The sequence below is a fragment of the Streptomyces sp. Rer75 genome (genome assembly GCF_013414305.1).
GTDB classification, from domain to species: Bacteria; Actinomycetota; Actinomycetes; order Streptomycetales; family Streptomycetaceae; genus Streptomyces; species Streptomyces himastatinicus.
Genome location: NZ_CP058693.1, coordinates 4,447,486 through 4,673,050 on the forward strand (window position 1 = coordinate 4,447,486; position 225,565 = coordinate 4,673,050).

The 225,565-nt window shown below is 72.0% G+C and carries 194 protein-coding genes, 8 pseudogenes and 1 riboswitch (2 of these 203 running past the window's edge); of the genes and pseudogenes, 84 read left to right on the forward strand and 118 right to left on the reverse strand.

The window, feature by feature from the left end:
* Positions 1 to 2, forward strand: a 2-nt sliver of a protein-coding gene (locus tag HYQ63_RS18605; RefSeq protein WP_179934970.1) for a hypothetical protein. It extends 160 nt beyond the left edge of the window; only 2 of the gene's 162 nt are visible here; the start codon falls outside the window, past its left edge; only part of the stop codon is in view: it crosses the left edge, with 2 bases visible at positions 1 to 2.
* Between the two features lie 65 nt (positions 3 to 67).
* Here HYQ63_RS18605 and HYQ63_RS18610 read toward each other — a convergent pair whose 3' ends face one another.
* Positions 68 to 520 (reverse strand): VOC family protein, encoded by a 453-nt coding sequence (locus HYQ63_RS18610; protein WP_179934971.1) that lies wholly within the window; start codon positions 518 to 520, stop codon positions 68 to 70.
* Positions 521 to 612: 92 nt separating this feature from the next.
* On the opposite strand from HYQ63_RS18610, the gene HYQ63_RS18615 reads away from it, so the two are divergent.
* Positions 613 to 1,155, forward strand: a complete 543-nt coding sequence (locus tag HYQ63_RS18615) for a MepB family protein (RefSeq protein ID WP_179934972.1) — start codon at positions 613 to 615, stop codon at positions 1,153 to 1,155.
* 109 nt (positions 1,156 to 1,264) lie between these two features.
* Positions 1,265 to 1,672, forward strand: coding sequence for a hypothetical protein (locus tag HYQ63_RS18620; RefSeq protein ID WP_179934973.1), 408 nt, complete (start codon positions 1,265 to 1,267; stop codon positions 1,670 to 1,672).
* Positions 1,673 to 1,750: 78 nt separating this feature from the next.
* Here HYQ63_RS18620 and HYQ63_RS18625 read toward each other — a convergent pair whose 3' ends face one another.
* The 3 genes and pseudogenes from HYQ63_RS18625 to HYQ63_RS18635 all read right to left on the reverse strand — a co-directional run bounded on the left by HYQ63_RS18625 (position 1,751) and on the right by HYQ63_RS18635 (position 5,185).
* Positions 1,751 to 2,932 carry a hypothetical protein gene (locus HYQ63_RS18625; protein WP_179934974.1) on the reverse strand — a complete coding sequence of 394 codons (1,182 nt, stop codon included), beginning with the start codon at positions 2,930 to 2,932 and terminating at the stop codon, positions 1,751 to 1,753.
* Positions 2,933 to 3,274: 342 nt separating this feature from the next.
* A pseudogene (locus tag HYQ63_RS18630) lies at positions 3,275 to 4,493 on the reverse strand (RNA-guided endonuclease InsQ/TnpB family protein).
* A 269-nt stretch (positions 4,494 to 4,762) separates the two neighbouring features.
* Positions 4,763 to 5,185, reverse strand: a complete 423-nt coding sequence (locus tag HYQ63_RS18635) for an ATP-binding protein (RefSeq protein WP_179934975.1) — start codon at positions 5,183 to 5,185, stop codon at positions 4,763 to 4,765.
* 141 nt (positions 5,186 to 5,326) lie between these two features.
* On the opposite strand from HYQ63_RS18635, the gene HYQ63_RS18640 reads away from it, so the two are divergent.
* The 6 genes and pseudogenes from HYQ63_RS18640 to HYQ63_RS18660 all read left to right on the forward strand — a co-directional run bounded on the left by HYQ63_RS18640 (position 5,327) and on the right by HYQ63_RS18660 (position 9,501).
* Positions 5,327 to 6,154 (forward strand): helix-turn-helix transcriptional regulator, encoded by an 828-nt coding sequence (locus tag HYQ63_RS18640; protein WP_179934976.1) that lies wholly within the window; start codon positions 5,327 to 5,329, stop codon positions 6,152 to 6,154.
* A gap of 74 nt (positions 6,155 to 6,228) precedes the next feature.
* The gene (locus HYQ63_RS18645; protein ID WP_306664831.1) at positions 6,229 to 6,450 is read left to right on the forward strand and encodes a DUF397 domain-containing protein; all 222 of its coding nucleotides are present in this window, start codon (positions 6,229 to 6,231) and stop codon (positions 6,448 to 6,450) included.
* 64 nt (positions 6,451 to 6,514) lie between these two features.
* Positions 6,515 to 7,378: a DUF1963 domain-containing protein gene (locus HYQ63_RS18650; RefSeq protein WP_179934978.1), complete on the forward strand. Its 864-nt coding sequence runs from the start codon at positions 6,515 to 6,517 to the stop codon at positions 7,376 to 7,378.
* A 21-nt stretch (positions 7,379 to 7,399) separates the two neighbouring features.
* Positions 7,400 to 7,704, forward strand: a pseudogene (locus HYQ63_RS44770) (methyltransferase type 11); the annotation flags it as partial.
* A gap of 78 nt (positions 7,705 to 7,782) precedes the next feature.
* Positions 7,783 to 8,640 (forward strand): helix-turn-helix transcriptional regulator, encoded by an 858-nt coding sequence (locus HYQ63_RS18655; RefSeq protein WP_257231933.1) that lies wholly within the window; start codon positions 7,783 to 7,785, stop codon positions 8,638 to 8,640.
* 93 nt (positions 8,641 to 8,733) lie between these two features.
* Positions 8,734 to 9,501, forward strand: a complete 768-nt coding sequence (locus HYQ63_RS18660) for an SDR family NAD(P)-dependent oxidoreductase (protein ID WP_179934979.1) — start codon at positions 8,734 to 8,736, stop codon at positions 9,499 to 9,501.
* A gap of 217 nt (positions 9,502 to 9,718) precedes the next feature.
* Here the strand turns inward: HYQ63_RS18660 and HYQ63_RS18665 are convergent, their stop codons facing one another.
* On the reverse strand, positions 9,719 to 10,834 hold the full coding sequence (locus tag HYQ63_RS18665) for an AI-2E family transporter (protein ID WP_179934980.1): 1,116 nt from the start codon (positions 10,832 to 10,834) through the stop codon (positions 9,719 to 9,721).
* 75 nt (positions 10,835 to 10,909) lie between these two features.
* On the reverse strand, positions 10,910 to 11,701 hold the full coding sequence (locus HYQ63_RS18670) for a DUF1868 domain-containing protein (protein WP_179934981.1): 792 nt from the start codon (positions 11,699 to 11,701) through the stop codon (positions 10,910 to 10,912).
* Between the two features lie 236 nt (positions 11,702 to 11,937).
* Between HYQ63_RS18670 and HYQ63_RS18675 the strand changes: the two genes are divergently transcribed.
* On the forward strand, positions 11,938 to 12,525 hold the full coding sequence (locus tag HYQ63_RS18675; protein ID WP_179934982.1) for a TetR/AcrR family transcriptional regulator: 588 nt from the start codon (positions 11,938 to 11,940) through the stop codon (positions 12,523 to 12,525).
* Between the two features lie 14 nt (positions 12,526 to 12,539).
* Positions 12,540 to 16,094: a DNA polymerase III subunit alpha gene (gene dnaE / locus HYQ63_RS18680; protein ID WP_179934983.1), complete on the forward strand. Its 3,555-nt coding sequence runs from the start codon at positions 12,540 to 12,542 to the stop codon at positions 16,092 to 16,094.
* Positions 16,095 to 16,216: 122 nt separating this feature from the next.
* Here the strand turns inward: dnaE and HYQ63_RS18685 are convergent, their stop codons facing one another.
* Positions 16,217 to 17,113: an alpha/beta fold hydrolase gene (locus tag HYQ63_RS18685; protein WP_179934984.1), complete on the reverse strand. Its 897-nt coding sequence runs from the start codon at positions 17,111 to 17,113 to the stop codon at positions 16,217 to 16,219.
* Positions 17,114 to 17,267: 154 nt separating this feature from the next.
* On the opposite strand from HYQ63_RS18685, the gene HYQ63_RS18690 reads away from it, so the two are divergent.
* Positions 17,268 to 19,226, forward strand: coding sequence for a BTAD domain-containing putative transcriptional regulator (locus HYQ63_RS18690; protein ID WP_257231934.1), 1,959 nt, complete (start codon positions 17,268 to 17,270; stop codon positions 19,224 to 19,226).
* A gap of 155 nt (positions 19,227 to 19,381) precedes the next feature.
* Here HYQ63_RS18690 and HYQ63_RS18695 read toward each other — a convergent pair whose 3' ends face one another.
* Positions 19,382 to 20,779, reverse strand: a complete 1,398-nt coding sequence (locus HYQ63_RS18695; RefSeq protein ID WP_179934986.1) for an amidase — start codon at positions 20,777 to 20,779, stop codon at positions 19,382 to 19,384.
* Positions 20,780 to 20,952: 173 nt separating this feature from the next.
* Here HYQ63_RS18695 and HYQ63_RS18700 point away from each other — a divergent pair, with 173 nt between their 5' ends.
* Complete coding sequence (locus HYQ63_RS18700; protein ID WP_179934987.1) at positions 20,953 to 21,090, forward strand: SCO1431 family membrane protein; 138 nt, start codon at positions 20,953 to 20,955, stop codon at positions 21,088 to 21,090.
* A gap of 52 nt (positions 21,091 to 21,142) precedes the next feature.
* Positions 21,143 to 21,853 carry a B3/4 domain-containing protein gene (locus HYQ63_RS18705; RefSeq protein ID WP_179934988.1) on the forward strand — a complete coding sequence of 237 codons (711 nt, stop codon included), beginning with the start codon at positions 21,143 to 21,145 and terminating at the stop codon, positions 21,851 to 21,853.
* A gap of 8 nt (positions 21,854 to 21,861) precedes the next feature.
* On the opposite strand, the gene HYQ63_RS18710 is transcribed toward HYQ63_RS18705, so the two are convergent.
* Positions 21,862 to 22,074 carry a hypothetical protein gene (locus HYQ63_RS18710; protein WP_055546847.1) on the reverse strand — a complete coding sequence of 71 codons (213 nt, stop codon included), beginning with the start codon at positions 22,072 to 22,074 and terminating at the stop codon, positions 21,862 to 21,864.
* A gap of 142 nt (positions 22,075 to 22,216) precedes the next feature.
* A complete protein-coding gene (locus tag HYQ63_RS18715) occupies positions 22,217 to 23,791 on the reverse strand; it encodes a methylmalonyl-CoA mutase (RefSeq protein ID WP_179934989.1) in 1,575 nt (524 codons plus the stop codon).
* Between the two features lie 133 nt (positions 23,792 to 23,924).
* Between HYQ63_RS18715 and HYQ63_RS18720 the strand changes: the two genes are divergently transcribed.
* Complete coding sequence (locus HYQ63_RS18720; RefSeq protein ID WP_257231935.1) at positions 23,925 to 24,833, forward strand: L,D-transpeptidase family protein; 909 nt, start codon at positions 23,925 to 23,927, stop codon at positions 24,831 to 24,833.
* A 192-nt stretch (positions 24,834 to 25,025) separates the two neighbouring features.
* Here the strand turns inward: HYQ63_RS18720 and HYQ63_RS18725 are convergent, their stop codons facing one another.
* The 4 genes from HYQ63_RS18725 to HYQ63_RS18740 form a co-directional block, all read right to left on the reverse strand.
* Positions 25,026 to 26,216: a hypothetical protein gene (locus HYQ63_RS18725; RefSeq protein ID WP_179934990.1), complete on the reverse strand. Its 1,191-nt coding sequence runs from the start codon at positions 26,214 to 26,216 to the stop codon at positions 25,026 to 25,028.
* On the reverse strand, positions 26,216 to 26,860 hold the full coding sequence (locus HYQ63_RS18730) for an RNA polymerase sigma factor (RefSeq protein WP_179940265.1): 645 nt from the start codon (positions 26,858 to 26,860) through the stop codon (positions 26,216 to 26,218). Before HYQ63_RS18730 ends, HYQ63_RS18725 begins: the two co-directional genes overlap by 1 nt.
* 53 nt (positions 26,861 to 26,913) lie before the next feature.
* A complete protein-coding gene (locus tag HYQ63_RS18735) occupies positions 26,914 to 27,825 on the reverse strand; it encodes a DUF4328 domain-containing protein (RefSeq protein ID WP_257232627.1) in 912 nt (303 codons plus the stop codon).
* A gap of 485 nt (positions 27,826 to 28,310) precedes the next feature.
* The gene (locus tag HYQ63_RS18740) at positions 28,311 to 29,951 is read right to left on the reverse strand and encodes a glycoside hydrolase family 20 protein (RefSeq protein WP_179934992.1); all 1,641 of its coding nucleotides are present in this window, start codon (positions 29,949 to 29,951) and stop codon (positions 28,311 to 28,313) included.
* A gap of 187 nt (positions 29,952 to 30,138) precedes the next feature.
* On the opposite strand from HYQ63_RS18740, the gene HYQ63_RS18745 reads away from it, so the two are divergent.
* The 6 genes from HYQ63_RS18745 to HYQ63_RS18770 all read left to right on the forward strand — a co-directional run bounded on the left by HYQ63_RS18745 (position 30,139) and on the right by HYQ63_RS18770 (position 35,976).
* Positions 30,139 to 30,765, forward strand: a complete 627-nt coding sequence (locus tag HYQ63_RS18745; RefSeq protein ID WP_373689113.1) for a 2-oxo-4-hydroxy-4-carboxy-5-ureidoimidazoline decarboxylase — start codon at positions 30,139 to 30,141, stop codon at positions 30,763 to 30,765.
* A gap of 157 nt (positions 30,766 to 30,922) precedes the next feature.
* The gene (gene sdhC, locus HYQ63_RS18750) at positions 30,923 to 31,303 is read left to right on the forward strand and encodes a succinate dehydrogenase, cytochrome b556 subunit (protein WP_123107239.1); all 381 of its coding nucleotides are present in this window, start codon (positions 30,923 to 30,925) and stop codon (positions 31,301 to 31,303) included.
* Positions 31,304 to 31,308: 5 nt separating this feature from the next.
* Complete coding sequence (locus HYQ63_RS18755) at positions 31,309 to 31,779, forward strand: succinate dehydrogenase hydrophobic membrane anchor subunit (RefSeq protein WP_123107238.1); 471 nt, start codon at positions 31,309 to 31,311, stop codon at positions 31,777 to 31,779.
* Positions 31,780 to 31,803: 24 nt separating this feature from the next.
* Entirely contained in the window at positions 31,804 to 33,558 is a 1,755-nt protein-coding gene (gene sdhA, locus HYQ63_RS18760; RefSeq protein ID WP_179934993.1) for a succinate dehydrogenase flavoprotein subunit, read from the forward strand.
* Positions 33,558 to 34,331 carry a succinate dehydrogenase iron-sulfur subunit gene (locus HYQ63_RS18765; RefSeq protein WP_179934994.1) on the forward strand — a complete coding sequence of 258 codons (774 nt, stop codon included), beginning with the start codon at positions 33,558 to 33,560 and terminating at the stop codon, positions 34,329 to 34,331. The genes sdhA and HYQ63_RS18765 overlap by 1 nt, the downstream gene beginning before the upstream one ends.
* Before the next feature lie 205 nt (positions 34,332 to 34,536).
* Positions 34,537 to 35,976, forward strand: a complete 1,440-nt coding sequence (locus HYQ63_RS18770; RefSeq protein ID WP_179934995.1) for an APA family fibronectin-binding glycoprotein — start codon at positions 34,537 to 34,539, stop codon at positions 35,974 to 35,976.
* Positions 35,977 to 36,055: 79 nt separating this feature from the next.
* On the opposite strand, the gene HYQ63_RS18775 is transcribed toward HYQ63_RS18770, so the two are convergent.
* Both HYQ63_RS18775 and HYQ63_RS44775 read right to left on the reverse strand, forming a co-directional pair.
* The gene (locus HYQ63_RS18775) at positions 36,056 to 37,519 is read right to left on the reverse strand and encodes a metallophosphoesterase (protein ID WP_179934996.1); all 1,464 of its coding nucleotides are present in this window, start codon (positions 37,517 to 37,519) and stop codon (positions 36,056 to 36,058) included.
* A gap of 40 nt (positions 37,520 to 37,559) precedes the next feature.
* Entirely contained in the window at positions 37,560 to 37,811 is a 252-nt protein-coding gene (locus HYQ63_RS44775) for an SCO4848 family membrane protein (protein WP_055547269.1), read from the reverse strand.
* Positions 37,812 to 37,917: 106 nt separating this feature from the next.
* Between HYQ63_RS44775 and HYQ63_RS18780 the strand changes: the two genes are divergently transcribed.
* Entirely contained in the window at positions 37,918 to 39,177 is a 1,260-nt protein-coding gene (locus HYQ63_RS18780) for a D-alanyl-D-alanine carboxypeptidase family protein (RefSeq protein WP_373689114.1), read from the forward strand.
* A gap of 96 nt (positions 39,178 to 39,273) precedes the next feature.
* On the opposite strand, the gene HYQ63_RS18785 is transcribed toward HYQ63_RS18780, so the two are convergent.
* The 3 genes from HYQ63_RS18785 to trpS form a co-directional block, all read right to left on the reverse strand.
* Complete coding sequence (locus HYQ63_RS18785; RefSeq protein ID WP_179934998.1) at positions 39,274 to 40,248, reverse strand: YihY/virulence factor BrkB family protein; 975 nt, start codon at positions 40,246 to 40,248, stop codon at positions 39,274 to 39,276.
* A 118-nt stretch (positions 40,249 to 40,366) separates the two neighbouring features.
* Positions 40,367 to 40,978: a 2'-5' RNA ligase family protein gene (locus HYQ63_RS18790; RefSeq protein WP_179934999.1), complete on the reverse strand. Its 612-nt coding sequence runs from the start codon at positions 40,976 to 40,978 to the stop codon at positions 40,367 to 40,369.
* A 227-nt stretch (positions 40,979 to 41,205) separates the two neighbouring features.
* A complete protein-coding gene (gene trpS, locus HYQ63_RS18795) occupies positions 41,206 to 42,219 on the reverse strand; it encodes a tryptophan--tRNA ligase (protein ID WP_179935000.1) in 1,014 nt (337 codons plus the stop codon).
* Positions 42,220 to 42,394: 175 nt separating this feature from the next.
* On the opposite strand from trpS, the pseudogene HYQ63_RS18800 reads away from it, so the two are divergent.
* Positions 42,395 to 42,946 (forward strand): annotated as a pseudogene (locus HYQ63_RS18800) (RNA polymerase sigma factor); the annotation flags it as partial.
* Positions 42,947 to 43,483: 537 nt separating this feature from the next.
* Positions 43,484 to 44,710 carry an ornithine--oxo-acid transaminase gene (gene rocD, locus HYQ63_RS18805; protein WP_179935002.1) on the forward strand — a complete coding sequence of 409 codons (1,227 nt, stop codon included), beginning with the start codon at positions 43,484 to 43,486 and terminating at the stop codon, positions 44,708 to 44,710.
* Positions 44,711 to 44,781: 71 nt separating this feature from the next.
* On the opposite strand, the gene HYQ63_RS18810 is transcribed toward rocD, so the two are convergent.
* From HYQ63_RS18810 to HYQ63_RS18820, 3 genes are all read right to left on the reverse strand, one after another.
* Complete coding sequence (locus HYQ63_RS18810) at positions 44,782 to 45,969, reverse strand: glutathionylspermidine synthase family protein (RefSeq protein WP_179935003.1); 1,188 nt, start codon at positions 45,967 to 45,969, stop codon at positions 44,782 to 44,784.
* Between the two features lie 15 nt (positions 45,970 to 45,984).
* Complete coding sequence (locus HYQ63_RS18815) at positions 45,985 to 46,338, reverse strand: hypothetical protein (protein ID WP_179935004.1); 354 nt, start codon at positions 46,336 to 46,338, stop codon at positions 45,985 to 45,987.
* Between the two features lie 84 nt (positions 46,339 to 46,422).
* Complete coding sequence (locus HYQ63_RS18820) at positions 46,423 to 47,976, reverse strand: PLP-dependent aminotransferase family protein (protein WP_179935005.1); 1,554 nt, start codon at positions 47,974 to 47,976, stop codon at positions 46,423 to 46,425.
* 47 nt (positions 47,977 to 48,023) lie between these two features.
* On the opposite strand from HYQ63_RS18820, the gene HYQ63_RS18825 reads away from it, so the two are divergent.
* The gene (locus tag HYQ63_RS18825; RefSeq protein ID WP_179935006.1) at positions 48,024 to 48,506 is read left to right on the forward strand and encodes a carboxymuconolactone decarboxylase family protein; all 483 of its coding nucleotides are present in this window, start codon (positions 48,024 to 48,026) and stop codon (positions 48,504 to 48,506) included.
* Positions 48,507 to 48,522: 16 nt separating this feature from the next.
* Positions 48,523 to 49,308 carry an isocitrate lyase/phosphoenolpyruvate mutase family protein gene (locus HYQ63_RS18830; protein WP_179935007.1) on the forward strand — a complete coding sequence of 262 codons (786 nt, stop codon included), beginning with the start codon at positions 48,523 to 48,525 and terminating at the stop codon, positions 49,306 to 49,308.
* 100 nt (positions 49,309 to 49,408) lie between these two features.
* On the opposite strand, the gene HYQ63_RS18835 is transcribed toward HYQ63_RS18830, so the two are convergent.
* From HYQ63_RS18835 to purN, 15 genes are all read right to left on the reverse strand, one after another.
* Complete coding sequence (locus HYQ63_RS18835; protein ID WP_257231937.1) at positions 49,409 to 50,398, reverse strand: ABC transporter substrate-binding protein; 990 nt, start codon at positions 50,396 to 50,398, stop codon at positions 49,409 to 49,411.
* 1 nt (position 50,399) lies between these two features.
* Positions 50,400 to 52,421, reverse strand: a complete 2,022-nt coding sequence (locus HYQ63_RS18840; RefSeq protein ID WP_218929574.1) for an ABC transporter permease subunit — start codon at positions 52,419 to 52,421, stop codon at positions 50,400 to 50,402.
* A 46-nt stretch (positions 52,422 to 52,467) separates the two neighbouring features.
* Positions 52,468 to 53,568, reverse strand: a complete 1,101-nt coding sequence (locus HYQ63_RS18845; RefSeq protein ID WP_179935008.1) for a glycine betaine/L-proline ABC transporter ATP-binding protein — start codon at positions 53,566 to 53,568, stop codon at positions 52,468 to 52,470.
* Entirely contained in the window at positions 53,568 to 55,154 is a 1,587-nt protein-coding gene (locus HYQ63_RS18850; protein WP_179935009.1) for a GMC family oxidoreductase, read from the reverse strand. Before HYQ63_RS18850 ends, HYQ63_RS18845 begins: the two co-directional genes overlap by 1 nt.
* A gap of 202 nt (positions 55,155 to 55,356) precedes the next feature.
* Entirely contained in the window at positions 55,357 to 56,859 is a 1,503-nt protein-coding gene (locus HYQ63_RS18855; RefSeq protein WP_179935010.1) for an aldehyde dehydrogenase family protein, read from the reverse strand.
* A gap of 219 nt (positions 56,860 to 57,078) precedes the next feature.
* A complete protein-coding gene (locus HYQ63_RS18860) occupies positions 57,079 to 57,885 on the reverse strand; it encodes a serine/arginine repetitive matrix protein 2 (RefSeq protein WP_179935011.1) in 807 nt (268 codons plus the stop codon).
* 143 nt (positions 57,886 to 58,028) lie between these two features.
* Positions 58,029 to 58,820: a hypothetical protein gene (locus HYQ63_RS18865; protein ID WP_257231938.1), complete on the reverse strand. Its 792-nt coding sequence runs from the start codon at positions 58,818 to 58,820 to the stop codon at positions 58,029 to 58,031.
* Position 58,821: 1 nt separating this feature from the next.
* Entirely contained in the window at positions 58,822 to 59,241 is a 420-nt protein-coding gene (locus tag HYQ63_RS18870; protein WP_179935012.1) for a hypothetical protein, read from the reverse strand.
* Complete coding sequence (locus HYQ63_RS18875; protein ID WP_179935013.1) at positions 59,228 to 60,955, reverse strand: hypothetical protein; 1,728 nt, start codon at positions 60,953 to 60,955, stop codon at positions 59,228 to 59,230. Before HYQ63_RS18875 ends, HYQ63_RS18870 begins: the two co-directional genes overlap by 14 nt.
* Positions 60,956 to 61,090: 135 nt before the next feature.
* Positions 61,091 to 62,080, reverse strand: a complete 990-nt coding sequence (locus HYQ63_RS18880; protein WP_009717128.1) for a malate dehydrogenase — start codon at positions 62,078 to 62,080, stop codon at positions 61,091 to 61,093.
* Positions 62,081 to 62,351: 271 nt separating this feature from the next.
* Entirely contained in the window at positions 62,352 to 63,635 is a 1,284-nt protein-coding gene (locus HYQ63_RS18885) for an XRE family transcriptional regulator (protein WP_179935014.1), read from the reverse strand.
* Between the two features lie 424 nt (positions 63,636 to 64,059).
* Complete coding sequence (locus HYQ63_RS44780; RefSeq protein ID WP_373689116.1) at positions 64,060 to 64,683, reverse strand: DUF3017 domain-containing protein; 624 nt, start codon at positions 64,681 to 64,683, stop codon at positions 64,060 to 64,062.
* A complete protein-coding gene (locus HYQ63_RS18895; RefSeq protein WP_179935015.1) occupies positions 64,673 to 65,560 on the reverse strand; it encodes a bifunctional methylenetetrahydrofolate dehydrogenase/methenyltetrahydrofolate cyclohydrolase in 888 nt (295 codons plus the stop codon). Before HYQ63_RS18895 ends, HYQ63_RS44780 begins: the two co-directional genes overlap by 11 nt.
* A 138-nt stretch (positions 65,561 to 65,698) precedes the next feature.
* A complete protein-coding gene (gene purH, locus HYQ63_RS18900) occupies positions 65,699 to 67,261 on the reverse strand; it encodes a bifunctional phosphoribosylaminoimidazolecarboxamide formyltransferase/IMP cyclohydrolase (RefSeq protein ID WP_179935016.1) in 1,563 nt (520 codons plus the stop codon).
* Positions 67,258 to 67,905, reverse strand: coding sequence for a phosphoribosylglycinamide formyltransferase (gene purN / locus HYQ63_RS18905; RefSeq protein ID WP_179935017.1), 648 nt, complete (start codon positions 67,903 to 67,905; stop codon positions 67,258 to 67,260). Before purN ends, purH begins: the two co-directional genes overlap by 4 nt.
* Before the next feature lie 353 nt (positions 67,906 to 68,258).
* Here purN and HYQ63_RS18910 point away from each other — a divergent pair, with 353 nt between their 5' ends.
* Positions 68,259 to 69,215, forward strand: a complete 957-nt coding sequence (locus tag HYQ63_RS18910) for a hypothetical protein (RefSeq protein ID WP_179935018.1) — start codon at positions 68,259 to 68,261, stop codon at positions 69,213 to 69,215.
* Between the two features lie 67 nt (positions 69,216 to 69,282).
* On the opposite strand, the gene HYQ63_RS18915 is transcribed toward HYQ63_RS18910, so the two are convergent.
* The 8 genes and pseudogenes from HYQ63_RS18915 to HYQ63_RS18950 form a co-directional block, all read right to left on the reverse strand.
* Complete coding sequence (locus HYQ63_RS18915; protein ID WP_179935019.1) at positions 69,283 to 71,088, reverse strand: DUF6350 family protein; 1,806 nt, start codon at positions 71,086 to 71,088, stop codon at positions 69,283 to 69,285.
* 192 nt (positions 71,089 to 71,280) lie between these two features.
* A pseudogene (gene sucD, locus HYQ63_RS18920) lies at positions 71,281 to 72,086 on the reverse strand (succinate--CoA ligase subunit alpha).
* 21 nt (positions 72,087 to 72,107) lie between these two features.
* Positions 72,108 to 73,280, reverse strand: coding sequence for an ADP-forming succinate--CoA ligase subunit beta (gene sucC / locus HYQ63_RS18925; RefSeq protein ID WP_179935020.1), 1,173 nt, complete (start codon positions 73,278 to 73,280; stop codon positions 72,108 to 72,110).
* Between the two features lie 346 nt (positions 73,281 to 73,626).
* The gene (locus HYQ63_RS18930; protein WP_179935021.1) at positions 73,627 to 75,147 is read right to left on the reverse strand and encodes a hypothetical protein; all 1,521 of its coding nucleotides are present in this window, start codon (positions 75,145 to 75,147) and stop codon (positions 73,627 to 73,629) included.
* A 96-nt stretch (positions 75,148 to 75,243) separates the two neighbouring features.
* Positions 75,244 to 76,182, reverse strand: coding sequence for a hypothetical protein (locus HYQ63_RS18935; protein WP_179935022.1), 939 nt, complete (start codon positions 76,180 to 76,182; stop codon positions 75,244 to 75,246).
* Between the two features lie 156 nt (positions 76,183 to 76,338).
* Positions 76,339 to 77,577: a VWA domain-containing protein gene (locus HYQ63_RS18940; RefSeq protein ID WP_179935023.1), complete on the reverse strand. Its 1,239-nt coding sequence runs from the start codon at positions 77,575 to 77,577 to the stop codon at positions 76,339 to 76,341.
* On the reverse strand, positions 77,574 to 80,078 hold the full coding sequence (locus HYQ63_RS18945; RefSeq protein WP_257232630.1) for a DUF5682 family protein: 2,505 nt from the start codon (positions 80,076 to 80,078) through the stop codon (positions 77,574 to 77,576). Before HYQ63_RS18945 ends, HYQ63_RS18940 begins: the two co-directional genes overlap by 4 nt.
* Positions 80,079 to 80,092: 14 nt before the next feature.
* Positions 80,093 to 81,229 carry an AAA family ATPase gene (locus HYQ63_RS18950; RefSeq protein ID WP_179935024.1) on the reverse strand — a complete coding sequence of 379 codons (1,137 nt, stop codon included), beginning with the start codon at positions 81,227 to 81,229 and terminating at the stop codon, positions 80,093 to 80,095.
* A 148-nt stretch (positions 81,230 to 81,377) separates the two neighbouring features.
* Here HYQ63_RS18950 and HYQ63_RS18955 point away from each other — a divergent pair, with 148 nt between their 5' ends.
* Together HYQ63_RS18955 and HYQ63_RS18960 are read left to right on the forward strand one after the other, a co-directional pair.
* On the forward strand, positions 81,378 to 82,937 hold the full coding sequence (locus tag HYQ63_RS18955) for an SWIM zinc finger family protein (RefSeq protein WP_179935025.1): 1,560 nt from the start codon (positions 81,378 to 81,380) through the stop codon (positions 82,935 to 82,937).
* A complete protein-coding gene (locus HYQ63_RS18960; protein ID WP_179935026.1) occupies positions 82,934 to 84,577 on the forward strand; it encodes a DUF5691 domain-containing protein in 1,644 nt (547 codons plus the stop codon). Before HYQ63_RS18955 ends, HYQ63_RS18960 begins: the two co-directional genes overlap by 4 nt.
* A 396-nt stretch (positions 84,578 to 84,973) precedes the next feature.
* Here the strand turns inward: HYQ63_RS18960 and HYQ63_RS18965 are convergent, their stop codons facing one another.
* Positions 84,974 to 85,384: a cobalamin B12-binding domain-containing protein gene (locus tag HYQ63_RS18965; protein ID WP_063734934.1), complete on the reverse strand. Its 411-nt coding sequence runs from the start codon at positions 85,382 to 85,384 to the stop codon at positions 84,974 to 84,976.
* Between the two features lie 297 nt (positions 85,385 to 85,681).
* Here HYQ63_RS18965 and HYQ63_RS18970 point away from each other — a divergent pair, with 297 nt between their 5' ends.
* Together HYQ63_RS18970 and HYQ63_RS18975 are read left to right on the forward strand one after the other, a co-directional pair.
* Positions 85,682 to 86,476, forward strand: a complete 795-nt coding sequence (locus HYQ63_RS18970) for a triacylglycerol lipase (protein ID WP_179935027.1) — start codon at positions 85,682 to 85,684, stop codon at positions 86,474 to 86,476.
* A 188-nt stretch (positions 86,477 to 86,664) separates the two neighbouring features.
* Complete coding sequence (locus HYQ63_RS18975; RefSeq protein WP_179940279.1) at positions 86,665 to 88,377, forward strand: M23 family metallopeptidase; 1,713 nt, start codon at positions 86,665 to 86,667, stop codon at positions 88,375 to 88,377.
* Between the two features lie 54 nt (positions 88,378 to 88,431).
* Here HYQ63_RS18975 and pcrA read toward each other — a convergent pair whose 3' ends face one another.
* The gene (gene pcrA, locus HYQ63_RS18980; RefSeq protein WP_179935028.1) at positions 88,432 to 90,945 is read right to left on the reverse strand and encodes a DNA helicase PcrA; all 2,514 of its coding nucleotides are present in this window, start codon (positions 90,943 to 90,945) and stop codon (positions 88,432 to 88,434) included.
* Positions 90,946 to 91,102: 157 nt separating this feature from the next.
* Positions 91,103 to 91,307: riboswitch (cyclic di-AMP (ydaO/yuaA leader) on the forward strand.
* A 7-nt stretch (positions 91,308 to 91,314) separates the two neighbouring features.
* Between pcrA and HYQ63_RS18985 the strand changes: the two genes are divergently transcribed.
* Entirely contained in the window at positions 91,315 to 92,496 is a 1,182-nt protein-coding gene (locus HYQ63_RS18985; protein WP_179935029.1) for a C40 family peptidase, read from the forward strand.
* Between the two features lie 54 nt (positions 92,497 to 92,550).
* Here the strand turns inward: HYQ63_RS18985 and HYQ63_RS18990 are convergent, their stop codons facing one another.
* Together HYQ63_RS18990 and HYQ63_RS18995 are read right to left on the reverse strand one after the other, a co-directional pair.
* Entirely contained in the window at positions 92,551 to 93,276 is a 726-nt protein-coding gene (locus HYQ63_RS18990; protein WP_179935030.1) for a L,D-transpeptidase, read from the reverse strand.
* Between the two features lie 142 nt (positions 93,277 to 93,418).
* A complete protein-coding gene (locus tag HYQ63_RS18995; protein ID WP_179935031.1) occupies positions 93,419 to 93,772 on the reverse strand; it encodes a hypothetical protein in 354 nt (117 codons plus the stop codon).
* 232 nt (positions 93,773 to 94,004) lie between these two features.
* Between HYQ63_RS18995 and HYQ63_RS19000 the strand changes: the two genes are divergently transcribed.
* Entirely contained in the window at positions 94,005 to 95,081 is a 1,077-nt protein-coding gene (locus HYQ63_RS19000) for an NlpC/P60 family protein (protein WP_373689213.1), read from the forward strand.
* On the opposite strand, the gene HYQ63_RS19005 is transcribed toward HYQ63_RS19000, so the two are convergent.
* Positions 95,078 to 96,037, reverse strand: a complete 960-nt coding sequence (locus HYQ63_RS19005; RefSeq protein WP_179935033.1) for an alpha/beta fold hydrolase — start codon at positions 96,035 to 96,037, stop codon at positions 95,078 to 95,080. The two genes, HYQ63_RS19000 and HYQ63_RS19005, sit on opposite strands and share 4 nt — an antisense overlap.
* Before the next feature lie 136 nt (positions 96,038 to 96,173).
* Here HYQ63_RS19005 and HYQ63_RS19010 point away from each other — a divergent pair, with 136 nt between their 5' ends.
* Both HYQ63_RS19010 and HYQ63_RS19015 read left to right on the forward strand, forming a co-directional pair.
* Positions 96,174 to 96,782 (forward strand): ABATE domain-containing protein, encoded by a 609-nt coding sequence (locus HYQ63_RS19010; protein ID WP_179935034.1) that lies wholly within the window; start codon positions 96,174 to 96,176, stop codon positions 96,780 to 96,782.
* A 31-nt stretch (positions 96,783 to 96,813) separates the two neighbouring features.
* A complete protein-coding gene (locus HYQ63_RS19015; protein WP_179935035.1) occupies positions 96,814 to 97,935 on the forward strand; it encodes an ABC transporter substrate-binding protein in 1,122 nt (373 codons plus the stop codon).
* On the opposite strand, the gene HYQ63_RS19020 is transcribed toward HYQ63_RS19015, so the two are convergent.
* On the reverse strand, positions 97,923 to 98,753 hold the full coding sequence (locus tag HYQ63_RS19020) for a MerR family transcriptional regulator (protein ID WP_179935036.1): 831 nt from the start codon (positions 98,751 to 98,753) through the stop codon (positions 97,923 to 97,925). The genes HYQ63_RS19015 and HYQ63_RS19020 overlap by 13 nt on opposite strands.
* Positions 98,754 to 98,855: 102 nt before the next feature.
* Between HYQ63_RS19020 and HYQ63_RS19025 the strand changes: the two genes are divergently transcribed.
* Both HYQ63_RS19025 and HYQ63_RS19030 read left to right on the forward strand, forming a co-directional pair.
* Complete coding sequence (locus HYQ63_RS19025) at positions 98,856 to 99,839, forward strand: redoxin family protein (RefSeq protein WP_179935037.1); 984 nt, start codon at positions 98,856 to 98,858, stop codon at positions 99,837 to 99,839.
* Positions 99,840 to 99,852: 13 nt separating this feature from the next.
* Entirely contained in the window at positions 99,853 to 100,740 is an 888-nt protein-coding gene (locus HYQ63_RS19030; protein WP_179935038.1) for a dihydrodipicolinate synthase family protein, read from the forward strand.
* Positions 100,741 to 100,747: 7 nt separating this feature from the next.
* Here the strand turns inward: HYQ63_RS19030 and HYQ63_RS19035 are convergent, their stop codons facing one another.
* From HYQ63_RS19035 to HYQ63_RS19070, 8 genes are all read right to left on the reverse strand, one after another.
* Positions 100,748 to 102,310 (reverse strand): AAA family ATPase, encoded by a 1,563-nt coding sequence (locus HYQ63_RS19035; RefSeq protein WP_179935039.1) that lies wholly within the window; start codon positions 102,308 to 102,310, stop codon positions 100,748 to 100,750.
* A complete protein-coding gene (locus HYQ63_RS19040) occupies positions 102,300 to 102,878 on the reverse strand; it encodes a DUF6879 family protein (RefSeq protein ID WP_257231941.1) in 579 nt (192 codons plus the stop codon). Before HYQ63_RS19040 ends, HYQ63_RS19035 begins: the two co-directional genes overlap by 11 nt.
* Before the next feature lie 41 nt (positions 102,879 to 102,919).
* Complete coding sequence (locus tag HYQ63_RS19045) at positions 102,920 to 103,189, reverse strand: hypothetical protein (protein WP_123104700.1); 270 nt, start codon at positions 103,187 to 103,189, stop codon at positions 102,920 to 102,922.
* A 159-nt stretch (positions 103,190 to 103,348) separates the two neighbouring features.
* Positions 103,349 to 103,765: a PIN domain nuclease gene (locus HYQ63_RS19050; protein WP_179935040.1), complete on the reverse strand. Its 417-nt coding sequence runs from the start codon at positions 103,763 to 103,765 to the stop codon at positions 103,349 to 103,351.
* On the reverse strand, positions 103,762 to 103,986 hold the full coding sequence (locus HYQ63_RS19055; protein WP_179935041.1) for a type II toxin-antitoxin system VapB family antitoxin: 225 nt from the start codon (positions 103,984 to 103,986) through the stop codon (positions 103,762 to 103,764). The genes HYQ63_RS19050 and HYQ63_RS19055 overlap by 4 nt, the downstream gene beginning before the upstream one ends.
* Positions 103,987 to 104,085: 99 nt before the next feature.
* Positions 104,086 to 104,667: a Uma2 family endonuclease gene (locus HYQ63_RS19060; RefSeq protein WP_179935042.1), complete on the reverse strand. Its 582-nt coding sequence runs from the start codon at positions 104,665 to 104,667 to the stop codon at positions 104,086 to 104,088.
* Between the two features lie 4 nt (positions 104,668 to 104,671).
* On the reverse strand, positions 104,672 to 105,547 hold the full coding sequence (locus HYQ63_RS19065) for a hypothetical protein (RefSeq protein ID WP_179935043.1): 876 nt from the start codon (positions 105,545 to 105,547) through the stop codon (positions 104,672 to 104,674).
* Positions 105,548 to 105,750: 203 nt separating this feature from the next.
* Positions 105,751 to 106,311, reverse strand: a complete 561-nt coding sequence (locus tag HYQ63_RS19070) for a cysteine hydrolase family protein (RefSeq protein WP_179935044.1) — start codon at positions 106,309 to 106,311, stop codon at positions 105,751 to 105,753.
* 43 nt (positions 106,312 to 106,354) lie between these two features.
* Between HYQ63_RS19070 and HYQ63_RS19075 the strand changes: the two genes are divergently transcribed.
* Both HYQ63_RS19075 and HYQ63_RS19080 read left to right on the forward strand, forming a co-directional pair.
* Complete coding sequence (locus HYQ63_RS19075) at positions 106,355 to 106,795, forward strand: GNAT family N-acetyltransferase (RefSeq protein ID WP_179935045.1); 441 nt, start codon at positions 106,355 to 106,357, stop codon at positions 106,793 to 106,795.
* A 154-nt stretch (positions 106,796 to 106,949) separates the two neighbouring features.
* Positions 106,950 to 107,792 (forward strand): SAM-dependent methyltransferase, encoded by an 843-nt coding sequence (locus HYQ63_RS19080; protein WP_179940283.1) that lies wholly within the window; start codon positions 106,950 to 106,952, stop codon positions 107,790 to 107,792.
* Here the strand turns inward: HYQ63_RS19080 and HYQ63_RS19085 are convergent.
* Both HYQ63_RS19085 and HYQ63_RS19090 read right to left on the reverse strand, forming a co-directional pair.
* The gene (locus HYQ63_RS19085; protein WP_179935046.1) at positions 107,779 to 108,093 is read right to left on the reverse strand and encodes a DUF397 domain-containing protein; all 315 of its coding nucleotides are present in this window, start codon (positions 108,091 to 108,093) and stop codon (positions 107,779 to 107,781) included. The genes HYQ63_RS19080 and HYQ63_RS19085 overlap by 14 nt on opposite strands.
* A complete protein-coding gene (locus HYQ63_RS19090) occupies positions 108,090 to 108,905 on the reverse strand; it encodes a helix-turn-helix transcriptional regulator (protein ID WP_179935047.1) in 816 nt (271 codons plus the stop codon). Before HYQ63_RS19090 ends, HYQ63_RS19085 begins: the two co-directional genes overlap by 4 nt.
* Before the next feature lie 96 nt (positions 108,906 to 109,001).
* Here HYQ63_RS19090 and HYQ63_RS19095 point away from each other — a divergent pair, with 96 nt between their 5' ends.
* On the forward strand, positions 109,002 to 109,427 hold the full coding sequence (locus tag HYQ63_RS19095; protein WP_179935048.1) for an ATP-binding protein: 426 nt from the start codon (positions 109,002 to 109,004) through the stop codon (positions 109,425 to 109,427).
* 3 nt (positions 109,428 to 109,430) lie between these two features.
* Here the strand turns inward: HYQ63_RS19095 and HYQ63_RS19100 are convergent, their stop codons facing one another.
* A complete protein-coding gene (locus tag HYQ63_RS19100) occupies positions 109,431 to 110,069 on the reverse strand; it encodes a TetR/AcrR family transcriptional regulator (protein WP_179935049.1) in 639 nt (212 codons plus the stop codon).
* Between the two features lie 91 nt (positions 110,070 to 110,160).
* On the opposite strand from HYQ63_RS19100, the gene HYQ63_RS19105 reads away from it, so the two are divergent.
* Positions 110,161 to 111,684 (forward strand): FAD-dependent oxidoreductase, encoded by a 1,524-nt coding sequence (locus HYQ63_RS19105; protein WP_179935050.1) that lies wholly within the window; start codon positions 110,161 to 110,163, stop codon positions 111,682 to 111,684.
* Positions 111,685 to 111,765: 81 nt separating this feature from the next.
* Here the strand turns inward: HYQ63_RS19105 and HYQ63_RS19110 are convergent, their stop codons facing one another.
* Both HYQ63_RS19110 and HYQ63_RS19115 read right to left on the reverse strand, forming a co-directional pair.
* Complete coding sequence (locus HYQ63_RS19110) at positions 111,766 to 112,179, reverse strand: hypothetical protein (RefSeq protein ID WP_179935051.1); 414 nt, start codon at positions 112,177 to 112,179, stop codon at positions 111,766 to 111,768.
* A 17-nt stretch (positions 112,180 to 112,196) separates the two neighbouring features.
* Entirely contained in the window at positions 112,197 to 112,949 is a 753-nt protein-coding gene (locus HYQ63_RS19115; RefSeq protein ID WP_179935052.1) for a hypothetical protein, read from the reverse strand.
* A gap of 333 nt (positions 112,950 to 113,282) precedes the next feature.
* Here HYQ63_RS19115 and HYQ63_RS19120 point away from each other — a divergent pair, with 333 nt between their 5' ends.
* From HYQ63_RS19120 to HYQ63_RS46060, 4 genes and pseudogenes are all read left to right on the forward strand, one after another.
* Complete coding sequence (locus HYQ63_RS19120; RefSeq protein WP_179931901.1) at positions 113,283 to 113,441, forward strand: hypothetical protein; 159 nt, start codon at positions 113,283 to 113,285, stop codon at positions 113,439 to 113,441.
* A gap of 43 nt (positions 113,442 to 113,484) precedes the next feature.
* A pseudogene (locus tag HYQ63_RS46050) lies at positions 113,485 to 113,570 on the forward strand (IS5/IS1182 family transposase); the annotation flags it as partial.
* 6 nt (positions 113,571 to 113,576) lie between these two features.
* Positions 113,577 to 113,639: pseudogene (locus HYQ63_RS46055) on the forward strand (hypothetical protein); the annotation flags it as partial.
* A gap of 54 nt (positions 113,640 to 113,693) precedes the next feature.
* On the forward strand, positions 113,694 to 113,864 hold the full coding sequence (locus HYQ63_RS46060; protein ID WP_373689245.1) for a hypothetical protein: 171 nt from the start codon (positions 113,694 to 113,696) through the stop codon (positions 113,862 to 113,864).
* 120 nt (positions 113,865 to 113,984) lie between these two features.
* Here HYQ63_RS46060 and HYQ63_RS19130 read toward each other — a convergent pair whose 3' ends face one another.
* Entirely contained in the window at positions 113,985 to 114,728 is a 744-nt protein-coding gene (locus HYQ63_RS19130; protein WP_179935054.1) for a class I SAM-dependent methyltransferase, read from the reverse strand.
* 149 nt (positions 114,729 to 114,877) lie between these two features.
* Here HYQ63_RS19130 and HYQ63_RS19135 point away from each other — a divergent pair, with 149 nt between their 5' ends.
* Positions 114,878 to 115,027 carry a hypothetical protein gene (locus tag HYQ63_RS19135; protein WP_179935055.1) on the forward strand — a complete coding sequence of 50 codons (150 nt, stop codon included), beginning with the start codon at positions 114,878 to 114,880 and terminating at the stop codon, positions 115,025 to 115,027.
* Here the strand turns inward: HYQ63_RS19135 and HYQ63_RS19140 are convergent.
* On the reverse strand, positions 115,024 to 115,707 hold the full coding sequence (locus tag HYQ63_RS19140) for a DUF5701 family protein (RefSeq protein ID WP_179935056.1): 684 nt from the start codon (positions 115,705 to 115,707) through the stop codon (positions 115,024 to 115,026). The genes HYQ63_RS19135 and HYQ63_RS19140 overlap by 4 nt on opposite strands.
* Before the next feature lie 93 nt (positions 115,708 to 115,800).
* Positions 115,801 to 116,376, reverse strand: a complete 576-nt coding sequence (locus tag HYQ63_RS19145) for a TetR/AcrR family transcriptional regulator (RefSeq protein WP_179935057.1) — start codon at positions 116,374 to 116,376, stop codon at positions 115,801 to 115,803.
* Between the two features lie 119 nt (positions 116,377 to 116,495).
* On the opposite strand from HYQ63_RS19145, the gene HYQ63_RS19150 reads away from it, so the two are divergent.
* Positions 116,496 to 117,458 (forward strand): alpha/beta hydrolase, encoded by a 963-nt coding sequence (locus tag HYQ63_RS19150; RefSeq protein WP_179935058.1) that lies wholly within the window; start codon positions 116,496 to 116,498, stop codon positions 117,456 to 117,458.
* 52 nt (positions 117,459 to 117,510) lie between these two features.
* Here the strand turns inward: HYQ63_RS19150 and HYQ63_RS19155 are convergent, their stop codons facing one another.
* From HYQ63_RS19155 to HYQ63_RS19175, 5 genes are all read right to left on the reverse strand, one after another.
* Positions 117,511 to 118,230: a response regulator transcription factor gene (locus tag HYQ63_RS19155; protein ID WP_179935059.1), complete on the reverse strand. Its 720-nt coding sequence runs from the start codon at positions 118,228 to 118,230 to the stop codon at positions 117,511 to 117,513.
* Positions 118,227 to 119,513 carry an ATP-binding protein gene (locus HYQ63_RS19160; protein ID WP_179935060.1) on the reverse strand — a complete coding sequence of 429 codons (1,287 nt, stop codon included), beginning with the start codon at positions 119,511 to 119,513 and terminating at the stop codon, positions 118,227 to 118,229. Before HYQ63_RS19160 ends, HYQ63_RS19155 begins: the two co-directional genes overlap by 4 nt.
* 373 nt (positions 119,514 to 119,886) lie before the next feature.
* Positions 119,887 to 120,483 (reverse strand): HD domain-containing protein, encoded by a 597-nt coding sequence (locus tag HYQ63_RS19165; RefSeq protein ID WP_179935061.1) that lies wholly within the window; start codon positions 120,481 to 120,483, stop codon positions 119,887 to 119,889.
* A gap of 26 nt (positions 120,484 to 120,509) precedes the next feature.
* Entirely contained in the window at positions 120,510 to 120,731 is a 222-nt protein-coding gene (locus tag HYQ63_RS19170) for a hypothetical protein (RefSeq protein WP_179935062.1), read from the reverse strand.
* Positions 120,728 to 122,086 (reverse strand): PspC domain-containing protein, encoded by a 1,359-nt coding sequence (locus HYQ63_RS19175; RefSeq protein ID WP_257231943.1) that lies wholly within the window; start codon positions 122,084 to 122,086, stop codon positions 120,728 to 120,730. Before HYQ63_RS19175 ends, HYQ63_RS19170 begins: the two co-directional genes overlap by 4 nt.
* A 104-nt stretch (positions 122,087 to 122,190) precedes the next feature.
* On the opposite strand from HYQ63_RS19175, the gene HYQ63_RS19180 reads away from it, so the two are divergent.
* Positions 122,191 to 123,840, forward strand: a complete 1,650-nt coding sequence (locus tag HYQ63_RS19180; protein ID WP_179935064.1) for a serine/threonine-protein kinase — start codon at positions 122,191 to 122,193, stop codon at positions 123,838 to 123,840.
* Positions 123,841 to 123,868: 28 nt separating this feature from the next.
* Here the strand turns inward: HYQ63_RS19180 and HYQ63_RS19185 are convergent, their stop codons facing one another.
* The 5 genes from HYQ63_RS19185 to guaA form a co-directional block, all read right to left on the reverse strand.
* The gene (locus HYQ63_RS19185) at positions 123,869 to 124,336 is read right to left on the reverse strand and encodes a DoxX family protein (protein WP_257231945.1); all 468 of its coding nucleotides are present in this window, start codon (positions 124,334 to 124,336) and stop codon (positions 123,869 to 123,871) included.
* Positions 124,337 to 124,522: 186 nt separating this feature from the next.
* Positions 124,523 to 125,797 carry a hypothetical protein gene (locus tag HYQ63_RS19190; RefSeq protein WP_179940285.1) on the reverse strand — a complete coding sequence of 425 codons (1,275 nt, stop codon included), beginning with the start codon at positions 125,795 to 125,797 and terminating at the stop codon, positions 124,523 to 124,525.
* A gap of 124 nt (positions 125,798 to 125,921) precedes the next feature.
* Positions 125,922 to 126,725 carry a class II aldolase/adducin family protein gene (locus tag HYQ63_RS19195; RefSeq protein ID WP_373689117.1) on the reverse strand — a complete coding sequence of 268 codons (804 nt, stop codon included), beginning with the start codon at positions 126,723 to 126,725 and terminating at the stop codon, positions 125,922 to 125,924.
* Positions 126,726 to 126,807: 82 nt separating this feature from the next.
* Positions 126,808 to 127,398: a Uma2 family endonuclease gene (locus tag HYQ63_RS19200; protein ID WP_179935066.1), complete on the reverse strand. Its 591-nt coding sequence runs from the start codon at positions 127,396 to 127,398 to the stop codon at positions 126,808 to 126,810.
* A 114-nt stretch (positions 127,399 to 127,512) separates the two neighbouring features.
* Positions 127,513 to 129,099 (reverse strand): glutamine-hydrolyzing GMP synthase, encoded by a 1,587-nt coding sequence (guaA, locus tag HYQ63_RS19205; RefSeq protein WP_123106897.1) that lies wholly within the window; start codon positions 129,097 to 129,099, stop codon positions 127,513 to 127,515.
* A 270-nt stretch (positions 129,100 to 129,369) separates the two neighbouring features.
* On the opposite strand from guaA, the gene HYQ63_RS19210 reads away from it, so the two are divergent.
* Together HYQ63_RS19210 and HYQ63_RS19215 are read left to right on the forward strand one after the other, a co-directional pair.
* Positions 129,370 to 129,642, forward strand: a complete 273-nt coding sequence (locus HYQ63_RS19210) for a chorismate mutase (RefSeq protein ID WP_179935067.1) — start codon at positions 129,370 to 129,372, stop codon at positions 129,640 to 129,642.
* A gap of 636 nt (positions 129,643 to 130,278) precedes the next feature.
* Complete coding sequence (locus tag HYQ63_RS19215) at positions 130,279 to 131,313, forward strand: LPXTG cell wall anchor domain-containing protein (RefSeq protein WP_179935068.1); 1,035 nt, start codon at positions 130,279 to 130,281, stop codon at positions 131,311 to 131,313.
* A gap of 146 nt (positions 131,314 to 131,459) precedes the next feature.
* Here HYQ63_RS19215 and HYQ63_RS19220 read toward each other — a convergent pair whose 3' ends face one another.
* From HYQ63_RS19220 to HYQ63_RS19245, 6 genes are all read right to left on the reverse strand, one after another.
* Complete coding sequence (locus HYQ63_RS19220; protein WP_179935069.1) at positions 131,460 to 133,232, reverse strand: GMC oxidoreductase; 1,773 nt, start codon at positions 133,230 to 133,232, stop codon at positions 131,460 to 131,462.
* Positions 133,233 to 133,259: 27 nt separating this feature from the next.
* A complete protein-coding gene (locus tag HYQ63_RS19225; protein ID WP_179935070.1) occupies positions 133,260 to 134,900 on the reverse strand; it encodes a succinic semialdehyde dehydrogenase in 1,641 nt (546 codons plus the stop codon).
* Between the two features lie 65 nt (positions 134,901 to 134,965).
* Positions 134,966 to 136,756: a serine/threonine-protein kinase gene (locus HYQ63_RS19230; protein WP_179935071.1), complete on the reverse strand. Its 1,791-nt coding sequence runs from the start codon at positions 136,754 to 136,756 to the stop codon at positions 134,966 to 134,968.
* A gap of 88 nt (positions 136,757 to 136,844) precedes the next feature.
* Positions 136,845 to 138,536 carry a serine/threonine-protein kinase gene (locus tag HYQ63_RS19235; protein ID WP_179935072.1) on the reverse strand — a complete coding sequence of 564 codons (1,692 nt, stop codon included), beginning with the start codon at positions 138,534 to 138,536 and terminating at the stop codon, positions 136,845 to 136,847.
* A gap of 284 nt (positions 138,537 to 138,820) precedes the next feature.
* On the reverse strand, positions 138,821 to 140,167 hold the full coding sequence (locus tag HYQ63_RS19240; protein ID WP_306664832.1) for a M64 family metallopeptidase: 1,347 nt from the start codon (positions 140,165 to 140,167) through the stop codon (positions 138,821 to 138,823).
* A 254-nt stretch (positions 140,168 to 140,421) separates the two neighbouring features.
* Entirely contained in the window at positions 140,422 to 141,762 is a 1,341-nt protein-coding gene (locus HYQ63_RS19245) for an alpha/beta fold hydrolase (protein WP_179935074.1), read from the reverse strand.
* 78 nt (positions 141,763 to 141,840) lie between these two features.
* Here HYQ63_RS19245 and HYQ63_RS19250 point away from each other — a divergent pair, with 78 nt between their 5' ends.
* The 3 genes from HYQ63_RS19250 to HYQ63_RS19260 all read left to right on the forward strand — a co-directional run bounded on the left by HYQ63_RS19250 (position 141,841) and on the right by HYQ63_RS19260 (position 145,668).
* Positions 141,841 to 143,259: a helix-turn-helix transcriptional regulator gene (locus tag HYQ63_RS19250; RefSeq protein ID WP_257231947.1), complete on the forward strand. Its 1,419-nt coding sequence runs from the start codon at positions 141,841 to 141,843 to the stop codon at positions 143,257 to 143,259.
* Positions 143,260 to 143,815: 556 nt separating this feature from the next.
* Positions 143,816 to 144,484, forward strand: a complete 669-nt coding sequence (locus HYQ63_RS19255) for a response regulator transcription factor (protein WP_179935076.1) — start codon at positions 143,816 to 143,818, stop codon at positions 144,482 to 144,484.
* Positions 144,481 to 145,668 carry a sensor histidine kinase gene (locus HYQ63_RS19260; RefSeq protein ID WP_373689118.1) on the forward strand — a complete coding sequence of 396 codons (1,188 nt, stop codon included), beginning with the start codon at positions 144,481 to 144,483 and terminating at the stop codon, positions 145,666 to 145,668. Before HYQ63_RS19255 ends, HYQ63_RS19260 begins: the two co-directional genes overlap by 4 nt.
* Before the next feature lie 89 nt (positions 145,669 to 145,757).
* Here the strand turns inward: HYQ63_RS19260 and HYQ63_RS19265 are convergent, their stop codons facing one another.
* The gene (locus HYQ63_RS19265; protein ID WP_179935077.1) at positions 145,758 to 146,135 is read right to left on the reverse strand and encodes an STAS domain-containing protein; all 378 of its coding nucleotides are present in this window, start codon (positions 146,133 to 146,135) and stop codon (positions 145,758 to 145,760) included.
* A gap of 308 nt (positions 146,136 to 146,443) precedes the next feature.
* Here HYQ63_RS19265 and HYQ63_RS19270 point away from each other — a divergent pair, with 308 nt between their 5' ends.
* A complete protein-coding gene (locus HYQ63_RS19270; protein WP_179935078.1) occupies positions 146,444 to 147,025 on the forward strand; it encodes a sigma-70 family RNA polymerase sigma factor in 582 nt (193 codons plus the stop codon).
* A complete protein-coding gene (locus tag HYQ63_RS19275; RefSeq protein WP_257231948.1) occupies positions 147,022 to 148,548 on the forward strand; it encodes a maleylpyruvate isomerase N-terminal domain-containing protein in 1,527 nt (508 codons plus the stop codon). The genes HYQ63_RS19270 and HYQ63_RS19275 overlap by 4 nt, the downstream gene beginning before the upstream one ends.
* A gap of 19 nt (positions 148,549 to 148,567) precedes the next feature.
* Here the strand turns inward: HYQ63_RS19275 and purU are convergent, their stop codons facing one another.
* Positions 148,568 to 149,437, reverse strand: coding sequence for a formyltetrahydrofolate deformylase (gene purU / locus HYQ63_RS19280; protein WP_179935079.1), 870 nt, complete (start codon positions 149,435 to 149,437; stop codon positions 148,568 to 148,570).
* Positions 149,438 to 149,504: 67 nt separating this feature from the next.
* A complete protein-coding gene (locus HYQ63_RS19285; protein ID WP_257231949.1) occupies positions 149,505 to 149,951 on the reverse strand; it encodes a hypothetical protein in 447 nt (148 codons plus the stop codon).
* Positions 149,952 to 150,123: 172 nt separating this feature from the next.
* Between HYQ63_RS19285 and HYQ63_RS19290 the strand changes: the two genes are divergently transcribed.
* The gene (locus HYQ63_RS19290) at positions 150,124 to 151,446 is read left to right on the forward strand and encodes an ABC transporter substrate-binding protein (RefSeq protein ID WP_179935081.1); all 1,323 of its coding nucleotides are present in this window, start codon (positions 150,124 to 150,126) and stop codon (positions 151,444 to 151,446) included.
* A 73-nt stretch (positions 151,447 to 151,519) separates the two neighbouring features.
* Here the strand turns inward: HYQ63_RS19290 and HYQ63_RS19295 are convergent, their stop codons facing one another.
* Positions 151,520 to 153,472: a hypothetical protein gene (locus tag HYQ63_RS19295; protein WP_179935082.1), complete on the reverse strand. Its 1,953-nt coding sequence runs from the start codon at positions 153,470 to 153,472 to the stop codon at positions 151,520 to 151,522.
* Between the two features lie 195 nt (positions 153,473 to 153,667).
* Positions 153,668 to 155,059, reverse strand: a complete 1,392-nt coding sequence (locus HYQ63_RS19300) for a transcriptional regulator (RefSeq protein ID WP_123108121.1) — start codon at positions 155,057 to 155,059, stop codon at positions 153,668 to 153,670.
* Positions 155,060 to 155,427: 368 nt separating this feature from the next.
* Here HYQ63_RS19300 and HYQ63_RS19305 point away from each other — a divergent pair.
* The 3 genes and pseudogenes from HYQ63_RS19305 to HYQ63_RS19315 all read left to right on the forward strand — a co-directional run.
* Positions 155,428 to 156,069 (forward strand): annotated as a pseudogene (locus HYQ63_RS19305) (bifunctional DNA primase/polymerase); the annotation flags it as partial.
* Between the two features lie 385 nt (positions 156,070 to 156,454).
* On the forward strand, positions 156,455 to 157,213 hold the full coding sequence (locus tag HYQ63_RS19310) for an ABC transporter ATP-binding protein (protein ID WP_179935084.1): 759 nt from the start codon (positions 156,455 to 156,457) through the stop codon (positions 157,211 to 157,213).
* Entirely contained in the window at positions 157,210 to 158,889 is a 1,680-nt protein-coding gene (locus tag HYQ63_RS19315; RefSeq protein ID WP_179935085.1) for a transporter, read from the forward strand. Before HYQ63_RS19310 ends, HYQ63_RS19315 begins: the two co-directional genes overlap by 4 nt.
* A 120-nt stretch (positions 158,890 to 159,009) precedes the next feature.
* On the opposite strand, the gene HYQ63_RS19320 is transcribed toward HYQ63_RS19315, so the two are convergent.
* Positions 159,010 to 159,339, reverse strand: a complete 330-nt coding sequence (locus HYQ63_RS19320) for an SH3 domain-containing protein (protein WP_257231950.1) — start codon at positions 159,337 to 159,339, stop codon at positions 159,010 to 159,012.
* A 383-nt stretch (positions 159,340 to 159,722) separates the two neighbouring features.
* Here HYQ63_RS19320 and HYQ63_RS19325 point away from each other — a divergent pair, with 383 nt between their 5' ends.
* Positions 159,723 to 160,352: a hypothetical protein gene (locus tag HYQ63_RS19325; protein ID WP_179935086.1), complete on the forward strand. Its 630-nt coding sequence runs from the start codon at positions 159,723 to 159,725 to the stop codon at positions 160,350 to 160,352.
* 19 nt (positions 160,353 to 160,371) lie between these two features.
* Here the strand turns inward: HYQ63_RS19325 and HYQ63_RS19330 are convergent, their stop codons facing one another.
* Complete coding sequence (locus HYQ63_RS19330) at positions 160,372 to 161,256, reverse strand: alpha/beta fold hydrolase (RefSeq protein ID WP_179935087.1); 885 nt, start codon at positions 161,254 to 161,256, stop codon at positions 160,372 to 160,374.
* 1,200 nt (positions 161,257 to 162,456) lie between these two features.
* Entirely contained in the window at positions 162,457 to 163,149 is a 693-nt protein-coding gene (locus tag HYQ63_RS19335) for a metal-dependent transcriptional regulator (RefSeq protein ID WP_179935088.1), read from the reverse strand.
* Between the two features lie 192 nt (positions 163,150 to 163,341).
* Between HYQ63_RS19335 and HYQ63_RS19340 the strand changes: the two genes are divergently transcribed.
* Positions 163,342 to 164,097 (forward strand): SIS domain-containing protein, encoded by a 756-nt coding sequence (locus tag HYQ63_RS19340; RefSeq protein WP_179935089.1) that lies wholly within the window; start codon positions 163,342 to 163,344, stop codon positions 164,095 to 164,097.
* 37 nt (positions 164,098 to 164,134) lie between these two features.
* Here HYQ63_RS19340 and HYQ63_RS19345 read toward each other — a convergent pair.
* Both HYQ63_RS19345 and pdxH read right to left on the reverse strand, forming a co-directional pair.
* Positions 164,135 to 165,644, reverse strand: a pseudogene (locus tag HYQ63_RS19345) (PAS domain-containing protein).
* A gap of 414 nt (positions 165,645 to 166,058) precedes the next feature.
* Entirely contained in the window at positions 166,059 to 166,688 is a 630-nt protein-coding gene (pdxH, locus tag HYQ63_RS19350) for a pyridoxamine 5'-phosphate oxidase (protein WP_179940295.1), read from the reverse strand.
* Between the two features lie 493 nt (positions 166,689 to 167,181).
* Here pdxH and HYQ63_RS19355 point away from each other — a divergent pair, with 493 nt between their 5' ends.
* Positions 167,182 to 168,282, forward strand: a complete 1,101-nt coding sequence (locus HYQ63_RS19355; RefSeq protein WP_179935090.1) for a citrate synthase 2 — start codon at positions 167,182 to 167,184, stop codon at positions 168,280 to 168,282.
* Positions 168,283 to 168,349: 67 nt separating this feature from the next.
* Here HYQ63_RS19355 and HYQ63_RS19360 read toward each other — a convergent pair whose 3' ends face one another.
* From HYQ63_RS19360 to HYQ63_RS19395, 8 genes are all read right to left on the reverse strand, one after another.
* Positions 168,350 to 168,976, reverse strand: coding sequence for a TetR/AcrR family transcriptional regulator (locus tag HYQ63_RS19360; protein ID WP_179935091.1), 627 nt, complete (start codon positions 168,974 to 168,976; stop codon positions 168,350 to 168,352).
* Positions 168,973 to 169,755, reverse strand: a complete 783-nt coding sequence (locus HYQ63_RS19365; protein WP_179935092.1) for an enoyl-CoA hydratase family protein — start codon at positions 169,753 to 169,755, stop codon at positions 168,973 to 168,975. Before HYQ63_RS19365 ends, HYQ63_RS19360 begins: the two co-directional genes overlap by 4 nt.
* Positions 169,752 to 171,347, reverse strand: a complete 1,596-nt coding sequence (locus HYQ63_RS19370; protein WP_179935093.1) for an AMP-binding protein — start codon at positions 171,345 to 171,347, stop codon at positions 169,752 to 169,754. The genes HYQ63_RS19365 and HYQ63_RS19370 overlap by 4 nt, the downstream gene beginning before the upstream one ends.
* Before the next feature lie 78 nt (positions 171,348 to 171,425).
* Positions 171,426 to 172,571: an acyl-CoA dehydrogenase family protein gene (locus tag HYQ63_RS19375; protein ID WP_179935094.1), complete on the reverse strand. Its 1,146-nt coding sequence runs from the start codon at positions 172,569 to 172,571 to the stop codon at positions 171,426 to 171,428.
* Complete coding sequence (locus HYQ63_RS19380; RefSeq protein ID WP_257231951.1) at positions 172,568 to 174,688, reverse strand: biotin carboxylase N-terminal domain-containing protein; 2,121 nt, start codon at positions 174,686 to 174,688, stop codon at positions 172,568 to 172,570. Before HYQ63_RS19380 ends, HYQ63_RS19375 begins: the two co-directional genes overlap by 4 nt.
* A 17-nt stretch (positions 174,689 to 174,705) precedes the next feature.
* Complete coding sequence (locus HYQ63_RS19385; RefSeq protein WP_179935095.1) at positions 174,706 to 176,304, reverse strand: acyl-CoA carboxylase subunit beta; 1,599 nt, start codon at positions 176,302 to 176,304, stop codon at positions 174,706 to 174,708.
* Positions 176,301 to 177,995 (reverse strand): acyclic terpene utilization AtuA family protein, encoded by a 1,695-nt coding sequence (locus HYQ63_RS19390; protein ID WP_179935096.1) that lies wholly within the window; start codon positions 177,993 to 177,995, stop codon positions 176,301 to 176,303. The genes HYQ63_RS19385 and HYQ63_RS19390 overlap by 4 nt, the downstream gene beginning before the upstream one ends.
* A complete protein-coding gene (locus tag HYQ63_RS19395) occupies positions 177,992 to 178,786 on the reverse strand; it encodes a TIGR03084 family metal-binding protein (RefSeq protein ID WP_179935097.1) in 795 nt (264 codons plus the stop codon). Before HYQ63_RS19395 ends, HYQ63_RS19390 begins: the two co-directional genes overlap by 4 nt.
* A gap of 253 nt (positions 178,787 to 179,039) precedes the next feature.
* On the opposite strand from HYQ63_RS19395, the gene HYQ63_RS19400 reads away from it, so the two are divergent.
* Positions 179,040 to 179,666, forward strand: coding sequence for a hypothetical protein (locus tag HYQ63_RS19400; RefSeq protein ID WP_179935098.1), 627 nt, complete (start codon positions 179,040 to 179,042; stop codon positions 179,664 to 179,666).
* 69 nt (positions 179,667 to 179,735) lie between these two features.
* Here HYQ63_RS19400 and HYQ63_RS19405 read toward each other — a convergent pair whose 3' ends face one another.
* A complete protein-coding gene (locus tag HYQ63_RS19405) occupies positions 179,736 to 182,567 on the reverse strand; it encodes an FAD-binding and (Fe-S)-binding domain-containing protein (RefSeq protein WP_179935099.1) in 2,832 nt (943 codons plus the stop codon).
* Positions 182,568 to 182,767: 200 nt separating this feature from the next.
* On the opposite strand from HYQ63_RS19405, the gene serC reads away from it, so the two are divergent.
* The gene (serC, locus tag HYQ63_RS19410) at positions 182,768 to 183,886 is read left to right on the forward strand and encodes a phosphoserine transaminase (RefSeq protein WP_179935100.1); all 1,119 of its coding nucleotides are present in this window, start codon (positions 182,768 to 182,770) and stop codon (positions 183,884 to 183,886) included.
* Positions 183,887 to 183,949: 63 nt separating this feature from the next.
* On the opposite strand, the gene HYQ63_RS19415 is transcribed toward serC, so the two are convergent.
* On the reverse strand, positions 183,950 to 184,969 hold the full coding sequence (locus HYQ63_RS19415; RefSeq protein WP_179935101.1) for a hypothetical protein: 1,020 nt from the start codon (positions 184,967 to 184,969) through the stop codon (positions 183,950 to 183,952).
* Positions 184,970 to 185,290: 321 nt separating this feature from the next.
* On the opposite strand from HYQ63_RS19415, the gene HYQ63_RS19420 reads away from it, so the two are divergent.
* Complete coding sequence (locus HYQ63_RS19420) at positions 185,291 to 185,794, forward strand: hypothetical protein (RefSeq protein ID WP_257231952.1); 504 nt, start codon at positions 185,291 to 185,293, stop codon at positions 185,792 to 185,794.
* Positions 185,795 to 185,969: 175 nt separating this feature from the next.
* Positions 185,970 to 186,968 (forward strand): aldo/keto reductase, encoded by a 999-nt coding sequence (locus HYQ63_RS19425; RefSeq protein ID WP_179935103.1) that lies wholly within the window; start codon positions 185,970 to 185,972, stop codon positions 186,966 to 186,968.
* Between the two features lie 209 nt (positions 186,969 to 187,177).
* Here the strand turns inward: HYQ63_RS19425 and thpR are convergent, their stop codons facing one another.
* From thpR to HYQ63_RS19445, 4 genes are all read right to left on the reverse strand, one after another.
* Entirely contained in the window at positions 187,178 to 187,741 is a 564-nt protein-coding gene (thpR, locus tag HYQ63_RS19430) for an RNA 2',3'-cyclic phosphodiesterase (RefSeq protein WP_179935104.1), read from the reverse strand.
* Positions 187,742 to 187,797: 56 nt separating this feature from the next.
* Complete coding sequence (locus HYQ63_RS19435) at positions 187,798 to 189,165, reverse strand: MFS transporter (RefSeq protein ID WP_179935105.1); 1,368 nt, start codon at positions 189,163 to 189,165, stop codon at positions 187,798 to 187,800.
* Between the two features lie 32 nt (positions 189,166 to 189,197).
* Positions 189,198 to 189,662 carry a MarR family winged helix-turn-helix transcriptional regulator gene (locus tag HYQ63_RS19440; protein WP_179935106.1) on the reverse strand — a complete coding sequence of 155 codons (465 nt, stop codon included), beginning with the start codon at positions 189,660 to 189,662 and terminating at the stop codon, positions 189,198 to 189,200.
* A gap of 105 nt (positions 189,663 to 189,767) precedes the next feature.
* Entirely contained in the window at positions 189,768 to 191,243 is a 1,476-nt protein-coding gene (locus tag HYQ63_RS19445) for an NCS2 family permease (protein WP_179935107.1), read from the reverse strand.
* 213 nt (positions 191,244 to 191,456) lie between these two features.
* Between HYQ63_RS19445 and HYQ63_RS19450 the strand changes: the two genes are divergently transcribed.
* Positions 191,457 to 191,714, forward strand: a complete 258-nt coding sequence (locus HYQ63_RS19450; RefSeq protein ID WP_179935108.1) for a DUF2530 domain-containing protein — start codon at positions 191,457 to 191,459, stop codon at positions 191,712 to 191,714.
* 28 nt (positions 191,715 to 191,742) lie between these two features.
* On the opposite strand, the gene HYQ63_RS19455 is transcribed toward HYQ63_RS19450, so the two are convergent.
* Positions 191,743 to 192,507, reverse strand: coding sequence for a calcium-binding protein (locus HYQ63_RS19455; protein ID WP_179940298.1), 765 nt, complete (start codon positions 192,505 to 192,507; stop codon positions 191,743 to 191,745).
* 196 nt (positions 192,508 to 192,703) lie between these two features.
* On the opposite strand from HYQ63_RS19455, the gene HYQ63_RS19460 reads away from it, so the two are divergent.
* Positions 192,704 to 193,522, forward strand: a complete 819-nt coding sequence (locus tag HYQ63_RS19460; RefSeq protein ID WP_179935109.1) for an SAM-dependent methyltransferase — start codon at positions 192,704 to 192,706, stop codon at positions 193,520 to 193,522.
* A gap of 65 nt (positions 193,523 to 193,587) precedes the next feature.
* Here the strand turns inward: HYQ63_RS19460 and HYQ63_RS19465 are convergent, their stop codons facing one another.
* On the reverse strand, positions 193,588 to 196,908 hold the full coding sequence (locus HYQ63_RS19465) for a sacsin N-terminal ATP-binding-like domain-containing protein (protein WP_179940300.1): 3,321 nt from the start codon (positions 196,906 to 196,908) through the stop codon (positions 193,588 to 193,590).
* A 317-nt stretch (positions 196,909 to 197,225) separates the two neighbouring features.
* Positions 197,226 to 198,131, reverse strand: coding sequence for a DUF3027 domain-containing protein (locus HYQ63_RS19470; RefSeq protein WP_179940302.1), 906 nt, complete (start codon positions 198,129 to 198,131; stop codon positions 197,226 to 197,228).
* A 410-nt stretch (positions 198,132 to 198,541) separates the two neighbouring features.
* Between HYQ63_RS19470 and HYQ63_RS19475 the strand changes: the two genes are divergently transcribed.
* The 4 genes from HYQ63_RS19475 to HYQ63_RS19490 all read left to right on the forward strand — a co-directional run bounded on the left by HYQ63_RS19475 (position 198,542) and on the right by HYQ63_RS19490 (position 202,457).
* Complete coding sequence (locus HYQ63_RS19475; RefSeq protein WP_179940303.1) at positions 198,542 to 200,104, forward strand: MFS transporter; 1,563 nt, start codon at positions 198,542 to 198,544, stop codon at positions 200,102 to 200,104.
* A gap of 118 nt (positions 200,105 to 200,222) precedes the next feature.
* Positions 200,223 to 200,729, forward strand: coding sequence for a hypothetical protein (locus tag HYQ63_RS19480; RefSeq protein ID WP_179935110.1), 507 nt, complete (start codon positions 200,223 to 200,225; stop codon positions 200,727 to 200,729).
* 52 nt (positions 200,730 to 200,781) lie between these two features.
* Positions 200,782 to 201,606 carry a futalosine hydrolase gene (locus HYQ63_RS19485; RefSeq protein ID WP_179935111.1) on the forward strand — a complete coding sequence of 275 codons (825 nt, stop codon included), beginning with the start codon at positions 200,782 to 200,784 and terminating at the stop codon, positions 201,604 to 201,606.
* Entirely contained in the window at positions 201,603 to 202,457 is an 855-nt protein-coding gene (locus HYQ63_RS19490) for a 1,4-dihydroxy-6-naphthoate synthase (protein ID WP_179935112.1), read from the forward strand. The genes HYQ63_RS19485 and HYQ63_RS19490 overlap by 4 nt, the downstream gene beginning before the upstream one ends.
* Positions 202,458 to 202,506: 49 nt before the next feature.
* Here HYQ63_RS19490 and HYQ63_RS45650 read toward each other — a convergent pair whose 3' ends face one another.
* Positions 202,507 to 202,890: a cold-shock protein gene (locus HYQ63_RS45650; RefSeq protein ID WP_179935113.1), complete on the reverse strand. Its 384-nt coding sequence runs from the start codon at positions 202,888 to 202,890 to the stop codon at positions 202,507 to 202,509.
* Between the two features lie 177 nt (positions 202,891 to 203,067).
* On the opposite strand from HYQ63_RS45650, the gene HYQ63_RS19500 reads away from it, so the two are divergent.
* Positions 203,068 to 203,337: a hypothetical protein gene (locus HYQ63_RS19500; RefSeq protein WP_179935114.1), complete on the forward strand. Its 270-nt coding sequence runs from the start codon at positions 203,068 to 203,070 to the stop codon at positions 203,335 to 203,337.
* 79 nt (positions 203,338 to 203,416) lie between these two features.
* Here the strand turns inward: HYQ63_RS19500 and HYQ63_RS19505 are convergent, their stop codons facing one another.
* On the reverse strand, positions 203,417 to 204,052 hold the full coding sequence (locus HYQ63_RS19505) for an HAD family hydrolase (protein ID WP_373689121.1): 636 nt from the start codon (positions 204,050 to 204,052) through the stop codon (positions 203,417 to 203,419).
* Between the two features lie 82 nt (positions 204,053 to 204,134).
* On the opposite strand from HYQ63_RS19505, the gene HYQ63_RS19510 reads away from it, so the two are divergent.
* The 4 genes from HYQ63_RS19510 to HYQ63_RS19525 all read left to right on the forward strand — a co-directional run bounded on the left by HYQ63_RS19510 (position 204,135) and on the right by HYQ63_RS19525 (position 208,387).
* On the forward strand, positions 204,135 to 205,169 hold the full coding sequence (locus HYQ63_RS19510) for an iron ABC transporter permease (RefSeq protein ID WP_179935116.1): 1,035 nt from the start codon (positions 204,135 to 204,137) through the stop codon (positions 205,167 to 205,169).
* Entirely contained in the window at positions 205,166 to 206,386 is a 1,221-nt protein-coding gene (locus tag HYQ63_RS19515; RefSeq protein WP_179935117.1) for an iron chelate uptake ABC transporter family permease subunit, read from the forward strand. Before HYQ63_RS19510 ends, HYQ63_RS19515 begins: the two co-directional genes overlap by 4 nt.
* Positions 206,383 to 207,312: an ABC transporter ATP-binding protein gene (locus tag HYQ63_RS19520; protein WP_257231954.1), complete on the forward strand. Its 930-nt coding sequence runs from the start codon at positions 206,383 to 206,385 to the stop codon at positions 207,310 to 207,312. Before HYQ63_RS19515 ends, HYQ63_RS19520 begins: the two co-directional genes overlap by 4 nt.
* A gap of 121 nt (positions 207,313 to 207,433) precedes the next feature.
* On the forward strand, positions 207,434 to 208,387 hold the full coding sequence (locus tag HYQ63_RS19525) for an IS481 family transposase (RefSeq protein ID WP_179935118.1): 954 nt from the start codon (positions 207,434 to 207,436) through the stop codon (positions 208,385 to 208,387).
* Between the two features lie 16 nt (positions 208,388 to 208,403).
* Here the strand turns inward: HYQ63_RS19525 and HYQ63_RS19530 are convergent, their stop codons facing one another.
* Entirely contained in the window at positions 208,404 to 209,645 is a 1,242-nt protein-coding gene (locus HYQ63_RS19530; protein WP_179935119.1) for a hypothetical protein, read from the reverse strand.
* Positions 209,646 to 209,759: 114 nt separating this feature from the next.
* Here HYQ63_RS19530 and HYQ63_RS19535 point away from each other — a divergent pair, with 114 nt between their 5' ends.
* Positions 209,760 to 212,711, forward strand: a complete 2,952-nt coding sequence (locus HYQ63_RS19535; protein WP_257231955.1) for a helicase C-terminal domain-containing protein — start codon at positions 209,760 to 209,762, stop codon at positions 212,709 to 212,711.
* On the opposite strand, the gene HYQ63_RS45655 is transcribed toward HYQ63_RS19535, so the two are convergent.
* Positions 212,708 to 213,157: a VanZ family protein gene (locus HYQ63_RS45655; protein ID WP_179935121.1), complete on the reverse strand. Its 450-nt coding sequence runs from the start codon at positions 213,155 to 213,157 to the stop codon at positions 212,708 to 212,710. The genes HYQ63_RS19535 and HYQ63_RS45655 overlap by 4 nt on opposite strands.
* On the opposite strand from HYQ63_RS45655, the gene HYQ63_RS45660 reads away from it, so the two are divergent.
* The 3 genes from HYQ63_RS45660 (at position 213,135) to HYQ63_RS19555 (ending at position 217,627) form a co-directional block, all read left to right on the forward strand.
* Positions 213,135 to 213,626 (forward strand): hypothetical protein, encoded by a 492-nt coding sequence (locus HYQ63_RS45660; RefSeq protein WP_179935122.1) that lies wholly within the window; start codon positions 213,135 to 213,137, stop codon positions 213,624 to 213,626. The two genes, HYQ63_RS45655 and HYQ63_RS45660, sit on opposite strands and share 23 nt — an antisense overlap.
* A 46-nt stretch (positions 213,627 to 213,672) precedes the next feature.
* Positions 213,673 to 215,322, forward strand: coding sequence for a DNA repair helicase XPB (locus HYQ63_RS19550; RefSeq protein ID WP_179935123.1), 1,650 nt, complete (start codon positions 213,673 to 213,675; stop codon positions 215,320 to 215,322).
* A 217-nt stretch (positions 215,323 to 215,539) separates the two neighbouring features.
* A complete protein-coding gene (locus tag HYQ63_RS19555) occupies positions 215,540 to 217,627 on the forward strand; it encodes an ATP-binding domain-containing protein (protein ID WP_179935124.1) in 2,088 nt (695 codons plus the stop codon).
* Positions 217,628 to 217,867: 240 nt separating this feature from the next.
* On the opposite strand, the gene HYQ63_RS19560 is transcribed toward HYQ63_RS19555, so the two are convergent.
* Both HYQ63_RS19560 and HYQ63_RS19565 read right to left on the reverse strand, forming a co-directional pair.
* Positions 217,868 to 218,149 (reverse strand): hypothetical protein, encoded by a 282-nt coding sequence (locus HYQ63_RS19560; RefSeq protein WP_257231956.1) that lies wholly within the window; start codon positions 218,147 to 218,149, stop codon positions 217,868 to 217,870.
* Between the two features lie 106 nt (positions 218,150 to 218,255).
* Complete coding sequence (locus HYQ63_RS19565) at positions 218,256 to 218,987, reverse strand: copper homeostasis protein CutC (RefSeq protein ID WP_179940307.1); 732 nt, start codon at positions 218,985 to 218,987, stop codon at positions 218,256 to 218,258.
* A gap of 55 nt (positions 218,988 to 219,042) precedes the next feature.
* Between HYQ63_RS19565 and HYQ63_RS19570 the strand changes: the two genes are divergently transcribed.
* From HYQ63_RS19570 to HYQ63_RS19580, 3 genes are read left to right on the forward strand one after another with little or no spacing between them, the layout of a single operon-like run.
* Positions 219,043 to 219,690, forward strand: coding sequence for a hypothetical protein (locus HYQ63_RS19570; protein ID WP_179935126.1), 648 nt, complete (start codon positions 219,043 to 219,045; stop codon positions 219,688 to 219,690).
* Between the two features lie 57 nt (positions 219,691 to 219,747).
* Positions 219,748 to 220,077: a hypothetical protein gene (locus HYQ63_RS19575; RefSeq protein ID WP_179935127.1), complete on the forward strand. Its 330-nt coding sequence runs from the start codon at positions 219,748 to 219,750 to the stop codon at positions 220,075 to 220,077.
* A 15-nt stretch (positions 220,078 to 220,092) separates the two neighbouring features.
* A complete protein-coding gene (locus tag HYQ63_RS19580) occupies positions 220,093 to 220,746 on the forward strand; it encodes a caspase family protein (protein ID WP_179935128.1) in 654 nt (217 codons plus the stop codon).
* Positions 220,747 to 224,731: 3,985 nt separating this feature from the next.
* Here the strand turns inward: HYQ63_RS19580 and HYQ63_RS19585 are convergent.
* Together HYQ63_RS19585 and HYQ63_RS19590 are read right to left on the reverse strand one after the other, a co-directional pair.
* Positions 224,732 to 224,956, reverse strand: a complete 225-nt coding sequence (locus HYQ63_RS19585) for a DUF397 domain-containing protein (protein WP_179935129.1) — start codon at positions 224,954 to 224,956, stop codon at positions 224,732 to 224,734.
* On the reverse strand, positions 224,953 to 225,565 hold the 3' portion of the coding sequence (locus HYQ63_RS19590; protein ID WP_179935130.1) for a helix-turn-helix transcriptional regulator. Its footprint extends 218 nt past the window's final position; the window shows 613 of its 831 coding nt (coding positions 219-831); its start codon lies off the right edge, out of view; its stop codon occupies positions 224,953 to 224,955. Before HYQ63_RS19590 ends, HYQ63_RS19585 begins: the two co-directional genes overlap by 4 nt.

Below are 225,565 nucleotides of genomic sequence, written 5' to 3' on the forward strand. Positions count from 1 at the left end.
AGTTCCGAATGAGCGCAGGTGCGGCCGGGGGCGAAGGACGGCGGAAACCGTCTGCCCGGCCAAGGAGCTAGCTCGAACCGGCGGGCGCGTCGGCGTAGACGCCGTGCATCATGCCGGTGGCCTGGCCGACTTCGATGAGATAGCCGTCCGGGTCGCGCAAATAGCACCGCACCTCGGCCTTGCGATCGATGGGCGGCGTGAGGAATTCGGCGCCCTTCGCACTCCACTCCCGGTGACACGCCTCGATGTCGGCGACGCGGAGGTTGAGGAAGCTGCTGACCGTGCTCGGGTCGGCGGGCGGGCGCAGGGTGACGTCCGGCTTGTCCGGGGTGGGGCCGCCGCCCGGGTTCATGATGATCCATCCGTTGGCGAGCTTGATGGTGCAGGGGTTCTCCTCGAGCACCACCTCACCACCGAGGACGTCGGCGTAGAAGGCGCGAGATCGGGCCACGTCGGCCACCGTCAGAAAGTGGGTGAGGAGGAGCCCGGAATCCGGGGCGGGAAAGCCATCACGGTGCATGCAAGACCTCCAGGCAAATCGGATGTTCTCCCCCATAATGGCGGACGGATGTCCGTGGGCACGGATGAACACGGCCCTGGCAGGATGTGAGGATGGCGACGAATGAGCCGTGGGCGGAGTTTCACGACGATTTGCTGGCGGCGAAGACGCTGCTGTACGACCCGAGTGGCTTTCGTTGCTCACAGCCGGTGCCGGAACCGGAAAGTGCCGAGTACGCGGCTCACAAATTCACGATCGACGGGCTGTCGGTCCGGTTTCGCGTGGCCAAGACCACTCCGACGAAGGTCGGCCAGTTCGTGACCGTGTGGCAGCGATCCACCGAAGGCCCGATCCGGCCCTTCGATACCGAGGACGGAATTGACCTTTTCGTCATCAGCAGCCGCGACAGCGGCCACTTCGGGCAGTTTGTGTTCCCTGGAGACGTTCTGTGCGAGCGCGGCATCGTGTCCCGCGGCGGCTCCGGCGGGAAGCGCGGTTTCCGCGTCTACCCGCCGTGGGTGACCGCGGCCAATCGCCAGGCGTGCAGAACTCAGGCATGGCAGACAAAATACTTCCTGGATTTCACAGGGGACGGGCCTGTCGATATGGCGCGTGCCCGCGTCCTCTACAGCCGAACCGGCCGTAGCTCCCCGTGAGCAATGATGACCCCAACGCCCCGTTGTGGCTTAGGGGTTGACGCCTACCGGCCCGAGAGCATTTAGTGATCGCGACCAATCTGAAACGCGACTTCCCACGGGGGAACCAATGCGCACTCTCACCATGGCCGGAGGCATGCTCGCCGCCACCGGTCTCACCCTCGGCCTGATGTCCGCACCGGCATTCGCGACGCCCACTACGGCGTCCGACGCCACCGCGGCGGCAGTACAGGGCCCCCCGCCGAAGGCGGGCAAGGGCAGCGTCAAGTGCAATGAGAACAATTCGCGGATCAACTTCTCCTGGAAGACCGGCTACGCGAGCACCAAGGTGTACTACAACAACCACTGCCTGGGCGGCTTCAAGACCAAGGTTGCCTTCAAGTTCTGGAACGACGGGGCGACGCCCTGGTACAAGTGCGTCAGCTTCGAGGGAATGACCCAGGGCACGTACAAGTTCGCGCACATCAACGAGATCATGGGTGTCAGCAAAGACACCAAGAAGTGCGAGAAGAACTAAAAGGTAGATCCGCGAAGATCCAGGGGCTGGTCCCGCCGCTCCGTGAGCGGTGGGACCAGCCCCTGGGGCCGCGGAGGACTACTCTCCGGGGACGCCCAGCGAGTGCCAAGTCGACCAGTCCGTGTCGTCACCGGGGGTGTTCTGCCAGGTGCACCTGATGGTGCCGTCGCCGAAGAGGGCGAAGACCTCCAGGCGACCATCGGCGTTCGAGGCGACCACGGGGTCGCCGATCACGAGCAGGGCGCCGTCGTAGAGCGATGCCCAATGGGGCGACCACCTGCCGTCGGGGGCCGGATTGGTCTGCCATTTGTGCTCAAGGCCGCCGCCTTCTCGACGGGTGAAGACGTCCAGTCTGCCATCGGTGTTCACGCCGACGGCAGGGGTCCCCACCGGGCTGTCGCCGCCGAGCGATTTCCACCCCGGGGCCCATCCATTGCCGGGCTTGGTCTGCCAGATGTGATCGATGGAGCCGCTCGGGCCGAGGATGAAGACCTCCTGCTGGCCGGAGGTGTTCAAGACGGCCGTCGGGTCGCCCTGCGGGGTGCCGCCGAGTTCACCGAAGGCCCATCCTTCGACGCGGGGACGCTGATAAGCGTGCAGAACGGTGAGCACCCCATTCTCGTCGTCGTAGCCGCGGACGAAAGCCTCCAGCCGACCATCGGCGTCCTGGATGACCGCCATGTCGCCCATCACGTCGTCGACGAAGAGAGCTTTCCAATCATCTCTCCATCCGTTGTTCGGGGCGGTTTGCCAGATGTGCTGGACGGAACCGTCCGTGGCACGGACGAAAACCTCCAGGTGGCCATCGAAGTTCCTGGCGACGGTCGGGTTGCCTGCCGCGGACGGGTTGCCGGGGAGCGATTCCCAACGTGACCATTCGACGCCGTGGGGCGTGGTTTGCCAGGCGTGCTGGACCTTGCCGTCCTGGGCGCGGACGAAAACCTCCAGCCGGGCATCGAGGTTCGTGGCCACGACCGGGTCGCCTTCCAGGTTGCCGCCGAGCGAGTTCCACCCCGACCATTCGTTGCGGCTCGGAGCCGTCTGCCAGTTGTGCTGAAGGGTGCCATCGGATCCGCGGGCGAAGACCTCCAGCGCCTCGTTCGCATTGAGACTGACCCAGGAGAAGGGGGAAACGTACCGGACGCTGCTCACCGTAGCCATGGCAATCCCTGACCTCTCTGGTGACGTGGTGACCATCTGCATAGCAACAGGGGTTGACCAGATGAGGTGCGGCCTTCTCCGGCGCAGGGTGGCATCCACCCCTCCGAAAGTCCTTTTACGACGATACGCCCCATGCGACTCCGCCGCGCGGTCAGAGCCAGACGGCGGCGCCCAGCCCTATCGCCACCACGGCGAGCGTGAGGAGGGAGGCATCCGCAGCCTGCGAACACACCTGGCTGACCAGTGCCGGTCTGATCACCTGAGACATGTGAGATCGCGTCGGTCGAGGGCCGCGTTTGGACCGTGGTATCAGGCCCGCGGCAGGAGCCACAACTGCGGGAACGCCAGCATGTCGTCGCTGGTGTTCCCTCACATGATTGACTGCTCCCCTCTCTGAGGGGAGGGGAGTCCTTCCTTCAGGGCTGTGTGGGGATTCCTGGCTCAGGCTGCCTCCGGGAGCAGCGCTCCCGGAGGTCTTACGCCCTCGGCACCAGCCGGGTTCAGACCTGCCCGGACGAGCATCACGCGGGCGGAGTTCTTGTCTCTGGGAGAGACGACTTTGCACGCGGTGCAGGTGTAAGTGCGCTCGGACAGCGGCAGTGCGTGCTTGGTTCTCGCTCCGCACGAGGCGCAGTCCATGGTGGTGTGCGCGGGATGCACCAGACGGATGTCCCGCCCGTGCTTACGGCCCATCTCGATCAGGGCCCTCTTCGTCACCGATCGCGGCGTCCGCCGCCTTACGCGCCATCGAGGACTTGGCCAGGAACCTCGGCTTGAAGTCCTCAACGGCGATGGCGTCATGGTCGGTCACGACGCGCTTGGCCCACTTGCGGCCGGTGTCCTGCCGCTGCCGGGCGATCTTCGCGTAGATCTTCGCCCGCCCCTTCCTCGCCTCGCGGTACCCCTTGGAGGCGGCCTGCCCCTTCTTCGGTCGGCGGCGGGCCATCATCCGGTCGTACCGGCTCAGCCGGGCCTGGGCCTTGCGGCCGTGCTGCGCGTGCGGGAGATCGTAGGCATCTGAGGTGGTGGTGGCGGTCTCCTTCACACCCCAGTCGACCCCGAGCACCCGGCCGGTCTCCGGCAGCGGCCGCACCTGGGCGGGGACCACGAACGAGCAGTACCAGTGCCCGATGCTGTCCTGGTACACGCGCACCGAGGAGGGTTCGGCGGGCAGGTCCCGCGACCACACCACCGTCAGCACGACCCCACCCGCCAAGTGCAGACGACCGCCCTTCAGCCGGAACCCGCGCCGGGTGTAGTTCAGCGTCGGCAAGGCTTCGCGCTTCTTCTTCCGCTTCGGCATACCCGCCCGCTGCCGCCCAGGCAAGCATTCCCGGATGTCCTTGTGCGCCTTGGCACGGGACTTGCCGAAATCCCGGATCATCTGCTGCTGCGGAACACTGGAGCCCTCCCGCAGCCACGGCGTGCGCTCCCGCGCCTGCGTCAGCATCTTGTCCAGCTGTGCCGGGCCGCAGGTCCGCTTCTCGCCCGTGGCCTTGTTGTGCAGGTGGGTGGCCTTGGACTTGGCGACGCATTCGTTCCAGATCCACCGGCACCGGTTCCACTCAGCCCGCAGCGCCACACGCGCCGTCGACGACACACGAAGCCGGTACGTGTACCGGATCTGTCCAGCCTTGTCGGCTTCACTTGGTGTCGTCATGCCGTCAACGTAGCGTCATCACTGGTTACTCACGCCATGTTCCGGCAGACATACTCGAACGGGTGACCGCCCGAGCCGCCGCGGACGGGGGACCTCAGCTCCAAGACATTTCACCTCTTGGAGGTCGCCCTGAGCCCTCCCTCGGCAGACACCGACCCGCCCGGTGGCGATCCGGCCCCTCCTGCTCCGCTACGCGGGAAACCGGTTTTCTCCTCAGCCTGAAGGCCGGAGCGGAGCGGCTGAGCCTGCCGGCCTCCGGTGGGACGGGCTCAGGCGGGGAGGTCGAGTTCGGCCCAGACCGTCTTTCCGATCAGCTCGGACCGGACACCCCAGCGGTCCGCCAACTCCTCGACGAGCAGCAGCCCGTGCCCCGATTCGCGCGGTTCGCCGGTGTCGGTTTTGGGACGCACGGAGGGCAGCCGCTCGGCACGCGGATCCTTCACCTCGATGCGGAGCGTGTCGGCGGTCGCGCTGAGCGCCAGCCGGAAGTTCCGCCCGTGCACGCGGCCGTGCAGCGCGGCGTTCGCGGCCAGCTCGGCGACGATCAGCGCCGCCTTCTCATGCGGCAGCTCCCAGGCACGGATGCGCTCGGTCGCGAGCAGCCGGGCGAGACGGGCGCCTTTGCGGGTGGCGGAGAGCAGCACGGTGTAGTGCGAAGCGGAAGTGCTGGTTCGGGTGATTTGTTGGCTCACGTCACTCAGAGTGGCCGTGCGTGCTTAGGCTGAAAAGTAGCGACGCCAATACGTGTAGTGACTGTCCGGCGCTGGTCGGGTTCTGTCCGGCCAGTCCGCCGTGACGGTGCATGAAACGGCACATCGGAGGTGGGGCAACACATGAGTGAGGACCTGGGACTGGACGAAGACGACAGTGGTGCGGTGCTGCGGACGGTCGGCCGTCAGATCAAGCTGTGGCGCGAAGCAGCGGGGCTGACCCAGGCGGAGCTGGGGGCGCTGATCGGGTACGGGGAGGAGCAGGTCTCGGCCGTCGAGCGAGCGAGGCGGATCCCCAAGCCAGAGTTCCTGGGCAAGGCGGATGAGGTCCTGGGGGCAGGCGGCAAGATCGCCGAGATGAAGAAGGACGTCGCCGAGGCCAGATACCCCAAGAAGGTGCGGGACCTGAAGAAGCTGGAGGACGAGGCGGTCGAGCTGTGCGCCTACAACAACTCGATCATCCATGGACTGCTACAGACCGAGGAGTACGCGCTGGCGTCGTTCGCCACCCGACGCCCGACGTTCACCGAGGAAGAGGTGGATCGGCGGATGGCAGCTCGTATGGCGCGCCAAGAGATCTTCGACCCGGCGACACGCCCAGTCTTCAACTTTGTGCAGTGCGAGGCGACCCTGCGCCGCCCCATTGGGGGCAAGATGGTGATGCGGAGGCAGCTCGAACACCTGCTGAAACTGGGCGAGTTGCGGAACGTAGACCTCCAGGTTCTCCCTCTGAGGTGTCAGGAAAACCCCGGTCTCGACGGTTCGTTCCGGCTGCTGAAGCTCAAGGACGGCACCACGGTCGGATACGTCGAAGTTCAGCTGTTCAGCCGCGTGATCGCCAACCCCAAAGAGGCGCAGATCCTCGACACCCGCTATGGGATCATCCGGGCGCAGGCTCTCACGCCACGGGAGTCACTTGCCTTTATCGAAAAAGTGCTGGGAGAGACATGACCCTCAAGCCCTGCGAGTGGATAAAAAGCAGCTACAGCACGCCCGACGGCCCCGACTGCGTCGAGGTCGCATGGATGAAGAGCAGCTACAGCACCGACGACGGCCCGGCCTGCGTCGAGGTCGGCTGGACCAAGAGCACGCACAGCACTGCCGACGGCCCCGACTGCGTTGAGGTCGCCGCCACCCCCGGCACCATCCACATCCGCGACTCCAAGAACCCCGACGGGCCCCAGCTCACGGCGACCCCCGCCGCCTGGACCGCCTTCGTCAGCTACGCCTCCCACGCCGCCGCCTGAGGCCACACCCGGCGGGCCGTCCCCGAGGACGGCCCGCGCGCCCGGCGGCTGGGACACTGCCCCGATGGCCCTCACCACCGGCGCGCCCTCCGTCGACCTCGCACAGAGCCTTCCCGAGATCGCCCCGTACGCCCGGACCACGGTCCGGCTGCATCCCCGGCGGGGTGAGCCCGGTGTGCGGGACAGCCACATCGGCGGGCCTCTGTTGTGGCCGGGCGCCGAGCCGTGGCCGTATTGCGATGAGCACCAGGACGTCAACGGCAGGCCGCTCGGCCCGTATCCGCTCGTCGCCGTGGCCCAGCTCACCGCCGCCGACTTTCCCGAGATCGCCTTTCCCGCCGGGACGGACCTCGCCCAGGTCCTCTGGTGTCCCGACTGGCACGACCAGCCGCACCCGGAGGGGTGGGGGCAGGCGTGCCGGGTGTTCTGGCGGCGGGCCGCGGACGTCGGCGAGGTGCTGGCCGAACAGCCCGATCCCGCGGAACACTGGGAGTACGACAGCGACATGGTGCCGCGCCCGTGCGTGCTGCATCCGGAGCGGGTGGTCGAGTACCCGTGGCCGGAGGAGCTGCCGGACGATCTCAGGGAGCGGCTGGACGACGACGCGTACGACGACGTGTCGACGATCCCCGGCTGCAAGCTCGGCGGCAGCATGGGCTGGGCGACGACGGACATGCCGTCGTCGCTGCCGTGCGGGGACTGCGGGAGCCCGCTCTCGCTGTTCGTGCAGTTCGATACGTACGAGTTCACGCCCGGCCGCGAGCCGGACCGGTTCTGGCCGCTGGAGGAACGGCACCTCGAACCGGGCACCCCGGCGTTCAACGCGGCGCGCGAGCCGACCGGCATGGCGGTCGGACGCGGCAGCCACGCGGGCCTCTTCCTCTGCGCGACGGACCCCACCCACCCGCCGTCCTTCTTCACGCAGTAATCCCACGCGCCTCTCCGCACGCCCGGCGGGCGGCTCGTCACCACAATCGCCGGTACGACACTGGTCATCACGGCGTGGAAGACGGAAGACGGCTGCGCGGTCGGACGGGTTGAACGGGACGGCTCGTGGGCGCGCGCGACCGCCACCTGGCTGGATCCGCCCACCGTGCGCCAGAGCGGGCCACGCCGTCTGTGGGACGTCCTGGAGCGCATCCGGAACCGGCTGAACGCCGAGGGCGGACTGCCGCTGTACGGGGCCGGGTCACGATCACGCCCGACGGTGTGTGTCACCTGTCCCGAGGCCAGTGGTCGGCCACCATCGGCTGAGCCCCCCTCCGGCGTCGTGCTGATGCGTTACCGGACGCCGTAGCAGCCGGCGCGACGACCGGCGCCTAGCATGACCCGGTGGACATCTCCAGGCTTCCCGCCGACGCGCGGCAGCGGCGCAGTTCCGAGATGCGCGCGTTCCTGCGGTCGCGGCGGGCCCGGGTGACGCCTGCGGACGTGGGCATGCCCGCCGGCGGGGGGCGCCGTACGCCGGGGCTGCGGCGGGAGGAAGTGGCCGTGCTCGCCGGGGTGGGGGTGTCCTGGTACACGTGGCTCGAGCAGGGGCGCGACATCAATGTGTCCGCCGACGTCCTGGACGCCATCGCGCGCGTGCTGCGGCTCGCCCCGGCCGAGCGCGAGCATCTGCATCTCCTCGCGGGGCTCAATCCGCCGCGCTCGGAACCGGCCGCGCGTCATGTCCCGGACCAGCTGCGGCGGTTGATCGAGGACTGGTTGCCGCGGCCCGCATACGTCATCGACCGGCACTGGAACATCGTGGCGGTCAACCGCGCCGCGCTGCTGGTGTTCCAGTGCACCGAGAACGACCACAATTGCCTGGTCAGCTTCTTCACCAACGCCCGCTACCGCACCGCGGTCAAGCACTGGCGGGACGCGGCGCGAGAGATCGTCGGCCAGTTCCGGGCGGACGCCGCCCGCTACCCGGACGACCCGGAGTTCGGCCGTCTGGCCTCCGACATGTGCGCCGCCAGCCCGGACTTCGCGGAGATCTGGGCGGAACTTCCCGTGGGCAGCTCCTCCCACGGCACCAAGGCGCTGGAGGTCCCGGGGGCGGGGACGCTGACCTTCGAGTACACGGCGTTGCCCCTGCCCGAATCGCCCGGCCACCGTCTGTTGCTGCACACCCCCGCGCCCGGGACGGGAACGGACGCGCTGCTGGCGGCGCTGCTGGAGACGCCGACACCCTCGATGGCCTGAGCCCCGAGGGCCCGAAGCCCCGAGGGTGGTGGTGTCGGACCCAGGTTCAGCCGACTCTGCCGGGCCCGTTCCCGCCGCCCGAGGATGACCGGCATGCAGCGATTCATGAACAAGACGGTTCTGATCACCGGCGGCACCAGCGGCATCGGGTTCTCGGCCGCGCGCAGGCTCCTCGACGAGGGTGCCCATGTCGTCATCACCGGCCGCGACAAGGCCCGCCTCGACGCGGCCGTCGCCCGCCTGGACGCCGGTTCGGAGCGGGTACTCGCCGTCCGCGCGGACGCCGCCGTCCAGGCCGACCTCGACCTGCTCATGCGGCGGATCGAGACGTGGCGCGGCGGCCTCGACGCGATCTTCGCCAACGCGGGGGTCGCGGTCTTCAAGCCGGGCGCCGAGATCACCGAGGCGGACTTCGACCACACCGTCGACATCAACTTCAAGGGCGTGTTCTTCACGATCACCAAGGCGCTGGGGCTGTTGAGGGACGGCGGTGCCGTCGTCATCAACGCTTCCTGGACCCTGCACCGCGGCCTCCCCGTGTCCTCCGTCTACGCCGCCAGCAAGGCCGCCGTGCACAACCTGGTCCAGACGCTCGGCACCGACCTCGCGCGGCGCGGCATCCGCGTCAATTCCGTGAGCCCCGGCTACATCGACACCGAGATGTACCGGAGGACCATCACCGACCCCGGCGCGGAGGCCGGGATCACGGCGGAGGTGCCGCTCGGTTCGCTCGGCCGCCCGGATGACGTCGCGGCCGCCGTCGCGTTCCTGGCCTCGGGCGACGCCGCGTACATCACCGGACAGGACCTCGTCGTCGATGGAGGGCTCGTGGGAGCGGCGCCCGTGGGGCTGCGGGGCTGAGAGGCCGGATCGCAGCGCGCTCGTGAGGCGCGTGAGGAGAGCACCACGTCCGCTGCCCCGGTGTGACACACCGGGGCAGCGGACTTTCTCGGCTCAGCCGATCGGGTTGACGAAGGTGGCCGGGTGGGTGGCGCCCCGCTGTTCGACGAGCCCGCCCCAGGGCCGTTGCATGCGGTGAGGGTCAGGGCGGCGGCCGCGGTGTAACCGGGGTGCGTTCTCACATCGGGGCGGCGGCGCCGGTGTGCCGCTCGTCGGTTTCCGGCTCCTGTGGCGGGTCGCTGAGCTGCTCGCGCAGGTAGTTCCAGATCACCGCGATCAGCGCGGCAACCGGTACGGCGAGCAGGCTGCCCACGACACCGGCCAGGCTGGCGCCCAGCGTCACCGCCAACAGGATCACCGCAGCGTGCAGGCCGAGCCCGCGGCTTTGGATCATGGGCTGGAACACGTTGCCCTCAAGCTGCTGCACCACAACGATGATCGCCAGCGTGATCAGCGCGTCCGTCGGGCCGTTGGCCACCAGCGCGATGAGCACCGCGACGAATCCGGCGAACAGGGCGCCTACGATCGGCACGAACGCGGACACGAAGGTCAGCACCGCCAGCGGCAGCACCAGCGGCACGCCCAGAACCAACAGGCCGAGGCCGATGAAGACGGCGTCGAGCAGGCCCACCAATGCCTGGGACCGCACGAACGCGCCGAGCGTGTCCCAACTGCGCGCGGCCACGGTGGGGACATCGGTGGCGAGCCGACCGGGCAGTTGGCGGGCGAGCCAGGGCAGGAACCGCGGGCCGTCCTTGAGGAAGAAGAACATCAGGAAGAGGGCCAGGACGGCGGTGACCAGACCACCGACCACGGCGTTCACTCCCGTGACGACGGTGCTGACCATGCTGCTGGCACCCTTTTGCAGGCGGGCGGCCGCGCTGTCCGATGCCTCCGCGATCTGAGCGTCGTCGATGTTCAGCGGTGGCCCGGCGGCCCACTCGCGCACCTTGTGCACGCCTTGGGTCACGCCGTCGACCAGCTCGCCGGACTGGGATGCCACCGGGACCGCGATCAGTGCCACGACGCCCGTGGCGACCAGGAGGAACAGCACGGTCACGGCCGATGCGGCCACGGCGGGAGGCCACCCGTGCCCGCGGAGGAAACGCGTCAGGGGCCAGGTCAGCGTGGTGAGCAGCAAGCCGACGATGAGCGGCCAGACGATCGACCACATCTGCCCCAGAAGCCACAGGGCCACCGCGGTCATCCCGAGGACCAGGAGCAAATCGACGGAAATGCGCGCTGATGAGCGGAGTGCGGCGCGGGTTCTCGCGGAACTGAGGGTGGCAGGCATGGGACACCGTACCCCGTTCACGCTTCGCTATCGCTGCTGCCCTGGAGCAGCTCACTTGCTGGTGTGCGGCACGTGTCAGGCACGCGGCAGGAGCCACAACTGCGGGAACGCCAGCATGTCGTCGAACAGGTTGAAGGCCGCGGGCTCCAAGGTCACGGTCGCGGCCGCGCCGGTAAAGAGCTTGGCCATTTCCGCGGCGATTTTCTCCATCGGAGGCACGTCCGACGGCAGTGGCTTGACCAAGCGGTAACCGAGTGTCGAGTGGAACTGGTAGGTGTCGAAGTTCGCGGCACGGATGTCGAGCAGGTCCCGCAGCTCCCGACGAGTCGTCCACAGGGTGGTGAACGTGGTGTCGTCAGCCGGGGTGAGGTCCATGGTGAAGTTCGCGTCGAACGGGCGAAAGCCCTTGACCTTCATGTTGATCGGGCCGAGCGGCGTCAGACGAGACTCCTGCAAGCGCGCCAGAACGCGCTGCGAAACCTCTGTCATGTCCTGGCAGTCCGCCAGCCACGGCGGCAGCTGCTTGTCGATGAGGGCGTCCTGGGCGGTCACATCGAAGACGGTCATGTGCATGCTGGTGTGCGGCAGGCAGGCGTACTGGTCGGCCAACGACGACCGCTTCATGATTTCTTGGGCCTGCTTCTCGGCGTTGAAGAAAGCTGAGTCCTGGGGCACGGGACAGACGACCGTGTTGCCACGGAAGCGCTGGGCATTGCCGTCGAGGTCCCACTTCTTGCCTGGGCCGGCGTTGAGCGGCTCGCGCTTGCCGTCGTCCGCTGTGGCCTCAGCGGGGCCGGTGAGAGCCAGCCCCGCGGCAGCGACACCGGCGGTACCGAGCAACACGCTTCGACGATTGATCGCGGTCATGACGCTCCCGTGGGTAAGGGGTTTGGCCGGGGGGCTTAAGACTCAGTCACGAAAGTGAACGGTGGGAGGAATTGAATGAGCGACTCTGTCGGGAATCTTGGGATTCCGCGATGGGGCGTGGACGGCCGGCTGCGACGAAGACCGTCGGCCGGCGCCCGGTCCTCAACGGCGTTCTGAACGGACGTCCTGAACGATCGTTCTGAACGTACGTTCAGAAGTGAGGTACGCTGCCCCGCATGCGACACCGCGAACAGCTCATGGCCGGGGCGAAGCAGTGCCTGGAGGAGCGGGGATACGCCCGCACCACCTCACGCGACATCGCCGCCGCCGCCAACGCACCGCTCGGCACGATCAACTACCACTACGACTCGAAGGAAGCGCTGCTCAACGCCGCGCTGCTGGAGATGCTCCAGGAGTGGGGCGACAAGGTCCGCGCCCAGTCGGCGACGGGGCGGCGGGTCGAGTCGATGTGGGCGCGGGTCGTCGAATCCGAGGCCACGGACCGGCCGCTGCTGGTGGCCAGCGCCGAGGCGCTCGCGCAGGCCGAGCGGTTCCCGGAGATCCGTCAGCAGATCGCGGAGGCGTTCGAGCGGTCCCGTACGGAAATGGCGGCGGATCTGCACGGCATCGACGGGACCGACAGCGCGGAGGACCGCGAACTGGCCCGCGCGGTCGGGTCGGTGCACATGGCGCTGGTCGCCGGGCTGACCCAGCAGTGGCTGATCGATCCCGAACACGCCCCGTCGGCGCGGGAGGTGGCCGCGGGACTGCGGCGGATCGCCCAGGACCTCGAGTCCGGTGAGTTCGGCGAGTCCGACGCCTGACGCGGGGGTCAGCGGTGCCACAGTCAGCAGCCACCCGGCCCTTCACGCATCTGCACGTCCATACGCAGTACTCACTCCTGGACGGTGCGGCGCGGCTGAAGGACATGTTCGCGGCCTGCCAGGAGATGGGCATGTCGCACATCGCCATGACCGACCACGGCAATCTGCACGGCGCGTACGACTTCTTCCAGCAGGCCACCGGCGCCGGGATCACCCCGATCATCGGCATCGAGGCCTACGTGGCGCCGGAGTCGCGGCGCAGCAAGCGCAAGGTGCAGTGGGGGCAGCCGCACCAGAAGCGGGACGACGTGTCCGGCTCCGGCGGCTATACGCACAAGACGATCTGGGCGGCGGACAGGACCGGGCTGCACAACCTGTTCCGGCTGTCGTCGGACGCGTACGCGCACGGCTGGCTCCAGAAGTGGCCGCGGATGGACAAGGAGGTCATCGCCGAGCACGCCGCGGGGCTGATCGCGTCGACCGGGTGTCCGTCGGGTGAGGTGCAGACGCGGCTGCGGCTGGGGCAGTTCGACGAGGCGCTGAAGGCGGCCTCCGAGTACCAGGACATCTTCGGCCGTGACCGGTACTTCCTGGAGCTGATGGACCACGGCATCGAGATCGAGCGCCGGGTCCGGGACGGGCTGCTGGAGATCGGGCGGAAGCTGGGCATCCCGCCGCTGGTGACGAACGACTCGCACTACACGTACGCGCACGAATCGCAGGCGCACGACGCGCTGCTGTGCATCCAGACGGGGAAGAGCCTGGCCGTCGCGGACCGCTTCCGCTTCGACGGCACGGGCTACTACCTGAAGTCGGCGGACGAGATGTACGCGATCGACTCCTCCGACGCGTGGCAGGAGGGCTGCCGCAACACGCTCCTGGTGGCCGAACAGGTCGATGTCACCGGCTGGTTCGCCAAGCGCGACCTGATGCCGCGCTTCGACGTGCCCGAGGGGTACACCGAGGTGACGTGGTTCCGTGAGGAGGTCCGCAGGGGGATGGCCCGCCGCTTCCCCGGCGGCGTTCCCGAGGACCGGGAGAAGCTCGCCGCGTACGAGATGGGCGTCATCATCCAGATGGGGTTCCCGGGCTACTTCCTCGTGGTCGCCGACTTCATCATGTGGGCCAAGAACAACGGCATCGCGGTCGGCCCGGGGCGCGGCTCCGCGGCGGGGTCGATCGTCTCGTACGCGATGGGCATCACCGACCTCGACCCGGTCGAGCACGGGCTGATCTTCGAGCGGTTCCTCAACCCCGAGCGCGTCTCCATGCCGGACGTCGACATCGACTTCGACGAGCGCCGGCGCGCCGAGGTGATCCGGTACGTGACGGAGAAGTACGGCGCCGACAAGGTCGCCATGATCGGCACGTACGGCACCATCAAGGCCAAGAACGCGATCAAGGACTCGGCCCGGGTGCTGGGCTACCCGTACGCCATGGGCGACCGCATCACCAAGGCCATGCCCGCCGACGTCGGCGGCAAGGGCATACCGCTGTCCGGGATCACCGACCCGGCGCACCCGCGGTACAGCGAGGCGGGCGAGGTCCGGGCGATGTACGAGGGCGATCCGGACGTGAAGAAGGTCATCGACACCGCGCGGGGCGTCGAGGGCCTGGTGCGGCAGATGGGCGTGCACGCCGCGGGCGTGATCATGTCCAGCAAGCCGGTCGTGGACCACGTCCCGGTGTGGGTGCGGCACACCGACGGGGTCACGATCACGCAGTGGGACTACCCGACGTGCGAGTCGCTGGGCCTGCTGAAGATGGACTTCCTCGGCCTGCGCAACCTGACCATCATGGACGACGCCGTGAAGATGGTGCGCGCCAACAAGGGCATCGATCTGACGCTGCTCGACCTGCCGCTGGACGACCCCACGACCTTCGAACTCCTCGGCCGCGGCGACACCCTCGGCGTCTTCCAGTTCGACGGCAGCGCGATGCGCTCGCTGCTGCGCCTGATGAAGCCCAGCCACTTCGAGGACATCACGGCCGTCACCGCCCTGTACCGGCCGGGCCCGATGGGCATGAACTCGCACATCAACTACGCCCTGCGGAAGAACGGCCAGCAGGAGATCACCCCCATCCACCCGGGGGTCGAGGACGCGCTGAAGGAGGTCCTCGACATCACCTACGGCCTGGTCGTCTACCAGGAGCAGGTGCAGAAGGCCGCCCAGGTGCTCGCCGGGTACTCGCTCGGCCAGGCCGACCTGCTGCGCCGGGCGATGGGCAAGAAGAAGCAGGAGGTGCTGGACAAGGAGTTCATCCCGTTCCGGGACGGCTGCCGGGCGCGCGGCTACCCGGACGACGCCGTCCAGGCGGTCTGGGACGTGCTGGTGCCGTTCGCGGGCTACGCGTACAACAAGGCGCACGCGGCCGCGTACGCGCTCGTCTCGTACTGGACCGCGTACCTCAAGGCCAACTACCCCGCCGAGTACATGGCCGCGCTGCTGACCTCGGTGCGCGACGACAAGGACAAGTCGGCGGTCTACCTCAACGAGTGCCGCAAGATGGGCATCAAGGTGCTGCCCCCGGACGTCAACGAGTCCGACGCCGACTTCACGCCCCGCGGGGACGACACGATCGTCTTCGGCCTGACCGCCGTGCGCAACGTCGGGCAGAACGTGGTCGACTCCATCGTCCGCCGCCGCCGGGCCGCCGGGCGGTACGCCTCGTTCCCCGACTTCCTGGACAAGGTCGACGCGGTCGCGTGCAACAAGCGGACCATCGAATCGCTCATCAAGGCGGGCGGGTTCGACGCGCTGGGGCATACGCGCAAGGGGCTCGCCGCCCGGTACGAGCCGATGGTCGACACCGTGGTGGCGGTCAAGCGGAAGGAGGCCGAGGGGCAGTTCGACCTCTTCGGCGGCATGAGCGGCGAGGGCGGCGAGGGCGGCGACGGTGACGCGCCGGGCCTCGGGCTCGACGTGGAGTTCCCCGACGACGAGTGGGAGAAGGCGTATCTGCTCGCCCAGGAGCGGGAGATGCTCGGGCTGTACGTCTCCGACCACCCCCTCTTCGGCGTCGAGCACCTGCTGAGCGACAAGGCGGACGCCGCCATCGCCCAGCTGACCGGAGGTGAACACGCCGACGGCGCGATCGTCACCATCGGCGGCATCATCTCCGGCCTCCAGCGCAAGATGACCAAACAGGGCAACGCCTGGGCCATCGCCACCGTGGAAGACCTCGCGGGCTCGCTGGACTGCATGTTCTTCCCCGCCACGTACCAGCTGGTGTCCACCCAGCTCGTGGAGGACGCGATCGTCCTCGTCAAGGGACGGCTCGACAAGCGCGAGGACGTGCCCCGGCTGGTGGCCATGGAGCTGGCCGTGCCCGACCTGAGCGCCGCCGATGCCCCGCTGTGCCTCGACATGCTCGCGGCGCACGTCACACCGCGGTCCGTCCAGCAGCTGAAGGAAATCCTCCAGGCCCACCCGGGCCCCAGCGAGGTGCGGCTCCGGGTCCGCGGCCCCGCCAGGACGACCGTCTACCGGCTGGGCTACCGCATCAGCGCCCAACCGGGGTTCTGGGCGGACCTCAAGGCGGCGGTGGCCGTGACCCGGGCCAGGTGAGCGCTTACGGCTTGCGGCCCACGCCCCCGTACGCGTCCGAAGAACGACGCGCCGGACGGCAGCCCCGCCATCAGACGGCCCACCAGGGCACAGGGCGTTTGGGCGACAAAGGGGTGCGGGGGTCAGGAGCGGCGGGCGAGGAGGGCGCGGAGCGCCTTCGCGACGTCGGCGGGCGCCTCCTCGGCCATGAAGTGGCCGTACGCCACGGTCGCATGGTGCAGGTCGGGTGCCCAGGCGCGCCACAGCGCCTCCGCGTCGAACCCGAGCGCGGCGCCCCAGTCCTGCTGGAGGACGGTGACCGGCATCCGCAGCCGGTGGCCCGCCTCCCGGTCCGCCCGGTCGTGGACGACGTCGATCCCGGCGGAGGCCCGGTAGTCGGCGACGATCGAGGGAACGGCGGCGCGGCAGGCGTCCAGGTACGCGGCGCGGACGGCGGCGGGGATCGCGGCGGGGTCCGTGCCCCAGAGGTCGAGGAAGTGGCCGAAGAAGACGTCCGGCGCGGCGGCGATCATACGCTCGGGCAGGCCCGGGGGCTGCGCCATCAGATACAGGTGGAAGCCGACCGCCGCGGTGGTGCCGTGCATCGCCTCCCACATGTCCAGCGTCGGCAGCACGTCGAGGGCGGCGAGGTGGGTCACGGCGTCCGGGTGGTCGAGCCCGGTGCGGAAGGCCACCAGGGCGCCGCGGTCGTGACCGGCCAGGGCGAACCGGTCGTGGCCCAGGGCCCGGGCCACGGCCACGATGTCGGCGGCCATGGTGCGCTTGGCGTACGTCGTTCCGTCGGCGGCCTCGGCCGGTTTGTCGCTCGCGCCGTAGCCGCGCAGATCGGGGCAGATGACGGTGTGGTCGGCCGCCAGGTCGGCCGCGACGTGCCGCCACATCAGGTGCGTCTGCGGGAAGCCGTGCAGCAGGACGACCGGGCTGCCGGTGCCGCCGACGGCCACGTGGAGGGCGACGCCGTTGCCGTCGTCGGTGACGGGGACGCGGTGGTGGGCGAAGCCGGGGATGGTCTCTGGCATGGGGGCGCTGCTCTCGTGTGGTGGCGTATCCGCCGGGTTCTTGAGACGGGCGTGTCGAGGCTGCCGCGCCCCAATCAGCAGCCGGTCAGCGCCGGTGCGCACCGGGGCTTGGTTACGGTGGCGCGTTCGGGTCGCCGGTGTGCCGGGCCGGTGCGTGCTCGCGTTGAAGGGGCCACGGCACCGGGCCGTGCTGGCGCGGCTGATCGTGGCCCGCCGCCGGGTCGTACCGGTGTCCCGACTCGTCGAGGACCTGTGGGACGAGCCCCCGGCGGGGGCCGTCGGCGCCGTACAGACCTTCGTCGGCGCCCTCCGCCGCGCCCTGGAACCCGACCGCCCGCCGCGCGCCCGGTCCCGGCTGCTGGTCACCGAGGGCCCCGGGTACGCGCTGCGGGCGGCGCCGGACGCCGTGGACGCGTGGCGCTTCGAGACGGCCGTCGCCGCCGCCGCGGACCTGCCGCCCGCGGCGGCGCTGCCACGGCTCGGGGACGCGCTGGAGCTGTGGCGCGGTCCGGCGTACGCCGAGTTCGAGCGGGCGGACTGGGCCCGTGGCGAACGCGCCCGCCTGGCCGAACTGCGGCTCCGGGCCGTCGAGCAGCGCGCCGAGACCCTGCTCGCGCTGGACCGCGCCGCCGAGGCGGTCCCCGACCTCGACGCCCACCTGACCGACCACCCCTGGCGCGAGGACGCCTGGCGCCTGCTGGCCCTCGCGCTGTACCGATCGGGCCGCCAGGGGGACGCGCTGGCCGTCCTGCGCCGGGCCCGCACCACGCTGACCGACCAGCTGGGCCTGGACCCCGGCCCCCGCCTCCGCCGCCTCCAGGCGGACATCCTGGCGCAGGACCCCGGGCTGGAGTCCGGTGCGGGCGGCGCGGCTCGGGTGTGGGCGGAGGCGGCGGCGGTCTACGACCGTACGGTCGGTGGCGGGGCGCGGGCGCGGCTGGAGGCCGCGGTGGGGCTGATCCGGAACCTCGCGGTGACCGGCGGCGGAGGGCTGGAGGCCGCCCGCGAACACCGGCTGGCGGCCATCACCGCCGCCGAGGAGTGCGGCGACCCGGAGCTGACCGCGCGGGTGATCGGCGCGTACGACGTGCCCGCGATCTGGACCCGTAGCGACGATCCGGAGCTGGCGGAGCGGATCGTCGGCGCCGCCGAACGCGCCCTGACCGCGTTGACCTCCTCGCCCTCGCTGCCCTCGCTGCCCTCGGTGCCCGAGGGCGGCGCGGCGCGCTGCCGTCTGCTGGCCACCGTGGCGCTGGAGATGCGCGGCACCCGCTCCCCGCGCGGGCCCGCGGCGGCCCGCGAGGCCGAGGAGATCGCCCGGCGCCTGGACGATCCGGCGCTGCTGGTCTTCGCCCTGAACGGCGCGTTCATGCAGTCCTGCACCCGGGCCGGGCTCGCGCCGCGGCGCGATGCGATCGGCGCGGAGCTGATCGCGGTGGCCGCCCGGCACGGGCTGGTGACGTACGAGGTACTGGGCCACCTGATCCGCCTCCAGGCACGCGCCGCGCTCGGCGACTTCCCGGCCGCGGACGAGCACGCCGCCGCCGCGGACCGGCTGGGCGCGCGCCATGAACTGCCGCTCGTGGGCGTCTTCACCGAGTGGTACGGGGCGCTACGGCTCGCCGCGGCCGGAGAGGCGGCGCGGGCCGAGTCCGCGTACCGGGCCGCGGCCGGACGGCTGGAGGGCGCCGGGATGCCGGGCGTGGAGCGGGGGCTGCTGCCGCTGGCGCTGCTGTGCGTACGGCTGGCGGGCGGCGATCGCTCCGCGCGGGAGGCGGGCCGGGACGTCGACCTCAGCACGGACTGGGGCCCGTACCGCCCCTGGGCGGAACCGTTCGCACTGCTCGGCGAGGGCGCCGAGGCCGAGGCGCGGACGGCGCTGCGCGCCCTGCCGGAACCACCGGCGGACCTGCTGTACGAGGCCCTGTGCTGCCTGGAGGCGGCGGTAGCACGGGCAGTCGGCGACCGGGACGCCCTGGAACGGACCCACGCCCACCTGCTCCCGGCCGCGGGCCAGCTGGCGGGCGCGGCCAGCGGCCTGCTGACACTCGGCCCGGTGGACGCCCACCTGTCCGCGATAGCGAAGGCGCTGGACACACCCCCGGCAGGCTGAACAGCCCACCGTCGGCGTCAACCACACACGGCTCGCCGTTCGGCAGGCTCCAGGGACCACGGCGCCGCCATCGGCCCTGCACCGAGCCGGTGCCCGTGACGACGTACGGGTGTCCCCAGGCGGCTCGGGCTTACCCGGCGCGGCGGGGCCGCGTCCTACGGCCAGCGTTCGTACCACCTCTGGTCGGCCTCCAGCTGGGCCGCCAGGGAGATCAGCAGGGGTTCGCTACAGGCCGGGCCCAGGAGTTGGGCGCCGAGGGGGAGGGTGGTGGCGGGGTCGGCGAAGCCTGCCGGGACGTTGACGGCGGGCCAGCCCAGGACGTTCCAGGGCCAGGCGTACGGGCAGGCCGCGATCATCGCGCGGTCGGTGTGCCAGCCGGACAGCCGGGCCATGGCGCCGATCCGCAGGGGCGGGGTGGCGGTCGTCGGGGAGAGGACGACGTCGTACCGCTGGAAGATGGCCCCGACCCGGCGCCGCAGGGGTTCCTCGGCGGCGCGGGCGAGGCGCAGGGCGGTGCCGCGCAGGAGGCGGCCGTTGCGGACGGCGGCGCGGGTGCGTACGTCCAGCAGGAGCGGATCGGGCACGCGGGCCGCCCATTCGCACAGGCCCGCGGTGGCGCGGGGCAGGAAGGCGAGCCCGACGGCGCCGTAGCGCGGCTCGGCTTCCTCGACCTCGTGGCCGAGGGCGGCGAGCCGTTCGGCGAGCCGGGTGATGGCGGCGCGGACGGCCGGGTCCAGGCTTTTCGGCGTGCCCGTGAAGGCGGGCTTGAACGACAGGGCGATCCGCAGCCGCCCCGGGGCGCGGCCCGGGGCGGACAGCACGTCCACGGGGTCCGGACAGTGCAGGTCGCCGTCGCGGTTGCCGCTGGCCGCGTGCAGCAGCAGGGCGGCGTCGGCGACGGTGCGGGCGAGGGGGCCGTGGCAGGTGATGCCGTTGAAGGACTCGGCGTCCGGCCAGGTGGAGATCCGGCCGCGCTGCGGCTTGATGCCGACGAGATGGGTCCAGGCGGCCGGGATGCGGACGGAGCCCGCGCCGTCCGAGCCGAGCGCGGCGGGGACCAGCCCGGCGGCGACGGCGGCCGCGGCGCCGCCGGAGGAGCCGCCGGGGGTGTGGGCGAGGTTCCAGGGGTTGCGGGTGTCGCCGAAGGCGGGGCCCTCGGTGAACGGCCACTGGCCCAGCTCGGGCGTGTTCGTCTTGCCGACGATCACGGCCCCGGCCGCCCGCAGCCGCCGTACCGCCTCGCCGTCCTCCGTCTTGGCCGGGAAGTCGCCGCAGCAGCCGAAGGCGGTCGGCTCGCCCGCCACGTCCGTATCGTCCTTGACCGCGATGGGCACCCCGAGGAGCGGCAGCCGCTCACCCGCCGCCAGCCGCCGGTCGGCGTCGGCGGCCTCGCGCAGCGCGGCCTCGGCCCGGACGCGCCGGAAGGCGTTGAGGGTGGCCTGGGTCTCGGCGATGCGGGCCAGCGCCTGCTCGACCAGCGCCCGCGAGGTCACCTCGCCGTCGGCCAGGGCCTTGACCTGCTGGCCCAGCCCCTTAGGAATGACGCTGGTCAACGATGGACCTCCTCGCTCTCACACATAGGTGAATTAGGCCACTTCCCCTTTACCCGGGGAGGGGACGCCACGCACCCTGGGCAACGGTGGTTGCCCGTTTCATCACCATCATCACCATCCTCCTCAGCATCTCCAAGCAAACTCAGCATCTCCAAGCAGCAAGGACGACCCGCATGACCGAGATCGCGGTCCCGCGCACCGGAACCGGCGGCCCCTCCGGTTCCGACCACGACAAGCTGGTGGAGCACGCCATCGGCTGGATCCTCGCCATCGTGATGGCGATGCTCACCGTCCAGATCGGCCTGTTCTAGGGCCTCACGCGGTGCATAAAACTGCACCGATGCGTATGTCATAGTGGACTGCATGACGACGTCCACCGCATCCCACTGGCTCGCTTCCGCCTCCGTCGACCCCGCCGTGCACGCCCTGCGCCCCGACTACCGCGCGCTGCTCATCACCGCCGAGGGCCTGCGCCCCGGGCCCAGTGACGAGCTGAGCGAGAAGTGGCTGTCCGCCGCCGAGACGGAGGCGCGCGAGCGCTTCGGGGACGGTCCGGTGGAGGAGCATCCGCATCTGGCCGCCTGGCGCGAGGCGTTCCGCGGCTTCGGCGCGAAGCCGCAGCGCACCCGGCCCAGCGCGGAGGCGCTGCTGCGCCGGGCCGGGGCCGGACTGCCGCGGGTGGACCGGCTGACCGACCTCTACAACGCGATCTCGGTCGGCCATGTGATCCCGCTGGGCGGCGAAGACCTCGACCACTACACCGGCGCGGCCCGGCTGGTGCGCGCCACGGGCGACGAGGCGTTCGAGACGACGGCGAGCGGCGAGCCCGCCGTGGAGCACCCCGCGCCCGGCGAGGTGGTGTGGCGGGACGACGCGGGCGTCACCTGCCGTCGCTGGAACTGGCGGCAGTGCACCCGCACCCGGCTCACCCACACCACCACCCGCGCCATGTTCGTGCTGGACGCGCTCGGGCCGATGGACGACGCCGCGTTGACGGCGGCCGGTGACCGGCTCGGCGAGGCACTGGCCGAGTCCAGCCCCGGCGTCGTGATCGCCTCGCGGCTCGTGGCCTAGGGGGCGTCTCAGAACAGCGGCTGCTGGCCCGGGGTCGGCGGCTCGTCCCCGCCGAACAGCTTCGGCGGAGTGGTCAGCAGCGGCGCGATCCGCCGCGACCCGGGGCACGAGACCAGCTCGTAGTCGGAGCGGCGGCCGGGCGGATCGTGGCGGGCGAAGCGCCCGCCGACCACCGCGATCTCACGGGTGCAGACCGGACAGGTGCGGCGGGGAGCAGACATGACCCCAGTGTCGCTCACCCGCCGCGGATGTCCCGGGCGAGTTTCCGGGCCGAATGCGCTCACCAGACCGCCGCCGCGGCCCGCCCCCACGATGCCCTCATCGGACCATCCCCCCTGATACCCCTGATACAGCTGTTACCGCTCAGAACGCATCAGCCGGGACATACGTGCCCCACACTTCCCGCAACGCGTCGCACACCTCGCCGAGCGTGGCCCGCGCCGCGAGCGCGTCCTTCATCGGGTAGAGCACATTGGCCGTGCCCGGCTCGCTCTCGGCCGCCTTCTTCAGCGCCGACAGCGCCGCGCCCACGCCCGCCCGGTCCCGGGAGGCCCGCAGCCGGGCGAGCCGGTCGCGCTGGCGCTCCTCGATGGCCGGGTCCACGCGCAGCGGTTCGTACGGCTCGTCCGCGTCGGTCCGGAACCGGTTCACCCCGACCACCACCCGCTCCCCCGCCTCCTGTTCGCGGGCGATGCGATACGCGTTGCGCTCGATCTCGTCCTTCTGGAAGCCCTGTTCGATGGCGGCCACGGCCCCGCCCAGATCCTCCACCCGGCGCATCAGGTCCACCGCCGCCTCCTCGACGGCGTCGGTCAGCGCCTCCACCGCGTACGAGCCCGCGAACGGGTCGACGGTCGCCGTCACATCCGTCTCGTACGCCAGCACCTGCTGCGTGCGCAGCGCGAGCCGGGCCGAGGTGGCGGTGGGCAGGGCGATGGCCTCGTCGAAGGCGTTGGTGTGCAGCGACTGGGTGCCGCCGAGCACCGCCGCCAGCCCCTGGACGGCGACCCGGACGAGGTTCACCTCGGGCTGCTGGGCGGTGAGTTGGACGCCCGCGGTCTGCGTGTGGAAGCGCAGCATCTGCGACTTCGGATCGCGCGCCCCGAACTCCTCGCGCATCACCCGCGCCCAGATCCGGCGCGCGGCGCGGAACTTGGCGACCTCTTCGAGAAGGGTGGTGCGGGAGACGAAGAAGAAGGAGAGGCGCGGCGCGAAGTCGTCCACGCCCATGCCCGCCGCGAGGGCCGTACGGACGTACGCGATGCCGTCCGCGAGCGTGAACGCGATCTCCTGCGCGGGCGAGGCACCGGCCTCGGCCATGTGATAGCCGGAAATCGAGATCGTGTTCCACTTGGGCAGCTCGACCCGGCAGTACTGGAAGATGTCCGCGATGAGCCGCAGCGAGGGCGCGGGCGGGAAGATGTACGTGCCGCGCGCGATGTACTCCTTGAGGACGTCGTTCTGGATGGTGCCGGTCAGCCGCTCCCCCGGCACCCCCTGCTCCTCGGCGACGAGTTGGTAGAGGAGCAGCAGCAGCGCGGCGGGCGCGTTGATCGTCATCGACGTCGAGACCTGGTCGAGCGGAATGCCGTCGAACAGGATGCGCATGTCCTCGATCGAGTCGATGGCGACGCCGACCTTGCCGACCTCGCCGTGCGCGAGCGCCGCGTCGGAGTCGTAGCCCATCTGGGTGGGCAGGTCGAACGCGACCGACAGACCGGTCGTGCCGTGCTCGATCAGCTGCCGGTAGCGGGCGTTGGACTCGTCGGCGGTGCCGAACCCCGCGTACTGACGCATCGTCCACGGACGGCCGGTGTACATCGACGGATAGACGCCGCGGGTGAAGGGGTACGCACCGGGCTCGCCGAGCCCGCCGCGGTCGCGACCGGGCCCGTACACCGGCTCGATCGGGAATCCCGACTCCGACTCGCGCGCCATGGGTCCCTGCCTTCTGGTGGCTTATACCTGCCCTTGTACCCATTCAGGGCCTTCTTCACAGCATGCTCCGATGTTCGGCGCATGGCAGCCCCGGGCAACATTCCGGGCGACGAACCGGTGAAGAGGGGGGCCCATGCACGGAAGATCGGTCGTCCGCACCGCACTCGCCACGGCCGCCGCGGCGGCCCTCGTGGCGGGCTGCCGGGGCGAGACGGTGACCCTGGACGGACAGCGACATACGAGAGCGGAGCCGCGTGCGGGCGCGAGCACGACGAGCGCGGCACCCCGCACCCCGGCGGCCGCACCGCGCCCGCACCGCACGTTCACGCACACCCCGCGGGCCACGCCCCGCCCGGCCACCCCGCCCCGCACCCGGGTGGCGGCGAAGCCGCGCAGCGCCCCACGGGTGGCGCCGCCCGTCGTCGCCTTCGGCACCAGCGGCGAACGGGTGCGCGAACTCCAGGCGCGGCTGCGCCAGCTCGGGCACTTCGACCGCAACCCGACCGGCTACTTCGGCACGGTGACGCGCGCCTCGGTCGCCTCCTACCAGCGCGCCCGCGGCCTGTCCGCCACCGGCTCGGTGGACAGCCGCACCTGGACCTCCCTGCGGTCCCGCACCACCCAGCCCACCCGCGACGAGCTGTACCCGCCGACCACCAACCCGCTGGCCAAGCCGGACTCGCGGTGCCTGACCGGGCGGGTGCTGTGCATCAGCAAGAGCAGCCGGACGCTGGCGTGGATGATCAACGGCCGGGTCGTCTCGGCCATGGACGTGCGCTTCGGCTCGCAGTACACGCCGACCCGGGAGGGGCTCTTCCAGGTCAACTTCAAGAGCCGGGACCACGTCTCGACGATCTACGACACCCCGATGCCGTACGCGATGTTCTTCAGCGGCGGCCAGGCGGTGCACTACTCAGCCGACTTCGCCGCCCGCGGCTACAACGGGGCGTCGCACGGATGTGTGAACGTCCGCGACAAGAAGAAGATCGCGGCGGTCTTCAACCAGGTAAAGGCAGGCGACAAGGTCGTCGTCTACAAGTAGGGCTCCACGCGGGGCTGAGGAAAGTGGCGCGGGCAGAGCCGGGGGAACGTGCTCTGCCCGCGCCGATGCGCGGAGCCGTCGGTACGGGGGGAACCTCGGCTCCCGCGCGGCCGATGACCAGTCGGCCCGTTTCTTACAGCGTCACCCCTGAAAAAAACGTCACACCAGATGCGCGAGAGGTGCGCGGACGCCTCAGGGAGCGCCGGATTTCGCAGGCGTCGCGGGGTCGGCCGAGGGCGTCGCGGGGTCGGATGGCGACGCGGACGGACTGCCGGACGAGCCGCCGGACGGGGTGTCGGACAGTTCGTTCGACGGCGTGCCGGACAGGGTGCTCGACGGGGTGCCGGACGACGGCGTGGGTTCCGGGCTCGGCGTACCGCCGCCGTCCCCGGAGGGTGGCGGGGGCGCGGGGTTGGAGGCCCCGCCGTCACCGCTCCCGGAGTCGTCGCCGGTACCGGCGGTCGTGCCCGTGTCGTCGGTGCCGCCGCGCGGAACGGTGTCGTAGCCGACGAGCTGTACGCAGTAGTCGTGGATGGCGGACCTGCTGCCCGCCGCCCGCGTCAGCTTCTTCAGCGCCGTCGGGCCGACGTCGGGGCCGGTTCCGGCCTCCGCCGCGAGGTAGCGGCGGCAGGCGCCCAGGGCGCGCTGGCCGGTGCCGTTGTCCGGGCCGATCCCGGTGCCGCTCTTCCAGGCCCCGGGCTTGCCGGACTTGTCACGCCTGTCGTGCTTGTCGTGCCGGTCGCGCTTGCCCTTGCCGTCGTCGCCGCCCGGTACGCCACGCCCCTGGGCGCCCTCCGACGTACCGGGGGCGTGGGGATCGGGCGACGCGCCGTCGTCCTCGGAGATCTCCGGCCGCGCCGACTCCCCGCTCCCGGGGCCGGTGTCCGACACGCTCGTGCCCGGGCCCGGGGTGCCGCCGCTCTGCCCGAACGGCAGGACACCGGCCGCCGCCGCGACCGCGAAGCCGCTCAGCGCGCACCCGGCGACCGCGGCCACCATGCCCGCGCGCAGGGGACGCCGTATCCCACGCCATCCGGTCCGCGGCGCGGCAGGGTCAGCCGGTCGCGCTATGCGCGTTGACTTGCCGCCGACCTGGCCTTCTGCCGAAATGGCGACCACCGACGGCTTGGTGTGCGCGGCGCGGAAAGCGGCCACCGCCGCCTCCTCGCCGGGGAGCGGGGCCGTGCCATCGGCCGCGGCGCCGTCCGTGCGGCGCCCCGCCTCGGCCACGGCGCCGAGCACGGCCGCCAGCCGTTCCGCTTCGGCGTGCGGCCGATCGTTCCGGCCGTCGGGGGTGCCGTGCTGCCCCTCGACCGGTTCACCGCGAAGCAGCCGCTCCGCGGCCTTGTCATCCAGCCAGCTATAGCGGTGGTCGTCGGCCATCACATGTCTTTCTGCGTCGGCGCGCCCGATTCCGTCACACCTGCGGACCTGGCCACCCCCGTCTCCCGCTGCCCGGGTATCCCGTCGAGCACGGGCGTGTCACCGAGGAGATCGGCCAGCCGCCGCAGGCCGCGGTGGGCGGCGGTCCGTACGGCGCCGGGGCGCTTGCCGAGGACCGCGGCCGCGCTCTTGGCGTCCAGTCCGAGGACCACCCGCAGCACCACCGCCTCCGCCTGGTCCTGCGGGAGCTGGGCGACGAGGCTGAGCGCGCGACCGGTGCCGAGGGCCTCCAGCGCCTCTCCGGCAGTGTCGGCCTCGGACGCCCGGGTCTCCAGCTCGGTCTCGTCCCCGCCGATGACCGGGCGGCGGCCGCGCATCCGTATGTGGTCGAGGGCGCGGTTGCGGGCGATGCGGGCGGCCCAGCCGCGGAACCGGTCGGCGTCTCCGCTGAACCGTCCGAGGTCGCGGGCTATCTGGAGCCAGGACTCGGAGGTGATGTCCTCCGCGTCGGCGTCACCGACCAGGGTGCGGACGTAACCGAGTAGCCGGGGGTGCACGCTTCGGTACACGGTCCGGAAGGCGGTCTCGTCCCCATCCTGCGCCGCGTTCACCGCGGCGGTCAGTTCCGCGTCGTCCCCCTGCACGCTCTCTTCCTGCCCCACTCGGAGAAGTCTCGGTCCAGCGATGCCGGGCGGCGCTAGCCCTGCCCGTAGGGCGGTTGCGACCCGGCGGGCGGGCCGGACGGCGGGGCGGGCGGGGCCTGCGGGACGACCGGGGGCATCTGCTGTGCGCCACCACCGTACGGGGACGGGGCGGGCGCGCCGTACGGGTTGCCGGGAGCGCCGCCGCCGTACGGGTTGGGCGCGGGCGCGCCGTACGGGGACGGCGGCATCTGGCCCTGCGGGCCCTGCGGCGGCAGCGCGGCGCGCTGCTCCTGCATGGCGGTGATCTGGCGGACGACCAGCAGGGCGAGGATCGCGGCGGCGATGGTCACGGCGTACGCGAAGAGGTTCATGCCGAGCGCCGACTGCATGTCCTCGACGGCGTCCTTCGCCCCGAACAGGCCCGCGCTCTCGGCCCGGTCCCGGGCAAGGGTCCACTGTTGCAGGGAGCTGCTGAAGGAGATGCCGCCGACGAGCCAGCACACCCACCAGCCGTTGAGCAGCCCGCGCCGGACCTGGTGCGGGCCCTGCGGGGAGCTGGCGCGCCAGATGTCGTTGGCGATCTGCTTCGGGAACCACAGGCTGACCACGGGGGTGAACCAGGCGCCCGCCGCCCAGCCGGCCCCGAAGCGGTGCTGGCCGGGTGCGAACACCTCGGCGTTCAGCCGCAGCCGCCGGAACCATATGGGCCAGACGATGGCGACCGCGAGCATGACCAGCGAGGAGACGATCAGCGCGACGGCGTAGAAGGAGTCGGCGCTGTCGGCGTCGTCCTGGCTCGGCAGATCGCCGTCCAGGATGTCCGAGTAGATGTCGTACTGCTGGAAACGGGCGATGAACGCCAGGACCAGCGTGGCCACGGTCGCCCCGAGCAGCCAGACGAGCGTCGTGGACAGTCCGCGCCGCAGGTCGACGCCGCCCGGGGGCATGGCGCCCGCCGCGGGCATGGACACGGGCGGCGCGGCGGTGTAACCCCCGGGTCCGGTGGTCGGAGCCGGATTCAGCTGCTGCTGATAGGTGCCGCATGCCGCGCAGCGACCGTCGGGGCCGACGGCGACAGCGCGGCAATTCCCGCACGGATACATTTCTTGATCCCCCTGGGGACGTGGCCCGATCGGAGCCACGCGAGAAAATAAATCTGACCGCGCCCGCAGCGCGGACCTGCACGTTACGGGCATCCGACCGGTCCCGTCCAGAGTCGGCCCAGGGCATGGACACGCCGGGCGGGCCCGTGCACGTGCCCGTGACGGTCAGGTTTCGCGTCCGCAGCGGGTGTGACGCATTCGAAGCGTGCGACGCTATAAGGAGCAAGGGCCTTCACAGGCCCGCGCTGGACGGCGGTCGGGGCCTCTCCTGTGGGGGGTGGCGGCCCCGGCCGTCCCTCCATCTCCCCCTGCCTCTCTCGTGCCTCCCTCTGCCCGCCCCGTGCTGCTCAGACTCCCAGCCGGTCGGCGAGACGAGTGAAGGCGGACCAGCTCAGCGGGGGTTTTCCGGGGTTCCACAGGCGCTGGGAGAGCGCGGCGAGCGGCAGCCGGATGCCCCTGGCCACCTGCTGCTCGGTCTGGGCCTCGGGCTGGTCGGACCAGACCGCGAAGCGGGCGCCGAGGACGCGGCTCGGGCCGGTCAGCCTTTCGTCGGAGACGGGCTGGGTCCCGCGCAGGGTGCCGGGGGTCCATTCGTCGTAGATGCGCTTGCCGGTGGGGTAGTAGAAGCCGTTGGGCTCGCCGAGCACGTAGTAGAGGTACTCGGAGTTGAGGTTCACCACGTTCCGGCCCTCGCGCAGGTACTCCACCGGCGGCCGGGCGGCCCACCGGGTGCGGCCGGTCCAGTACTCGACCTCGATGTTCTTGTCGGGCGTGATGACGCCGCCGCTGAAGAAGCCGTCGTTCCACGCCTTGGGCTCCTTGCCGAGCGAGCGGGCGACCGCCGCCCGGTCGTTCAGCCAGCCGGTGGCCAGGTCCTGGACGGTGGCCTGGGAGCCGTACTTGCGCTTCGCGGCGGCGACGAGCTGCGGGAACGACGCCTCGGGGTCCTCGACGGTGAGCGCCAGGTACTCGTCGGCGCCCAGGTGCCAGTGGCGGCCGGGGAAGAGCGGGGCGTACTCGCGCATCAGCTGGTCCACGATCCGGGCGGAGCCCGGCTTGGAGATGTCCACGTCGCCCTGGAACGAGGTGCCGCCCGCGTTGCGCAGCTGGAGGTCCGGGTACTGCCGGATCACCGCGCCGAGGTGGCCGGGCGAGTCGATCTCGGGCACGACCGTGATGTGCAGCTGCCCGGCGAGCGCGACGATCCGCCGGACCTGGGCCTTGGTGAGGTGCTGCGGCGAGACGATCTCGGGGTTGGTATCGCTTTGGATACGGAATCCCTGGTCGTCCGAGAAGTGCAGGCCCAGCTGGTTGAGCTTGAGGTCGGCCATCTCGCGCAGCCGCGCCTCGATCCATCCGGCGGTGTAGAACTTGCGCGCGATGTCCAGGTTCAGCCCGCGCTGGGAGCGGCCGGGGCGGTCGTGGATGACGCCCTCGGGGAGCTTGCCGCCGGAGCGCAGGGCCTGCTTCACGGTCCGGGTGCCGTAGAAGACGCCCGCGGTGGCCGGGCCGGTGACGCGGGCGCTGCCCTTGCGGACGGTGAGCGTGTACCCCTCGGCGCCGCCGCCCTGACCGGGCGCGACGGCGAGGGACAGATCACCGCGGCGCGGGGTGCCGGAGGCGGTGCGCAGCCCCAGCTCGGCGGCGGTCATGCGGGCCTCGTCGGCGAGGGGGCCCTTGAGGTCGGCGACCACCCGGCTGTTCTTGCCGGGCTTCCAGCCGGGCCCGGAGCGCGGCGTGAACTCGCGGACGGAGGGGATCGTGCGGGGCGCGGTCGAGGCGGGCGGCGCCACGCCGGCGTGGGTGGCCGCCGACGAGCCGGCGGTGTGCTGCCGGGTGGGGAGGGACGGGGCCCGCGGGGAGCCCGAGCCGTGCTGCGTGGGCTGCGTCTGCTGACAGCCGAGGCCGATGAGGACGGCGGTCGCGGCGGCGCCGGCGACGCTGCCGCGGAGGATGGCCGCCTTGGCGGCTCTGACGGGCAACCCCATGGCGGGCACCTCCGCTCGATGAGCTGCTGCTCTCTCTACGTGCGGCTCTCTCCGTCACGCCCCTGTCTACTTCACGCCACAAAACGTCCCCCTACGAGTGAATTTACGCTCTCTCCGCCACACCCACCTCCCCACGTCGTTACCGTGTACTGCTCACGCCCCCCAGCACACCTCCCCCACGCGCCCCGTGTGTCCCCGCGCGCCCAAGGAGTCCACGCTGTCCAGGTCCAGCCCCCGGTCCAGTCCCAGGCCCAGGCCCGGCCCCAGGTCCAGTCCCGGACCCGCTCCCCGGTCCGGCGACGCCGACGGCCTCGACCGGCTCAACCGCCTGACCGCCGACGCCGCCGAGGCGGCGCTGCTCTCCTGCTGCGGCAGCCGCCGCTGGGCCCGGCTGATCGCGGGCCACCGCCCGTATCCCGATCTCGACGCGCTGCTGGCCGCCGGGGACGAGGCGAGCTACGACCTCACCCCGGCCGATCTCGCCGAGGCGCTGGCCGACGAGTCCATGACCGGCCATCCGCCGCCCGCCGAGACCGGGGTCGGCTCGCTGGCCGCGCACACCGCGTTACGCGCCGCGCACGCCGCGTACGAGCAGCGCTTCGGCCATGCCTTCGTGATCTGCCTGGACGGCCTGGCCCCCGACGAGACGCTGGACCGGCTGCTGACCGGAATCCGGAACCGGCTGGGGAACGAGCCGGAGGAGGAGCGGGCCAACGCCGCCGAGGAGCTGCGCCGCATCGCCCGCGGGCGACTCACCCGGCTGACGGCTCCGGGCGCCCCCATGTCGGATATCTCCCGATTCCGCCCCGCGTGACCTGCCCACTCGTGCTTCTTTGATCACACCTGAGCCCCCCGCGCGAGCGTTCCGACAGCACGTCGCTACGATGGCCAGGGCCGGTGGACCGTACCCGGCCGGGCCCGACCGACAGTCAAGCCGGCAGGCCCCAGTCCCCGCTTCCGGAGGGTTTTCCGTGCCGGCTGGAACGCTGTACCGCGGCCGGGAAGGTATGTGGTCCTGGGTGGCTCATCGAGTCACCGGCGTCCTCATCTTCTTCTTCCTGTTCGTGCATGTCCTGGACACATCGCTCGTCCGTGTGTCCCCCGAGGCGTACGACGACGTGGTCGCGACGTACAAGACGCCCATCGTGAACCTGATGGAGTACGGCCTCGTGGCCGCCATCCTGTTCCACGCCCTCAACGGGCTGCGCGTCATCGCCGTGGACTTCTGGTCGAAGGGCCCGAAGTACCAGCGCCAGATGCTGTGGTCCGTGGTCGGAATCTGGGCCGTGCTCATGGCCGGCGCCTTCTACCCGATCCTCCAGCACACGCTGCGCGAACTGTTCGGGAGCTGACGCACATGTCCGCCGAGACCACCACCCCCGCGACCGACGCGGTCAGCGCGTACGACGTGGACCACCCGGCTCCGGTCATCGAGCCGCCGCGGGCCCGTACCCGTAAGACGCCCAAGACGACCCGTACCAACTTCGAGATGTACGGCTGGCTCTTCATGCGCCTGTCCGGCATCGTTCTGGTCGTCCTCGTCCTGGGCCATCTGCTGATCCAGCTGGTGCTGGACGGCGGTGTCACCAAGATCGGCTTTGCCTTCGTAGCCGGCCGCTGGGCCTCGCCGTTCTGGCAGGCATGGGACCTGATCATGCTGTGGCTCGCCACGCTGCACGGCGCGAACGGCCTGCGCACGATCATCAACGACTACGCGGAGCGGGACAACACCCGCCTGTGGCTGAAGGGGCTGCTCTACACGGCGGCCGGATTCACCATCGTGCTCGGCACCCTGGTGATCTTCACCTTCGACCCGAACATCCGCTAGGCCCCGGGGCTGAGGTATCCACTCATGAAGATCCACAAGTACGACACCGTCATCGTGGGCGCCGGCGGCGCCGGCATGCGCGCGGCCATCGAGTCGACCAAGCGCAGCCGTACGGCGGTGCTCACCAAGCTGTACCCGACCCGCTCCCACACCGGCGCCGCCCAGGGCGGCATGGCCGCCGCCCTCGCGAACGTCGAGGAGGACAACTGGGAGTGGCACACCTTCGACACGATCAAGGGCGGCGACTACCTGGTCGACCAGGACGCCGCCGAGATCCTGGCGAAGGAGGCCATCGACTCGGTCCTCGACCTGGAGAAGATGGGCCTGCCGTTCAACCGGACCCCGGACGGCACGATCGACCAGCGCCGCTTCGGCGGCCACAGCCGTAACCACGGCGAGGCCCCGGTCCGCCGGTCCTGCTACGCCTCGGACCGCACCGGCCACATGATCCTCCAGACGCTGTACCAGAACTGCGTCAAGGAGGGCGTGGAGTTCTACAACGAGTTCTACGTCCTGGACCTCCTGATGACCGAGGTCGACGGGGTCAAGCGCACCGCCGGTGTCGTGGCGTACGAGCTGGCCACCGGCGAACTGCACGTCTTCCAGGCGAAGTCCGTCGTCTTCGCGTCCGGCGGCTGCGGCAAGTTCTTCAAGGTGACCTCCAACGCGCACACCCTCACCGGTGACGGCCAGGCCGTCGCGTACCGGCGCGGACTGCCGCTGGAGGACATGGAGTTCTTCCAGTTCCACCCGACCGGCATCTGGCGCATGGGCATCCTGCTGACGGAGGGCGCCCGCGGTGAGGGCGGCATCCTCCGCAACAAGGACGGCGAGCGCTTCATGGAGAAGTACGCGCCGGTCATGAAGGACCTGGCATCGCGAGACGTGGTGTCGCGGTCCATCTACACGGAGATCCGCGAAGGCCGCGGCTGCGGTCCCGAGGGCGACCACGTCTTCCTCGACCTGACCCACCTGCCGCCGGAGCAGCTGGACGCCAAGCTGCCGGACATCACCGAGTTCGCGCGCACCTACCTGGGCATCGAGCCGTACACCGACCCGATCCCGATCCAGCCGACCGCGCACTACACGATGGGCGGCATCCCGACCAACGTCGAGGGCGAGGTGCTGGCCGACAACGACACCGTCGTGCCGGGCCTGTACGCCGCGGGCGAGGTCGCGTGCGTGTCCGTGCACGGCGCCAACCGGCTGGGCACCAACTCGCTGCTCGACATCAACGTGTTCGGCCGCCGCGCGGGCATCGCCGCCGCGGAGTACGCCGCCACGGCCGACTTCGTCGAACTCCCCGAGGACCCGGCCGGGTTCGTCCGCGACCAGGTCGAGAACCTGCGCGACGCCACCGGCACCGAGCGGGTCACCGAGGTGCGCCGGGCGCTCCAGGAGACCATGGACAAGAACGTCATGGTCTTCCGCACCGAGCAGACGCTCAAGGAGGCCGTCGAGGAGATCGGCAGCCTGCGCGAGCGCTACAAGAACTGCTCCGTCCAGGACAAGGGCAAGCGGTTCAACACCGACCTGCTGGAGGCCCTCGAGCTGGGCAACCTGCTCGACCTGGCCGAGGTCATGGCCATCTCCGCGCTGGCCCGCAAGGAGTCGCGCGGCGGTCACTACCGCGAGGACTACCCGAACCGCGACGACGTCAACTTCATGCGGCACACCATGGCGTACCGAGAGGTGGGCGCGGACGGCTCCGAGTCCATCCGCCTCGACTACAAGCCGGTCGTGCAGACCCGCTACCAGCCGATGGAGCGTAAGTACTGATGAGCACCCCCACGCTTGAGAAGCAGGACCAGGCTCCGGAGCCGGCCGACGCCACCGCCGCGCACACGATCACGGTCACCTTCCGGATCCGGCGCTTCAACCCGGAGGTCGCGGCCGAGTCGTACTGGGAGGACTTCCAGCTCGACATCGACCCCAAGGAGCGCGTCCTCGACGGCCTCCACAAGATCAAGTGGGATCACGACGGCACCCTGACCTTCCGCCGTTCCTGCGCCCACGGCATCTGCGGCTCCGACGCCATGCGGATCAACGGCCGCAACCGGCTGGCCTGCAAGACGCTGATCAAGGACATCAACCCGGAGAAGCCCATCACGGTCGAGGCCATCAAGGGCCTCACGGTCCTCAAGGACCTGGTCGTGGACATGGAGCCGTTCTTCCAGGCCTACCGCGATGTGATGCCCTTCCTGATCACGACGGGCAACGAGCCGACGCGGGAGCGCCTCCAGTCCGCCGACGACCGCGAGCGCTTCGACGACACCACCAAGTGCATCCTGTGCGCCGCGTGCACCTCCTCGTGCCCGGTGTTCTGGAACGACGGCCAGTACTTCGGCCCGGCGGCGATCGTCAACGCGCACCGCTTCATCTTCGACTCGCGCGACGAGGGCGGTGAGCAGCGGCTGGAGATCCTGAACGACAAGGACGGCGTCTGGCGCTGCCGCACCACCTTCAACTGCACCGACGCGTGCCCGCGTGGCATCGAGGTCACCAAGGCCATCCAGGAGGTGAAGCGCGCGCTGATCACGCGTCGCTTCTGAGCCGTCGGCTCTGAGCCTCCTGCTGGTTCGTACGGGCCCGCCCCCTTGCCCGGGGGCGGGCCCGTCGCGTTTTCACAAGCGTTGAACGCCCGCCGCGACCTCGACGTACCTCCAGGGGAAGAGGGTGGATGGGGCACGTTCATCAAGGGGTGAAAGCGTGACCGGCACGCAGGAGCGCGGCGCAGAGGAACGAATCGGCCGGCCCATGAGCGACAGCCGCCCGTTAAGTGTGGAACTTGAATGGCGCGGCGGGCTGGATCCGGTCCGTGCCACCCGCATCGGCCTGCAACTCCTCGCCGTTCTCGACTCCGCCCACCGCGCGGGCATCGTCCACGGTGACATCAGCCCCGCGCGGGTCCTGATGCGCTCGGACGGCGAGGTCGTCCTGTCCGGCTTCGGCCATGTCGGAACCGAGCCGTCGCGCCGGGTCACCGACCCCGCGTACGCCTCCCCGGAGCAGGCGCGCGGCACCGGCGCCTGCGCCGCGTCCGACCTGTGGGCGCTGGGCGCGGTCCTGTTCGCCATGGTGGAGGGCCGTCCGCCGCACCGGAGCCGGGCCTCACCGGAGGAGACGCTGCGGGTCATCCGGGAGGAACCCGTACCGCCCCCGCCGCACGCGGGACCGCTCGTCCAGGTCATCCACGGGCTGCTGCGCGACGATCCGCGGGAGCGGCTGACCGCACCGGTGGTGCGGCAGGCCCTGGAACGCATCCTCAACGAGGGCGAACCCGTCCCGATCCGCGCCGCCCCGCGTCTGCCGTGGCTGCGCAATACGTACGAGGCGTGGTTCCCGTCGGCGCGGAGCGGCGGCAGAGGCGACGGCGGGCCCGAGGGCCGCCATGGCAGGCGCCGGGTCGGACCGTTAGCGCTGGCCGTCGCCACCCTGGTCCTCGGAACGGTGGCCTCCGTGTTCGCCCTGGCCACCACCAGCGGCCTGACCGGCGACGACCGCGCCTCCGACGCCTCCCCCTCCGCCCCACCGGCGGGCGGAGCCGCCCCCAGCCTGCCGCGCGAGGACCCCCCGTCCTCCGCGCCGGGAACCCCGCCCGGCTCGTCCGCTCCCAGTCAGCCCCCGTCATCCCCGCCTTCCTCGCCTCCCGCCGCCGGAAGCGGTGGTGGCGCGTACCCCGGCCCCGACGACCCGCCCCCGCCCGGCTACTACCGCTTCACGAGCGAGACGGGCGGGTTCTCCATCGACCTCCCCAAGGGCTGGAAGCAGGTCAAGAGCGGCTCGCGCTTCCACATCAAGTTCGCCGCGGAGGGCGACGACCGCAATCTGGTGGTGACCTTCGGGAAGGGCCCCGAAGAGGACCCCGTCGACGGCTGGCGCCGTCTGATCCCGACGATCGAGAAGCTGTACCCCGGCTTCCAGCGGATCGACGACATCCGCCGGGTCGACTACCGCGACTGGGAGGCCGCCGACATGGAGTGGAGCACCGCGGTCGGGCAGGAGCGGCTCCGCACGTTCGGCCGCGGCTTCCTGGTCGGCGGCGGCCGGGGCTTCTCCATCCGGTGGACGACGCCGGCGCACGACTGGAACGCCAAGGAGAACAAGCAGGCGCTCGGCGTCTTCCTCAGCTCCTTCGAGAAGACCACGGGTTCCGGGGCTTCGTCCGGGACTTCCCAGGACGCGAAGGGCTCGTAGCCCCTCAAGATCATTGCAGCTGGTGCCGCCGTCCTCGGGTCCTCCCGGGACGGCGGCGCGCGCCGCCTCGGAAACCACGTCAGGCGCGCGTTGAGGCCAGTTCCACGACGGTGACGTCCGGCGGCGCCCCGACGCGAACCGGCGGGCCCCAGGCGCCCGCGCCGCGGGTGACGTACAGCTGGGTGTCGCCGTACCGCTCCAGCCCCGCCACGGTGGGATTGGCCAGCGCCGCGACGTACTGTCCGGGCCATAGCTGCCCGCCGTGCGTATGGCCGGACAGCTGGAGGTCGACGCCGCGCTCCACCGCGTCGTCGATCACCACCGGCTGATGGGCGAGCAGGACGGACGCCCGCGCCCGATCGCGGTCGCCGAGCGCCCGGTCGAAGTCGGGCCCCTGCCCCTCGTCCTCCCCCGCCACGTCGTTGACCCCGGCGAGGTCGAACCAGGGCAGCTCGACGCGCTCGTTCTCCAGGGGGCGGAGGCCGAGTTCGCGGACGTGGTCGACCCACTGCTCGGCGCCGGAGAAGTACTCGTGGTTCCCGGTGACGAAGAAGCTGCCGAGCCGACTGCGCAGCCCGCGCAGCGGCTCGGCGGCCGGGCCGAGGTCCGCGACGCTGCCGTCCACGAGGTCGCCGACGACGGCGATGAGGTCGGGGTTCGTACGGTTGATCGTCTCGACCACGCGCCGGGTGTGCGAGCGGCCGAGGACCGGGCCGAGGTGGATGTCGCTGACGACGGCGATCCGGAAGCCGTGGGCGCGGCGCGGCAGCTTCGCGAGCGGCACGGTGACGCGCTTGACCCGCGGCCCGCGCAGCACCGTGTACGCCCCGTACCCGACCGTCCCGGCGGCCGCCGCCGTGGCGCCCGTGGCCACGGCCCGGGCGACGAACAGCCGCCGGGATGTCGTACGGCCTGTCGCGCCGCGCTCCCCTGCGGCCCCCGCGGCCCCGGCGGCCGCACTCTCGCGCGCCACAGCGTTGGCTTCCTCGACGGCCTCCGCGGGGTGGGCCGTCTGCCCGGCGGGCGCGGCGCCGTCCGGTCCGATCCCGGCCGAGGCGGGGGACCCCGTTGCCTCACCCGCCACCTCGACCGCGGGCGCGGCCGCCGCCGGTGCCGGTGTCGCGTGCGCGACGGCGACCGGCGCCGCCTCGGCGCGCACCGCCGCGTCGTCGGCGCCCGGCGGGCCGTCCGGCCCGGCCGCGGCTTCGGCGGCCGGGCCCTCGCGGCGCTTCAGCCAGGCGTGCAGGAGAGGGCGTACCGCCTCGCCGACCAGCAGGGCCAGGGTCAGGTACAGCAGCAGCGCGAGCCACAGGTACCCCGGCCAGGCCAGTGCCCGCTGGAGCGGGAAGGGCACGCCCGTACGCCCCGCGACCAGGGCCCCGACGCTGATCAGCGGGAGCGCGAAGGCCGCCGCCGTGCCCGTACGGCGGGCCCGTCCGCCGGGCGCCGTCGTGTCGCGGATCAGCCGCCGCCACACGTACCAGTGCACGCCGGCGAGCAGCCCGACGACGGCCAGTGCGATCAGGACGAAGAGCACGACCATCCCCGGTCTCCCCTATGCGGCTGTGGAACTGTTCGGACGGCTACTCTTCGGCGTCATTTCGGCGCAGAGCGCGCAACCCACGCAACCCGATCACCCCGATGGCCGTCCCCAAGAGAAAGGACGTGATCGCGAGCAGCAGATGTACCCAAAAGTACGCGGTGGGGTCGCCTGCGTCGTCGAAAGCGAGCCCGCTGGCGTCCTTCCACAAGTTTTTGACAAAGGTGAACCAGATGACCCAGCTCCAGACCCCGAAGGCGAGCAGGAACCAGGACACGGGGCGGCTGAGCTTCATGGTCTCCAGTATGGGCACCCGGGCGCGTACCTCCACGCGGGGGGCCACCGCCCGTAAGACGGCGGTGCTTTCGCCGTCCGCCACGCCTGCGGGTACGTTCGCAGACGTGCCGATCTCTTCGAACACCTTCACGTCGCGAAGCGCCGCCGCGCCGCTGGTCACCACCACCGCCCTGCTGCTGTCCACGCTGCTGTCCCCCCTGCTCGCCTCCCCCGCACTCGCCGCCGACGACCCGGGCGGCGCCAAGGGGGCCGAGGCCGCGAAGCCTCCCGCCCGGATGTCCACGGTGGGCGGGGCGCGGCTCGGCCGACCCGGCACCCAGGTGGACCCGAAGCCGGGCGCGCCCGCGCTGCCGAAGGGGCTGAGCGGTAAGTCCTGGATGGTGGCGGACGCCGAGTCGGGCGAGGTGCTGGCCTCGCACAACGCCCACTGGCGGCTGCCGCCCGCGAGCACCCTGAAGATGCTGTTCGCGGACACCGTGCTGCCGAAGTTCCCCAAGACGCAGAAGCACACGGTGCGGGCGTCCGACCTGGCCGGGCTGGGCGCGGGCAGCAGTCTGGTGGGAGTGAAGGAGAACCTCGACTACACGGTGCACGACCTGTGGCTGGGCGTCTTCCTGCGCTCGGGCAACGACGCGGTGCACGTCCTGTCCGCGATGAACGGCGGCGTCCCGGCGACCGTGCGGGACATGCAGGCGCACGCCAAGAAGCTGAACGCGCTGGACACCCATGTCGTCACGCCGGACGGCTATGACGAGGACGGCCAGTACAGCAGCGCGTACGACCTCACGCTGTTCGCCCGGTCCGGGCTACAGAACGCGGACTTCCGGGAGTACTGCGCGACGGCGACCGCCCAGTTCCCGGGGGAATACAAAAAAGACAAAAAGGGCAAGAAGGTCCGCATGAGCTTCGGGATCCAGAACACCGACCGCCTGCTGACCGGCATCGACATCAAGGCCTACAAGGGCCTGGCGGGGGTCAAGAACGGCTATACGAGCAAGGCGGGCTCCACCTTCACCGGGGTGGCCCAGCGCGGCAAGCGGGTGCTGCTGGTCACGGTCATGAACCCGCAGAAGTCCGAGCCCTACGGGGTCTACAAGGAGACGGCGAAGCTGTTCGACTGGGGGTTCAACGCGGCCGACTCGGTGAATCCGGTCGGCACCCTCGTCCGCCCCGGACCGGCGGGCCTGAACCAGAGCCATGCCTCGGCGGACGGCAAGAAGAACGGGGACGAGCAGACCCAGGCGTCCGTCTCGGGCGGTGACTCGGGCGGCATGTGGACGGCGGCCGGGATCGCGGCCGGTTCGCTGGCCGTGCTGGGCGCGGTGGCGTACGCGGTGCACCGCCGCTGGCCGCGCCGGGGCTGACGGAGCGCGCCGCCCCGGCGGCGCCGTACGACGGACGAATCGTTACGCCGGTTACGCCGGTTACGCCGGTTACGCCGGTTACGCCGGTTACGCCGGTTACGCCGCCGAACGGCCGGGCCCCTCGGCCCGGCCGTTCGGCCCGAGGGGCGTGGAGCCGTCGCCCTCCTCCTGCGTCTCCTGCGTCTCCTGCGTCTCCTTCACCGGTTCTTCGCCCGTCTCCTCGGCAGCCGATCCGGTGGCGGTCCAGGCGGCGCAGTACAGCGTGAGCTTCGCGGTGAAGTTGATCCACAGCAGCAGCGCGATGGGCACGCCGAACGCCCCGTACATGCTCTTGGCCGCCACTCCCCGCAGATAGCTGCTCAGCAGCAGCTTCAGCAGTTCGAAGCCGATCGCGCCGATGAGCGCCGCGACCACGACCCTCCGGCGCGGCGGCTCGACCCTGGGCAGCCAGGTCAGGACGTAGCACAGCAGCAGGAAGTCGGCGGCGACGGCGATCAGGAACGCGGCGATCCACAGCAGCCAGCCGCCCACCCCGTTCTCGGGGATCTGGAGGAGCTGCGTCAGCCGGTGGACGACGGTGACGGCGAGCGTCGAGACCGCGAACGAGCCGAGGGCGACGCCGCCCAGACCAATGAGCACCAGGCCGTCCTTGAGCCTGCGCGTCACCAGATTCCCGGGATCCTCCTCCAGTTCCCAGACGGCGCGCAGGCATTCGCGCAGCGAGCCCACCCAGCCGATGCCGGTGAACAGCAGCAGGGCGCCCGCGACGATCCCGATGGTCGTGGCGTTGTGGATCAGGTCGCTCAGATCGAGCTGACCGGAGATGCCGGGGATCTGCTGGGCGAGCTTCCGCTGGAGCTGATGCATCTGCGACTCGGTGAGCGTCGCGGCACCGATGGCAGCCCCCACGGTGACCAGGGGGAAGAAGGCGAGGAAGCTGATGAAGGTGATCGCGGCCGCCAGGCGGGTCCAGTGGACGCGATCCAGCCGTTCGTAGGAACGCCAGGCGTGGGTACGCATCACGCGGGCGAGGGCGGGGCCGATGAGCGGCAACCGGGTCAGCCAGTCCATGATCAACAACTACCCTTCCGCCGATTTTTACTCCTCGGCGGCGGGTTCCCGTTTCTCCGCTACTCCACGACTTTCGCTGCTCCATTCCCGCGACCGCTCCGTCGGGCGGAGCCGGGAGTCACCAGGGAGAGGGCGCGGCCGGGCGGGTGAGATCGACCTGACGGGGCAGCACGGGGGAGGCCGTCTCGGGCTGTTCACCGGGTCCGCCCGCACCGAAGGGGTACTCGCGGTCGAGCCGCCACACCCCGTCCGCCCCCTGCTCGTAGAGCGCGAAGCCGTTGATCGTCCAGGCCGCCTCGAAGTCCTTCAGCTCCGCGAACGCCCGGTCCATCGCCTCCTCGTCGATCCCGTGCGCGACGGTGACGTGCGGGTGGTACGGGAACAGCAGCTCACGGGCGCACGGCCCGTGCGCCGCCCGGATCCGCTCCTGTAGCAGCATGCACTCCTCCGCGCCTTCGACGATCTTGACGAAGACGACGGGAGAGACCGGGCGGAAGGTGCCCGTCCCCTCCAACCGCATCGGGAACGGCCGCCCCTCCGCCGCGACCTGGGCCAGATGCGCCTCGACCGCGGGCAGCGCCGCGGCGTCGACCTCGGTCGGTGGCAGAAGGGTGACGTGCGTGGGAATGCCATGAGCGGCCGGGTCCCCGAAGCCCGCGCGCCGCTCCTGGAGGAAGCTGCCGTACGGCTCCGGGACCGCGATCGAAACGCCGAGCGTTACGGTCCCCACTGCGTTCTCCCTCCTGGCCCTCCCGGGCTGCTGGGCTTCAGTCCGCTGCACCGGTGCCAGTGTGGCGGCTGTGCCGCCTTCGCGGCTAGATTCCTCGATTCTTCGGCACACGGGCCGAAGAACCCCCTGGTCAGGGGTGGGCCGCGGTACACTCCCTCGGCGACCGCCGGGGCCCCGCGCGTCATGGAGGCCCACCGGGACGCCCAACGCGCGGCCCACCGGGACGCTCACCGCGTCGCGGGCAGGAACCCCACCTTGTCGTAGGCGCGCGCCAGCGTCTCGGCGGCGACGGCACGAGCCTTCTCCGCCCCCTTGGCCAGGATTCCGTCCAACGTCCCCGGGTCCGCCAGGTATTCCTGGGTCCGCTCGCGGAACGGCGTCACCCACTCGACCAGCACCTCGGCCAGGTCGGTCTTGAGCGCGCCGTACCCCTTGCCCTCGTACTTCCCCTCCAACTCCTTGATGGAGCTGCCGGTGAGGGTGGAGTAGATGGTCAGCAGATTGCTGACGCCGGGCTTCTTCTCCTCGTCGAAGCGGATCTCGGTCTCCAGGTCGGTGACCGCGCTCTTGATCTTCTTCGCGGAGACCTTCGGCTCGTCGAGGAGGTTGACGATGCCCTTGGGCGTGGAGGCCGACTTGCTCATCTTGACCGTCGGATCCTGGAGGTCATAGATCTTCCCGGTCTCCTTGACGATGTACGCGTCCGGAACGGTGAAGGTCTCGCCGAAGCGGCCGTTGAAACGGTCCGCGAGGTCGCGGGTCAGCTCGATGTGCTGGCGCTGGTCCTCGCCGACGGGGACGTGGTTGGCCTGGTAGAGCAGGATGTCCGCGACCTGGAGGATCGGGTACGTGAAGAGGCCGACGGTCGACCGGTCGGCACCCTGCTTGGCCGACTTGTCCTTGAACTGGGTCATGCGGGAGGCCTCGCCGAAGCCGGTGAGGCAGTTCATCACCCAGCCGAGCTGGGCGTGCTCGGGCACATGGCTCTGGATGAAGAGCGTGCAGCGGTCCGGGTCGAGACCGGACGCGAGCAGCTGGGCTGCGGCGAGCCGACTGTTGGCTCGCAGCTCCGCGGGATCCTGCGGGACGGTGATCGCGTGCAGGTCGACCACGGTGTAGAACGCGTCGTGGGTCTCCTGTAGCGCGACGTACTGCCGGATCGCACCGAGGTAGTTCCCGAGGTGGAAGGAGCCTGCGGTGGGCTGGATACCGGAGAGCGCACGGGGACGATCAAGGGCCATGCCACCCATTCTCTCAGGTGTGGAACCGGACTCGGTCCGCCGGTGTATCAAAGGTGTGAGGACTCGTGAGGGGGCGCGGGAGGGGGACCTCGTCGCGCGGGACGAAACGCAGGACGAAGCACAGGACGAAGCACAGGACGACGCAGGGTTCGCTGAGGCAGGGCCCGATGCGGGCGTGATCGCTCGGGTGCGGGCCGGGGAGACCGGGGCCTACGCCGAGCTGGTGCGCGCCCACACGCCGATAGCGCTGCGCACCGCCGCGCTGATGGGCGCGGGCGCGGACGCCGAGGACGTGGTGCAGGACGCCTTCGTGAAGGCGTATCTCGCGCTGGGCACCTTCAAGGACGACGCGGCGTTCCGGCCGTGGCTGCTGCGGATCGTCGCCAATCAGACGCGGAACGCGGTGCGCTCGGCGCGTCGGCAGCAGACGGCGGTCGACCGGGAAGGGGCCATGGCCGGAGCCGATCCGGCGATACCGGAGAGCGCGGATCCGGTGGTCGTGGCGCTCGCGGACGAGCGGCGGGCGCGGCTGATGGCCGCGCTGGAGGAGCTGAGCGAGCCACAGCGGTGGGTGGTCACCTACCGCTATCTGCTGGATCTGGACGAGGGGGAGACCGCGACGGCCCTGGGCTGGCCGCGCGGCACGGTGAAGTCGCGGCTGAGCCGCGCGCTGCGGCGGCTGGAGCTGCTGCTGGAGGCGGACGAGGCGGTCCGGCCCGGCGAGGGACCGGGGCGGGCACGGCAGGCACGGCAGGGAGTGCAGGGAGGCATAGGGAATGGACGGGGAAGGGCTGCCCGGCGAGCTGCGGGCGCTCGGGCGCGCACTGGAGGGGCCACCGCCCGCCGCCCCGGGGGACGACCCCCAGGGGGACGACCCCCGAGGGGAGGGCGCTTCGGCGAACAGGTCATGGGCGGACGACGGCGAGACGATGGCCGAGCGGGTGCTCGGGCAGATCGTGGGGATGATCGCGGGGACGCCGGACCGCGCGACGCCCGGCGGCCGGATCCGGGAGGAGCAGTGGTGGCGGGAGCTGCCGGGGCTTGAGGCCGGGCAGGGGCCCACCAGCGCCCCCGGCCGGTCGGCGCCCCGGCCCCGGCCCCGGCCGTGACGGTTTCCCGCTCGGCTCGCCGGTCACGGTGCGCACCCCCACCCTGGATGGTGTCCCCATGGGTGGTGTCCCCATGGGTGGTGTCCCCCTGGGTGGGTGTCGCAGCCCCTTGGTGGTGTCACAGCCCCTACGTGGTTCACAGAACGGAGGACGTCTTGACCTCGACCGAACGCCCCTCGGAGCACGCCATCGCGGCCGCCGAGGCCCACAGTGCGCACAACTACCATCCGCTTCCGGTCGTCGTCGCCTCCGCCGACGGGGCGTGGATGACTGATGTCGAAGGCCGCCGCTATCTGGATCTGCTCGCCGGGTATTCCGCGCTCAACTTCGGGCACCACAACCGGCGGCTGATCGACGCCGCCAAGGCGCAGCTGGAGCGGGTCACGCTCACCTCGCGCGCGTTCCACCACGACCGGTTCGCCGCCTTCTGCGCGGAGCTGGCCGAGCTGTGCGGGATGGAGACGGTGCTGCCCATGAACACCGGCGCGGAGGCGATCGAGACGGCGATCAAGACCGCCCGCAAATGGGGCTACCGGGTCAAGGGCGTGCCGGACGGGCGGGCCAGGATCATCGTCGCGGACAACAACTTCCACGGCCGCACGACCACGATCATCAGCTTCTCCACCGACCCGGAGGCCCGCGCGGACCACGGCCCGTACACACCGGGGTTCGACATCGTGCCGTACGGCGATCTGGCGGCCATGGAGGCGGCGCTCGACGCCGGGCCCGAGGAGACGGTCGCCGTGCTGCTGGAGCCCATCCAGGGCGAGGCGGGGGTGCTGGTGCCGCCGCCCGGATATCTGGCCGGGGTGCGGGAGCTGACCCGGGCGCGGGGCGTGCTGTTCATCGCCGATGAGATCCAGTCGGGCCTGGGCCGCACCGGGAAGACCTTCGCCTGTGAGCACGAGGGCGTCGTTCCGGACGTCTATGTGCTGGGCAAGGCGCTGGGCGGCGGGGTGGTGCCGGTGTCGGCGGTGGTGTCGTCCGCCGAGGTGCTGGGCGTCCACCGCCCCGGGGAGCACGGCTCGACCTTCGGCGGCAACCCGCTCGCCTGCGCGGTCGCACTGGAGGTGATGGCCATGCTGCGGACCGGGGAGTTCCAGGGGCGGGCGGCGGAGCTGGGCGAGCATCTGCACCGGGAGCTGGCGCACATGGCCGGTGGCGGGGCGGTGGACGCGGTGCGGGGGCGCGGGCTGTGGGCCGGTGTGGACGTCGAGCCGTCACGCGGCACCGGGCGGCAGATCTCCGAGCGGCTGATGGACCGCGGGGTGCTGGTCAAGGACACCCATGGGTCCACCATCCGGATCGCACCGCCCCTGGTGATCGACAAGGAGGATCTCGACTGGGGTCTGGACCAGCTCAGGGCGGTGCTGGCGGAATGACCGTAAGCGTCGTGGTGCTCGTGCCGCTCGCGTTACTCCTGTCGCTGTGGCGCCGCTCAAAGGATCACGTGTCAAAGGATCACGTGCGGTATGAAGCGCGCGTACTCGTCCGTGATCAGCCCGGCCGACTCCCGGATGCCGAGTCCCGCCGGTTCGTCCTCCACCACCCACGCCCCGAGGACCACCCGGTTGCCGTCCACGTCGGGCAGCGGGGCCAACTCCTGGTAGCAGCAGGGCTCGTCCCGGATGACGGGCTCCGCGCCCCGCTGGTGCACGGTGACGCCCGCGCCCTCCCGGCCGAGCAGCGGCTTGGCCACGTAGCCGGTGGTGCGGGCCAGTTCGCGGGGGCCGTCGAGGTAGGCGGGCAGCAGATTGGGGTGGCCGGGGTACAGCTCCCACAGGATGGCCAGCAGCGCCTTGTTGGACAGCAGCATCTTCCAGGCGGGCTCGATCCACAGGGTGGAGCCGGTGCCACCGCCGTTGTCGATCGTGTCCAGCACATGGGCGCCGAAGCGGTCGGTGACCAGCCACTCCCAGGGGTAGAGCTTGAAGCAGCCGCGGATGAAGCGGTGCCGCATGTCCACGAAGCGGCCGGAGAGCCGTTCCCAGCCGATGTCCTCCATGGAGATCGCCTCGGTCCGCAGCCCCGCCTGTTCGGCCGTCTCCCGCAGGTAGGCGACGGTCATCAGGTCCTCGCCCAGCTCGTCCCCGGCCGAGTGGGCGAAGTACAGGGGCACGCCCGGCGGCAGCAGGGCGGCCTGCTTCCGCCAGGCGTCGACCAGCCGCTCGTGCAACGAGTTCCACTGGTCCGCACCGGGGAAGCGGTCCTCCATCCAGAACCACTGGGCGCTCGCCGCCTCCACCAGCGAGGTGGGCGTGTCCGCGTTGTACTCCAGCAGCTTCGCCGGTCCCGGGCCTCCGTCGTACCGCAGGTCGAACCGGCCGTAGACGCTGGGCTGTTCGGCCCGCCGGTGCCAGGACTCGGCGACCAGCCCGGCCACCCGCGGATCCTCGATGCCGAGGTCGGCGAAGCGGTCGTGGTCGACGATGTGGGCGGCCGCCTCCAGACACATCCGGTGCAGCTCCTCGACCACCTCCTCCAGTGCCTCGACCTCGGGCAGCGTGAAGGCGTAGTAGGCGCTCTCGTCCCAGTACGGGCGCAGCGAGCCGTCCGGGTAGCGGGTCAGCGGGTAGATGACCCCCTGCTCCTCGACCGTGGCCTGCCAGCCGGGGCGGGGGTCCATGGTGTGACGCTTCATCGGGTCGTCGTCCGGTCAGCCGCCGCCGGATCCCGAGCAGCCGAAGCCGCCGCGGTCGGCGGCCTGGCTCTTGCTGAAGGTGCCGTAGTCCGCCCAGCGGCCGTCGACGTCGGCGTCGTAGTACCAGTCGCCGTCCACCCGCTGGCCGGTGCCGCGGCTGCGGCTCTTCTTACCGCCCGTGGAGCCCGAAGAGCCGTTGCAGGCACCGGAGTCGACGATGCGGTAGCCCCTGGCCAGGTCGTAGCTGTCCCGGTCGACACAGCGCTTGTCGGGCTCCGCCCCGCAGGAGGTGAGGGCCGCCGCGAGGGCGCCCATGCCGCCCAGGATCACCGTGCTCGACCGCAGCCGTCGTGGGCCTTTCCGTTCCATTGGTACTGCTCCCCCGTTCGTTGGTCCGCCCACCCTAGAGGGGCTTATCCCACAAGTGGACGCCGGGGGTGGGGAACGGGCCGCTCAGGGCAGCACCCGGCACAGCGCGTCCAGGGCGCCCGCGAAGGCGTGATCGGGCGGCGCCCCATAGGCGAAGACCAGTTCGTCCGGCTCGGGTCCGCCCGCTCCCGGCGCGCCCTCCTCGCGGTACCGGTAGCGGTTCAGGCCCTCCATGGCCAGGCCCTGCCAGGCCGCGCCCTGGAGGACGGAGCGCACGGTGCCCGGCGGCAGTTCGAGCACCGCGTGCAGTCCGGCCGCGATGCCCGTGACGCGCACCTGCGGGGCGCGTTCGGCCAGCGCCGCCACCAACTGGTCGCGGCGCCGCTGGTAGCGCAGCCGCATCCCGCGCACATGGCGGTCGTACGCACCCGAGGCGATGAACTCCGCGAGCGTCAGCTGATCCAGCGCCCCCGACTGCCACTCCCCCGTCTGCTTGACCGCCAGCAGCCGGTCCAGCAGATGGTCCGGCACCACCATCCAGGCCAGCCGCAGCGCGGGCGCCAGGCTCTTGCTCGCCGTGCCCAGATAGACCACGCGTTCCGGGTCCAGCCCCTGGAGCGCGCCCACCGGCTGGCGGTCGTAGCGGAATTCGCCGTCGTAGTCGTCCTCCAGCACCAGCCCGTCCGTCCGGGACGCCCAGTCGACCACGGCGGCCCGCCGGTCGGGGTCCAGGGCGACGCCGGTGGGGAACTGGTGCGCGGGGGTGAGCAGCGCGGCCCGTACGTCGGTGAGGCGATCCAGTTCGCCGGTGCGGGCGCCCCGCCCGTCGACCGGCAGCGGCACGGTGCGCAATCCGCCGCGGCGCAGCACGCTCCAGTGGAGGTCGAGTCCGTACGACTCGACGGCCAGCGCACGGTGGCCGTCCCTGTGCAGCGTCCGGCCGAGCAGGGCGAGTCCCTGGATGAACCCGGAGCAGACCACGATCCGTTCGGGCGCGGCCCGCACCCCGCGGGCGCGCGCGAGATAGTCGGACAGGGCCCGGCGCAGTTCGGGCCGCCCGCCGGGGTCGCCGTAGTTGAAGGCGTCGCTGGGTGCCGCGGTGAGGGCGCGCCGGGCGGCGGACAGCCACGCGGAGCGGGGGAAGGCGGAGACGTCGGGCGACCCGGCCCGCAGGTCGTACGCCGGGCGGGTGGCGGCCACGGCGGCGGCCGGTGGGGTGCGTGGCGGCGCGGGCTCGGGCGGCACGACACGCCGGGCGACCCGGGTGCCGGAGCCCTGCCGGGCGGTGAGCCAGCCCTCGGCGACGAGTTCGCCGTAGGCGTCGGCCACCGTGTTGCGGGCGATGCCGAGGTCGGCGGCGAGCGTGCGGGAGGAGGGCAGCCGGGTTCCGGGGGCGAGGCGGCCGCTGCGTACGGCGTCACGCAGGGAACGGATGAGCGCGGCCCGCACCCCGGTGGTCCCGCCCCGGGGCAGGTCCAGATGCAGATCGGCGCCCAGCCCGCCCGGCTGCGCGGCCCCGGCATCGTCCCCATCCCCGTTCTCGGCCTCGGCCCCGGCCCCGTTCCCGGCCCTGGAACTCGCCTGTGCGGGCGCGGAAGTGGCCTTTCCGGGCCCGGAAGTGGCCCACGAATCCTCCATGAAAGTGGACCATACCCCTGGGCTGATGAGGTTCTAGCGTGGACTGCATGACGACATCGGAGAGCACCTCCCCGCACGGTCCCCGGATGAGCTTCGCGCACGCGGCCCCCGCGGTCTACAAGGCCATGATCCAGCTGGACGCGGCGGCCCGTCAGGGCCTGGAGCCCGCGCTGACGGAGCTGGTCAAGATCCGCGCCTCGCAGATCAACCACTGTGCGTTCTGCATCGACATGCACATCAAGGACGCCCGGGCGGCGGGCGAGTCCGAGGAGCGGATCTATCTGCTCAACGCCTGGGAGGAGGCGGCCGGCGTCTACACCGAGAAGGAGCAGGCCGCGCTCGCCCTGACCGAGGCGGTCACCGTCCTGATCGACGGCGTCCCGGACGAGGTGTACGACCGGGCCGCCAAGCACTTCGAGGAGCAGGAGCTGGCCCAGCTCATCGCGCTCATCTTCACCATCAACGCCTGGAACCGGATCGGGGTGACCACCCGCAAGGTCCCGGGCTCCTACAAGCCGACCGCGGGCTGAGAACGAGGGGGTTCCCATGACGACCAGCGCCACGGCCGAGGCCAGGGCGTTCCGCGCGATGCACCACGGCCGGGACGCGGAGACGCCGCTCGTGCTGCCCGGTCCCTGGGACGCCGGTTCGGCCCGCGCCTTCGTGGACGCGGGCTTCCCGGCGCTGGCGACGCCGAGCGCCGGGATCGCGGCGTCGCTGGGCTTCCAGGACGGCCGGACACCGGCCGAGGAGATGTTCGCCGCGGTGGCCCGGATCGTCCGCGCCGTGGAGGTACCGGTGTCGGTGGACCTGGAGAGCGGCTACGGCCTCGACGCCAAGGAGCTGGTCGAACGGCTGCTGGAGACCGGGGCGGTGGGCTGCAACCTGGAGGACTCCGACGCGCTGACCAAGCAGCTGGCCGACCCGCGGGAGCAGGCGGACCGGCTGGCGGCGGTGCGGGCCGAGGCGGGCGACGGCCTGGTGATCAACGCCCGGATCGACACCTTCGCCCGCGGCGAGTTCGCCCAGGGCGGGGCCGAGGACACCGAGCGCGCGGCCGAGGCGGCGATCGAGCGCGGGCGGGCCTATGCGGCGGCGGGCGTGGACTGCGTCTATCCGATCTTCGCGCCGCCGGAGCTGCTGCCCCGGCTCGCGGCCGCCATCGGCATACCGGTCAACGCGGCGGCCTTCGCACCGGACGGCCCCTCGCCCGCCGAGCTGGGGCGGCTCGGCGTCACCCGCGTCACCTTCGGCCCCCGGCTCTTCCGCGAGACGATGTCCGCCGCGCGGGACCTGGCTGGGCAGCTGGGCCCCGCGCCGTCCACCCCATGAGGAGACCGCATGAGGAGGACGGGGCGGGGCCCGGCCGGGTGACGCCTTCAGGGCGCTGCTACGAAAAGGTGCCTCAAGAGGCGTCCCTTTCACCAGGCGCCTAGCGCAGCCACTGCTTCCAGACGTCGGGGTGCGCCTTGACCCACTTCTTGGCCGCGTCCTGTGCCGACATCCCGTCCGAGGCGATCAGCTCGGACACCTCGTTCTGGTCCTTCTTGGTCCAGCGGAACTTCTTCAGGAAGGCGGCGGCCTTGCCGCCCTCCTTGGCGAAGTCCGCGTTGAGGTACTTCTGGAGCGGGGTGGTCGGGTAGGCGCAGTCGATGGAGTCGGGGTCCTTCTCGCCCTTGGCAGCGCACTTGTCCGTGTACTTGGGCAGCTTCACCTCGACCATCGGCACCTGGTTGAACAGCCACTGCGGCTCGTACCAGTACGACAGGAAGGGCTTCTTCTGCTTGGCGAACTGCTTCATCTGGGTGATCTGGGCGGATTCCGAACCGGCGAAGACGATCTGGTAGTTCAGATTCAGGTTCTTCACCAGCGCCTTGTCATTGGTGACATAGGACGGGGAGCCGTCCAGCAGCTGGCCCTTCCCACCGCTCTCCGCGGTCTTGAAGGTCTTGGCGTACTTGTTGAGGTTCTTCCAGTTGAGGACGTCCGGATGCTTGTCGGCGAAGTACTTCGGCACCCACCAGCCGATGTGGCCGGTGACGCCGAGGTCGCCGCCCGACGCGATCGTCTTCTTGTCCTTGACGTAGCGCTGTTCCTGCTCCGGGTGGCCCCAGTCCTCCAGGATCGCGTCCACCCGGCCCTGGCTGAGCGCGTCCCACGCCGGAACCTCGTCCACCTGGACGGTGTCGACGTGGTAGCCCAGCTCATGCTCCAGCAGGTACTGGGCGACGGCCACGTTGGCCTGTGCTCCGACCCAGGACTGGACGGAGAGCGTCACGCTCTTCGCGCCGCCCACATTGGCGTACGGCGAGGACTGCTTGGACATGTCCGCCGCGCCGCAGCCGGTCGCGGTGAGCAGGGCCGTGACCCCGGTGGCGGCCATCAGCAGCTGCCGACGGCGAGGGTTATGGGCCGTAGCCATCTCAGGCCCCCTTCCTGTCGCGGCGCGCGGTCGGCTGGGTCACCCGGTCGAGCATCAGCCCCAGGCAGACGATCGCCGCGCCCGCCACCAGACCGGTCGCCAGGTCGCCCTGCGCCAGGCCGAACAGCACGTCGTAGCCGAGCGCGCCCGAGCCGACCAGACCGCCGATGACGACCACGGCCAGCACCAGCACCACGCCCTGGTTGACGGCGAGCAGCAGCGCCGGACGGGCCAGCGGCAACTGGACCTGGCGCAGCTGCTGCCCCTGCGTGGCACCGAGCGAGCGCGCCGACTCCAGCGCGGACGGGTCGACGTTCCGGATCCCCTGGGTGGTGATGCGGATGACGGCGGGCAGCGCGTAGACGATGGCCGCGGCCGCCGCCGGGGCGCGGCCGACGCCGAACAGCGCGACCACGGGGATCAGGTACACGAACTGCGGCATGGTCTGGCACACGTCCAGCACCGGTCGCAGCATCCGCTCCAGCCGGGTGCTGCGCGCGGCCCAGATGCCGATCGCGAAACCGAGGACCAGCGTGACGACGACGGCCGCCAGCACCTGGGAGAGGGTGTCCATGGACGAACTCCACACGCCGAGCACGCCGATCGCGGCCATGGCGGCAGTGGCGGTCAGCGCGGTGGCCCAGGTGCCGATCAGCCAGGCCAGCGCCGCGACGATCAGCAGGATCCCGTACCACGGGATGCCCTGGAGCCCCTCACGCAGCGGGTCGAGGACCCACTTGAGGTAGTTCGCGGCCCATTCGGCGGTGCCGCCGACGACCGGCACACCGGTGTAGAGGTGGTCGACCATCCATTCCTTGAACTGGTTGACGGGCCCCTCGATGGCGACGGTCCAGCCGCCCGGCCAGGTCTGGGAGCCGATCAGCCGTCCGGCGAGGGTGATGACCGCGGTGATCACCGCGACACCTGCCCACGCGGGCCAGCCGCGCAGCAGCCGGGAGCCGCCCTCGGCCGGGGGCGTACCGAGCCGCTCGCCCGCCGCTCCAATGGTGCGGTCCATGACGACGGCGAGGAGCACGATCGGGAGTCCCGCGGCGAGCGCCTTGCCGACGTCGACGCTGGACAGCGCCTGGTAGACGCGGTCACCGAGACCGCCGCCGCCGATCACGGACGCGATCACGGCCATGGACAGCGCCATCATGATCGTCTGGTTGACGCCCAGCATCAGTTCCTTGCGGGCCAGCGGGAACCGGGCGGACAGCAGCCGCTGCCGCCAGGTCGCGCCGAGCGAGGCCACGGCCTCCAACACCCCGGCGTCCGCGCCGCGCAGACCGAGGGCGGTGAGCCGGGCCATGGGCGGAGCCGCGTAGATCACGGTGGCCAGCACCGCGCCGGGCACGCCATTGCCGAAGATCATCACGACGGGCAGCAGATACGCGAACGCGGGCAGCACCTGCATGGTGTCCAGCACCGGACGCAGCGCCCGGAACGCCCATTCGGAGAGGCCGCCGGCCAGGCCCAGCAGTCCGCCGATGACGACGGAGGCGGCAACGGCCACGGTCATCAGCGCGAGCGTCTGCATCGTCGGCACCCACATGCCCAGCACTCCGCAGACGGCGAGCGACACGAGGGTCGTCACCGCGACCCGCACCCCCGCGAGCCGCCAGGCGACCAGGGTCAGACCGGCGGTGACACCGGCCCAACCGAGGGCGAGCAGGGCGACGTAGACGACGCGGACGCCGGTGATGACGGCTTGGCTGATGTGGCCGAAGAAGTAGAGGAAGATCCAGTGACTGTCACGGTTGTCGAGGATCCAGTCGCTGGCCTTTTCCAGCGGGCCGGACACATCGACGGTCAGCGCGTCGGGCCAACTGGCACCGGCCCACTTGGCGTGGGCGAGCGGTACGAGCACGGCGGCGATCACCGCGAGCACCGCGAGCTTGCGGACGGCCCGGCTGCTGACGGCTGCGCGCAGCAGCGACGGGCGCGCTTCGTCCGCGGCGGTCTTGTCCGCGGACGGCCCGGTGTCGGGGTCGGTACGGGGGCGGGTGGTCGTCGCGCTCACACGCGCCTCCCGGTGCCGCCGGGCGGGAAGGGGGTCAGGGGCGTACTCATGCGGCGGCCGCCTCCTTTCCGTCCAGGCCCGCGACGACGCTGAGCAGGCAGGCGTGGTCGACGACGCCCAGGCAGCGGCCGCCGTCGACGACGCGCGCGGGGCCGCCGGAACGGGCCACGGCCTCGATCGCGTCGGCGACGGTGGTGCCCGGGGTCAGCGCGGGGCCGCCGTCCTTCTCGTCGGACTTCGCGGGGCGCATCGCGCGGCGCACGGTCAGCACCTGCTCGCGCGGCACATCGCGGACGAAGTCCCGTACGTAGTCGTCGGCCGGGGAGCCGACGATCTCCTCCGGGGTGCCGAGCTGCACGATGCCGCCGTCGCGCATCAGCATGATGCGGTCGCCGAGCCGCAGCGCCTCGCTGAGGTCATGGGTGATGAACACCATCGTCCGGCCCTCGTCGTGGTGCAGCCGGATGACCTCCTCCTGCATGTCGCGGCGGATCAGCGGGTCGAGCGCGCTGAACGGCTCGTCGAACAGCAGCACCTCGGGGTCGACGGCGAGCGCCCGGGCCAGGCCCACGCGCTGCTGCTGACCGCCGGAGAGCTGGCCGGGGCGGCGGCGCTCCAGGCCGCTGAGGCCGACCTTCTCCACCATCTCGGCGGCCTTGGCGCGGCGCTCGGCCTTGCCGACGCCCTGGATCTCCAGGCCGTAGGCGATGTTGTCGAGGACGGAGCGGTGCGGCAGCAGCCCGAAGTGCTGGAAGACCATGGCGGCGCGGTGGCGGCGCAGATCGCGCAGCCGGGCCTTGTCCATGGCCATGACGTCCTCGCCGTCGATCTTCAGCGTCCCGGAGGTGGGCTCTATCAGCCGGGTGAGGCAGCGCACCAGGGTGGACTTGCCGGAGCCGGACAGTCCCATGACCACGAACACTTCGCCCGGCTCGACGTCGAAGGAGACGTCCCGGACGGCGGCCGTGCAGCCGGTGCGGGCGCGCAGATCCGCGGCGGACAGCTCGGCCTCGGGCGAGCCGGGGACGCGGTCGGCCTTCGGGCCGAACACCTTCCACATGTCGCGGACCGAGAACACCGGGGTGCGGTCGCCGGTCTCAGGGGTCTTGGGGTTGTCGGGCGTCTCGGGGGCCAGGGTCGTAGCCATCACGCCTCACCTCCCGGAGCGAGCTGGGCGGCTCGGTCGCGCGATCGGTACCGGACCTGGTCACGCTCCCCGACCAGCAGGTCCGCGCACTTCTCACCGACCATCAGTACTCCGATCATGGGGTTCACAGCGGGCATCGTCGGGAAGACGGACGCGTCGGCGATCCGGATGCCGGACAGGCCGCGGATCCGCAGATCGGGGCCGACCACGGCGAGGTCGTCGTCGGGGGCGCCCATCTTGCAGGTGCCCGCGGGGTGGTAGACGGTGTGCGCGACCTTACGGGCGTACTCGCTGATCTCCTCGTCCGAGGTGATCTCCGGACCCGGGCACACCTCGCGCTTGAGCCAGTGGGCCAGCGGCTCGGTCTTGGCGATCTCGCGGGCGAGCCGGATGCCGTCGACCAGCGTGCGGCCGTCGTAGTCCTCCTCGTCCGTGAAGTAGCGGAAGTCGAGGGCGGGCTTGACCTCGGGGTCGGCGCTCGTCAGGTAGAGGCGGCCGCGGCTGCGCGGCTTGGGGATGTTGGGGGTCATCGACACGCCGTGCTCGGGCTTCTCGTAGCCCAGTCGCTCGGGGTTGTCGGTGAACGGGATCTGGTAGAAGTGGAACATCAGATCCGGACCCTTGGACTCCGGGTCGCGGCGTACGAACAGGCCGGCGTCCGAGTCCATCGCGGAGTTGTCCGGGATCGGGCCGTCCGTCTCCCACACGATCACCGACTCGGGGTGGTCGAGCAGGTTCTCACCGACGCCCGGCAGATCGACCTTGACGGGGATGCCCAGCGCCTCCAGGTCGGCCTTGGGGCCGATGCCGGAGTGCATCAGCAGCCGCGGGGTGTCCACCGCGCCCGCACAGACCAGCACCTCGGTCCGCGCCTCGACGAGGATCTCCTCGCCGTCCTTGGTACGGACGTGGACGCCGGTGGCCCGGCCGCTGTCGTCCAGCTCCAGCTTGTACGCCCAGGTCTCCAGCATGATGTGGAGGTTCGGCCGGTCCAGGAAGGGGTGCAGATAGGCGACCGACGCCGAGGAGCGCTTGTTGTTCTCCGGGTGGTACGAGAGGTCGAAGAAGCCGGCGCCCTCGTGGAACGGCTTCTTGTTGAAGCCCTCGACGCGCGGCACGTCGGCGGCGGCCTGGGCGGCCTCCACGAAGTCCCGGGCGATCGCGTTCCGGTCCTTCTCGTCCACCGGAACGATGTTGTTGCGCAGCTTGTGGAAGTACGGGTCCATGGCGGTGGCGTCCCAGCCCTCGGCACCCGCCTCGGCCCACTCGTCCCAGTCGCCCGGCAGCGGTTTGAACGAGATCAGGGTGTTGTGCGAGGAGCATCCACCCAGCACCCGGGCGCGGCTGTGCCGGATGTGCGAGTTGCCGCGCGGCTGCTCGACCGTGGGGTAGTCGTAGTCCAGGTCGCCGCCGAGCAGACCCAACCAGCGTCGCAGGGTGAGGACATCGGGGCGGTCGATGTCGGAGGGGCCGCCCTCGATGACGGCGACGCGGACGTCCGGATCCTCCGTGAGCCGGGAGGCGATCACCGATCCTGCGGTGCCTCCGCCGATGACGACGTAATCGTATGCGTCAGGTACGGGCATGGTGGGAGTTGCTCCTCGCGGTCTTCCGGTCCTCCGGGACGGCCCGCACGGGTGCGGACCGTGGGCCGTCCCCGGAGGGAGGTGGGGGTTGCGGATGAAGGGGGGAGTCGCCGGGCGCCGTCATCGGACGCAACGGGGCCCGGGCCCGGCGGGAGGTCCGGGCCCGGCCGTGCCGCCCCGGGCGGGGGCCGGCGGCGGGGCGTCAGCCGCCGAACCAGCGCACCGGGCTGGGCCGCAGGTTCTCGTAGACATGCTTGGTCTCGCGGTACTCGTCCAGGCCCGCCGGGCCCAGCTCACGCCCGACGCCGGACTTGCCGAAGCCGCCCCATTCGGCCTGCGGGAGGTAGGGGTGGAAGTCGTTGATCCACACGGTGCCGTGACGCAGCCGCGCGGCGACCCGGCGGGCGCGCGCGGTGTCGGACGACCAGACCGCGCCGGCCAGGCCGTATTCCGTGTCGTTGGCGAGCGTCACAGCCTCATCTTCGGTGCTGAAGGTCTCCACCGAAAGGATCGGGCCAAACGTTTCTTCTCGGACGACCCGCATCTCACGGTGGCACTGGTCGAGCACGGTCGGCAGGTAGAAGTAGCCGCTCGCGGGGCGGACGTCGGACGGCTCGGGCTGCTTGCCGCCGGTCCGCAGCACCGCGCCCTCCTCCAGGGCGGACGCCACGTATGCCTGGGTCTTGGCGAGCTGCTGGGCCGAGACGAGCGGACCGCACTCGACACCCTCTTCGGTGCCGCGGCCCAGCTTGATCTTCTCGGCGCGGCGGACCAGCTCGGCAACGAACCGCTCGCGCACCGACTCCTCGATGATCAGTCGGGCACCGGCCGAGCAGACCTGGCCGCTGTGGATGAAGGCGGCGTTCAGCGCCTGGTCGACGGCGGTGTCGAAGCCCTCGTCGGTGGCGCAGGCGTCGGCGAAGACGACGTTCGGGTTCTTGCCGCCCAGCTCCAGGGCGACCTTCTTCACGCTCGGCGCGGCGGCCTGGGCCACCTTGGTGCCGCTGACCAGACCGCCGGTGAAGGACACCAGGTCCACATCCGGGTGCTCGGACAGCCGGGCGCCGACCGGGTCGCCCGCGCCGGTCACCAGGTTGGCCACACCGTTCGGCAGGCCCGCCTCGACCAGCAGCTGCACCAGGTGGATGGTGGACAGCGGGGTCACTTCGCTGGGCTTGATGACGAAGGTGTTGCCCGCCGCGAGCGCCGGGGCCACCTTCCAGCTGGCCTGGAGCAGCGGATAGTTCCAGGGGGTGATCATCGCGCAGACCCCGACCGGCTCGTGCACCACGACGCTGTGCACATCGGGGCTGCCCGCGTCGACCACACGGCCGGCCGACTCGCCCGCGACCAGCTCGGCGAAGTAGCGGAAGGCGTTGGTCACGTCGTCGACGTCGACCCGGCCCTCCTCCAGGGTCTTGCCGGTGTCCCGGCTCTCCAGGAGCGCGATCACCTCACGGTCGCGCTGGAGCAGATCGGCGACCCGCCGCAGCAGCGCCGCCCGCTCGGCGACGGGGGTGTGCGGCCAGGGGCCGCTGTCGAAGGCGCGGCGCGCGGCGGCGATGGCCGCGTCGGTGTCCTCGGCGCCGCCCTCGGCCACGATCGCGAGCGTCTTGGCATCCGCGGGGTCGAGAACCTCCCGCTGCGCGCTGGATGCGGCTGCCCGCCACACCCCGTCCACATGAATGGTCTCGACTGCCGACACGTCTACCTCTGCCTTTCGGTATTGCGAGCGTTTCCGCTGGCCACGCCAGCAACAGGGACCCCTTACCGGTTGCGCGAAACGTATGCGCAAATTTTTCTTGAAAGTGGCACGGCTCACGCGAGGCGGAGGGACGGGCGGCCTACGCTGCGTGCGACGAGCGCGGGGCCGCGAGGTGCTGTGCCAGGCGTCGGGAGCCCGGCATGATCGGCAAGACACCCCCTACGAAGCGGTGCAGTAGGCAGTGGGGCAGAAGGTCTTCAGCACGGTGTCATGGAGCGACTGCTCCTCTGCCCGGTCGTCGGCGGGGCCGATGATCAACACCGCGTACATGGTGCCGTTCTGCGCGGCGAAGCGGCGGTCGAGTATCCGGCGGGCGCCGGACTCCTTGCTCCGGTACGTGTACTCCAGCTGGGCGGGGTCCATGGCGGCCGCGCCCAGCTGGGCGAGGGTGATCCGCTCGTAGCCGCGGTTGCGGGACGCCAGCCGCTCGGCCTCCTGCGCCGACTCGTACGGGGTGGCCTCGGGGCCGTGCAGCTCGAAGACCTGGATCTTGGTGGAGTCGTCGGGCGAGGCATAGAAGACGCTCGGACCCTTCACCGTCCGCCGCCATCCCTCGGGGACGGCGATGTCGAAGCCCTCCGGATCCCGCGCGGTGCTGAAGCCCGCGGGCGGTGCGGAGCCCGTCAGGGACGGCACCGCCGAGGGGAACGCATCCGGCGCCCCGGACGGATGCGCCGAGGGCAGGCCGGACGGCGTGGCGCTCGGCAGTCCCGGCGGACGATCGGTGGGCGCACCGGTCTCGGGCGCGGGATAGACATCGCCCGGCGCGGTGGCGTCCGCGGTCGCCGAGGGAGCGGGCGTCGCGCGGTCCCAGGGCAGCGGGCCCGCCTGGTGCCCGGTGCTTCCGTCACCGCCGAACGCCACCCAGCCGGAGAACGCGATCCCCGCGGTCAGGAACACCGTGACCGCGACCGCCTGCACCACCCGCCGCGTCTCCGCGCCCGGTTCCGAACCCCCGTCAGACATGACCGCTCCCCCTACATCGCATTTTTCTACCGATAAGCCGAGTTAACCGAGTTAGCCGACATACGGTTTACCCAGGATGCGCGCTTCGGCCACCTCCGCTACCGCCCCGAGGCCGGATGGTTCGGCACCGGAGATGGACGCGCTCAGCCCGCCGGGCAGTACGCGGTGGGGCAGAAGGCGCCCAACGCGATCCGCTGCCGCTCCACTTGACGCGGCCACTCATCGGACGGGCCCGCCACCAGCACCGCGTACTGCACTCCGTCCGGCCCGGTGAAGGCGCGGTCGACGACGCGGCGCGGCCCGTACTTCTCGCTGCGGTAGCCGTATTGCAGCTCCGCGTCGGCGTCGTCGCCCGGGCCGAGCCGCTTCAGCCCGTACCGCTTGTAGCCGGGGTTCTTCTTGAGGCTGGTCTCGGCCTGCTTCAGCGCCTCGTACGGGGTGACCTGTGGGCTGGTCAGGGCGAAGACCTGGAGCAGACGGCTCGCGTCGGACGACTCGTAGAAGACCCCCGTATCGCGCTTGACGCGCTGCCAGCCCACCGGGACGTCCAGCGTGAACCCTTCCGGATCCGCGGTGCGCTCATACCCCTGCGGTGGCCCGCTGCCCGCGACGGCCGACCCCGACGGCGACGCGGACGGCTGCACCGACGACGGCACGGCATCGGACGGCGAGGGCGAGACGCTGTCCCAGCCGGACGCGGTCGCGCTCGGGCCGCTGCCCTCCTTCGCCGTGTCATCGCCGCCGTCCGACAGCAGATGCCAGGTGCCGACGCCGATGCCGCCGATGAGCACGACGGCCAGCACCACGAGCAGCACCGGCCCCCGATGCGGGCTGGGCGGCCGTCTGCCCGGGGCGGGTGGCTCGGCACCCTCCCCCACCCAGCGCTGCGCGGCCTCGTCCCAGCGGGGGCCGCGCTCGTCGCTCGGCGTGCTCATCTCAGCCGCCCAGCAGCGCGCCGACCGCCTGGCCGACCGCGACGCCCGACGCCAGCATGCCGATCCCGGCCCCGGCGTCCTGCAACAGCACCCGGAGCCGGACGAGGCGGCCCGCCCCGGCCCGGCCGGTGCGCCGGATCTCGTCCTGGGCACCGGCCAGTTCGTCCGACAGCGCGCCGACCTCGGGGGTGGCCACCAGCCGCTCCAGGTCGGCGGAGAGCTGCTGGACGGCGCGCAGCAGCTCCTCGTACGCGGGGTCGCAGACGGCGTCCTCCTGCGGCCCGTTCACGATGTGGTTGTGGTCGCCGATGCCGACGACACCGCCGCGCACATTGCCGATGCGGATGTTCCCGAACCGCCGCCCGCCCTGGTCCCCGGCCGTGCCCGCGCCGCTTTCCTCGTCCCTCTCAGCCGTCCCCATGGCCGCCTCCCCCTCCGTTGCCCCTGGTGTTGCTGACCGTGTTGTTGTCGCCGACGGTGATGGCGCTGTCCTGTGCGGACTCGATGAAGATGCCGCCACCGCTCACGTTGATGATCTTCTGCTCGAACTCGCCGGTCTCCCATCCGGCTTCGTCCAGCGCCTGCCGCACCCCATTGGCCACCCGGTCCTCGACGCTCTTCAGATAGCGGCTGACGTCCATCTCCTGGAAGAGCGAGGCGCTGTCGTCACTGCCCAGCTCGCGCACGGACTTCCAGGGCCCGTCGGGGATGGCCGTGGCATAGGCGCCCGTGTATGTCCGCACCAAGAAGGCGATCATCCGGAAGCCGTGGATCAGCACGCGGCCCGCGGCCGTGGGCGTACGGGCCACCGCCCACAGCACCTTGCCCGGCAGCCCGTCGCGGCGGTGGGAGTCGGTGAGCCGGTCGATCGCGCGGAAGTCCGGGCGGATCGGGCGCAGCACATGCGGCGCGAACTCCACCATCAGCATGCCGCCCTGGGTGTGCACCCGGACGAAGACGGTGGTGACGACCTCCTCCTGCCAGGCTCCGACCCGGATGCGCAGGAAGTGCCGCCGCACCTCGCCGCCCTCCTCGACCGCCTCCGCCCGCTCCCACTCGAAGTGCGCCTCGCCGTGCGGCGCGAGGGAGCGGCTGCGCAGCCCGGTGGCCTTCACGAATACGCACTCGTCCAGCTCCAGACCGCGCAGCCGGTCGCGGACCTCGACCGACTGCCTCGGCACCGTGGAGGTGCGGGCGCCGTTCCGGGCGGGGGTCCTGGCGGACGGGGTGCGCAGGTTCTCCACCAGCGGCCGGATCCGCTCCAGGATCACCCGGTTGTCGAGCGGCACCGCCGTACGGCCCTCGCGCGGGCGCAGCTCGACCGCGAGCGTCCACGTGGCGTGCGCGGTGCCCGCCCCGAGAAAGGGGTGCTGATCGTGGTAGAGGATCACGGGCGCGTGCTGCTCGCGCCGGATCAGCTCCCGCACCCGCCGGAAGCGGGCGCTGCCGGAGCGCTCGGCGGGGTCCTCGGCCGGAGCGGCGAAGGTCCGCGGATCGAGGTCGGCGGACAGCACCCGGGCCACGTGCTCGCGGTGCAGGGCGACCGCCGCGGCCATCGCGGTGGGGATCAGCAGCGCCGCCCAGGCGGCCCCGGCGCCCGCCCCGGCCGTCAGCCCCGACAGCGAGGTGCTCTCCTCCAGGGCGCTCGGCTCCGGATCGTCCGCGAGGACCAGCTCCAGCGCGGAGGACACATAGGCGATCAGCAGCAGCACCCCGAACACCCACAGCACCGTGGCCAGCCGCCGCCGGGCGGGCGCGATCCCGTCGGAGCCCGGGTAGTCGGCGCGGAAGGGACCCGAGGCACCGCCCCTGGCCCAGGTCGCCAGCAGCAACAGCCCGCAGGACAGCAGGAAGATGACGAAGAAGCCCTTGGCCAGCAGGGCGTGCAGTAACCAGAGCGCGATCAGCAGCAGGGTCCAGCCCGCCTCCAGGCGGCGGGCGCGCAGCGCGTGGGCGAGCACCCGGGAGGCGTCGATGCCCAGCGACGGCGCCACGACGCGCTCCTCGTGGACCAACAGCTCGTCCACGACCGTGTCCCGGAAGTCATCGTCCAGATACGCACCCGCGCACAGCAGGCGCGTGGCCTCACTGTCCGCGTGTCTGGACGCGTGATCACTACGACTGCCTGAGCCCATGCTCTCCCCCCGAGGCCGGCGTCAACCCCTCTTACGGTAGGAGACGGTGGGGCGCAAGGACAGGGAATAGCCGAAGGGTCACTCTCCGGAGTGAATAACGGAGGGTGACCCTTCAGAAGTCCGCAGCGGGGTGCGTCAGATGAGGCCCAGACCGCGCACGGCCTCGCGCTCCTCCTCCAGCTCCTTCACCGACGCGTCGATGCGGGTGCGGGAGAACTCGTTGACGTCCAGGCCCTGGACGATCTCGAACTGCCCGTCCTTGGCGGTGACCGGGAAGGACGAGATCAGGCCCTCCGGCACCCCGTACGAGCCGTCGGAGACCACACCGGCCGAGGTCCAGTCACCGGCGTCGGTGCCGTTGACCCAGGTGTGGACGTGGTCGATGGCGGCGTTGGCGGCGGAGGCGGCCGAGGACGCGCCCCGGGCCTCGATGATCGCGGCGCCGCGCTTGGCGACGGTCGGGATGAAGGTGTCGGCCAGCCACTGCTCGTCGTTGACGACCTCGGCGGCGTTCTTGCCCGCGACCTCGGCGTGGAAGACGTCCGGGTACTGGGTCGCGGAGTGGTTGCCCCAGATCGTGAGCTTCTTGATCTCGCCGACCGGCACCCCGGTCTTCTGGGCGAGCTGCGACAGCGCGCGGTTGTGGTCCAGGCGCGTCATCGCGGTGAAGCGGTCGCCCGGCACGTCCGGGGCGGCGGCCTGGGCGATCAGCGCGTTGGTGTTGGCCGGGTTGCCCACGACCAGGACCTTGATGTCGTCCGCCGCGTGGTCGTTGATGGCCTTGCCCTGCGGCTTGAAGATGCCGCCGTTGGCCTCCAGCAGGTCGCCGCGCTCCATGCCCTTGGTACGCGGGCGGGCGCCGACCAGCAGCGCGACGTTGGCGCCGTCGAAGGCGACGTTCGGGTCGTCGGAGATATCCACGCCGCGCAGCAGCGGGAACGCGCAGTCGTCCAGCTCCATCGCGGTGCCCTCGGCCGCCTTCAGCCCCTGGGGAATCTCCAGAAGCCGCAGTTTCACCGGCACGTCAGCGCCGAGGAGCTGACCGGAGGCGATGCGGAAGAGCAGCGCGTAGCCGATCTGGCCTGCCGCGCCGGTGACGGTGACATTGACGGGAGTGCGGGTCATGGCGGTCTCCTGCGCTGTGTTTGTCCGAGATCTCTTGGTGTCGAGATACCGGCGTCAGGCTATCCGACGGCGGAGCGCGCGCATCCCCGGGCCTCTGTGTCGCTTCTCACCGGTCACGCCCCGGCGGCCGCCTGCCAGGAGGGGGAGTACAGACGGCCGCCCGGTGCCGCACCCGTGGGGGGTCGGCGTGCGTCTGCCCCGATTCCCCGGCGTCATTCCCCACTGCCGGAAAATTCCCCCGGACGGATCCGCGGGGGCTCAGCACACCGGGTCACCCCTGGGGAGTGCCCTGGGCTGCGCCCTGCGGGGTGCCTTCCCGCGGCGTGCAGCCGCGCTGTCCGCCGGTGAGGGTCGCGCACGCGGTGGCCCGCGAGGTGCTGTCCGCCGTGACCATCCGGGTGTACGCGTCGCCGTCCGCGTCGACCGTGCCGCGCTCCGTACGGTCCTGCCCGCCGCCCTTGGCGGGGGCGCCGACCTCCACCCGATCGCCGGGGGCCGCCTGGGCGATACGGGCCCACGCGGCGCCGCAGACCTTGCTGTAGCGGACCTCGATGTACGCCGTCCCGACCATCGCGTTCGCGGTCGTCTTCGCGTACTTGCCGCCGCAGCCCATGGCCTCGGGGTCCTTGCCCGCGCAGCCGCTCCCGGAGCACTTCACCCCGGCCGGGAGCCGGGAGGCGGTGGTGGCGGGGGACTTGACCGGCTCCTGGGCCCGCTTCTCGCCGTCGCCGCCCTGACCGACCAGGAGGACGGCTCCGGCCACTATCAGCAGCGTGCCCACGACGCCCCCGGCGAACAGCGCGATACGGCGCCGGGGTCGCTCGGCGGGGAGCGGCGGACCCGGCTCGTCGGCCGCGGGCGGTACGGGCGGTGTGGGCGCCGCGGGCGGCACGGGCGGCGCGTTCGATTCGGGTGGTGCGGGTGGTGCGGGTGGTGCGTCGGGTACGGGCAACGTGGGCCACGCGCGCGATGACGCCGCCGGAACGGGCTCCACCAGAGGCTGTTCGGGTTCGGGCACGTCAACGCCCTGGACGCCCTGGACGGTCCGGGCGCCCTGGTCGGTCGGAGCCTTCTGGCCGCTCGGAGCGTTCTGAGCGTTCTGGCCGGGATGAGCGTCCTGGCCGGGCTGAGTGTTCTGGCCGTCGGTGGCCGCCGCGGCGGCCGGGCGCGACTTCGCCGACTTGCGTCCGTTCTTCTTCTCCGCCGGGGGCGGCGCGAACTCCTCCAGCGCCGCCCGCGCCCGGTCGACCCGGATCGCCTCCATCGTGACGTCGTGCCGCATCTCGGCGCGGCTCCAGGCCCGCTCCGCCAACTCCCACAGGATGCCGAGGTGACCCGCGTCCGCCCCCGTCGCCTCGGCCAGCGCCTCCACCGCGCCCTGCGGCGGCAGGAGTCTGCCGCCGAGGTAGCGCTCCCAGGAGGTCTTGCTGTAGCCCGTGCGGTCGGCGATGGCCACGACGCTCAGACCGCTGCGGTCGACGAGTCCGCGTAACTGCCCGGTGAACTCCCGCACCTGCGGGTCGAGTTCCTCCGGCAGGTCCCTCCAACGAGGCATGTGCCTCCCCCTGTCCCCCCGTACGTACCTGGTGGTTCCCCTTGGTCTGGTCCCCGTGCCGGCTTCCCGGGGCGTCGATCTGACTACCCAAAGAGATGCCTTGCCCCAGGATGTCAGTTCTCCCCGCAGGGGCGCATCGGAGCATTTCGGACCCGGGGGCGCACTCCCCCTGCGCCAGCTCATCGTTGCGCAGCCGATACCTCGTTGCGGAACGGTCACTTCCGAGCCACAGGGCTCCGACGTCCATTGATCCCGCACAGCTGACACACAACCCTGTTCACCAGGCGGTCCGTCCTTCTTCGGGGGAGAGGACGGACCGCCGTCCGGACCGCGGGGGATGCGAACAAGCCAACGGCGGCCCGTCCTCCCGCGGGGGGTGAGGACGGGCCGCCGTTCGGTTGACGGGCCGCGCGGAGGGCGCGAACTAGCGGACCGTGAAGTGCACCACGTCCTGAAGGAACGGAAGCTTGATCCAGGGGTTCGGCTGGACCATCAGCGACAGCAGCACGATCACCGCGCCGAGCCCGCCGTACGTCAGCAGGTCGGTGAAGCGCGACCGTACGGCCAGCATCCCCACCTCCGGCAGCGCCCACCGCAGCGCCGCGCCCGCCAGCAGGGACAGCCCGATCAGCGCGGTGCCCAACCGGAATCCGTCCAGTGCGACGATCAGCAGCCCCAGCGCGACGCCGCCCACCACCGCGAGGAACGGCCACTGCCGGGCGGCCGACGGGGCGCTGCCGGGCGCGGCCCGGCCGCCGCCCTGCGGACGCGCGGTGTCCCGGGTGATCAGCGGGAAGCGGCGGGACTTGCGGAGCAGCAGCCCGGGCAGCTCCCCGACCGTCGGCTTGCCTCCCGGGGCCTGAGCGCCCGCGGGGCCTGTAGCCGCGGAGTCTTCGGTCGCGGAGTCTTCGGTCGCGGAGTCCTTGGCCGCGGAGTCCCTGGCCCCGGAGTCTTCGGCCGCCACCTGAGCGGTCCGAGCCGCCCGACCCGTCTGCCCCATCTGGCCCGTCTGACCGCTCGCGGGGTCTTCGCTCGCCTCAGCCGTCATGACCGGCACCGCCGTCGGCGGCCGCCTTCGCGTCCCGCTCGGCCGCCTCCACGACGTTGACCAGCAGCTGAGCACGCGTCATCGGGCCGACGCCGCCCGGGTTCGGCGAGATCCAGGCCGCGACCTCGGCGACATCGGGGTGCACATCGCCGGCGATCTTGCCGTGCTCGTCCCGGCTGACGCCCACGTCGAGCACCGCGGCGCCCGGCTTGACGTCCTCGGCCTTGACCAGGTGCCGCACCCCGGCGGCCGCCACGATGATGTCGGCCTGGCGCAGCTGCGCGGACAGGTCGCGGGTGCCGGTGTGGCACAGGGTGACCGTCGCGTTCTCGGAGCGGCGGGTGAGCAGCAGCCCGATCGACCGGCCGACGGTGATGCCGCGGCCGACGACGACCACATGCGCGCCGTTGATCTCCACGCCGTGGTGGCGCAGCAGCTGGATGATGCCCTGCGGCGTGCACGGCAGCGGCGCGGTCTCGTTCAGCACCAGCTTGCCGAGGCTCATCGGGTGCAGCCCGTCGGCGTCCTTGGCCGGGTCGATCAGCTCCAGCACCCGGTTGGTGTCGATGCCCTTGGGCAGCGGCAGCTGGACGATGTAGCCCGTGCAGGCCGGGTCCTCGTTCAGCTCGCGGACCGCCGCCTCGATCTCCTCCTGGGTGGCGGTGTCGGGCAGGTCGCGGCGGATGGACGCGATGCCCACCTGGGCGCAGTCGCGGTGCTTGCCCGCGACGTACCACTTGCTGCCCGGGTCGTCGCCGACGAGCAGGGTTCCGAGGCCGGGATGGACGCCCTTGGCCTTCAGCGCCTCCACGCGGCTGACGAGATCGGACTTGATCGCGGCGGCGGTTGCCTTGCCATCGAGAATCTGGGCGGTCATGGCTTCATCCTCCCGGATGCGGGGACATCGATTCCACTCAGGTCCCGTGAGAGGGGCTGGAGTGGGGGTGGGCGGCGGAGGCCGCACCCCCTGATCTCGGGGTGCGGCCTCCGGTGTCGTCACGTCGCGCGGGACGGCTCAGTGGAAGAAGTGCCGCGTACCGGTGAAGTACATGGTGACGCCCGCCTTGCGGGCCGCCTCGACCACCTGCTCGTCGCGGACCGAGCCGCCCGGCTGCACCACGGCCTTGACGCCCGCCTCGGCCAGCACCTCGAAGCCGTCCGGGAACGGGAAGAAGGCGTCGGACGCGGCGTACGCACCGGCCGCCCGCTCCTCGCCCGCCCGGGCCACGGCCAGCTTCGCCGAGTCGACGCGGTTGACCTGGCCCATGCCGACGCCGACCGTGGCGCTGTCCTTGGCGAGCAGGATCGCGTTGGACTTGACCGCCCGGCAGGCGCGCCAGGCGAAGGCCAGCTCGGCGAGGCCGTCGGCGTCCAGCGCCTCGCCGCTCGCCAGGGTCCAGTGGGCCGGGTCGTCGCCCTCGGCCTGGAACCGGTCCTTGGCCTGCACCAGCGTGCCGCCCTCGATGGGGCGCCGCTCGGTGGCCACCGCGGGGGCGTCGGCGCAGCGCAGCACGCGGATGTTCTTCTTACGGGCCAGCACCTCGACCGCGCCGTCCTCGTACGCGGGGGCGACGATGACCTCGGTGAAGATCTCGGCGACCTGCTCCGCCATGGCGACCGACACCGGGCGGTTGACGGCGATCACGCCGCCGAAGGCCGACAGCGAGTCGCAGGCGTGCGCCTTGCGGTGCGCCTCGGCGACGTCCGCGCCGGTGGCGATCCCGCAGGGGTTGGCGTGCTTGATGATCGCGACGCACGGGTCGGCGTGGTCGTACGCGGCGCGGCGGGCGGCCTCGGTGTCGACGTAGTTGTTGTACGACATCTCCTTGCCGTGCAGCTGCTCCGCGTGCGCGAGGCCCGTGCCGCTGCCGTCGCTGTAGAGCGCGGCGGGCTGGTGCGGGTTCTCGCCGTAGCGCAGGACCTGCTGCCGGGTGAAGGTCGCGCCGGTGAAGTCCGGCCAGTCGCCCTCGTCGGCCCCGTAGCCGTCCGCGAACCAGTTGGCCACCGCCACGTCGTACGCCGCGGTGTGCTGGAACGCCTCGGCGGCCAGGCGCTTGCGCCGCTCCAGGTCGAAGCCGCCGTCGGCGGCGGCCTTGAGGACGTCGCCGTACGCGGCCGGGTTGACGACGACCGCCACGGACGGATGGTTCTTGGCGGCGGCACGGACCATCGACGGACCGCCGATGTCGATCTGCTCGACGCACTCGTCGGGCGAGGCGCCCGAGGCGACCGTCTCGCGGAACGGGTAGAGGTTGACGACGACCAGCTCGAACGGCTCGACGCCCAGCTCGGCGAGCTGGTCGCGGTGCGCGTCGAGGCGCTGGTCGGCGAGGATGCCCGCGTGGACGCGCGGGTGCAGGGTCTTGACGCGGCCGTCCAGACACTCCGGGAAGCCGGTCAGCTCCTCGACCTTGGTCACCGGAACACCCGCCGCCGCGATCTTCGCGGCCGTCGAGCCGGTGGAGACGAGCTGGACACCCGCCGCGTGCAGCCCTTGGGCCAGCTCCTCCAGCCCCGTCTTGTCGTACACGCTGACCAGAGCGCGGCGGATGGGCCGCTTGGTACCTTCGGCGGTCACGGGATCCTTACCTTTCGTCCCTCAATGCGATAGCCGTGACGCGCCAGACGCCCCACGACCTCGACGAGCAGCGAGCGCTCGACTTCCTTGATCCGCTCATGCAGAGCGGACTCGTCGTCCTCGTCCCGGACCTCGACCACGCCCTGGGCGATGATCGGGCCGGTGTCGACCCCGTCGTCGACGAAGTGGACGGTGCACCCGGTCGCCTTCACGCCGTACGCGAGCGCGTCGCGCACCCCGTGGGCACCGGGAAAGCTGGGCAGCAGGGCCGGGTGGGTGTTGACACACCGGCCGCCGAAGCGGGCCAGGAACTCCTTGCCCAGGATCTTCATGAACCCCGCCGAGACCACCAGGTCCGGTGCGTACGCGGCCGTCTCCGCCGCCAGCGCCGCGTCCCACTCGGCGCGGCTCGCGTAGTCCTTCACGCGGCACACGAAGGTGGGGATACCGGCGCGCTCGGCGCGCTCCAGACCGGCGATGTCGCGGCGGTCGGCGCCGACGGCCACGACCTGGGCGCCGTAGGCCGCCGCGCCGTCGTCGGCGATGGCGTCGAGGAGCGCCTGGAGGTTCGTACCGGAGCCGGAGACGAGGACGACGAGGCGGGCAGGGGACCCGGGACGGGCGGGGAGGGGCGGGGAGGCCACGGCGGGGATCTTTCTCGCGGGCGGTGCTGCCGTTTGTGTGGTCGTACAAGGTCATGGCCTGTTGAATTCCGGGGAACTCTACGAAGCCGCCGACCGTCAGCAACGATACCGGCACACGAAGCGGCCCCCGGGGGACGGGGGCGGGCACGGGAGGTAGCGTCTGGACTGGGAATCCAACTGATGCCGTGGGAACGACCGTCGCGCCCGCCCCGCCGAACCGTGCGGCAGGAGCCGTACCCGGACCGGGTGTGCAGGACGACGACACAAGGGGAAGACACATTCCAGATGCCGGATCGACGCCGCCGCGCGGCTCATCGCCTCACTCCGACCCCCACCCGCACCGGGGGGCGGCGATGAGGCGCGCCCGCACGTCGCGTACGACGCCGCTGCTGCGCGAGCAGCAGTCGCCGTCGTCCTCCTCGTCCCCCTCGCCCTCCTCCGCCTCGTCCGCCTCATCCGGGGATCACCACGGCGAGGACCGGCACGAGGACAATCCGTTCGCCCCGCCGCCCGCGGGCAGGCCCGACCAGCCCTGGCAGCCCCGGCACCGGCCCGAGGACGGCGGCGGCAGCGGGGACGGCGGCTCGCACGGCGGCGATAACGGCGCCGGACAGGGCGGCGGTAACGGCGCCGGACAGGGCGCCGGACCGGGCGGTCAGGACGCGCAGGGCGACGACCGGGACGATCAGCCGCAGCAGCCCCCGGCCTGGGGCAGCCAGTGGAGCAGCCGCCAGCCCGGCCGCCAGAGCGGCGGCTTCGGCACCGGCCCCGGCGGCACCCGCCCGCCCGGGCCCGGCGGCCAGGGCGGCGGACCGGGCGGTCCGCGCGGCTGGGACCCCACCGACCCGGCCCAGCGGCGCGCGCGGTACGCACTGCTGGCGGGCATGTGGGCGTTCTTCTTCGCCCTGTTCAGCCTGGCGCAGATCGCGCTGCTGCTCGGCGCGCTCGCCCTGTACTGGGGCATCAGCGCGCTGCGGGCCAAGCCGCGCCGTACCGCCACGGCCACGTCCGCCGCGGTGAGCGGCACCGGGAACGCACCGCTCAACGCCCCGCCCCCGCCGCCCGGCGCCACTCCGGCCCGGCTGCCCGCGCCCGGCTCCGGCTCGTCGAAGCCGCAGTCGACGGCGGCCATCAGCGGTCTGGTGACGGGAGGGCTCGCGCTCGCCATCGTGGCGGCGACGTTCAGCTTCCAGATCGTCTACAAGGACTACTACAGCTGCGTGGAGGACGCCCTCACCCAGACCTCCCGGCACGCCTGCGAAAACCAGCTCCCCAAGGAGCTGCGCCCCCTCCTCAGCACCGGCGAATAACGCCCCCAGACGCGCCGCAGCCGCCCCATATGAGGCGGCTGCGGCGCGTCTACGGCGTCTACGGGGTCTACGGGGTCTCCTCCAGGGGGTCGGGCTTCCGGTGCGGGGCCGGGGCCACCGGATCCACCGAACCCATCGGGCCGGTCGCGCCCACCATGCCGCCCATGAAGTCGGCCATGGTTCCCGCGCCCATGCCGGTGCCGACCCCGGAGCCGAGGCCCGGGCTCGTCGCCGGGTCCTGGGCGCGCTCCGGCTCGCGCGCCCGCTTGCCGCCCTGACGTTTCCTGCCCTGCCGCTTGCCGCCCTTCCGCGGGCTCGGCTTCAGCCACTGCCACCAGGGCTCGGCCATCGCCTTCCGCAGGTCGATGGGCTCGGCCTCCGGCTCCGGCTTGGGCTCCAGCGCCACCCGGGCCAGCGCCTCCTCGTGGGCCACCCGCTCCTTCTCCCGCGCTTCCGCCCTGGCCCGGGCCTTCGCCGCGCGGGCCGCCTTCCACTCCGCCCAGGTCGCCCGGCTGGGGACGTACAGCCGCACCCAGCGCACCACCAGCGCGCCGGGCACCGCGATCGGTCCGGTCCAGGTGAGCGTGGCCACGCCGGTGCGCCACCCGTCGGGGCCGAGGTCGGCGAGGATGCCCACGCCCAGCGGCCCGCCCGACACGGCGGCCAGCAGCGCCATCGCGGCCGAGCAGCCGATCGCCGCGAGCGCCGCCAGCACCGCGGTCTCGCCCCAGCCCCAGGCCGGGCGGGGAGCGCCCTTGCCGGGGCGCCGGGCCGCCGCGACCGCCGTCAGCCAGGCCACCGACGCCCCTGCCAGGGCCCCGGTCAGCCAGTTCAGCGGCCAGTGCGGGCCCTCCGCGGGCAGCGCCGCGACCAGGGGGAAGTGCGGCAGCTGGGGGTAGGAGGTGACGCCGAGCGGGGCGACTACGCTGCCGCCCCCGGCCGCGAATCCGGCGCCGATGCCGTACGCCGCGCCCCACACGATGGCGTTCGGCAGCAGCGCCAGGCTGACCAGCAGCACCGCGAAGCGGCCCTGCCATACGTCACTGAGCTGGAGGAACGCCAGCTGTACGGATCCGGTGTGGCTCAGCATCGAGACCCCGGTGAGCAGGGCGCCGCTGCCGAGCAGCACCAGGAGCCCACCGGCCCCGGCGCGGCACGCGGCGAGCAGCCGCCGCCGTCGGCACCAGCTTCCGCGCAGCCACGCCGCGCATCGGACGACGCCCGCCGCCAGCTGCGGGGCACCGGGAATCCGGCCCAGCGCGGCCTTCGCCCGCGCGGGCAGGCGCACCGGGAACCGGCCGTCGGCCACCCACACGCCGAGGGCCGCGACGGCCACGGCGACGAGCGGCAGATGGATCACGGCGCTGAGCGGGGCGACGTGCAGCGGCCCGGCCGTGGCGTACAGCACGGTCGCCATGCCGACGAGCAGATAGCCGCCGGTCACCCAGCCGAAGGCGGTGCGCGGGTCGACGACGGAGTCCTCGGGCACCCACTGCCCCTCGGCCTCCTCCGCCTGGCCCTGGTAGACCGCGTGCTGCGCGGCGCGGTAGAGCAGCCAGCAGGGCAGCGCGCTGATGAGCAGCGGGGTCAGCCCGACGGGCGCCGGATGGCCGGACAGCGTCTCGGTCCGTACGAGATCGGCGCCGTGCCCGAGGAGCCACAGGTCGGCGGCGACGTGCAGCGCCCCGTCGGGGCTGCTGTCGGGGGACGAGGAGGTGATCCACAGCAGCAGGACGACGACGGCGAGCGTGCCCAGCCCGAGCCCCGCGGCCACCACGCCGCCGAGGAACGCTTCCCTGGCGACGGAGGGGCGCTGGAGCGCGGCACTGCCGCGTGAGGACACCGATGGACTGCGATCGGTCGTTTGGGTCACGGGCCCATGCTGCCAATAACAGTCGTTTCATCCGTACATCAAGCGATTGGTCGCGTGTCGTACGTAATGGGCTTATGTACCTTTTGCGATGCGGTGCCGTGCGGCCGCGGGAACGGCCCCGGGAACACAAAAGGCGCGGGCCCGTACCACCCATCCGGTGGTACGGGCCCGCGTCCGCGTGTGACGGTGACGTCAGCCGGCGAGCGCGGCGCGCGCCAGGCCCGCGGTCTCGGTCGGGGTCTTGCCGACCTTCACGCCCGCGGCCTCCAGGGCCTCCTTCTTCGCCTGGGCGGTGCCGGAGGAACCCGACACGATCGCACCGGCGTGGCCCATGGTCTTGCCCTCGGGCGCGGTGAAGCCCGCCACGTAGCCGACGACCGGCTTGGTGACGTTGGCCTTGATGAAGTCCGCGGCCCGCTCCTCGGCGTCGCCGCCGATCTCGCCGATCATCACGATCAGGTCGGTGTCGGGGTCGGCCTCGAAGGCGGCCAGCGCGTCGATGTGGGTGGTGCCGATGACCGGGTCACCGCCGATGCCGACGCAGGACGAGAAGCCGATGTCACGCAGCTCGTACATCATCTGGTAGGTCAGGGTGCCGGACTTCGACACCAGACCGATCCGGCCGGGCTTGGTGATGTCGGCCGGGATGATGCCCGCGTTCGACTGACCCGGCGTGATCAGACCCGGGCAGTTCGGGCCGATGATGCGGGTCTTGTTGCCCTTCTGACCGGCGTAGGCCCAGAAGTTGGCCGAGTCGTGGACGGCGATGCCCTCGGTGATCACCACGGCGAGCGGGATCTCGGCGTCGATCGCCTCGATGACCGCGTCCTTGGTGAACTTCTCCGGGACGAAGATGACCGTGACGTCGGCGCCGGTGGCCTCGATGGCCTCCTTGACGGAGCCGAAGACCGGAACCTCCGACGGGTGTGCTTCTGACCCTCGGACCCGGTCATCCCCTGGACGATGACCTTGCTTTCCTTGGTGAGGAAGATAGCCATGGTTTCTGGTGACCTCGTCCCTTACTTCGCAGCCAGCTCGGCGGCACGCTCGGCCGCGCCGTCCATGGTGTCCACCTGCTGAACGAGCGGGTGGTTGGCGTCGGTGAGGATCTTGCGACCCAGCTCCGCGTTGTTGCCGTCGAGACGCACGACGAGCGGCTTGCTGACGTCCTCGCCCTTGGACTTCAGCAGCTCCAGGGCCTGGACGATGCCGTTGGCGACGGCGTCGCAGGCGGTGATCCCGCCGAAGACGTTGACGAAGACGGACTTGACGTCCGGGTCGCCGAGGATGATCTCGAGACCGTTGGCCATCACCTCGGCGGAGGCGCCGCCACCGATGTCGAGGAAGTTGGCGGGCTTCACGTTGCCGTGGTTCTCACCGGCGTACGCGACGACGTCGAGGGTCGACATGACCAGACCCGCGCCGTTGCCGATGATGCCGACCTCGCCGTCGAGCTTGACGTAGTTGAGGCCCTTGGCCTTCGCGGCCGCCTCGAGGGGGTTGGCCGCGGCCTTGTCCTCGAGCGCCGCGTGCTCCGGCTGGCGGAACTCGGCGTTGGCGTCCAGCGTCACCTTGCCGTCGAGCGCGATGATCTTGCCGTCACCGGTCTTGACCAGCGGGTTGACCTCGACGAGCAGGGCGTCTTCCTTGATGAAGACGGTCCACAGCTGCTGGAGGACGTCCGCCACCTGGTCGGCGATCTCGGCCGGGAACTTCGCGGCGGCGACGATCTCGGCGGCCTTCTCGGGGGTCACGCCCTCGATGGCGTCCACCGGGATCTTGGCGAGCGCGTCGGGGTTCTGCTCCGCGACGACCTCGATCTCCACGCCGCCCTCGACGGAGGCCATGGCGAGGAAGGTGCGGTTGGTGCGGTCCAGCAGGAAGGAGACGTAGTACTCCTCCTTGATGTCCGCGGTCTGGGCCAGCATCACCTTGTGGACCGTGTGGCCCTTGATGTCCATGCCCAGGATCTGGTTGGCCTTCTCCACGGCGTCGGCCGGGTCGGAGGCCAGCTTGACGCCGCCCGCCTTGCCGCGGCCACCGACCTTGACCTGCGCCTTGACGACCGCACGGCCGCCCAGTCGCTCGGCCACCTCGCGCGCCGCCTCAGGCGTGTTGATGACTTCACCGGCCAGCACCGGTACACCGTGCTTGGCGAAGAGGTCCCTCGCCTGGTACTCGAACAGGTCCACGCGCGTCCGTCCCTTTTCCATGGATATCGCGGTCGTTATCTGCGCGGGCGTGCCGCGCGATGGCCAGCGTGAGGACGCGATCTATAACGAGGGCGGCACACGTGCGCCGGGTACGCGGCATGTCCGTCTCGCAGGCTATAACCACGAGACGTGCCGCCCTAAATCGCAGATCACACTGGAGCGGTGATTACGGTCACAGATCGCGACCGTACGCACCTATCTCACAAACGAAAGCGGGCAGCCCCCTCCCCAACGAGGACTGCCCGCTCTCGGCTATTGCGCGGTGTTGCGGCTGCGTACGGCGGCGTCGGCGCCGCCGTACGCGGCGGTCATGCGGCCTCGGCCATCAGACGGCCGGGAGGGTGCCCGGGGCGGCCGGCAGGTCGGTCGGCAGCTGGGCCGGAACCTGCGGCAGGTCGGTCGGCAGCTGGGCCGGGACCTGCGGGAGGTCAGCCGGAACGTTCGGCACGTCGGTCGGCAGCTGAGCCGGAACCTGCGGCAGGTCGGTCGGCAGCTGGGCCGGGACCTGCGGGAGGTCAGCCGGAACGTTCGGCACGTCGGTCGGCAGCTGAGCCGGAACCTGCGGCAGGTCGGTCGGCAGCTGGGCCGGGACCGACGGCAGGTCCGCCGGGACGGTCGGCAGCTGGGCGGGGACGGCGGGCAGGGCCGGGAGCGCCGGGATGTTGGCGGCGTCGGTCAGGTCGACCGGGGCCACCGGGAGCAGGCTCTGCACCCGGGCCACGGTGTTCACCGCGGTGCCCTGCGCGTTCGTGGCGACGGAGCCGGTCAGGTCCAGCGCGAACGGAACCGTGGTGGTGGCCAGGTCGGCGGCGAACGGAACCGTGTTGTTGACGGTGTTCTGGGCGACCGGCACGGCGTTGGTCACGGTGTTCTGCACGAACGGCACGGCGTTGGCGACGGTGTCCTGCGCGAACGGAAGCACGTTGCTGGCGGTGCCCAGCGTGTAGCCCTGCGCGCTGCCCGCCACGTAGGCGACGTACGGAACGGTCTTGCCCGCGGCGTCACCGGCGAGCACACCGGCGTCGTTCACGGTGCCCTGCGCGACCGGGACGACCTTGACCACGATGCGGTTCGCGACGGGCGGCAGCACGTCGTCGGCGATACCGTTCACGACCGGCTTGGCGATGCCCACGGTGCCCTTGGCCTTGCCCGTCAGCTCCTCCGGACGGATGCCCGCGCCGGAGAGGGAGGCGAGCAGGTTGTCGGCAGCACCGGGGGCGGCGGGCAGCTTCGGGGTGGCCGGGAGCTGGGCGGGCAGCTCGGCCGGGGCGCCCTTGACGGACGGCACCGGGGCGGCGTTCGGCAGCGAGGAGCCGCTGACCGGCAGCGAGCCCAGGCCCGGCAGGTGCGGAACGACGCCGGGCACCTCGCCGGTGGGCAGGTCGACGTCGGCGGCCTTCTGGACGGACTTCACGGCGTGGTGCGCCTTCTTGACGACCTTGCCCGGCTTGGCGGCGTCACCGGTCACACCGTCGAGCGCGCCACCGGTCACGTCGCGGGTGGTCTTGGAGACGTCCGGCAGCTGGCCCTCGGCGGCACCGTCGACGGTGTCCTCGGCGGTGCCGGTCACGCCGTCCACGGTCTTCTTCGCGGAGTCGTTCAGCTGGGACGTGTCGGCCGCGTCGCCGGTCGCACCGTCAACCGTGTCGGTCACCTTGCCGGTGGTGTCCGTGACCTTGTCGGTCGTGTCGGTGACCTTGTCGGTAACGCCGTCCACCGTGCTGGAGACGCTGTCGGTGGAGGGGATGCTCGGGGTCTCGGCGGCACTGGCGGCGGCGGAGCCCAGGGCCCAGATCCCGGTGGCGGTGGCGGCGACGAGGATGGAACGGCGAATGTTGTTGCGCATGGTGGAGGAAGTCCTTCGAATTCAAGGGGGTTAACGGAACGGGCAGACCTGACCCGCCCCCGCGCGGCAGGTCTTACAGACGGGGGGAGGTCTGCCCTAGCCGGGGAATTCGAGGACTTCGTTGTACCGCTCGCGCGTCGGCGCAGAGCTGTCCGCGCGGACCGCACCGGGCGCGAGCCCGAAGTACGCGGCGCCGGACGGCGGCAGAGCGGCGTGGGTGTTCCCGCCACGGGGAGCGCCGCTGTCGCCGGTGCACTGGGTGACGGTCCCGAGGGGGGACCGCGGGAGGGGCAGCGGCGCCGGGGCGCCATCGCCCTGGCCCGCGCCGTCGGCAGCCCGGACGGCGGTGCCATGACCGTGGTCGTGGGAGTCGGCGGTACGGGGTGCGGCGGCGGCCGAGGCCGCCGTGTCCGGCCCCAGCGGGGCCGCGGCGGACCGGGCCGGGTGCGGCAAGGGGTGGTTCGCGTCGGCGTCGTCCGCCGCCGGGCCGTGGCCCGACGCGGCGCCGTGCGCACCGGAGGCGTCGCCCAGGGCGCCGACACCGGCGTCGCCGACCTCGGACAGCCGCACCGGAAGGTGCGTGCCCGTGGCGTCCTTGACCAGGTCATCGACCGGATCGGTGACCTGTCGCGCCTGCCGCTCGACCGGCTCGCGCACCGGTTCCACGGTCTTGCGGACCGTGTCGGTGGCGGTGTGTGCCGCCCGGCGCGCCACGGTGTCGGCGGTCTCGACCGCCTTGGCCGGGGCCTTCTTGGCTGCCGGTGCCACCTCGGCCGGGGTCTCCTTGGCCGGTGTTGCCTTGGCCGGGGTCTCCTTGGCCGGAACGGCCTTCGCGGCCGACTTCGCCGTGGCTCGCGCCGAGTCGACCAGGTCCGATGCCTGGGCCTGGTGGCCCGTCACCGATCCGGTCGTCAGCTCTCCCCGCTCGGCCGCCTGTGCGCTGCCACCGAAGAGGAACGCGAGTGCCAGGAAGCCCCCGAGGAACAGCGCCGCCAGCAGCGCCCGCCGCGCGGCCACGGTGCGCGGCAAGCGCACAGCGGCAGGCAAAGCGAACGCGGCAGACAAAAGGGGCCTTCCCTGGTACGGACAGCAGGCGAAGCGCCAAACCGGACGGTCACATTCACGTCCTGGCGACGAGAGTGATCCTTGCACGACCCACAGGGGGCCGCGCAAGCCCCTGGCCAGGGATGGTCACTGATGCATCGCCATGTCCGGTATCGGCAGTTGGCGCCGCTCGATGGCCGCCGCCATCACCTCCGGGAAGAGATCGGGGGTGCAGGCGAAGGCGGGTGCGCCGAGCGCGGCGAGCGCCGCCGCGTGCTCCCGGTCGTAGCTCGGCGCCCCCTCGTCGGACAGCGCCAGCAGCGCCACGAACTGCACCCCGGACGCCTTCATCGCGGCGACCCGCCCCAGCATCTCGTCGCGTATGCCGCCCTCGTAGAGGTCGCTGATCAGCACGACGACGGTGTCCGCGGGCCGGGTGATCTGCGACTGGCAGTACGCGAGCGCACGGTTGATGTCGGTGCCGCCGCCCAGCCGGGTGCCGAACAGGACGTCCACCGGATCGTCCAGCTCGTCGGTCAGGTCCACCACGGCGGTGTCGAAGACGACGAGCCGGGTGGCGATCGCCCGCATCGAGGCGAGCACGGCGCCGAAGACGGAGGCGTACACCACGGACGCGGCCATCGACCCCGACTGGTCGATGCACAGGATGACGTCCTTCTTCACCCCGCGCGCCGCCCGCCCGTAACCGACCAGCCGCTCGGGGACCACCGTGCGGTGCTCGGGGACGTAGTTCTTGAGGTTGGCACGGATGGTGCGGTTCCAGTCGATGTCCCGGTGGCGGGGGCGACTGACCCGGGCGGAGCGGTCGAGCGCGCCGGTGAGGGTCGCGCGGGTGCGGGTCGCGAGCCGCTTCTCCAGCTCCTCGACGACCTTGCGGACGACGGCACGCGCCGTGGTCCTGGTGGTCTCCGGCATCGCCTTGTTGAGCGAGAGCAGGGTGCCCACCAGATGCACGTCCGCCTCCACGGCCTCCAGCATCTCGGGCTCCAGCAACAGCGCCGACAGGCCGAGCCGGTCGATGGCGTCGCGCTGCATGACCTGGACGACGGAGGTGGGGAAGTACGTACGGATGTCACCGAGCCAGCGCGCCACCTGAGGCGCGGAGCCGCCGAGCCCGGCCGACCGCGAGGCACCGCCGCCCGCCGGGCCGCCGCCGCTTCCGGCGGCGACGCCCGCACCCCCGGGGCCGTCGCCGCCCCCGGATCCGTAGAGCGCTTCGAGCGTCTGGTCCATGGCGGCGTCGGTGCCGCTGAGGGAGCAGCCGGTGCCGTCGCCGCCCTCTCCGCCGAGCACCAGACGCCAGCGCCGCAGCCGTTCGTCGCCCGCGTCCGCGCCGGTTTCCGTGTCCGTGCTGGTGTCCGTCATCGGGCCGCCTCCGCGGTGTCGTCGTGGTCAGGGGCGGGGTCCAGGCCGAGCAGCAGCCGCACGGTCGGTACGACGGCGGCCGCGCGAGCCGCGTCGAGCCCGGCGCCGAAGCCGGGCGCGGCGGGCGCCGCGGGGGCCGCGCCCTCGCCGCCCTCGGCGCCCGCCTCACCGGCCGCGGGCCCGGGACCGCGGCGGACCAGCTCGCCCAGGGTGCGGCGGACGCCGGTGTCGTACGCGGAGAAGGTGCGCCGCAGCAGCGGCAGGACGTCCGTGAACGCCTCGGCGGGTACGGAGGTGAGCCAGCCGTCGACGAGGCCGAGCAGCCGTTCGTCGTGGACGAGCAGCATGCCGCCGCCCGCGCCGCCGCCGATGAACCCCTCGATCCAGGAGGCCGCTTCGGGCGGTGCGGTGCCGGGCGAGAGCGCGAGCCGCATCAGCCGGGCCGCCTCGTCCTCGGCGAGCCTCCCGTCGTCCAGCAGCAGGCGCGCGGCCCGGCCGCGGAGCAGCCCCGGGGTGGCCGGGGCGCCGTCCCGCCCGGCGATGGCACGCAGCACGGCCGCCCAGCGCGCCCGCAGCGAGTCGTCGGCCGACGGCCCGGACGGCGTAGACGGTCCGGACGGCACGGACGGTCCGGACGGCACGGACGGTCCGGACGGCACGGACGGTCCGGACGGCTTGGGCTCCGGCAGGAGACCGATCGCCCGGTGCACCGCCTCCAGGTGGCGGAGCATGTCGGCGGCACCGTCCGCGTCGAGCCCCACGCAGGCGGGCGGCAGCCCGACGAGGATTCGCTCGGCCAGGCCCGCGGCGACCTCGCCGAGCGCCGCGGTGTCGGTGCCGCGCACGTCCCCGTACCGCACCGACCGCACCAGGGCGGGCAGCGCCTGCGCGAGGTGGCCCACGTCGGCGTCGAGCGCGGCGCGGTCGGCGAGCGCGCGCATCACCACGGGGAGGGCGTCGGGGAGCGCGGCCAGCAGACAGCGCTCGGCCAGCTCGGTGACCTCGGCGAGGGCCGTGGCGCCCAGCGCCTCGGACTCGGCCTTGGCGGTGGCCGCGGACACCACGGTGGTGCCCCACACCCCGGCCTCCGCGACCCGCACCGCCAACTCCGGCTCCCAGCGCAGCCGCCACGTCTCGCGGAACGTGCCGGTGCTGCCGCGCGAGGACGCCGGGGTGCCCCAGCCGACCCCCAGTAGCCGCAGCCGGTGCAGCAGGCGGCTGCGCGCCGCGTCCATGTCCTTGCGCAGGTCGAGCTCCAGCTCCCGCTCCGCGGCCTCGGGCGCCAGCCGCAGCGAGCGCTGGGTGCGCCGCAGATCCTGCTGGAGCGGTACGGCGGGTGCCGACGCGGGGACCTCGCCCAGCACGTCCCCGACCACGAGCCGGTCCCGCACCAGCGCGATCGGCACGTCCGAGCCCTCGCACATGACGGCCCGCACGGCATCCGTCGTCTCGGCGAGCCCGGCGAGCGGGCGGCCGCGCAGGGCGGCGAGGGTTTCGGCGAGCCGCACGGCCTCGATGACGTGCGCGGACGACACCACGAAGTCCTCGCCCCTGAGCAGCCCGGCGACCTTGGTGAGCCAGCGCTCCAGGGGCCGGTCCGGAGCGTGGAAGAGATGGCTGTACCAGCCGGGCGAGGCGATCCCCGCCCCGTAGCCGCTGTGCCGGGCCAGTCGGCGGTGCGTCCAGGGCACCCAGCTGATCTCGGCCTTGACCTTCGGCAGCCCCCTGAGCAGCTTCCGGTCGGCGGTCACCGTGGAACGGGCGGCCAGCGCCGGTACGTGCCAGGCCCCGCACACGACGGCGACCCGCTCCCCGAACTCGCGCCGCGCCGCGTGCATCCGCAGCCGCATATGGGCCTCCCGGACGGCGTCGTCCTCGTGCCCGCCGTGCCCGTACGCGGCCCGCAGCTCCCCCATGGCCTCGCCGACGGCGGCGAACGCCGCGGTCCCGCCGACGCTGCGGTGCTCGACGACGTCCTCCCACCAGCGCTCCGGGTCCTCGTACCCGGCGGCCTCGGCGAGGACGGCGAGCGGATCGACGCGCACCCGCTCGGCGTCACCCGGCTCGCCGGGCTTCCCGGGCTTCCCGGGCTCCGGGGCGTCCGCATCGCCCTTCGCGGTCATGGCCAGGGAGTTCGCGGCGGGGAGGTCGATGAACCGTACGGGCACGTCGCGGGCCAGCGCCCACTGGATGGCCGCCCACTCCGGCGAGAACCCGGCCAGCGGCCAGAACCCGGCGCGCCCCGGGTCGTTCGCCACGTGCGCGAGCAGCGCGACGGGCGGGCGCATGTCCTCGTCGGCGGCGAGGTGCACCAGCGCGTCCGCCTCCGGCGGGCCCTCGATGAGCACGACGCCGGGCTCGCACTCGTCGAGCGCCGCCCGCACGGCCCGCGCCGACCCGGGCCCGTGATGCCGCACCCCCAACAACACCGGCCACTCCGGCACGATGACCCCAGCGGCCTCGGCGGTCTCGGGGGCCCCTGCGGGCCCGCCCACCGGCATCGGCTCCGCTGTCCTCACGCGCTCACCTCTCGGCACGCGCGGTAGAAGTCCTTCCAGCCGTCGCGCTCGCGGACGACCGCCTCCAGGTACTCCTGCCAGATGACGCGGTCGGCGGACGGGTCGCGGACGACCGCGCCCAGGATGCCCGCGGCCATGTCATCGGCCCTCAGCACGCCGTCGCCGAAGTGGGCGGCGAGCGCCAGCCCGTTCGTCACCACGGAGATGGCCTCCGCCGTCGACAGGGTGCCGGAGGGCGACTTGAGCTTCGTACGGCCGTCGCCGGTCACGCCTTCGCGCAGCTCGCGGAAGACGGTGACGACGCGACGGATCTCCTCCACGCCCTCCGGGGCCTCGGGAAGGTCCAGCGAGCGGCCGATCTGGGCGACGCGGCGGGCGACGATGTCGACCTCGTCCTCCGGGGTCGCGGGCAGCGGCAGCACCACCGTGTTGAAGCGGCGGCGCAGCGCGCTGGACAACTCGTTGACGCCGCGGTCGCGGTCGTTGGCGGTGGCGATGAGGTTGAAGCCGCGGACCGCCTGGACCTCCTCCCCCAGCTCGGGGATCGGCAGGGTCTTCTCGGACAGGACGGTGATCAGGGTGTCCTGCACATCGGCCGGGATGCGCGTCAGCTCCTCCACGCGCGCGGTCATGCCGTCCGCCATCGCCCGCATCACGGGGCTCGGGACGAGCGCGTCACGGCTCGGGCCCCGGGCGAGGAGCCGGGCATAGTCCCAGCCGTAGCGGATGGCTTCCTCGGGCGTCCCGGCCGTGCCCTGGACCAGCAGCGTCGAATCGCCGCTGACCGCCGCCGCCAGGTGCTCCGAGACCCAGGTCTTGGCCGTGCCGGGGACGCCGAGCAGCAGCAGGGCGCGGTCGGTGGCGAGCGTGGTGACGGCGACCTCGACGATCCGGCGCGGGCCCACGTACTTGGGCGTGATCACGGTGCCGTCCGGCAGCGTCCCGCCGAGCAGATACGTGGCGACGGCCCACGGCGACAGCCGCCAGCGGGCCGGGCGCGGGCGGTCGTCGGCGGCGGCCAGGGCGCTCAGCTCGTCGGCGAAGGCGTCCTCGGCGTGCGGACGGAGGACCTCGACGGCCTCGCCGCCCTCGGTGATTTCAGGTGAATTGGTTCCGGACACAGTGACGGTCACAGCTCCCCCACGACTCGTTGCTCGTTCCGCTCCCGGACGCGCAATTCACTGTGCACCACCCCACTGACAACCGCCCCGGCAACCTGCCCGACGTCAACGGGCCCGCAGGTCAGGGCCATTGTCAGTGGGTGGGCGTACCGTCGCAGACATGAATCCGCAGGGGGAACGCTGGACGGCGGAACAGGTGCTGGCCCTGGCTCCTGACACCGCGTCGCACAAAGCGGGCGGCAAGCTCGCCGGGGCCGCGTCGTGGTCCGGCACGGGCGCGCGGGGCCAGGCGGTCTGGGGGCTGTGCGCGGGCAGCGGCAGCGAGCCGTACCGGACGGTGGTCGACCTGCACGGCCCCGCGTATCGGTGCAGCTGCCCGAGCCGGAAGTTCCCGTGCAAGCACGCGCTCGGGCTGCTGCTTCTGTGGGGGTCCGGCGGGGCGGGGGTGCCGGAGGGCGGGGAGCCGCCCGAGTGGGCCGGGCAGTGGCTCGGCGAGCGGCGCGAGCGCGCGCGGAGCGCGGCGGCGGCCGCGAGCGGGGGCGCGGGCCCGGAAGCCGCGGGGGGCGGCGGGGCGGGGGACGACGGCGCGGGGGTCGAAGGCGCGGGGAAGGGACCGGGCGGCGCCGCCGATCCGGCCGCTGCCCGCCGCCGCGCCGAGCGGCGCGCCCAGCGCATCGCGGCGGGCGCCACGGAGCTGGAGCAGCGGCTGTCGGACCTGCTGCGGGACGGCCTGGCCACGGCCGACCGCGCCGGATACGGGGCGTGGGACGAGACGGCCGCCCGCATGGTCGACGCCCAGGCCCCCGGCCTGGAGGCACGGGTGCGGGAGCTGGGCACGATCCCCTCCTCCGGCCCCGGCTGGCCGGCCCGGCTGCTGGAGGAATGCGCCCTGGCGCACCTCCTCAACCAGGGCTTCCTCCACCTCGACAGCCTGCCGGAGGAGCTGGCGGCCACCACGCGCTCCCGGGTCGGCGTCACGGTGCCGGTGGCCGAGCTGCTCGCGCACGGGCGGCCGGTCCGGGACCACTGGCTCGTCCTGGGCCGCGAGGACAGCAGCGACGGCAAGCTCACCACCCGGAGGATCTGGCTCCGCGGCCGTGGCACGGGCCGGATGGCGATGCTGCTGTCCTTCGGCGCGGCGGGCCGGGCCCCCGAGCAGGCCCTGCCCCTCGGTCTGGTGCTCGACGCGGACCTCACCTATTACCCGGGCACACATCCACTCCGGGCCGCGCTGGGCACGCGCTACCCGCCCGCCGCGCCTCCGCTGCCGCCCGGATGGGCCCCGGCGGCCGCCGCGGACGGCGGGGGCGGTGCGGGCAGCGCGGACGGCGCGGACGGCGGGGCGGCCACGGAAGTCCCGGCACCCGCCGGGGTGCCCGACGGCGGCGGCATCGACGCGGCGCTCGCCGCCTACGGCGAGGCGCTGAGCGACGACCCCTGGCTGGAGGGCTGGCCCGTCGTGCTCTCCGGCGTCACGCCCGTCCCCGGCGACGACGGATGGCAGCTGGCGGACGAGGCGGCCGGGACCGCGCTCCCCGTCGATCCGAGGTGCCTCGGCCGTACGAACCTGTGGCAGCTCGCGGCGATATCGGGCGGCCGCCCCGTCACCGTCTTCGGCGAGTGCGGGCACCGCGGCATCACGCCCCTCACCACCTGGGATCCGGAACCCGTCCCGCTCGGCATCGGCGCCGGCCCGACCTCGTACGGAGGCACGCGTTGACCAGGACCAGCACCGCATCCGCCCCCACCCCCGCAGCCGTGTCGTGGGACGACCTCGTCGCCGCCGCCCTGCTCGGCACCGAGCGCCGCACCCCGCCCGTCGCCGTGCGCCCCGGGCAGGACGCCCCGTCCGCCCTGCTGGACGCCGCCGCGCTCAGCACCGTACGGCGGCGGGCCGGGCTGCGCCCCGCCCCCGCCCGGCCGGGCCCGGCCCCCGCGCCCGAGGACCCGCGACCGCCGCTCCCGCCTGCCGCCCGCAGTCGGCTGGCGATGCTGCTGGCCGACCGCTCGGCCCCCGGGCGCAGCGGGCCGCGTTCCGCCCCCGACCTGGCCGAGCTGCTGCCCCAGTGGCTCGCCCTCGCCAACCAGCACGGCTACCGCGCGCCCGACGCACTGCTCCCGACCCTGCTCGACGCGGCCCGGGCCCGTACCGACCTGCGGCCCGATGCGCTCACCCTCGGCGGGCCCCGGGCGCTGTGGCTCGCCCGGCTCAACCCGGACTGGAAGTTCGCCCTGCGAGGCGGGCCGCCCGGGCGGGGCACGGCGCCCGCGTCCGAGTCGGGCGGTGGCGTCGCGGACGACGCCGACGTGCGGCGGCAGTGGGAGGAGGGGCTGTTCGCCGAGCGGGTGTCGCTGCTGGCCAGGACCCGCCACCGCGACCCGGCGGCCGGGCTCGCCCTGCTCGGCGGCACCTGGTCCGCGGAGCGGGCGGAAGACCGGCTGATGTTCCTGGACTCGCTCCGCGACGACCTCGTGCCCTCCGATGAACCCTTCCTGGAGCAGGCGCTGTCCGACCGCAGCCGGAACGTCCGGGCGACCGCGGCCGAGTTGCTGGCCGCGCTCCCCGGTTCCGCGTTCGCCGCGCGGATGGCGGAGCGGTCCGCGGCCTGCGTCTCCCTGTCCCCGGACGGCGGACAGATCACCGTCGACGCACCGGCGCAATGCGACAGCGGGATGCAGCGCGACGGCGTCGTGCCCAAGCCGCCGTCCGGTCGGGGGGAACGGTCCTGGTGGCTGAGCCAACTGGTGGAGGCCACGCCGCTGAGCTGCTGGTCCGAGTGGTTCGGCGGGCTGGACGCGGACCGGATCGTGGCCCTGCCGGTCGCCGACGGCTGGAAGGGGGACCTGCACGCCGCCTGGTGCCGGGCGGCCGTGCGGCAGCGGAGCGCGGAGTGGTCGCGCGCGCTCCTCGGCTCCCCGGGCGCGCCCCCCGCCGCCGCGGGCGAGCCCGCCCCGGCGGTCTGGCGGGACCCGGCGAAGCTGCTGTCCGCCCTGCCCCCGGAGGAACGGGCGCAGTGGGTCGCCGACTTCATCGCCTCCCACGGGCTGTCCGACGCGTTCCGGCTGCTGGGGGTGTGCGCGGTGCCGTGGGCCGAGCCGCTGGGCGGGGCGGTCGTGGACGCGCTGGACATCGCGCGGGACGCGGGCAGCTACCCCTGGAGTTTCAGCGGGATCATGGGCCTGGCCGAGCGCTGCCTCGACCCGGCCCAGGCGGACCGCCTGGAGGTGCTGACCGCCCTGCCGGACGAACCGGAGGGCGCGGCGCCGGGTGCCGGTGGGTACTGGTCGGAGGCGTTCCAGCGGTTGGTGGGGACGCTGAGGCTGCGGGCGGCGATGCGGTCCGAACTGGCCGGGGGCTGATTCCCCCACCCCGCCCCTCCCCGAAACCGGGGCTCCGCCCCGGGCCCCGGTCACGGGCGAGCCCCTGGCCCCGGCAGGAAAGCGCCGGTCGGCGGGGTCGCACGGGCACGCGGGCAGCGATGCGAGCCGAGTTGGCCGGGGCTTCCCCTACCCCGCCCCTCCCCGAAACCGGGGCTCCGCCCCGGGCCCCGGTCACGGGCGAGCCCCTGGCCCCGGCAGGAAAGCGCCGGTCGGCAGGGTCGCACGGGCACGCGGGCAGCGATGCGAGCCGAGTTGGCCGGGGCTTCCCCTACCCCGCCCCTCCCCGAAACCGGGGCTCCGCCCCGGGCCCCGGCTCGCGTCCACCGGTCGGCGGGAGCGATGCGGGGCGGGCCCCGGTTGGGGCGCGGCCTCGGGTCAGGCGGCTACGGGGCGGACGTTTTGGCGGACCCAGTCGACGATCGACGTCGTCGTCGCGCCCGGGGTGAAGATCTCCGCTACGCCCTGTTCCTTCAGCGGGGGAATGTCCGCCTCGGGGATGATGCCGCCGCCGAAGACCTTGATGTCCTCCGCCTCGCGTTCCCGCAGCAGCTCCAGCACCTTGGCGAAGAGCGTCATATGGGCACCGGAGAGGATCGAGAGGCCGATCGCGTCGGCGTCCTCCTGGATCGCGGTGTCGACGATCTGCTCGGGGGTCTGGTGGAGGCCGGTGTAGATGACCTCCATGCCCGCGTCGCGCAGCGCCCGGGCGATGACCTTCGCGCCGCGATCATGGCCGTCGAGGCCCGGCTTGGCCACCACCACACGGATCGGACCGGTCACACCCATCGCAGCCTCCAAGCCCTAGCGCGCGCATCCGCGTGAACGAACGTTATGTCCAGCTTCCCGCAAGCATCCCCTACCCGGCAGTTTCGCGATGCGCGGCGAGGGGGAAATCACACCCGGGACATGTTCGACCTCGGGTCGACCACCAAGGGGAGCCGCAGCGGGGACCGTCGCACCGCGCCGCGCAGCCCGGCAGCCGCATGGACGGCGGCATGGCATGGGCATGGCGTCGCGGTGCGACGGCGCGGTCTGCCACGGCCGCGGCTGCCCTCAGCGCAAGGGCACAAGGGGGCGGTCGCCGTGGGCCTCGTATTCAGTCAAGACAGGCAGAGCAATCAAGGCAGTCGGGTCCGGGCCCTGGCGCTCGATCTGGCGATTCTCGCCGGGCATCTCCTCCTCTACCCCACCGGCCTCCGGCAGGAGCGTCCGCCCGCCACACCCCCACCCGACCTCCAAGGGCAACGCCCCGTGCTGCTCCTCCACGGCTTCATCGACAACCGTTCCGTCTTCGTGCTGCTGCGCCGTTCCCTCCTCCGTCACGGCCGACAGCACGTCGAGGCCCTCAACTACTCCCCGCTGACCTGCGACCTCCGCACCGCCGCCGCGCTGCTGGCCCGCCATGTCGAGGACGTCTGCGCCCGCACCGGCCACAGCCGGGTCGACATCGTGGGCCACAGCCTCGGCGGGCTGATCGCGCGTTACTACGTCCAGCGGCTGGGCGGCGATGTGCGGGTGCACTCCCTGGTCACGCTGGGCACCCCGCACTCCGGCACCCGCGTCGCGCCCTTGTTGTCCGCACATCCGCTCGTGCGTCAGATGTGCCCGGACTCCGAGGTGATAACGGAGTTGAGGCAGCCTGCCCCCGAATGCCGTACGCGTTTCGTTTCTTTCTGGAGTGATGTGGATCAGTTGATGATCCCCGCGGAAGTCGCCCGCATAGACCATCCAGATCTGATCTTTCGCAACATCCGGGTCAGCGGTGTGGGACATCTCGCTCTACCGGTTCACTCGGCCGTCGCCACCGGGATCCGGGAGGCGCTGGACGCCGCCAATGCCGCGCAGGCGGACACTTCGGGCGCGTTCTCGGTCGCCTGATACGGCCGAAAATTGCCGAACAGCCGTCGAACGCCGGACCAAGAGCGGGCGCACAGTCAACCGAAAGAGGTCCAAATGCCCTTTCCCGTGATGCCCAAAACTTGCTGAAGATTGTCGCTCCCGCGTACCGCCGGGTACAGTCGCCGCTAATTCTCCTGCAGCCGAGGCGAAAGAGAAGTTGGTTGGTGGTGAACGACCGTCACCCGTCGGGGGCAACCCCGACCGTCCCTGCTCCCGACGCCTCGTATTCCTATGACGGGGCCTACGGCCAGCAGCAGGACACAGCGCACGGTTACGCCGGGTACGACGGCTACTCCACCGGCAGCTTCGACAACCTCGGGGCCGCGTACGGTGAGGCCGCCGACCCCCTCTTCGGCTCCCTCCCAGGCAGTTACGGGGACGGCCAGGGCGACCCGCACGGCGGGCACAGCGGCCAGTACGACGCGACCCAGTGGAGCGGCGGATCCGCGTACGACACCGGCGCCTACGACACCACCGCGATGTGGGCCGCCTCCGGCTATCAGCTCCCCACCGACGTACCCACCCAACGGCAGGACGACACCGGCGGCCACTGGGACGCCGGTACCTGGGACGACACCGGTGCCTGGGACACCCACTCCCCTCAGCAGCAGTGGGAGACGGGCGTGTACGACACCTACGGGCAGTACGACACCGGCACGGGGCAGTTCGATACGGGGCAGTTCGATACCGGACAGGCCGATACGGGCCACTTCGACACGGGGCACTTCGATACGGGCCAGTTCGACACGGGGCAGTACGACACCGGGCAGTACGACACCGCCGGGCAGTACGACACCGGCGCGTACGACATCTCGGGGCAATACGAGGTCATCAGCCAGCACGCCGCGTACGACACCTCCGGCGTCGACACCGGGCAGACCCAGTTCTGGGATACCTCGGCCTACGCCACCGTCGACGAGTCGCAGTACGGCGAGTCGCCGTACGACGACGGGACGGCACCCTTCGAGCAGGCCGAGCAGGGCGAGCACGCGGAGCACGCCGCGCAGACCGCCGTCTTCGAAGCCGTGGCCGAGCCGGAACCCCACCCCGACCCCGACCTCGATCCCGAGCCCGTCGCCGACATCACGCCGCCCTCCGCAACCACCGCCACCGCCACCCGCTCCGGTGGCCGCGCCCGCCGCCGCACCGCGCCCTCCCGCCCCAAGCGCTCCGCGCTCCTCACCGTCGCCGTCCCCTCCGTCTGCGCGCTCGGCGTCACCGCCGTGGCCGCCGCCTCCGTGAGCGGCAGCATGTCCAGCGACAAGAAGGACGACACGACCACGCAGGCGGCCCCCGACGCCCAGCCCGTCAAGGCATCCGTCGCCAACAGCGAGATGGACACCCGGCTCGCCGGGGTCGACGACGGCGTCAACGACTTCCGGGAGCGCGCCAGCCGTACCCAGGAGCGGATCGACCTCAAGGAGCGCCAGGAAGCCGAGAAGAAGCGCAAGGCCGCGGAGGCGGCGCGCAAGGAGGCGATGCGCCCCAAGTTCGCGCTGCCGGTGAAGCAGCACGGGCTGAGCGCCACTTTCGGCCAGGCGGGCCTCAACTGGATGTCGCTGCATTCCGGGATCGACTTCCCGGTCAGCGAGGGCACGCCCGTCATGGCGGCGACCGACGGCACCGTGCGCACCCAGTGGAACGACGCCTTCGGCAACATGGTCATATTGACCGCTCCCGACGGCACGGAGACCTGGTACTGCCACCTCAGCAGCACCAAGATCCGCTCCGGGACCGTCAAGGCCGGGGACGTCATGGCCTACTCGGGGAGTTCCGGCAACTCCACCGGCCCGCACCTGCACTTCGAGGTGCACCCGGGCGGCGGGGAGGCAGTGGACCCGCTGCCGTGGCTGCAAAGCCACGGCATCAACCCCAACTGACCGCCCTCACCGCACAGAAGCGCAGAAGCGCAGAAGCGCACAACAACGCCAGCGTCAGAGCTTTTCGACCGGCGCGTACCGCAGCAGCAGCCGCTTCGGCTTCTCGCCGCCGAAGTCGATCGTCGCCTCCGCGTTGTCCCCGGTGCCCTTCACCGCCACCACGGTGCCGAGCCCGAACGAGTCGTGCGTCACCCGGTCCCCGATGGTCAGGGAGACCACCGGGCGGTCCTTCGCCCGCCGCGTCGCGAAACCGGACGCACCGGACGCGGAAGACCCGGACCGCGAGCGCGACGACGAGAACCCGGACGACAGCCCCGCCCCGCCGCCCGACGACATGGCACCCATCGACGCCGACGGGGTCGCGGGCCCGGTGCGCCGCCACTGCACGTACTGGTCGGGGATCTCCTCCAGGAAGCGGGACGGCGGGTTGTACGCGGGCTGGCCCCAGGCGCTGCGCATCGTCGACCGGGACAGATACAGCCGCTCGCGGGCGCGCGTGATCCCGACGTACGCCAGCCGCCGCTCCTCCTCCAGCTCCTTGGTCTGGCCGAGGGCGCGCATGTGCGGGAAGACCCCGTCCTCCATGCCGCTGAGGAACACGACCGGGAACTCCAGCCCCTTGGCCGTGTGCAGCGTCATCAGCGTGATGACCCCGGTGCCCTCCTCGTCCTCGTCGGGGATCTGGTCGGAGTCGGCGACGAGCGCGACCTGCTCCAGGAAGTCCGCGAGCGTGCCGGGGTTCTCCTCGCCCCGGTCCTGCTCGAACTCCAGGGCCACGGAGGCCAGCTCCTGGAGGTTTTCGATGCGGGTCTCGTCCTGCGGATCGGTGGACGCCTGGAGCTCGGCCAGATAGCCGGTGCGCTCCAGCACGGCTTCCAGCACGGTCGCCGGGCCCGCGCCCGACTCCACGATGGTCCGCAGCTCCTCCATGAGCGTGTTGAACCGCTTGACCGCGTTCGCCGAGCGGGCCGCCATGCCGTACGCCTCGTCGACGCGGCGCAGCGCCTGCGGGAAGGTGATCTTCTCGCGGGCGGCGAGCGCGTCGATCATCGCTTCGGCGCGGTCGCCGATGCCGCGCTTGGGCACGTTCATGATGCGGCGCAGCGGTACGGCGTCCTCGGGGTTGGCCAGCACGCGCAGGTACGCGAGGACGTCGCGGACCTCCTTGCGCTCGTAGAAGCGGACCCCGCCGACGACCTTGTACGGCAGCCCGACCCGGATGAAGATCTCTTCGAAGACACGGGACTGGGCGTTGGTGCGGTAGAAGACCGCGACGTCCCCGGCCCGGGCGTCCCCCGCGTCCGTCAGCCGGTCGATCTCGTCGGCGACGAACTGGGCCTCGTCGTGCTCGGTGTCGGCGACGTAGCCGGTGATGGTGGCGCCGGTGCCCGCCTCGGTCCACAGGTTCTTCGGTCGGCGGTTCTCGTTGCGCTCGATGACGGCGTTGGCCGCGCTCAGGATCGTCTGCGTGGAGCGGTAGTTCTGCTCCAGCAGGATCGTCCGCGCGTCCGGATAGTCCTCCTCGAACTGGAGGATGTTACGGATCGTGGCGCCCCGGAACGCGTAGATCGACTGGTCGGCGTCGCCCACGACGCACAGCTCCCCGGCCTCCTCCTCGTCCCTGCCCACCAGCTCGCGCACCAGCGTGTACTGAGCGTGGTTGGTGTCCTGGTACTCGTCGACCAGGACGTGCCGGAAGCGGCGGCGGTAGTGCTCGGCGACGTCCGGGAACGCCTGGAGCAGATTGACCGTGGTCATGATGATGTCGTCGAAGTCGAGGGCGTTGGCCTCGCGCAGCCGCGACTGGTACATCGCGTACGCCTCGGAGAGCGTCTTCTCGAAGCCGTCCGCTGCCTGACCGGCGAAGGTCTCCTCGTCGATCAGCTCGTTCTTCAGGTTGGAGATCTTGGCGCTGAACGACTTCGGCGGGAACTTCTTCGGGTCGAGATCGAGATCCCGGCACACCAGCGCCATCAGCCGCTTCGAGTCGGCCGCGTCGTAGATCGAGAACGATGAGGTGAAGCCCAGCTTCTTCGACTCGCGGCGCAGGATGCGCACGCACGCGCTGTGGAAGGTCATCACCCACATCGCGTTCGCCCGTGGGCCGACCAGCTCCTCGACCCGCTCCTTCATCTCGCCCGCCGCCTTGTTGGTGAAGGTGATGGCGAGGATCTGGCCGGGGTGCACATGGCGGGTGCCGAGCAGATACGCGATGCGGTGGGTGAGCACCCGGGTCTTGCCGGACCCGGCGCCCGCGACGATCAGCAGCGGCGAGCCGGTGTGCTCCACGGCGGCCCGCTGCTGATCGTTCAGCCCCTCCAGCAGCGCCGCCGGGTCGACGGCGGGGCGGGCCGCGCCGTCCCGGTAGTACGCCTCTCTGGTCCCGCTCGGCACCGGCGCGTCGAATGCGCCCGTGAAGAGGTGGTGCGGCACCTCCTCGCCGCCTGAACCGTCCGACCCGTCCGAACCGCCGCCGTGGCCCGGGTGTGCGGAATCCTCGGGCGGCGGGGGCTCCTCCTCCGGAGGCCCGAGGCTCGCCAGGAAGCTGTCATCAAAGAGGCTGCTCATCGCTCACCGAGTTTAGGCGGCCGCACTGACAGCCTACGCATGGATGTCACGAAACGGTTTCGGGCATATCGACCACCAGCCTTCACAGGAGCCCCACGAGTTGGCTACCGTCCTCCCCCAGGCGGCCCGTAGACCCGTCGGCGAACCGCGCCGGCCCGGGCGGCCTCCGCCGAGTCCGGTCGCGCCGCGAGGCAGCCGGAGCCGGGGACCCACAACGCAACACCGGGGTGAATCGGCCCGAGCTGCGGTACGACACGTACGGCATGTACGACGTGACGTCCCGCCCGCGCAAGGCCGTAGGGCAACCTTCCGTACCGCCCGAACCCGACAGCTAACCCGGTAGGCGGTCCACGGAAGGAGTCGCCTCCCTTGGCGTCGCACCGCAAGCCGCGGACCCGAATACCCACCGCCGCCTCCTCCACCGGGCGCCGCACGGCCGTCGGATTCACCACCGCCGCCCTCGCCTCCGTCACCCTCCTCTCCCAGACCGCGAACGCCGCCCCGGGCGATCCGAAGCCCGGCACCACGCAGTCGATCGAGGCGGTCAAGGAGAAGGTGGACACCCTCTACCACCAGGCGGAAACCGCCACCCAGCACTACAACGCCGCCAAGGAGCGCTCCGAGCAGCAGCGCACCAAGGTCAACCGGCTGCTGGACGATGTCGCCGAGAACACGGAGAAGCTCAACGAGGCGCGCCGCACGCTCGGCACCTACGCCGCGGCCCAGTACCGCAACGGCGGCATGACGTCGAGCGCCGCGAGCCTGCTGTTCTCCAACGACCCGCAGGACCTCTTCGACCAGTCGCATCTGATGAACCGGATGGCCGGTTCGCAGAAGCGGGCGGTCGACGACTTCCAGACGCAGGCGGCGAAGGCCGCCAAGGAGCGCCGCGAGGCCGCCAGGAGTCTGGAGTCGCTGACCGAGACCCAGCGAGAGCTGAAGACCAAGAAGAAGTCCGTCCAGGACAAGCTCGCGCAGGCCCGCCGGCTGCTGGCGAACCTGACCGCCAAGGAGAAGGCGCGGCTGGCGGCGATCGAGAAGAAGAAGGCCGAGGAGGCGCGGCGCAAGGCGGCCGAGCTGGCTGAAAAGCAGCGGGAGGCCGCGGCCCAGCAGAAGCAGCAGGAACAGGAGCAGCAGTCGAGCGGCGGTTCCTCTTCCGGTTCCGGAAGCAGCTCGGCAGGCTCGTCCACCGCCTCGAACAGCACCAAGGCGGCCAAGGCGATCGACTTCGCGGAGTCCCAGCTCGGCAAGCCGTACGTCTGGGGCGCGACAGGACCCAACTCCTACGACTGCTCGGGGCTCACCCAGGCCGCCTGGAAGGCCGCCGGGGTCTCACTGCCGCGCACCACGTGGGACCAGGTGAAGGTCGGTACGCGCGTCTCGACCTCCGAGCTCAAGCCCGGTGATCTCGTCTTCTTCTACGACGACATCAGCCACGTCGGGCTCTACATCGGCGACGGGATGATGATCCACGCGCCGAAGCCGGGGGACGTGGTGAAGAAGGCGCCGATCACCGAGATGCCGATCTACGGGAGCGTGCGGCCCGCGTAGCCGCAGTGCGGCTGCCCGTCCCCGCACGGGCAGCCGCTGCTCACACCGGCCGGATCACGTGCCCGGCTTGCGCCCGTACACGTACACGTCGTCGCCGTTCCGCAACAGGCTCCAGTACTTCTTCGCGTCACCGGAGCGCATGTTGACGCAGCCATGGGAGCCGGGCGGCGACCACACGCTCCCCGCGATGGAGTGGAAGGCCTGGCCGCCGTCGAAGAACTGGCTGTACGGCATGGCCACGTTGTAGATCGTCGACCAGTGGTTCTTGTTCCGCCAGTAGACCTTCTTCAGCCCGGTGCGGGTCTCGTACCTGTCCCGCCCGGTGCGCACCGGCACCGGCCCGAACACCAGCCGCGAACCGTCCTGCACCCAGCTGAGCTGCCGGCTGAGGTCGACGCAGGCGATGCGGCCCTTGTTGGTGGGGCACTTGCGCGCCGCGTTGGGGTTACGGCCCGCCGCGTTCTGCGCGTTGATCAGCTTCATGACGCCCCAGGTGACGGGGCCCGCGTAGCCGATGGTCGGGCTGATGCCGTGGTTGATCTGGAATCTCTGCGTCGCCCGGCAGTCCCCCGAGGACTGCCGACCGTCGACGGGACGGCCGAGGAACTTCTCGACCTGCTTCTGATACGGACCGGTGCCCGCCGTGCACGACGTCGCCGCCTGCGCCGGTGCCGTACCGAGCGCGACGGACAGCGGCACCACCATGCCCGCCATGCCCAAGGCGACCGCCGTACGGCGGCGCCATGCCCGCCACGCCCCGAATCCTGCCTTTACCCCCATTGCGCGCTCCCTCCGGGCTTGCCCTTGACGGGTAAGACAGTCGAAGAGTGCGCCGGGTTGCGCTTACAGGTGCGATTTCCCCCATTCCGCCCCTTCCCGCCCCCGGGTTGGCCCAGCAGGCAGGGGACGGGACGTCAGCGGGTCAGGTCCAGAGCACGGCGATGAAGATGTTCACCGTCGTCAGCGCGCCGACCGCGCCGAAGACCGCGGGCTCCACCTTCTCCTCGTCCCGCTTCACGTACACCAGGCCCAGGATCACGATCAGCAGCGCCAGCTTGACGCCGATCTTGACGTTGTTGACGGTCTGATCGTCCGCCTGGTTCAGCCCGACCAGTGCCGCGCCCGTGACCAGCATGGTCAGCGCGCCGTGCAGCATCCCCGGCGTCATCCGCGCGCCGTCCCCGCGTATCGCCGAGAGCTGGGAGAGGAAGCCCCCCAGCAGGGCGGCGATGCCGACGATGTGCAGGCCGACGAACACATTGATGAGTACGTCCATGGCACCGGAGACTAGCGCCGCTCATATCACCGCCAGTCACCCGGGTACACCCCGATCGGCACATCGGTCACAGCCGCCCCGATCCCGCCCACCCCGCGCCGTCCCCGCGATCAGCAGGCGCCACCGGGGGGACGAATCCGTCCACCTCCGTTCATCTCAGCGCGTCGCGCCGCCGACCGGCCTAGCTTCCCCTCCCAGAAGCACCAAGAAGCACGCCCCCCACGAAAGGTGAATCGCCGCAGTGGCGCCGCAGCCCCCCACGAAGCCGAAGCAGCGGCACCGCTCGTCGCTCACCGGCACCACCCTCCGCACCGCCGTGACCCTCGCCCTCGCGGGCGCCGCCTCCGCGACCGCCCTCCCGGGCATCGGGCACGCCGAGCCCCGTCTGACGCCCGAGCAGGTGAAGGCGAAGGTCGAGGCGTACGAGCGGGAGGCGGAGGAGGCCACCGAGAAGTACGACGGCGCCCGGGCCGCGGCCGAGAAGGCACAACGGTCCCTCCACCGGTTACGCGACGAGGCCACCCGCCGCACCGCCCGCCTCAACACGGCGCGCAACGCCCTCGGCGCCTTCGCCGCCGCCCAGTACCGCTCCGGCACCGTCGCCCCCGCCCTCCAGCTGGCCCTGTCCTCCTCCCCCGGCCAGTACCTCCAGCGCGCCTCGCTCGCCGACCGCGCGGGCGACCGCCAGGCGGTGACGATCGCGCGCATCACCCGCGAGGAGCGGTCGCTGCGCCGGGTCCGGGGCGAGGCGGCCGACCGGCTCCGTACGCTGCGTGCCGCGCAGGCCGCCGCGTCCCGCCACAAACACGCGGTCCAGGACAAGCTGGCCGCGGCCGACGCGCTGCTGGCCAAGCTGACCCACGCCCAGCGCGACCGCCTCCGCGCCGCCCAGGACGCGCGTACCGCCCAGGACGCCCGTACCGCGTCGACGCCCCGGCACGGCGCCCCCGCCCGGACGGGCGGCCGGGCGGCCCGCGCCATCTCCTTCGCGTACGAGGCGCTCGGCAAGCCGTACGTCTGGGGCGCGACCGGGCCGTACGGCTACGACTGTTCGGGCCTGACCCAGGCCGCGTGGCGCGCCGCCGGGGTGTCCCTGCCGCGTACCACCTACACCCAGATCAACGCGGGCCGCCGCATCGCGCGCGGCGAACTGGCCCCCGGTGACCTGGTCTTCTTCTACTCCGGCGTCAGCCATGTCGGCCTCTACATCGGCAACGGCCTGATGATCCACGCCCCGCGCCCCGGCGCCCCGGTCCGGGTGGCCCCGATCGACCAGATGCCCTTCGCGGGCGCGGCCCGCCCGGTCTAAGCGCGGAGAAAGGGCAGCAAGTGCTCGAGCAGCGCGTCCGGGCTCTCCTCGGGGACGTAGTGCCCGCACTCCGGGAGCACGACGCTGTCGAGCCGTTCGGTCACCGGGCCGAGCAGGGCGGCGAGGCGTTCGCCCTGGCTGCGGGCTCCGGCGACGCCGAGGACGGGCATGGGGAGCGGGTGCTGCTTGCGCCGCTCGTTCTGGGCGATGTTGTCGTCCGTCGCCCGGTAGTACTCGAAGCTGGCGCGCAGCGCCTCGGGGTCGCGGGCGAGGGTTTCGACGTAGAAGCCGACGGCTGAGTCCGGCAGTGGCCGCGCGGCCTTCGTACGGAACTGGTCGCCGTAGTAGAGGTGCTCGCGGCCGCGGACGAGCTGTTCGTTGAGGCCGCGCTTCCGGTTGAAGGCGAAGTGCCACAGCATGTCGTTCTGCGCCTCGGGGCCGAAGACGGGGATGTCGGGGGCGAGGCCGGGGATCATGGCGTCGAGCAGGGCGAGGCGTTCGACCGCGGCGCCGTGGTCGGCGGCGAGGGCGTAGCCGATCCACATGCCGACGTCGTGTCCGGCCATCGCGAAGCGTTCGTGGCCGAGCACCCGCATGAGGGCGACGAGTTCGGCCGCCACGGTGCCGGTGTCGTATCCGTCGCGGGGCTTGTCCGACGGTCCGACGCCGCGCGGGTCGACGGCGACGACGCGGAAGTGTTCCGCGAGGCGCGGCATGACGTGGCGCCACACGTACCAGTTCTGCGGCCAGCCGCCGACGAGGAGCAGCGGCCGCCCGGCGCCGCCCTGCACGGTGTGCAGGTCGACGTCACCGACGCGGACCAGGGTGCTCTCGAAGACGTCCGCGAAGCCGTCGGGGAGCCAGGGGACACCGCTCACGGTGCCGAATCCGGTGAGCGGGCGGGGGGCGGTGGTCGTGCCGGTGGTGGTCGTGGCAGTGGTGCCGGTGGTGGTCATGCGCGCTTCTCCTCGCACTCGGCGCGTCGCTCTCGTGAACCATTTAAACTGGTTCGCTAGAGCCGATTAAGCCGGTTCTTTCGCCGGGCGTCAAGCGCTGCCCTCACGGAACCGGGAGGGCGTAGGATGAACCACCATGACCGGTTCACCTACCGCCGGAGGCTTCCGGCTCGGCAACGAGATCCTGGCGTTCCGCTTCGTCGCCACCCTCAGCGAGCGGCGCGGCGACGCAGCGGTGGAGCGGATCCCCACCCCGGACCGGCTCCGGGCCTGGCTCGTCGCCAACGAGCTGGGCAGCGCGGACATGCCGGTCTCCGACGCCCTGCTGCGGGACGCCCGCGAACTGCGCGAGGCCATCCACCGGGCCGGTACCGCCGTCGCCGCCGACGACGTGCCGGACCCGGCGGACGAGGACCTGCTCAACCGCTGGACCGCACGTCACCGGGCGCGCCTGGTCCTCACCGGCGGGCGGGCCCGGTGGCGGCTCCCGGACAGCGACCCCGCCCGCGCGGCGCTGGCCGTCGTCGCCGTCGACGCCGTGGCGACGCTCGGCGCGCACCACAACGACGGCCACGGCGACGGCGGCAGCCACGGCGACGGCGTGATCAAGCGCTGCGAGCAGCGCACCTGCGGAGGGCTCTTCCTGGACACCAGCCGCGGACGGCGACGACGCTGGTGCTCCATGGCGACCTGCGGAAACAAGGTGAAGAAGGCGAACCTCAAGAGCCACAGGGCGAACGAATAATCGGTTGCCGCCGGCGAGGGCGGTGGATGCAATGACCGGCATGGTCACCCAGGCACGCCCACCACGGCGAGATGACGGCTCATCCGTCCAGATCGGCGCTCTCGTTCCGCTCACCCGGCCCGGCTGGATCGAGGCAGGCCACCACCTGCTCGCCGGACTGGAGTTGGCCGCATCCGACGTCAACGACGCCGGTGGGATCGGCGGACGACCACTGGAGCTGGTGGTCCGGGACACCGCGGCCGATCCACAGAAGGCCGCGGCGGCCGTGGATGAGTTGGCTCGCTTGGGCGTGGCCGCCCTGGCGGGGGAGTATCACAGCGTCGTCGCGCGCGCCGCTGCCACCAGGGCAGACGCCCTCGGCCTGCCGTTCCTCTGCTCGTCATCGGTTCTCGACGCGCTCACCGACCAGCCGACGGACTGGGTCGCGCGCCTCTCCCCGCCGCAGTCCCGCGGCTGGCGGATCTACGCGGACTTCCTCCTCGGCGCGGGCCACAGCCGCATCGCCGTGGCAGCCCAGCCGAGTGTCTACTGGGCAGCCGGGACCCGCATTCTGCGGGACTACGTCGCGCCACGCGGCGGCACCGTCATCGAACTCGACATGAGCGCGCTCACCCCCGCGGCCGTGTGCGACGAACTCGCCGCCCACCGCGCGACGGCCCTCCTTCTCCTGGTCGGCCACCCGGAGCCGGCCGTGCCGATCGTCACAGCCGTCCGCCGCGACCAGCGGCTCGCCGAGACCATGATCGGTGCTCCGGCCGGGCAGCCGGAGTTCGCCGAATGGGCGGCGCTGCTGGGCGACGACGGCGCCGCGGTCCCGTTCCTGCGCTACCTCCCCGAGCGCCTCACCCCACTCGGCGAACGAGTCGAGACGGCCCTGCGCGAGCGGCTGGCCGCAGCGCCCTCCTTCGTCGCGTACGAGGGCTACGACACGGTCACCGTCCTCGCCGATGTGCTGCGTTCCCACGGCACGGACCGGGCGCGCATCGCCGCATCATGGCCGAGCGTCGCGGTCGAAGGCACCCGCGGGCGGATCCAGTTCTCCCGCACGCCGGACATCAGCGTGTGGCAATGGGCCGGGCCGCCCGTCCAGGTCGTCGACCGGGATCCGGCGGAAGCGGAACCCGGTCGCTTCCGGGTCCTTCACACCGGCTGAGACACCACGGCAGCCGTGATCGGCTCCTGGAGTTCCGTCACCCACTCGTCGTGGTCGTCCGGGCACTCCAGGTAGATCTCCCGCGGGTACCCGGCCGAGCGGTAGCCGTTGGCCTCGATCCAGCGGCCCAGGGTCTGGATGGTCGGCAGGACCGTCTCCATCGAACCCCGGTGGACGATCGTCGCCGCCTGGTCGACCGGCGGCAGGTCCACGACCCGCAGGCCGTCGACGTCCTGAACCGGGGCCGCGACCTCGATCCCGGCGTGGATGAGGACACCGCCCTCCGGCGCGTCCTCGTAGTACGCGACGCCGGGCCCGGTCGGCGCGATGCCCGCCGCCGCCAGGCGCGGCAGCAGTTCCCCGTACAGCGGCTGGATGACCGGTCCGATGGCGTCGAACCCCGGGGCCACACCGGTCAGTTCGGCGATGCGCACGCCCGGCAGGCTCTTCACTGCGACGTCGTTGGAGGACATCTGTCCCTCGCTCTCGATCGACCGGAGCCTCGCCTCGACCCGCACCAGCCGCGCCGCCGCGGCCGTCATCGCGGCCTCCAGGTCGGCCCGCCGCACCCGCAGCATGGTCCGCAGTTCCTCGGTGGTGACCTTCTCCTCCAGGATCTCCCGGACCTGCTGAAGGGTGAAGCCGAGGTCTTTGAGGGCGATGATGCGGTTGAGCCGGGCCAGCTGGGCGGCGGTGTAATACCGGTATCCGGTGGCGGGATCGACCCGGGCGGGGTGCAGCAGTCCGGTCGCGTCGTAGTGGCGCAGCATCCGGACCGACACCCGCCCGTGCCGGGCGAAATCTCCGATGGTGAACATGACGTCTCTCAGTCCACGGCCTCACACGGTGTCATGGTCAAGCGCCGTGGAGCTTGACCTTACTCTCAGGGGCAAGGTTTAGCGTTCATCGAGGTGAGAGACATGCGGATCGGTGAGCTGGCCCGCCGGGCGGGCGTGACGACCAAAGCGGCGCGCTACTACGAGTCGCTGGGGCTGCTGACGCCGGGGCGGCTGGCCAACGGCTACCGGGACTACGCCGAGCACGACGTACGGCTCGCCCGCGAGATCCGGGCGCTCAGCGCCCTGGGGATTCCCGCGGAGCGCACCCGGCCGTTCCTGGACTGCCTGGCGGTCGGCCACCGGCACGCCGACGACTGCCCGGCGTCGCTGGCCGGGTACCGGCAGGCGATCGACGAGCTGTCGCAGCGCATCGCGGGGCTCACGGCCCGCCGTACGGCGCTGATCGCGCACCTCCAGAAGGCCGCCCACCGCAACAGCCGTGTCTCCCCGGCCCCACCGGCCGACGAAGGAGCACACCCGATGAACGACTCCCCGATGAACGACTACCTCAGCCTGCCCGCCCACCTGCCCGTCCCCGAGGACGACGGCGCGACCGCCCACCTGCCCGGCACGAAGCTGCCGCCCCTGGAACTGCGCACCACCACCGGCGATACGACGATCCGCCTCGACGCCCTCGGCCCGGGCCGGACGGTGCTGTACGTCTACCCCCTCACCGGCCGCCCGGGCACCGACCTGCCCGAGGGGTGGGACACGATCCCCGGCGCCCGCGGCTGTACCCCCGAAGCCTGCGGCTTCCGCGACCACTACCAGGAGCTGCTGGCCGCGGGCGCGGTCCGGGTATTCGGCCTGTCCAGCCAGGACACCGACTATCAGCGCGAGGTCGTCGAACGGCTCCACCTGCCGTTCGACATGCTCTCCGACCCGACGCGGAGCCTGGCCCGGGCGCTGGACCTGCCGACGTTCGACGTCAGCGGGCTGACGCTCTACAAGCGGCTCACGCTGATCATCCGCGACGGCGTGATCGAGCACGTCTTCTATCCCGTCTTCCCGCCGAACGAGCACGCCGACCAGGTGCTGACCTGGCTGCGCGATGCCTCGCACTGACCAGGAGCGGCTGATGTTCACCGGCCTGAGCGCCTTCCCCCTCACCCCGATCACCGATGACCGCATCGACGAGAAGGCGCTCGCCGCCCTCGTCCACCGGCTCGCCACCGCAGGAGTCGACTCGATCGGAGCGCTGGGCTCCACGGGGTCGTACGCCTACCTCACCCGCGAGGAGCGCGCCCGCGCGGCCCGCATCGCCGTGGAACACGCCGACGGAACCCCGGTCATCGTGGGCATCGGCGCGCTGCGCACCCGCCACGTACTGGAAGTCGCCGAGGACGCGCAGAACGCGGGCGCGGCCGGGGTGCTGCTGGCGCCGATGTCGTATCAGCGGCTCACCGACGACGACGTGTTCGGGCTCTACGAGGACGTCTCGGCGCACCTCTCCGTCCCGCTCGTCGTCTACGACAACCCCGGCACCACCCACTTCACCTTCACCGACGAGCTGTACGCGCGGGTGGCCGCGCTGCCCCGCGTGGCCTCCATCAAGATCCCCGGCGTCCCGGCCGACCCCCCGGCCGCCCACGCCCGCCTCCAGCGGCTACGGCAACTCCTGCCCGACACGGTGACCGTGGGCGTCAGCGGCGACGCCTTCGCCGCGACCGGGCTGAACGCCGGGTGCGACGCCTGGTATTCGGTGCTCGCGGGCACCTTCCCCGAACCCGCCCTGGCCCTCACCCGCGCCGCCCGGTCCGGCGACACCGACCGCGCCCGCGCGGAGTCCGAGCGGCTCCAGCCGCTGTGGGACCTCTTCGCCCGGTACGGCTCCCTCCGCGTCGTGGCCGCCGCAGCCGCCCACCTCGCCCTCACCCCACTCCACAACCTCCCCCTCCCCCTGCGCGGCCTGGACGCCGACGGCCGCGCCGAGGTCGCCGCGGTGCTCGAAGAGTTGGGGCTGTAGCGGGGGGTCAGCGGCCGGTCGCCAGCCGCCCTTCGATCTGCGTCCGCAGCCTCACCGCCCGCGCGTCCTGGTAGCCGTCCAGGAGGCGCAGGGCGTCGCCCCAGTGCCGACGGGCGGTCGCCACAGGCACTGCGGCCAGCCGCCAGGCGTACAGATCGAGCCCGGCTTTCTCTGCGGCGCGCACTGCGGCGATGAGGTTCTTCCGCTCCCGTTCGGCCCAGTCGACGGCCTGGTCGTAGTCGGAAAACGACAGCGGGGCGACCTGCTCGTCCGCCGGATCGAGCGCGAGGCGGTCACGGGCGGGCGCCATCAAGCCCTGCACGGCGTCGGCCGTGTGCAGATACCAGTCGAGGACGCGCCGCAGTACGGCGGCGCGGCTGTCGGGCGTCTCCTCCAGCCGGGCCTGATCCATCGCGTAGGCCCGGAGCAGATCGTGGAAGGCGAAGCGGTCCGGGGCCGTCTGTTCCAGCAGATGCGCGCCGACGAGTACGTCCAGCAACTGCCGGGCCTTCCGCCCGCTGATCCCGGCGAGGGCAGCGGCGACCGCGATACCGAACTCGGGCCCCGGGTGCAGCCCGAGCAGCCGGAAGAGGCGCGCCGCGTCCGGGGACAGCGCCCGGTAGGACCAGGCGAAGACGGAACGCACCGCGTCGGCGTCCTGCTCGTCCCCCGTGCTCAGCACATCCCACAACCCCGACTCGTCCCGTAGATCGGCGATCAGCTCGTCCAGCCGCATATGGGGGTGGCACGCCGCGCGCTCCGCCGCGATACGCAGCGCCAGGGGCAGGCGGGCGCAGAGCCGGGCGAGTTCGACCAGCTTCTCCGCGTCGTCCTCGGGCCGATAGCCGGAGGTCACGGTCCGTAAGAGAGCCACGGCTTCCGGTTCGGGGAGCGTGCCGAGCGTGATGCGGTGTGCCCCGTCCCGTACGGCGAGCCCGGACAACCGCCCGCGGCTGGTGACGACGACGAAGCAACCGGAGTGGCCAGGCAGCAGCGGCCGCACCTGGGCGGCGGTCGCGGCGTTGTCCAGGACGATGAGGACCCGGCGGTCGGCCAGCAGAGACCGGAACAGGGCTGCCGCGGACTCGGTGTTCGCCGGAACCGCGCTCGCGGGAACGCCGAGCCCGGTGAGGAACCGGTGCAGCGCCTCCTGCGCGGTGACCGGCTCGCCGGGGTCGTAGCCCCGCAGGTTGACGTAGAGCTGGCCGTCGGGGAAGTGGACCTTCACCTGGTGCGCCCAGCGCAGGGCGAGCGAGGTCTTCCCCGCGCCCGCCGTACCCGCGATGACGCACACCGCGACGATGACGGGGTCGCCGCCGTCCCGCTCGGACAGGATCGCGTCCAGGCGGTGCAACTCGTCGGCGCGGTTGACGAAGCCCCTGACGTCGGCGGGCAGTTGTCGCGGTACGGCCCGCGCGGGGCCGTCCGGCTGCGGGTTGTTGTGGAAGTGGACGCCTCCGCTGATGGCTCCCGCCTGTATGACATCGCGAGCGGCGCCCGACAGATCGTTGTCCGTGTCTCCCGGGCGTCCCTCGCCTGCGTCGTCCTTACTGATCGCCCTACTCCGCATTCATCCGCGGGGGAGGAAGGGGTGCCACGTGGCGCTCGAAGTAGGGCAGCAGATCCTCCCCCTCCTCGTAGAGCTGCCCGATGAAGCCCTCCCAGCGCTTGATCAGCTCAGGGTCGCGGAATCGGATGGCCCCGTCCAGGGCGCCCGCCTCGTTGTAGAGGACCCGGTAGAGGACCTGTCCGCCGACCACGACCACCTCGGGCAGCGGGCCGTCCGCCTCCAGCGCGCTCCATGCGCCGGGGCCGATGACACGGATCTTCTTCCCGGCCTCGGCCTGCACCCGCAGCGAGTGCAACTCCCACTGGAGGTAGGCCGTCAGCGGCTCTTCCACGACCCGGACGCGGTGAAAGACGGTATTGCGTTCCTGGTCCTTGCGAACCCCTTCGGCAAGGCTCTCCCGCTTCTCCTCGAGGAGTCGCAGTGATTCCTCCCAGCGGCCCAGGCAGAAGGCGTCCCAGCTGCTGCCCTTGTCCTGGAAGTCCTGCTGCCGCTCGAACTTCCAGCAGTCCACGTCGCGGATCGCGCCGCGGTGCACCCGGAAGTCGGCCCGGTACTCCGCGACGGGCAACCGGTCCCCCCCGGGAAGGGGCCAGCTCAAGACTGCCCCGGTCAAGCATCGGCGATGTCCGGCTTCGCCGAGCGGAGCATGGCTCCCGGGATGATCACGAGGCGTTCATCCGCTGCGAGGGTTACGCCTGCGGGCAGCCGAGTGGCATAAGCATCCGTACGATCCCGCCCCACGATCGCGATATCGCCGTTGTCGAGCTCCCAGATGTCCGGGCAGTCGTCCTCATCGCTCGTCACGCCGAGTTCTTTGGCCGACCTCCCCAACCGCCGCGCGAACGCCGCAGATAAATCAGCATCCCAGGGACGAGCCATAGCGCCTCCCACCTCCACACCTCAATTGCTTACAAAAAGTATGGACTCCGACTACGCACGGCAAGGTCGGCGGTGGGCGACAGACCGCCCTCGAACGCCGTACGGCTCACGCGGGAGATCCGGGCGCCAAGTGCTGACCTGGCTGCGCGACGCCCCTCGCTAATCAGCCGTCCCAGGTTCCACTACCCAGCGTGAGGGATAGCCGGTGATGGCCTCGATCTGGTCGTAGTCCCCGTCGTAGTGGAGGACGGTCGCCCCGTGCCGCTGGGCTGTGGCGGCGATGAGAAGGTCGGCCATCGAGAGGGCCCGATGATTGCCCTTGGCGATGGCTTGGCGCTGGATGTCGAGTTCGGCATCCCAGACCTCGTCGGGACATGGCAGGTAGTCGAAGCCGGTCAGCCAGCGCCGCAGCTGGTCGGCTTCGTTCGCGTTGCGGGCGGAGTAAAGGATCTCGACCTCTACGGCTCCGGTCACGCAGAGCAGCCCCCGCTCGTGCAAGGGATTCAAGGCCTCCCGGACGGCCGGTCTGGTACGTCGAGCGAGGGCGGACTTGTCGATGAGGTAGCGAGGGCTCACGCAGCCGCCTGGTCATGCGGCCCGGATGACGCGTCGTCGCGAGCGTCGTAGGTCAGGTCGATCTCTCCGCTGTCGATCGCGTCAAAGAACTCCTGCCTCCGCAGCCGCTTCACCACCTCAAAGAGGGCAGCGTTCACTGTCCCCACCTTGGTGCTGGTGCCGAGAGCCTTCTGCGCCTCGGCCAACAGGTCATCGTCCAGATCAATCACTGTGCGGGCCATGTCGGCCTCCTCCTGTTCCCGGGGCGCCTGCACCCCGATGATATCGAATCGAGCGCCTATGAGATATCACTGCGGGCCGGGGCCGCTGCGCCCCTCGGCTCAGGACGCGTAGCCCTTGAGTTCCTCCGTGTCCAAGGTGATCCCGACCGGATCGGGGAGTTCGACTGCCTCGCCGTACGCCGAGACCCTCCTGTTGCGGTACATCCCGCGTTGCGGCTCGCTGTGGACGACAAGCGTGCACTCGTCGCGGTCGACAAGGAGGTAGACCGGGATTCCCGCGGCCGCGTAGCCATCGGGCTTGTCCAGGCGGTCACGCCGGTTTGCGTCCCTGTCGTGAGAGGTGACCTCGACGGCCATCAGGACGCCCTCGGCGTCCGACCACTCGCCATGCCCCGCGAAGTGCTTGCGGGGCGCCAGGGCACCGTCCGGGCGGGCACGCCCCTGGCGGTAGCTTTCAGCCTTCAGCCCCCGCTCCCGGTACAGCCACAGGTCCGGACGCTGCTGCATGCACTGGTCCTGGACCCACATGATGATCTCGTCGTGGTCCCCGTCCGGCACGGGCTTGACCACTAGCTTTCCGCTGACGAATTCGAGCGTGACGTTTTCTGGCGCCGTACGGGCCAGCTCTTCGAACTCATCGACCAGCATCTGGGGGCGGTGCGTGGGCGCGGTTTCCGGCATGGCGTCAGCCTTCGTGCGTACGGACATCGGACCGGATCGCCGCCGCCCGACGGCGGACTTCGGCCGGGGAAAGACCGCCCGGCGGCAGCGGCTCCGCCTCGCCCCGGCAGGGGCGGCAGAGGCCGCCGGGGAGTGCCGTGGGCGGGCCGGGGCGGCCGCAGTCGGTGCACTCCAGGAGTCGGCTGATGGTGATCTCCGCACGCGGCTCCGGTACGGGCTCCGGCGGCAGCTTGGTCTCCAGCCGGGTACGGGCCAGCACGGCCGGGCTGTGCACCTGCACAGGCAGGCCGGAGGTCAGCGCCTGGACGAGGCGGGCGGGGTCGGCGTCGCGCGCCAGCCAGGCCGCGGCGCGGGGTTCGAGGCGGGCGCAGTCGGCGGCCGAGAGGGTCATCCGGGGGTCCGTGCGCCCCAGGGACGCCAGGACGTCGTACGCGGGGGTTCTGGCGGGAGCGGCAGTCGCGGGTACGGCGGCGGGACGGGGCTCCGGCGCGTCGTCGCCGCGTACGAACGCCTCCCACCACTCCTCCCCGCGTGCCGTCCGCGAGAAGAACGTACGGGTCACCCAGCGCGCCCCGTCCTCCGTGATGTGGTGTTCGCGGACGCGCCGCAGATGACCGGCCTCCGACAGCCGTCGCAGGGCCGTCGCACAGGCCATCTGGCCGTAGTCGGGGAGGCACTTGGCGAGCGTCTTGGCGTCAATCGCGGCGCCGTCCGGCAACCGGTCGATGTACGCGGCGATGGCCGCCTCACGCTTGGGCAGATGTGCGAAGTCGTCCGCGCGACGCGGGGATTGGCGGGGTGCGCTGCGCTTGCCATAGCCGGGGTTGGCCATGGGGTGTGCGGAGGCGTGCGGAGCACGGCTAAAGTCGGCTGAAGCCATGAGATCGAGGTCCGTTCGATCTTGTAGGTCAGGCCCCGGATTGGTGTTGGCGCACCGCCGGGGCCGTTTGCTTGCTGCCGCGAACGCTAGACCGATACCACCGTGCGTGGCAAGCCGGTCACATTATGTGCATAGGGAGGGTGGGTGGGTTGTACAACCCACCCGTTCCTTGGAAAGAGCGCTCAGATCTCGGCGCCCGAAGCTCAGCGCGCGATGGTCCGGCACCAGTCGTCGACGGTGGTGACGTCCGCCAGGCGCGGGAAGAGTTTCTCCAGCAGGAATCGATGCATGTCCGGGTCGGGATCCAGGCAGCCGTCCGCCAGGACGGTGAGGCCGAAGTCCAGGTCGGCGGCTTGGTACAGCGTGGAGAGCACGACGGCACCGGTGGCGATGCCGGTGAGCACGAGACTGTCGATGTCCCGCGCCCTGAGCACCAGGTCGAGGTCGCTGCCCGAAAAGGCACTGGCGCGCCTCTTGGTGACCACGGTGTCGCCCGGCCGGGGCGCGACGTCGGGGTGAATCTCCGTGCCCGGGTCTCCCTCGGCGAACAGCCCGTCCCGCACGAGGGCGCTCAGCACCTTGTTGCGGGGGCTGACCTCCGGGGTGCCGGGGCGCAGGGCGATGACGACGTAGATCACGGGGATGCCGGCCGACCGGGCCGCGTCGGCGGCGCGGGCCAGCCGCGCCAGGTATGCGGCGTCGGCCTCGGCGATGTCGACGATGGACCGTTGGACGTCCATCAACAGAAGGGCGCTCTTCGCCATGCTGTCCGTCCTTCCTTGATGTCAGGGTTCTACGATCCTGATCATGCCCATACGCAGAGAAGACGGCTACGAAATAGCCACCGATCCCAGCCGCATCGACCTGGCCTTGGTCCACCACTGGCTGTCGACCGACGCGTTCTGGGCACTCGGCCGCAGTCGCGAAACGGTCGAGCAAGCAGCGCGCGCTTCCGTCAACTTCGGCATCTACGACTCCGCCGGAGCCCAGGTCGCCTACGCACGCGTCGTCACGGACCAGGCGACGTTCGCCTGGCTCTGCGACGTGTACGTATCGCCCCCGCACCGCGGTAGGGGGTTGGGCACGTGGCTGGCGGCCGCGGTCCGTGACCACCTCGCGCCCTACAACCTCAAGCGGGTGCTGCTGTCCACGCTCGACGCCCACGAGGTCTACGCCAAGGCCGGTTTCGTCCCCTTCCCCACCCCCGAGAACCTGATGATCCTCGACTCGGGCACATCGACCACGTAGCGCCCACAGGAAGGGTGCGCGGGTTGTGCCCGCGCACCGTTCCTTAGATAAATGCACACAGGTCTCGGCGCGCGACACTCCGTGCCGCCTACGATGACCTGTGACCGCAACTGGTCAGCTGATTGCCGCAGATTGACGATCGGGGCGCTTGAAGATGTCAGGAACGGACTGGATGTCATCGAGGTCGGAGTTCGCCCAGCCGCCGGTCGACCTCCGTACCGACGTGCCGCACTCCGCTCGCGTCTACGACTACCTCATGGGCGGCAAGACCAGCTACGCCCCGGACCGCGCCGCCGGAGACGCCTCCGCGCGGGCCTGGCCCAGCCTGCCGACGTCCATGAAACAGGCGCGCCACTTCATGCACCGGTCGGTCCGCCACCTGGTGCGGGAGCACGGCATGCGCCAGTTCCTCGACATCGGCACCGGCATCCCGACCCCTCCGAACCTCCATGAGGTCGCGCAGGAAATCGCCCCCGACGCTCGGGTCGTGTACGTCGACAACGACCCCATCGTCCTCACCCACGCCCGTCACCTGATGACGAGCACGGCGGAGGGACGGACCGAGTACATCGACGCGGACATCCGCGACCTCGACTCCATCCTCGGAGCGGACGAACTGGGCAACACGCTGGACCTCAAGCAGCCGGTCACGCTGTCCCTGATCTCGATCGTGCACTTCGTCATGGACGAGGACGATCCGCAGGGCCTGGTACGGCGGCTGATGGCGGAACTCGCCCCGGGGAGCGCGCTGGCCATCACCATCTTCACCGGCGACACCGCCCCCGAGGAGGTCGCCGGGGTCGGCCGCGAGTACAACGAGCGCGGCATCCCCCTCCAGATCAGGAGCAAGGCCGAGGCCGAGCGGTTCTTCGACGGCCTGGAACTGCTCGACCCCGGCGTGACCCTGCTCCACCACTGGCGCCCGGACGCCACCACGGAGGGGGTCCGGGACGAGGAAGTCGCGATGTACGGAGGCGTCGCGCTCAAGCGGGGCTGACGGCGGTGGCGGCGAAGGCTATGAACTCCGCCCAGGCGTCCGGGGCGAGGGCCAGTTGGGGCCCGGCGTTGAGCTTTGAGTCCCGGACGTGGATGGTGTGGGGGCAGGTGGCGACCTCCAGGCAGTTGCCGCCGCCAGTGTCGCTGTAGCTGGACTTGGCCCACGGTGCGGCCACCTCTACGCAGGCGCCGCCTTCGCTATTGCTGTAGCTGGACTTACGCCACGACAGGGCGACTTCGACGCAGTTGCCGCCCTCGCTGTTGCTGTAGCTGGACTTGAACCATGCAAGCTCGTTGCTCATAGCTCCTCCGCCAACTTTCTGATGAAGTCTGCCGACGCCTCGGGGCTGAGGGCCTGCCGGAGGATCATGGCATGGCGCTGGTTGATGATGCTGACCTTCGGCGGGTCGGCATACAGCACACCCGTGGTCTGCCCCTCCTCGTACACAAGGTGCTCGTGGTCGGGCGTCTCCAGCAACACGAAGGGGCCCAGAAGCCCCGGGTGCGTTCCCCCGAAGGGCACGACCTGGATCGTCACGTTGCGCCGCTTGCCCACCTCCAGCAAGTGATGCAACTGCCGTACGTGCATGTCCTTGTCGCCGATCGGGAAACGCAGAGCGGCCTCGCCGATCAGGAAGTTGAACGCCCTGGTCTGCTTGTCCAGCAGAGCTTGACGCTCCATCCGGGCCGCGACCCGCGCATCGATGGTTTCGTCATCCAGCGGCGGACAGTGGTCGCCGATCAGGGCCTCGGCGTACTCCTTCGTCTGAAGCAGTCCCGGGATGACCAGTGCCTCGAATCCGTTGAGGACGATCGCCTCGGCCTCGTACCGGATGAAATCCTGCGAGTACGACGCGAACTTATCCGGCTTCAGGTACTCCTGACCCGCCAGCAACAGCCCCCGCGCCCCGAACATCTGGTCCGCGACCTGAAGCAGCCGCAGGGCAGGCTTCCGCCGTCCCTGCTCCATGGACTTCACGGTCTCGTACTCGTAGTTGGCCTCTTTGCCCAGCTGCTCGCGGCTGACCCCGGCCTGCATGCGCCACAGTTTGATTTGGTTTCCGCAGTACCGCCAGGACATCGGCGACTGCGAACCGCCCTCCGTAACCGTCATCGCGCCCTCTCTCCCATGAGGCACCTGCGGTACGCATACGCTGCGTACCGACGTCGTTACTGCGGCAATCTACGCCTGACCAGCAGCATTCCGGTCATGAATGCACCAACTCCCCCACTTCCGATGGACATCGAATGGCGGCTCCCCCGCCACCCCCGCAGCGTGGGCCGGGCGCGGACGCTGCTGCGTGAGCAGGTTCGTACGTGGCAGATCCCGGAGGCCCAAGCGGAGGTCGCCGTGCTGCTGCTCAGCGAGCTGGTGACGAACGCCTGCCGCCACGCGCGCGTTTCCCCAGGCCGCGAGGTCCGCGCACGCTGCGTGGTGCGTGACGAGAAACTGCGGGTCGAGGTGTCGGACGCGAGCGAGGTGATGCCTCAGCCGCGGCAGGCGACGGCGGAGGACGAGTCGGGGCGGGGGCTGGCGCTGATCGCGGCGCTCGCGGCCGCGTGGGACGCGCATCCGCGGGCGTGCGGGATCGGGAAGACGGTGTGGTTCGAGCTGAAGCTGATCGCGGCTACGTAGCGACTACGTAAGCGCCGCGAGGCCGTTCGCGAGCAGGTCGAAGGCGTGCTCGGCGTCGCGTACGGCGCCCGGGTAGCGCTCGTCGGCGGCCTCGCCCGCCGCCAGGCGCTGGAAGTTGTCCGTGGACAGCGCCCACTGCACGGCGATGACCTGGACGGCGGCCAGGCGGGCGGTGAGGTCCGGCGCGTCCGTGGTGTCGCGCAGGGCCTCGGCGAGGGCGCGTTCGCCGCCCGCCTTGAAGCGCTGCATGCGGTCGATCAGGGCCGGGGTCCCGTAGATCAGCTCGGTGAGGGTGATCACCGCGGGGTGGTCGTTGATGCCGGTGATCGGGTCGCGGCGGCGCAGGCCGTCGAGGAAGTGGTCGCGCAGGGCGGCCAGCGGGGTGGTGTGCGCCGGGCGGGCGCGTACGACCCGGGCCGCTTCCTGCTCGTGGTCGGCCATCCGGTGCACCACGAGGTCTTCCTTGGTGGGGAAGTACGCGAAGAGCGTGCGCTTGGAGACCTCGGCGGCCTCGGCGATCTCGGCGACGGAGACCTGGGTGAAGCCGCGTTCGAGGAAGAGGGCGATGGCGGCGTCGGAGATCGCCGTACGCGTCCGCTGCTTCTTGCGTTCGCGCAGTCCTGGCTTGTCGGGCGTCGTCACGGCATCACGCTACCGCAGCGTGCTGCACTCGGGAGATTTCTGCACCTGGTATACATATCTACTGAGTGCAGATACCGAGGGGATGCGGGACATGAGCGAGATCGAGACGGACGTCGTGATCGTCGGCGCCGGGCCGACCGGGCTGACGCTGGCGTACGAACTGGCGCTGGCCGGGGTGGAGACCCTGGTGCTGGAGAAGCTGCCCAGCCGCAACCAGCAGACGAAGGGCGGCGCGATCCAGGCCCGTACCGCCGAACTCCTGGAGTCGCGCGGGCTGCTGGAGCCGATGCGGCGCCGGGCGATTCCCGGCCCTCCGGTCGGCGCGAACTTCGCGCTGCTGCCGGTGCCGCTGGACTGCGGGCCCTGGGACACCCGGCATCCGTCCCCGGTCATGCTCCCGCAGTGGGAGATCGAAGAGGTGCTGGAGGAGCGGGCCACCGCCCTCGGCGCGCGGATACGGCGCGGCGCCGCCGTGACGTCGGTCGAGGCGGACGACGACGGGGTGACCGTGACCACGGCGGACGGCGGGCCTCGGGTGCGGTCGCGGTATCTGGTGGCGTGCGACGGGGGCCGCAGCGCGGTACGCAAGGCGCTCGGCGTGCCGTTCCCGGGGCGGCCCGGGACGTATCTCGCCGTGCTCGCCGATATCCGGCTGTCGGCGGCGTCGTCGCTGGTGCCGCGCGAGCGGGGGCAGATCAGCACGCTGACGCGCCAGGCGAACGGCTACTGGTCCATGCTCATCCCGATCGGCGACGACCGCTACCGCCTCACCTACGGGGCCTACGGGCGCGAGGACCCCAAGGACCTCACCCGGGACACCCCGGTCGGCGAGGACGAGATCGCCGCCGCGCTGCGGGCCATGTACGGCGAGGAGACGGTGCTCGGCGGGGTGGACAACGCCTCGCGGTTCTCGGACGCGACCCGGCAGGTCGAGCGGTACCGGGAGGGCCGGGTGCTCTTCGCCGGGGACGCCGCGCACATCCACCCGCCGCTGGGCGCCCAGGGGTTGAACCTCGGCGTCCAGGACGCGTTCAACCTGGGCTGGAAGCTCGCCGCGACCGTCCAGGGCCGGGCCCCGGCCGGGCTCCTGGACACCTACCACGCCGAACGGCACCCGGTCGCGGCCCGGGTACTGCACCACACCTCGGCGCAGCGGGTGCTGGCGGACCCCCGCCCGAGCGAGGACGTGGCGGCCCTGCGCGACATCTTCACCGACCTGATGCGGCTGCCGGACACCAACCGGTATCTGTCGGGCCTGATCTCCGGCCTGGCCCTCCACTACGACGTACCCGGCGCGCACCCCCTCACCGGGCGGCGGATCCCGGACGCCGAACTGACCACCCCGGACGGCCCGACCCGGCTGTCGGCCCTCTTCGCGTCGGGCCACGCCGTACTGCTGGACGTGGCCGGGCTCGTCCCGGAGGACGTACGGCTACCGGGACGCGTCACCCTCGTACGCGCCAAGCCCTCGGCCGAAGCCGACGTGGGCGCGGGCGCGCTGCTCCTGCGTCCCGACGGCTACGTCTGCTGGGCGGCGGACGATGCCGAGGCGTGCCTCGAGGAGTTGCCGCGGGCGATCGCCGCGCATCTGGTCGACGGAGCAGAAACCGTCTAGCGCCAGCAGCCGCGCGCTCCGTACACGCTTGTGGCCCCGGACCGTTGCCCCGGGACCACAAGCTCATGCGGCACTGTCTTCTCAGCCGAGGACCCAGCCGGTTGAGACGGCACCTCCGATGGCGGCGACTGCGACCGCGCTGCCGATCGCCCATCGCGGCTTCTCGGAGTCAAGCCGCCCGCGGGTGGCCAGCATCATGATCGAGTGACCGGCCATCCCTCCCGCGATGACGCCGAAGAGCAGCAGCTGAGTCATGTTGGTCCAGGTCAACTCCCATGAGCCGAGACGGATCGCGGCTGCGACGGCGGTGGTCAGAGCCGCGATACCCAGCATCGCGACACCGACCTGACCCGGATGATCATGGACATGGGGCTTGGGTCCCTGCTCACGGGCGTGAGCGACCGTCCGCCGGGACGCCGCCCGCCAGGCCAGGAACATCAGCGTGATCTCGGCGATGAGGACGATCACGGCCAGAATTTCAGATGCCGAGGGCATAGGAGTTCTCCTTGGATCTAGCAGGCCGCGGCCAACGCAGGAATACCAAGCAAAGCGGTGACAAGACGCCGCTCCTTGGAGGTGACGTTCTTACCCTTCACAAATCGCCAGATGATCGAGGCTGCCTTCTTCACGCCATAACTCTTGATCAACCGGTAAGCCCGAACGACCTTCACGCTGGATCCGCTGGGAGTGAAGTTGAGCAGAAAGATGCCGATCGCACCGCCGCACTTGGCGAGGTACTTGGCCTTTTCCCACCAGCCAAATGCCGCCATGGCAGACGCATCGCCTCCCCCGGCGACCTGATTCACCGCCGTGACCCCCACTCTTTCGCCGAGGATCAGCAAGGCGGCAGCTCGGGCTTGTTCGTCAGCCAAGACTGGCAGGATCGACGCCTGGGCAGATGCGTCACCCGGATATATCGCCTGCGCCGTCTGCTGGGCGGTCGGCCACGTGGGCAGCGCCAGCAGACGGTCTCTCAGCCCCGTAAAGTCGGGGAGCGCATACTTGTCGGAGCTTTCCAAAGCGGACGCGATCTCCCCCTCGGATAACCCGAGCCGATTGATCTCCTCGGCAGCTTCGGCTGCCAGCGCTTCCTCTTCAGCAGTGGGAGGGGGCAGTTCGTCGTCCGCAGGCCCGGCAACCGAGGACGAGGAAGTCACATGGGTGGGGCTGGCGTGAGCAGCGGTGCTCGTAAAAATTGACGCGGCAGCCACAGTAGCCACGGCAAGCGAAACACGGCGCAGGGTTGGGCGCGATGCGGTCAACATTATGGAGCCTCTCGAAGTCGATGGATCTCATCGGCAACTGACAGAGCTACTACGTATGTTCGACGTGCACGAGTGACTATTTCGATCTTTTAGTAGGACGTCTAGGTAACTTGAGCTACATCTGAGGATGAAAGGAACGTTATGGCGTGATCCAGTTGATCTGGCGAAACTTCCGCCCGCGGGCGAGCGCCATGCTGCGCCCGCAGCAGGCGCGGCACCCAGCAACGCGCGTCGGCCGCGGCCGCCTGCGCCTACAAGCCGACGCTCTGCCGGTTGCGACGGGGGTGGTGTGCGGCCACGTCTTCGCGACCGCCGGGACCAACACGTACATGGGTGACGTCGACAGCGGCGGGGCACGCCGTGCTGCTGGACGTGGCCGGGCTCGTCCCGGAGGACGTACGGCTACCGGGACGCGTCGACCTCGTACGCGCCAAGCCCTCGGCCGAAGCCGACTTGGGCGCGGGCGCGCTGCTCCTGCGTCCCGGCAGCTAGGCCGTTTCGTTCGGATCACCCGATCGTTGGTCCAGCTGTGCCGTTAACTGATGCGCAGTGGGCTCGGATCGAGCCGCTGCTTCCAGACCGGACGCCCAGACGAGGCGGCCGATGGCGCGATCACCGCGAGGTGCAATCGCCTGGAAATCCCGGAGTGGATCGCATTGGGTCCAATTGCCCGAGAAGTACGGCAACTGGAGAGGAGTCCACAACCGGCTACGGATGTGGGCCGCCGATGGAACCTGGCAGCGGATGTTCACCGCGCTGATGGCCCAGGCCGACGCTGACGAGGACCTGAACTGGGCGGTCTCGGTGGATTCCACGATCGTGCGCGCTCACCAGCATGCGGCCGGGGCCCATAAAAAGGGGCCCCAGCCGACGAGCCGGACGACCATGCCATCGGCCGGTCCCGCGGCGGACTGACCGCGAAGATCCACCTCGCCGCTGACGTCAGCTGCCGCCCGCTCGCCTTCTATCTCACCGCCGGACAGGCCGGTGACGCACCCGCCTTCCCGGGCTGTGTTGCGTCTCGCTGAGTGTCTGTTACGCAGTGCTGTCTGCGCGTTCGTAAACGCTGATGTGGCGCCAACTTGCGGCGGTGTACGGGTCGCCGTTCCATCCACCCCACCGTTCTCGTAGCCGGAGTCCAGCGATGCGGGCCATGAGGTCGAACTCGGGCGGGTGGGCCAGGCGTAGCCTGATGGGGAAGAACCTGATACCTGCGCTGCTGATGCGGATGTGGTTCAGGTCGAGAACCTGGGTCACTGGGTCGTACCGGCCGGCATCGAGGTCGACGTAGTCAAGGCCGACCTGCTCTGTGTCGAGGTACTGATGACCGGGGCGCGAGGGCGCAGTGGGGATGCGGCATTCGACGACGAACACGCCGTCATCGGTGAGATGGCTGGCGGCGTTCTGGAAGCAGCGGATCTGGTCTTCTTGGGTGAGCAGGTTGCCGATCGTGTTGAAGACCAGGTAGACCAGCCCGTAGGTGCGGCCGGTGGTGACGCGGGACATGTCGCCCATGATCACGTCGACTTGATCGCCGCCTGGTTTCTCGCGCATCCGGTCGACCATGTCCTGCGACAGCTCGATCCCGTCCACCCGAACCCCCGCCCGCATGAGGGGCAGCGCAACCCGGCCGGTGCCCATTGCGAGTTCCAGGGCGTTCTGTTGCCCTGCAAGCTTGGCCAGGAATGCGACGGTCTCGGCCTCATCACCGCGTGGATCATCGTCGTACCGCTGGGACACCTCATATCCGAAGCTCGTCTTGGGGTCGAATCCCTCCACGGGACGCTCCTCTCATGAACAGCTGAATCGCCTGGCCAAGCCTGACGAAAGCGCGCGTGCGCGGGCCGGACCCTACCGCCGACGTTCCGTGCACCACCACGCATTTGGCGAGCCGTCTGATCCGGCAACAGCGGCCCAGTCCGCGCCCAGTGCGCATCAGCCAGCGGCACCCCCGGAGCCAGCGATCAGATGATCCGAACGAAACGGCCTACGTCTGCTGGGCGGCGGACGACGCCGAGGCGTGCCGCGAGGAGTTGTCGCGCGCGATCGCCGCGCATCTGGTCGACGGGACCGCCTAGACGTCGGACAGGCGGCCCGTCGCGGAGGCGAAGCCCAGCCAGGTGTGGCGGTTGTTCGCCCAGCACCAGCCCACCTTGGGGGCGTCGCGGCGCTCGCGGCCGTCCCGTCCGGTGCCGTTGCTGATCCAGATCGCCGGAGTGCGGGAGTCCAGGGCGCCGCCTGGTTTGCGCAGCCGGGAGCCGATGGTCATGAAGCAGTGGTTGCGTTCCAGGACGGCGGGCTGCTGCATCACCCAGTGGATGCCCTCGGTGAGCAGCAACGGGGTGCGGGCCTTGGCGGTGAGGGCCGGAAGCGCCTCGTTCGGGCTCCAGTTGGCCATCTGGTCGCCGCGGTCGAGACCGGTGAGCAGGTAGAGCGGGGCGTCGGGCAACGCGACCGTGTCGAGCGGGGCGAAGAGGTCGACGTCGGGCATGTCGGTGACGACGAAGCCCGGCTTGTCGCCGCGGCGGATCAGCGGCGCGAGGGCGGAGGCAGGCGCCCGGTCCGGGTGAACGGCGAGCAGGGCGCCCTCGCCGCCCGCAACGGCCTGAGCGGCGGCGAAGGTACGGATCTCGGCGGCGGGCAACCCGGCGATCTCGTGCACCCCCAGCTCGATCAGCCGCTCGGCCTGCGCGCTCAGGGCCGGGGGTACCGGAGGTGCGGGGACAGCGGTGGGGGTGGCGGGCGTGGTTGCGGGCACGATGCTCCCAGGGCAGCGACGTGAGCGGACCCTGGGGCAACGGGGCCGCCCACCGGAACGTTCCCCACCGCTTGCCTCCGCCCCATCCCGTGATCAGGTCGGGCCGGGACCTTCCGCGAAGTGCGGCAGAACCATCTCGACCAGCGCGGCGACGTCGGAATCGACCATCGGCTCACCGGTCATGCCCATCCGGTGGAGCAGGACACCGACCACGACGTCGATGAAGAAGAGCACCCGGTGCTCCGGCTCGCCGAGCGCGTCCTGAAGCGCGAGCCGATACGGGTCCTGCAACCGCGCGGACAGGATCTCGCGCAGGGCCGGGTCGCTGACGGCGTCACTGAACACGCCCGCGAACGCGTCACCCACCCCGGGCTCGCCGATCTTCCCCGCGACCCAGTGGATGGTCGAGGACATGATCTCGGCGCGATCGGTGCCCTCCAGCGGCGCCGGGCCGAACGCGTCCAGGAGGCAGTCCACGATCAGCGCGCCCTTCGACGGCCAGCGCCGATAGACGGTCGACTTCGCGATGCCCGCCGCGGCAGCGATGCGCTCAACGGTGGCGCGCGCATAGCCGAGTTCGTGAACCGTGCTCAGCGTCGCGGCGAAGACCTTGGCGTTGACGCCGGTGCGCGGGCGACCGGGCGGTCTGGCGGATGCGGTCGAGGGCATACCCAGACGATACCTCTTTCCGCTACCTTGAGTATCGATACTCAAAGTCTCGATACTTGAGGTCTCGAAACTTGAGGTCTCGAAACTCTGGGCCGAAACCCTCTGGGCAAGGAGAAGACATGAACGAGGTCAGTACCGCGCAACGGCCGCCGGAGCCGGACTGGTTAACGGTGACGGCGGAGGAACTGGCCGCCTACCGCGACGCGGAGAACCGCTTTCGGGCATCCAGCGCCGCGCGGGCGCTCCTCGGGGATCCGGATCCCGGTGCGGCGATCCGTTGGCAGGAGGTGGCACTGCCCGGCCGTGACCTTCCGGTTCGGGTCTACCGGCCGGCACCCGGGCGCGACGGCGAGGGCGCCGACCGGACCGGCCTGCCCCTCGTACTCCACGTGCACGGCGGAGGGTTCGTGGGCACGGCGGTGCAGTGCGACTGGGTCACCAGCCACGTCGCCGCCCACCTGCCCGCGGTCGTCGTCTCGGTCGAGCACCGCCTCCTCGCCCCGGACAGCCCGCTGTCGGCGGCCGTCGACGACGGCTGGGACGTGCTCCGGCACGTGGTGCGGCACGCCGCACACTGGGGCATCGACCCGGCCAGGACCGCCGTCTTCGGCGAGAGCTGCGGCGCGTTGATCAGCGCCCTGGCCGCGATCCGGGCCAGAGAGAACGGACTGCGCCTCCGGGCACAGGTGCTCGTCAACCCCGCTGTCGATGTGACCGGGACGATGCTCGACCACGCCTCGTTCACCGAGCACGCCCGCACCCCGACCCTCGCCGTGCCGCAACTGCGCCTCTTCCAGCGGCTCGCCGTCCCGCCGGGCACCGACGCCCGAGCGCTCTCGCCGCTGTACGCCGACGACCTCGGCGGGCTGGCCCCGGCGCTCGTGGTGGTACCGACCCACGACCCGTTGGCCGACCACGGCCGCCGCTACGCCGAACGACTGCTCGCGGCCGGGACACCCGCGCGGCTGACCGAATACCCCGAAACGGGACACGCGTTCCTCAGCATGCCGGGCGTGGTAGCGCAGGCCGAGGCCGCGCGGGCGGAGATCCTCGCGTTCCTCCGAACGTCCCTCACCGCGTGACCATGAGGCCGTTCCCCGCCGCTGCCCGTCGGACCAGTCGCGACCAGGCGGGTCAGACCAGGCGGCGGGCGGTGGCCCAGCGGGTGAGTTCGTGGCGGTTGGAGAGCTGGAGCTTGCGCAGGACCGCCGAGACGTGGCTCTCCACCGTCTTCACCGAGATGAACAGCTGCTTGGCGATCTCCTTGTAGGCGTAGCCGCGCGCGATCAGGCGCAGCACCTCGCGTTCGCGCTGGGTGAGGCGGTCCATGTCCTCGTCCACGGGCGGGGCGTCGGTGGAGGCGAACGCGTCGAGGACGAAACCGGCGAGGCGCGGGGAGAACACCGCGTCGCCCTCGGAGACGCGGAAGATCGCGTCGACCAGGTCGGTGCCGGTGATCGTCTTGGTGACGTAACCGCGGGCGCCGCCGCGGATCACGCCGATGACGTCCTCGGCGGCGTCCGAGACGGAGAGGGCGAGGAAGCGCACCGGGCGCTCCGTCGCCGCCATCAGCGCGGCGCTGCGGCGCAGCACCTCGACCCCGCCGCCGCCGGGGAGGTGGACGTCGAGCAGGACCACCTCGGGGCGGGTGGCGGTGATCACGGTGACGGCCTGGTCGACGTCGGCCGCCTCGCCCACCACCTCGACCCCGGTACGGGCCGTCTCGCCGATCTCGGCCTGCACGCCGGTGCGGAACATGCGGTGGTCGTCGACGAGGACGACCCGGCACCGGCGGGCGTCCGTGCCGGTGGTTCCGTTCGTCGCGTCCGTACCGCCGCCCGTTGCCTCGGTCATGTCGTCGCCGCCCTCTCCATCTCCAGCTCCACTACCGTGCCCCCGTCGGGCGCGGACCTCAGCCTGGCCGTGCCGCCGTTCCGCTGCATTCTGCCGATGATCGACTCGCGGACGCCCATACGGTCGTCCGGCACCGCGTCCAGATCGAAGCCCGGGCCCCGGTCGCGTACGGACAGGAAGACCGTCGCACCCTCGACTTCGGCGAACACCTGGACCGCCCCGCCGTCGCCACCGTACTTGGCCGCGTTCACCATCGCCTCGCGTGCGGCCTGCATCTGTGCCCCCAGTCTCTCGTCCAGCGGGCAGTCGCCGACCACCACGACCTCGATCGGGACGCCGTGGTGGTCCTCGACCTCCGCCGCCGTCGCCTTGACCGCCTCCGCGAGGGTGTCCGGTTCCTCCGCCTCGTCCTTGCCGGTGCCCTCCGGCTTGTACAGCCAGGCGCGCAGCTCCCGCTCCTGCGCGCGCGCCAGCCGGGCCACTTCGCGCGGGTCCTCCGCGCTGCGCTGGATCAGGGTCAGGGTGTGCAGCACCGAGTCGTGGACGTGCGCCGCGACCTCGGCCCGCTCCTGGGCGCGGATGCGCATCAGGCGCTCCTCGGACAGGTCCTGCGTCATCCGGATCACGTACGGGCCCGCCAGCAGCGCGATGCCGACGATCACGGCGAGAGCCGCCTGAAGAACGGCGCCCAGGTGCCGGGCCGAACCCTGGAGCACGAGGATGCCGGTCACCCCCGCGCCCACCAGCACCACCCCCGCCCCCGCCCGGGCCAGCGGCAACACCCGCTTGCTGCGGCTCAGCTCCACCCACTGGGCGCGGCGGGCGTTGTCCGCCTGCCGCCAGAACAGGGCGACGCCCGCCCCTACGAGGAGCAGCGGCCAGATGTAGGTGTTGGCGCGGCCCAGCTGGAAGCCCTGGATGAAGATGCCCATGCCGATGAAGAGCGCGACCAGGGCGATGATCTGGCCGCGCTCCGGCCTGCGGGCCAGGATCCGGCGGCGGCCGTCGGGGCCCACGGTGGTGAGCGGGCGGGTCGTCGTCTCGCCCACGCCGCCTACGCCGAGGGGGACGATGAACCAGAAGAGCGCGTAGAGGAGGGTGCCGAAGCCCTCCGCCATGATCAACGCGACGAAGGCGATCCGTACCCAGGAGACCGGCAGCCCCAGATGCCCCGCGAGGCCCCTCGCCACGCCGCCCAGCAGGCGGCCCTCGGCGCTGCGGTAGAGCTTGCGCGGGGGTGGCTCTGTGGGGGTGGGGGTGGTCGGGGGTGCGGGGGCGGTCATGCACCGATCGTCACATGGGGGGTGGGGTCCGGACATCAGGGGCGACCCTGATCATTCCCGGAGGGGTGGGCGGGGTGGGCGCCTGCGGCGGGCCTGTCCCCCACCCCGCCCCTTCCCGGCTCCAGTCGATTTGCGGCTCCGCCGCGTGAGGGGCTCCGCCCCGGACCCCAGGGTGGGGCTCCGCCCCGCCCGCTCCGCCCTGGACCCCGGCGCCGCGAGCCCGCCCGCGGCTGAACCGCCCCGGCCCCGCGCCGCGGCCACGGCCACGTGCCCGCTCGGCGGCCGCAGGGCGTGCGCCGGGCGACCCGAGCGGCGCCCGGGGCGCCGAACGACCCCAGCAGCGCCGCCCCCGGGCAGGGCTCGGCAGGGGGCGTCAGGTGTGGGCGTGGCCGTACCTCGCGCTGAGCGACGCCACATCCGGTTCGCCGAAGCGGGTGCGTAGGGCCTGGAACGCGGTGATCTTCTCCGGGCCGAAGCGGGACACATGCGTGGCGTAGGCGTCGAAGGAGAGGAAGGCCGGAGGGGTGGTCTTGGTGTGGAACTTGTCCGCGTACATGACCAGCTGTTCCTCGCCGGTCTCGGCCACGTAGTCGGCCACCGGCAGCGGCAGCTGCTGGCGTTCGACGTCGTGGCGAGTGAGCCCTACGCCCGTGTGGCAGGAGCAGAAGCGGCACAGCCGCTCGGGGAAGCCCTCTTCGCGGAGGATCGCGTGGCCGAGGACCCCGTGGCGGATGTAGTCGTCGGTGCGGAGTCGGCCCGCGTCGTCGTAGAGCCGGTAGACGCCGATGTCGTGGAGCAGGGCGCCCGCGCGGACGAGGTCGGCGTCGAGGCGGTGGGCATCAGAGGCGAGCAGTTGCTCCGCCACGTGCCAGACGATCTCGCAGTGCGTGTAGACGAGCTCGAACGCCTCGCGCGTCGGCGCGTACTTCTCGTGCAGCGCGCGTATGTCGTCGACCGTCGGAAGGATCACGGCGGGAGCGTAGCAATCGGCCAGGGCTACGGCGCGGGGCTCTCCGTTCCGCGGGCCCGCTTCCGCCGGGCCAGGTACGTCAGGGCAGACACCACCCCCGCCACGCACAATCCCCCCACCAGCACCATCAGCGGCACGAGCGACCGCACGTCCCACTCCCCGGCGGCGTCCAGCCCGTACACCGTCGCGACGCCCAGCACGACGAGTCCCGCCACCAGCTTTCCCGGCTCCACCGGATGCCGCTTCATGAGCGCGTCACCTCCACGTTCCCCAGGCCGATCGACAGCCGCAGCACCAGCGTTCCGTGCGCGGCGCTCGCGCCGCCCTTCGGGTCGAGGGTGACGGTGCGCTCCCGCCCCGGCTCGATGTCGATGTCGTCGGTGCGCTCGCCCGGGAGCCGGATGTCGCCGAGCCCCGTCCGTATGGACAGCTTGAGGCGGGCGTCCCGGGGCACCGTCACGGCGAGCTTTCCGGCGCCGACCTCGGCCCGGGTCCGGACGGTCTGGTCGTCCGTCAACCGGAAGCGGTCGAGTTTCAGCTCGCCGACGCCCCCGCCCAGCTCGTACGAGGGCCGTACGGCGGCCGCGGATGTCGGGGCCCAGGTCTCGCGGGACCAGTCGGTGGTGACCGACCGGGGGAGCGCCGTGGCGGCGGCCAGCAGGGCGCAGGTGACGACGGTCATGATGGCGGTCCCCACCCCCGTCCGCCCGTACCAGCAGCTGACCACCATCCCGAGGCCGAAGACCGCGAGCGCGCAGGTGAGGCCGATCTCCAGGCTGGTGCCGAGCGGTTGGGCGTGCCAGGACAGCCGGGTGCCGGCGGCCGCGGCGGCGAGGGCGGCCAGGAAGATCCAGCCGCCGATGGAGGACCGGTCGCGGATCCGCCGGGCGCGCGCCGCCCGCGCCATGGCCTTGTCGTACGGGCCGTCGTCCGGCCCCCACAGATAGCCCGTGTGGCCCGTGCCCGCCGCGCCCGGCAGCCCCGTCGTGCCGTCCTTGACGAGCGGGTCCCGCCACCACGACGGCCCCGGCCCGCCCCGCGTCGGCGGGGCCTTGGCCTCCGGGGGCGCGTCCGCGACGGCCTGCGCCGTCGCCGGATCCACCGCGGCGCCGCTCCCCGCCGCCTGCCTCCGGTGGTGCGACCAATAACCGGCGCCGCCCGCCGCGAGGGCCAGCATGAACGAGAACGACATCACGCCGCCGTTGTTCAGCATCGACAGGAACAGCCCGCAGCCGACCAGCGCGCACAGCACCGCCGTCAGCGCCGGACCTTCGACACGCCCGGAGAGCAGCCGGCGCCCTTCGTTTTCGTCCTCCCCGTCGAAGGGGACGAGCAGCCAGCAGAAGCCGTACACGATCAGGCCGATTCCGCCCGCGACGGCCAGCACGGACAGGACGATCCGGAAGATCACCGGGTCGACGTCGCAGTAGCGGCCGAGCCCGCCGCACACCCCCGAGATCATCTTCTGGTCGCGGCTGCGCCGCAGCGGCACGCTCGCGAAAGGCGACGACTGCGAAGGCGGTGGCTGCGGGCCCGCGCCCCGGGAACCTCCGGAACCGGCCGCGCCCTCGCCTTCGTCCGCCACGGTGGGTGCATCGGTCATGCGTCCATGGTGACAAGACGGTCGTTCCGGCGACATCCGGTGAAACCCTGGGCCTTCCCTGAGATCATCCCCGATGTCGTGGCGACTATCGTGGCGGGTCGAACATGCGCGGCGGGCGGGGAAAGCAAGCCGCCGTGGAGCGGGAGGGGAGTGCGGTGTCGGACGTAGGGCGGCTGATCGCCGGACGGTACCGGCTGGCCGAGCAGATCGGTCGCGGCGGCATGGGTACGGTCTGGCGCGCCGAGGACGAACTGCTGGGCCGTCAGGTGGCCGTCAAGCAGCTGCACGTCTCGCCGCACCTCACCGAGGAGGAACTGACGACGATGCACGAGCGCACCCGCCGCGAGGCGCGGAGCGCGGCGCGCATCACGCACCCCAATGTGGTCGTCGTCCACGACGTCGTGGACGACGAGGGACTGCCGTGCATCGTCATGGAGTACGTGCCGTCCACGACCCTGGGCGACCTGCTCAAGGAGGGCGGAACGCTCTCCCCCGACGAGACCGCCCGCGTCGGCCGCGGCATGATCGCCGCCCTGCGCGCCGCCCACGCGGCGGGCGTCCTGCACCGCGACGTCAAGCCCGGCAATGTGCTGCTCGGCAGCGACGGCCGGGTCGTGCTCACGGACTTCGGCATCGCCATGGCCACCGGCACCTCCACGCTCACCAAGACCGGCGAGGTCGTCGGCTCCATCGACTACATCGCCCCGGAGCGGGTGCGCGGCCGCAAGCCCGGCCCGGCGTCCGACCTGTGGGCGCTGGGCGCGACGCTCTATCAGGCGGTGGAGGGCCGGGCTCCGTTCCGTAAGCCGACGCCGATCGAGACCGGGTACGCGATCGCCGTGGACCCCCTGGACCCGCCGCGGCGGGCGGGCTCGCTGGCCCCGCTGATCGAGGCGCTGCTGGAGAAGGAGCCGGAGCGGCGGCCGTCGGCGGAGGAGACGGAACGGGCGCTGCGCGGCCCGGCGTCGGAGCCGGAGACGACGGTGTACCCGGTGCAGGGGCAGGACGGGGGTCGGACGACCACGACGACCATGGTCCTGACGACGAACCGGAGCCCGGCCCCGGAGACGCCTCCGGGGCCGCCTCCACGGCGGGACGCTCCCACACCGCAGCGGCCGAACCCCGTCCCCGATTTCCCTCCCGCCCAGCCGCCCAAGGGCTCCGGCGCCCGCAAGGCCCGGTGGACCGCCGTCGGGGCGGCGCTGGCGATCGTGGTGGTGGCGGGTGGCGTCTACGCGTGGAAGGCGGACGACGGCAGCCCCTCTGCCTCCGACTCGGTCCCCTCGGTCACGCCGTCCCCAGTCCCCGAGGGCTACCGCCTGGTGAAGGGCCTCGGCGTCTCCTTCCCCGTCCCCGACGCATGGAAGATCGACTCCGACTCGGATGGAAAGGTCGACGAAACCCAGGAGGTCCGCTACCTCGACCCCACCAAGATGGTCCAATTGTCGGTCAACGTCCTCGACTTCGCCTCCGACGACCAGGTCAAGCACTTCGAGGACGTCGAGGCCAGTCTGAAGAAGAACGTCCTCGCGTACGAGCGGACCCGCATGCAGGAGACCACCTTCCGCGGCATGCCCGCGGCGATCTGGGAGTTCCGGTTCAAGGGCCGCGCCCGCTGGTTCCGGGCGATCGACCTGGGCTTCGGCAACGAGGGCGACAAGGAGTACGCGATCTATCTGAGCGCGCCGGAAGACCAGTGGAGCCGGTACCGCCCGATCTTCGACAAGGTCCGCGACGGCATCCGGCTCCCCTGACCGGGGCCGCCCCCGGATGTGCCGTGCGTCAGGTGAAGAGTTGTGAGTTCTGGCGGCGGCGGCGCTTGCTCCAGACCGTGTCCAGGGACAGGTAGGGGGCACCGGCGAGGACCAGGGGCAGCCAGGCCATCAGGTAGGCCAGGTCGTTGCCGTAGTAGTACGGCTCCGTCTGCCAGCTCACCGTCAGCCACAGGCTCAGCGAGATCAGCGCGCCGCCGAGGGCCGCCAGGCGGGAGAGGAGCCCGAAGAGGGTGCCGAGGCCGACGGCCAGTTCTCCGTAGGCGATGACGTAGCCGAAGGTGCTCGGGGCGTTCAGGGCCTGGTCGACCATCCAGGGCACGGCCGACGTGTCGCGCACCTGGCTCATCAGCTGGCCGATCGAGCCCGCGCCACTGTCGGCGAGGAACGCCGAATCGGTGAGCTTGTCGATCCCGGCGTACACGAACGTGACGCCGAGGAAGATCCGCAACGGCAGCAGCGCATAGCGGGCTGCCATCTCCCGCACTCCGCCCGTCGGCGGGCCGCCTATGCCGCTCACGACGTTCACACTGCCCGCGTCTCCCGCGGGGCCCCCTCCGACCGTTCGGTCCGCATGCCTCATGACGCCCGCCTCTCCCATTGCGCAGTCATCAAAACCATACGGAGGGAATGGGGTTCCGACTCAGTCCAGGGGGGGTCCGACTCAGTCCAGTACGTCGATCTGGTAGCGGTTCGTCTCCGCCCCCGACGCCGTCACCACCTGCACATCCACCCGGCCCGGCTCCACGTCCACCGGCACCGGAACGGTCAGCGCCGTATCGGTCGGGTTGCTGAAGCCGCCCGCCACCGGCACCAGCGGGACGTGGACGTGGACGGCGCCGATGCGGACGACCATCCGGGCCAGCCGGTCGGGGTCCCCCGCGCCCGGCGGGACGAAGCCGTTGCCGCGGATCTCGATGTCGTCGCCGGTGCGGATCGGGGCGTCGCGGTCGATGCCGCCCTCCTCGGGGCGGACCCGGACGACGGACAGCACGGTCGGGCGGCCGCCCTCCGCGTACTTGCCGGTGAGGTACATCAGGACGGAGACGACGGCGAGCAGCACCAGCCCCCAGGGCAGCTCCGGCAGCCGCCACGGTTCGCGGGCGAGGCGGACGGCGGCGAAGGTGAGGGCGACCGCGTGGACGACGACGTACTGGACGTCGGCGAAGCTGCCGCGGCCCGCGTCGTCCGTGAGGAGGTCGGCGGCGCGCGGGCGGACCGCGCGGACCTTCTGGAGCCGCTGCGCCCGTACCCGGGCCGCGACGACGAGCCGGGCGAGCACCGCGGCCACGCAGGTCAGCGCGGCGACCGTGAGCAGCCCGGCGGCGTGCCCGAGGGACAGCCCACCGGCGATCCGGTCCCGGTCGCCGGGGTCGACGGCCAGCTCGACGGCCAGGACGAGCACCGAGAAGACGGCGAGCAGCAGCCAGGCGGCGGCGAGGGAGCGGGAGGTGGACATCCGGTTGTCCTCGCCGACGAGCGGCGCGAGCGGGCCGCCGTTGCCGTAGTGCAGCCGCGCGGTGAGGGTCAGCAGCGCCCCGGTGACGAGGGCGGCGGTGAGCCCGGCGGTGCGGGCGACCGACCAGCCGGTGCCGAGCGCCGTCGCCAACTGCCCGATCAGCAGCGCCCCGACCGCGCCCCAGACCACCAGCAGGGTGCGCCGCCACACCGCGTCGCGCCATGCGGTGCTCTCGGCCTGGCCGCAGTCGAGGACCGTACGGGCCGCGTGGGCGAGTTCGTCCGACACCCACTGCCGGGACGCCCCCGCGGAGTGCGCGAGAGCCGCCGGAAGGCCCTCCCCGGCCGCGAAACGCTCCCGCATGGCCACGAACGCGGCCACCGCCCGCCGGTGACCCTCGCGGGCGCCCTGCGGGCACTCACAGCCCGCCGGGCCGTGGTCCGCGTGGCCGTGGCCGCCGGGTCCGCCCGCCGCCTTCACTTTCGCCTTCGTGGCGTCTTTCGTCGTGTCCACCGCCACGAGGTCTCACCGCTCCGTCGTTCACTCGTTCTGTACGCCCAACTGACATGTGTTGAGGGAGGATTGTGCCGCACCGCGAGGGGTCTCAGTTGAGCAGGTCCGGCTCACCGCGCGTGATCTGGAGATACAGAGGCTGATAGTTGATCCACGCCACAAGATCGCTTCCGAGCTGCTCACGGGTCTGCACGGCGCTCCGGTGATCGATGAGCACCGGCTTCCCCGCCGCCTTCGCCAACAGCTGCGCCTGGCACGCGCGCTCCATCGTGATGAACCACCAAGCGGCCGCGTCGACCGAGTCCCCGACGGTCAGCAGACCGCGATTGCGCAGGATGAGGGCCTTGTACGCACCGAGCGCGGACGCGATCCGGCGGCCTTCCTCCTCGTCCACGACGACGCCGGTGCTGCTGTCGTAGACCCCGTGGTCCTCGAAGAAGGCGCACACGTCCTGGGTGATCGGCTCCAGCAGCTCACCGAGCGCGGACAGGGCGCGGCCGTGGACGGAACGGGTGTGGGCGACCGCCACCACATCCGGTCGGGCCCGATGCACGGAAGAGTGAACGACGAAGGCCGCCTGGTTGACGTGGTAGCGCCCGTCGACCACCTGGCCCGCCTCGTTGACGAGGATCAGGTCGCTCACGGTGATGTGGGCGAAGGGCATGCCGAAGGGGTTCACCCAGAAGTGGTCGGTGAACTCCGGGTCGCGCACGGTGATGTGCCCCGCGACCCCCTCCTCGTACCCGTACCGCCCGAAGATCCGCAGCGCCGCCGCCAGCCGCTCCTTGCGGTACCGCCGCTCGTCGGCCGGGGAGGCGTGGGTGGGCGGCATCGTGATGTGCAGCTGGTCGGTCGGTATCGGCTCGGGGTTCGGCCGCGGTATCGGCATCGTCATCGGCAGCTCCCTCCTCGGGACCTTCAAGGCTCCGAGGCGGAAGCTACCTCTGGGTATCGCCGGAGGCCAGGGGCGGGGCCTCTTACAGCTGGTCGATCTCGGTGAGGTCGATGTCGACAGTGAAGGGGACGGTGAGCTTGAGGTGGTTGTGGTGGAGGCCGGTATGCCGGTAGGTGCGCGTTTCGGTGTCGAGTTCGAAGACGTGGACCACGGGGAGGGCATCCGTGTTCGTCATCTCGACGCGCCAGAAGTGCGGGATACCCGCGTTGGCGTACTTATGCGGCTTGGTGTCGTGGTCACGGGCCTCGGACTCGGGCGAGACGACCTCGACGGCGAGGATCACATCGTTGACCTGGTAGTAGGTCTGCTCACCACTCCGCACGGACGCGGCGCGTACGACCGTGATGTCGGGCTCCGGGCCATTGCGTTTGTCGATCACCACGGTCATCTCCCGCCGGATCCTGTACTCCGGGGGTACGGTCCGGCGCAGCCCGCTCACCAGCAGATCAATCACCACGCTGTGAAAAGCGCGCTGCGGACTCACGAAGACGAGACTCCCGTCGATCAACTCGGTGTGCGGCGGGAGATCAGGCAGACTCAGCAAATCGTCCACGGTGTAGCCATCCAGCGGCGGCACAGGCCACGAGGTGGTGTGCACCGGCTCAGCGGTCATGGTTCCTCCCATGGACGGGATTCTTGGCCGTAGGGCCAGCGTACTCAGCGCAAACGGCGACGCCGCCGCCCAAACGTATGAGCGACGGCGTCGGCGTTGACGATCAGATGAAGATCATTCCCACTCGATGGTGCCGGGCGGCTTGCTGGTGATGTCCAGGACCACCCGGTTGACCTCGTCCACCTCGTTGGTGATGCGGGTCGAGATCCGCGACAGCACGTCGTACGGGAGGCGCGACCAGTCGGCCGTCATGGCGTCCTCGGAGGAGACCGGGCGCAGCACGATGGGGTGGCCGTAGGTGCGGCCGTCGCCCTGGACGCCGACCGAGCGGACGTCGGCGAGCAGGACCACCGGGCACTGCCAGATCTCGCGGTCCAGACCAGCGGCGGTCAGCTCCTCGCGGGCGATCGCGTCGGCCTCGCGGAGCAGGTCCAGGCGGTCCTTGGTGACCTCGCCGATGATGCGGATGCCGAGGCCCGGGCCCGGGAAGGGCTGGCGGTGGACGATGTCCTCCGGGAGGCCCAGCTCCTGGCCGACGTTCCGCACCTCGTCCTTGAAGAGCCGGCGCAGCGGCTCGACCAGCTGGAACTCGATGTCGTCGGGCAGCCCGCCCACGTTGTGGTGGGACTTGATGTTGGCGGTGCCGGTGCCGCCGCCGGACTCCACCACATCCGGGTAGAGGGTGCCCTGGACCAGGAACTCCACGGCCTCACCGGCCGCGCCCGCCTCGGCCACCAGCTCGGCCTGGGCCTGCTCGAAGACCCGGATGAACTCCCGGCCGATGATCTTCCGCTTCTCCTCGGGGTCGGAGACCCCGGCGAGCGCGTCCAGGAAGCGCTGCTCCGCCTCGACGACCTTCAGCTGGACGCCGGTGGCCGCCACGAAGTCCTTCTCGACCTGCTCGGACTCGCCCTTGCGCATCAGCCCGTGGTCGACGTACACGCAGGTGAGCTGGTCGCCGATGGCCTTCTGGACGAGGGCGGCGGCGACGGCGGAGTCCACCCCGCCGGACAGCCCGCAGATCGCGCGCTTGGTGCCGACCTGCTCGCGGATGGCCGCCACCGACTCCTCGACCACGTTGGAGGTGGTCCAGGTGGGCTTCAGGCCCGCGCCCCGGTACAGGAAGTGCTCCAGGACCTGCTGGCCGTGGGTGGAGTGCATCACCTCGGGGTGGTGCTGTACGCCGTACAGCTTGCGCTCGTCGCATTCGAACGCCGCGACCGGCACCTGGTCGGTGGACGCCGTGACGGTGAAGCCCTCCGGCGCGGCCGAGCAGGCGTCGCCGTGCGACATCCACACCTGCTGCTGCTCGGGGGTGCCCGCGAAGAGCGTCGAGCCCGGCTTGGACACGGACAGATCGGTGCGGCCGTACTCGCGCGCCCCGGTGTTGTCGACGGTGCCGCCGAGCGTGACGGCCATCAGCTGGAAGCCGTAGCACATGCCGAAGACGGGGATCCCGGCCTCGAAGAGCGCACGGTCGAGCCTGGGCGCTCCCTCGGCGTAGACCGACGACGGCCCGCCGGAGAGGATGATCGCCTTCGGGTTCTTGGCGAGCATCTCCGCCACCGGCATGGTGGACGGGACGATCTCGCTGTAGACCCGGGCCTCACGGACCCGTCGGGCGATGAGCTGGGCGTACTGCGCGCCGAAGTCGACGACCAGAACGGTGTCGGGGGCGGCAGCAGGGGACGCTGATGGCACTTCGGCGGCCTTCCGGCGGTGGAACTAGAGGGTTGGACTTTCGATTCTAACCAGCCCATAATCAGCCTCATGTCCACGCGCATGACCTTCGTCTTTACCTATGGCACCGGCCCGTCCGGCTGCCATGGTCGTGCTGCTTGAACTACTGACAAGCGACTTCCCAGGCGCCCCGGGCCGGTCAAGGCCCGGGGCGCTGGTGCGTATGGCTTCGGGTCTCCCCCGGTTCCGGGTCCCTCTTACCGAGTCCTCGAGAGACCAGGAGATACGGATATGAGCACCACCACCTCTGATGCGACCACCACCTCTGATGTGATCGGTTCCGCGCGGGAGCGGATCGACGCCCTCGACGGGCGCATCCTCGATCTCATCCGGGAACGGATGGCGGTCTCGGCCTCCATCCAGGAGGCGCGCATCGCGGCGGGCGGGCGGCGCGTGCACCTCTCCCGCGAGATGGAGATCCTCGACCGCTACCGCCAGAGGCTCGGCAAGCCCGGCACCACCCTCGCCATGACGCTGCTGGAGCTGTGCCGCGGTCGGGCCTGACGCCCCGGGTCCCGCTCCCCGTCACCCGTACGGCGGGTGACCGGCTCGTGAACGGGCTCGTTGAGCCCGGTGCCGCGTCGGCGAGGTGACCGGTCGGCAGGGGACAGCAGCCCGGTCACCATCCACAGGGCGGTCGGTCCCGGGGACGCCTGGGACCGACCGTATCCAGTCGAAACGGTTGCGCCCGGAGCGCCGCATCCACCACGATGCAGTGAGGGAAAACACCCCGGGCCAGCACCCGTCATTGGTCCGACCACGGTCTGATCACGAGTCCGGCCGCGCGGGCGTACGCCCCTGACGCGCCTTCCTCCTCCCCCCATTGATCCCCCCTCCTGCATCCTCACCGATCCACACCCCGAGCCCGCGGCGCAACCCCCCGGCGCCGCTCCTTCAGCACCGGCGCTGCCCTGACGCCGGTGCTGACCGCCTAGGGCCCCGGGTCGCCCGCCACGGTCGGACGCCCCGGGGCCCTACGCCTGCTCCGGCTCATGCCTTCTGAGGCTTCTGCGGATTCTGTGACCATTCTGTGAGCAACGGTGAAGGCAACCTTTCGGCCATATGGATGGTCATGTACGTGCAAACCGAACGCACGGCCATTCCGCGCCCCACCGCGACGGCCTTCCAGAAGAGGTCTTCATGAAGATTCGCCGCACGCTGGTGGCCGCCGTAGCCACGGCCGCCATAGCCCCCGCCGCGCTGCTCGCCGCGCCCGCCGCCTTCGCCGAATCCGACCCGTCGCCTGCCCCGTCGGCCACCGCGCCGGGCGACGAGGAGTCGATCCCGCCGTCGGATGAGCCCACCGACGAGCCCACGTCCGGCCCCACCGGCGGGCCCTCCGGTGAGCCCACCGACGAGCCGACGGACGAGCCGACCGACGAGCCCACGGATGAGCCGACGGACGAGCCGACCGACGAGCCGACCGACGAGCCCACGGACGAGCCCACCGACGAGCCGACCACCGAGCCCACGGCGACGCCCACGGACATCCCGACCGACCCGACCTGCGAGGAGGCGTCCGAGGAGGCCGCCGTCACCACCGAGCTGCGCGGGCTGCCCAGCAAGGTCGTGGCCGGTTCCGGCTGGGTGCCGTTCACCTTCCGCACCACCAACACCTCCGACAAGGCGATGAAGTCGGTGGACGCGTACGTGAAGATGTACGCCGTCAGCAAGGACGAGTTGGAGGACGTCTCCAAGCTCCTCACCGTGCAGTCGTACGACGAGGACAGCGGCAGCTGGAAGTCCATCAGCGACGAGGCGGGCTACTTCGGCTCGATCGGCGAGCTGAAGCCCGGCGAGTACGCCGACGCCAAGCTGCGGCTGAAGGTCGACGCCAAGACCCCCGGCAGCTACGGCTTCGGCTTCGCGATCGGCGCGTACCACAACGAGGACGACGTCTGCGGCTACTCCGAGGCCATGGAGTACGACTTCGACGTCCTGGTCGCGGGCAGCAAGCCGGGGCCGATCGACGACGCCGAGGGCAAGCCGGGGGACAAGGGCAACCGGCCCGCGCCGAAGGGGGGCGCCGAGCTGAGTGAGCTGCCGGTGTCCGGGGCGTTGGCCAACACCGGGTCGTCGTCCGCGCTGCCGATGATCGGGCTCATCGGTGGGGTGGCCATGGCTGTGGGTGGCGGGGCCGTGTTCGTTGTACGGAAGCGTCGGGTTTCGGCCTGAGCGTAAGTCGTAGGATCACCCCGGGGCGGGGTGACCCTACGGGGTCTCGTTGTCTGGTGCGGGCCGGTGGGTGGCGTTGTGCCCACCCGTTCCTCCCCCAGCTACCGCTGGGAGGTGCCCCCGGGGGAACGATTGCCCACAACGAGTCAGGGCGGCGGCAGCCTCAAGGCTGCGTAAGCCGTCTTCGGGACTGCCGGGAGCATCGGCAGGACCGGGGCGATCCGGACGTACGGCTCGCCTGGGGCTGGGCGGGGGTCCTGGTCGTTTTTGTTGGGCCACAGGGACATCGCCCGTTCCGCCTGTGCCGTGATGGTCAGGGACGGGTTCACGCCCAGGTTGGCCGAGACGGCGGCGCCGTCCACCACGCAGATCCCCGGGTGTCCGTACAGCCGGTGGTACGGGTCGATCACGCCCTCCTCCGCCGACGCCCCGATCGGGCAGCCGCCCAGGAAGTGGGCGGTCAGCGGGGTGCCCATCAGCTCGCCGACGTTGCTGCCCGGGAATCCGTTGATCGACTCGGCGAGGTGACGGGCCGCCGCCGCGCCCTCGGGGATGTGGTCCGGGTTGGGCGTGCCGTGGCCCTGGCGGGCGGTCAGCAGCCCCTTGCCCAGGCCCTTCGACTTGCGGTACGTGGTCAGCGAGTTGTCGTGGGTCTGCATGACCAGGCCGATGATGGTGCGCTCGGACCAGCGCCGGTTGGACAGGGAGCGCGCGGCGAGCGTCGGATGGCGGAGGTTGGCCGCGAGGAAGCGCAGCCAGCTCGGGCCGCGGCCCTCCGGGATCTGGAGGACGGACATCATGCCCATCGCGTTGGAGCCCTTGCCGTAGCGGACGGGCTCGATGTGGGTGTTCTCGTCCGGGTGGATGGACGAGGTGATCGCGACGCCACGGCTGAAGTCGGGCCGCTCCCCGCGCCGGGCGCGGTAGCGGCGGTCGGTGGTCTGGGCGCCGACCAGGGCCTCGGAGTTGGTGCGGGTGAGCATCCCGAGCCGGTCCGACAGCCGCGGCAGCAGGCCCCGGTCGCGCATCGTGTGCAGCAGGGTCTGGGTGCCGTACGTACCGGCGGCGAGGACGACGTACCGCGCGCGCAGCGTCTTCGGCTTGCCCTTGCGGCGGTTCGCGGTCGGGACGGCGGTGACGTGGTAGCCGCCGTCCGGGGCGTCGCACAGGGCGACCACGGTCGTCATGGGGTGGATGACGGCACCGGCCCGTTCGGCGAGGTAGAGGTAGTTCTCGTTGAGGGTGTTCTTGGCGCCGCGGCGGCAGCCGGTCATGCACTCCCCGCACTGGGTGCACGCCCGGCGGGCCGGGCCCGCGCCGCCGAAGTACGGATCCGGGACGACCTCCCCCGGCGCGGCCTTCGCCGACCCGTCGGAGTCCTCGCCGTCCCCGAAGAAGACGCCGACGGGCGCCATGTGGAACGTGTCGCCCACGCCCATCTTCTCGGCGGCCGCCTTGAGGTGGACGTCGGAGGGGGTCATCGTCCGGTTGAGGCGGGCGCCGAGCATCCGCCGCGCCTGGTCGTAGTACGGCTTCAGCTCCTCCTGCCAGTCGGTGATGCCGCCCCACTGCGGGTCCCGGAAGAACGGCTCGGGCGGTACGTACAGCGTGTTGGCGTAATTGAGCGAACCGCCCCCGACCCCGGCGCCCGCCAGCACCATCACCTTGCCGAGGAGATGGATGCGCTGGATGCCGAAGAGGCCGAGGGCCGGGGCCCAGAGGTAGTTGCGGAGGTCCCAGGAGTTCTTGGGCAGGGTCTCGGGCGTGAAGCGGCGGCCCGCCTCCAGGACGCCGACCCGGTAGCCCTTCTCGGTCAGCCGGAGGGCCGAGACGGCTCCCCCGAACCCCGACCCGACGACGATGACGTCGTAGTCGTAGCCGTCGTCCTGAGTGTCATCGGCGCGCTTGTCCCCTGACACGGGTACCTCCCGTTCGTTGCGTACCGGTCAGCGCAGCCGCAGTGCCTTCATCGCGCGCAGGCTGCGGCTCATGAAGTCCGCGTACTTCTCGTCCGTCAGGCCGAAGGACGGGCCGAGCGGCATCAGCCGCTGCTGGGCGACCGTCTGCGCCTCGGTGTACTTGAGGATGCCCTCCGAGCCGTGGCGGCGGCCGAGACCGGAGTCGCCCATGCCGCCCATGGGGGACGCGACGCTGCCGTAGGCGGCGGCGTACGCCTCGTTGACGTTGACGGTGCCCGCGCGCAGCCGGGCGGCGACCGCGCGGGCGCGCCGGCCGTCCTGGGACCAGACGCTGGCGTTCAGGCCGTACGGGGTGGCGTTGGCGAGGTCGACCGCCTCGTCCTCGTCGGAGAAGCGGTAGATGGACACGACTGGGCCGAAGGTCTCCTCGGTGCACACCGCCATCGGCGCCTCCACGCCGTCCAGGATCGTCGGCTCGTAGAAGTACGGGCCGATGTCCGGGCGGGGGCGGCCGCCCGCGATGACCGTGGCGCCCTTGGCGACGGCCTCTTCCACGTGGCGGGTGACGGTTTCCAGCTGGCGTTCGGAGACGAGGGAGCCCATCTCGGCGCCGTAGGCGAGGGCCGAGCCGAGCCGCATGGCCTTCGTACGGGCCGCGAACCGCTCGATGAAGTCGCCCGCGACCGACTCGTGGACGTACAGCCGCTCGATCGAGATGCACAGCTGCCCCGCGGAGGCGAAGCACGCGCGGACCGCGCCCTCGGCCGCCCGGTCGAGGTCGGCGTCGCGCAGCACCAGCATCGCGTTCTTGCCGCCGAGTTCGAGCGAGCAGCCCACCAGGCGGGCGGCGGCGGCCTGGGCCACGCCGCGGCCGGTGCGGGTGGAGCCGGTGAACGAGACGTAGTCGGCGTGCTCGACCACGGCCGGGCCGACCACCGGGCCGTCCCCGACCACGATCTGCCACACCCCGGGAGGCATTCCGGCCTCCAGCATCAGTTCGCGCGCCCACAGGGCGGTCAGCACGGTCTCCGTGTCCGGCTTCATGACGACCGCGTTGCCCGCGACGAAGGCGGGTATCGCGTCCCCGACCGACAGCTCCAGCGGATAGTTCCACGGCACGATCTGGCCGACGACGCCGCGCGGCTGGCGCAGCTCGGTGACCTTGGTCAGCGTGGGGACGACGCCCACGTGGGACTTGGGACGCAGATAGCTGTGCGCCTTGCGGCCGTAGTGGCGGGCGGCCACGACGACGCCCTGGATCTCCTCGTGGGCGTGCAGCCGGGTCTTGCCGGTCTCCAGCTGGATGAGGTCCATGACCTCCGACTGGCGGCGCAGCAGCAGGTCGTGGAAGCGCAGGAAGATGGCGGCGCGGGTGCGCACCGGGGTGGCGGCCCACGCCCGCTGGGCCGCGCGGGCCTGCTCGAAGGCGGTGGCGACGTCCTCGGGGGTGGACTCGGGCAGCCCGGAGGCCAGGACCTCCCCGGTGAACGGGGTGTGGTTGACGGTGCTGCCGCTGCCCACGACACCCCGGGCGAGCCGGGCGACCAGCTCGGGGGTGACGACGTCGGCGGCGGTCCGGGTGCCCCGGGCGGCGACCGGGTTTCCGTCGGCGGGGGCCTCCGGCGCCGGTGTTGCCCGGTCCTGTGCGCTGTCCTGCGAGTCGGTCATGGGGGCGAGCGTAGGCCCCGGCCGGGGGATTTGGGTACCCGGCGGTAACTATTTGTGGGCCGCGTTCAGATGCCCTCGATCTTCAGGTTCTTCACGACGTTCTCGTACAGCTCGTCCCCGGTCGCCCGGGCGTCGCCCCTCGCGGGCATCGTCACGGTCAGCTGCCAGGCGACGTGATCGTCGCTGACGTAGATGTGATCGCGGTTCAGGTAGAGGATGCGGTTCTCGTCGCTGCTGGTGCCGGGCTCGTAGTAGGTGGTGTTCAGGTCCTTCGCCGGTTTGCCCTGCTGCCGCGTCGCCTTCACCGTGCCGCTGCTCGCCTCCTCCATCGTCGACAGGGCACCGCTCTTGTAGTACGCGACGGTCTCCCCGGCCACGCCCGCGGCGTCCGTGATCTTCCGCTCCGGGTCGGACACCAGCCTGGTGAGGGTAATGGTGTAGACGCCGCTGGGGTCGCCGAAGGTGACGCTCGGCGCGTTCTCGTCGCTGTCGTCCTGCACCCGCTTGTACGCGCTCGGCACCGCCAGCGAGGCGGCCACCACATCGCGCTCCTCGCGGACCGTCCAGCCGGACGGCAGGGGGCTCTCGCTCGCGAACGGCTGGGCGAAGACCAGCACGAACACGGACGCGATCACCACGAGGGCGGCGCCCAGACCGAACTGCGCCTTGCGGTTCTTGTGCAGGATGGGCGGTACGAAACGGCTGCCGCCCTGGGGCCCGCCGCTCTGCGCCGCGCCGCCCTGCGTCGCCGGGCCGCCGCCGTATCCGCCCGCCGTGAGCACCGTCGGAACCGGCTGCTGCACCGGCCGTACGACCGACTCCAGCGCCTCCCGCGTCTCGGCCGCCGACGGGCGCATCGCCGGATCCTTGAGCAGCAGCCGCATGGTGATGGAGCCGAGCGCGTCCGGGGCGCGCGCGGGCCGCTGAGGTTCGGCCGACAGCACGGCCTGGAGCGTCGCGGGCGTGTGCGAACGGCGGAACGGGGACATGCCCTCGACCGCCGCGTACAGCACGACGCCCAGCGACCACAGGTCCGACGCCGGGCCCGGCCGCTGCCCCAGCACCCGCTCGGGCGAGATGAATTCGGGCGAGCCGACGAAGCCGCCGGTCTCGGTCAGCCCCTGCTCGCCCTCGACCTGCGCGATGCCGAAGTCGGTGAGGACCACCCGGTCGCCCCGGCCGAGCAGCACGTTGTCCGGCTTGACGTCACGGTGCAGCACACCCGCCGCGTGCGCGGCCGACAGCGCGCCCAGCACGGCGAGCCCGATCCGGGCCGCCTCGCGCGGATCGAGCGTGCCCTCCGCCAGCCGGTCGGCCAGCGAATCGCCGCGCACCAGCTCCATGACGATCCAGGGGCGGCCGTCCTCGACCACCACGTCGTGGACGGTGACGACGGAGGGGTGGTCGATCCGGGCCGCGGCGCGCGCCTCGCGCTCCATCCGCTGGTAGACGGTCTGCCGCTCGCGATCCGGCAGATGGTCGGGCACGCGCGGCTCCTTGACCGCGACCTCGCGGTCCACGATCTGGTCGTGCGCCTTCCAGACGGTGCCCATGCCGCCGTGGCCGAGGCGCCCGAGGAGCCGGTAGCGGCCACCGATGAGCCGCCCCGATTCGGGGCTGTGGTGCGCGCTGTGCGCTGAGCGCGGGTCGCGTGGGTCGTACGGTGCGGCAGCGGGGCGCTGCCCGGAAGCCTGCGTGGGCTCGTACGCACCGGGCCCCGCCGCCTGTCGCGGCGGCGCGGGCGGCACCGCCTGCCGCGGTGCCTGCTGCGGCGGTGCCTGTGGCGCCGCCTGCTGCTGCGGCGGCCGCAGATCGTAGCTGCTGGGCTCGTTCGCCCGTCCCCCGTCGTTCGTCATGCGCAAATCATTACCCGGTCGGCAGTGAACACCGCCACCCGCCGATGGGCTGCGGGGACGCCTCGTGACAAAGCCGTTGCGACCGGGGTCAGCCCGAGGCGCCGGTCCGGGTGAACGTGGCGACGGCCGTATCGAAGTAACGTTTCCCCTCGACCTTCTTCTCCACCGGGACGGAAAGCCACAGGTCGTACATCTTGCCGCCCTCGTTCCAACTCAGATCGAAGGTCTGCCGCGAGCCGCCGTCATCGGCCGAACCGTCCCAGACGAACGCCCACAGCGCCGCCGGTTGCCCGTTCTGCGTGGTCCGGATGACCTGCCCGTTGCGGTAGCCCGGGTAGTCGCTCGGCCCCTGGGCGTCCGCCTCCCGGCTCACCGCCAGCGGGCCCCTCGGGTCCGGCTCCTGGGGGTGGATGCCGATACGGAACTCCAGGCCGGGCGAGTTGTAGTAGACCCGGGGCGACTTGTCCTGGCGGGCGAAGCCCTCCGGCACGGCGAGCGAGAACCCGGCCGGGTCATGGACCAGCTCGTATCCCTCGGGCACCCCGCCTGACGGGCTCGCGCCCGGCTCGGGGGACGTGGACGCCGTCGGACCGGTGGACGCCTTCGGGTCCTGGGACGCCTTCGGGGAGGCCGTCGTCCGGTCCGTTTCCCGCGCGGCTGGTTCCGCGTTCGTGTCCTTGCCGGTGTCCTTCTCCGCGACCTGCGCCGCGCCGCCGTCACCGGCCGTCGTGCCCTTGCCGCCGTCGTCCATCAGCGCCATCGTGCCCGCGCCCAGCCCGGCGAGGGCCACGACCGCGGCGACGGCCATCAGCACCGTACGGCGCTTGGGGGCACGCTTGTCGGGGACGGTCGGGGCGACCGGAGTGACCGGGGCGACCGGGGTGCCCGCCGGGGCCGCGAGCGGCGTGCCCGCCTGCGTCGGGGTGCGCTCCACGCGGAACCCCGAGGTGTCCCCCGAGCCCAGGTACGTGCGCAGCGTCCGCGTCGCCTCGTCGGCGGTCAGCCGCGTCTCCGTATCGCGACGCAACAGCCCCTCGATGAGCGGCCGCAGCGGACCGGCGGCCTCGGGTACGTGGATGTCGTCGTAGACGACGGCGTGCAGCACCCCCGCCACGGAGTCCCGGTGGAACGGCGACGCGCCGCTCACCAGCGTGCACAGCAGCACGCCGAGCGACCACAGATCCGACTCGGGCCCGGTACGGCGCCCCGACATCCGCTCCGGCGCCGTGTACTCCGGCGAGCCCACGAACGCACCGGTCTCGGTGAGCGTCGTCGCCCCGTCGACCTGCGCGATCCCGAAGTCCGTCAGCACGACCCGCTCGGTGCCCGCCTCGACCAGCACGTTCGCCGGTTTGATGTCCCGGTGCAGCACCCCGCGCGCATGCGCCACCCGCAGCGCGTCCAGCAGCGCCGCCGCCACCCGGCCCGCCTCGTGCGGGGCGAGCGGGCCCTGCGCGCCCAGCCGGTCGGCGAGCGAGGCGCCGTCGACCAGTTCCATGACGATCCACGGATGGCCGTCCTGCTCCACGACGTCGTGCAGGACGATCACGTTGGGGTGCTTGATCTGCGCGACCGTACGGGCCTCGCGCAGCGCGCGCTCGCCCCGCAGCCGGTTGTCGGGCCCGGAGCCCTCGTCCACGTGGAGTTCCTTGACCGCGACATCGCGGCCCAGCAATTCGTCGACGGCCCGCCAGACCGTGCCCATGCCGCCGCGGCCGAGCCGCGAGACCAGCCGATAGCGCCCGGCCAGCAGGCCGGTGATTCCCCCGGAGTTACCCATGGGCTCATCTTGCCTCACGGCTTCGGCGGCCCTTCCCCCCGGTAGGCGCCTCCGGCGCCTAGTGGGATGAGCCGCGCGCCGGGGGAACGCGAGCGTGCGCGCTCGCCCTTGGGGGCGATTGAGCGGAGCGGGCGGATCGGGGATCGTGGAGCGTGCCGATGTTACAGGGGCGGACCGCGGCCGCCCCGCATCGACCAGCGAACCGAGCCTCGAAAAAAGGGGAGCCGCCCCGCGGCGGGGGTCCACGGGGCGGCGGTTCAGGGGGCGGCGGCTGATGAGGCGCGTCAGCTGGTGGCGGGGACCTTCCAGGTGCGGGAGGCGGTCAGCAGCTTGCGCAGCGCGGGGTCTTTCACCGCGCGCGTGGTGTCCGCGGCCTTGGCCGTGACGGTGTGGGGCCTGCCGTCGGACGGGACGCCGAGCGACGCGGGGGTGACGGTCTTCTTGCCGCGGGCCGCGGTGACTTCGCCCCCGTCCACGTACCACCGCAGCGAGGCGGCCTTCGGCACGCTCACCTTGAGGCTCGCCGCCCGGGCGACCTGGGCGCCGGTGCGGGTGCGGCTGCTGAGCACGCTGGCGTGGCGGTAGAAGCCCGCGATCATCGCCTCGCGCCCGGGGAGGCTGTACTTGTGGCCGAGCGTGCGCATGATCGAGTTCTCGGTGGGTCGGTTGAGGCCCTTGGGGTAGTAGCGGCTGCCCTCGTACGCGCCGACCGTGCCGCCGTCCGGTGAGGTCTGGCCGATCCAGCGGTACCACTTCCGCTTCTCCGCGGTGAGCCGGGCGGCGGTCAGCTTGGTGGCGTTGGGCTCGTCGGGTTCGGCGCCGGTGTAGGTGCCGTTCGGGGCGTACACGTACTCGTCGGCGAGGCCGCCGAGCGAGTGGCCGGTCTCGTGGACGGCGACCTGGTCGGAGTCGGGGTGGTCGGAGGAGGCGGTGGCGATGCCGTCGTAGCCGGCGCCGGAGCTGACCGTGTAGCCCGCGCCGCCGTACTTGGCGGAGTTGGACAGCACGACCACCAGGTCGGCCTCCGGCGCCTTCGCGGCGTACGACGCGACCTTGCCGGTGTCGACGCACAGCAGCCGCTCGGTGCCGTCGCACCAGAAGTAGGAGTCGAGGGCGGTGTCCTTGACGACGCCCTTGGACGGATCGCCGGAGACGCCGGACTGGTTGGAGACGGCGTCCACGGACCAGACGTTGAAGAGGCTCCGGTAGGCGGCGTACGGCTCGACGGCGGAGATCTGCGCCCATTTGGAGCGCACGTCGGCGTGGAAGTCGTCCTGCTGGGCGGCGGTGTAGCCGTCGCCGACGAAGACGACGTCGACCTTGTCGGCCGACGGGCCGTTCTCGATGACGGAGCCGACCTCGCCGTCGGCGGCCGTTTCGGCGGCGGAGAGCGCGCGGTCGCCGCGGGTGAGCCGGGCGGGGGTGGCGGCCGGGACCTCGGTGTGCCGGGGGTGGGCGCCGGGGCCGGTGAAGTACTCCACCTCATGGGTGCGCTCGGCCCGCCCGGAAGCGGCGGACGCCGAAGGAACAGCGGCGGACGCCGAAGGAGCGGCAGCAGACGCCGAAGGCGCGGCGGACGCGGCGGTCGCGGCGGCGCTCATGGCCGCGGCGAACGCCGCTGTCAGCGCCACACCTCCGGCGACGACAGCGGAGCGTAAGGGTCTGTGGCGGCGTCGCCATATCCCTCTGCGCACGGGGGCTCCCGACGTGTGCTCCGTAAGCGGGCTGTTAAACACGATTAATTCGCGGCTCAACCTAGGGCCAAAGGAAGTCCCAAGCAACGGGAACTAGGGAAATCGCTAAAGAAATCGACCATCGGGCCCTATACCCGGGCTCATGCCCCCGGCCGGGGTGACGTTTCGTCACGCGGCCACCCCGTCACCCGTCACGCCGCTTCGTCCCGGGCGAGCGCCAGCAGCCGGTCCATGACCCGGCGGCCGCCCGCCCGTACCCCGTCGTGCTCGAACTCGTCCGTCACCCAGGTCCGCAGCCCCCGGATCGCGCGGGCGGTGGCCAGCGCGTGCGCGGTGTCCACGTACAGGTCGTCGTGGTAGATCGCGGCGGCCACGGGGACGGTGTTGCGGGCGAGCCGCTCCGGATCGTACAGCGGGCCCCAGCCGGTGCGTTCGGCGAGGAGTTCGGCGGTGCGGCGCAGCGGGCGCAGCGCGGCGTGGGTCTCCAGCATCCAGGGGTGGACGGTCTCTCCCGTCAGCAGGACGGGCCGGTCCTCGGCGACCGCCCGTACGGCGTCGAAGCGGGGGAACGCGTCCCGTACGCGGTGCGCGGACCAGGCGGTGGCGCGGCCGTCCTGGGCGTAGATGGACTCGTGGAGCAGGGTGTACAGGGGGCTTCCGGCGCGGGAGAGCACGGCGGCGACCTGCTCGGCGAACGCGTCGGCGAGGCGCGGTCCGGAGGCGGTCTCCACGAGGGCGTCCTCCAGGAGGTGGTGGAGGCGGTGCGATCCGTCGCCGGTGCCGAGCAGGATGCCGAGCTGCTGGAACGCCTCCGGGGTCAGCCGGGTGCCCTCCGGCAGCACCTCGTCGTGCGCGGCGAGGTGGCGGACGATGCGGCGGACGGTGTCCGCGTCGCCCGGGTAACGGTCGTAGTGGGCGAGGGTCTTGCGTTCCATCCGCGGATAGGCGGCCCGGTACACCTCGTCCGCGCCGGTGCCGAGCCCGGGCAGCCCGCCGGTGATGAGCACCGTGTCGAGCCCTTCGGGCGCGTACGACAGGTATGTGACGGCGCAGAAGCCGCCGAAGCTCTGGCCGAGGACGGTCCAGGGGCGGCCGCCGGTCAGCCGGGGCCGGATCAGCTCGCAGTCGCGGACGATCGCGTCGGCCCGGAAGTGGGCCAGGTAGTCGGCCTGCTGCTCGGGGGTGCCGCGCAACGGCAGGGTCTGCCGGGTGGCGGGCGTGGAGCGGCCGGTGCCGCGCTGGTCGAGGAGCAGCACCCGGTATTCGTCGAGCGCGCGGTCGAGCCAGCCGGAGCGGCCCACCGGGCGGTCGGCGCCGAAACCGGGCCCGCCCTGGAGGTAGAGCAGCCACGGCATCCGCTCGCGCTCGGCGTCCGATGTGCCCGCGGCGGCAACCTCTCGGCCGTAAAGCCGGATCCGCATCCCTTCAGGAGCCTTATGGTCGAGCGGTACGTCGAAGTGGTGGTCGGTGAGGAGCAGTCCCGGCTGACGGACGGTCGCCGTGGCGCCCGGCCCTTCCGGTGCTGTATCCATCGCCTGCTGCATCTTTTAATCCTCACGTAAATGGACTTAGCCCGGCGCTTAAGTTACCGCCGGGGAGAAGAGGGCACGGTGGCCGAAAAGAGCGCCGGAGACGGTCGGGCGGCGGGGGCGGAGGCTACGGCGGAGATCGGGCGCCGGGTGCTCAGGCTGCGCACGGAACGCGGATTCACCCAGCGGCAGCTGGCCGAACCGGCGTACACCGCGGCGTACGTCTCGACGCTGGAATCCGGGAAGGTCCGCCCCTCCGAGGTCGCCCTGCGCCACCTCGCCGACCGCCTCGGCGTCACGTACGAGGAGCTGGCCACCGGCCGTTCGCCGCAGGACGCCACCCGGCTGCGCGCCGGACTCACCGACGCCCGACGGACGCTGGCCACCGGCGACACCGAGGACGCGGCCGCCCGCTTCGCGGCGCTGGGCGCCGAGGCCGACCGGCTCGGCTTCGCCGACGAGCGGGCGGCGGCCCTGCTGGGGCTCGGCGACTGCGCCATGGAAACCGGCGAACTGACCACCGCCCGCGCCCACTTCGAGGCCGCCGAGAAGCTGCTCGCCGACGAACCGCTGCCGCGCCGCGTCCCGGCGATCCGCGGCCGCGCCGTGGCCCATCTGCTCGCGGGCGAACTGCGCTACTCCTGCTATCTGTTGGAGAGCGCCATCGACGAGCTGAACGCCTCCGGGCTGCACGACCCGAACGCCCTGCTGCTGCTCTACACCGCCTCCATCGCCCCGTACATGGACATGGGGGCGCACGCCCGTGCGGTGCGCGCCGCGGAACTCTCGCTCGCGCTGGCGCCCAGCGTGGACAACCCGGAACTGGTCGCCCAGATGCACCGCGGGGTGGCCCGCACCCTGATAGCGGAGGGCCGCACCGCGGAGGCCGACGCGTCGCTGGCCAAGGCGCAGGAGCTGTACGAACAGCTGCGGCTGCGCACCGACCTGGCGCACTGCCACTGGATGCGCGGCTACGTCCACGCGCAGGACGGCGACCTGGAGCGCGCGGAGACCGAACTGCGCATCGCCCGCGACATGCTGGCGTCCAAGCGGGCCGCGCTGTTCACCATGCAGGTGGAAGTGGAACTGGCGGACGTGCTGCGGCGGCGCTGCCGCACCGCCGAGGCGGAGGCGCTGCTGCGGCCCCTGCTGGCGAGATCCGACGGCGATCACGGGGCCTCCCCGGAGGCGGTCGAACTCACCGCGGAGCGCGGCGCGGTGCACGCGGGCGGCGCCCACCGGCTGCTCGGGCTGATAGCCGACGAGCGCGGCGACGCGGAGGGGGCGGAGGAGCACTACTGCGCGGCCCTGTCGCTGCTGGAACGCACCGGCGCCGCCGGTGACCTGGCCGACCTGTGCCGGTTGCTGGGCGATCTGCTGCGCCGCGAGGGGCGGTTGGAGGCCGCGATGGACGCGTACCGCACGGGCCTTGGCCACCGGGCCGCACCCGGCACCACCACGCTGGGCCCGGCCCCGGCCGAACCGCCCATCGGGCACTGACCGCCCATCGGGCACTGACCGCCTATCGGGCACTGACCGCCTATCGGGCACCGAAGCGCGGGCGATTTCCGCATCGCAGGAAGGCATGTCGCACGGGCGGTTGGTGCGCCCGCCGGGCCGGGGCCGCTCGGGGTTGGTCAGGCCCCGACGGGCCGGTCCTCCCCCAGCGAGGGCCGGTCGGCACGGCACGGCGGGCGGGTCAAAGGGTGAACAGGCCGCCGCGTGTGGGGGTCGCGGCGGCCTGTTGAGCGCCGTAACGCCCCGCTTTCAGCCCCGTACCGCGACCGGTTTCGGCCACGGCGGTCACGGCGCGCCGAGAGGCCGTATGACGCGCTGAGGGGGCGAGGGGTCGGGTGTACCCCGCGGAGTGGTGCGGCATGTGATCCACTGTGCCCGGCCGCGGACGCGGTGGACATCCGTCCCTGGTCTTCCCTCGCCCCCCGCCGATCGGAGGGGTGATCCCCCCAACAGGGCGGAGGAGAACACTCCATATTGGTGCGCCGATGCGGCAGGCTGTGCGAACAATGCGCATGACAGCTACGGGAGGGAGCGGCCGGTGATCCGTGTTGCGGTGGTCGACGACGAGGCGCTCGTACGATCCGGCCTGCGGCTGATCCTGGGCACGGCCCCGGACATCGAAGTGGTCGCCGACTGCTCCGGCGGAACGGCGGTCGAGACCGTGCTCGGCAGCGACGCCGACGTGGTGCTCCTCGACATCCGCATGCCCGACGCCGACGGGCTCACCGTACTCGGGCAGTTGCGGGCCGCGCCCCGCTCCCCCGTCGTCGCCATGCTGACCACCTTCGACGCCCAGGAATACCTGACCGCCGCGCTGCGCGCCGGGGCGGCCGGGTTCCTCCTCAAGGACACCGACCCGGAACAACTCGTCCGCGCCGTACGCACCCTCGCCCAGGGCGGCAGCGTCCTCGACCCGGGCGTCACCGGGGCCGTCATCGGCGGCTATCTCGCCGCCGAGGCCGAGGCCACCGCCGCCACCGCCGTCGACGCCCTCACCCCGCGCGAACGCGAAGTGCTCGCGCTGCTGGGCGAGGGGCTGGCCAACCCGCAGATAGCCGAACGGATGGGGCTCGCGCCCAGCACCGTCAAGGACCATGTGCGGGCGGTCCTCGGCAAGCTGGGCGGGCTCAACCGGGTACAGGCCGCCATCGTCGCCGACCGGGCCGGGCTGATCACCAGCCGCCCGGGGGCGGGCGGGCCCCGGTGACCGCGGCCCCGCCCGCCCCGACCGCCCCGCCCGCGTCCTGGCGGCGAAGGCTGCCGGGGTGGGTGCAGCGGTGGGGGCCGCTGCTGGTCCCCGTCGTGTTCGCCGTGGCCGACGCGCTGCTCGTCAACGGCGTCACCCTCGGCCTGGAGCTGAACGTCTCCCTGGTCGCGGCGGCCGCCCTGCTGCTGCGCCACCGTTTCCCGGCGCCGGTCTTCCTGGTCACCCTGCCCGGCATCCTCATCGGCTACATCTGGTTCGCGCCGATGATCGCCCTCTACACGGTGGCCGAACGCCGCCCCGGCCCACGGCTGCTCGGCGTCTCGGCGCTGCTGCTGGCCGCCGCGCACTTCGTCCCGTGGCCGGTTTCCGACTTCGAACCGACCGCGTACCGGGAGAACACGCTCACCCTGATCGATGCGTGCATCACCTCCGTCGGCCCCATCGCCCTGGGCCTGCTGGTGCGCACCCGGGGCGAACTCGCCGCCCGCCTCGACGACCTGACCCGCAGCCGCCGCCGCGCCGACGAACTGATCGCCGAGCAGGTGCTGAGCACCGAACGCGCCCGGCTCGCCCGCGAGATGCACGACGTCGTCGCCCACCAGGTCAGCCTGATCAGCCTCCAGGCCGGGGCGGTGCAGATCAGCGCGGACGACGCACAGGCGCGGGAAGGGGCGCGGACGATCCGCGAGCTGTCCGTACGCACGCTGGACGAACTGCGCCACATGGTCGGCATCCTGCGCGCGGCGGGCGGCGACATGGAACAGCTCACCCCGCAGCCCCGGCTGGCGGATCTGCCGCGGCTGATCGAGCTGAGCGCGCTGGACGTGGCGTACGAGGAGGCCGACGACGCACGGCGCGCCGGTCGGCCGGAGGCGGTGGAGCGGGCCGCGTTCCGCATCGTGCAGGAGGCGTTGACCAATGTGCGCAAGCACGCACCGGGGGCGCGGGTGACGGTACGGGTCACCGAGGCGGCCGCCGAAGGGCGGGGACTGCGGGTGGAGGTCCGGAACGGCCCGCCGGACGCCTCCGCGGTGGCGCCGGGTCTGCCGGGCGGCGGCCACGGGCTGGTGGGGCTGCGGGAGCGGGCGGTGCTGCTGGGCGGCACGTTGAGGGCGGAGCCGACGGAGGAGGGGGGCTTCGTGGTGCTGGCGGACTTCCCGAAGGTGCCGCCGCCGCGGTCGTAGCCATCCAGCCCGGCCGGCGTTTGAGGCCACGCCCGAAGGGCGTCCGGGGTCCGTGGCTCGCCCCGGTTCCTTGCCGGGCGGCTACGCGGCTACGCCGAGAGGGAGTCGGCGGTGTTCCGCTCGTCGTCGTCCGGTTCCGTCGCCACCATCAGATTCGGATAGACGTCGAACAGGCGGCGGACGCCCAGGGCCGCGAGGACGCGGTGCACATGGGAGCCGTGGGCGGCGTCCTGGGGCGGGAGGATCAGCCTGAGCTTGCCCGAGCACGACCGCATCAACCGACGCGCGGCGATCAGGACGCCGACGCCGCTGGAGTCGCAGAAGCGAACCTCGGATAGGTCGAGCACCAGTGAGTGGCGGCCCTCGGCGACCGCGTCGTGCACGTGCTGCCGGACTGCGGGCGAGGTCACGAGGTCCATCTCGCCGGAGACCTGTAGGACGACCCACTCCCCCCGTCCGTCCTCCATCACCTTCAACGTCACGCGCTCGAAGCCCTTCGCTCGCAGCTAACCGGAATTTGCTGTTCCAGGGCGGCTGCCCGCCCGGCACCGCATAAAACTCCCCCTGTCTCACGCCATAGGAACGAGCCTATGCCCCGCCGAAGCGTTTCGTCCCACCGCTCCTGCGCACCGTGACCGGCCCAATACCATCCGCAGCCGCGTTGTGCCGCACTTTGCCGCATGGAGGCGCGTTGTGTCAGCCCCCGGCACTACATTCGATATGAAGGTGGGCATAGTGCCAGGAGACCCGGCCGACGAACAGGGATGGGGGCCGCATGGCGAACGACGCACCGCCCCGCTGGGACCGCAGGATGCAACAGCGGCTGGCACGCGGTGAAGCCGCCGCGCTCGGCGAGCTGTACGACCGCTTCGCCTCCCTCGTCCACCATCTCGCCCATCGCGTCCTGGAGGACGAGGACGCGGCGGACCGCATCACCCGCGAGGTCTTCGCCTACGTCTGGGAGAACCCGGACGCGTACGACCCCAAACAGGGCTCCCTGCGCTCCTGGATCGCCACGCTCGCCCACCGCCAGGCGGTGCACCGGCTCCGGTCGGAGACCGCCGAGGACGGCGAGGGCGGCGATGACGTCGAGAACGTCGCCGTCGAGGAGCGCATCCGCGACGCCTCCGTCGCGGCCCGCGCCGACTACATCGTCACCTCCATGCCCGCCCCGCTGCGCGCCGCCCTGGAGCTGGCCTACTTCGACCGCCGCGACTACCGCCAGGCCGCCGCCGCCCTCGGCGTGACCGAGGACGAGGCCAGGCGCCGCCTGCGACTCGGGCTCCAACTGCTGTCCACGGCCTACGTCCCACCGCCGCGCACCCTGGCGCCTCCCGGTTACGGGCGGGCGCTGTGAGCGGCGCGGGCGGCCCGGAGCGGTACGACCCCGGCGACATCCCCGAGTACGGCCACGGCGACAGCCGCGGCGAGGGCTCCGGCGACGGCAGAGACGGGGGCAACCCGTCGGGCACTCCCCCCGAACCGGCCGGGCCGCCCCGCATCCCGACCCCGCGGAACGCCGCCGAGGACACCAGCGGCTGGCCGGGCCTCCTGCCGCTACTGCCCGAACCGGAGCCCCCTGAGAGCCCGGAGAGCCCGGAGGAACCGGAAGGCCGGGAACATCCGATAGAACCGGAAAGCCCCGAAGAATCGAATGGCCCGATAGGCCCGATAGGCCCGGAAAGCCCAGAAACACCGGAAAGTCCCGCCGGGGCGCCTCCGTTGCCCCGGCAATCCGACACATCCGATACATCCGACACACAGCGGCCGCCCTCGCATGACGTCCTGCGGTCGCTCCTCGGCGCCTGGGCGCTCACCGCCTGCGCCCCGGACGAGACGGCCGCCGTCGAGTCACACCTCAACCACTGCACCTCCTGCGCCGAGGAAGCCCTGCGGCTGCGCGAGGCCGTGGGGCTGCTGCACGCCGAGCACAATCTCGACCTCGACCCGCTGCTCCGCTCCCGGGTGCTGGCCGGGTGCCTCGGCCGCCGCCCCGCGCGGATACCGGTGCCCGGCTGGGCCGCCGCGTACGACGCGGAGGCCGCCCGGCTGGACGCGCTGCTGCGGGACATGGGCGAGGCCGAATGGCGCGCTCCGGTACGGCTCAAGTGGTACGACGGTCAGCGACTCACCGGCCGGGACACCACCGTCGCCGGGGTGATCGGGCACCTCATGGTGGTGGACGGCGTCGTCGCCGCGTCCCTCGGGCTGCCCGACCCGCTCGGCGACCACGCCCCCGGCTCGCTCTCGGCCCGTACGGAGGCGTACTGGCAGGCGGAGCCCGACGCCGCGGGCGGGACCGGGCCCTCCACCCTGCTGCGGGAGTTGTGGCGGGAGCAGGGGCACGCGCTGGTCCGTACGGTGTCGTTCGCCGGGCGCGGGGCCTCGGATCTCTCCGTCCCGTTCGGGGACTTCACCCTGCCGGTCCGCGACGCGTTCCTGGACCGTGCCTTCGAGTGCTGGGTGCACGCCGGGGACATCGCCGAGGCCGTCGACTACCCGTATGAACTCCCCGGCTCCGCCCACCTCAAGGCCATGATCGACCTGTGCGCCCGGCTGCTGCCCGACGCGCTGGCCCAGCGGCGCCGCGCCGGGCTCGCCGCCCCGCCGCGCCGTCTGGTCGAGGCGGGCGCCCCGGGCCGTACGCTCCACCTGGAGGTCGAGGGCACCGGCGGCGGCAACTGGTACATCCCGCTGGACTCACCGGCCGCCGTGGGCACCGCGGAGGAGGCGGTGGCCCACATCGCGCTCGACCCGGAGACGTTCTACCAGCTGGCCGCCGGGCATGTGCCGCCGCAGGAGGCGGCGGTGGGGCAGCTGGGGGACGTGGAGGCGATCCGCGACGTGCTGTTCGCGACGGCCTCGCTGTCGCGGCTGTAATCAGCCGTAATCGGCTCGATCAGCCGAAGACGACCGTCCGGTGGCCGTTCAGCAGCACGCGGCGCTCGCTGTGCCACTTCACCGCGCGGGCCAGCGCCTGGCACTCCACGTCGCGGCCGACCGCGACCAGCTGGTCCGGGGTCAGCTCGTGGCCGACGCGCTCGACCTCCTGCTCGATGATCGGGCCCTCGTCCAGGTCGGCCGTCACGTAGTGCGCCGTCGCACCGATCAGCTTCACACCGCGCGCATGTGCCTGGTGGTACGGCTTGGCGCCCTTGAAGCTCGGGAGGAAGGAGTGGTGGATGTTGATGATCCGGCCGGACAGCTGCTTGCACAGGTCGTCCGAGAGCACCTGCATGTAGCGGGCCAGCACCACCAGCTCGACGTTCTCCGCCCGCACCAGCTCCAGCAGCTCCGCCTCGGCCTGCGCCTTGGTGTCCTTCGTCACCGGGATGTGCCGGAACGGGATCCCGTACGAGCCCACCAGCTCCTGGAAGTCGGTGTGGTTGGAGACGACCGCCGCGATCTCCACCGGGAGCGCGCCGATCCGGGAGCGGAAGAGCAGGTCGTTCAGGCAGTGCCCGAACTTGCTGACCATCAGCACGACGCGCATCTTCTGGTCCGCCCGGTGGATCTGCCAGTCCATTCCGAAGGACTCCCCGACCGCCGCGAAGCTCGCCCGCAGGTCCTCCACCTTCACCGGGGAGACGGCGCGGAAGTGCACCCGCATGAAGAAGAGCCCCGTGTCGCGGTCCCCGAACTGCTGGCTGTCCTCGATGTTGCAGCCGGTCATGAAGAGGAAACTCGACACGGCGTGCACGATGCCCTGCTTGTCCGGGCAGGACAGCGTCAGGATGTACTGGTCGGGAACAGGATGCGACTCGCTCATGACTCCATAGCGTCGCACACCCGCGACACCACTCAGGACCATCGCCGCCAGGGGGCGTCTTGCCCCCCTAGGCGACCCGCGTCATGATCGACAGCACCTCCAGGGTGCGCGGCGGCGCATCCGGGTCCTCGCCGTCGTTGGTGGCCAGCCGCACATGGGCGTCGCGGGCCGCCCGCACCGCCTCCGGCCAGCCGTGGTGTTCGATGTACGCCGAGACCGGGGCGTCCGCGCCGACCTGGTGCAGGATCCTCAGGACCCGCAGCACGGCGACATCGACGAGCGCCGCCTCCTGGGAGTCGCGGAAGATCGTTCCGACGTACTTCTCGGCGGACCAGTTGTCCAGCCAGGTGTCCTCGACCAGCCGGTAGACGGCGTCGGTCACGTCGCCGTATCCGGATTGCCCGGCCAGCCAGCACTCCTGCTGGAAGACCGGGTCAGAGAGCATGTGCAGCCCCGAGCGCACATTGGTACGCCAGCGCCACCACGGCATGTCGTTGACAGGCATACCGCCCATGGTGGTCGAGCGATGGCCGCGACGGGAAGACTTCTCCGAACCTTGCACAGTGACCGATCGTACGTTCTTCACACACGGGGACGCATCGCCCCCCGGGTGTTCACCTTCTCGATACCTACGCGTTCCCTGGCATAGCGGATGTGTTCCGTCCGGAGCACCAGGCTCCCATACCATGACCCGACGGCGACGCCCCTCCCCCCGCCCGCTCCGAGCAGCCGCCGTCACCGCACTGTGCACCGCAGCCGGCGCCTCCTCCCTGACCGGCTGCGGCTCGCTGCCAGGGATGGCGAAGGGGTCCGACGACAACAAGCCCATCGTCGTGATGACATGGGCCCCCGAGGGCACCAAGGCGACCAATATGCCGGGAATGCCCGCCATGGCGCAGGCGTACGCCCGCTGGGTCAACGCCAGCGGCGGCATCCACGGCCGCCAGCTCAAGGTGATCACCTGCAACGAGCGCAACGACTCGGTCCAGGCCGCGCGCTGCGCACAGGAGGCGGGCAAGGCGAAGGCCGTCGCGGTCGTCGGCTCGTACAGCCAGCACGGCCGCTCCTTCACCTCCCCGCTGGAGGTCGAGGGCATCCCGTACCTCGGCGGCTACGGGCTGACCCAGGAGGAGTTCAACAGCCCGTACTCCTACCCGGTCAACGGCGGCCAGGCCACGCTGCTCGCGGGCAACGGCCGCCAGCTCGCCTCCCGCTGCGAACGCGTCTCGCTCGTACGCCCCGACACCATCGCGGGCGACGAACTCCCCGAGCTCCTCGACGCCGGTCTCAAGGCCGCGGGCCGCAAGCCCGCCCATGACATACGCGCCCCGGAGGACGCGGGCGACTACAGCTCGCAGGCCACCACCGCCTTGAAGGACGTCGGCGCCGACAGCTCCCTGGGCTCCGCCGCCGCGGGCGCGGAGATGGACAACTCCTGCGTCACCGCCGCGCTCGGCAACCGCACGGGCACCTTCTTCGACTCCTTCCGGCGCGTCCAGGAGGAGCGTCCGAAGGTGCGGATCGCCTCCATCATGGGCAGCGTCCGGCAGTCCCTGATCGACAGCACGGGCGGCAGCAGCAGCCCGCTGGAGGGGACGTACGCCACGGGCTGGTACCCGGCCCCGGACGATCCGCGCTGGGGTGCCATGAAGAAAGTGATCAACAAGTACGCCTTCGACGACAACCGCATCGACCCCGACGACGCCGGAACCCAGACCACCTGGATCGCCTACACCGCGCTGCGCTCCGTGCTGATGTCCCTGAACCCGGACGACATCAGCGCGCGCACCGTGCGCAACGCGCTGGACCACGGCCACAAGGTCGACACGGGCGGGCTGACGCCCCCGCTGCGCTGGGGATACAACGACCCGCTGAACGTGCCGGACTACCCGCGGATCGTGAACGCCGACGTCACCTACCAGGTGGTGCGCGACGGGCGGCTGGTCGCGGTGCGCAAGGGCTTCGTCGACGTGGCGAAGACGCTGGAGCGGTACGGCCCCCGGGACTGAGCCGCCCCATCCCGGAGGTCGACGGATTCAGGATCCCTGAACCCGTCGGCCCCGTCGGCTCATGTTCTGCCACTCACAGCTGGGTGGCCTCGTGCTTGGTGAGGCCGTACTTCCCGGCGAGCGGGTTCCACAGCTCGGCCGCCTTCCGCTTGGCCGCGGTCGCCTCGCCGCTGGCCCGCTCGGCCGCCCCGACCCGCCCGGTCCGGCGGGCCTGGCCCTTGGGACAGCCCTTCTTGCCGCCGACCTGATCGGCCCACGCCGCGTACTGGTTGTCGGCCTGCGCGGAGGACTTCCACGCCGTGGTCAGCGACGCGGTCAGCTGGGCCTGGTTCGGCAGCTTGTCCACAGTCAGCTTGCCCAGCCGGGTCACCAGGTCGTTGCGCTGACGGGCGGCCGTCCGCAGGTCCGAGGCGGCCTTGGGCAGGGCCTTGCAGGACTTGATGTTGTTCACGGCGTTGATCACCGTCGAGCGGCTGTTGTTGCTGTCCTTGAGCAGCGCGTCCAGCGCCTTCGCCTGCGGCTCCGCGGGATCGGCCGCCTTGGTCGGCTCCTCCTCGGCGGCGCTCGGGTCCGAGCTGCCCAGCGTCGTGTTGTCGTCCTTCTTCTCGTCGTCACCGCCCGCGCTGAGCGCGGCTCCGGCGGCGAGTCCGGCGATCCCGCAGCCCGCGATCACGATGCCGATGAGCACGGCGGGCGACATCCGGCGACGGCGGCCGGCGCGCCCCCCTCGGCCACCGTGCCCGCCCCCGTCCCCCGGGGCCGGGGCGGTGAACTGCGGCAGCTGCTGCGTCTCGCCGGGGGAATCGGCACCGGCACCGGCGCCCGCGGCGCCGCCATCGGCCCGGAACAGCCCGTCGAACTCGGAGGGCGGCGGCCGGTCGCCCGGACGGCCGGGGCGGATCGCGAAGGGGGAGCCGGTCGGCTTCGGCGGCTGCTGCTGTTGCTGCTGCCGACCGCGCCGGGACGGTGCGGCCTGCGGCGGCGCGGCGGCCGGGACCGGCGTCGGCAGGACGGCGGTCTCCTCGGCGGCCCCCGCCGGGGCGGCGGGCGCGGGCTGCTGCCCGCGACCCCGGTGTGCGCCCCGGCCGGGGCGCACCGTGCGCAGCTGGGTGGTGGACTCGCCGGGCGCCTCGGCCTTGGCGGGCTGGTTCTCCGGCGGCAGCGGCGCGCTGGCGGACGGCTGCTGCGGGGGCTGCGGCTGCGCGGCGTGCGCGGCCCCGGCGCCGGGCACGGGGGGTATGTACTGGGTCGCCTCGGCGTCGCCCGCGGGCTGCGGCGGCAGCATCTGCGTCTCGTCGGCGGCACCGGCGTAGGGCTGCGGCTGCGGCTGTCTGTCCGGCAGCGGCTGCGGTGACGCCTGCGGCTGTGCGTACGCGGCGGGCTGCGGCTGTTGGGGCTGCTGCGGCGGCTGGGCCTGCTGGTACGCGGGCGGCTGCGGGGCCTGCGACTGCTGCGGCGGCTGGGGCTGTGCGTACGTGGGCGGCTGATGCTGCTGCGGTGACTGCTGTGGCGGCAGGGGCTGTTGCGGCGCCCAACCCTGCGCCCCGGCGGACTGGTCCGGCTGTGGCTGCGGCGGGCCGTACGACTGCTCCGGTCCCGGCTGCGGCGACCCGAACGACTGGTTCGGGGGCCCGAACGACTGGTCCGGACTCTGCGGCGGCGGGCCGAAGGACTGCCCCGGCTGACCGTACGGCGCGCCCTCGGGCGGCAGCGGGCCCGCGCCCGCAGGAGGCCCGGCGGGCGCGGACGGTGAGCCGGGCCCGGCAGGCGCGGAGGGAGCGGACGGCACGGGCGGCGCGGGGACTGCGCCCTGCGGGGGCGCCTGCGGGGGCGGCCCCTGCGGCGCGTCCTGGGGTCCCCAGGGCTGGCCCCACGCCTGCCCACCGGCGGGGGCGCCGTGCTGCTGTCCCGAGGGCGGCGTGGGCTCCGAGGGCTCCGAGGGCCACTGGTCGCCCTGAGCGGGCAGTACGACGCCCTCACGGACCGCAGGCAGCTGCGGCTCGTTCCCCTGTCCGCTCTGCGTCACCGGGTCTCCTTGAAGAAGCGATTACCGAATCGTCGGCTCACGCTACCGGTTACCCGCGGGGGTATGAGACCGCCGGAGGGAGAGACTGGTCACCGGCAAAAGCCCGGCAAAGGCCCGGCAACGGCGCTGCGACAGCGCCGCGAAGGGACCGCGAAGGGACCGCGAAGGGACCGCGGCAGGGGCGTCAGGAGGGGCTCAGGCCGCCTGCACCTCCAGCCTCGCCCCGAACTCCCGTACCACCGGCTCGTCCCGGTACGGCTCCAACCGCTGCTGGAAGTCGTCCAGATACTCCGCTCCCCGGTTGGAGCGCAGCGTCTGGAGCAGATCCACCGCCTGGCCTCCGACGTGGCACGCCTGCTCCACCTCGCGGCCCTGGACGTGCGCCGTGGCCAGCAGCAGCAGCCCGATGGCGCGGCGCCGCACCCGGCCCTCCGGGTGGCCCGCCAGGGCCTCTTCGGCGCGCCGCCGGGCGGGCTCGGCCTGGCCCAGGTCGCGGTGGCAGTGGGCCAGTTCGTCGGCCAGATAGGCGTGGTCGAAGTGCTGGATCCACGGCGGCTCGTCCCCGGACGGCCCGCCGCTGCCCACCGCCCGCTCCATCGCGTCCAGGGCGCGCCCGGCCGCGTGCTGACAGGCCGGGGCGTCCCCCATCAGCGCGTGCCCGCGCGCCTCGGCGGCCAGGAACATCGACTCGGCGCGCGGCGGCACCTGACCGCGCGAGCCTTCCTGCGCGGCCTTGGCCAGCTGCGCGATCTCCCGGGGGTTGCCCAGCTGGGCGGCGAGATGGCTCATGCTGGCGGCCAGCACGTAACCGCCGTACCCCCGGTCCCCGGCGGCCTGGGCGAGCCGGAGCGCCTGGATGTAATAGCGCTGGGCGAGCCCGGACTGGCCGGTATCGATCGCCATGTACCCGGCCAGCTCCGTCAAGCGGGCGACCGCCGCGAACAGTTCGCGCCCGACCGACTCCCGGTAGGACCCGGCGAGCAGCCCGGAGACCACGCTGTTGAGGTAGTGGACGACGACGGGCCGCACATGGCCGCTGCCGTAGCGGTGGTCCAGCTCGACCAGCGCGTCCGTGGTGGCCCGCACCGCGGCGACGTCGGAGCGGCCGACGCGGGCCCCGGCTGTGCGCGCGACCTGGGCGTCCGCGCCGGTGATCAGCCAGTCGCGGCTGGGCTCGACGAGCGCCGAGGCGGCGACCGTCGAGCCGGTCAGGAAGTCGCGGCGGCCGACGTCGCTGCGCCACAGCTCGCAGACCTGCTCTATCGCGCCGAGGACGGTCGGCGAGAACTGAAGTCCCACGCCCGACGCCAGGTTCTTGCCGTTGGCCATGCCGATCTCGTCGATCGTGACCGTACGACCGAGCTTGCGGCCGAGCGCCTCGGCGATGATGCCCGGGGCGCGGCCCCGGGGCTGCTGACCGCGCAGCCACCGGGCGACCGACGTCTTGTCGTAGCGCAGATCGAGACCGTGCTCGGCACCGCACATATTGACCCTGCGGGCCAAACCGGCATTGGAGCACGCGGCTTCCTGAATGAGCGCTTGCAGCCGTTCGTTCGGCTGTCGCGCCACAAGCGGCCTAGCGGCCATGGTTTTACCCCCAGTGACTGCTGTGCGTTCTCGGCGGATGCCGTCCCTGTTGATCAGTTCCCCGCGGGTATCGCAGGTATACGGCGAATGCGGAACTTGCCCGTATTGACCACATAGACCGCTTGGTTCACGTACGTGCGTACGGCCGCGCCAAAACGCCCTCGTACGCCTGTCACGCATGGTGGCTACCCGCTCACACAGCCGGAACCCCTTACGCGCCCCCGGTCATGCACCCATGCGCCCCGCTGTGCCGTCGCGCCCCCTCTTGGGGCTCGGTTCGCCTCCGGGGCGCGGCCATGCGCTCGGGTCCGTGGCCTCGGCCGTAACCCTTGTTGACGCCGGAAGTTGTCTTGGTCGTGGAAGAGACCATGGACGTGACAGGAACACCACATATTCCGAAGCAGCGCGGGGAACGGCTGCTCGACGCCGCGGTGCGCTACGCGGAGGAACGGCACTGGGACGTGCTCGCCGGCGCCTGGCTGGACACCGTGAAGGGCCTCCAGCGCTGCTCCTGCGGACAGGCCGACTGCCCGGCCCCCGGCGCCCATCCGACCGCCCCGGACTGGGTGAACCAGGCGACCGGCAGCCCGGTCGTGGTCCGGCGGATGTGGGCCCGCACCCCGGGCGCGTCGATCCTGCTGCCGACCGGCCGCACCTTCGACGCCCTGGACGTACCGGAGTCGGCGGGCTGTCTGGCCCTGGCCCGGATGGAGCGCCGCAACGTCGACCTCGGCCCGGTCACTTCCACCCCGGACCGCAGGATGCTCTTCTTCGTGCTCCCCGGCGCCGCCGCGAAGATCCCGGACCTGCTGCGGAACCTGGGCTGGCCACCGTCCTCGGTCGACCTGGCCGCCCGCGGCGACGGGGACTACGTGGTCGCGCCCCCGACCCGGGTCGGGCGGCACGGCCCGACCCAGTGGGCCCGTCGGCCGACCGCCGCCAACCGCTGGCTGCCGGACGCCGAGGAGCTGGTGAGCACGCTCGCCTACGCGTGCGGACGGGAGACCCGCGGACGCGACACCGGTGGACGGGAGCCCAGCGGACGCGAGACCCCTGGACGCCGAACCAGCGGACGCCAAACCGGTGGACACGAGACCCAGGGACGCGACACCCGCGGGCGCGAGCCCCAGGGACGCGACGGACGGGAGTACCGCGGGCACGCGCCCCGGTCGTCCCAGGGCCCTGACGCGCCCAGGCGCGCCTGACGCGCCTGGGCACCGGCACCGGCCCCCCGTATCGTGGGCGCGGACGGGGACACGACCACATGAACCAGTCCCCGGACCAGCTCGACGTTGGGAGACGGGGATTCCAGTGCCGGACGCACACGCAGAGGCAGACGTACACGCACCCGCCGAGGCGGCGACCGATCCCACCGGCACGCATCAGCGGCCAGCTGTGCAGGTGCGGGGTCTGTGGAAGCGGTACGGGGAGCAGATCGCGGTCCAGGGCATCGATCTTGATCTGCCCGCCGGGCAGTTCATCGGGCTCGTCGGCCCCAACGGCGCGGGCAAGACCACGACCCTCTCGATGATCACCGGACTGCTGCGCCCCGACTCCGGCACCGTCGAGATCGGCGGGCACGACGTCTGGCAGGACCCGGCCGAGGTCAAGGCGCGGATCGGCGTGCTGCCGGAGGGGCTGCGGCTGTTCGAGCGGCTCTCGGGGCGCGAACTCCTCGCGTACACCGGGCGGCTGCGCGGGCTGCCCGGCGACGAGGTCGACAAGCGCGCGACCCAGCTGCTGGACGTCCTGGACCTGGCCGGTGCGCAGAACAAGCTGGTCGTGGACTACTCGACCGGTATGCGGAAGAAGATCGGCCTGGCCGCCGCGCTGCTCCACAACCCGGAAGTCCTCTTCCTCGACGAGCCCTTCGAGGGCGTCGACCCGGTCTCCGCGCAGACCATCCGCGGCGTGCTGGAGCGCTACACCCGCTCCGGTGCGACGGTCGTCTTCTCCAGCCATGTGATGGAGCTGGTCGAGTCGCTGTGCGACTGGGTCGCGGTGATGGCGCGCGGCAAGATCCGGGCGCAGGGTGCGCTGGCCGACGTACGGGGCGACGCGCCGTCCCTCCAGAACGCGTTCCTGGAGCTGGTGGGCGCCCGCGACCAGGGCTCCGGGGACAACCTCGACTGGCTCGGCGGCGGCGCCCGATGACGCTCACCGACCCCCTCGAGGCCAAGGGCCCGCTCGACACCGCGGCGCCCGCTCCCCCGCCGGCGCCCACCGGCTCGCTGCTGCCCGTCTTCGTCCAGCTGAAGCTGTCGCTGATGCGCAACGGGCTGCGGCAGTCCGCGGGCCGCCGCGCCGCGTACATCACCTCGCTCGTCATCACCGTCCTCTTCGCCGCCCTCCAGCTGCTCGGCCTGGTGCTGCTGCGCGGCCACGACGACGCGGACGCGCTGGTCACCGTGCTCACCGCGGTCCTCGCGCTGGGCTGGGCGGTGATGCCGCTCTTCTTCCCCAGCGGTGACGAAACCCTGGACCCCACCCGGCTGGTGATGCTGCCGCTGCGCCCCCGGCCGCTGATCGGCGCGCTGCTGGTGTCCTCGCTGATCGGCACCGGTCCGCTGTTCACGCTGACCCTGGTGGTGGGTTCGCTGATCGCCATCGCGCAGGGGGCGGCGGCCGCGGGGGCGGCCGTCCTGGCGGGTGTGCTGACCGTGCTGACGTGCGTGGCGCTGGCGCGGGCCGTCGCGACCGCCAACACCCGGCTGCTGAGCAGCCGCAAGGGCCGCGATCTGGCGCTGCTGAGCGGTCTGTTCGTCGCGATCGGCGCGCAGTTCGTGAACCTGGGCATGCAGAAGCTGTCCGGGGAGGGCGGGCTCGGCGTGCTGCGGCCCGCCGCGGACATCCTGCGCTGGGTGCCGCCCGCGACGGCGATCGACGCCGTGCAGGGCGTGAGTGAGGGCGCGTACGGGCCCGCCGCCGCCCAGTTCGCCCTGAGCGCGGTCGTGCTGGCGCTGCTGATGTGGTGGTGGTCGCGCAGCCTCACGCATCTGATGACCACGCCGGACAGCTCCACGATCCAGCAGGAGAAGCCCCGGCGGCGCGCCGAGGGCGCGGGCTCGTCCGCCGATGTGGGCGGGCCGCTCGGCCGGCTGCTGCCCGCGGGGCGCAGCGGCACGGCCATGGTGCGCACGCTGCGGTACGCGGTGCGGGACCCCAAGTCCAAGGCCAGCTGGGTCAGCGCACTCGGCGTCGGCCTGCTGCTGCCGGTCATCACCTCCGTCCAGGGCAACGGCAACGTCTACTGGGCGTGCTGGGCCACCGGGATGCTCGGCATGCAGATGTACAACCAGTTCGGGCAGGACTCCTCCGCCTTCTGGATGGTCGCGCAGACCATCTCCTCCCCGCGTGACGCCTATCTGGAGCTGCGCGGACGGGCGTTCGCGGTGGGGCTGGTCGGACTGCCGTACGTGATCCTGACGGTGGTGGGCTCGGCCGTCCTCATGGACGACCTGCCCGCGATCCCCGAAGCGCTCGGGCTCGCCTTCGGCCTGCTCGGCGGGTTGATGGCGACCGGGGCGCTGGCGTCGGCGATGCTCCCGTACTCCATCCCGCAGGACAGCGCCAAGAACGTGGCACCGGGGCAGGCGGGGCTCGCCTGGATGGGCATCTTCGGCGGCATGATCGCGGGAGCCCTGCTGTGCGCACCGCTGCTGGGCCTGACGATCTGGCTGCACATGAGCGGGATGCACAGCCTGCTGTGGGTGCTGCTGCCGCTGGGCGTGGTGTACGGCGCGGCGATCGCGGAGGCGGGGCTGCGGGTGGCCGCGCCGCGGACGGCGGGGCGGCTGCCGGAGATCCTGGCGGCGGTGAGCAAGGGCTGAGTGCCCGTCTGTACGAGCTGAACGAGCGGCGCGGGAGCGGGACTGGTCAGGTCCCGCTCCCGCGCCGTTTCCCCCTCTTCGCGCACCCCTTGACGGAACGTATCTGCGCGTCGTCGGCGGCTAGTTCAGGTACTTGCTGTAGACCCAGCCCCTGGTCCCGGGCTTGATGCCCGAGGTGGTCCGCTTGAGGATCTTTCCGTAGGACCAGCTCTTCATGAATCCGCCCAGACCGCCGGTGCGGCAGAAGTACCGGAAGGAGTCTCCCCGGTACAGCGTCCCCTTGGCGCGGTACTTGCTTCCCGGCCCGGAACGGAATCTGGCGCCACTCGTCACGACCTTGAAATTGACGTCCGGCGAATTGAATCGACATGCCGAGGAACCCACGGCGGATGCCGTGGGTGCCATCGCGATCGAGCCGCCCAGCATGAGCGCCGCCGAGAGCACGACCATCGAGGCTTGATGTTTAAGTTTCACGCGATCTCCCCCCGAGATCAGTGATTTCCCTAGTTCTGGTGTGAATGCGCGATGGCGCGTGGGTGAGCGTAGCAGCAGCCAATCCGCAAGCGCCGTACTGGGAGACGCCATTGACGCCGCGAAGGTTGAATTCCGGATGGGAATACTTTCGTGAGTACCGCGGCAGGGCCCGGATCCGGCCATCAACCCGCCCGCCGTGGCGGCATCCGCCACCCCGCACCCCGCCCTCCTCCATCGCCTCGCCACTTCCACACACTCGCACTCAGGCCGTCACAGTACGCACACAGTTGCCGCCCCGGATACGGAATTCGAGCCCCTAGGATCATCGACCGGAGAAGGATCACGCAGGGGAGACCGACTTGCTGAACAAGACAACGTGGCTGCGCATCGCTACGCCCGTTGCCGTACTGGCCCTGACTCTCACCGCCTGCGGATCTCCTGGGAAAAAGAGCCATACGTCCACGTCCCATAAGAACAAGCCGCATTCCCGCTTCAGCGCGCACAAGAACGGCGAGCATGGTGCGAGTGCGGCGGCGAAGGCCGTGCTGAAACCCGGGCAGTCCGCGTCACGGGCATTCAAAGAGGACACCGGCGTCAAGCCCTATTACTCGATCACCGCGCGGCGCATCGACGTCGGAACCGCCGCCGACGCCAAGGCCCTCGTCTCCGACCCGAAGGACGCCCAGGGCAAGGTCCCCGCGACCGGTTATGTGACGTACCGCCACATGACCGGTGACGTCGTCCAGGAATGGCCACGGGTCGGCGACTACGCGGATGTGTACGCCGACGGGCAGCGCGGCGCGAAGGTCATCGGCGGTGACACGCCGAAGGGCTGCGCCGACTCGGACGACATCAAGAACTGGAAGGACGGCCAGAGCTACACCCTCTGCAACACCTTCCTCATCCCGGCGGACACGAAGCGGCTGGAGATCGCCTGGACCGAGATCGGCGGCAAGCCGTTCGTCTGGAAGTTCCCCGCGCGCCGCTGATCCGCCGCACTACACCGGACTACACCGGTCCGGGCTGCGCGGGGAGGGCCGCAGCGAGGAACGGCTCCACCGCGCGGCGCCAGCCGTCCGGCCGGTCGTAGTGGACCAGGTGGCCCGCGTCGGCCACCTCCGCGTACTCACCGCGGGGGAGGACGCGGACCATCTCCTGGGCCTCGGCGCGGCCCAACTCGCCGTCCAGGCCGCGGACGACCAGGGTGGGGCACTCCACCAGGGCCAGCTCCTCCCAGTGCGCGTCATGCGCCCAGGCCGCACGGGCCTTCAGCATCTGGCGGCGGGAGAAGACGGGGCGCCAGCCGTCCGAACGCTCGGCCATGACCTCGGCGAAGAAGTCCCCCCGGGCGGGGTTCGGGCGCTCCAGCAGCGGATCGTCCTCGCCGAACCACCTCCGGACGTCCGCCAGGGTCGCGAACGGCACCGGCCAGGACCGGAACCAGTCGCTCCATTCGCGCTGCGAGGCACCGCCGAGCGCCGAGGCCCGCATATCGCAGATGACGAGGGCACGGACCAGATCGGGGCGGCGGGCGGCCAGCTGCCAGGCCGTCAGGGCGCCCATGGAGTGGCCGATGAGGGCGACCGGGCCCAGCCCGAGCTGCTCGATGGCCGCCTCGGCGTCGTCCACGTACGTAGCGCGGTCGAACGGCCCTTCGGCGGGCTTCTCGCTGCGGCCGTGGCCGCGCTGGTCGAGGGCGACGGCCCGGTGCCGGGTGGCGAGCCAGCGGGCGGTCTCCGCCCAGTGCGCGGCGCGGCCCATCAGCCCATGGAGCAGCAGCACCCCGGGGCCGCCGCGCGCCCCCGCGCGGCCTCCGGCCTTGGGCGGGTCCGTGAACTCCCAGGCCGCGAGCCGCACACCGCCGGCTCCGGTCACGTCGATGCGTCGCACCATGTCGTCTGGCACCTCCATCCCTCTCCCGAGCAACCCCAACCACCCCACAGTATCGAACCCATATTCGAACGCACCGCAAGTGCCGGGCAACACCCCTCATTCGAGTGACCACGCTCAAGGATTGGTCGCCTCCGCCGAGGGGAGACAGCTAGCGGGAGGCGGACTACTCGGGGAAGGAAGTCCGCGGGGGATGACCCTGGGAGCTCGGGGCTCCGGGTCACTACGGCCCCGGGTCGTAACGGCCGCGTTCGCGCGGCCCGCACGACCCGGGGCCCTTCGGGGGGACATGGGGAAGCGGGGCCCCGGCGCCTCATGGCGCCGGGGCCCTCGCATTCGAACGCCCGCTCGGCATCGCTGCCGCCCGCCGGGCCCATAGGAGCCCCCTCCCCTGACCGCGAGCACGCTTGTGCATATGCGTCAGCGACAGGGTTGCACGGGTCGCCCCCGCCCGCTCGATTTCCCCGAACTCCGGTCCAGACAAAAACCGTCACCGCAGGCAGCCCGCCCGCCCACGGCCGCCGCGGCCACCCCGCTCAGCGTGTCCCGGCGACGGGCCGGGCCTGTGGCGGCGCCGGGGCCCATGCCGGAGGCTCCTGCACCCGCCCCATGCCCGCGCGCGGGAGCCGCGCAGGCAGCCGAGGTCACGCGTCGCCCCGGCCGCGGGCGGGCAGGCCCGCGCAGGACGCGGCGCCCATGGCTCACGCAAGGCGCCGAACCCAACCGCGCAGCGAGTCAGGAGCGGGCATCAAGCCCGCGGCGGCGGGCAGACCGCGGCCAACGCCACGCAAGCCCCGCGCCCACGGCCCACGGCGAGCCGGGAGCGGGCGTCAAACCGGGCTACGGACGGGCAGCCCCGCGCAGGGCGTGTGCCCGTGGCTTGCGCGCGGCGCCGGACCTGACGCAGCGAGCCGGGAGCGAGCGTCGCGCCCGCGGGGCAACGCCACGCAAGCCCCGCACCCACGGCTCACACAGTGCGTCGCGCCCCGGGCCTACACGGCGAACCGGGGGACGCGTCGAGCCGGGCCGTGCGGATGCGACGCCGCACCAGGCCCCGCGTCCATGGACCGTGCAGAGCGCGCTGGGCAGTCGCGCATCGCGCCGGGACCGGGGCCCGCGCAGGGCGCGTGCCCCGGCTCGCGCGCGGCGACGGACCCGGGGCCGACCGGCGGGGGCGCCCGGCAGGCCTCGCCGGGGCTGAACCTAGCGCTTGGCTACGAACACGTGGGAGGCGATGTCCGCCTCCAGTTCGGCCGCTTCGCCGCTGCTGCCCACCAGGACGCCGCCCGGGGACTCCGTCACGCTCACCACCGAGCCCGGCTGGACCCCGGCCCTGCGCAGCGTGTACATCAGCTGGGCGTCCATCTGGATCGGCTCGCCGATGCGGCGCACGACCACCGTCTTGCCCTCGGTGCCGGGCGCCAGCTCGCGCAGGCTCACCATGCTGTCGTCGAGGAACGGGTCGGCCTCGCCCTTCTCACCCAGCTCGTCCAGGCCGGGGATCGGGTTGCCGTACGGCGACTCGGTGGGGTGGCGCAGCAGGTCGAGCACCCGGCGCTCCACCGCCTCGCTCATCACGTGCTCCCAGCGGCACGCCTCCGCGTGGACCTGCTCCCACTCCAGGCCGATCACATCGACGAGCAGGCATTCGGCGAGCCGGTGCTTGCGCATCACGCGCGTGGCCAGCCGACGGCCCTCCTCCGTCAGCTCCAGGTGACGGTCGCCCGCGACCGTCACCAGTCCGTCGCGCTCCATGCGCGCGACGGTCTGGCTGACGGTGGGGCCGCTCTGATCGAGCCGCTCCGCGATCCGGGCGCGCATGGGGACCACGCCCTCCTCCTCGAGTTCGAGGATGGTGCGGAGATACATCTCCGTGGTGTCGATCAGTCCGGACATGCGTGCCCCTTGATGTGTCGTGCGGTGGCCCTGAACCCAATTCTGACGCATCCCACCGACAAGAGAGCCGGATCGGCCACTGCCGTAGCGCTGGGCGGAGGTGGTATTGACAGCTTCATGATCCACAACGCAACGTGATCCGCGCCACGGGGATGTGGACCCAAGTTAACACCGACACGAAGGGCCTCGGCGATGAGCCAGAGCAAGCCGGCAGGGCGCTTTATCGACGCCGCGATCGGGCTGCTGCACAGGGTGCGGGACGAGGAGGCCGAACGCATCGCCGCGGCGGGCGGCCTGATCGCGGACGCGGTCACCGGCGGCGGCCGGATCTTCGTCTTCGGCGCGGGTCATTCCTCCCTGCCCGCCCAGGACGTCGTCTATCGCGCGGGCGGGCTGGCCCTGATGAACCTGCTCCCGGTGCCGGGGGTGGTCGGGGTGGACGTCGTGCCCGCGACCCTGGGCAGCGCACTGGAGGGGGTCGAGGGGCTGGCCACGGCCGTGCTGGAGACCGGGCCGCTGCGCACCGGCGATCTGCTGTTCATCATCTCGCTGTCCGGCCGGAACGCGCTGCCGGTGGAGATGGCGACGGGCGCGCGGGAGCGCGGGGCGACGGTGATCGGCGTGACGTCCGTGGCGTACGCGGCGGCGACCACGCCCCGTAACGCGTCGGGGAGCTTCCTCAAGGACCACTGCGATCTGGTCCTCGACAGCAAGATCGCGGTCGGCGACGCGGAGCTGACGGCGGAGGGCGTCGGGGCGCCGTTCGCCCCCGCGTCGACCGTGGTGACCAGCGCGCTGATGCAGGCCGTGGTGGCGGCGGGGGTGGAGGAGCTGGTGGCCCGCGGCGTACGGCCGCCCCTGTTGCGGTCGGGCAACGTGGACGGCGGCCACGAGTGGAACAGCCAGGTGATGACGGAGTACGGGGACCGGATCTTCTACCGGCGGTAGAAGATCCGGATCCAACCGGTAGAAGATCCGGTCGGTTCTAGCGAGCCAGGTCCACCGCGGCCGCGACCCGGGCCGCGACGTCCTCCGCGTACGCCGTGTCCTGGCGGTCGAAGGGGCGGCGGGCCGGGCCGCGGAGGAAGGTCAGGACGCCCAGGGTGCGGCCGCGGCTGCGCAGCACCGCGCACAGGGCGTGCACCGAGCCCTCCGGCCACTTGCGCCCCGCCGCCCACCGCGCCGCCGCCGTCCCGTCCGTACGCGTCGCACTCGCCCGCACCGAACCGCTGCGCTCGGCCGCCTGGAGCGCCGGGTGGCCCTCCAGGTAGGCCACCGGGATGCCGCCCGGGGCGATAGGGGAGCACGGGCCCGCGGTGCCGCACGGCGTGGCCGCCGCCCGGACGAGCCGGATCGGATCCGGCGCGCCGGAAGGCAGCGCGTCCGGCGGCACCGCTTCCGTACGGCGCTCCACGACCAGGTCGATCAGGGCGTGGTCGGCGAAGCCCGCGAGCGCGAAGTCCAGGTGGACCGCGGCCGCCTCCATCGGGTCCTCGCACTCGGCCGCCGCCCGTGCCGCCCGGTGCATCTGGTTGCCGCGGAAGCGCAGCCGCGCGCTCTCCTGCTCGTGCTCCTTCGCCTCCGTCACGTCCTGGAAGATCCAGGCCACCCCGAGCGGCACCGGCTCCTCGGTGAGCGGCGAGGCCAGCCGCAGGAAGCCGCTGCGCCAGCAGCGGCGGGCCGGGCCCGCCATCGGGGGCCCCGTCGGCCGCCTCGCGCAGCGTCACCCACAGTTCGGTGGGCGCCGGGGGCGCGCCCTCGGCGAGGACGTGCTGGAGCGCGTTCTCGGCCTCGTCCACGCCCTGGTCGAGGAACTCGCCCAGCGGCCGCCCGAGCGCGGCGGTGCGGCCGGTGCGCAGGGCGCCCGCCGCGTTGCCGTTGAGGACCGCCACCCGCAGGTCGGCGTCGATGAGGACGACGCTCCAGGACGCGTCCGCCAGCAGCGCTTCGCTCAGCGCGATCGACCGCTCCAGGTCCAGCTGCGCGTGCACCTCGCTGAACGCGCAGTACACCCCGGCCGGGCGGCCGTCGGCGCCCAGCACGGCGGACGACTGGGTACGGACCAGGACCCGGCCGCCGTCCTTGGTCAGCAGCGCGAACTCGTGCACCCGGCGCCCGGTGGCGTCCAGGGCCTCCATCAGCCGCGCCTCGACGTCCCGCGCGTCCTCCGCGCGGGCCGCCCAGCCCGCCAGCCCCTTGCGCCCCACGGCCTCGGCCGTGGGCCAGCCGAGGATGCGCTCGGCCTCGCGGTTCCAGTGGGTGACGGTGCCGTCGGCGTCGAACGCGCACAGCGCGGCGTCCATGCCGTCGAGGAGCGCGGCGAGCAGATCGGAGTCGTCGCGGCCGGGGCCGGTCGCGGGCACGGGCACGGCCGCCGACTGCGCCGGGACGGGACGTGTGGGACGCGCGGGTTCGGAGCGCTGCGGAGCGGTCACCGGACACCCCCTGCGGGACGTGGTGGACGTGGCTGCCTGTGGTGGTGCACGTCGGAACATTGAACTCGAACGTGACGCGCGCCACACCGGATTCCGCGAAATCGTTGCCTCCCGGAAATTTGCTTGTGTGCGGCGCGAGGGCGTTCCTAAGGTGTGGAGCACACGAGAAGGGAGGTGGTTCGGCAGATGTATCAAATCCGGACGCGTGAGGTGACTGCGGGCTAGCAGTCCGTCGTCGCGCTCAGCGCATTCGCCGGACTGGCGCACGAAAGAGGTGCGCAGCCGGCCAATCCCACGCAGTCACCCGGCCCGCGGGTTGCCGGTACGTCCGACCGGCCCCCGGGCGCCCTCACCGGCGCCAGGGGACAGACCCGCGGGTCGTCTGCGTCTCCGGCCGTGTGCCGAGGCCCCGAGTGCTGTGCCCGCGCCGCGCCGGGACCGGGCGCCGAGGAGCCGCCGGATGTCCCGCACGCCTCACGGCGACAGGCGCTCGATCCGCCAGCCCTCCTCGCCCGGCGTCCGCACGTACCGCAGCCGGTCGTGCAGCCGGTTCTCCCGGCCCTGCCAGAACTCCACCGCCTCCGGCACCACCCGGAACCCGCCCCACTCCGGCGGCACCGGCACCTGCTCCCCCGGCGGATAGCGGTCCGCCAGCTCCGCGTACGCCCGGTCCAGCTCCTCCCGCGCGCCGACCACCGAGGACTGCGCGCTGGCCCACGCGCCCAGCTGCGAGCCGTGCGGGCGGGTCCGGAAGTACGCGGCCGTCTCGTCCCGCCCGGTACGGTGCGCGACGCCCGTCACGATCACCTGGCGGGCGATGGGATGCCAGGGGAAGAGCAGCGAGACCTGCGGGTTCTCGGCCAGTTCGCGGCCCTTCCGCGACCCGTAGTTGGTGTAGAAGACGAAGCCGCGCTCGTCGAAGCTCTTCATCAGGACCGTACGGGAGCTGGGGCGCCCGGCCGCGTCCGCCGTGGCGACGACCATCGCGTTCGGCTCGTACAGTCCGCTGCCCACCGCCTCCTCGAACCACCGCGTGAACTGCTGGAACGGGGTGCTCCCGAGGGCCGCCTCGTCAACGCCCACCGCGCGGTAGTGCTCGCGCATGGCGGCCGGGTCGTACGTGCGCGCGGAGTAAGCCGAGGGGGAAGCCGGGGGCTCCGGGTCAACGTGAGGCACGCGCATATCTTGCAACATCATCGGTCCACGGGACGGGTTGGCCCGAAAGAGCGATGCTCCCTCTCCCCCGCGTCGGGGATCCGTAACCCTCCCCCGCCGCACAAGGGGTGTGCCACTTATCACGCGCTCCCGTGACTGGCGCGTCCACCGTGCCGTGGCCGAACATGCGCCTGTCAGCGTGGTGCCCGGCGCCGGTTTTCGCCCCCGCTGGGTGACCACCGCGCGCACGGGGCACACCACCGGGTATCCGGTACGGACCGCGAGCCGTCGGCCGCGGAGCCGTCCCGGGGCCGGACGACCCCCGATGACACCGTTCTCCGCCCCTCTGACGTTCCATCCGCACCAGCCGTATCCCCGCACCAGCCGCACCAACCGCACCAGCCGTTCGTCCACCCGTCGCCCACACATGAGGAGCCGCCCGATGTCCGACTTCGTACCCGGACTCGAGGGAGTCGTCGCGTTCGAGACGGAGATCGCCGAACCCGACAAGGAGGGCGGCGCGCTCCGCTACCGCGGCGTCGACATCGAGGACCTGGTGGGCCATGTGTCCTTCGGGAACGTCTGGGGCCTGCTGGTCGACGGCGCCTTCAACCCGGGGCTGCCCGCCGCCGAGCCCTTCCCCATCCCGGTGCACTCCGGCGACGTCCGGGTCGACGTGCAGTCCGCGCTGGCCATGCTCGCGCCCGTCTGGGGCCTCAAACCGCTCCTCGACATCGACGAGGCCCAGGCCCGCGACGACCTCGCCCGCGCGGCCGTCATGGCGCTGTCGTACGTCGCCCAGTCGGCGCGCGGCCAGAGCCGCCCGATGGTGCCGCAGCGGGAGATCGACAAGGCCGAGACCATCGTCGAGCGCTTCATGCGCCGCTGGCGGGGCGAGCCCGACCCCAAGCACGTCGCCGCCGTCGACGCGTACTGGACCTCCGCCGCCGAGCACGGCATGAACGCCTCCACCTTCACCGCCCGCGTCATCGCCTCCACCGGCGCCGACGTCGCCGCCGCGCTCTCCGGCGCGGTCGGGGCCATGTCCGGGCCGCTGCACGGGGGTGCGCCCTCGCGGGTGCTGGGCATGATCGAGGAGATCGAGCGCACCGGCGACGCCACCGCGTACGTCAAGAAGGCGCTCGACCGGGGCGAGCGGCTGATGGGCTTCGGGCACCGGGTCTACCGCGCCGAGGACCCGCGGGCGCGGGTGCTGCGGCGCACCGCCAAGGAGCTGGGGGCGCCGCGCTACGAGGTCGCGGAGGCGCTGGAACGGGCCGCCCTGGAGGAGCTGCACAACCGGCGGCCGGACCGGGTGCTGGCCACCAACGTCGAGTTCTGGGCGGCGATCACGCTGGACTTCGCGGAGGTCCCGGCGCCCATGTTCACGTCGATGTTCACGTGCGCGCGGACCGCCGGGTGGAGCGCGCACATCCTGGAGCAGAAGCGGACGGGCCGCCTCGTCCGCCCCTCGGCGCGGTACGTCGGGCCGGGCACCCGCAGCCCGCACGACATCCAGGGGTACGGGGACATCTCGCGGTAGCGGGTTGGGGCGGGGGCCAAGTGGGGCGGGAGCCGAGCGGGGCGAGGGCGCTCCCCGCCCCAACCCCCTAGCCGTCGGCCGCGCCCAGCGCCTCGTCCAGGATCCGCGCCCACTGCGCCACCACCCGCTCCCGGCGTGCGCTGTCGTCCGTCAGCAGATTGGCCAGGCCCAGGCCGCGGGCCATGTCGAGCAGCCCCTGCACCGCCTCCCGCACCCCCGGGGCCGTCTCGTCTGCGCCCAGCAGCTCCACCGCCATGCGGTGCGTCTCGCGGCCGATGCGGGACTCCAGGACGGTCACCCGGGCGCCCAGCTGGGGTTCGTACGACGCCGCGACCCACAGCTGGAGCGCGGCCCGGAACAGCGGGCCGGTGTACAGGTCGACCAGTTCGGTGACGACCGCGTGGGTGCGGGCCGTGCCCTCGCCCGCCGGGGCGAGGGCACGCAGCTCCGCCGAACGCTGCTCCGCGACCTGCTCGACCGCGGCCGTGAACAGGTCCTCCCGGGTCGGGAAGTGGTGCTGGGCCGCGCCCCGGGACACCCCGGCCCGCTCCGCGACCACCGACACCGTCGACCCCGCCCAGCCGTGCTCGGCCAGGCACGCCACGGCGGCCTCCAGCAGCCGCTGCCGGGTCGCGCGGCTGCGGTCCTGCTTGGGGTCGCGCGGGGGCGTACGCGGCGACGTACCCGGGCTCACTGGTCCGTCCCCGTCACCCACGCCGGATCCCGCCGCTCCCGGAACGCCGTCATCCCCTCCCGCGCCTCCGCCGACGCGAACAGCCGCGCCGACAGCTCCGCGAGCCCCTCCCCGTCCCGGTCGAACGCCCGCCGCACCTCGGCCGTCACCAGCCGCTTGGACTCCGCCAGGCCCTGCGGGGAGCCGCGGCGCAGCCCGTCCAGTACGGGCGCGAGCACCCCGTCCGCGTCGCCCTCCGGGTCCGCCACCGTCACCAGGCCGATCCGGGCCGCCTCGGCGGCGTCGAACCGTTCCCCCGTGAGGTAGTACCGGGCCGCCGCGCGGGCGTCCAGGCGGGGCAGCAGCGGCATCGATATGACCGCCGGGGCCAGCCCGAGCCGCGCCTCGGTGAACGCGAAGCTCGCGCCCCGCCCCGCCGCCGAGATGTCGCACGCCCCGAGCAGCCCCAGCCCACCGGCCCGCACATGCCCGGTGACCCGCGCGACCACCGGCTTGGGCAGCTCCACGAGGGCGCGCAACAGCGCGACCAGCCCCTGCGCGCCCGACACGGCCGGGGGTTCGCGCAGATCCGCGCCCGCGCAGAACGTGTTGCCGGTGTGCGCGAGCAGCACCGCCCGGACCTCCGGGTCCGCCTCGGCCGCCGCCAGCCCGGCCCGCAGCTCGGCGACCAGGCGGGCGGAGAGCGCGTTGCGGTTGTGCGGCGAATCCAGCGTGAGCGTCCTGATGCCGTGGTCGTCGGACGAGCGCACCAAAGCCGCGTCGCCGTGGGTGTCTGTCATGGGGTGGTCGAACTCCTCTCCCTGGCGCGCAGTTCGCGGCGCAGGATCTTCCCGGCGGCCGAGCGCGGCACGCTCTCCGTGAACTCCACGCGGCGCACCTTCTTGTACGGGGCCACCTGCCCGGCAACGTACGCGATCAGCTCCTGCTCGGAGATCCGGGCACCCGGCCCGCGCACCACGTACGCCTTCGGGACCTCGTTGCCGTCCCCGTCCGCCACGCCGATCACGGCGACGTCGGCGACGGCCTCGTGCGCGATCAGCACGGCCTCCAGATCGGCCGGGGCGACCTGGTAGCCCTTGTACTTGATCAGCTCCTTCAGCCGGTCCACCACGAACAGCCAGCCGTCCGCGTCCACATGGCCGATGTCGCCCGTGTGCAGCCAGCCGTCCGCGTCGACCATGGCCGCCGTGTCGTCGGGCCGCCCCAGATAGCCCTTCATCACCTGCGGGCCCCGGATCAGGATCTCCCCGTCCTCGCCCTCCCCCACGTCCCGGCCGTCCTGTGGACCGCCCTCCATACCCACGATGCGCATCTCGGTGCTCGGCAGCAGCTTCCCCACCGTCCCCGGCGGAACGCCCTCCGCCGCCCGGGGCACCAGATGGCAGCCCGGGGACAGCTCCGTCATCCCGAACGCCTGGAGCAGCGGCGGCACGCCCAGCCGCCGCGCGCACGCCTCCGCCAGCCGCGCGTCCAGCGGCGCGGCCGCGCTCAGCACGTACCGCACCGACGACAGGTCGTGCTCCGCCACCGCCGGATGCTTGGCGAGCGCCAGCACGATCGGCGGCGCCACGTACAGCGCCTGCGCCTCGTACCGCTCGATCGCCGTCAGGAACTGGTCCAGGTCGAAGCGCGGCAGCACGATCACCGTGCTCCCGGCCCGCAGCGGGGCGTTCATCAGCGCCGTCAGGCCGTACACGTGGAAGAACGGCAGCACCGCGAGCACCCGCTCGCCCGGCCGCGTCGGCACCAGCGCCTCCACCTGCGCCAGGTTGGTCGCCACGCTGCGGTGCGTCAGCATCACGCCCTTCGGGCTGCCCGTCGTCCCCGACGAGTACGGCAGCACCGCCACGTCCTCCGCCGGGTCGATCTCCACCACCGGCTCCGGCGCCGTGCCCGCCACCATGTCGCGCAGCGAACGGTGCCCGCCCGCCTCGTCGCACACGAAGATCTCCCGCACCCCGCCCGCCTGCTCCGCCGCCTGCCGCGCCACCCCCAGCAGCGGCGACACCGTCACGATCCACGTCGCCGCCGCATCCCGCAGCTGCTGGGCGAACTCCTCCGCCGTCGACAGGGGATGCACCGTGGTGACCGCCGCGCCCGTGCGCGTCACCCCGTAGAACGCCATCGGATACATCAGCGAGTTGGGGCTGTGCAGCGCCACCACCTCCCCCTTGTGCACCCCCGCCGCCGCCAGTTCCGCGGCGATCCGGCGCGAGGCGTGGTCCAGCGCCGCGTAGCCGACGCTCTCCCCCGTCACCCCGTCGATCAGCGCCGTACGGTCCCCGAACTCCTTCGCCGCGCGGCCCAGCACCGCGTCGTGAATGGGCAGATCGACGGGCGGGACATCGGGAAACTCGCTGCGCAGCACCATGGCCGCTCCCCTCGGGTCACTGTGCCTGCCAGTTGCCTTCCCGTCCGTTCTGCCCCGCTCGTCGCGTCGGTACGACCGTCAGTACGACTTCGGCAGCCCCAGCGTCTGATGCGAGACAAAGTTGAGGATCATCTCCCGGCTGACCGGCGCGATCCGCGCCACCCGCGCCGCCGTGATCAGCTTCGCCAGCCCGTACTCCTCCGTCAGGCCGTTCCCGCCCAGCGTGTGCACCGCCTGGTCCACCGCCTTCACGGCCGCCTCCCCGGCCGCGTACTTCGCCATGTTGGCCGCCTCCCCCGCGGCCGCGTCCTCCCCCGCGTCGTACAGATACGCCGCCTTCGCCATCATCAGCCGGGCCAGCTCCACCTCGATGTGCGCCTGGGCGAGCGGGTGCGCGATCGCCTGGTGCGCGCCGATCGGCTCCTTCCACACCTGGCGGGTCCGCGCGTAGTCCACCGCCTTCGCCAGCGCGTGACGGCCCATCCCGAGGGCGAACGCCGCCGTCATGATCCGCTCCGGGTTGAGCCCCGCGAACAGCTGCGCAAGACCCGCGTCCTCGTCCCCCACCAGCGCGTCCGCCGGGAGCCGCACATCGTCCATGACGACCTCGAACTGCTTCTCGTTCGCGGCCACTTCCATGGGGATGTGGTGGTACGAGAAGCCGGGGGTGCCGCCCGGGACGATGAACAGGCAGGGCTTGAGCTTCCCGGTCCGCGCGTCCTCCGTGCGGCCCACGATCAGGGTCGCGTCGGCGATGTCCACGCCGGAGATGAAGACCTTACGGCCGGTGAGCACCCAGTCGGTCCCGTCGCGGCGGGCGGTGGTGGTGATCCGGTGCGAGTTCGATCCGGCGTCCGGCTCCGTGATGCCGAACGCCATCGTCACGCTGCCGTCCGCCAGCCCCGGCAGCCAGCGGGACTTCTGCGCGTCCGTGCCGTACCGGGCGATCACCGTGCCGCAGATCGCGGGCGACACGACGAGCATCAGCAGCGGACAGCCCGCCGCGCCCAGCTCTTCGAGCACGATGGACAGCTCGGCTATGCCGCCCCCTCCGCCGCCGTACGCCTCGGGGAGGTTGACGCCGAGGTAGCCGAGCTTGCCCGCCTTGGCCCAGAGGTCGCGGGTGGCGGTGTCGTGGTTGTCCCTGCCGAAGGACGCGACCGCGGTGCGGAGGTCGGCCTGCTCCGGGGTGTCGATGGGCGTGTGCGCCTGGGCCTGGCTCATGAGCGGCTCCGTCCGTCGTCCTGGGTGGATGCCTGGCGTGGGGTGGCTGCCTCGGCTTTGGTGGCTGCTTCGTCGTGGGCGGCTGCCTCGGCTTTGGTGGCTGCTTCGTCGTGGGCGGCTGCCTCGGCTTCGGTGGCTGCCTCGTCGTGGGCGGCTGCCTCGTCGTGGGCGGCTGCCTCGTCGTGGGCGGCTGCCTCGTCGTGGGCCGTGACGACCGCGAGCAGTGCGCCGACCTCGACCTGACGGCCCTCGGCGGCGTGCAGCGCGGTGAGCACCCCGGCGGTGGGGGCCGTCACGCGGTGCTCCATCTTCATCGCCTCCAGCCACAGCAGCGGCTGGCCCGCCCGCACGGGGTCGCCCACGGCGACGTCGGCGATCCGCACCACCGTGCCGGGCATGGGGGCCAGCAGGGAGCCCGGCGCGGTGCGGGCGGTGGGGTCGGGGAAGCGGGACAGGGGGGTGAGGGTGTGCGATCCGGGGGGCGCATCGATATATATGCGGTCGTCGTGGCGTGAAACGTCGAACTTCCGCCTGATGCCGTCGGCTTCGAGGACGACGTGGTGCGGGGTCGCCCGGAGCAGCCGGAGGTCCGGGAAGTCCTCCGTGACGAGGCCGTCGCGGGTGAGCCGGTAGCGGACCTCGTGCTCGGTGCCGTCCGGTGCGCGGTACGTCTTGATCTGCGGCTGGGACGGTACGTTCCGCCAACCGCCGAGGCGCCCCGCGACGGTCGCCGGCCCATCCGATGCGTCGGCCAGCGCGGCGGCGAGGGCGGCCAGTGCGATGCCCTCCCCGGTGTCCTTGGTGAGTGCGTCGAGGTGACGTTCGAGGAAGCCGGTGTCCATGCGCCCGGCCTCGAACTCCGGGTGCCGCAGGGCTCGTACCAGCAGCTCGCGGTTGGTGACCGGGCCGTGGATCCGGGCGTGCTCCAGCCCGTGGGCCAGCCGCCGCAGCGCCTCGGCGCGGGTGGGCGCCCAGGCGATGACCTTGGCCAGCAGGGGGTCGTAGTGGACGCCGATCACGTCCCCGTCCGCGATGCCGGAGTCCACGCGCAGTCCCGTGACGGTGATGTCGAGTCGCCGCATCACGCCCGCCTGCGGCTGCCATCCCCGCCCCGGGTCCTCCGCGTACAGCCGTGCCTCGACCGCGTGGCCGCGCGGGGACGGGGGCTCGGGGGCCAGGGGCTGCCCCTCGGCCACCCGCAGTTGGAGGGCCACCAGGTCCAGCCCGTACACCTCCTCCGTCACCGGGTGCTCGACCTGGAGGCGGGTGTTCATCTCCAGGAAGTACGCCCGGCCCGCCGACGAGACCAGGAACTCGACGGTGCCCGCGCCCTCGTACCCGATGGCCCGGGCGGCGTTCACCGCCGACTCCTCCAGCAGACGGCGCAGTTCGTCGCCGAGGCCCGGGGCCGGGGCCTCTTCGATGACCTTCTGGTGGCGGCGCTGGAGGGAGCAGTCGCGGGTGCCGAGCGACCACACGGTGCCGTGGGTGTCGGCCAGCACCTGGACCTCGACGTGGCGGGCGCCCTCGACGTACGGCTCGACGAACACCTCGCCGTCCCCGAAGGCGGACGCCGCCTCCGCACGGGCGGAGGTCAGCTCGGCGGGCAGCGCGGCCGTGTCGCGGACGACGCGCATGCCGCGGCCGCCGCCGCCCGCCGCGGCCTTGATGAGGACCGGCAGGTCGTCGGCGGCGACCCGGTCGGGGTCGAGGGAGTCGAGGAGGGGGACGCCCGCGTCGCGCAGGAGCCGTTTGGCGCGCGTCTTGGAGGCCATCGCCTGCATCGCCGCGGGCGGCGGCCCGACCCACAACAGCCGCGCGTCGCGCACGGCTTGGGCGAAGGCGGCGTCCTCGGAGAGGAAGCCGTAGCCGGGGTGGACGGCGTCGGCGCCCGCCGCCAGGGCGGCCTTGGTCAGCAGGTCGCCGCGGAGGTACGTGTCGGCGGGGGCGTCGCCCGGCAGGCGTACGGCGGTGTCGGCCTCCCGGACGTGCGGGGCGTCGGCGTCCGCGTCGGAGTGGACGGCGACGGTGGCGATGCCGAGTTCGCGGCAGCTGCGGATGATGCGGCGGGCGATCTCGCCGCGGTTGGCGATGAGGAGGGTTCGGATCACGGACATCACGGCGGGGTTTTTCCTCACATCCGGAAGACGCCGAAGCCACCGCGCGCCCCCTCGACGGGCGCGGTGTGGAGGGCGGAGAGACAGAGGCCGAGGACGGTGCGGGTGTCGCGCGGGTCGATGACGCCGTCGTCGTACAGCCGCCCGGAGAGGAAGTGCGGCAGCGACTCGGACTCGATCTGCTGCTCGACCATGGCGCGCAGGGCGGCGTCACCGTCGTCGTCGTAGGGCTGCCCCTTGGCGGCGGCGGACTGGCGGGCGACGATCGACAGCACTCCGGCGAGCTGCTGGGGGCCCATGACGGCGGACTTGGCGCTGGGCCAGGCGAAGAGGAAGCGCGGGTCGTACGCGCGGCCGCACATGCCGTAGTGGCCGGCGCCGTAGGAGGCGCCGATGAGGACGGAGAGGTGGGGGACGCGCGAGTTGGAGACCGCGTTGATCATCATCGCGCCGTGCTTGATGATCCCGCCCTGTTCGTAGGCGCGGCCGACCATGTAACCGGTGGTGTTGTGGAGGAAGAGGAGGGGGATGTCGCGCTGGTTGGCGAGCTGGATGAACTGCGCGGCCTTCTGGGACTCCTCGCTGAACAGCACCCCCTGGGCGTTGGCCAGGATGCCCACCGGATAGCCGTGGAGGGTGGCCCAGCCGGTGGCGAGACTCGCCCCGTAGAGCGGCTTGAACTCGTCGAAGTCGGAGCCGTCGACGATGCGGGCGATGACCTCGCGGGGGTCGAAGGGGACCTTGAGGTCGCCGGGGACGATGCCCAGCAGCTCGTCGGCGTCGTACTTCGGCGGCTCCGCCGGGCCCGGATCGGGGTGGGCCTTGCGCCAGTTCAGGCGTGCGACGACGCGGCGCGCCTGGTGGAGGGCGTCGGGCTCGTCGGTGGCGAAGTAGTCCGCGAGCCCGGAGGTGCGGGCGTGCATGTCGGCGCCGCCGAGGGATTCGTCGTCGCTCTCCTCGCCGGTGGCCATCTTGACCAGCGGCGGGCCGCCCAGGAAGACCTTGGACCGCTCCTTGACCATGATCACGTGGTCGGACATGCCCGGGATGTACGCGCCTCCGGCGGTGGAGTTGCCGAAGACCACGGCGACGGTGGGGATTCCGTCGGCCGACAGCCGGGTGAGGTCCCGGAAGAGGGCGCCGCCCGGGATGAAGATCTCCTTCTGGGAGGGGAGATCGGCGCCGCCGGACTCGACGAGGCTGACGACGGGGAGCCGGTTGACGCGGGCGATCTCATGGGCGCGCAGGATCTTCTTCAGCGTCCAGGGATTGCTGGCGCCTCCCCGCACGGTGGGGTCGTTGGCGCTGATCAGGCACTCGACGCCGGAGATCACGCCGATGCCGGTGACGACGGAGGCGCCGACCGGGTAGTCGCTGCCCCAGGCGGCGAGCGGGGACAGCTCCAGGAAGGGCGTATCGGGGTCCAGGAGGAGTTCGATGCGCTCCCGGACCAGCAGCTTGCCGCGCTTGCGGTGGCGCTCGACGTACTTCTCGCCGCCGCCCGCGAGCGCCTTGGCGTGTTCCGCCTCCAGTTCGGTCAGCTTGGCGAGCATCGCCTCGCGGTGGGCCGTGTAATCGGCGCCTGCGGGGTCGAGCGCGGACGCGAGCACGGTCACAGCAGTACCTCCGGTATGTCGAGGTGGCGCGAGCGCAGCCATTCGCCGACCGCCTTGGCCTGCGGGTCGAAGCGGGCCTGCGCCGCGACGCCCTCGCCGAGCAGGCCGTCGACGGTGAAGTTCAGGGCGCGCAGATGCGGGAGTTGGTGGCGGGTGACCGGCAGATCGGCTGTCTCCGGGAGGAGTTCGCGGAGCCGGTCGACGGTGAGGGTGTGGACCAGCCAGCGCCAGGCGTCGTCGCTGCGCACCCACACGCCGATGTTGGCGCTGCCGCCCTTGTCGCCGCTGCGCGCCCCGGCGACCGCGCCGAGCGGCGCGCGGCGGGTGGGGCCGTTGAGCGGCTGCGGCAGCGGGGGCTCGTCGACGGGCGTGAGGGGGCGGGCGTGCGGGGCCGGGGGGACCGCGGTCCGGGTGCCGTCGGGCAGGACGGCGATGTGCGGGACCGCGTCCTGCGGGACGTACGCCGCCTCGAACACCCCGTACGGGGCGGCCTTGCCGGGCGGGGCGGTGACATGGAACCCGGGCAGGCTGGCGAGGGCCAGCTCCACGGCCGCACCGCTGACCGCCCGCCCCACGGTGTCGGGGTCGCGGTCCCGGACGACGAGCCGCAGCAGCGCGCTCGCCTCCTCCTGCACATCCGCGTCGGCGTGGTCGGTGCGGGCCAGAGCCCACCGCACCTCGGCGGGGCGGCGCTCGGCGAGGGCCGCCTCCATCTGGTCCCGTACGAGGGCGGCCTTGGCCTCGATGTCGAGGCCGGTGAGCACGAACACCACCTCGTTGCGGTGCCCGCCGAGCCGGGTCAGCCCGGCCTTGACGGTCGGCGGCGGCGCCTCCCCCCGTACGCCGTGGATCCGCACCCGGTCGGGGCCGTCCTGGGTGAGCCGTACGGAGTCCAGGCGGGCCGTCACGTCCGGCCCGGGGTAGCGGGCACCCGCCGTCTCGTACAGCAGCTGGGCCGTGACGGTGCCGACGGTGACGGCACCGCCGGTGCCCGGGTGCTTGGTGATGACGGCCGACCCGTCCGGGTGGATCTCGGCGAGCGGGAAACCGGGGCGGCGCAGGTCCTCGATCTCCGTGAAGAACGCGTAGTTGCCGCCGGTCGCCTGCGTCCCGCACTCCAGCACATGCCCGGCGATCACGGCCCCGGCCAGCGCGTCCCAGTCATCCGCCGCCCACCCGAAGTGCGCGGCGGCGGGCCCGGTGACGAGCGCGGCGTCGGTGACCCGCCCCGTGACCACGACGTCCGCCCCGCCGAGCAGACACGCGGCGATTCCGCCGCCCCCGAGGTAGGCGTTGGCGCTGACCACCCCGGGCCCCCAATCACGCGCCCCGAGCAGATCGTCCCCCTCCACGTGCGCGACCCGGCACCCGACCCCGAGCCGCTCCGCGAGCCCCCGGATGGCGTCGGCCAACCCGGCCGGATTCAGCCCACCCGCGTTGGCGACGATCCGCACCCCCCGCTCGACGGCGAGCCCGAGGGTGTCCTCCAGCTGGCGGAGGAAGGTGGTGGCATAGCCGCGGGAGGGGTCCTTGGCCCGGTCCCGCCCGAGGATCAACATGGTCAGCTCGGCGAGATAGTCCCCGGTCAGCACGTCGAGCGGCCCATCGGTCAGCATCTCGCGCAGCGCGTCGAAGCGGTCCCCGTAGAAGCCGGAGGCATTGCCGATGCGGAGGGGTTCCGTCGTGGTCACGCCGCACCCCCGCCCGGCCGCCGCCCTCGCCCCGGCGGGCCCGCGAAGGCCTGGGCGATGTCCAGCCAGTGGTCCGCGTCGGGGCCCTCGGCCCGTACGGCCACGTCGTCGCGGTGCACGCGCTGGGTCACCAGCAGGCAGAAGTCGAGCGCGGGGCCCGTGACGCGCTGGGACGCGTTCTCGGGGCCGTACGTCCACAACTCGCCACCCGGCGCCGTGAGTTCGACGCGGAACTCCTCGGCGGGCGGCTCCAGGCCGCGCGCCGCGTACGCGTAACCCCGGGCCCGTACGCCGATGCGGGCCACGTGCCGCAGCCGGGCGGTGGGCGTACGGCGCACGCCCAGCGCGTCGGCCACGTCCTGGCCGTGCGCCCAGGTCTCCATCAGCCGCGCCGTCACCATCGACATGACACTCATCGGCGGCCCGTACCACGGCAGCCGGGCCCCGGACGGCTGCGCGGCGAGCACCCGCGCCAGCCGCTCCCGCCCTTCCCGCCACCGTCCCAGCAGCACGGCGGGCGGATCGGCCGCGCCGCGCTCCGCGCCCTCGTCCACGAACCGCTCCGGCGCGGCAAAGGCCTTCCGCACCTCGTCGGCGAACCCCTCCGGATCCTCGGCCGCCTGCACCGCCCGCGCGTCGGTCCAGGCGAGGTGGGCGATCTGGTGCGCGATGCTCCACCCGACCGCGGGCGTCGGCGCGGCCCACGCCGCGTCCCCGAGCCCGGCCACCAGACCGTCCAACTCCTCGCTCTCGGCGCGCAGATCGCCGAGCAGGGCTTCCGTATCGGACACGCGGGACTCCCGTTCGCCGTGCGGTGTGCGGGGGTGTGCGGGGCGTTGGGAGTGAGCGTGGCAGCGCGGCACAAAACAATCAAGCGTGCTTGCATGATTTTTGACGAACCGGAGGCGGCGACCACGGCATGGGCCTGCCCACACCCGCGTTAGCCGATGGTTAGCGGGACGGCAGTCCTGCGGTAGCGGCCCCGACCAGAGTGGTTGTCGTACCGAGGAGACAACGACACCGACTGCCCCGGGGGGACCCGCAATGAGCTCCACCACCACTGTCCGCACCGCTCGCCGCCGCACCCTGCGCGTTGCCGCCGCGGCCCTGATCGCCGCCGCCGGTCTCAGCCTGACCGCCTGCTCCGGCTCGGACACCGCCGGCCCGAAGCCCGCGGCCGCCGCCGAGTCCTCCTCCGCCGGGGCGCAGGGCTCCGACGCCACGGTCGACAACAAGGCGGGCGCCGCGGGCAAGGCGGCATCGCCGTCCCGCACCCAGAAGCTGGTGGACGGCAGCACGGCCGAGATCTACGAGCTCGGCGAGCAGCACTACCGCCTCAAGATCGTCAACGATGGTGACGACCTGGCCACGCTGGAGGCGAAGGAGGGCGATGCCGGGCTCGACGCCAACGGCATGTACGTCGTGCTCACGGCGGGCGGCGAGGTCCGCTCCTGGATGGGCGGCGAACACCAGGGACCGGGCACGTTCAAGATCGCAGGCGGTTGGACGGCCAAGGTCACGAAGATCGGCGAACTCCATTACCGTGCGGAGATCTCCGGCCACGAGGGCAAGGCCGCCACGATCGAGGCCAACGAGAAGGACGCCGGTCTCGACGCCAACGGCAGCTCCATCGTGCTCAGCTCCGGCGGCGTGATCAGCGCCCACCAGTAAACGTCTGCCCCCTCTGCGGCGGTGGAGCCACCTCGGGCGGCTCCACCGCCGCAGCGCGCGGCTCGTGGGTCAGGGCAGCCGGTCCGCCAGGAGTTCGGCGAGGTGGCGGGACGGGCGGTCGGTGAGGTGGTCGAGTTGGGTGCGGCAGGAGAAGCCGTCGGCGAGGACTTCGGCGTTCTCGTCCGCGGTGCGTACGGACGGCAGCAGCTGGTCTTCGGCGCAGGCCACGGAGACGTCGTAATGGCCCGCCTCGAAGCCGAAGTTGCCCGCGAGGCCGCAGCAGCCGCCGCTCAGCTCGCCGGTGAGGCCCGCGCGTTCGCGGAGGCGGCGATCGGCGGCGTCGCCGAGGACGGCGTGCTGGTGGCAGTGGGTCTGGCCGACGACCGGGCGGTCGACCTTCGGGGGCTGCCAGTCCGGGGCGTGGGTCTCCAGGGCCTGGGCGAAGGTCTGCACGGACGAGGCGAGGCGGGCGGCGCGGGGGTCGTCGGAGCCGAGGAGTTCGGGGAGGTCGGTGCGGAGGGCGGCCGTGCAGCTGGGTTCGAGGCCGACGACGGGCAGCCCGGCGTCCAGGGCCGGGGCCATGACGTCGAGGGTGCGCCGCATGACCGTACGGGCGCGGTCCAGCTGGCCGGTCGAGACCCAGGTCAGGCCGCAGCAGACGGGTTTGGGGGGTACGACGACGCGGAGGCCCGCCGATTCGAGTACGCGCACCGCGGCCTGGCCTACCGAGGGGGACAGGTAGTTGGTGAAGGTGTCGGGCCAGAGAACGACGGTCCGGGCCGCGTCCGGGGAGTCGGCCACCGTACGGGCGTGGCCGCGCCACCAGCGGGTGAAGGGTTCGCGGGCCAGCTCGGGGATGTCGCGTTCCGGGGCGATGCCGCCCATCCGCTTCGCCAGGGAGGACAGAAAGCCGACCCCTGATGCCGCGTTGGCCACCGGTGCTGCCCGTAGGGAGGCCGCCGCGCGGAGCCATACGGGGAGCCAGCCCATCGAGTAGTGGCCGGCCGGGCGCATCCGGCCCTCGTAGTGGTGGTGCAGGAACTCGGCCTTGTACGTGGCCATGTCCACCCCGACCGGGCAGTCGCTGCGGCAGCCCTTGCAGGACAGGCACAGGTCGAGCGCGTCCCGTACCTCCTCCGAGCGCCAGCCGTCGCGCACCACCTCGCCCGCGAGCATCTCGTGGAGCAGCCGGGCGCGGCCGCGGGTGGAGTGCTGCTCCTCGCCGGTGGCGCGGTACGAGGGGCACATCACGCTCGCGCCGGATACCGATTCGTTGCGGCACTTGGCGACGCCGACGCAGCGCCGTACGGCGGCCGAGAAGTCGCCGCCGTCGTGCGGGTAGCCGAACTCGACGTCGACGGGGCGCCGCGGGAGGACGTCGAAGCGGAGGTCCTGGTCGAGGCGGCGGGGGCGGGCGAGGACGCCGGGGTTGAGGCCGTTTGCCGGGTCCCACAGGTCCTTGAAGCGGTGGAAGAGCCCGACCATCTCGTCCCCGTACATGCGGGGCAGCAGTTCGGCGCGGGCCAGGCCGTCGCCGTGTTCGCCGGAGAGCGAGCCTCCGTGGGTGACGACGAGGTCGGCGAGGTCGGTGGAGAAGTCGCGGAAGACCCGCACCCCGGCCTCGCGCATCAGGTCGAAGTCGATGCGGACGTGGATGCAGCCGTCGCCGAAGTGCCCGTACGGGGTGCCGCGCAGCCCGTGCTGGGCCATCAGGGCGCGGAAGTCACGCAGATACGGCCCGAGACGGGCGGGCGGCACCGCGCAGTCCTCCCAGCCGGGCCATGCCTCGCTGCCGTCCGGCATCCGGGTGGCGGTGCCGGAGGCGTCCTCGCGGACCCGCCACAGCGCGCGCTGCCCGGCCGGGTCGGCGACCACGGTGTGGTCGGTGGTGGCGTGCGCGGCGGCGCGCGCTATCTCCTCCGCGCGGGCGTACGCCTCCTCGCGCCCGGTGCCGCCGACCTCCACGAACAGCCAGGCGCCGCCCTTGGGCAGCCCCGACGCGCCCGCGACCAGGTCGGCGGCCATGCCCTCGACGGTGAGCGGCCCGTACGGCAGCAGGGTGTGCGCGGCCTCGGCCGCCGCGGACTCGTCGGGGTAGCCGAGCACGGCGAGCGCGCGGGCGGCGGGCGCTTCGACGAGCCGTACGGTCGCCTCGGTGAGCACGCCGAGCGTGCCCTCGCTGCCGGTGAGGGCGCGGGCCACGTCGGCGTTCTTCTCGGGCAGCAGCTCGTCCAGGGCGTAGCCGGAGATGCGGCGGGGCAGTTCGGGGAAGCCGGTGCGCAGCAGCGCCAGGTGGTCACCGGCGAGGGAGCGCATGCCGTCGCGGAGCCGGGCGGGGAGCGCGTCGAGCCCCTGGGCGGCGCGGACCCGCTCCCCGCCGTACGTCAGGACGTCCAGCGCGTGGACGTTGTCGGCGGTGGTGCCCCAGGCCACCGAGTGGGAGCCGCACGAGTTGTTGCCGATCATGCCGCCGAGGGTGCAGCGGCTGTGGGTGGACGGGTCGGGGCCGAAGGTCAGGCCGTGCGCGCCCGCGGCGGTCCGCAGCTCGTCGAGGATGACGCCGGGCTGGACGACGGCGGTGCGCTGCTCCGGGTCCAAGGACCGGATGAACCGCATGTGGCGGGTGAAGTCGAGGACGACGCCGAGCCCGGTGGCCTGCCCGGCGATGGACGTACCGGCGCCGCGCGCCACCACCGGCACGCCGTGCTCCCGGCAGACGGCCAGCGCCGCCGCCACGTCGTCCGCGTCGCGCGGGGCGACGACACCGGTCGGCACGCGCCGGTAGTTCGACGCGTCCATGGTCATCAGGGCCCGGCTCGCCGCGTCGAAGGAGACGTCCCCACGGACGGCTCGGCGCAGCGCCTGCTCCAGTTCGTCTGCCTCTGCCTCGTGCTCTGCCATGTCCCCATGGTCCACGGGGAGGGTCCCGATGAGAATGTTCACACTGTGCTTGAACGACGTGATCATGGATCACTGTGGACGGGGCCCACCGGTGCCGCGGTGTCAACATGGCCGCGCTCACTGTCCCCGTCCGTGGACGGATCGTCTCAAGCGATGGACTCCCCGCTGAATGCCGGGTTGGGACGGATTAGGCTGCGTGCGTGGCTGAGATCCGGATTCCCGAAGACATCAAGCCCGCCGACGGTCGCTTCGGCGCAGGCCCCTCCAAGGTGCGTACCGAGGCGCTCAGCGCCCTCGCGGCGACCGGCAGCTCCCTGCTGGGCACCTCCCACCGGCAGGCCCCGGTCAAGAACCTGGTCGGCAAGGTGCGCGACGGCGTGCGCGAACTGTTCCAGCTCCCCGAGGGCTACGAGGTCGTCCTCGGCAACGGCGGCTCCACCGCCTTCTGGGACGTGGCGACGCACGGCCTGATCGACAACAAGTCCCAGCACCTGTCCTTCGGCGAGTTCTCGTCGAAGTTCGCGAAGGCGGCCAAGCTCGCGCCGTGGCTGGACGAGCCGACCGTCATCTCCTCCGACCCCGGCACCCACCCGGAGCCGCGGGCCGAGGCCGGTGCGGACGTCTACGCCTTCACCCACAACGAGACCTCGACCGGTGTCGCGATGCCCATCCAGCGGGTCGCCGGGGCCGACGACGGGTCGCTGGTGCTGGTCGACGCCACGTCCGGCGCGGGCGGTCTGCCCGTGGACATCGCCGAGACGGACGTCTACTACTTCGCGCCGCAGAAGTCCTTCGCCTCGGACGGCGGACTGTGGATCGGCATCTTCTCCCCCGCCGCGCTGGAGCGCGCCGCCCGGATCCACGGGTCCGGCCGCCACGTCCCGGAGTTCTTCTCGCTGCCGACCGCGATCGACAACTCACTGAAGAACCAGACGTACAACACCCCGGCCCTCGCGACCCTCTTCCTGCTCAACGACCAGCTGGAGTGGATCAACGGGCAGGGCGGCCTGGACTGGGCCGTGCGGCGCACCGCCACCTCCTCGCGCACGCTGTACGGCTGGGCCGAGGAGTCCAAGCACGCCACCCCGTTCGTCACCGACCCGGCCAAGCGGTCGCAGGTCATCGGCACGATCGACTTCGACGACGAGATCGACGCCGCCGCGATCGCCAAGGTGCTGCGCGCCAACGGGATCGTGGACACCGACCCGTACCGGAAGCTGGGCCGCAACCAGCTGCGGGTGGCGATGTTCCCGGCCGTCGACCCGGCCGACGTCGAGGCGCTGACCGCCTGCGTGGACTACGTGATCGAGCACCTGTGAGGCGTGCCTGACGGAGGAGGGGCCCGGGGCGTTCGCCCCGGGCCCTTTCCCATACGGGGGCGCCTACCGCGGGCGGCGGCGGACCAGCCGCCGCAGCCCCAGGAACAGCACCGTCGCGGCGCCGAAGGTGAGCGCGCCCTTCAGCAGGTTGCGGTTCTTCTCGTCCTCGTCGGCGCTCTGCTTGCCGTCGGGGCGCGAGGAGTAGTCGCCGTCCTTCTTCTGCTTCTTCGCGGTCGCGTCCGGCAGCAGTTCCCCGCCGAGGTCCACCGCGGTGACCTTGCTGCCCGGTCCCTCGGTGCCGTACATGAGCGTGCCGCCGTCCGGGGTGAAGGTCACCGACTCGCCCTGGCGCTGGAGGGGCAGCCCCGGCTCGTCGTCCAGCAGCTGCGGCTTGCCGTTCCGCCAGCGGTACTCGGAGGCCGCGAAGTAGCCGCGGAGCACCAGGCGGCTGCCGTCCGGCGCGAAGGCGCCGTCGGTGACCTCCATGTCGAGGTCGGCGACCCGGCGGAAGACATTGGTGCCCTGGGCGGAGAGCGTGGCGGGCGCCTCGTACAGCCCGGGGTCGTCGTCGCTCTTGCTGGCGATGTAGATCCGGCCGGTCTTCGGGTGGACCATCATCGCCTCGGCGTCGCGCGCCCCGCCCTGGTACTTCACGGTGAACTGGGTGGCGGTGACCGTGGTGTTCCCCAGCACCTTGGGCTCGGGGAAGCGGTAGATCCATACGTGGGGCCAGGTGCCGCCGAGGTTGTCGCCGATGTCGCCGACGTACACATTGCCGTCGGGGCCTATCGAGATCGCCTCCACGTCCCGGGGGCGCCCTATGCCGCGCAGTTCGACCCGGGCGACCGTCTTTCCGGTCTTGCTGTCGACGGCGTAGACGTACGCCCCGTCCGAGCTGTCGTTGTGCGTCCAGTAGACCCCGGGATGGGCCCGGCTCGCGGCGAGCCCGCTGGACTCGGTGATGCGGGGGTCCTCGATCGTGAACGAGGACGGGGACGAGTCGTCGGCCGCCGCGGGAGCGGGGAGGGCGACGGGCAGGGCCGCCAGCACGGCGGCACCGAGGACGTACGGAAGCGGACGCATGGGCCCAAGCCTGCCATCCCGGCGGGGCACGGACAGCGTGTTACGGCCGCGCGGGGGCGGGTTGAACGGCGGGGCTCGGCCCCCGTCCGTGCCCCTTCTGAATTACGAACGGATAACGTACGTAAATCATTCGTGGCGACGGAGCCGCCTAAATAACCCGCAGATTATTTGAATCCATCCGGGGATTATGTGCTGCGGAAATTTATCGGGCATTGACGGCATAGCGGGCGGGGGCATTGCTTTCCAGAAAGGCCACGCCTACGGTCTCTACCCATGAGCGAATACAGCCATTCCTCTTATGCGCAAACAGCGCCACCGCCGATGCATTCCGCCGGTACCCCGGGCGGAGGCGCGGCGGCCGCACCGCCGAAGAAGTTCGCGGTGCTCGGGGCCGTCGGTGCGGTCATCGCACTGGCCGGCTCCTGTGTGAACTGGGTGGTGTCCACGTCGGACAGCGCCGACGGGGGCGTCAAGGGCATCGACGGCGACGGCATCATCACGCTGATCATCGCCCTGGTCGGAGCGGTGCTCATGCTCGCCGCCCTGGCCACCAAGAAGGGGGTGGTCTACCTGATCGGCGCGGCCACCGGGCTCGCCACCGCGATCGTCCTCGCCATCAACATGGCGTCCCCCGAGCGCCTGCTCGCCCAGAAGCTCCAGGATGAGGAAGGCGTGTCCGCGAAGGTCGCAGAAAAGGCGGCCGAGCAGGCAGCGAAGCTGTACGACCTCACTCCCGGACCCGGAATCTACATCACCCTGATCGGTGCGCTGATGATTCTGATCTTCGGTGTCCTCGGATTCCTGAAGACTCGCTCCGGACGCTAAAAACAACCAGCATTCCGGAGATTCCGGTAGCCCGCTTTTTGACCGCGACGGGGGGCCAAAAAGCGGGCCTCCGGGTTTTCCGGAATGCGGCGCCGCCCGAGACCCACGGGCCGGAAGGCCCACAGGCCGGGACGGCCCTTGATTAGAGCGCACTCCAAGGGATTGGCTGGGTCCCATGGAGTACACGCAGCTCGGACGCACGGGCCTCAAGGTCAGCCGGCTGGTCCTCGGCACCATGAACTTCGGCCCGCAGACGGATGAGGCCGACAGTCACTCGATCATGGATGCCGCGCTCGACGCGGGCATCAACTTCTTCGACACCGCCAATGTCTACGGCTGGGGCGAGAACAAGGGCCGCACCGAGGAGATCGTCGGAAGCTGGTTCGGCAAGGGCGGCGGACGGCGCGAGAAGACCGTCATCGCCACCAAGGTGTACGGCAACATGGCCGCCGACGGTGAGCGGCCCTGGCCCAACACCGACAAGCTCTCGGCGCTCAACATCCGCCGGGCCGTGGACGCGAGCCTGAAGCGGCTGGGCACCGACTACATCGACCTCTACCAGTTCCACCACGTCGACCGCGCGACCCCGTGGGACGAGATCTGGCAGGCCATCGACGTCCTCGTCCAGCAGGGCAAGATCCTCTACGTCGGGTCCTCCAACCACGCGGGCTGGCACATCGCCCAGGCCAACGAGACGGCCCGGCGCCGGAATGCGTACGGCCTGGTCAGCGAGCAGTGCCTGTACAACCTGGCCGAGCGGCGCGCCGAGATGGACGTCATCCCGGCCGCGCAGGAGTACGGCCTCGGCATCATCCCCTGGTCCCCGCTGCACGGCGGGCTGCTCGGCGGCGCGATCCGCAAGGAGCGGGAGGGCGGCGGCGCCCGTACCACCTCCGGCCGCGCGGCCGACGCGCTGAAGAACACGGCGGTGCGCGAGCAGATCCAGGCGTACGAGGACCTGCTCGACAAGCACGGTCTTGAGCCCGGCGAGGTGGCCCTGGCCTGGCTGCTGACCCGGCCCGGGGTCACCGGGCCCATCGTGGGTCCGCGCACGGCCGAGCAGCTGGCCTCGGCGGTGCGGGCGTCCGAGCTGACGCTGAGCGACGAGGTGCTGGGCGCGCTGGACGAGATCTTCCCGGGCCCGGGGCCGACGCCGGAGGCGTTCGCCTGGTAGCCCTGCCCGTCCTGGCAGGACTGGCGGTTTCGGCATGACGGAGGGGGTGTGACCGTGTGCGGTCACACCCCCTGCCTGCTCGGGCCGCCCCGGCGGCTCATCCTCCGAAGGCGGCCGCGACGGCCACCACGACGAGGATCATCACCAGGGCACCACTCATGATCATGTTTCTGGTCTTCGGGTTCACACTCCGAGGTTAGCCGGGCCCCTCAGCCGCCCAGCGGCCAGGCCGCCACCACCTCGTACCGCGGCTGCGCGCCGGGCACCCCGGGGGCCGGGGGATGGCTGCGGACCAGGCTCAGTTCCCGCACGGTCCAGTCGCGGCCCGCGAAGCCGGTGAGCCCCTCGGCGAAGGGCGCGAGGCGGGTCGCGGAGCGGTTGCGCGCGACGGTGAGGTGGGGGTGGTACGGGCGGTGCTCGTCCATGGCGATCCCGGCGCGGCGGGCCCCCGCGTCGACGGAGTCGGCCAGCCGCCGCAGGGCGGTGTGGTCGCCCTCCACGCCCGTCCAGAGGGCACGGTCGGAGAACCGGCCGCCGCCCGCCAGCCGCACCTCGTGCGGGTGGTGGCGATGGGCGGCGCGGGCCAGCCGGGTGTCCAGCTCGGGGCGTACGTCGTCGGTGACCTCGCCGTAGAAGGCGAGGGTGAGGTGCCAGCCGGGGCGCTCGGTCCAGCGGAGGGTGTCCGCGCCGGGGAGCCGGTGCAGTGCGTCGACGTACGCCCCCAGCTCGGTCAGGGCCGGTTCGGGAGGCAGGACGGCGGCGAAGAGTCTCATCGGTGTCCCGTTCTCATCGGTGTCCGGCTCTCATCGCTGTCACGCTCTCATCGCTGTCACGCCGCCGGAGCGAGCCGTTCCTCCGTCTGCACCCTCGGGACGAAGGCCACGTGCGGATGGCCGCGGCGCCAGGCCACCTTGAGCCGCAGGCCGCCCGCGCGGGCCAGCATCAGGCCCACCCCGACCGCGGCGGCGGCGGAGATCAGCCCGCCGAAGGCGAAGCCGACCCGGGCGCCCCAGGTGTCGGTGACCCAGCCGATCAGCGGGCCGCCGATGGGCGTGCCGCCGACGAAGACCATCATGAACAGGCTCATCACCCGGCCGCGCATCTCGGGGTCGGTGGCGAGCTGGACGCTGGAGTTGGCCGTGACGTTGAACGTCAGGCTGAAGATCCCGACCGGCACCATCAGCGCGGCGAAGAGCCAGAAGAACGGGGTCACCGCGGCGGCCACCTCCAGCACGCCGAACATCAGCGCCGCACCGACCAGCAGCCGCCGTCGGGTGGTGACACGGCGGGCGGCGAGCAGGGCGCCGGTGACCGAACCGGCCGCGATCAGGGTGTTGAGCAGGCCGTACGTACCGGGACCGGCGTGGAAGACATCGTCGGCGAAGGCGCTGAGCCAGATCGGGAAGTTGAAGCCGAAGGTGCCGATGAAGCCGACGAGGACGATCGGCCACAGCAGATCGGGGCGGCTGCCGACGTAGGCCAGGCCCTCGCGCAGCTGGCCCTTGCCGCGCGGCGCGCGCTTGACCGGGTTCAGCTCACTGGGGCGCATCAGCAGCAGGCCGACGAGCGGGGCGCCGAAGGAGAGGCCGTTGATGAGGAAGGCCCAGCCGCTGCCGACGGCGGTGATCAGGACACCGGCGACCGCGGGGCCTATCAGCCGGGCGGACTGGAAGTTCGCCGAATTGAGGCTGACCGCGTTGCGCAGGTCGCGGGGGCCGACCATCTCGTTGACGAAGACCTGGCGGGTCGGGTTGTCGACGACGGTGACCATGCCGAGCAGGAACGCGATCAGGTAGACGTGCCAGACCTGGACGTGTCCGCTCAGGGTGAGGGTGGCCAGGGCCAGACCGCACAGGCCGAGCGCGGTCTGCGTGAACAGCAGCAGCTTCCGCCGGGGGTACCGGTCGGCGATCACGCCGCCGTACAGGCCGAAGAGCAGCATGGGCAGGAACTGGAGCGCGGTGGTGATGCCGACCGCGGTGGAGGAGCCGGTGAGGCTGAGGACCAGCCAGTCCTGGGCGATGCGCGACATCCAGGTGCCGGTGTTGGAGATCACGGCACCGGTCGCGAAGAGCCGGTAGTTGCGGACCCTGAGTGAACGGAACATTCCGCCCTTGGCGGTGGCCGCGGTGGGCCCGGCGGAAGGGGAGTCGGTGTTCGGTGCGGGTGCGGAATCTGCTCCGGGTCCCGTACTCAAGTTCGTTCGCCTCCTGGCTGCTCGGTCTTCGACTACATGCGCGCGAGCTTCTCCAGGACGGGCGCGGCGGCGCGCAGCGTCTCCCACTCGTCCTCGGACAGCTGCCCGACCATGTCGCTCAGCCAGGCGTTGCGCTTGCGCCGGCTCTCTTCGAGCATGACCTCGGCCCGCTCGGTCGGCGACACGACCTTCTGCCGCCGGTCCTCCTGGTGCGGCTCCAGCCTGACCAGTCCCTTGGCCTCCAGCAGCGCCACGATGCGCGTCATCGACGGCGGCTGGACGTGCTCCTTGCGCGCCAGCTCGCCGGGGGTGGCGGAGCCGCACCCGGCGAGGGTGCCCAGCACCGACATCTCCGTGGGGCTCAGCGACTCGTCGACGCGCTGATGCTTCAGCCGTCGCGACAGACGCATCACTCCCGACCGCAGAGCGCTCACAGCGGCCGCGTCATCGAGGGGCGCTTCCGCCGCGGGCGACGGAAGGCGGGACGGATCCGGCATGGTCTTTAGCATAACTCATTACCTCGTCTAATGAAAACCCCGATACGGGTGCCCTCCGCCGCTCACCCATGCGAGTGATGGGTGAGCGGCCGGGGACATACCGGATCACACGACGCCGAGCGCCTGCTCGATCGGGTGCAGCAGGAAGTAGACCAGGAAGCACAGCCCCACGACGGCCAGCAGCCACGGGATGTCCCGGACCCGCCGGGTCGCGACGCGCAGCAGCAGGTACGACAGCACACCGAGGCCGATGCCGTTGGTGATGCTGTACGTGAACGGCATCGCGATCATGGTCAGGAAGGCGGGCACCGCGATCGTGGAGTCGCTCCAGTCGATCTCCTTGACGTTCGCCGCCATGATCATGAAGCCGACGACCACCAGCGCCGGGGTCGCGGCCTGCGACGGGACGACCTTCGCGAGCGGGGTGAAGACCAGCGCGAGCAGGAAGAGCCCGCCGGTCACCACGTTGGCCAGACCGGTGCGCGCGCCCTCCCCGACGCCCGCCGTGGACTCCACGAAGCAGGTGTTCGCGGACGCCGAGCCGAAGCCGCCGCCCGCGACCGCGACGCCGTCCACCATCAGGATCCGGCCCATGCCGGGCAGCTGGCCGCGCTCGTCCGTCAGTCCGGCCTCCTCGCCGACGCCGATGATCGTCCCCATCGCGTCGAAGAAGCCGGACAGCAGGACGGTGAAGACGAAGAGGCAGCCGGTCAGGACGCCGACCTTCTCGAACCCGCCGAACAGGCTGACCTGGCCCACGAGCCCGAAGTCCGGGGTCGCCACCAGGGTGTCCGGCACGTTGGGCACGGTCAGGCCCCAGCTCGCGTCCGGGGTGGAGGTGACGGCGTTGATCGCGATCGCGGCCAGCGTCATGACCACGATGCCGATGAGGATCGCGCCCCGGGTCTTGCGGACGACCAGGACGAAGGTGAGCGCGAGGCCGACCACGAAGATCAGCACCGGCCAGCCCTGGAGCTTGCCCTCGATGCCGAGACCCAGCGGAACGGTGGTGTGCGCCGCGTCCGGGTTACGGGTGACGAAGCCGGAGTCGACCAGGCCGATCAGGGCGATGAACAGGCCGATGCCGATCGCGATCGCCCGCCGCAGCCCGCCGGGGATCGCGTCCATCACGCGCTGCCGCAGCCCGGAGGCGACGAGGATCATCAGCACCAGACCGGCGAGGACCACCATGCCCATCGCGTCCGGCCAGCTCATCTTGGGGGCGAGCTGGAGCGAGACGACCGCGTTGATGCCGAGGCCCGCGGCGAGGGCGATCGGGACGTTGCCGATCACGCCCATGAGCACCGTGGACAGGCCCGCCATCAGGGCGGTCGCGGTGACCAGCTGGCCGTTGTCCAGATGGTGACCGTACATGTCCTGACCCGATCCGAGGATGATCGGGTTCAGCACGATGATGTACGCCATCGCGAAGAACGTCGCCAGACCACCGCGGAGCTCCCGGGACGGGGAGGAGCCGCGTTCGCTGATCTTGAAGAACCTGTCGACGAACGGCAGACGGTTCATGGGCGGTGTCGGCGCCTGCTGTGCGGCATCGACCGGCTCGCTGGCCGAGGGAGACATGGACGAACCCCAGGGGTGGTGAACTTCGGGAAGCGGGCCTCTCGGAGGATCGCACAGGACATTCCACCCAGACCCAGAACGGTTCAGTATGAATATATAAATCGCGGATCGCCAAACTGCGTCCCCCGTCCATTCCCCCGCCCGTCCCCCCGTCACGCCCCCACCGCACCGCGCCCTCGAAGGCCCCCACCAGCACCCCCGTAAGCTGGCCCCATGACGAAGTGGACACCCCGGCACGAAGCGCCTGCACCCCTGGAGGGCAATGTCGTCGCCACCATCATCGGCGGCACGATCGTGTGGTTCGTCCTCTTCCTCGCCCAGCTCCCGTTCTACGGGTGGTACGCCGACCACGGCCATCTGTGGTGGCTGTGGACCTGCCTGACCGGCAGCGGGCTCGGATTGCTGGGCATCTGGTACGTACGGGCGCGGGACGCGGCCATCCGGCGCTCCTCGGAGAGCGACGCCGACTGAACCACGCCCCGCGTTTTCGTACCGTGTGCTACTTCACATCCACGTAGTCGCCGCCCGCCCTGACCGGCGGGGTCGTGCTGGTGCCCGCGAAGTTCCAGCGGAACCAGCCGTCCTGAGCGGCCTTGACGGTCGTCTTGAGCGCACCGCCGCTGCCCGACTTCACCGTCTTGACGACGCTGTAGGTGGAGCTGTTCGCCTTCCGGAACTCGAGCTTCACCGGCTGGACGGTGTAGCCCGCGAACTTGCTGGTCTCCCAGTTGGCGCGGGTCAGGGCGCCGGTGACCGTGATGGTCTTGCCCTTCTTGACCGGCTCCGGCGCGGCGTTGACGGTCAGCTTCGAGGCCCGCTGCACCGCGAACGACCCGGCCTTGTCGGCGCTCAGGTAGTCGCCGTCGTTGGCGTCGATCCACACGTTGGCGTACCACCGGCCCGCGACGCTGTTGTCGATGAAGTCGACCTGCGGGTCCAGGATGAAGGTCGCCTTGCAGGTCGAGGTGGTCGGGTCACCGGCCGCCGCGGCGCACTTCACGGCGCCGGTCGGGGTCGCGTACCCGTACGACGGGCCCTCCAGGTACAGGTCGGCGCCCTTGATGCCCGAGTCGTCCTGCGCCGTCACCGAGACGGTGAAGGTCTTGGCGCCCGAGGTGCCGAGGACGACGTTGGTGCCGCTCACCGCCACCTTGGTGATCTTCGTGTCGCCGGAACCGGCCGCCTGCGCCGCCGGCGCGGCGAGCCCCCCGAGAGCCGCCGCGGTCGCGGTGGCGAGCACGGCATAGGTCATGCGCTTGCGCATGTGCATCCCCCACAAGATGAAGAAGGCTCCACCGCGTTGACCTGCGCCGAGATGGACGAAGACGCGAACCTGGAGCCGAGTGTGGCGCAACTGTACGAATTTCACCGGCTTTTCACAACATCATCGGAGCTCCACGGAACCTCATTCTTGAGGGAACGTCACCTCTCGCGGCCAACCGCTCAGTAACATGCGCGGTATGACCGGTCACCGTTTTCGCTCCGCCGAAATCGACACCAGCAAGCCGCACTCGGCGCGCATGTACGACTACTTCCTGGGCGGCAAGACCCACTACGCCGCCGACACCGAGGCCGCCCGGCAGGTCGAGGCCGTCTGGCCCGACGTCAAACCGTGGACCCGCGCCAACCGGTCATTCATGCACCGGGCGACCCACTGGCTCGCCGCCGAGGCGGGAATCCGGCAGTTCCTCGACATCGGCACCGGCATCCCCACCGAACCCAACCTGCACCAGATAGCCCAGAAGGCCGCCCCGGACGCCCGGGTCCTCTACGTGGACAACGACCCCATCGTGCTGGCCTACGCCCAGGCCCTGCTGCTCTCCACCGCCGAGGGCCGCACCGCCTACATGCACGCCGACATCACCGCCCCGCAGACCATCCTGGCCTCCGAGGAGCTGCACGCCACCCTCGACCTGAGCCAACCGGTCGCGCTGTCGCTCAACGCGGTGATGCACTTCATCGCGAACGAACAGAAGCCGTACGACATCGTGCGGCAGCTGGTCGAGCCCCTGGCCCCCGGCAGCTATCTGGTCCTCTCCCACGGCGGGCTCGACCCCCGCAGCGAGATCTCCGACGCGGTCACCCGGCTCTACCGGGCCAGCGGCATCCACGTACAGGGCCGCACCCACGAGGAGGTCCTGCCGTTCTTCGACGGCCTGGAGCTGGTCGAACCCGGCGTGGTGATGCCGCACCGCTGGCGCCCCGAGAGCGACCGGGCCAGGGCCGCGGCGGAGGCCCTGGACCTGTGGATCTTCGCGGGCGTGGCCCGGAAGCCGTAGCGCTCGTTCAGTCGAACCAGCGGGCCCGGGCCAGCTCCTCGGTGCGGGCCTGGTTGTCCCAGGAGTTAATCGAACCAGCGGGCCCGGGCCAGCTCCTCGGTGCGGGTGAGGTCCTCCAGGAGGGCCGCCACCTCGAAGCGGCGGGACCAGTGGCCCGCGGCCCAGGACAGGCCCGCGGCCACGCCCTCCACCGTCGAGGCGTGCAGGGTGCCGCCGGGGCCGTCGGGTCCCTGCACGTATCGCCAGTCCAGCTCGGTGCCGCCCTCGATCAGCAGCTCCTCGTGCTCGACGTACGACAGCGGCGCGTCCGGCAGCAGTTCGCGGACCGCCGCCGGGACCTCGTGCGGCTCGCCCTGCGAGGTCACCGGCGCCGGGTACGCCTCGCTCAGCCGCCGCACCTGGAACAGCTCCGCCAGCTCCGCCGCCCGCGCCGGGCGCACCGGCAGCAGGGCGCGGCCGTCCGCCTCGGCCAGCGGCATCAGATCGGGCGCGTCGGCGACCAGCACCCCGTCCGCGTCGACCACCCGCGGCTCGCCGTCCACCACGGCGCGCAGCTCGTCCGGCAGGGTCACCTGCTCGGGGTCGAGGTCGGCCAGCAGGCCGTAGATCGCGTGCAGCTGGGCCGAGGTCACCGGGCGGTCCGGGTCGGCCAGCCGCGCCAGCAGCTCGGCCGCACCGCCCGGCTCGTCCAGCAGCGCCGGCACGGACGTCCGTACGCCGAGCGCCCGCAGCACCTGCTCGTCCTCGAACCCGGCCGCGTCCACCGCCTCGTACAGCCCGGCCAGCAGCGGATCGCCCCCGGCCGCGCGCAGCCCGGCGGGGCGGCGGCCGTCCAGCACCGGGTGGCCGCGCAGCCACCAGGCGGTGTACGAGCGCACCGACTCCGTCGTGCCGTCCGGCAGCAGCACCCGGACCCGTTCGGTCAGGGCGTCGCGCAGCGGCGGCTGGGCGAGCATGGCCAGGGCGCGCGGCCAGGCGTCGTCGTCCACGAGGTCCAGGTCGCGCACGGCGACGATCTCGGTGGCCACCGGCGGCACCGGGGTCTCCGGCAGCCGGTCCAGGGCGTCCTCGCACCACACGTCCACGGCGTCCAGCACGCCGACGTCGTCCGGCTCGGCGAAGTCGCCCTCGCGCGGCTCCAGTTCGTCCGGGTCCAGCACCACGTCGGTGGCCCGGACCAGGGTGAAACCGGCCAGCACGCCGACCGCGGACAGCGGCTCCTCGCCCCAGCGCTCGGCGAGGTCCGCGTCGCACGCGGCCAGCTCGCCCTCCCGCATCACCTGTTCGAAGGCGCCGCCGGGGAAGACCAGCTCACCGGCGGGCGCCAGCTCACCGTCCTCGTCCGGCAGCGCGAGCGCGGCGAGCCACGGCTCGTCGCCGGGCGCCAGCCGGGCCTGCTGGACGAGGCCGAGCACGGTGTCGGCCAGGGTGTCCGGGTCCAGCGCGGCGCCGGGCGCCCCGCCCTCCTCCGCGAACGGGTCGTAGTCGTCCTCCGCCTCCAGCGAATGCGCGACGGCGGCCCGCACCTGGGGGGTCCTCAGCACGGCGCGCGGGGTGGCGGGGGTCGCGCCCAGCTTCTCCAGCAGCGGATGCGCGGCCTCCGGATGCGCGACCTTCAGGCCGAGGCGGGCCAGGGTGCGGTGGGTCTCACCCGCCGAACCCTCGCTCTTTTCGGTTCCGGTCCCGCCGTCCCCTCCATCCCCTCCATCCACGTCTCCCGGCAGCGGCAGCAGCACCTGCCGGGGCCCGATCGTCGTCCGGCCGTCCGCCAGCGGCACCGGCAGCCCGCTCAGCCGGTCCGGGTCGGTACCGGCCAGCGCGTCGTACAGCCGCCGCCACCAGGCCGGGGCGCGCTCGACGCCCGCCAGCCGGTCGATGACCTCGCCCAGCGGCAGCCGGGCCACGTCCAGCGCCCGCAGCTCCTGCCGCCGCTCCAGACCGGCGGGCAGCAGCGTCGGGAACAGCTCGGCCAGCACCTCCACGGTCTCCGCGCCCGCGCCCTCCACGATCTCCGCGTCACGGGGGCGCAGCGCGTACGGCTCACCCTCGAAGGTGCCGCGCGCGAGGATCGCGTCGTCCCAGCCGAGCCCCGCGTCCGCCGACGCCTCCGGCTCCAGGTTGTCCGGCACGGCCGCGCTCGGCAGGAACGGCACCCGCGGCAGCCGCTCCAGCACCCGCGCCCGCAGTTCCCCGTCCAGCTCGCCCTTGCCCAGCGGGCCCGGGACCAGGCCGATCGTGCCCGTCCCCACCGGGTGCCAGTCGCGCAGCAGCGTCGCGTACGCCTCGGCCGCGCGCTCCACCAGGAAGGCGGTGAGCGGGCCGGGCGCGGTGTGGCGGCGGGTGGGCTCCAGCGGGAACGAGGCGATCAGCAGCGCGGGCAGCCCGAGCGGCTCGTCGGTCGGGGTCGGCGCGTGCACGACCGGCGCCGTCGCGGGCCGCACCGGCGCGCCCTCGGCGTCCACCGGCACCGCCCAGGTCACCGACCACACCGGGCGCAGCCGCTCCTCCACCGGGCGGTCGGCGAGCAGTTCCGGGTCCAGGTGGCCGCTCGCCCGCTCGGTGCGCCAGCGGGTCGTACGGCGCTCCTTGTCGCCCCCGTCCTCGCCGCGCACGTCCTCGATGACCGCGTACGGGCCCTCCTCGCCGCGCCGCAGCGTCCGCGTCCCCTCGGCCGTCTCGACCACGACCTCGGCCAGCCCCGGCAGGGTCAGCAGCAGCGCGTCGTCGACCGCCGAGAGCAGCCGCTCCGCCACGTCCAGCGCGGCGCCGTCGCGCAGCGGCAGCACCACGACCGTGTCGTACCCCTCCGGCGCGGTGCCCTCCGCGGGCAGCGGCAGCCGCAGCAGCGGTACGTGACCGTCGCGGCGGCGCAGCTCGTCGGCGAGGCCGGGGCTGCGCAGCGCCGCCTTGTGGGCCAGTTCGCGGGCCTCCGCCAGCGACCAGCGCACCCCGCCCGAACGGCCCACCACCGCGGGCTCGTCGCTCACCGCGAGCACCGCCGCGAAGCCCACGCCGAACCGGCCCACGGCCCGCCCGGGGTCCTCGTCCCGCTTGGCCGACGCGCGCAGCGTGGACAGCGACTCGGCCCCGGCGGCGTCCAGCGGGGCGCCGGTGTTGGCGGCGACCAGCACGGCCGGTTCGCCGTTGGTCGCCGGGCGCAGCGTCAGCCGCAGCCGCCCGGGCACGCCGAGGCGGGCGGCGGCGTCGGCCGCGTTCTGGGCCAGCTCCACGACCAGCCGGTCGCGGTGGCCGCCGAGCGCCAGGTCCTCCTCCGCGTTGGCGTCCTCGCGGAAGCGGGCGGGCGACGCGGCCCAGGCGTCCAGCACGCCGCGCCGCAGCCGCGCGGTCCCGAAGGGATCCGCGTCCTCGGTCGCGCCTCGCACCATCGCCGTGCTGCTCACGTATCGCCTCCGGGTCCTGTGGGTGTGCCGCCACATTCCACATTGCTAGACCGCGAACGTACCCCTATCCGGGGCGGGCACGCGTCCCGCCCTCCTCCGCGACGGCGGGGCGCCGGGGGCGCGGCCCCGGGCCCGCGACGGATGCGCGTCCCGGGCGCGCGGCGGGCGCGCTGTGGCCACACGTCCCGGGCGCGCTGCGGGGCAGGCGGTACGCCGGTGGGGCGGGCGCGTCCGGTGCGGCCGGGTACGGCCCGCCGTGGGCGGGGCGGGGGCGGGCCGGGGCGCTTCCGCGCCCGGGAGTTTCAGGAGTGGCCCAGTTCCTCCGCCGGGGCGTCCGGCTCCACCGAGCCACCGGTGCGGTCCGGGTGCAGGGGCATCGGCTCGACGAGCGTCTCGTCGATCACCGGCTCGGCCGGGCGCGGGGGCTTGGGCATGACGGCCGCCTCGGAGTGGGCGCCGCAGCCGTACGCCAGGGAGACCACCCGGCCGTCCGCCGGGCTGAACTCATTGGCGCACACACCGAACGCCTGCTTCAGCGAGCCCGCGAGGGGCATCAGGAAGCCGCAGGTCACGCAGGTGCCGGGGGCCGCCTGCGCCATCGGGGTCTTGGCGCCGTACGCCTCGTCCCAGCGGTCGGCGGCGACGTGCAGCCCGTAGCGGGAGAGCACCCGGGCGCGGCGCATGCCCAGCTCCTCGGCGAGGGCCGCGATGGTGCCGGCGGCGGGCGCGGCCGGCTGGGCGGACGGCGGACCGGCCGTCACATCGGCCTCCTCCACCGCCGCGAGCTGCTCCATCTCCTCGGAGACGACGGAGTTGGGCGGCGGGGCGTCCTCGCCCGTGAAGCCGGGCTCCAGGCGCAGGTCCTCGGCCTCGGTGGGGAGCAGATCGCCCGGCCCCATGTCGCCGGGGCGCAGCCGCTCGCTCCACGGCACCCATTCGGGGGCGAGCAGCGCGTCGGGGCCGGGGAGCAGCACCGTCTCGGCCAGGGTGACGATCTTCGCGCGGGAGGCGCGGGTGACGGTGACCGCCCAGCGCCAGCCGCGATAGCCCGGCTCGGCGCTCTCGAAGAAATGCGTGACGACGCGGTCGCCCTCGGCGATCGCCTCCACGTGCTCGCCGACCGTCCCCGGACGGGCCGCTTCCGCCGCCGCCTCGCGGGCGAGTTCGACCGCCTCGGCGCACAGGCGGTCGGGGGTACGGCTCCGCATCGCAGCACTCACAGGATCGATTCTCTCTTCCACGCCGTCTCAGCCGTCTGACGAGTGCGCCAGCCGCACGGCCGGACGGCGGGACTGCGGACGGAGCGGACCGTGGGACCGCGTCGACGTCCGCACCCGAGCCGGCCTCGGGCGCACCTTGTACGTCCCATTCTGCGGGATGGCGACTCGGCGCATGGCCAGGAACGACCGTGGATGGCGCGTGACGCACGCTACCTTGTCCGGCCGCGCCGCCCCCACCCCCGTCTCGTGTCCGGCGTTCGTGGAGGCACCCGCCGGATGGTCGTTTTCGCTGGCCAGAAGGGGGTTGTGCGGGTGAGAGAACTAGACGTCATGACCGGAAAGCCGTCGTAGGTCTCACGTTGCGGGCAGCTTGGCGGCACCATGGTCGGGTGGCAGGCATGCGGTTCCACGAGGACGGCCCGGTCAGACGATCGGGCCGCCTGCTCGGCCGCGCACTCCATTTGCCGTTCACCGCGACCGGCCGCGGCATCCGGCGGGCCACCCACGCCCACGGGGCGGGCGAGTCCGGGCTCGGGAAGCTGATCGAGCTGCACGCGGTCAACTCGGCCGGTGACATGCTGATCACGGTCGCGCTCGCCTCGACGGTCTTCTTCTCGGTGCCGACGGACGAGGCGCGCGGCCGGGTCGCCCTCTACCTGGCGATCACCCTGGCCCCGTTCGCCGTACTCGCGCCCGTGGTCGGCCCGCTGCTGGACCGCATCCCGCACGGCCGCCGCGCGGCGATGGCGGGCGCGATGCTGACCCGCGCGCTGCTCGCGCTGACCATGGCGGGCGCGGTGGCGTACGGCGACCTCGAACTGTATCCGGCGGCGCTGGGCGTGCTGGTGGCGTCCAAGGCGTACGGGGTCGTCAGATCGGCCGTCGTACCGCGGCTGCTGCCGCCCCGCTTCTCGCTGGTCAAGGCCAACTCCCGGGTGACCCTGGCCGGGCTGCTGGCGACCGGGGCGGCGGCCCCGCTGGGCGCCGGGCTGCATCAGCTGGGGCCGGGCTGGCCGCTGTACGGGGCGTTCGTGGTCTTCATGGGCGGGGCGTTCCTGTCCTTCACCCTGCCGCACAAGGTGGATTCGGCGAAGGGCGAGGCCAAGGCGCGGCTGACGTCGGGCGAGCACCACTTCGGTCACCGCACGGCCGGGCACCGACCCCCCGTCCACCGCGCGCCCTGGCACCGCGCGGCGGGGCCGACGACCGTGCCCACGACGGCGCCCGAAGTGGTGACGGTCGCCGACCCCAAGCCGACCCCGCCCCCGCCCGCCGCCCCGAACCCGGACCCGGGCGGCGGGCGGTTCGGCCGCTGGTTCGCCGGGGGGTTGGGTGGGGGCTCGGGTATGGGCGACGGCCGGAAGCCCGGGCTGCGGACGGTCGGACCGTCCGTCCTGCACGCCCTCCAGGCCTGCGCCTCGCTCAAGTCGCTGTCCGGCTTCCTCACCCTCTACCTGGCCTTCCTGCTCCGCGAGCATCCGGTGGGCGGGCTGTCCCCCGAGTTCTCGCTCGGCCTGGTCGTGGTCGCGGCGGGCGGCGGCAACGCGCTGGGCACGGCGATCGGCGCCTGGCTGCGGGCGCGCGGCCCGGAGCGGATCATCGCGGTGGTGCTGACCTCGGCCCTCGGCGTGATCATCTTCTCAGCGGTGCTGTACAGCGCGGTGACGGTCGCCGCGGTGGCCGCCACCGCGGGCATCTCGCTGGCGCTGGGCAAGCTGTCGCTGGACGCGCTGATCCAGCGGGACGTCCCCGAGGAGGTCCGTACGTCGGCGTTCTCCCGCTCCGAGACCACGCTCCAGATCGCGTGGGTGGTCGGCGGCGCGGTGGGCATCTCGCTGCCCCTGAGCGGGGTGGTGGGCATGGCGGCCGCCGCGACGATGATCGCTCTGGGCGTGGCCCTGAGCGTCCGGGGGCTGCTGTCCGCGGCTCGGCACACCACGGCGCGCCCCCGGGTGGCGTGACGTCCCGGGTGGCGTGACGCCCTGGGTGGTGTGACGCCCCGGGTGGCGTGACGCGTCGGACGCCGTCGATCCGCCACCCCGGCGCCGGGCGGCGGGGAGGGCCCGATAGCCTGCCCGCATGACCGCTGCGCTGTTTTCCAGGGGCAAGGGCCGCCGGGCCACCACCGCCGCCTGCGCCGTTGCCCTCGGGCTCATCGCCCTCTCCGCCTGCGACAAGCCGACTCCGCTCGCGACGGTGACGGTCGGTTCGAGCACCGTGACGGCGGAGGCGAGCAAGGGCTGCTTCGGCGACGGGAAGAACCTCGGCTCGGGCACGTTCAAGAAGTGCCTGTCCGCCAAGCCCGCCGACACCATCAAGGTGGGCGCCGGGGACAAGGTGCGGATCGGGGTGGACCCGGAGATCGCCGAATCCACCTGGGGTCTGATCGCCAACAACCCGATCATGGCCGAGCCGAGCAAGGAGACGTACCGCAGCTTCGACAGCGACACGCTCTTCGCGCAGCAGAACCCGCAGACCGGGCAGACCACCATGTCCAAGAGCGTCACCGTCACCGTCGCCCAGCTCGGCGACGGCACCCAGGGCGTGAAGGGCATCTGGCGCTTCAAGCTGGAACGGGACAGCTGACGTCACGTCGCCCCGTGCACTCGGTCCGCGGCACGACAGCCGGGAGGCGCTGATGCGCGTACTGATCGTCACCGCCGTACCCGCGGAACGGGACGCCGTCGTACGCGGATGCGGCACGGCCGACGCCGCCGAAGTCGCCGTGCCCGGCGGCGTGCTGCACCGGCTGCGGGCGGGCGGTCCCGACGGGCCGCCGCTCACCGTCGATGTGCTGGCCGCAGGGGTCGGGCCGGCCGCGGCGGCGGCCGGAACCGCCACCGCGCTGACCGTCGCCGCCGTCCAGGGCGCCCCGTACGACCTCGCCGTATCGGCCGGTATCGGCGGCGGCTTCGCGCCGCGCGCCCCGCTGGGCTCCGTCGTGGTCGCCGACGCCGTCGTCGCCGCCGACCTGGGCGCCGAGACCCCCGACGGCTTCGCCGCCGTCACCGACCTCGGCTTCGGAACCGTCGAACACCGGCCGCCGCCCGCCCTCGTCACCGCCGTCACCACGGCAACCGGGGCCGTACGCGGCACCGTGCTCACCGTGTCGACCGTGACCGGCAGCGCCGAGCGGGCCGCCGCGCTGCTGCGGCGCCATCCGGGCGCCGTCGCCGAGGCGATGGAGGGCTTCGGGGTGGCCGAGGCGGCCGCCGCCCAGTCCGTGCCCATGCTGGAGGTGCGGGCCGTCTCCAACGCGGTCGGTCCGCGCGACCGGGCGGCCTGGCGCATCGGCGAGGCACTCGACGCCCTGGCGGAGGCGTTCACGCGGGCCGCACCCGCCCTCGCGACCGCCGCCCCGGATCTGGCCCCGGACCCGGACCCGGCGGACCCGAACCCGGACCCGGCGGACCCGAACCCGGACCCGGACCCGGCCCTGGACCTGGAAGGAAGCCAGCAGTGACCGCACAGCCGCTCACGATCGCCTACTCGCCCTGCCCGAACGACACCTTCGTCTTCGACGCCTGGGCGCACGGCCGGATCCCGGGCGCGCCCGCGCTGGACGTCACGTTCGCCGACATCGACATCACCAACGGGATGGCCGAGCGCGGCGAGTCCGACGTGCTGAAGGTGTCGTACGCCGTCCTGCCCTGGGTGCTGGACGACTACGCGCTGCTCCCGTGCGGCGGGGCGCTCGGGCGCGGCTGCGGCCCGCTGGTGCTCACCAGGGAACCGGGCGCGGCGAAGGACCTCGCGGGCAAGACGGTCGCCGTGCCGAGCGAGCGGTCGACCGCGTATCTGCTCTTCCGGCTGTGGGCCGCCGCCGAGGTGCCGGGCGGGGTCGGGGAGATCCGGGTGCTGCCGTTCCACGAGATCATGCCCGCGGTACGGGACGGCCTGGTCGACGCCGGACTCGTCATCCACGAGGCCCGGTTCACCTATCAGAATTACGGCCTGCACTGCCTCGCCGACATGGGCGAGCACTGGGAGCTGACCACCGGGCTGCCCATCCCGCTCGGCGCGATCATCGCCAAGCGCTCGCTGGGCGCGGAGCGGCTGCGCGAACTGACCGACGCCATCCGTACGTCGGTCCGCATGGCCTGGGACGACCCGGGGGCGTCGCGTCCGTACGTCCTGGAGCACGCCCAGGAGATGGACCCGCGGGTCGCGGACCAGCACATCGGGCTGTACGTGAACGAGTTCACCGCGGACCTGGGCGAGGACGGCTACGCGGCGGTGCGCGGACTGCTCACACGCGCGGCGGCCGAGGGGCTCGTACCGCCCCTCGGCCCGGACGCACTGGAATTCGCCTAATTCCGTTCGCTTTTACGTTCGCTTATCGGCTATCGACGCGGCTTACGCATCAAACATCGAGCTGGTCGGCCACCGCCCGCAGCATCCCCGCGATCTTGTGGCCGTGCGCCTTGTCGGGATAACGGCCGCGCTCCAACTGCTGCGTCACGTTCTCCAGCAGAGTGGTCAGATCCTGAACGATCGACGCCAGCTCGTCCGGCTTGCGCCGCTGCGCGGCCGCCACGGACGGTGCCGGATCGAGAAGCGTCACCGAAAGCGCCTGGTCACCGCGGTTTCCCGCGACGACACCGAATTCAACGCGCTGCCCCGGCTTCAGCGAATCCACGCCTTCCGGGAGCACCGACGAGTGCACGAAGACGTCACCGCCGTCATCGCGGGAGAGAAAGCCAAAACCCTTCTCACTGTTGAACCACTTGACCTTGCCGGTAGGCACGTCTGTCCTCGTCCTCGTCGCTCGTCGGAAAACACGGAAAAAGCTCTGGATAGCACTACAGCGGGTCGTAAGACCCGCCACCACCAAGGCTAATGGTCCCGAGCCTGGTGACAAGACGTACCCGGGTGGTTCCGGGTGGTTGGTATGCGCGCTCTGGCACCGATCTACCCTGGAGCGGTGAGCAACGAAACCCCGCACAGCGGAACCAGTGATGAGGCTCCCGGTGACCGGCTCGTCCGCATCGGCGTGATCGTCTTCGCCGTCGGCGCGGTCGCCACCCTCGCGACCGTCGCGCCCCTGTTCCTGGGCGCCGATCCGCTGCCGTCGGTGGCGTACTTCGTCTGCATGCTGATGGGCGTCGGCTTCGCCCTCGCGGCCGCCGGGATGCTGCGGTCGATCGCGGCGCAGCGGCGCGAGGCCGCCCGCGTCGCGCACCACAAGCCGTAATCGCGCGCGTCGTCGCGCACGCGGCGCCGTAGCGCACGCAGCGCCGTCGCGCGCGCATCGTCGTAGCGCGCGCAGTGGGTTACGCCGCGGTGTGGCCCTCCAGCCACGCCGGGAACGCGGTCAGGTCGTCGAGCACGACGTCCGCCCCCGCCTCGCGCAGTTCCTCCGCGGCGCACGGCCCGGTGGCGACCGCCACCGACAGCGCCTCCGCCGTCCGCGCGCCCCGTACGTCACCGGTGTGGTCCCCGACGTACACCGACGCCCCGTACTCGCGCAGCGCCTCCGCCTTGGCCTCCGCCCACAGCCAGCCGATGACCGCGTCCGCCTCGATGCCCAGGTGGCTCAGGTGCAGCTCGGCGTTCGGCTCGTGCTTCGCCGTGACGACGATGGCGCGCCCGCCGGCCCGCTGGACCGCCGTTATCGCCTCCCGGGCGCCGCGCATGGCGAGGGTCGGGGCGATCGCGAACTCCGGGTACAGCGCCCGGTACAGGTCGCCCATCTCCTGGATCCGCTCGTCCGGGAACCAGTGCGCCAGCTCCTGCTCCAGCGGCGGGCCGAGCCGGGTGATGGCGAGTTCGGCGTCGATGGGCGTTCCGGTCCGGACGGACAGCTCCTCGTAGGCGGCCTTGATGCCGGGGCGCGAGTCGATGAGGGTCATGTCGAGGTCGAAGCCGACGGTCAGGGTGGAAGTGCTCGGTACAGCCATGCCCGTCATTGTGCCTGGCCCTTGCATACACTAAGCGTCGCCTTACCTGCGCCGATCTCACGCGCGAGAACCGAACGAGCGAACGGAAGCGATGTCTGCCGACCGGGCCAGCAGCCGAAGTCCCAGAGCCGCACTGGTCCGGCGCCGCGTCGGCTGGACGGCCGCGGCCGTCGTCGCCCTCCTCTTCGCGGTGCTGCTCAGCCTCGCCCTCGGCAGCCGCCAGATCGCGCCGAGCCAGGTCCTGGACGCGCTGCTGCACGGGGGTACGAGCGATGCCGCCGACATCGTGCGGTCGCTGCGGCTGCCGCGTACGGTCGTCGGCCTGATGGTCGGCGCGGCGCTCGCCATGGCGGGCACCGTGATGCAGGGCGTCACCCGCAACCCGATCGCCGACCCCGGCGTGCTCGGCGTCAGCCAGGGCGCCTCGGTGGGGGTCGTGCTCGCGATCGCGTTCGCCGGGGTGCACACGCTCACCGGGTACGTGTGGTTCGCCTTCGCGGGCGCGGGCCTTGCCGCGGTCGCCGTCCACGCCATCGCCTCCGGCGGGCGGGGCGGCGCGAGCCCGGTCAAGCTCGCGCTCGCCGGGGCCGCCGTCAACGCCCTGCTGGTGTCCGTCACCTCGGGCGTGCTGACGACGAAGGCCGCGGCGCTGGACGAGTTCCGGTTCTGGCAGATCGGCTCCCTCGCGGGGCGCGACGCCGAGATCGTCGGCCAGATCTGGCCGTTCCTGCTGGTGGGCACGGTGCTGGTGGCCGCGGCCGCCCGCGGCCTGGACGCGCTGGCGCTCGGCGAGGACGTCGCCAAGGGGCTCGGCCAGAACATCGCGGTCGTCCGCGTCCTCGCGGGCCTCGGCGCGACGGTCCTCACGGGCGTCGGCGTCGCCGCCGCGGGCCCGATCGCCTTCGTCGGCCTCGCGGTCCCGCACCTCGCGCGGGCGGTGGTGGGCACGGACCACCGCTGGGTCCTGCCGATGGCCGCCCTGATCGGCCCGGTGATGCTGCTGATATCGGACGTGGTGGGCCGCCTCGTCTTCCCGCCGAGCGAGGTCCCGGCGGGTGTGATGACGGCCCTGATCGGCGTCCCGTTCCTGGTCACGCTGGTGCGACGCAGGACGGTGACGGCATGAGCCCGACCGAGAGCACGACCGGCAGCACCGCCGACGGCACGACTGCCGGCACCACCGACGGCACCACCGGCACCGGCACCACCGCCAGCACCGCCGCCGTGCCGCGGCAGGCCGCCCGCCCCGCCGGGCCGACCGCCCGTCCCGTCGGCTACGGCCTCCTCCGCACCGGCCGCCGCGCCTCGTTCCTGCTGCACCGCCGCGCGGCCGTCGTCGCCCTCGCGCTGGCCGCCGCCACGGCGGCCGTGTGCGTCGCGTACCTCTGCCTCGGCGAGAGCCTCATCGCCCCCGGCGACGCCGTGAAGGCCCTCCTGCACACCCAGTACGGCATCGGGCAGCCCACCCCGAACGACCTCGTCGTCGGCACCCTCCGCCTCCCCCGCATGACCCTCGGCCTGCTGGTCGGCGCCGCCTTCGGCATCGCGGGCGCGCTCATCCAGACCGTGGCCCGCAACCCGCTCGCCAGCCCGGACATCATCGGTGTCACCCAGGGCGCGAGCGCGGTCACCGTCGGGGCGATGACGTACGGCGTGACGGCCTCCGGCGTGCTGCCGTACCTCTCCGTCGCGGGCGGCCTGGCCGCCGCCGCCCTCGTCTACGTCTTCGCCTGGCGCGGCGGGCTCCAGGCCACCCGCTTCGTCCTCATCGGCATCGGGTTCGCCGTCGCGCTCCGCTCCATCACCCAGCTCTTCCTCACCAAGGGCGACTACCTCGTCGCCCAGCAGGCCAAGGTGTGGATGACCGGTTCCCTCAACGGGCGCGGCTGGGACGAGGCCACCCCGCTCGGCTGGGCGCTGCTGTTCCTGCTGCCCGCCGTGCTGTGGGCGGCGCGGGCGCAGCGCACCGTCTCGATGGACGACGACACGGCGACCGCGCTGGGCATACGGCTCGGGCGGGTACGGCTCGGGCTCGCCACCCTCGGCATCGTCCTCGCCGCGATGGCGACGGGCGCGGCGGGCCCGGTCGACTTCGTGGCGCTGCTCGCCCCGCAGATCGCCCGCCGCATGACCCGTACCGCGCAGATCCCGCTCCTCTGCTCGGCGCTGACCGGCGCGTTCATCGTCGTCGCCGCCGATCTGCTGGCGCGCAAGGCGTTCGCGCCGACCGAACTGCCGGTGGGGGTGCTGACCGCCGCGGTCGGCGCCCCGTATCTGATCTACCTGCTGCTGACGTCCGGGGGACGCGGCCGCAGCAGCCGCAACGGAGGCACCACGGCATGACCGCACCCGCGTCCAGGTCCACGTCCACGTCCACGTCCACGTCCGAGGCTGAGGCCGAGCCCGGCAGGCTCGCCGCCCGCGCACTGACCCTCGCCTACGAGGACCGGACCGTCGTGGACGGCCTCGACCTGGTGATACCCGACGGCGAGGTCACGGTCATCGTCGGCCCCAACGCCTGCGGCAAGTCCACCCTGCTGCGCGCCCTCGGCCGCCTCCTCAAGCCGCGCGGCGGCGCCGTCCTCCTCGACGGCACGGACCTCGCCCGCATCCCCACCAAGAAGATCGCCCAGTCCGTGGGGCTCCTCCCGCAGACCCCGGTGGCGCCCGACGCGATCACCGTCGCCGACCTCGTCTCCCGCGGCCGCCAGCCGCATCAGCACTGGTGGCAGCAGTGGTCCGACGAGGACGAACGCGCGGTCGGCGACGCGATGGAGCGTACGGACGTGACGGCGCTCGCCGACCGGCTGGTGGACGAGCTGTCCGGCGGCCAGCGGCAGCGCGTCTGGATCGCGATGGCCCTCGCGCAGGAGACCGGCCTCCTGCTGCTGGACGAGCCGACGACCTACCTGGACATCTCCCACCAGGTCGAGGTGCTGGACCTGGTCCGCCAGCTCAACCACGAGCGCGGCCGCACGGTGGTGGCCGTCCTGCACGACCTCAACCAGGCGGCGCGGTACGCGGACCACCTGATCGCGATGAAGGCGGGACGCATCGTCGCGCGCGGGCGCCCGTCGGAGGTGGTCACGGCGGAGCTGGTGCACGAGGTCTTCGGGCTGGAGTCGGTCGTCGTACCGGACCCGGTGACGGGCAGCCCCCTCGTCGTCCCGGGCGCGCCGTGGCAGGCGGAGCCGGAACGTACGGCGGACGACTCGGCTGCGGACGAAGCGTCGGCGGACGACGCGTCGGTGACGGCGGAACGCGGCTAGGTGTGCTGTCCGGGGACGTTGGTGACGGGCGACGCGCCGTGAGTGGTGCTTGAACGAGGCGAGGGCCTTCTGGTTTCGGTGTGGATTGCGACATCTACCACCGGCACACAGGAGGCCCTCGTTGATCCACCGTAACGCCCCGCTGACTCCGACCGGCAGGCTGCGTCTGGCCCGCTGTGTCGTCGAGGACGGCTGGCCGCTGCGCCAGGCCGCCGAACGGTTCCAGGTCAGCCACACCACCGCAGCCCGCTGGGCCGGACGCTACCGCCGTCACGGGGCAGCGGGCCTGCACGACCGCTCCAGCCGCCCCCATCACTCACCCCGCCGGACACCCGCCGGTGTGGAGGAGCGGGTGCTGCGGATGCGCCGTGAACACCGGATCGGCCCGCTGCGGCTGGCCGCCCGTGCCGGCGTCGCCGCCTCCACCGCTCACCGCATCCTCCAACGCCACGGCCTGCCACCGCTGACCGTCTGCGACCGGGCCACCGGCGAACCCCTCCGCCGCTACGAACGCTCCCGCCCCGGCGAACTGGTCCACATCGACGTCAAGAAACTCGGCCGCATCCCCGACGGCGGCGGCCACAAAACCCTGGGCCGGGCAGCCGCCCGCAAGAACAAGAACGGGACCGGCTATGCCTTCCTGCACACCGCGCTGGATGACCACTCCCGCCTGGCCTACACCGAGAACCTGCCCGACGAGAAGGCCCCCACCTGCGCGGCCTTCCTGGCCCCCGCCGCCGCCTGGTTCGCGGTCCAGGACGTGACCGTCGAACGGGTGCTGACCGACAACGCCTGGGCCTACAGCAAGAACACCTGGCGGCAGACCTGCCGTGACCTGGGCATCAGCCCCCGCTGGACCCGCCCCTGGCGACCGCAGACGAACGGGAAGGTCGAACGCTTCCACCGCACCCTGCTCGACGAATGGGCCTACCAGCGGCCCTACACATCAGAAGCCGAACGCCAGGCCGCGTTTCCCGACTGGCTGGACTGGTACAACTTCCACCGACCCCACACCGGAATCAGCGGCCACACCCCAGCCAGCCGCATCACCAACCTCTCCGGACAACACAGCTAGGGGGTGGGCCGGGGGTTCAGCCCCGGCGGCGGGCCCGCCACACCAGGAAGAGCACCGTGGCGACGGCCGCGCCGCGCACGACCACCGGCCAGGTCTCGGTGAGCACGTCCTTCATCCCGTTCTCCGGGATCGGGTCGCCCCACTTGCCGTTGGTCCGGCCCCACAGCCAGACCATCGCCCCGGCCGCCACCAGGCCGGGCATGCCCAGCACCGCCCACTTCGCCTCGGCGCGGGACAGCTTGCCGGTGGCGTACGTGAGCACCCAGCCGAAGGCGAGCACGACGATGTTGCCCATCACCGCGCCCGCGACGAGCAGCACGATCGAGAGCAGCAGCACCGGGCTGAGCCCCGCCGCCCAACCGGCCCGGGCGCCCGCCTTGCCGGTGCCGCCCTCCGCGGCGGCGGACTTTCCGGGCCCGAGCAGGGCGCGGCGCACCAGGCCGCGCCGACGCGTCTTCTTCCCTGCGACCTCCGCCTCGGCAGCCTCGGCGGCCTCGGCCTCGGCCGCCTCCTCCGCCGCCCGCTTCTCGGCCTCCCGCTTCTCCCGCTCTTCCTGCTGCTCCTGCTCGACGGTCTTCCCGTTGCCGAGCAGTTCCGGCAGCTCGATGCCGCCGACGAAGCCCTCGACGAAGCCGAACTGGCCGTCCGGATGCTCGGGCTGGGCGAACGGGCCCGGCTCCACGTGCCACCAGTCGGGGTTGGACTCGCGCGGGCCCAACTCGTCCTGACCCGCCAGATGGGGCCCGGACCGACGGCGGGGGGCCTCGGGCGCTTCGGGCGCCTCGGGGGCCACGGGCATGTGCTTGGCGAGGGAGACGGGGGTGTCATCGCCCCCCGTACCGTTCGGTCCGTTCGGTCCGTTCGGCTCGCGCGGCGAGGGCACCTTGTTGCTGAGTCCGGTGCGTTCGGCGAGCCCGGCCAGCTTGTCGCGGGCCGCGCGCGCCGCGCCCGACGTACGCGTACCTCCGCCGGAGCCGCTCGGCACACTGGGGCCACCGTCCCCGCCCGGGGTGCCGTCCCCGGCGGACGCCCGGCCGCCCGCCGCAGCGACCACCTCGGCGGGCGTGCCCAGCTTGGCCAGAATCCGCTTCACCCCGGCCGCGCTGTCCGTACCGCCCGTCGACCGCCGGTGGTCGATGTCGGCCCGCAGCCCGGAGACCAGCCGCATCCGTTCACCGGACGGCAGACCCTGCTGCTGAGCCAGGTCCCCGACACGGCTCAGATAGTCGTAGACGAGCTTTTCGCTCTCGATCCCCACCAAGACCCCTGAGAATGCGCATGGTCGGCGTGTCAGACGGCACCGACGGTACCGTGCGGAGGCTGGATTGCGCCGCACCCCCGGCGCCCGGCACCCCCGGGTACTGTGGATCGAATGAGCAGCTCGCGTAATCGGGAGGCATGCGTGACCGCAGGGACCGGCCCAGACGCCAGCGGCCGCGCGGCACCCCGCACGCTGGCCGAGGAGCTGCGCACGCGCCCCGACGAGGCGCTCGCCGCCCTGCTGCGCGCCCGCCCCGACCTGCTGTCCCCCGTCCCGGGCGACCTCACCCAGCTCGCCACCCGGGCGGGCACCCGCGCCTCGGTCGTCCGGGCGGTGGAACGGCTCGACCGCTTCGCCCTCCAGACCGCCGAGGCCCTGGCGGTCGCGCCGGACCCGTGCCCGTACGAGACGCTGAGCGCCCTGATGACGGGGGACGCCCCCGCAGCCGACGAGGGCGCCGACGCCGCCAGGGGCGCTGCGGGCGAAGGGGGCGCCGCGGCCCCGGGGGACGCCGCGGGCCCGGGAGACGCTGCCCCCGCCACAAACCGGGACGCCGCCGCCGACCGAGATGCTGCCGCCGCCGCGCTCCGCGACCGGGTCGCCGCCGAGCTGCCGCGCGCCGTCGCCACGCTGCGCGCGCAGGCGCTGGTCTGGGGCGGGGACGACCGGCTGCGGCTCGTCCGTACCGCGCGGGAGCTGCTCGCGCCCTCGCCCACCTCGCCGTCGCCGACCGGTCTCGGGCCCACCGTGCACGAGGCCACCGCGGGGATGTCGCCGGGGCGGCTCCAGGAACTGCTGGCGGCGGCCGGGCTGCCGGCCACCCACGATCCGGTGACGGCCGTCGCCGCGTTGACCGAGCTGTTCGACGACCGCGACCGGATGGCGGCGCTGCTCGCCGGGGCACCCGACGGCGCGGCCGCCGTGCTCGCCAGGCTGACCTGGGGCCCGCCGTACGGGGAGGTGTCCGTCGCTTCCCCCACCCCGGCCGTCGCCTGGCTGCTGGACCGCGGTCTGCTGCTGCCGTCCGGGCCGCGGAACGTCGTCCTCCCCCGCGAGGTCGCCCTGCATCTGCGCCGCGGCCGCGCCCATCGCGCGCCCGAGCCGGTGGCCCCGCCGCTGGCGTCCGCCGCGCAACACGATCCACAGGCTGTGGACAAAGCGGCGGCGGGGCAGGCGTTCACCGCGCTGGCCACCGTCGAGGAGCTGCTGGGCGAATGGGAGAGCGCCGGGCCTCCCGTGCTGCGCGCGGGCGGGCTGAGCGTGCGCGACCTCAAGCGGACCGCCGTCGCACTCGACGTCTCCGAGCCGGTGGCCGCCTTCTGGATCGAGCTGGCGTACGCGGCCGGGCTGCTGGCCTCCGACGGCGAGACCGACGAACGGTACGCACCCACCCCCGCCTATGACGACTGGCTGCGGCTGCCCGCCCAGGAACGCTGGGCCGCGCTCGCCACCGCCTGGCTCGCCGCGACCCGTACGTCGGGCCTGATCGGCGGCCGCGACAGCAAGGGCCGCACGCTGTCCGCCCTCGGCGCCGACCTGGACCGTTCCCCGGCCCCCGAGGTCCGCCGCCGGGTCCTCGAACTCCTCGCCGCCCTCCCGCCCGGCGCCGCCCCCGACCCCGACGCGCTGCTGACCCGCCTGCGGTGGGAGCGCCCGGCCCACCGAGGCCCGCTGGGCGCGGCGGGTGCGGCGGGCCCCGCGGGCGCGGGGGCCAGGGGAGCCGGAGCCGCGGGCTCCGCTGGCGCCAGGGGAGCCGGGGGTGTGGGGGCAGCGGGTACGGCCCCCCAAGGGGCCAGTGGGACGTGGGCCTCCGGCGTTACGGGCGCCGTAGGAACCGGAGCCGGAGGGCTGACCACCGCCTCCGCCACCACCGCCACCACCAGGGACGATCTCCGGTCACGGCTGGCGCGCTGGACCCTCAGCGAGGCCGAAATGCTCGGCGTCACGGGCCGCGCCGCGCTCTCGGCCCACGGCCGCGCGCTCCTGGGCCCGGCCGCCGAGGCGGCCCAGGCAACCGGAACGGCCCAGGCACCGCCCGCCACGACCGAGACCCTCACCACCGCACCCCCCGCCACAACCCCGGCCGAGGCCGCCGCGCTCGCCGCCGAGGCGGCACGGCTCCTCGCCCCGCTCCTCCCCGAACCCCTCGACCACGTACTCCTCCAGGCCGACCTGACCGCCGTCGCCCCCGGCCCGCTGGAGCGGCCGCTCGCCGACGCGCTCGGCATCCTCGCCGAGATCGAGTCCAAGGGCGGCGCGACCGTCTACCGCTTCACCCCCGCCTCCGTACGCCGCGCACTCGACGCCGGACGGGCCGCCGACGACCTGCACACCTTCCTCGCCGCGCACTCCCGCACCCCGGTGCCGCAGCCCCTCACGTACCTGATCGACGACGTCGCCCGTAAGCACGGCCACCTCCGCATCGGCGCGGCCTCCGCCTATCTGCGCTGCGACGACGAGACCCTGCTCGCCGAGATCCTCGCCGACCGCCGCTCCGCGGGCCTGCGCCTGCGGCGTCTCGCCCCCACCGTGCTGGCCGCCCAGGCACCGCCGGACGCGCTGCTGGAGGGGTTGCGCGCCATGGGGTACGCACCGGCCGCCGAATCCGCCGAGGGCGACGTCCTGGTCACCCGCGCCGAGGCCCAGCGCACTCCGCCCCGTACACCGCCCGCCCCGGTCCCGGACGGTCCGCCCGTCCCCGACGCCACCCTGCTGGGCGCGGCGGTACGCGCCATCCGCGCCGGTGACCTCGCCGCGACCGCGCCCCACAAGCCCCCGGCCGCCACCGCCGGATCCGGCACCACCGAGGCCACCACCGGCGCCCCTCTCCCCCGCACCACCTCCGCCGACACCCTCGCCACCGTGCAGGCCGCGGCCCTCACCGGCTCCGCCGTCTGGATCGGCTATGTCAACGCGGACGGCGCCGCCAGCCAGCGCGTCATCGCCCCTGTCCGCGTCGAGGGCGGCTACGTCACCGCGTACGACCACACCGCCGACGAGATCCGCACGTACCCCCTCCACCGCATCACGGGCGTCGCGGAACTGGCCGACGACGTGGGTTAGGCGGAGCTGCGACCTCGCTGCCACCAGTGGCGGCGGCGCGGGTGGAGGGCGTGACCGAGGCGGCGGCCGATCAGGACGTAGCCGAGCAGGGCGCCCGACGTGTTCAGGATGACGTCATCGATGTCGAAAGCCCGGCCCTCGACGATCGCGCCCTGTGCGATCTCGACCAGCACCATCACCAGCGACGTCACCAGCACCACCCGCACCGCACCCCGCGCCTTCGGCACGAGCATCGGCAGCAGCACGCCGAAGGGCGCGCCGAGCAGCACGTTGCCGCCGATCTGCTTCACCGTGTCCCGGATGGCGGGCTGGTCGAGGTAGGCGCGCAGCGAATCGCCCGGGCGCAGATTGGTGTGCACGAGATCGCTGGACCCCGGCGACGGTACGAGCGTGACCTTGGCGAGCGCCGCCGCGAACCCGACCATGCAGACGAACGCCAGCAGCATCACCAGCACCCGCGCGGCACGGGAGCCCAGCGAATCGCGCTGGAGGGGCGGGGACCCGGAGTCGGGGGCGGCCGCCGCCTTGGCCGCCTTCTGCGCCGTACCGGGCTTCTTGGCGGCCGCGCCGGGCGGCTTCTTCTTCGCGCCCGCCGACTTCGCACCCGCCGACTTCGCACCCGCCGGCTTCGCCCGCGCCGACGTCGACGCCCCGGCCGCCTTCCCCTTCGACGCGCTCTTCGCACTCGTCGCGCTCTTCGCCGGCGCGCTCCTCGTACGCTTCGTGCCCTTCCCCGGCGCGCTCCTCGCCGACCCGCTCCTCGTCGGCGTCCTCTTCAACGCCCGCCGGATCTCCCACCCAGCGATGCTGATCACAGGGACCTACCTCCCGCCTCGTTCCGGCCCCCCTAGTGACCCCGCTTGCCCCTCGCCGTACGGAGTATCCCTGTGGCCCTCCGCCATACCCGGCCGATGAGGGACACTGGTTCTTTGGCCCCCGGCGACACGAAAGGACTCGGCGCGTGAACGGACCGCTCATCGTCCAGAGCGACAAGACGCTCCTGCTCGAGGTCGACCACGAGCAGGCAGAAGCGTGCCGCCGCGCCATCGCGCCCTTCGCCGAGCTGGAGCGCGCCCCGGAGCACATCCACACCTACCGGGTGACCCCGCTCGGCCTGTGGAACGCGCGCGCCGCCGGACATGACGCCGAGCAGGTCGTGGACGCGCTCGTGGAGTTCTCCCGCTACCCCGTACCCCACGCCCTGCTCGTCGACGTCGCCGAGACGATGGCCCGCTACGGGCGGCTGCGCCTCCTCAAGCACCCCACGCACGGGCTGGTCCTGGAGACCAGCGACCGTCCCGTGCTGGAGGAGATCCTGCGGTCGAAGCGGATCCAGCCGCTGGTCGGCGCCCGCATCGACCCGGACACCGTGGTCGTCCACCCCTCCGAGCGCGGCCAGATCAAGCAGACGCTGCTCAAGCTGGGCTGGCCCGCCGAGGACCTGGCCGGCTACGTGGACGGCGAGGCGCACGCCATCGACCTGCACGAGGACGGCTGGGCGCTGCGCCCGTACCAGAAGCATGCCGTCGAGGGGTTCTGGCACGGCGGCTCGGGCGTCGTCGTCCTGCCCTGCGGCGCCGGGAAGACGCTGGTCGGGGCGGGTGCGATGGCCACCGCCAAGTCGACCACGCTGATCCTGGTCACCAACACCGTCTCGGCCCGCCAGTGGAAGCACGAGCTGGTGCGCCGCACCTCCCTCACCGAGGAGGAGATCGGCGAGTACAGCGGTACGCGCAAGGAGATCCGCCCGATCACCATCGCCACGTACCAGGTGCTCACCACCAAGCGGAAGGGCATCTACCCGCACCTGGAGCTGTTCGACTCCCGCGACTGGGGCCTGATCATCTACGACGAGGTGCATCTGCTGCCCGCGCCGGTCTTCAAGTTCACGGCGGACCTCCAGGCGCGCCGCCGCCTCGGCCTGACCGCCACGCTCGTACGGGAGGACGGCCGCGAGTCCGACGTCTTCTCGCTCATCGGCCCCAAGCGCTTCGACGCGCCCTGGAAGGAGATCGAGGCGCAGGGCTACATCGCGCCCGCCGACTGCGTCGAGGTCCGCGTCAACCTCACCGAGACCGAGCGGCTGGCGTACGCGACCGCCGAGACCGAGGAGAAGTACCGCTACTGCGCCACCACCGCCTCCAAGCAGCGGATCACCGAGGCGCTGGTGGCCAAGCACAAGGGGCAGCAGACGCTGGTCATCGGCCAGTACATCGACCAGTTGGACGAGCTGGGCGAGCATCTGGACGCGCCCGTCATCAAGGGCGAGACGACCAACGCGCAGCGCGAGAAGCTGTTCGACGCCTTCCGGGAGGGCGAGCTGTCCGTCCTCGTCGTCTCGAAGGTCGCCAACTTCTCCATCGACCTCCCCGAGGCCACCGTCGCCATCCAGGTCTCCGGCACCTTCGGCTCCCGCCAGGAGGAGGCCCAGCGGCTCGGCCGGGTGCTGCGGCCGAAGGCCGACGGCCACCCGGCGGTCTTCTACTCGGTCGTCGCGCGCGACACCATCGACCAGGACTTCGCGGCGCACCGCCAGCGGTTCCTGGCCGAGCAGGGGTACGCGTACCGGATCGTGGACGCGAGCGCGCTGCTCGCGGACGAGGACGTCTGACGCCGACCTGGTTCCGTTAGGGCCCGCGAGGGCTCCAACTCCGCCTGAACACGGTGTAAACCGAAGCCGACGTAAATCATTCGCGGCCCGTCCACGCCGTGGCTACAATCCCCCGTCTTGCCGCCTCCCGCTCGGGAGAGCCGTCGGCCGGACGGAAACCGGCTGGCATCTCGTACGTACCGCAACGCTGCTTCGTGTACCCGCCGGAGGCTACGCCGTGCCCTCGCACGCCCCTGACCAGCCAGAACCACTCCTGTCCGACCCGCTCGCGCGGGAACGTTCCCACCTCGCCGCCTCCCGCGCCGCCCTGCGCGCCATGCGCGCCGACGTGGAGGCCCTCGACCTCCGGGACGTCGCCGCCAACTGGGTCAACGCCGAAGCCCTGCACCACCAGGTCAGCGAGCGCATCAAGGCCCTCGCCGACCTCTCCCACACCCCGCTCTTCTTCGGCCGCCTCGACTATCTGCACGCGCCGGGCGCGGAAGCGGCGGAGGGGGCCGAGGGCGAATCGTTCTACATCGGCCGCCGTCATGTGCACGACGGCGACGGCGACCCCATGGTCATCGACTGGCGCGCCCCCGTCTCGCAGCCCTTCTACCAGGCGTCCAAGAAGGCGCCCATGGACGTCGGGCTGCGCCGCCGCTTCGGCTACACGGGCGGCGAGCTGACCGCCTACGAGGACGAAAAGCTCTCCGACCCCACCGAGGCCGAACAGACCAGCAAGCTGCTCCAGTCCGAGATCGAGCGGCCGCGCGTCGGCCCCATGCGGGACATCGTCGCGACGATCCAGCCCGAACAGGACGAGATCGTCCGCGCCGGAATCGGCGGCACCGTCTGCGTCCAGGGCGCGCCGGGCACCGGGAAGACGGCCGTCGGCCTGCACCGGGTCGCGTACCTCCTCTACGCCCACCGCGAGCGGCTGGCCCGTTCCGGCACCCTCGTCATCGGCCCGAACCGCTCCTTCCTCCACTACATCGAGCAAGTCCTGCCCGCGCTGGGCGAGTTGCAGGTCGCCCAGGCCACCGTCGAGGACCTGGTGGCGCGCCCCGCCACGGGCGTCGAGGTGCGCGGCGCCGACTCCGCCGACGTGGCCCGCATCAAGGGCGACGCCCGTATGGCAGAGGTGCTGCGCCGGGCCCTGCGCTCGCACGTCACCCCGCCCACCGAAGCGTGCGTCGTGGTCCGCGGCTCGCGCCGCTGGAGGGTACCTGCGTACGAGATCGAGGAAACCGTGCAGGAACTGCTGGCCCGCGACATCCGCTACGGCGCGGCCCGCGACGCCCTCCCGCAGCGCATCGCGCACGCCGTACTCGTCCGCATGGAGCAGGCCGGCGAGGCCCCCGACGACCGCGTCCAGGACGCGGTGGCCCGCAACCCCGCCGTGAAGGCGGCCGTCAAGGCCATCTGGCCGCCCGTCGACCCCGCCAAACTCGTGCTGCGGCTGCTCTCCGACGCCGACTTCCTGGCCGCCCACGCGGACGGCATCCTCACCGCCGACGAACAGAAGACCCTCCTGTGGGCCAAGCCGCCGCGCAGCGTGAAGTCCGCGAAGTGGTCCCCGCCGGACGTGGTGCTCGTCGACGAGGCCGCCGACCTCATCGAACGCACCCATTCCCTCGGCCATGTGGTCCTCGACGAGGCGCAGGACCTGTCCCCCATGCAGTACCGCGCCGTCGGCCGCCGCTGCACCACCGGCTCCGCCACCATCCTCGGCGACCTGGCCCAGGGCACCACCCCCTGGGCCACGGACAGTTGGGAGGAGGCCCTCACCCACCTGGGCAAACCCGGCTCCACCGTCGAGGAACTGACCCAGGGCTTCCGGGTGCCGCGCGAGGTGATCGCGTACGCGTCGCGGCTGCTGCCCGCCATCGCGCCCGGCCTGTCGGAGGCCACCTCGATCCGCGAGGCGGCGGGCGACTTCGCCGTACGGGCCGTGGCGGCGGCCGACCTGGACGCGGCGGTCATCACCGCCTGCCGCGAGGCCCTGACGCACGAGGGCTCCATCGGCCTCATCGCGGCCGACGCCCGCATCCCCGCGCTGGCCTCAGCCCTCGACGCGGCGGGCCTGACCCACCTCTCCCCCGGCGAGGAGACCAGCCCCGAGGCCCGGCTGACCCTGGTGCCCGCGACGCTGGCGAAGGGCCTGGAGTACGACTACGTGGTGCTGGACGAACCGGCCGCCGTGGTCGACGGCGAACCCGACGAACGCACGGGCCTGCGCCGCCTCTACGTGGCCCTGACCCGAGCCGTCTCGGGCCTGACGGTGGTGCACGCGGCCCCGCTGCCGGAGCGGCTGGCGTCGTAGACCTGCCGGTGGGTGGGGGGTGCGGCTCCGGTGGGTGGGGGGTGCGGGGGCCGGGGCCTCCGGGGCAGGGCCCTGGACCGTATATTTACGGCGCCGCAGCCCGGAAGCGTGAAGTGACCGTTTGACGAGCGGCGCCACACATACACGTCAGCGTCCAGGACCCCACCCCTCCGACCCCGACCCCCTCCCGCATCGTCGCCGACCATCGGTCCGCGTCACGCCCCGACCCGGCGGCCGGACTCAGGAATGCGTCGGCGACGTCTTCGGCAGCGCTTCGTAACCAGCGAGGCAGAGCCTGAGGCCGCACTCGTCTTCGGCTTCAACGAACACCTGCTGCCCCCAGTAGGTGGTGAGGCGTTGCGCGACATCGACCAGCCGACGACGGTCTTCCGGCGTATACGCCGGGAAACGTGCCCATCCCTGGTCGGCGATCTTGTTGCCGAGTTCACTGAACAACAGAGCCCGGAACCGCTGCTCCTCCTCGTCGGTCAGCGGCGTGACGATGCCCTCCGCGGGTCGCAACCGGACGTTGTAAAGGTCTCGTATCACTACGCGGCTCCCCATCTGCTCAAGGCCCGTCCGCGAGAGCTTACCGACCCGCGTTTGACGACCCCCGCTGAACGCCGCCTCAGCCCACCGGCACCGGCGCGTCGAGCGCGAGGCGCCACTGCCCGACGGCGGCCGCGTCCACCGAGCCGTGCCATCCGCCGGGCCGGGCCGCGCTGCCGATGTGGAAGGCGGTGACGCCCGCGGCGCGCAGCTCGGACAGGTGGTCGAGGCGGAGACCTCCGCCGACCATGATCCGCGCCTCGTACCCCGGCGCCCCGGCACGGGCGGCCTCGGCCCGGAGGGTCGGCAGGCCGTGGTCGACGCCATGGGCCGAACCGGCGGTGAGGTAGGTGTCCAGGCCGGGAAGCCCGGCCAGCTGCCGACGGAGCACGTCGCGGTCGGCGGCGCGATCGATGGCCCGGTGGAAGGTCCACCGGCTCTCGTCCACCCCCGGCCCGGCGCCGATGACCTCGATCAGCGCGGCGATCGCAGCCAGATCGGCCAGACCATCGGAGGCGAGGAATCCGAGCACGAACTCATCCGCACCCTCCGCGTGCAGCGCCGCGGCCTTACGGCACAGCGCGTCGACGGCCGCGGCGCCCCCCGCCGCGAACCCGTCGGACGCACGGAGCATCACCCGCACCGGCAGATCCACCGCCGAACGGACGGCGGCGAAGGTCTCCCGCGAGGGCGTCAGCCCATCGGCTGCCATATCGGTGACCAGCTCAAGACGGTCCGCCCCTCCGGCCTCAGCCGCGATCGCGTCCTCCGGGTGGAGGGCGATAACCTCGAGAATTGGTCTAGACATGATGCATAGCTTGCCACACCCCGCTTCCCCCGCAACCCGCACCCCAGAGAATGGGCCCATGTCCGACCACCCCGCGCTCCTCACCCGCTGGGCGCTCCTCCTCAACAGCGCCCGCGGCACCACCACCCCCGACCCGGCCCCCTACGGCCGCGAGCTCCTCTCCCGCTGGGCCGAACCCCAGCGCCGCTACCACACCACCGACCACCTGATCGCGGTGCTGGACCGGGTCGACGAGCTGCTGGAGCACACCGAGGCCCCCGACCCCGACGCGGTCCGCCTCGCCGCCTGGTTCCACGACGCCGTCTACCTCCCCGACCGCTCGACCAACGAGGAACGCAGCGCCCGCCTCGCCGAACGCGCCCTCCCGGAGGCAGGCGTCCCGGAGGCCCGCGTCGCCGAAACCGCCCGCCTCGTCCGCCTCACCACCGACCACGACCCGGCCGAGGGCGACACCAACGGCGAAGTCCTCTGCGACGCCGACCTGGCGGTGCTGGCGGGTTCGCCCGAGGACTACAGCGCATACGCGGCGGCGGTCCGCGAGGAGTACGCCTTCGTCCCCGACGACACCTTCCGCGAAGGCCGCGCGAACGTCCTCCGCCACCTCCTGGGCCTGCCCTGCCTGTTCCGCACCCCGATCGGCCACGAGCGCTGGGAGCCGGCGGCCCGCCACAACATGACCACGGAGCTGGAGCTGCTGGGCACGTAACATGTACCGTTCGCGGCTCTAGAGTTGACGCACCATCCGCGCACGCCAGGGGGCAGCATGGACGACAACGCAGTACACCTCGATGACCAGACACTCCCCTTCTGGGTCGAGGTGACCGAGGACGGCGACGACGACTCGATGGGCATCCTCGGCGGCGGGGACCCCGAACTGCGCATGGTCCCCCTCGGCCCGCTCCGCAAGAACCTCGCTGAGACGGTCGACGCCCTACAGCAGGTCTTCGCCGACGTGGCGGCGCGCGGTGGCACCCTCCCGCTCGCGGAGGCCCAGCTGTCCTTCCAGGTCACTGCGAGCGGCGGCGTCCAGCTCATCGGGACAGGCCAGGTACAGGGCACCCGAGGGCTCACCCTCACCTTCAAGCGCCCGTAGATCGCGGCGCGCACCATGACCACGCGGTACAAGGCGCTGCTCATCGGCGCAAGCGACTACGACGAGCCGGCCATCAGCTCGCTGCCGTTCGTACGGGACGACCTCCAGCGGCTGGCCACGGCGCTGACCGACCGAGGCTTCCACTCAGCGGAGATCGCCGAGCACCGGCGCGGCATCACGCTCAACTTCGTCAAGGACCAGGTCAGCCGCTTCCTACGAGAGGCCAAGCGGCACGACACGCTGTTCATCCTCCTCAGCGGCCACGGTCAGCACTTCCAGGGCACCGACTACCTCATTCCCGAAGACGCCAGCTTCCAGGTCCACCCCTTCGCAGACAGCTGCGTCCCCCTCGACTGGAGCAAGCAGCTCAACGAGTGCGCGGCGGCACAGGTCGTCTTCCTCATCGACGCCTGCCGTGAGGGCATCGAGCAGGACTCGATGGGCCCGGCCGGTGTCGAGGGCTGGAGAAGGGCAAACAGGTCGCGGCCCTGGACCGCAGGGTCGCCCGTGTGTATGCATGCTCCCCGGGCCAGTTCGCCCTGTTCGTCAACGACAAGGAGAACGTCAAAGAAGGCGCGGACGTCGGGACGACACCCAATGAGTCATTCAGCCTGTTCTCCCGCGCCCTGTGCGATGTGGTCGGCAGCCGAACGCACGCCTTGCACCTGAGCGAGTTCGAAGAGGCCGTCCAGGAGCGGATTACCCAGCTCCACTCCGCCTACCGCAAGTCCAAAGCGCTCCAGCGCATCCGGGTCGCCACCGATGTTGACAAGCGCGACTTCGCCGTCCTGCCGGGCCCGACCCGCGAGACGGGGGAGCACCCGTGGGTACGAGCTGTCATCGGCCATCCAGCCTGGGAACGGTGCGTTTCCGGTGACGCGCTCAAGGACGTGTGTGTTGCCCTGGCGAGTCGACTGGCGGAGTCGTACGAGAGAGCCGCAACGTCCCTGCGGAACGACCCATGGCACGACGCCGAACTGGCCAGACGTACCCACGACCGGATGGGGTTCCTGACCAGCAAACTACCCAGGGACGCCTCGCTGTCTCCCACCGAGGCCGCGCTCCTCGCCCTGCTGCCCTTTGTCAGCCAGGCGTTCTGGACCCAGGAGTCCGCACGCCGCGTCGGCATACTCACCGCTGATGAGACCGACCGGACCCCCGAATGCGATGCCTTCCGGTCCTTCATTCCGGGCTACCCCCGTCTTGACCGCCGGCTGAGACGCCTCCGGCAGACCGGCGCCACGGATGACTCGGCGCATCACATCCGATGGTGGCTGTTCCACCGCTGGGTGCTGCAACAGCCCGATGTCTACGCGCCCCAGTCCCTCAAGGAACTCCTCGGCCCCGCCCTCTCCGGCCCCGACCATCCCGCCTGGTTCCGGGAAGCACTGTCCAGCGAGCGTCTGATGCGCTTCATCAAGGATCAGCGCACTGCCCCGTTCACGCCACCGCGTCCTGGAACGCTCGCCGACCACGAGCCCATCGCCGCCAGCACTCGTGACGAGCACGAGGTCCGCGAATCCCTCGTTTCTTGTCTCGCGAAGAGCGCCCACGCGCTGGCCATTGGCCCAGTGGATCTGTCCGAGGTCATCACGGACCACCTCGGCATCTCCGACAGCGTCGTCCTTCCCGAACTCCTCACCACTCTCCGCTCATCCCAGTGGCTCGAATCCGGTTCCGGGCGCGCGCTCAAGGCTGTCTGCCAACACCCGGCCGTGGAGATCGCCCTCCAGGAGCACGCTCAGCGCGTCGACTCCCTGCTCCGCGACATCAACCAGTCCTCGACCAAGGCAGGCCACGCCCTTGCTCCGCTGAGCGCCCTGCCCCCGTATGCCAACGCGGGCCGGGTACGCCCCAGCGGAAACGCCCCCGCCAACCTGTCCTCCGGGATCCGCTTCCACCTCGCCGAGGACCGGGTCCAGGAGTTGCTGATGGGTGAGCAGTTGTACGGCGACCGCGGCTTGGCCGTCCGCGAGCTCTACCAGAACGCCCTTGATGCCTGTCGCTACCGCGACGCCCGGACAACGTACCTCCGCCGGATCGGTCAGCGGGTGGAGTACTGGGACGGCTTGATCGAGTTCGTCCAGGGCACCGACGACGCGGGCCGCGCATACCTGGAATGCAGAGACAACGGCATCGGCATGGGCGTCAACGAACTCAGCCACACCTTCGCCCAAGGCGGCGCCCGCTTCGTCGACCTGCCGGAGTACGTGGAGGAGGCCGCTGATTGGGCTGAGCTCGACCCGCCCGTCGAACTACACCCCAACAGTCGCTTCGGCATCGGCGTGCTCAGCTACTTCATGCTGGCGGACGAGATCACGGTCCATACGTGCCGACTCGACCGCGATGGCCGCCCTGGAAGGCTCTTGAAGGTCACTATCGCGGGTCCGGGCAACCTGTTCCGCATCGAAGACGAGGGGCCGTGCGACTGGTCGGGTACGCGAGTACGCCTGCACCTGACGGTGTCGGGGTCGCGGCAGTCGGCGGTGGAGCAGCTGGCCAGCGTACTGTGGGTGGCGCCATACCGGACGCGAGCGGTGCACGGCTCGCGCGCGCAGGAGTGGGAACCGGGGGTACTGCGAGCAGACCTCGCTGCTGACACACTCCGCCATGACCGCCCGTCAGTGGGCCCCACTTACTCGTCCTCCGAGTCGGATCTATGGTGGACACAGGGCGATGGCGTCGTCCTCGCCGATGGAATCCTGGTTGAAGGCCACAACCCTCGTGCTCCCGAAGGCGTAATTGCCAATCTGTATGGCCGCTACCACCCCACGCTTTCTGTGGACCGGCGACGGATGCCCATGTACAACGAGCAGCGGGTCCAGGCCATGATGTGGGACGCCCTCCCCAGCCTGTTCGACGACGCCCCATCTGTGGTGACGCCCGACTGGCTGACCCGCGCGATCACCCACTCACCAACCTTCGCAGATGGGGTGGCCGAGCAGGCAGGACGTGCCGGACTCACCTGGAACATGGACGGTCGGAATCTACCGGCAGCGGTCACCGGCTTCTTCCCTCCTGACGCCATGCTGCTCCCTCTGGTGACAGGCGACTACTCAGATTCCGAATATCACTGGAGATGGCCTTTCCTCGTGCGTCTTTTCCCAGCCCCCGTCCTGCGATGGAGGCTGCTGGTTCTGTACGCAACGGGAATGACCGACGGCCTCGGCAGGGCCGCTCCGGAAGACCATTCACTCCCAGTGGCACGCCCATCAGATATGGTTCTTTTGAGTGCTGATTCGCGTGACACCGCTCGCAATTGGGAAGCCCACGCCGCAGAACCCTCGTCGGAGGAGAGATTTGAGGACGAAGACCTCACCCCTCTCCAGCAGATCGGGTGGGAAGCGCTCAGGGAGCGCTTCCACTGGCGCCCGTTTTCCAGCGACGTCACAGCGGCCGATGTCTTCCTATGCGTCGCGCGGACCTCGTGCTCCGCTGCGCATGTCGTCGACCGTCTCAGTCAGCTTGGCTACCGGACACCAGAGTTGGCTGGGGCAGCGAGCGTTGTAGTCACCGACGTCGACCTGCTCCGCTCGCTGGGCCCCCACCGTGGCTGGCTAACTCCCGGCTCCGCACTCTCCGTACCCCAGATCTCCTACAGTGCGGCTCGTGCTGGGCGCGCCCCAGCCGATGCCGCCACGCGCCTGAGCCAACTCGGTTTTCAGGTACCGGACCACCCGTACCGGACTGCACCCTGGCCAACAGACGACGCGTACGTGTTGGCGAATTTGGAGTTCAGGGCAGAAACCCCGGCATCGGCTGACCAAACGCACCAAATCTCGACAGCTCAAGTCGTCTGTATTGCCTTCTTCGCCAACCGGTCAACCAGTGCTGTGGTTCAACTGCTGACAGAGGCTGGCTTCTCACCCTCGGCTGAAGCAGCGTGGGTCAACATCACCCAGGACGATGACAGCGTCCTCCTCTCTGATGGCTTGCCCACCGAAAGGCCCGTCCCACGCGGGCAGCTGGCCGGACTCGCCCTACGCCTCGACCGTCCGGTGACCGATGTCGCGCGGCGCCTGACCACGCTGGGGTTTCAGGTACCCGACCCGCTGCCCGACGCGAACCTTGTGACCGCCAAGGATGCCAAGCTCTTCGCGGATCCCTATCTGCCACCCACATCAAGTTGGCCCGCAGAAGATGAGCCACTAGATCTCTTCACCCTGGTTGAACTGCAGCACCGCGTCCGTGGCACTGTCGCGCTCTCGGCCCTGGCGGCCCGACTTGCAGCCATCGGATACGACGTCGTTCCGGACGACGCTCTGCTGAAGACACTTGACCACATGGGCTACGCCCCTACGCGCGACGTCACCGTGGCCCCAGACCAGCTGTACGCGACCGCACGAGTTCTCGACAGCACCATGGACGATGTCGCCGACGGCTTGGCCAGGCTAGGCATCACGGTCGAACCCGTCCCCGAAGGGTTCAGTACAGACATTGCCGCCCAGGAACTCCTCGCCGATGTCCTCGATCCGGAAACCGCCACCACCGTCGGGTCCGTAATCCATGACAGCAGCATCGGACCCATCTCACTCCTCGGCCTCGCCTCCGCCGCCATGCTCCACCGGACCACCTTCCGCAAGGCCGCTCTACTCGCCACGCAACTCGGCATGAAGCACGAGGCAGAGGATTGGTTCGGGTAGCAGCGCCGGGGTCAGACCGCGGGGAAGTCTCTACGTATGAGGGCCGATACGAACATCGACCACCCGTCCGCCGAGAAGCTCAGCGCCGGGCCGTGCGGGTTCTTGGAGTCGCGGACCGGGACAGCGCCGTGGGTCTGGGCGAAGGTGCGGGAGAACTCCACGCATTGACCGCCGTTGGCGTCGCTGTACGAGGACCTGGTCCACTCGGCAGCGGTCAGATCCAAGTCGGCACTCATGCGCGGTACTCCTTCACCAGAGTCTTGATCAGGGCCGTTGATCGATCCGGGGACAGCGCATGCGCCCTGAGCAGATCATAGTCATCCAGGGCTGCGGTGACCGTCTGAGGAGAGTCGTGCATCCTCCCTCCTACCCGGGTCTCGGTGTACAGCACCGTGGGCGAGTCCGGGAAGCGCAGCAACGTGAAGGGCTTCGTGGAAGCGGCTGGAGCGCCTGCCGAGAACGGCAGGACTTGAAGCGTGATGTGGGGTGACGCGGCAGCCGTCAGCAGGTACTCAAGTTGCCCGCTCATGACGTCGGCACCGCCTACCACAGTTCGCAGGCACGCCTCGTTCAAAATGACCCACAGAAACGGCGGAGCTTCCTGCTCGAACACCCCACGCCGGCTCAGTCGCGTGGCGACTTTGCCGTCGATCACCTCGGCCTCTTCCTGCGAGAAGTACGCGCGGAAGATGGCCCCCGCGTAGTCCTTCGTCTGAAGGATGCCGATCACGAGGTTCGCCGAGTAGTCCAGCACCCGTGACGCCTTGCGCTCCAGGTTGAGATACGGGGTGAACCACGAGGGGTGGTCACCCTCGTCGATCCTCCGGAGCATGTCCGCGAACAGG

What these genes read in the sequence shown, in the direction of transcription:
- HYQ63_RS18705 (WP_179934988.1), top strand. Translation starts at nt 21,143, where the DNA reads ATGACGACGTCCACCGCATCCCACTGGCTCGCTTCCGCCTCCGTCGAC.
- HYQ63_RS19505 (WP_373689121.1), bottom strand. Translation starts at nt 204,052, where the DNA reads ATGACGGGCATGGCTGTACCGAGCACTTCCACCCTGACCGTCGGCTTC.
- HYQ63_RS19020 (WP_179935036.1), bottom strand. Translation starts at nt 98,753, where the DNA reads ATGTTCACCATCGGAGATTTCGCCCGGCACGGGCGGGTGTCGGTCCGG.
- HYQ63_RS19330 (WP_179935087.1), bottom strand. Translation starts at nt 161,256, where the DNA reads ATGGTGCGACGCATCGACGTGACCGGAGCCGGCGGTGTGCGGCTCGCG.
- HYQ63_RS19160 (WP_179935060.1), bottom strand. Translation starts at nt 119,513, where the DNA reads ATGACCGCCCCCGCACCCCCGACCACCCCCACCCCCACAGAGCCACCC.
- HYQ63_RS18895 (WP_179935015.1), bottom strand. Translation starts at nt 65,560, where the DNA reads ATGACCGCCCAGATTCTCGATGGCAAGGCAACCGCCGCCGCGATCAAG.
- HYQ63_RS18850 (WP_179935009.1), bottom strand. Translation starts at nt 55,154, where the DNA reads ATGCCCGTACCTGACGCATACGATTACGTCGTCATCGGCGGAGGCACC.
- HYQ63_RS18640 (WP_179934976.1), top strand. Translation starts at nt 5,327, where the DNA reads ATGAGTGAGGACCTGGGACTGGACGAAGACGACAGTGGTGCGGTGCTG.
- HYQ63_RS19425 (WP_179935103.1), top strand. Translation starts at nt 185,970, where the DNA reads ATGGAGTACACGCAGCTCGGACGCACGGGCCTCAAGGTCAGCCGGCTG.
- HYQ63_RS18990 (WP_179935030.1), bottom strand. Translation starts at nt 93,276, where the DNA reads ATGGGGGTAAAGGCAGGATTCGGGGCGTGGCGGGCATGGCGCCGCCGT.
- HYQ63_RS18670 (WP_179934981.1), bottom strand. Translation starts at nt 11,701, where the DNA reads ATGACCGCGATCAATCGTCGAAGCGTGTTGCTCGGTACCGCCGGTGTC.
- HYQ63_RS19510 (WP_179935116.1), top strand. Translation starts at nt 204,135, where the DNA reads ATGTCTGCCGACCGGGCCAGCAGCCGAAGTCCCAGAGCCGCACTGGTC.
- HYQ63_RS18880 (WP_009717128.1), bottom strand. Translation starts at nt 62,080, where the DNA reads ATGACCCGCACTCCCGTCAATGTCACCGTCACCGGCGCGGCAGGCCAG.
- HYQ63_RS19060 (WP_179935042.1), bottom strand. Translation starts at nt 104,667, where the DNA reads ATGCCGGAAACCGCGCCCACGCACCGCCCCCAGATGCTGGTCGATGAG.
- HYQ63_RS19460 (WP_179935109.1), top strand. Translation starts at nt 192,704, where the DNA reads ATGACCGGTCACCGTTTTCGCTCCGCCGAAATCGACACCAGCAAGCCG.
- HYQ63_RS19450 (WP_179935108.1), top strand. Translation starts at nt 191,457, where the DNA reads ATGACGAAGTGGACACCCCGGCACGAAGCGCCTGCACCCCTGGAGGGC.
- HYQ63_RS18650 (WP_179934978.1), top strand. Translation starts at nt 6,515, where the DNA reads ATGGCCCTCACCACCGGCGCGCCCTCCGTCGACCTCGCACAGAGCCTT.
- HYQ63_RS19180 (WP_179935064.1), top strand. Translation starts at nt 122,191, where the DNA reads ATGCGCGGCGGGCGGGGAAAGCAAGCCGCCGTGGAGCGGGAGGGGAGT.
- HYQ63_RS19170 (WP_179935062.1), bottom strand. Translation starts at nt 120,731, where the DNA reads ATGAAGCGGCATCCGGTGGAGCCGGGAAAGCTGGTGGCGGGACTCGTC.
- HYQ63_RS19105 (WP_179935050.1), top strand. Translation starts at nt 110,161, where the DNA reads ATGAGCGAGATCGAGACGGACGTCGTGATCGTCGGCGCCGGGCCGACC.
- HYQ63_RS18775 (WP_179934996.1), bottom strand. Translation starts at nt 37,519, where the DNA reads ATGGTCGTGCTCTTCGTCCTGATCGCACTGGCCGTCGTCGGGCTGCTC.
- trpS (WP_179935000.1), bottom strand. Translation starts at nt 42,219, where the DNA reads ATGGCCCTTGATCGTCCCCGTGCGCTCTCCGGTATCCAGCCCACCGCA.
- HYQ63_RS18660 (WP_179934979.1), top strand. Translation starts at nt 8,734, where the DNA reads ATGCAGCGATTCATGAACAAGACGGTTCTGATCACCGGCGGCACCAGC.
- HYQ63_RS44780 (WP_373689116.1), bottom strand. Translation starts at nt 64,683, where the DNA reads ATGACGGCTGAGGCGAGCGAAGACCCCGCGAGCGGTCAGACGGGCCAG.
- HYQ63_RS19145 (WP_179935057.1), bottom strand. Translation starts at nt 116,376, where the DNA reads ATGCCCTCGACCGCATCCGCCAGACCGCCCGGTCGCCCGCGCACCGGC.
- HYQ63_RS19335 (WP_179935088.1), bottom strand. Translation starts at nt 163,149, where the DNA reads ATGTCCGGACTGATCGACACCACGGAGATGTATCTCCGCACCATCCTC.
- HYQ63_RS18940 (WP_179935023.1), bottom strand. Translation starts at nt 77,577, where the DNA reads ATGACGGACACCAGCACGGACACGGAAACCGGCGCGGACGCGGGCGAC.
- HYQ63_RS18665 (WP_179934980.1), bottom strand. Translation starts at nt 10,834, where the DNA reads ATGCCTGCCACCCTCAGTTCCGCGAGAACCCGCGCCGCACTCCGCTCA.
- HYQ63_RS18830 (WP_179935007.1), top strand. Translation starts at nt 48,523, where the DNA reads ATGACGACCAGCGCCACGGCCGAGGCCAGGGCGTTCCGCGCGATGCAC.
- HYQ63_RS19465 (WP_179940300.1), bottom strand. Translation starts at nt 196,908, where the DNA reads ATGGTGCGAGGCGCGACCGAGGACGCGGATCCCTTCGGGACCGCGCGG.
- HYQ63_RS19370 (WP_179935093.1), bottom strand. Translation starts at nt 171,347, where the DNA reads ATGGTGCTGCGCAGCGAGTTTCCCGATGTCCCGCCCGTCGATCTGCCC.
- HYQ63_RS19045 (WP_123104700.1), bottom strand. Translation starts at nt 103,189, where the DNA reads ATGGCTCGTCCCTGGGATGCTGATTTATCTGCGGCGTTCGCGCGGCGG.
- HYQ63_RS19575 (WP_179935127.1), top strand. Translation starts at nt 219,748, where the DNA reads ATGGACGACAACGCAGTACACCTCGATGACCAGACACTCCCCTTCTGG.
- pcrA (WP_179935028.1), bottom strand. Translation starts at nt 90,945, where the DNA reads ATGAGCAGCCTCTTTGATGACAGCTTCCTGGCGAGCCTCGGGCCTCCG.
- HYQ63_RS18765 (WP_179934994.1), top strand. Translation starts at nt 33,558, where the DNA reads ATGAGCACCCCCACGCTTGAGAAGCAGGACCAGGCTCCGGAGCCGGCC.
- HYQ63_RS19400 (WP_179935098.1), top strand. Translation starts at nt 179,040, where the DNA reads ATGAGCTCCACCACCACTGTCCGCACCGCTCGCCGCCGCACCCTGCGC.
- HYQ63_RS18860 (WP_179935011.1), bottom strand. Translation starts at nt 57,885, where the DNA reads ATGTCTGACGGGGGTTCGGAACCGGGCGCGGAGACGCGGCGGGTGGTG.
- HYQ63_RS18685 (WP_179934984.1), bottom strand. Translation starts at nt 17,113, where the DNA reads ATGCCAGAGACCATCCCCGGCTTCGCCCACCACCGCGTCCCCGTCACC.
- HYQ63_RS19405 (WP_179935099.1), bottom strand. Translation starts at nt 182,567, where the DNA reads ATGGCAGAGCACGAGGCAGAGGCAGACGAACTGGAGCAGGCGCTGCGC.
- HYQ63_RS19470 (WP_179940302.1), bottom strand. Translation starts at nt 198,131, where the DNA reads ATGCGGAGCCGTACCCCCGACCGCCTGTGCGCCGAGGCGGTCGAACTC.
- HYQ63_RS18615 (WP_179934972.1), top strand. Translation starts at nt 613, where the DNA reads ATGGCGACGAATGAGCCGTGGGCGGAGTTTCACGACGATTTGCTGGCG.
- HYQ63_RS19455 (WP_179940298.1), bottom strand. Translation starts at nt 192,507, where the DNA reads ATGCGCAAGCGCATGACCTATGCCGTGCTCGCCACCGCGACCGCGGCG.
- HYQ63_RS18910 (WP_179935018.1), top strand. Translation starts at nt 68,259, where the DNA reads ATGAGGCGCGCCCGCACGTCGCGTACGACGCCGCTGCTGCGCGAGCAG.
- HYQ63_RS19175 (WP_257231943.1), bottom strand. Translation starts at nt 122,086, where the DNA reads ATGACCGATGCACCCACCGTGGCGGACGAAGGCGAGGGCGCGGCCGGT.
- thpR (WP_179935104.1), bottom strand. Translation starts at nt 187,741, where the DNA reads ATGAGACTCTTCGCCGCCGTCCTGCCTCCCGAACCGGCCCTGACCGAG.
- HYQ63_RS45660 (WP_179935122.1), top strand. Translation starts at nt 213,135, where the DNA reads ATGCAGACGAACGCCAGCAGCATCACCAGCACCCGCGCGGCACGGGAG.
- HYQ63_RS19320 (WP_257231950.1), bottom strand. Translation starts at nt 159,339, where the DNA reads ATGGTCGTGCTCTCGGCGGCGCTCATGCTGGGCGGCTCGATCGCGATG.
- HYQ63_RS19005 (WP_179935033.1), bottom strand. Translation starts at nt 96,037, where the DNA reads ATGACCACCACCGGCACCACTGCCACGACCACCACCGGCACGACCACC.
- HYQ63_RS18865 (WP_257231938.1), bottom strand. Translation starts at nt 58,820, where the DNA reads ATGAGCACGCCGAGCGACGAGCGCGGCCCCCGCTGGGACGAGGCCGCG.
- HYQ63_RS19030 (WP_179935038.1), top strand. Translation starts at nt 99,853, where the DNA reads ATGTTCACCGGCCTGAGCGCCTTCCCCCTCACCCCGATCACCGATGAC.
- HYQ63_RS18720 (WP_257231935.1), top strand. Translation starts at nt 23,925, where the DNA reads ATGCACGGAAGATCGGTCGTCCGCACCGCACTCGCCACGGCCGCCGCG.
- HYQ63_RS18835 (WP_257231937.1), bottom strand. Translation starts at nt 50,398, where the DNA reads ATGGCTACGGCCCATAACCCTCGCCGTCGGCAGCTGCTGATGGCCGCC.
- HYQ63_RS18825 (WP_179935006.1), top strand. Translation starts at nt 48,024, where the DNA reads ATGACGACATCGGAGAGCACCTCCCCGCACGGTCCCCGGATGAGCTTC.
- HYQ63_RS19380 (WP_257231951.1), bottom strand. Translation starts at nt 174,688, where the DNA reads ATGTCCGTGATCCGAACCCTCCTCATCGCCAACCGCGGCGAGATCGCC.
- HYQ63_RS19110 (WP_179935051.1), bottom strand. Translation starts at nt 112,179, where the DNA reads ATGCCCTCGGCATCTGAAATTCTGGCCGTGATCGTCCTCATCGCCGAG.
- HYQ63_RS18770 (WP_179934995.1), top strand. Translation starts at nt 34,537, where the DNA reads ATGAGCGACAGCCGCCCGTTAAGTGTGGAACTTGAATGGCGCGGCGGG.
- HYQ63_RS19340 (WP_179935089.1), top strand. Translation starts at nt 163,342, where the DNA reads ATGAGCCAGAGCAAGCCGGCAGGGCGCTTTATCGACGCCGCGATCGGG.
- HYQ63_RS19035 (WP_179935039.1), bottom strand. Translation starts at nt 102,310, where the DNA reads ATGCGGAGTAGGGCGATCAGTAAGGACGACGCAGGCGAGGGACGCCCG.
- HYQ63_RS18735 (WP_257232627.1), bottom strand. Translation starts at nt 27,825, where the DNA reads ATGCCCGCGGCGGGCGCCATGCCCCCGGGCGGCGTCGACCTGCGGCGC.
- HYQ63_RS19210 (WP_179935067.1), top strand. Translation starts at nt 129,370, where the DNA reads ATGAGCACCACCACCTCTGATGCGACCACCACCTCTGATGTGATCGGT.
- HYQ63_RS18675 (WP_179934982.1), top strand. Translation starts at nt 11,938, where the DNA reads ATGCGACACCGCGAACAGCTCATGGCCGGGGCGAAGCAGTGCCTGGAG.
- HYQ63_RS19015 (WP_179935035.1), top strand. Translation starts at nt 96,814, where the DNA reads ATGACCGGCATGGTCACCCAGGCACGCCCACCACGGCGAGATGACGGC.
- HYQ63_RS19115 (WP_179935052.1), bottom strand. Translation starts at nt 112,949, where the DNA reads ATGTTGACCGCATCGCGCCCAACCCTGCGCCGTGTTTCGCTTGCCGTG.
- HYQ63_RS18610 (WP_179934971.1), bottom strand. Translation starts at nt 520, where the DNA reads ATGCACCGTGATGGCTTTCCCGCCCCGGATTCCGGGCTCCTCCTCACC.
- HYQ63_RS19300 (WP_123108121.1), bottom strand. Translation starts at nt 155,059, where the DNA reads ATGGCCGCTAGGCCGCTTGTGGCGCGACAGCCGAACGAACGGCTGCAA.
- HYQ63_RS19155 (WP_179935059.1), bottom strand. Translation starts at nt 118,230, where the DNA reads ATGACCGAGGCAACGGGCGGCGGTACGGACGCGACGAACGGAACCACC.
- HYQ63_RS19290 (WP_179935081.1), top strand. Translation starts at nt 150,124, where the DNA reads ATGACCCGACGGCGACGCCCCTCCCCCCGCCCGCTCCGAGCAGCCGCC.
- sdhA (WP_179934993.1), top strand. Translation starts at nt 31,804, where the DNA reads ATGAAGATCCACAAGTACGACACCGTCATCGTGGGCGCCGGCGGCGCC.
- HYQ63_RS18715 (WP_179934989.1), bottom strand. Translation starts at nt 23,791, where the DNA reads ATGGCGCGCGAGTCGGAGTCGGGATTCCCGATCGAGCCGGTGTACGGG.
- HYQ63_RS18725 (WP_179934990.1), bottom strand. Translation starts at nt 26,216, where the DNA reads ATGGCCGACGACCACCGCTATAGCTGGCTGGATGACAAGGCCGCGGAG.
- HYQ63_RS19150 (WP_179935058.1), top strand. Translation starts at nt 116,496, where the DNA reads ATGAACGAGGTCAGTACCGCGCAACGGCCGCCGGAGCCGGACTGGTTA.
- HYQ63_RS19085 (WP_179935046.1), bottom strand. Translation starts at nt 108,093, where the DNA reads ATGAGCAACGAGCTTGCATGGTTCAAGTCCAGCTACAGCAACAGCGAG.
- HYQ63_RS19070 (WP_179935044.1), bottom strand. Translation starts at nt 106,311, where the DNA reads ATGGCGAAGAGCGCCCTTCTGTTGATGGACGTCCAACGGTCCATCGTC.
- HYQ63_RS19265 (WP_179935077.1), bottom strand. Translation starts at nt 146,135, where the DNA reads ATGGAGGACGGACGGGGGGAGTGGGTCGTCCTACAGGTCTCCGGCGAG.
- HYQ63_RS18710 (WP_055546847.1), bottom strand. Translation starts at nt 22,074, where the DNA reads ATGTCTGCTCCCCGCCGCACCTGTCCGGTCTGCACCCGTGAGATCGCG.
- HYQ63_RS19375 (WP_179935094.1), bottom strand. Translation starts at nt 172,571, where the DNA reads ATGAGCCAGGCCCAGGCGCACACGCCCATCGACACCCCGGAGCAGGCC.
- HYQ63_RS45655 (WP_179935121.1), bottom strand. Translation starts at nt 213,157, where the DNA reads ATGCTGCTGGCGTTCGTCTGCATGGTCGGGTTCGCGGCGGCGCTCGCC.
- HYQ63_RS18820 (WP_179935005.1), bottom strand. Translation starts at nt 47,976, where the DNA reads ATGGAGGATTCGTGGGCCACTTCCGGGCCCGGAAAGGCCACTTCCGCG.
- HYQ63_RS18700 (WP_179934987.1), top strand. Translation starts at nt 20,953, where the DNA reads ATGACCGAGATCGCGGTCCCGCGCACCGGAACCGGCGGCCCCTCCGGT.
- HYQ63_RS19185 (WP_257231945.1), bottom strand. Translation starts at nt 124,336, where the DNA reads ATGGCAGCCCGCTATGCGCTGCTGCCGTTGCGGATCTTCCTCGGCGTC.
- HYQ63_RS19570 (WP_179935126.1), top strand. Translation starts at nt 219,043, where the DNA reads ATGTCCGACCACCCCGCGCTCCTCACCCGCTGGGCGCTCCTCCTCAAC.
- HYQ63_RS19080 (WP_179940283.1), top strand. Translation starts at nt 106,950, where the DNA reads ATGTCAGGAACGGACTGGATGTCATCGAGGTCGGAGTTCGCCCAGCCG.
- HYQ63_RS18965 (WP_063734934.1), bottom strand. Translation starts at nt 85,384, where the DNA reads ATGGGTGTGACCGGTCCGATCCGTGTGGTGGTGGCCAAGCCGGGCCTC.
- HYQ63_RS19235 (WP_179935072.1), bottom strand. Translation starts at nt 138,536, where the DNA reads ATGGGTAACTCCGGGGGAATCACCGGCCTGCTGGCCGGGCGCTATCGG.
- HYQ63_RS19010 (WP_179935034.1), top strand. Translation starts at nt 96,174, where the DNA reads ATGACCGGTTCACCTACCGCCGGAGGCTTCCGGCTCGGCAACGAGATC.
- HYQ63_RS19415 (WP_179935101.1), bottom strand. Translation starts at nt 184,969, where the DNA reads ATGCGTCCGCTTCCGTACGTCCTCGGTGCCGCCGTGCTGGCGGCCCTG.
- HYQ63_RS19535 (WP_257231955.1), top strand. Translation starts at nt 209,760, where the DNA reads ATGAGCAGCTCGCGTAATCGGGAGGCATGCGTGACCGCAGGGACCGGC.
- HYQ63_RS19230 (WP_179935071.1), bottom strand. Translation starts at nt 136,756, where the DNA reads ATGACGAACGACGGGGGACGGGCGAACGAGCCCAGCAGCTACGATCTG.
- HYQ63_RS19075 (WP_179935045.1), top strand. Translation starts at nt 106,355, where the DNA reads ATGCCCATACGCAGAGAAGACGGCTACGAAATAGCCACCGATCCCAGC.
- HYQ63_RS19580 (WP_179935128.1), top strand. Translation starts at nt 220,093, where the DNA reads ATGACCACGCGGTACAAGGCGCTGCTCATCGGCGCAAGCGACTACGAC.
- HYQ63_RS19025 (WP_179935037.1), top strand. Translation starts at nt 98,856, where the DNA reads ATGCGGATCGGTGAGCTGGCCCGCCGGGCGGGCGTGACGACCAAAGCG.
- HYQ63_RS19515 (WP_179935117.1), top strand. Translation starts at nt 205,166, where the DNA reads ATGAGCCCGACCGAGAGCACGACCGGCAGCACCGCCGACGGCACGACT.
- HYQ63_RS19520 (WP_257231954.1), top strand. Translation starts at nt 206,383, where the DNA reads ATGACCGCACCCGCGTCCAGGTCCACGTCCACGTCCACGTCCACGTCC.
- HYQ63_RS18955 (WP_179935025.1), top strand. Translation starts at nt 81,378, where the DNA reads ATGAATCCGCAGGGGGAACGCTGGACGGCGGAACAGGTGCTGGCCCTG.
- HYQ63_RS19270 (WP_179935078.1), top strand. Translation starts at nt 146,444, where the DNA reads ATGGCGAACGACGCACCGCCCCGCTGGGACCGCAGGATGCAACAGCGG.
- HYQ63_RS19440 (WP_179935106.1), bottom strand. Translation starts at nt 189,662, where the DNA reads ATGCCGGATCCGTCCCGCCTTCCGTCGCCCGCGGCGGAAGCGCCCCTC.
- HYQ63_RS18870 (WP_179935012.1), bottom strand. Translation starts at nt 59,241, where the DNA reads ATGGGGACGGCTGAGAGGGACGAGGAAAGCGGCGCGGGCACGGCCGGG.
- HYQ63_RS18995 (WP_179935031.1), bottom strand. Translation starts at nt 93,772, where the DNA reads ATGGACGTACTCATCAATGTGTTCGTCGGCCTGCACATCGTCGGCATC.
- purU (WP_179935079.1), bottom strand. Translation starts at nt 149,437, where the DNA reads ATGAGCGAGTCGCATCCTGTTCCCGACCAGTACATCCTGACGCTGTCC.
- HYQ63_RS19065 (WP_179935043.1), bottom strand. Translation starts at nt 105,547, where the DNA reads ATGGCTTCAGCCGACTTTAGCCGTGCTCCGCACGCCTCCGCACACCCC.
- HYQ63_RS19365 (WP_179935092.1), bottom strand. Translation starts at nt 169,755, where the DNA reads ATGACAGACACCCACGGCGACGCGGCTTTGGTGCGCTCGTCCGACGAC.
- HYQ63_RS44775 (WP_055547269.1), bottom strand. Translation starts at nt 37,811, where the DNA reads ATGAAGCTCAGCCGCCCCGTGTCCTGGTTCCTGCTCGCCTTCGGGGTC.
- pdxH (WP_179940295.1), bottom strand. Translation starts at nt 166,688, where the DNA reads ATGCGCGAGCACTACCGCGCGGTGGGCGTTGACGAGGCGGCCCTCGGG.
- HYQ63_RS18620 (WP_179934973.1), top strand. Translation starts at nt 1,265, where the DNA reads ATGCGCACTCTCACCATGGCCGGAGGCATGCTCGCCGCCACCGGTCTC.
- HYQ63_RS19200 (WP_179935066.1), bottom strand. Translation starts at nt 127,398, where the DNA reads ATGACCGCTGAGCCGGTGCACACCACCTCGTGGCCTGTGCCGCCGCTG.
- HYQ63_RS19225 (WP_179935070.1), bottom strand. Translation starts at nt 134,900, where the DNA reads ATGACCGACTCGCAGGACAGCGCACAGGACCGGGCAACACCGGCGCCG.
- HYQ63_RS19195 (WP_373689117.1), bottom strand. Translation starts at nt 126,725, where the DNA reads ATGACGATGCCGATACCGCGGCCGAACCCCGAGCCGATACCGACCGAC.
- HYQ63_RS19055 (WP_179935041.1), bottom strand. Translation starts at nt 103,986, where the DNA reads ATGGCCCGCACAGTGATTGATCTGGACGATGACCTGTTGGCCGAGGCG.
- HYQ63_RS18785 (WP_179934998.1), bottom strand. Translation starts at nt 40,248, where the DNA reads ATGGACTGGCTGACCCGGTTGCCGCTCATCGGCCCCGCCCTCGCCCGC.
- HYQ63_RS19355 (WP_179935090.1), top strand. Translation starts at nt 167,182, where the DNA reads ATGTCCGACTTCGTACCCGGACTCGAGGGAGTCGTCGCGTTCGAGACG.
- HYQ63_RS19480 (WP_179935110.1), top strand. Translation starts at nt 200,223, where the DNA reads ATGACCGCTGCGCTGTTTTCCAGGGGCAAGGGCCGCCGGGCCACCACC.
- HYQ63_RS19215 (WP_179935068.1), top strand. Translation starts at nt 130,279, where the DNA reads ATGAAGATTCGCCGCACGCTGGTGGCCGCCGTAGCCACGGCCGCCATA.
- HYQ63_RS18755 (WP_123107238.1), top strand. Translation starts at nt 31,309, where the DNA reads ATGTCCGCCGAGACCACCACCCCCGCGACCGACGCGGTCAGCGCGTAC.
- HYQ63_RS18740 (WP_179934992.1), bottom strand. Translation starts at nt 29,951, where the DNA reads ATGGGGTTGCCCGTCAGAGCCGCCAAGGCGGCCATCCTCCGCGGCAGC.
- HYQ63_RS18810 (WP_179935003.1), bottom strand. Translation starts at nt 45,969, where the DNA reads ATGAAGCGTCACACCATGGACCCCCGCCCCGGCTGGCAGGCCACGGTC.
- HYQ63_RS19285 (WP_257231949.1), bottom strand. Translation starts at nt 149,951, where the DNA reads ATGGGCGGTATGCCTGTCAACGACATGCCGTGGTGGCGCTGGCGTACC.
- HYQ63_RS18845 (WP_179935008.1), bottom strand. Translation starts at nt 53,568, where the DNA reads ATGGCTACGACCCTGGCCCCCGAGACGCCCGACAACCCCAAGACCCCT.
- HYQ63_RS19315 (WP_179935085.1), top strand. Translation starts at nt 157,210, where the DNA reads ATGACGCTCACCGACCCCCTCGAGGCCAAGGGCCCGCTCGACACCGCG.
- HYQ63_RS19420 (WP_257231952.1), top strand. Translation starts at nt 185,291, where the DNA reads ATGCATTCCGCCGGTACCCCGGGCGGAGGCGCGGCGGCCGCACCGCCG.
- HYQ63_RS19485 (WP_179935111.1), top strand. Translation starts at nt 200,782, where the DNA reads ATGCGCGTACTGATCGTCACCGCCGTACCCGCGGAACGGGACGCCGTC.
- HYQ63_RS19445 (WP_179935107.1), bottom strand. Translation starts at nt 191,243, where the DNA reads ATGTCTCCCTCGGCCAGCGAGCCGGTCGATGCCGCACAGCAGGCGCCG.
- HYQ63_RS18645 (WP_306664831.1), top strand. Translation starts at nt 6,229, where the DNA reads ATGAAGAGCAGCTACAGCACCGACGACGGCCCGGCCTGCGTCGAGGTC.
- HYQ63_RS46060 (WP_373689245.1), top strand. Translation starts at nt 113,694, where the DNA reads ATGTTCACCGCGCTGATGGCCCAGGCCGACGCTGACGAGGACCTGAAC.
- HYQ63_RS18875 (WP_179935013.1), bottom strand. Translation starts at nt 60,955, where the DNA reads ATGGGCTCAGGCAGTCGTAGTGATCACGCGTCCAGACACGCGGACAGT.
- HYQ63_RS19090 (WP_179935047.1), bottom strand. Translation starts at nt 108,905, where the DNA reads ATGACGGTTACGGAGGGCGGTTCGCAGTCGCCGATGTCCTGGCGGTAC.
- HYQ63_RS19475 (WP_179940303.1), top strand. Translation starts at nt 198,542, where the DNA reads ATGCGGTTCCACGAGGACGGCCCGGTCAGACGATCGGGCCGCCTGCTC.
- HYQ63_RS18815 (WP_179935004.1), bottom strand. Translation starts at nt 46,338, where the DNA reads ATGGAACGGAAAGGCCCACGACGGCTGCGGTCGAGCACGGTGATCCTG.
- HYQ63_RS18885 (WP_179935014.1), bottom strand. Translation starts at nt 63,635, where the DNA reads ATGCCTCGTTGGAGGGACCTGCCGGAGGAACTCGACCCGCAGGTGCGG.
- HYQ63_RS19095 (WP_179935048.1), top strand. Translation starts at nt 109,002, where the DNA reads ATGAATGCACCAACTCCCCCACTTCCGATGGACATCGAATGGCGGCTC.
- HYQ63_RS18930 (WP_179935021.1), bottom strand. Translation starts at nt 75,147, where the DNA reads ATGCGCAACAACATTCGCCGTTCCATCCTCGTCGCCGCCACCGCCACC.
- HYQ63_RS19245 (WP_179935074.1), bottom strand. Translation starts at nt 141,762, where the DNA reads ATGGATACAGCACCGGAAGGGCCGGGCGCCACGGCGACCGTCCGTCAG.
- HYQ63_RS19585 (WP_179935129.1), bottom strand. Translation starts at nt 224,956, where the DNA reads ATGAGTGCCGACTTGGATCTGACCGCTGCCGAGTGGACCAGGTCCTCG.
- HYQ63_RS18945 (WP_257232630.1), bottom strand. Translation starts at nt 80,078, where the DNA reads ATGCCGGTGGGCGGGCCCGCAGGGGCCCCCGAGACCGCCGAGGCCGCT.